The sequence below is a fragment of the Methylophilus sp. Leaf408 genome (genome assembly GCF_916856905.1).
GTDB lineage: Bacteria > Pseudomonadota > Gammaproteobacteria > Burkholderiales > Methylophilaceae > Methylophilus.
On record NZ_CAKASK010000002.1, the window covers coordinates 115,343 to 346,028 of the forward strand.

Sequence of the window (230,686 nt, forward strand, 5' to 3'; positions counted from 1 at the left end):
TCAAGCAAAGCCAGCAACTCCTGGCTGAACAAGCTCAGGTTAAAACTCTGCTTGTTGAATGGCCATTTCGGTAACCAGCCAGCAGCATCCGCCTGGCGAACCTGCAAAATGCCGTAGCCTTGTGACTGGGCCTGCTGACGTGCAGACTGCTGGTCCGGCGCGTCCAGTGACAGCCAGCTGACCTGTGTCCCTTGCATGACTTTTAGCTCAAATTTCATGCCTGTTTAATTCCCTCAACCACACCCTATGATTCGCTATCGCTGCACAATAATTCCGGCAGGATCAGCGATGACCCGAACGCTTATGCCAAACCTGAACGCTTACCAGTTGCCGACATCACTATCTGCATCCTGGCCGCCGGTGACGCCATCACTGCCCAGGCTCCATACGTCATAGTCACCATGCTCACCAGGATAGCGGTATTGATATTGCCTTCCCCACGGGTCAGCCGGTACGCCTTTGGCAAGATAAGGGCCCTGCCATTTGGGCTCGTTGTCTGGGTTACGATTCAGCGCTGCCAGGCCTTGCTCACTGGTGGGGTAATGCCCGACATCCAGGCGATAGGTATCCAGCGCGCGCGACAGCGCTTCAATTTGCGCCTTGGCTGTTTTGGTTTCCGACTTGCCGATCTGCGCAAAATACTTGGGACCGACATAGCCTGCCAGCAAACCGATAATCACCATCACCACCAGCAACTCCAGCAAGGTAAAGCCTGATTGTTTAATTGTTTTCAACATATTTCCCCTTCTATGAATGCATTATTTCTTAGCGACAAATAGCTGGCTGACACGGCTTAATGCATCCAGCGTCAGCAAACCACTGCTGAATTGCAGGTTCACCCAGTCACTGATCAGGCTGTAATAAGCCTTGGTCAGCGACAACTGGTTAGTAAATAATTTTTGCTGCGCATCCAGCACTTCATGGTTGGTTTTAAACCCGGCCTGGAAACCTTTCTGCGTGCCATCCAAAGCTACTTTCGCAGATTGCACCGCCTGCTGGTAAGCGGTGATGGATTGCTGTTGCGCGATCAGGTTCTGGTAATATTTGCGCACATTGAATTCGATCTCGCGCGACTTGGCAGTCATGGTTTCTTCACTCGCGGTGAGGCGGCTGGCACTCTGGCGCACATTGGCATTGACATAACCGCCGGCAAACAGCGGCACATTCATCTGCAGGGCGATAGTGGAAGTATCAAAGCGGGAACCCAGCGTATTGTTGCTATCGTTCTGGCTGTAAGAGCGAACGCCAACCAGGTCCAGCGTTGGATAATGTCCGGCCTGTTTCTTTTCAACATCTTTTCGGGCGACATCTATATCCAGCGTCGCAGCTAACAATTCCGGGTGATGCTGTCGCGCGGTGTCTATCCAGTGTTCCACGCTGTATTCAGAAGCAGTCAAGGTATTCAAACCACCTACCAGCAATTCAGCCGACAGCGCATGCGTCGCCCCTGTCAGTATCTGCATACTTTGCTGATTGGAAAGTAAATCGTTGGCCGCCTGGATTTTCTCGACCTTGGCAATATCCAGATTGGATTGCGCTTCGTTGACTTCGACAATGGTGCCGCTGCCACGCTGATAGCGCTGCTCCGCCTGACGCAGTTGCTGGCCGACCGCATCCAGTTTGTTTTGCTGCAAATTCACGCGGTCCTGTGCATACAGCGTTTCCAGGTATACCGACACCAGCTTGAGGATCAGCTTGGCATTTTCCTGTTCAAGCAATGATTCCTGTGCGCTGACATACGACTTGGCGCCGCCATAAATGGCAAAGGTTTCTTTGTTGTACAAAGGCTGGCGGACGGTGAGGCTGTAATTTTCCAGCTCATAATTCAGCTCAGAATTCAACGCGCCTATACTGGTCTGCGTGGTGCGGTCAGTATTGCCGCGGCCGCGCATCAACCCGAGTTGCACTTTGGGGTAAAACAGCGCTTTTGCCTTAGTCAGTTCTTCACGCTCGGCTTCGGTATTGGCGAGTGCTGCACGGAAATCCGCATTATGCATCGCAGCCAATTGATACAAACCATTGAGGTCATCTTGCGAATGTGCAGGCAGACAGCACAGATACAAACTCCAGACAGCTAAAGCTTTTAATGCATACTTCTTAGGCATTATTCTTCCTTCATCGAAGCAGCCAACCGCTTGCTCAACGGATGCATCCAGTAGTCCCACAACGTGCGTTCACCAGTTTTAATGACGACCTGTACCGGCATACCCGGTTGTAACTGGCGACCTTGCAAGGCTTTGGTGCCTTTTTCTGTCAAGACTATCCGGGCTAGGTAATAGCTTTGGCTGCCTTCAGCCGTCGCCGCAGGTTTGCTCAGTAAATCTTTTGATACTGATTTCAACTTGCCTTCCGCCAGCAATTGCGGGCTGTTGGCAAAGGTGGAGAAGCGCACATCCGCTGCCTGTCCGGTATGGATCTTGTCGATTAAATGCGGGGGAATCTGCGCATCGACAATCAGCGATTCACCGGACGGCACAATATCCATGAGCTTCTGCCCTGGCTGAATGATGGCGCCCAAGGTATGCACCTGCAAACCCACCACCTGACCCGATGCCGGCGAACGGATTTCGGTACGACCCAACTCATCGCGCAACGCCAGTACTTTTTGCGCATCGGCTTCTACCTGCAATTTCACCTGCGCCATCTCGGCATCCATCTCTTTGCGCTCTAACTGGTTGCGCTGGTTGATCTGCTGTTGCAGTTCCATGATCGCCCGTTGCGCGCGGATAATATTCGCTTGCGTATTGGCGCGTTCACCGTGCAAAGCCGCCACACGCTGTTCAAGGTCATTCTGCTGGTTGCGTGGCGCATAGCCTTCGGCCGTCAGCCCGCGCACACCCTGCAACTGGTCTTCAAGCAAAGTGAGTTGTGATTCGTGGCTGGAAAGCATGCCTTTATATCCCTGCACCATGGCTTCGTAACCAGCAATAGATTCCCGTTTACCGGCAATATCGGCGGCTAAAGCTGACGTCCGCGCTGCCAGCAATTGGGACTGGTTACGCATTTGTTGCTGTATCAATGGATCGTTCTGTTGCTTCAGCAAATCCGGATGGAACTCAATCACACTGTGATGCAATTGCTCGGCACGCAGACGGTCTTCCTGCGCACGCAAGCCCGCATAGCGTTGGCGCACTTCTTCATACCTCGCTTTGCTGGCCATATCATCCAGCTTGAATAACAGGTCGCCGGCTTTCACTTCCTGGCCTTCGTGCACCAGCAAGGCACTGACGATACCGCCGGTAAAATGCTGCACCACTTTGTGGTTGCTCTCGATGCTGATCTGCCCTTCAGTCGGCACCCCTTCATCGAGCGGTGCATATGCTGCCCAGGCCACGAAACCAATGATGCCAGCAAGCAATATCAGCGCCCCTTTCCGGGTGTGGCCTGTATGTTGAGCATAGCTTTCAATCGCATGCACATTATCGGGAACAACGGTGGCCATGGTTACAGACATAGGGTTTCCGGCAGGTAATTAGGGTTTAAAGATATGTGGTGTACATGCATAGCGCTAAACTCAGGCAGATTCCGTCGCAATATTCGTAGCAGCAGATTGCAGTTGATTCAGGTAGGCAATGCCGGCATCGCGCGGGCCATGATGAACCACTTCGCCGCGCTTGAGGATCAGCAGATCGTCAGTGACTTTGAGTACGCCCGAACGATGGGTCACCACCACAATGGTGGTATTGATCGTTTTTAAAGCTTGCAGCAATTCCATCAGCCGCGCTTCACCAAACTCATCCAGGCTGGCATTCGGCTCATCCAGTACTAATAAAGGCGGCTCTTTATAAATGGCACGGGCCAGGCCCAGCAATTGCCGCTGCCCGCCGGATAATGGCAAACCTTGTTCATCAAGCCGGGTATCGTAACCCTGCGGCAGGCGCAGAATGGCTTCATGCAGGCCAACGCGCTGGCAAGCCAGGAGTATGTGCTGGCTTTCAAGCGCACCAAAACGGGCGACGTTTTCGGCAATCGTGCCCTCCAGCAAGGAAACTTGTTGTGGCAAATAACCTATGCCAGCCAGCAGGGTGCGGGCATTATTCGCCTGTATGGCTGACTGGTTAATTTGATATTTACCGGTATGTGGTGAAACGACCCCCACCAGCAACCGCGCCAAGGTGCTTTTACCGGAACCTGACGGGCCCATAATGCACAACAACCTTCCTGGCAAAATACTCAGGTTCAGACTATTTAATATACGCCGTGACTGTAGTTCTACCGTCACCGATTCCAGCTGTAAATGATAAGGGCGCTGTAACGGCTGTGTGGCAGGTAAAGCTAGCAGGTTTTCCTGGCGGCTTTGCAGAATAAATTGCAAATCGGCAGCGGCAGTATTGGCCTGCAACCACTGGCGCCAGCTATGCACAATTACATCAAACGGCTGCAAGGCGCGGGCGATCAGTACATTCGAGGCAATCATGGAACCGACACTGATCTGGCCTTTAATGGTCAACCAGGCGGCAATCGCCAGCATCAGCGATTGCATGGTGTAACGCACCCATTTATTCACAAACTGGCTGCGGTCACTGGCGGCCAGCCATACGCTTTCGGCTTGTGATTGTTCGGCCAGCAGTGCCTGCCAGCGCTCAAGCAAAGTTTGCGACATGCCCAGCACATGGCTGGTTTGCAGATGGCGGATCTTCTGCTGGATAAAGTTTTCAGTGAATTGTTTGGTTTGCTGCGCTTGCTGTGCCGGACCGGCAATCACCTTCTGGTTCCAGAACGCCACTAGGCACTGGACCAGGCAGAACACAATCGCTGTCGCCCCGAGCACAGGATGCAACACAAATAACACTGAGATATATACCACGCTCCACGGCATATCCAGCATGGCAAACAAGCCCTGCCCGGTCATAAACTGCCTGACAGTGGTGAGCTGCTGCAAGGACTGCACCGGCGACTGTGTTTGTGTGGTGCGGGTATCAAAAATGGCAGAGAAAATTTGCTTGCCGTAGGTGAGGTCAAACTGCACGCCAGTCTTGATCGCATACAGATTACGCAACCAGTCGGCGCCTGCCATCAATATCAGCAAACCGGCGGTCAGCGCAGTCACCGCTACCAGCGTCAAGGTATTCCGGCTCTGCATCACGCGGTCATACAACTGCAGCATATAAAGCGTAGGCACCAGCATCAGCACATTGGTCAGCAAACTAAGCCATGCCATCTGGATAAATTGCGCGCGGAACGGTTTGATCAGCGCCCATACTGAGTTTTTAATCGCCAGTTTCATGGTTGTGCTGCTTTCACTACTTGCGGCTTGGCTGTTTGCGGTTTAACCGCTCTCGCTTTAGCTGTTTCCGCTTTTGCAGCATCTTGTTGAAAACTCGCCATCACATCATGCGGCTTGCCGTAGCGGATCATTTGCCCCTGGCACATCACCAGCATAAAGTCCGCGATATTCAGGATGTGCTGCAAGTGGCTGATAATAATAAAGGTCGTACCCTGCTGTTTCAAGCGCGCAATTGCATGCTGAAAGGTGCGCTCGGCAGCCGTGTCGAGGTTGGCATTCGGTTCATCAAGCACCACGATACGCGGGTTGCCATACAGCGCACGCGCCAGGCCAAGCAATTGCCGTTCACCGCCGGACAAGGGCACACCGGATTGACCAATCAGCGTATTCAATCCTTCCGGTAACTGGTTGATCCAGTCAGCTAACCCCAGCAGGGCGATCACTTCTGACAAGGCCTCTTTGTCCGGACTGTTAAAGCGGCAGATATTGTCGATCACCCGGCCATCAAACAGGTCTACCTCCTGTGCCAGGTATCCCACATACGGCCCTAGCCTGTTTTTGTCCCAGCCGTGCACATCGACGCCGTCGTAACGCACGCGGCCACCAGTTGGCGCGACCAGCCCCACCAGTAATTTTGCCAGGGTGGTTTTGCCAGATGCCGAAGCACCCGCGACCACCAGCACGTTTCCGGCGGGCAGGTTAAATTGCACCTGGCGGAGAAACACTTCTGCCTGGGTTTTACCCGCTTGCGGCTGGGCATAAGCCAGTTGGTCAACGGAAATAGCACCGGTAGGCGGAGGCAGCACCAGCCCTTCGGCTTTTTGCGCTGCACCTGCAAACAGGCTTTCAATACGCTGCCATGCGGTCCACGCCTGCTCATAGGTTTTCCAGTGACCCACGCACTGCACCAGTGGCGACAGCACCCTGGCTGCGAGAATAGAGGCCACAATCATCATCGCGCCGCCATTGAATAATTCACCTTCAATAAACAGGTAGCAGGCCAGGCCAAGGATCAGGCTGGTTTGCATGGTCTGCAACCAGCGCGAAGCCGCTGAATTTTTGCCTGCCAGCTCGGAAGCCTGTGCCTGTTGCCATAAAAAACCGTGCTGGCTTTGCAACCAGCGCTGCTCTACTGGTGCCATCATTTGCATGGCCTGCATCACGTCTGAATGACGGCTGATACTGGCAAAATAACGGTGGGATTCCATGGCATGCTGATTGGCCTGCTTCATCATGGGCGCAACGCGAGCCTGATTTTGCACTGTTAACACTAACTGGATAAATAAACCCAAAAGCGTCAGCACGCCCAATGCAGGATGAATCAAGAACACCGCCATCAGGAAAATCAGGCAGAAAGGGGCATCCACCAGACCAAGCAAGGCAGAAGAATGCAATGTACTTTTGAGGGTAGAGAAATCGGAAAACACTTGCTGCGCCGGAAACTCCGGCATGGACAGTTTGGCGGTAAACACACGCTCAAATAAACGCTGTTGCAGTGATTTTTCAAAATGGTGAGAGGCGGATTGCAGAAGGCGGCGGCGTTGCCACTCGAGCGCTTCCATCACCAGATAGGCAAAAGCAGCCATTAACGTCAGCATCAATAATGTAGACAGATTACGGCTGTTAATGACACGGTCATACACCTCCAGCATATACCAGGAGGGTACTAAAATTAGCAGGTTTGTCACGACGCCAAACAGCCACACTTTGCGCCAGATGGGCCAAAGTTCAGACATGACTTGTTTCATGGTTTCAGATTGCGACAACATGTTCACCAAGTATTTCTATAAACAAGACTACGGACGGCAAGCCGTCCGTAGTTATCGCAATTAAACGATGATGAAGTCCGAAGTGGACAGTGTGTTCACACCAGTCAACACAGCAATATCTACCTTCGCACCGCTACCATTACCATCAGCGTCATAGCTGAGTGTTTTAGTAGTAGTGTTGTAAACCAGGTAGTCATTGCTATCCTGTGCAGTACCGGTTGAGTTCACGCGCAGCATGCTGGCATTGAAACCTGCCAGGTTGCTGTACTGGTCAAGATGTAATTCCAGCTTGTCAGTACCACGAGTGAAGTCAGTGATGGTATCTACACCGGTCAGGTTGAACGCAGTGTTGGTGTAAGTCTGCACAGAGGTGGCAGAGCCAGTAACCACTTGCTCATACACTTTACCGAATACAAACTTGTCAGCACCGCCACCGCCTGTCAGCGTATCGTTACCGCCATTGCCGACAAACACGTCAGCCTGGCTGGTACCGATAAAGGTTTGCTGGTTGGCATTGCCTTCAAAACGCAGGCCATTCGTAGTCACGCCAGAAGCATCAACCACTACATTGTTGATGGTGCCGCCGTTGTTGCCCAGGGTGTTGGAAAGGTCAGCCACTGTACCGTTGGCTTTGAAGTAGTAGTGATCATTCAGCAATTGCAGGTCTGTATTTTCTACATTCAAGCGACCAACAGTACCGCCCACTTGCACAACTTCCATAGACTTGAAGTTGTCGTTATTGAGCACAACAGTACCATTGGCTTTGGTGTTGGCACCGATACCGGTAGTGATACGCAATGTATCCACACCATCACCACCCACGATCACATCGTGCTTAGCACCAGTAGCGATCCACTCTTTGTTACCGTCATCTGCTTTGGAAGTCGTGCCTTGCACACCACTGCCGAAGCCGCCGATCACAAAAATGTCATCGCCTTCACCACCATCCAGGTAGTCAGCACCGCCATGACCGATCAATAGGTCATTGCCGCCGTTACCGTAAACAGTGTCATCACCCAAACGCATGGTTGCGTAATCAACACCTTCGCTACCCAGTACGATCTCATGCGCATCGCTGCCTTCGTTAGCACCGTCAATGCGCGTGAAGCTACCAGCTACGCCTTCAGAGGCATCATAAGTGACATCCACGTTGAAATAGAGGTGAGCCACTGAAAAGTCATCTACTTCAAATACCGCTTTGTCGTATGTAATCGGAGTTGCACCAACAATAGAAGCTGCTGGTTCAAACTCTTCTTCTTCAAACTCAAGTTCCACGGTAACGTTTTCAACATCGCCACCGGCTACACCGTGAATTTGGTAACCTGGGTTTAAAACCTCACCCAAGCTTAACGACTCTCCGTTATTCTCAAGTTGCTCAGCTTCTAAGCTAATGCTTACGCCACTAGCTAATTCAATACGTTCAATACCTCTGAATTGTAAATTCTCATATTCACCTGAGGCGGCAAACTCTATGGTATCAACTGCATTGTATCCAGCAACTGCAGTTGCAAATGTACTAATGGCTGTAGTAGAGCCGGGACGATATACAATATTTAGACGTACATCAGTTTCCACCTCTTCTGCCATTTCCACATCTTCAACTTCAGTTAAATCATTTGTAACAGTATCAAAAACTAGTAAATCACCGGTTTCCTCATTTTCAGATACATCTACATAACGCGCTTCATTCCCAGAATTATCTAACCCTGAGACACCAGCATCAATAACTGTCTCACCTTCAAACTCACCAGTGACTACAAATGTGTCATTTGATGATTCACCAACTAAGATATCGTTATCAGTTACAAAAAATATGTCACCAGCGACTGTTTCGTTACCAATTGAGCCGCCCCCGCCAATTACAACATCAAACCCATTACCGCCGCTGAGGACGTCATCGCCGCCTAAACCAGTAAGCGTATCATTACCATCGCCACCATATAGCGCATCAGAACCCTGCCCTCCAGAAATGAAGTCATTACCATTTCCTCCATCTGCTGCATTGGTGCCATTCCCTAAGTCTATTAAATCGTCACCGTCCCCACCAGAAACGACATCGTTACCATCTCCACCAAAAATAACGTCATTTCCACCACCACCGAATATCACATCATTGCCACCACTACCATCAATGTAGTTATCCAAATCATTACCAATAATGACATCAGAATTTGATGTACCTGTGTATTCTGTTTCGGTTGAATTAAATTGTTTATATGCCATTTAGAACTCCTTAACATTAAAAACTTCCCGCAGCGAAAGCATCACTGCGGGGCATTTCGACTGAGAAATCTCTCTAGCTATTTTTAGAATAAACTGCCAGCTACTGGGGTAGGGGCCGCGGTGCCACCTGGTGGAACAAAACCTGGCACTCTCACTTCAATAAACTCTTGTGTGGAGCTGCCTTGCTCTTGCCAAGTCATACGTAGCCTTATTGCATCTGTCACTGCGGCTGGTGCTGCTGAAGAACAAGCTGCTCGGACATATAAAGCCGAAGAAGTTGGGTTAGTTCCAGAGTCTGGATCATTAGCGTTAGCATCTGTCGTAAACTCGACCCAGTTAGAATTAAGGTCGGCCGTTTGCTCTGATGCAAGTGGCACACCCAATGCGCTAACGTTTTGTCCATTTACGGAATTTGTCGAGCCCGGTGTGAGAGGTAAATTGTAGTAACCTGGTGCAAAAGTAGAGCTTGGAACTGCGGCAGCGCGATGTTGAACAGAGGTAAATGTACGACCCACACGATACACAACATCAGCATTAGTTAAAATTCTTGCATAACCAGCTGAAACTGTACCAGAAGAAGAAAAACCACCTCTTGCGATTCCATTCGCTTCGAATGTTTGTGTACCAGCAAGTGTTAAGTTGTAGTCCGTGTTAGTTAACGATACTTGCATTGCATAAATGCATTCAGTTTGAGCAGCATTTCGGAATACAACATCGGTTAAAGTACCAATATTAACGTTTGTATTATTTGTACGCGCATTATTCATTGTGATCGTCCGGTTCGCTGAACCACCTGAAACAATAGTGAATCCAGAAACAGGAGATGTCAGAATACTAGACGGTGCAGGAACGATTGCGCATGTATTATTAGCAGTAGTAGTTGGCAATGTAGGAGTAACGCTTCCGTAATTACCTGTGGTGTTACAAAGTTTGTATGCTGTAGTTCCACCAGTCGGCTGATGAGAGCCTGCCCCTCCAGATGCTACTGCAAAGCCAGTGACAGGCAGAGTTTCTAAACCTAATGACATAGCTTGACCAGCCATTAAACCAAAAACGCTTAAAACCGCTAATTTTAAAGTCAAATTTTTCATTTTATTCTCCATCGCGTTACAATTAGCAGGCATTTGTGGCTGCCTGCATCACCAATTCACACAACCTAAGTTAGGCCCTTGTAAGTTCTAATTCAGTTGTAGTTGAATTCTTGATTGCGCTAGGGCTGTCCACAAATGCCCTTTACATCAATCATCAATTCTTTTCACAAACAAGTAATTTACTAAATCGGTATACAAAATCATCGGGAATTTTTCCTGTTTCACAGATTTAGTCAGGAACAAAATGCCAGTTCAAACTAAACCAAATACCGCGCGGCGCACCTGGTGCAATAAAGTTTGTACTTAGCCAGTCATTGGAGTTGTGGTTGTAACCATCTGGCCCAATTGCTCCCAAAATACTTGGCGAGAATGGGTTTCGTCCTAACCGACCAGCACTGAAATACTCTCTATCAAAAATATTGTTTATGAGTAAGCTTGCCGTCCACTCTTTACTGAGTTTATAAGACGTTTGGAAGTTAAATACTGTATAGCCAGGGACTTTGCCTGGATTGCCTGTAGGTTGACGAGGTACAGTAACGCGAGTTGAAACATTTGTGACCGGATCAATCACATCGTAGCTTCTAAAGGTTGTTACACCTGGCCGATGCTCATTATTTTCATTGCCTCTAAGAAAACTCTCAGAGTGCATAACTGCACTAAAACCCACCTGCCAGTCAGGGGTCAAATCATAGCTAAAATTGGCATTGATATTATGTAAAGGTACACCAGGCATTCGATTACCAGGTCTAACTGTAATGGATCTCGAACCATCGCCTGTGCCAAATACGTCATTACTCACGGAACTGCTATTATCTGGACTTGCTATTTCAAAAGTATTTTGAAAGGTAGCATCGGTCAAAGCGTAATTTAATTTGAATCTAGCCTTGCCATACTCGCCAGCCAATCCAGCTTCAATCCCCTGACGTCGAGTGTTGCCTATGCTGTCAAACAGGCTTTGGTTTTGTGGCAAAGTAATTAAATAAATATCGTCCTTTAAATCTGTTCGATATGCACTTAAATTCCATTCAATACGATCTGCGCCAAATATGTTTTGCAAGAAGCCTCGTGCGCCAACTTCGTATGTGGTAGCTTTAATTTGTGGCAGATGTGGATCCCCAGAAAGGGTGCTAGGCAAATTGCAACTACGATTTTCTACAATGCTTTTAAAAGCTGTACCGCCTCTACCATCATCAATTAAAGTTTTATCAATTGCACAACCAAGCTCAATAACACTAGGAGTTCGCGTACCTTGTGACCAATTACTGTAAAGATTCAAGTTTTCTTTGGCTTGCCACGTTGCTCCAAAGGCCGGATTCAATGAACGATAAGTAAATTTTTCAGTTTCGGGAGGGTTCAGTAGGTTTGCTAAATCAGGAGTTCTTAATCCCGTGCTGGGGCAAATTCCATCGATGCAGATATTGAATAAATCAGCAAGGGCGATGATTTCAGAGAGGGCACGCTGGCGGTCACCTGCAGCAGTCGTAGCAATTGTATTTTTAACTGTTGTTTCGTTATATCTAAGCGCTCCAGTGATATGAATAGTATCTACAGGGCTCCAAGTTTCACTAGCATAAATACTTTTTGTTGTTGAAGTACCTTCAAAATTGTTATTTCGGATATCCTGCCTTGCAGCAACAAATTGTTCTAACAATAATTCGGGGGCTAAGAAAGCATTACGATTACTGTCGAACATACCAAGACGACCACTACTGCTGTAATCTGCTTTAGCGTCATCTATCGAAGTGCCAATCATAAATTTGTGCTTTTCCAAATTCCAGTTCAACTGTAAAGAAGCACCATCAACAATCTGATCTATTTCCGTATTAGTTATTTGTGCAGTTGGAATTCCTTCAACCACACCCGGTGTACCATTTGCGGCTCCATCAATTCTTACTGGTGGACTACCTGCAAAAGCAAAATTTGTGTTATTTCCATATTTGGCTTGCGTAGTGGCACAATTGGTGCCATTTATTGGTCCCAAAAATAAAATATAGTTGTCCGTAATAGGATTACCATTTGAATCTAATGTTGTGTAGTAATTAAAATTAGCGATTCCTCCAATGTCCACCTCTGTTGGTAAAGTGTTGTAATTCATTGCATTTGTTGGAAATGTATTTTGAGCAAAACTATAGGGGGCAGTACCATCTGGTAAAGGATCGGGCGTAGGTGGTACTGGGATGCTGTTGTACTGACCCGAATAAGCTGTAGCTGCTGTAGGGTTTTTGGCGTACTGAAGATAGTATTGCGCGTACTTCAAAAAGTTTTGATCGGTGATTTCAGCATTAAATGAATTTGCACCAAAGAAAGAAGGTGGTTGATTTACATTTCCTTGAATAAACTGATCGAATAAAGGATCTGTACCTGAAAAAAGTGATCCATGTGGGATCGAGTAAACATGGTAATTTGGAAGGCCATACTGCGCAGCACGACCTGTACTATTATATAAACAGGAATACTGCTCACCATCCTCTAAAGTATTACCAATTTTACTTCTAACGACAGAATTAACATCATTTCCATCATATTGCGTGTAAGCATCTGCAGCTCTCTGTTTGCGGTTACTATGGCGTCGATATACCTGACCAGTAATTGTGAAAATATCATTCACAAAATAACTGCCAGACAACTGATACTGATCAAGGGTATTCTTTGTGGTGTCTGGGCTGGTAAAAACGCCATTTCTATTGCGCTCATATTCCTCACTCGGAATTAGGCCATTGCCTACCAAGTCTGTTTTGACAAGCAATGCGCTCAAATTCAAATCTAATTTGTCCCCGCGGTAAGTGCCTTTCGTAAAAAGTTGATTAACTCTACTTGGGGAATTTTCGCGCCAACCATCTTCCAAAAATATATTCGCAGCTGCAAAAATACCTACCGTTCCGTTATTCCAACCCCCTTCCGCCTGTAGTTGTTTACGCCCAAAAGAACCATTCAGCACTTCCACATCGCTACCTGCATGGTTAAAGCCATCTTTAGTTTTTAGGGTGAATGCTCCACCTAAAGTATTCAAACCAAAAATCGGGTTTGAACCAGGGAAAACATCAACGCCTGCCAATGCATTCATAGGAATCATGTCCCAGTTAACAACATCACCAAAAGGTTCATTGACTCGGATACCGTCAAAAAAAACACTCAAACCTTGTGGGGTGCCGATCTGAGGTCCAGCTGTAAATCCGCGATATTGCACATCCATTTGGAAAGGGTTGCCCTGGTAGTCGTTAACCGTGACCGATTGCAGTTTTTTGTTCATAAGGTCAGTTAGGCTTAAGGAATGTGCTTCCTTGATTTCCTTCGCAGAAATGCTTTGAACGTTGCCGGGAATTTCTTCTTTGGTTAAGCCCAGGCCAGGCAACGGACCCACCTCATAAAACCGCTTGGCGCGAACCTCAACTTTATCTAGCTCCACCGTTTTTTCTTCTTTTTTTTGAGCCTTTTGAATATAGACACTATCCCCTTCGATTTTTGGAGCCAACCCAGTGTCATTCAGCACACGACGCAATGCCTCCTGACGCGTCATACGTCCCCGCACTTCCGGTGCAGTTTTGCCAGAAACGATGTCATTAGGAAAAGAGATGCTCATGCCGGTTGCTTTGCCTAATGCATGCAACGAGTTTGCCAATGGCTGCTGTGGAATATCAATATTGACCGGTACACTGAACGTCTCCTCTTGCTGTTTAGGTAGCTGCGTATTCAATGCCTCAGCGCAGGCAAGCTGCACTGAAATTACCCCCCACAAAACAAACAATGTGTACATTGCACACTGTTCAATTTTCTTGATTTGCATCACCTGAATCTCCCTCTGTATAGACTCATCTCTGAGAGAGAGAAAAACCTGACGTCGTTTACCTAATTTTACAATTTAGATGAAAATGCAGATTGAGCGCGCAATTTAGATATCTCTGCCAACTTCTGAATATTCAAAAAATGAGTTATAAAATAAAAAAGAGCAGGGACATCGTCAGTATTTGGTCTCAAATATCAGGGCATTAAAATGGAAGAATTACAGCAAAATGCGGAGTTCAAACGGGCTTTGGCATTCCATCAAAACGGTAATGTGCTGGAGGCTAAAAACATATATCTCGGCCTATTAAGCCTTTATTCAAACAACACACGCCTTCTGAATAATTTGGCTATCATTGAATTTCAACATGGTCATTTTGAGTCTGGGCTGGATTATGTTGAAAAATCTTTGGGCATAGACTCAAACCAATTTGCCGCATATGGGAATCGCGGTGCTGCTCTATTTGCACTTGGACGATTGGATGAGGCTTACCTGGATTACAGTAAAGCGATTACTTTGAATAAAAACTATGCGGAGGCTTATTACAATCTAGGAATTCTGCATGAGAAATCCGGAAGGCATGAAGAAGCGCTGAGGGACTACGATAAGGCCATTGAAATCAGACCTAATTATACGAACGCTTACAACAATCGCGGCAATGTGCTCAAAGTGATTAAACGATTTGAGGAAGCACTCTCAAATTACGAGCATGCAATTAAATTAAATCCACGTCATGCAGAAGCCCATTACAACCGGGGCGTGATTTTTAAAGAACTCAAAAGCTATCAAGAAGCACTTTCAAGCTACCAACAAGCAATCTCGCTTAAGAGCAATTATGTAGACGCATATAACAATTGCGGAAGCGTTTTAATTGAACTTGGAAGATTCGAGGATGCTTTGGCTTATTACCAAAAGGCAATTCAACTGAACCCAGATTATGCGTATGCTTATACCGGCCAAGGCATAGCATTTATGGAGCTCAAGAGATTTGATGAAGCGTTTGCTAGTTTTGAGAAAGCAATCGTGTACAACTTACGGACCTCCAAAGACAGGCAAAATAAAAACACTAGAGTTGATGACCCTGGAACGACAACTGACGCTGACGTCGCTGACGCGTTTTGGAATAAAGCTATTCTAAAAATCCTACTGGGAGAGTATGAAGAGGGTTGGTGTTTATATGAATATCGGCGCCATCGCATTGAGCAAAAAGAATCTTACCCTGATTACAAACAGCCCCTATGGCTAGGCCAGCAACCTATAAATGGGAGGGTTTTATATATTTACCCTGAGCAAGGGCTAGGGGATTTTATACAGTTTTGTCGTTATATTCCCTTGGTTGAAAAACTGGGTGCGAAAGTTATTCTTAGCGTGCCTGCACAGCTATATCCTGTAATAAAAACAATGGGATTGAATGCCAAGATAATCATGGCTGGTGAGAAGATTGACGCATTTGATTTGCATTGCCCGATCATGAGTTTGCCGCTGGCATTCAAGACGAAATCGGAAAGCATTCCCAACACAATGCCTTATTTTTTTGCCGATAAAGAAAAAAAGAATACTTGGGAAGATAGGTTGAATAAAGCTAGCCCCCAGCTAAAAGTTGGATTGGTTTGGTCAGGCTCCAAAGAACACAAGAAAGATCATGATCGCAGCATCCGACTAGAGCAACTAGGACCTATACTAAGTCTGCCGATTGCGTTTTATTCCCTGCAAAAGGAAATCAGAAATCAAGACAAAATAACTATCTCCACACTAAATCAGATACAGCAATTTTCAGATGAACTCATTGATTTTTCTGATACTGCAGCGTTGGTTGATTGTTTGGATTTAGTCATTACGGTTGATACTTCCGTCGCACATTTGGCAGGAGCAATGGCGAAAAATGTCTGGATACTCATTTCATATTTGCCGGACTATCGCTGGATGTTAGATCGCGACGACACACCCTGGTACCCACAGCTACGTTATTCAGGCAGTCAAATGTCGGGGATTGGGATAGCGTGATTACCAATGTGAAGGCTGAATTGGAAGCGATGCTGGCCACGAAAAACCTAGTTTCGTGAGAAGCTCAGACCAAACTGATAGCTAACCTATTGCGGGTTTCAAGGACAAGTAAAGGCGAAATTACACCAGCACGCCTTTAAAATCGACTAATGTTTACTGCTAATTAAGGTGTACTGTGGAGTTTCATTGATAGACACTTTTGCAATATTGGGTAATCCACGCAGGAACTGCTCAATATCCCGGATATTAATATCGGCTGAAATATTACGAATATCCTTGCCGACTGCACGCACAGGTTTTTGTCGGTAGCGTGAGACTGTCGTCGCGATTTCATCGATATCGGCACGATCAAATACCAGCCTGCCATCGAGGAAAGCAAAGGCATCCGATGCCGGGCGGTTCACTAGCACCGTTGCACGATTGGGATAAACTTCTACCACTTGACCATTGGTGATGATGCGGGTTTCGCTGACAACCTCTTGCTCACCTTCTTCTACTTTTGGTTCTACTTTCACAGTGCCGTGATCAACACTCACACGCACCAATTGATCCAGGCGATTCACAGCGAAGCGAGTTCCTAATACGGTAACTTTTGCAGTGTCTGTTTCTACAATAAATGGGCGATCAGGGTCTTTAGTGACTTCAAAGATGGCTTCGCCCTCCCTGAGTAACACATGGCGTTCATGTCGATAGTATGTGACTTCCATATCGCTTTTGGCGCTGAGTGTGACGCGAGTGCCATCGTCTAACGTTTTATGGGCAATCTGCCCGACCGGGTTTTGTGCAGCTAGCTGCATGACAGGTGTGGCTTGCCAATCAAGGTATTGTTGGTGAAAAATAAAGCTCATGATGCACAGCAAAGCAACCATGAACAACTGGCCGACACGGCGCTGCTTGTTTTTGCGTTTGGCTTCCTGCGCCAGAAAGGCATGCTGCTCTGCTTCATCTGCCAGTGAGGACAATGCGTCTGGCGAACTCATTCTCTGCATGGCACGCGTGATACTTTCATACTCGGAAGCATGCCGAGGATCATCGGCCAGCCATCGCTCAAAGTCTTCACGCTCTGGTGCGCCTTGTGAATGCTCGCGCATCCGCAAGTACCATTGTGCTGCAACTTCGCTGACTGTCATTTGTTTAAGCATTAGGTGAGTATTTAATGTGCCATTTTTTGTTGAAACGCCCGGATATCGAGCATAGCACGAATAAGATGTTTTTCTACCATGCTAGTGCTGATCCCCAGGTGGGTAGAAATGTCGCTTTGTTTCATTTCATCCACATGGTAAAGCCAGAACACCTGGCGGCATTTTTTTGGGAGCAAATCCACAATGCGTTGCAGGTTATAAAGCATCTGCCGTGTTTCATAAATATGCTCTGGCGAACACTCCAGGATCAGCGCAGTTTCATCTATCTGGTCCTCTTCTACAAACCGGGTCCTGTAACGGTACTCATCAACCATCAAGTGGTTAACAATGCCATTCAGGTAAGCCTGTGGCGACTCCTCCCTTGCCGGATGGCTCGAAACGGCAAAATATACTAAAGCATCATGCAATATATCTTTTGCACGTTGTACACAAGCTGTGCGCCTGCCGATGCGCCGCAGCACATCCGTGTATGCCCATTGCAAATCAATCCCAGACCATGCCAACGTATCGCTCATATTCCCACCCACCACAATTTTATTTCAGTGAATAAAGTGCAAAACACGTGCCATTAGATTCATTTGCAATAAGAGACTGATTCTCAATTAGAAAAATTATTACTAGGGAATTTTTCCCGATTAAATTCAGGCTGAAAACAACCACATTTATACAAATTGGCTACTTATAACCACAATAAGGCAAAAATGGTTGTTCGGTAAAAAAGATTAACAGACTCCGCCGACACCAATTTAAGCTTTACATTGTAGTAGCTACAAACGTAAAAAAGCCTTAATCAATGATTTAAGTCTTTTTCAGTGTTGCTTATACATCTTATGGTGGGAGCCTGAACCGAATGTTGCGTTTAACACTAAATATTTAAGCCGTTCTAGGTAAATTATAAATATTTGTTACCCCCAAAGTTACCCCAATTTTTTAGAGATTACTTGCTAATAGCCATTGATCATCAAATTTTTAAGGCTAGTCCATTAGAACTAGTGAATTTAAGTCGGATGTCACAGAAGTAACATTTAATACCAAAGTAATTTATTCAGAAAAATAAATCATTCGAGGGGAAGTAATGTTTAGTTTCTTAGATAGTCATGGTCTGCAAAAATTTTTGATCGCAGGACTCATTGCCCTGAATAGTTTGAGCGCCAATGCTGAGTTAACCCCATTCAATTCAAATGGCGTTGATTTGGTTTATAGCTCAGTGAGTGATGTGACTTGGACTAAGGATGCTAATTTAATCTACAGTATGATTAACGATATAGGCTTTAATGAATTAGTTAGTAATGTTATTGCTGCAAACAGTACAACTAATTCACCCTTGAGTGTTTCAGATTTTGAGAATAGTCCGTTAGCCCGTTATGGATGGGTCTCTTGGGCTGGTGGAATGGCTTTTGCCAATTATTTGAATACTATTAATTACGGAGGAAGAAATAATTGGAGATTACCCACCGTAGCCAATACAAATATTGGATGGGGTTTGACCACTAATGACAATGTTAGAGGAGACGAGCTATCGGAGTTGTTTTACAAAGAACTTGGTGGCTCAGCCCTAGACAAACTGCCTGATACACCCATATTTGATAACGAGCAGTTTGACGCATATTGGACTGGAACAGAATTTAGTGCTAACTCTAAAAACGCATGGATTTTCATGAATAACGAAGGCAATCAACAAGTTATTAGCAAAACTAATTTTAGGATTTATGCTTGGTTTATAAGCCCCGGACAAACCTCAGCAGTGCCTGAATCTAAAAGCGTATTGATGTTATTTGCTGGCTTGGGATTGATTGGCTTAGTTGCAAGACGACGTAATTGCTACTCTTTGTAATTCCCACAAGCAACCCATCCAGTACTAATTAAATAGGCTTGTTAGAATGTTCACAATTCGTCAGTTGTTTTTCTCAGTTCTAGCAATTATTTCGATAAATGCTCAGGCAAAAGTTATCGTTGATACTGGTCCATCGGATGGCAATCTCGCACTGAACATTTATGATAAAGCTAATGGAGACTATCAAAAGCTTGCAGGAAATTTCTTTCTGGAAGATAGTTACAAAGTAACAGATATCTTTGCCAGTATCATATATTACGGCTCTAGCAATCCGAATGCTCTAATTAATGTCTCAGTTCACGCCGATCAAAATAACAAGCCAGGCGAGTCATTATTTTCTAGTCAACTAACTATACCTGCTACCCCACTTACCAGTTCTTACTCTCCTGATAAAGTTTTCGTAGCTCACACTATAGAATGGGTAGGGTTTAGCAATATATCATTATCATTAAATTCAGGCTCTTATTGGATTGTTTTTTCTGGTGTCCAAGGCGAGCCTACTGATATAGGATGGGGATTATTCGGAGCAACAAATCGGCTACCAACATATATGTATATGACCGATTCAATTGTAGGTTCTCCCCCATTTGAAATACTGCCGCATACGTGGGGTGATATGGGGGGTATTGGAGCAGGCCTAAAAATTATAGGCACTCCTCTTGCTGTGCCTGAGCCAGAAAACTTAGCAATGCTTCTAGCAGGTTTAGGTTTGTTGGGAGTTGCTGTTCCCCGCAATAAATAAGCATCATAAAGCTTCACAAATATAAGGCCGGTTACTCCGGCCTTTATTATTTGTAGTCCGCACTGGATTTAGGTTCCAGCGCCAACCTTTGGTGAAATTTCATTGAGATAATCTATGAGAGCTTTCAACTGGTCTTTATTGGTTGCCAAGGGATATCCCAACAGCTAACTTTGACAGTTCAGCTAACTTCGGGGTAAGTCCCGAGTGATATTGTTTTTTCTTTACCGTCTAAACGGTACTTCAAACGCCACCATTTTTCCACCGCCAGGATTGACGATCAAATATAAGCCACGCTCATCGTAGAGCTTGTATGGTTTATCGGCCGGTTTTGCATTTCGCAATGCGGTATCTGAAAGTGCCATTTTGGGGTAACTCCAAATGGGGTAAGTTGTGTTACCCCATTTGGAGTTACCCCTGTTTAATACTGGATGTCAAACGATGGCTTTGGACTATTTTGGACACAAAAAAGCCCGTAAGTCATTGATTTACGGGAAAAATTGGACGTCTTTGGACTGCTCTGAACTATTACATGGTGCCGGGAGCCGGAATCGAACCGGCACGCCTTGCGGCGCTGGATTTTGAGTCCAGTGCGTCTACCAGTTCCGCCATCCCGGCATGGGATATAATGTTGGACAACAAAGAAGCTATTATAACCATATTTTTGATTTATGAGAACTCTAGATTTCGATTTTCATCTCCCGCAGCACCTGATTGCACAACATCCTTTACCCAATCGTTCACAAAGTCGCCTGCTGGAAGTAGACGCAATTGCAAACACCATCCGGGACAATTTTTTTCGCCAGATCAGCGATTATTTTGAAGCTGGCGATGTGTTGGTGCTTAACGATACCAAGGTGATTAAAGCGCGGCTATTCGGGCAAAAAGCCACCGGCGGAAATATCGAGGTAATGATAGATCGCGTATTCAATACCCAGGAGGCTTACGCGCAAATCAAAGCTTCCCGCTCACCAAAAGCGGGCAGCCTGTTGCATTTGGCTAACAGCTACCAGGCAGAGGTGTTGGGACGTCATGCCGATATGTTTCATATCCGGCTGCTTGGCAATGAATCGTGGTATGACTTTCTGGAGCAGCATGGTCAACTGCCATTACCACCTTACATTGAACATGCAGCTGATACGGCTGATGACACCCGCTACCAGACGGTATTTGCCAAACATGAAGGCGCAGTAGCTGCGCCAACAGCAGGCCTGCATTTCGATGACGAGATGTTGAGTGCACTGAGCAACAAGGGTGTGCATGTATGCTATGTCACCTTGCATGTAGGCGCAGGCACTTTCCAGCCGGTGAAGGTAGATAATATTGCCGAGCATCACATGCATAGCGAGGTGTATCACCTGCCTGAAGAAACCATCGCTGCGATTCTGCATGCACGTGAAGCCGGCAAGCGCGTGACTGCAGTTGGCACGACTTCATTACGCACGCTGGAAAGTGTGGCGCGTGCAGAGAAACTTTTTGCCCACCATGGCGAAACCGATATTTTCATCACACCTGGATTTGAGTTTCAGTTGGTCGACCGCTTGATCACTAACTTTCACCTGCCGAAAAGCACATTAATGATGCTGGTTTCTGCCTTTGGCGGTTATGATTTACTGCGTCGCGCTTATACGCATGCCATTCAGGAATCTTACCGGTTTTTCAGTTATGGCGATGCCATGCTGATTACGCGTGCACCACTTAATAAAAAGAAGCGTTAATCAAAGCTGCATTAAACTTGCCGCTTAAAATAGCGTCTACCTAACACCCATAAACAGGATCACGGAGATATGCAATTGAATAAAAAATTACTCAGCGGTTTGGCACTGCTATGCCTGTCGCTTACCAGCCAGGCGGAAATTCTGCCGGAAGCAGAAGTCGGTATTAAAATCCCGCTCAGCAAAAAACCAACCACACGCCCGATGACTGTCGCTTATCTGCCCGGCAACCAACACTACTACATTGCGGATGGTGGCCTGGCGCCTATGGGTAGCGAGTTTGAAGCGCCCATTTCAAAATCAGAAGTGCATGCTTATACCGCTAATGGCCAATACGTGAATTCTGCCAAGCCGGGGTTTGATAACCGTTCGCTGTATTACAACGCAAACTCCAACAAGATTGAAACCATCACTTACAACATTTCTACAGCCGCTGGTTTTTCACCTAACACCGGTATCTTTAGCCTAGACGTGGACAACAAGGGTGAAGTGCTCACGAGCTCTAATGAGCTTTACCAGTTCAATCCTGCGTTTGGTGACGCAGGCACGATGCCGAGCTACGACCCGGCAACCAATCACTATTATGCCAAACAGGAACATGGCAACCTGGTGTTTGTGGTTGATGCGAAGCAGCGCGAGAAACTAAAAGAAATCAAGCTGGACTACAGCAAAGCGCAAGTGGTTTACGATGACGTCAGCGACCATTTTATTGCGTTTACCGGTGTTGCGGGTAACGAACTGGCCTTGCTTGATGTTGACCATAAAGCAGTGTTGATCTTTGACCTGAATGGGCAGTATGTCGGTAAAAGTGCGTTGCCTAAAACCATGAAGCTGCGTTCACACAACCATTTCAATGGCGCCGGTTACAGCAACGGCATGCTGTTTGTGTATCACGAGAACGAAGGCGAGTTTGGCACTTATTACGGATTCAAAGTAGTGAAGTAGCCATTTTAATGAATAAAAAACCGCGCAGCAGCGCGGTTTTTTATTCAATCAATCATGCCTTATTGGCTGGCAATATTCATTTTTAGCGGAGAGTCATAATGCCAGTGATTGCGCCAGGCACCCACCACCAGGTTAGGGTATTCCGGCTTGCCAAGGCTGCCGTTGTAGCGGCCTAGTGCACGGTAATAATCACCTCGTTCTATATCCAGGTAGTGACGCAAAATCGTGCAACCGTAACGCAGGTTCAGGCGCATATCAAACAGGTTATGTTCGTTGGCGCCTATGCTTTTCACCCAGAACGGCATCACCTGCATATAGCCACGGGCACCGACGCTGGAAACAGCATATTTCTTGAAACCGCTTTCAACCTGGATCAAGCCCAGCACCAGCTGCGGATCCAGGCCCGCGCGCGTCGCTTCATAATGCACTGACTTTAAAAAATCTTCGCGGTATTGTGTATCCGGCATGCGTTTTGTTAACCGCACTGACATTTCCTGCAACCATTGCTGTGCGGTTTGCTCGGTATCGAACAGCAAGCGAGGTGCTGCCACATCGCTGACTGATTTTTGCATCACAGATTTGACGCTGTTAGCTAACGGCTCTTCTTTCTGGTTACCGGCCAAGGTGAGTGACGACCATAACAACAGGCCGGTCAACATCATGGCAGCAGGTAAAAAGCGTGGTTTATTCATCTTGCCTATTCTATGCAATAGAGAAGCGATCCAGGCGCAGAACAGAAGCAATAAAGCCTACTAGTTAATGCCCAAGTTTGTCACGTAAAAACGCAACACTGTCAGCCAATTGCAAGTTCTGTGCCTCGGCATCGGTACGGCCTTTGTATTCCACTTTACCTTCGGCCAGACCACGGTCACCAATCACGATACGATGCGGGACGCCCATCAGGTCACTTTCAGCAAACATCACGCCCGGGCGCTCGCCGCGGTCATCCAGCAACACATCTACGCCAGCCTGCTGCAACTGCTTGTACAAATCAAACGCAGCTTGTTTCACTGCATCACTTTTATCCAGGCCAATCGGGCAGATCACCACATCAAACGGCGCCATGCTGCGAGGAAAAATAATGCCTTTGTCATCATGGCCCTGTTCAATCGCCGCGCCGACAATCCGTGACACACCAATACCGTAACAGCCCATTTCCATCACTTGCGACTGCCCGTTTTCGTCCAGGTAAGTCGCCTGCATGGCTTCAGAGTATTTGGTGCGCAACTGGAAGATATGCCCGACTTCAATGCCGCGACATAAATTCAGCGTGCCTTTACCATCCGGGCTGGCATCACCTGCCACCACGTTACGGATGTCAGCCACAATCACCGGTTCTGGCAAATCGCGGCCAAAATTGACTCCCGCCAAATGGAATTTAGGCTTATTGGCGCCGCACACAAAATCGCTTAACACTGCCACTGCCCTGTCGGCAATCACGCGCACATTGCCATTGACGCCGACCGGGCCGATAAAGCCTGGCGGGCAGCTTAAATTAGCGCGAATTTCTTCTTCAGTCGCCAGGCTGAAATTTTGTACGCCCTCCACTTTGCCGAATTTCACTTCGTTCAACTGGTGGTCGCCACGCAGTAAAGCCAGTGTGAATACTTCATCAACCATTAAAGCGACAGACTTGACCGTTTTAGCCACTGGTACTTCCAGCAGTTTAGCCACGTCTTCACAGGTGGTTTGCTTAGGGGTATCGACTTCACGCATGGCTTCAGTGGCGGCCGGGCGGCTGGTATTCGATATTGCTTCAGCCATCTCGACGTTAGCCGCATAATCAGAGTCTTCACAGTAAGCCAGAGCGTCTTCGCCGCTGTCGGCGAGTACATGAAACTCTTGCGAACCATCGCCACCAATCGCGCCGGAGTCGGCTTTTACTGCACGGAACTTGAGCCCTAACCGGGTAAACACATTGCTGTAAGCGGTGTGCATACTGTTGTAAGTTTCCACCAGGCAATCAACGCTGGTATGGAAAGAGTAAGCATCTTTCATCAGGAATTCACGGGCACGCATCACGCCGAACCGCGGACGGATCTCGTCACGGAATTTGGTCTGGATCTGGTAGAAATTCAGCGGTAATTGTTTGTAGCTGCTGATTTCCTTACGCGCGATGTCAGTAATCACTTCTTCGTGTGTCGGGCCAAAACAGAAGTCACGTTCGTGCCTGTCCTGGATTTTGAGCATCTGCGGGCCAAACACTGCCCAGCGACCGGTCTCTTCCCATAATTCTTTAGGTTGCACGGCTGGCATCAGTAATTCCAGTGCGCCTGCCTTGTTCATTTCGTCACGCACGATATTTTCTACTTTACGTAACACGCGCAAACCTAGTGGCATCCAGCTATACAGCCCGCTGCCTAACTTTTTGATAAGCCCGGCCCTGACCATCAGTTTATGGCTGATCAGTTCAGCATCTGAAGGTGCTTCTTTTTGGGTAGCAATGAAAAATTGTGATGCGCGCATAAGAATGGAGTTCTAACAGAATTCTAAAGGCCGAATTCTAGCCTTAAATGCGGCGCTAGTCAGCAAGTAAACAAGTCAGCAAATAAGCTGGGTTTATTCTCGATGGTGAATCGGGCTGTCTTCAGGAATATAGCCATCTTTCCATTGCGCCATCGGCACGATAGTCGCGGCATGACCATTATCGTAAAACCAGCTGTCGACCGCAAACTCAGCCTGGGTATCATTCTCGCGAATAACCGCAGTGCTATGTGGCCAGCCGGTAAAGAAGAATTTGCGGGTGCGGGTATCCTGAATGGTGTGAAAGCGTATCAAGCCCGCCTGCTGCATCAAACGCATATAGGTAGTGCTATTAATGGCCTCATCATTACAGTCTTGCTGGTGCTGGTAATCGCTATTGCCAAAGGTACCGGCGCGATCAGCAGCAGTGCCGGTTTTGGTGCCTACGATATCTTCCAGCATGCCGATGGCTTCGGCTATCTGGATGCGTTCTTGTTCAGCGGTTTCGGGGAGGGGAGAGAAGATTCTTAGTATATGATCCCACTCGGATTCAGCCAGTTTCAATGTATCTGAATGGGTGCAGCCACCTCCCTGGCAGATTTCGAATGACGTCAGGCTGGGCTGGGTGTGGTAGATGCGATAAATATCTTTTAAGTCAGCCTGCGCTGTGCCGGCTGCAATCAGTAATAAACCGCCCGACAAAACACTAGAGCACCAATACGTGATTGCAAAGCTCGTTGCGCGGAGTCGCTTGAGGCGGGAAGTATTCTGCAAGATGATCGCCAATTGCGGTAATGCCGTATGTAACGCCTTGTTCAAACTGCCCACTTCTAAACATCCCTTCCATTTGCTGGCAAATATGCTGCCAGCCCTGCGCTTGCAAGTGCCTGTGTATGCCACGGTCAGCGATAATCTCTACATCCTTGTCCGCCAGCATCAGGTAAATCAGCACGCCGTTGTTCTGTTCAGTATCCCAGATATTCAGTTGGCCGAACAGTTGTATCGCCCGTTGCCGTGGTGACACGCCTTGCAAAATGGCAGCAAGCGGCAGGCCGGACTCGATCACGACACGGATTTCACCGGCATGCAAATGCTCATTCGCTGCAATTGCGTGTTCGATATGTTGCAACGCAGACTCAGAGAAATGGCGTTTGACCTGCCATGGATGGCTGGTGAGATGACGGAAGAAACGTCTGAATGGGTGTACGGGTTTCATTACCAATCTCCTGATGCGCCACCGCCACCAAAACCGCCACCGCCGCCGCTGAATATATCGCGGCCGCCGCCTCCACCGCCGAAGCCGCCCGGGAATCCGCCTATCGGCAAACCACCCTGACCGCCGCCCATGGCCAGCGTGAAGATAAATGCGGCAAGGCCGACCAGCCCCATGACCAAAAGCGTTGCACCCAGGAAACCAGCGAGTACAGCTAAAGCACCGCCAGTGAGGGCACTACCAAAAAACGAGCCAAGCATGCCGCGCAAAATAGCGCCAAGAAAAATGGCAGCAAACATCAGGATAGGCAGCCAGTGCATCAAGCCCTGTTGCCCTGCCGCCGCTTGCCCTTTGGCAGGTGCCGGCAATTGTTCGCCCTGGATTAGTTTGATCAGGGTATCTGTCGCCACATGCAGGCCCTGGTAAAATTGGCCTTGTTTGAATGCAGGGCTGAGCTGTTCAGAAACAATGCGCTTGGCGACCGCATCCGGGATAGCGCCTTCAAGCCCATAACCGACCTCAATCCGCATTTTACGGTCTTGTTTGGCGACAATGACGATGACGCCATCATCCTGTTTTTCGCGGCCGATTTTCCAGGCATCAGCCAGGCGGATGCCAAATTGCGCGATATCTTCCGGTTGTGTGGTCGGCAATATCAGCACGGCAATTTGCGAACCGCTCTGTTGAGAAAACTGCGAAAGTTTTTCGTTGAGCGCTGTCTGCTCCTCTGCCGACAGCGTCTGCGTCAAATCAGTGACAGCGGCGCTTAGCGGCGGAATGTCGACCAGACCCTTGGCGGCATGTGCGCTGGCACCTGACAGTAACAGGCTGCAAACCAGCAGCACACGCAACCAAACCGACAGCATCAACTTCAAAGCCATCAACAATTACTTATCGCCAAAATCTACTTTTGGTGCAGATGAAATCGCTTTTTCATTCTCTACCGTAAAGGATGGTTTAGGCTGGTAGCCAAACATCATCGCGGTCAGGTTGTTGGGGAAACTACGCACCGTGACATTGTATTGCTTCACCGCCTCAATATAACGGTTGCGCGCCACAGTCACACGGTTTTCGGTACCTTCCAGTTGCGCTTGCAAATCACGGAAGCTGGCATCCGCTTTCAGGTTAGGGTAATTTTCAGACACCACCATCAGGCGCGATAACGCACTGGTCAACTGGCCTTGTGCGGCCTGGAATTTGGCAAACGCTTCAGGATCATTCAGCAATTCCGGCGTCACTTGCATGCTGCCAACTTTGGCGCGCGCTTCAGTGACTTCAGTCAGCACTTTTTCCTCATGACTGGCGTAGCCTTTCACGGTAGACACCAGGTTAGGCACCAGATCGGCACGGCGCTGATATTGGTTCAATACTTCAGACCAGCTTGCCTTGGTTTCTTCATCCAGCGATTGAAACTGGTTATAACCACAGCCAGAAAGCATTAACACTCCGGCTAACAATACAACCTTAAATATTTGACGCATCGTGATTTTCCTCATTAATAGTTTTGATTTATATGGGGGCCAGATCCCTGGCTACAACTAGCCCAGCCCGGTTTTATTTTTTCTGCAAGATTGATTGTGTCTGCTTCGCAACCAGCTTACTTTTCGGCGAGTAGCAGACACAAATCATGCCAGACTTCTTTTTTTAGCAAAGGATTGGCTAGCATGGCATCCGGATGATGCGTAATGACGTAGCGCATATCATCGTGCGTGAATAACTGGCCACGTATAGAAACGAGATCAGCGTGATTGGTTCCCAAAAAGGCATTGGCGGCTTCCAGGCCAAACAAAACAGCAAACCGGCTTTGTACTTGCGCAACTTTAAACGGCTGGTGAGAAACGTGTAATTCTTCAGGAGCCAGCTTTAAGGCACACACGATATTTTGCAGTAAAGCTTGCGCAGCAGCGTCATCAACTTTTGGGCACATTAAACACCAGGAGGATTTAATCAGTGGCGCAGGTGCAATCTCCGGTTGCTTGTTTTCAGGAATCTCCGCTATCGGCGCAGGCTCACTGCCAACCCTCAATTCAATGACTTGATCAGCGCCTATGGTTTCAATCAAAACCTGACTGCTTTGTTCAATGAGCGATTCTGTAGAAACCTCAGGGGAAGTTCTTACTGTAATCGCCGGCAATGTGCTTTCCGCTACTGGCGTGCGCAACCGCCAGACAGGCAACAACTCCAATTCCCGCAATATATCTTCGCGCCCCAGACTCACGGCATGCTCCTGTTTTGAATATCTCTCGTCAATCTTAAGCCCTTATAAGGCGAGCCCCATCAGCACGGCATCTTCACGCCCTGACTTGGTCGGGTAATAATTACGCCGAATGCCCATTTCACAAAAACCCATCGTCTCGTATAAAGCAATCGCTTTGGTATTGCTTTCACGCACTTCAAGAAACATATTAGCCGCAAGCCGATGCCTGGAAATTTCTATCATATGCGCAAGCAATGCTCTCCCCAACCCCTGCCCCTGATGCGTTTGTCCGACACTGATATTTAACAGATGCGCTTCATCCAGCACCATCATCACCAATGCATAACCTATGATTTCTCCGGACATTTCCATTACCCATGCACAGTAGCCAGAGTCCAGGGAGTCCTTGAAATTACCGTAGGTCCACGGGTGACTGTAAATTGTCGGCTCTATGCGGCAAACCGCGATCAGGTCTTCGTAAGACATGAGCCGGAATTGTGGCTGGTATTGAGGTAATGCACTCATTGATCTACCCTACAGTGTTTGCCCTTGTGCGCGCTCATCAGCGGTTAATGCGACACGGTTACGTATATAAAGCGGTGAGGCCTGCTGCGCGGACTGGGTATCTCCCGCAATAAATCCGGGGGTTGCAATCATTAGCATGGCCTTGGCCGTAGGCATGATTTCCGCGTGAATGTGGCTTATCTGCTGAGTATATTGTGCTGAGAGCACTTCACCAAATACAGCCCAGCCAGAACCTGCCGCCAACCAGCCATCACCCGCAATCGCTGGCACCTCCTGCGGCTTGCACACCACCGGCGGCGAAACCTCTAGCCAGCCATGCTGTTGTTTGATTAACGCGGCATGGTATACCTCGCCCATCCGGGCATCCAGACACACCAGCACTTTTTCAGCCCCGGTTTCCAGCCAGGCTGCCTGCGCCACCGCCTGCACAGAGCTCACCCCAACCACAGGCAGGTCAGCCCCAAAAGCCAAACCCTGGGTGACGCCTACCGCTACCCGTACGCCTGTGAAAGCGCCTGGACCGGTGCCATAGACAATACCATCCAGTTCGGCCAGTTTTGCGCCGGCTCTTGCCAGCAAACGCTGAATTTCGGGCAGGATTCGCTGTGAAGCTGCAGGCCCTGTTGCTTCATGGAAAGAAATAAGGCCAGCTTCGGTTTGCAAGGCCAGTGAGAGGAATTCGGTAGAAGATTCGATGGCGAGTAATTTCATGATAGTGATTGTTGATCAAACACGATTTGACATCATCGGTAGAATCAATGAATTCTTTTAATAGCTATGCTGCACGGCCGGAAACTGACCGCCTTTCACAGCTTGAACGTAATTTATGATCGCTTTCTCTATGTTACCAGTCTGGCCCAGGAAATTTTGTGCAAACCTTGGCGCTTTGTAATCTTGAGGATTTTTTTCTGCCGGCCCTGTATAAATACCCAATAAATCCTGCAACACCAGCACTTGGCCACTACAGCCTGCACCAGCGCCTATGCCTATAGTAGGGACGGAAATAGTTTCTGTAATGTGGGCCGCCAATGCTGCCGGCACCATTTCAAACAGCACCATGCTTGCTCCAGCCGCCGCCATCTCTTGCGCATCTTTTAATATCACCTGGCCTGCTGCTTCAGTTTTTCCCTGGATTTTATACCCACCGAGTTTTTCTACCGATTGCGGTGTGAATCCCAGGTGCGCACACACAGGCACACCATTTTCAACCAGGTAGCGGGCGGTTTCCACCATGTGACCACCACCTTCAATCTTGACGATATGTGCGCCAGCCTCAATCAAGGCCTGTGCATTTTGCAGGGCATCTGCGAGGTCATGCTCGTAACTATCAACCGGCATATCGCTCATGATCACGGCACCAGGCGCTCCCTTAGCAACAATACGGGTGTGATACAGCATATCTTGCATGGTGACGCCCAGAGTACTATCACCCCCTTGTATGACCATCCCTAATGAGTCACCTACCAGCAGCATGTCCACACCAGCCAAATGCATCAACTTGGCAAAAGTAGCGTCATAACATGTCAACATGGCGATTTTATCGCCGGACATTGCACGTGATAAGAGAGCGTTTAGCATAATTGGAAGAGACTTTTAAATGCTTGTACCGGATAAAATCCAGAACCAGCGGAACATGTATTACATGAGGATGTTGAGCACCGCGCAATACAGGAGTTTGCACGCAGATGCATTTAATTAAAAGTTAGGATTAAAGTATTCGCGGCTGCTCTTGATCTGGTTGATCCGCTCAATCAGCAAATTGAAAGCTTCCGCGTCTTTAATGATATTGAGCTTTTCATTGTTGACGATCAGCAAGGGCGAGGCGTCATAGGTATGAAAAAACTCACTGTAGGCTTCTGCCAGCCGGGCAATATATTCGCGCGGCATATCCTGTTCGTAACTAATGTTGCGCTCTTCTATCCGGTCAACCAGCGCATCGATAGGTGTTTGCAAATACACCACGAGATCAGGCTTGGGCGCTTTGAGTTGCAGGTGCTGGTAAATCTGGTGATACAGAGAGTACTCTTCATCATCCAGATTCAGGCGTGCAAACAGCGGGTCTTTTTCGAGGAAGAAATCAGATACGGTTGGCTGGCCAAACATGTCGCGTTGCGCCATGTCTTCAATCTGGCGTGAACGCTGGAACAGGAAAAACAGCTGCGTCGGTAAGGCGTAACGCTGGGCATCCTGGTAAAAACGGGTCAGGAAAGGATTGGACTCAGCTTTTTCGGATAGCAGTTCTACCGAGAACTTGTCTGCCAGCATGCGTGCCAGCGTAGTCTTGCCACTGCCTATCGGGCCTTCGATTACAACATAAGGAAAACGGGTAAACATTGTTATTGCTCGTTCAGCTAAATTAATCAGTGATCCAGTTTTTGTGCGTCCAGTTTTCGCACATCATCATGCGGGAACTCTGCTGCCCATTCTACAACAGTCTGTCCGTCTGGCAGTACAAAGTCGGGCACAATTTCAGCCAGTGGCAAAATAACAAAGCCACGTTCATGCATGCGTGGATGTGGCAAGGTGAGAAGTGAAGTCTGCATGCGCATACCGGCATAATCGAGAAGATCGAGGTCTAGAATCCGCGGGGCATTGGGGAAAGGCCGCTCACGCCCGAATGTTTGTTCAATCGTCAGCAGTAACTGCATCAGCTCTGGCGCTGGAATTTCGGTAGCCACCTGAATGACTGTATTGATAAAGTCAGGCTGGTTATCGTAGCCTACCGGCGCCGTGGCATACAGGCTGGAAGCTTTCACTAAGCTCAAACCTGGCGTTTGTGATAACACCTGGATGGCGTTGGCTACCTGCACCTGCGGCTGCTGCAAATTGCTGCCGAGCGCAATCAAGGCCAGGGCCATTACGCCGACTCACCATTCGTAGCTGCCGGTTTTTTCTTGCGTGGCCGGCGACGGCGTTTTTGCAAGCCGCTGTCAGGTAACAGCATACTGGTGCGCTCTTCGGTGCCGGCGTCAGCAAATCTCGTCCACCATTCACCAAGCTCTTCAGGCAACTCACCAGAGGCACAGCGCAATAACAGGAAGTCGTAACCTGCCCGATATTTCGGGTTGGTCAGCAAGGCATATGGACGTTTGCCGGAGCGCTGTTCAAAGCGTGGCTGCATGGCCCAGATTTCTTTCATGGTGGCAGTGTAGCGATTATGGATCGCCATTTTCTCACCCTGTTTATCAATGATTTCATTCATTGCCAGGTGCAAGGCCGGAATCAAAGGCTCACCACGCTTCTGATTTTCCAGCCAGGCTTGCAAAACTTCATGCCATAGCAAGGTCGCAAACAAGAAACTCGGATTGGAAGACTTGCCAGCCAGAATGCGATCATCGGTATTTTTCAGGGCCAGCATGACGAATTTTTCGCCTAGCGGTTGTTCCAGCACCACGTCCAGCAAAGGCAATAATCCATGATGCAAATGCTGAGCCCGTAGTGCACCGATGCTCTCAATCGCATGCCCGGATAAAAACAGCTTCAGCATTTCATCAAACAGGCGGCTAGGCGGTACATCTTCCAGCAAGTCTGCCAGTTTGCGTATCGGGGCTTCGGTGGTCTGCTCGAGTTTTAACCCCAGCTTGGCCGACAGACGTACGGCGCGTAACATACGCACCGGATCTTCCTGATAGCGCTTGACCGGGTCGCCAATAATACGCAAGGTTTTGGCACGGATATCCGCCACACCATTGTGGAAGTCCAGCACTTCATGGCGTTTGGGATCGTAGTAAAGCGCGTTGGCGGTAAAATCGCGCCTGACGGCATCTTCTTCAATCGAGCCAAAAATATTGTCACGGATAATGCGGCCACTGTCATTGGTCTCTCCATCGCCCTCGCTTTGGTGGTGGCCGCGGAAAGTGGATACTTCTATCGTTTCCTGCCCCCATAACACGTGCACCAGGCGAAAACGGCGGCCAATAATACGCGAACGGCGGAATGTCTTATGCACCTGCTCCGGCGTGGCATTGGTGGCAATATCAAAGTCTTTTGGCGGGTGGTTAAGCAGCAAATCGCGTACAGCACCACCAACGATATAGGCCTCAAATCCGGCTTTTTGCAGGCCGTCACAGGTTTTCAGTGCGGCCTGGCTAATCAGCTTGGGATTGATCTTGTGTTTGCTGGCCGTAATCACCTGCACCGCAGATGATTTACCTTTTTTTGAAGTTTGGCCAGGCTCGGAGGTTTGACCTGGTGGCAGACCGCGTTTGCCAAATACTTTTTGCAGAAATTGTTTAATCATTACTCAGTGAACATCAGCGCATCATGCGCATTAAAGTTTATGTTGGTTATTCCAAAGCACATCCGGCACACCGGCATGCCGATTCAAGGTACGACATAATACAAACAACAGGTCCGACAAGCGATTCAGGTATTGCAGATTGACTGCCGTGACTGGTGATTGCGCATGCAAGGCATGCAACACACGCTCGGCACGGCGGCACACAGTACGTGCCAGATGACACACTGCCGAAGCACGGCTACCGCCCGGCAATATAAACTCTTTCAGTGGGCTCAACTCGGCATTCCAGCGATCCAGAACCTGTTCCAGGATAGCAACGCGCCCGGCCTGCATAAAGGTATGTCCAGGCATACTGAGCTCGCCACCCATATCAAACAAATCATGCTGGATCGCTTCCAGCTGCTCGCGGACGTCGGCGTGCAACTCCTCCACCAGCAACATTCCCAGCACGGCATTCAGCTCATCGACTTCACCCATCGCCTGCACGCGCAGGTCAAACTTGGCAACCCGCGAGCCATCGCCAAGGCCAGTGGTGCCACTGTCTCCGGTACGTGTGTAAATCTTGCTCAACCGATTGGCCATTCCTGAAACCTGACTAAAATCCTATATAATCCGCTCATTATAAATCAACCCGTGCCATTTCGATGTGCCCAGCGATTGCAGTCAGTGCCCCGGTTGGCGTAATGGATTCAGGCGTGGGCGGACTTACCGTCCTCAAGCACCTGACACGCCAGCTTCCGCACGAGCATTTCATCTATTTTGCCGATAGTGCCTATGCGCCTTATGGCAACCAATCTGCGGTAAAAATTCAACAACGGTGCTTTACGATCGCCGAAACCTTGATTGCTCAAGGTGCCAAAGCCCTGGTTGTCGCCTGCAATACTGCCACCGCCGCAGCCATCACCCCGATGCGTGAGCATTTTCCCTTACCGATTATCGGCATGGAACCCGCGGTCAAACCGGCGGCTGCGGCCAGTAAAAACAATATCATCGGCGTACTCGCCACCACGGGCACTTTACAGAGCGCACAGTTTGCGGCTTTGCTCGAGCATTACGGACATGGTGTGCAAGTGGTAACACAAGCGTGTGTCGGCCTTGTTGAACGCATAGAACAAGGTTTACTCGACCAGCCTGAAACAATCACCCTGTTAAACACTTATTGCCAGCCGCTGATCGATGCCGGTGCCGATACAATTGTACTGGGCTGTACCCACTATCCCTTTGTGCGCACCCACATTCAAAAAATTGTCGGGCCTGATGTCACATTGATTGATACTGGTGCGGCGGTTGCCAAGCGTTTACAACAGATATTGACCCAACAAGATTTACTGAACACAACCAGTGATCAAGGCCAATTGCAATTTTTAACCAGTGGTAAAGAAGAGACGCAAGCTATCATGCGGCAGCTCTGGCAAATGCTTTAAGTGAATAAACAAAACCCACGCATTGCGTGGGTTTTATTTAAGTAAAGACTCAGTGGTGGTGCACTTGTGTGCCTGGTTTAAGCTTGAATCTGGTGCCGCAATAAGGGCAGGCTACTTGACCTGTTTTCGCCACATCCAGAAACACACGCGGGTGTGAAGCCCACAAAGCGACTTCCTTGGTTGGGCAATGTAGTGGCAAATCGTTACCGTCTACTTCAAACTCTTTTACATCAGACATTCAGCTTCTCCCGCACATAGCCATTTAGTGACTTGAAACCTTTAAGAACTTAAACCAAGGTCAGCCAATGTTCATATTTGGCATTTTTACCTTTAACTACATCAAAGTACAGGCTTTGCAGTTTTTCGGTGATCGGGCCACGTGAGCCTTCACCAATGGCGCGGTTATCCAGTTCACGGATAGGCGTCACTTCAGCTGCCGTACCGGTAAAGAATGCTTCATCAGCACTATAAACCTCATCGCGGGTAATACGTTTTTCAATCACTTCTAGGCCAAGCTCATCTTTAGCCAATGTGATAATGGTGTCGCGGGTGATGCCTTCCAGTGCAGAGGTTAAATCTGGGGTGTACAGCTTGCCATTACGGATAATGAAAATGTTCTCGCCGGAACCTTCAGCCACAAAACCATCCACGTCCAGCAGTAACGCTTCCTGGTAACCATCTTGTGCGGCTTCCTGATGTGCCAGGATGCTGTTCATATAGTTGCCGTTCGCTTTAGCCTTACACATGGTGATATTCACGTGGTGACGTGCAAAAGAAGAAGTTTTCACGCGGATACCTTTGGTAATTGCTTCTTCACCCATATACGCACCCCAGCTCCAGGCTCCGACAATCACGTGGGTCGATAAGGTTTTGGCAGAAATACCCATCGCCTCGGCACCATAAAATGCCATCGGGCGCATATAAGCAGATTCAAGATTGTTTTCGCGTACGGCTGCTCGCTGTGCTTCAATCAGGGTCGCTTTATCAAACGGCATTTTCATGCCCAGAATATGCGCACTGCGGAATAAACGGTCGGTATGCTCTTTCAAACGGAAAATAGCCGTGCCTTTATCTGTTTTGTAAGCGCGCACGCCTTCAAACACGCCCATGCCATAATGCAAAGTGTGGGTTAATACATGGGTAGTGGCATCACGCCAGTTGACCATTTTGCCGTCGTACCAGATAACGCCGTCACGGTCTGCCATCGAACTCGGTATTGCCATTTAAACTCGCCCTTAATCCGTCTATCGTCAAAAACCAGTATTGTAAACCAATCTGCACGCTTTTCGCCTATGCTAAAATCCATTTCAATGATGATTTACAAGGATTTTTGTATGCGCACCCGTTTCACGTGGCTTTGGTTAATCGCAGCATTAGTGACTGGTCTGCTCGCCGGGTGCCAACCTGACAAAACGGCTACCTTTATTGGCACTGACCTCACCGGCACCCAGTTTGGCAAACCTTTGAGCCTGACTGACCATACCGGCAAGTTACGCAGTATCAATAATTTTAAAGGCAAGGTAGTGGTACTATTTTTCGGCTATACCCACTGTCCGGATGTGTGCCCGACCACCATGAGCGACCTCAAGCAAACCATGAAATTGCTGGGAGACAAGGCTAATGATGTGCAGGTGCTGTTTGTGACTGTAGACCCTGAGCGCGACACGCAGGAAGTGCTGGCGCAATTTGTACCTGGCTTTGATGCACGTTTTATTGGCCTGCGGGGCACACCCGAGGAAGTCGCCGCCAACCTGGCCGAATATAAAGTCTATGCTGCTAAAGTGAGTGAGGCAGGCCAGGACGGCTACACCATGGACCATAGTGCAGGGTTATATGTGTTTGATAAAACAGGCGCACCGCGCATTTACCTGGGGTATGGGGAAAAACCGGCCAATATCGCGCATGACTTGCAGCTGCTAATCTAGTATTGAGCAGACTTTCGATAATTCTAAGAAATACTGGATCAAGAACGATTTTCATTTATATTAGTGTTTAAAAACTCATTTTAAATCAATAAGTTACATCATATTTTTTATTGCATACTTTTCATTTTCCTGTATCATGCATTTCATTGAAAATGCATACAGGAGCCGGTCATGAAAGGCGATAAAAAGATTATTGATATTCTGAATGATTTACTGGCAGGAGAGCTTACTGCTACCGACCAGTATTTGATTCACGGCGAAATGTATGCCGACATGGGTCTGGGTGTGATTTCCCAACGCATCCTCCACGAATCACTGCATGAACGTGAACATGCCCGCGCGCTGATCCAGCGTATCCTGTTTCTTGAAGGCACCCCTAACCTGACCAAGCGTGACCCAATCCATATTGGGAAAGATGTGAAATCCATGATGGAATCTGACCTTGAACTGGAATATGCCGTGGTCAAGCACCTGAAAAAAGCCATGCAAGCCTGTGAAGAAGCTCAGGATTTTGTGACGCGTGAAATGTTGCTGGTGCAACTGGAAGATACCGAAATGGATCATGCTTACTGGCTGGAAAAACAGTTAAGCCTGATCAAACTGATCGGCATTGAAAACTATTGCCAAAGCCAGATGGGCGACGGCCCTGCTGTTGCAGTTTAAGGAGCCCGCATGAAAGGCGAAAAACACATTATCAGCACGTTGAACAAAGTGCTTAAAAACCAGCTGACTTCTATTAACCAGTATTTCCTGCATGCGCGCATGTTCAGGAAGTGGGGCCTGGAAAGACTCAACGACTACCAATACAAACAATCCATCCGTGTTATGAAAGAAGCGGATGAAGTGATTGAGCGCATCCTGTTTCTGGACGGCCTGCCTAACCTGCAAAACCTTGGTAAATTACTGATTGGTGAAGAGGTGGTGGAATGCCTGCAAGGTGACCTGAGTTTTGAGAAGGACGTACAGCGCCCGCAGTTGATTGAAGCGATTGCCGAAGCTGAAAAATTGCAAGACTACGTGACGCGTGATTTACTGACTGAGTTACTGGAAGCCTGCGAAGAAGCCATTGACTGGCTGGAAACCCAGCAACGCCTGATTATCGATGTCACTTTGCCTAACTATCTGCAAACACAAATAGAATCTGAATAATCACTGATTTTCAGATCTTATGAATTAAGCCGCTTTTGCGGCTTTTTTCACGCCCTGCCGGAACCAAACTACGCTTGACAAACTCTCAATAAATGATAATAATTATCATTAGTAACCTAATAGAGAACATATGTACGTTTGCGTTTGTAATGCAGTGACCGAGCGCCAGGTTCATCAGGCAGTCAGGGACGGCGCTAAAACCGTTAAGCATTTGAAAGAGCAGCTCGGCGTCGGTGCAGACTGTGGAAAATGTGTCAGTTGCGCAAAAGCCTGCCTGAAAGAGGCTCACGCTGAACAACATCCGGGCCTGGTCAAAAAACTGATTCAGTTGACACCGGTGCAATTAGGCGCGGCTTAATTAATACCGGCGTATGATATTCAAAAAAGGGGCTTTCGGCCCCTTTTTGCATGTATGCTTCAGGCTTTGCAGGTATCCCAATCCTCCATACAATTCCAGTATCTTAATCTAGCTTATTTACTCATTGTCAGACAACCAGTTACCAACCTTAAACTTGCGCATTCTATTGTTGCTACTATTGCCGCCTTTATTATGGGCAGGTAACTTTATCGCCGGGCGCGCTATTAACACTTCAGTGCCGCCAGTGACTTTGTCACTTATCCGCTGGAGCATTGCTTTCGCCTGCTTGTTGCCTTTTGCCCTGCGGCCATTTTTGCGTGACCGCATCTATTATTACGCTTACCGCTGGCCTATTTTTGGTACCGCGATCACGGGCGTGGCAGCCTTTAACTTACTGGTGTATTGGGGTTTGCATACGACCAGTGCTACCAACGGCATTATCCTCAATTCATTTATTCCATTCCTGGTCGCTATCTTCGGCTTTGTGTTTTACCGGAAAACATTACCAGCCAGCCAGTTAATCGGCTTACTGGTGTCGCTGACTGGGGTATTAATTGTCGTCTCACACGGCGATTTGCAAATACTGCTAACGCTGGCTTTTGCAGAAGGAGATGTGATTATCTTCCTGGCGATGGTGTTCTGGGCCTTATATACCCTGTGGCTGAAAGACATTCCGGCATCCATCAACCGAACCGGGCTGATGTTATGCCAGGTGATGATTGCCTTGATTTTCCTGTTACCACTTTGCGTTTGGGAACTGCAGACCAGAACCATACACCTGCAAAACCCGCAAACGTTGTGGATACTGGCCTATATCGGCATTTTTCCGTCCGTGATTGCGCTGCTGGCATATTCAAAAGCGGTGACGCTGGTGGGTTCGGTACGCGCGAGTGTCTTTATCCATGCCATGCCGATTTTTGGTTCAGTGCTCTCCACGCTGCTGTTGCACGAAGCTTTTCACTTGTACCAATTCCTGGGGATGCTCACCATCTTCACAGGGATATGGCTTGCGAATAGAATAAACTAATCAGCATCAGGGCGACCAAGAAGTAACCGTTATGCCCAATTGCCAAATTAAAGGAGAGTGCGTATGGCAATAGCAATCAACCCGGAACTGGATTTGGTACTGGAGAAAGAAGTCGATGTATTACCGGAAGAAATTTGGCATGCATGGACGACACCGGAACATCTCAAACAATGGTTCTGTCCACTGCCATGGAAAACGATAGATTGTGAAATTGACCTGAAACCAGGCGGCCTTTTCCGCACCATCATGCAATCACCAGAAGGCCAGCAGTTTCCCAATAGTGGCTGTTACCTTGAAGTCATCCCCGGTAAGAAACTGACATGGACCAATGCGCTGGAACCCGGATTCAGGCCAGCCAAAAGCCCTGAACAGTCTCCCGGCCATGAATGCGCAGAATTCATGATGACGGCCAGTATCGTCCTGGAAGCAATCACTAACGGAACCCGCTATACCGCTTACGCCTTGCATGCCGACGCAGCTTCTAAACAGCGGCATGAGGCGATGGGTTTTCAGGAAGGCTGGAGCGCGGTACTTGACCAGTTGGTGGCAGTCATCAAACAGTCGCGCTAGCGGGTTTAGTGCTCACCAAGTTTGATCAGGCCATGCGATGCAAAATGGCAGACAAGGCTTTCAGTTCTTTTTCGGCTTGTACATGATTGGGAAACAGACTAGCCTGCACCGCATAAAACCTTGCCGAATGGTTCATCTCTTTCAGATGCGCCATCTCATGGCAAATCACATATTGGATAATATGCGGCGGCGCTTGTATCAACCGCCAGTTGAGGCGTATCTGCCTGCGGCTATTACAACTCCCCCAGCGTGAGCGGGCATTTGAAAGTGCTACGCCAGTCACCTTTTCGCCCATCTGGGCCGCTAGCAGTTCTACCCGCCGTTTAAAGTCCGGCAATGCCTGCTGTGCAAACCATTGCAATACTTTGCGGGCAACAAACGCCTGCTGATCTATTTGTGGCGACCGCACCAGTAACTGGTTGCCTTGCAGCACAACCGCTTTATTCGTCGCGTGATGCTGCAGCGACAGCACGATATCCTGCCCCATAAACATCAGCGGCTCGCCATCAACCCACTGCATCGGGCTCACATGGTTATTTTCACGCAATGCGAGTTTTTGCTGGATCCAGCTGGCTTTTTGCAATAATACTTGCTGTAGCTGGCTGGCGTTAATGCGTTTGGGGGCATGCACTACCAGGCCTTCAGCAGTAATTTTGAGGCCTATGGTTCTGCGCACCCGCAGATCGAGTTGATAAGCAATGGTTTGCCCGTCAGGCAATTGCAACACTTGTTCTATCATGTTGCCGTGATCACAGGGATTGCATTTCGGTTTCTATCCAGTCTTCCACCAGTTTATTCACCGCATCCGGCTTCAGGCCAGTAGTATCAATCGGCTGACCAATCACTACCTGAATGACACCAGGATATTTAAGGATAGAACTCTTGCGCCAAAACCGGCCGGCATTGTGTGCGACCGGAACAACGGTGCTGTTACTGTGCGACGCCAGCCAGGCGCCACCGATATGGTATTTGCCACGTGCACCCGGCGCAGTACGCGTGCCTTCAGGGAAAATTACCACCCATAAACCACGCTTGAGACGGTCTTTGCCATGATTGACCAGTTTCTTCAAAGCCTCACGGCCGGAACTGCGATCAATGGGAATAGAACCTACCGCCCACAGTGCCCAGCCAAGAAATGGCAGCATCAGTAACTCTCTTTTAAGCACCCACACCTGTGGTGGAAAGATAGATTGTAAAGCGATGGTTTCCCAGGCGGATTGATGCTTGCACAAAATCACTGAAGCCGAATCAGGAATATGTTCACGGCCTTTCACTTCATAGCTTAAGTTGCAGGTGATTTTCAGCCACCACAACACGCAGTCCGCCCATCGACTTACCCAGCGGGAGCGCGTGACCGCTGATGGCATGGGGATCAATATCAATGCAAATATTGAAAAAGGAATGGTTAATGCAAACAGCCCCACATAAAACAACAGCGCCCGCACATACAACACGGCATTACCCATTATCTATCCCCTGCAATAATGTCTTGCACGGCAGCGGCCAGGTCAGCCACCACAATGGTATTTGCAGGCACTTCGGCCAGGTTGTAGGTTTCTTCGCCTTTGCCGGTTCTCACCAGATAAGGCTGGCAACCGGCATCAGCAAACGCCTGCAGATCGCGCAAGGCATCACCAACGCCATAGACTTTACTAAGTTCCAGATTAAAACGCAGCCCGATTTCTTTTATCATGCCAGTTTTTGGTTTGCGGCACGCGCAATTGTCACCGGCAGCATGCGGGCAATAAAACACCGCATCTATCCTGCCACCTGCTTGCGCGACGGCTTTATGCATTTTCTCATGTATGGCATTCAAGGTCGCCATATCAAAATAACCGCGCGCTATTCCTGACTGGTTTGTCGCGATAGCGACGCGGTAACCACGCTGGTTCAGCAAAGCAATCGCTTCCAGGCTACCGGGAATCGGGATCCACTCGTTAGGATTTTTAATAAAGGTCGCGCTGTCCTGGTTAATGACACCATCACGATCTAATATAACGAGTTTCATCAACTTTCTCCGGCATTCCTGAACAACAGGAATGTCTTACATTAACTGGCTAATTTCGATAAATCTGCTACGCGGTTCATAGCCTGGTGCAACGTTGCCAGCAGGCCTAAACGGTTCGCCTTCAATGCAGGGTCTTCAGCATTGACCATAACATCCTCAAAAAATGTATCCACCGGTGCTTTAAGCGCAGCCAAGGCTTGCAATGAAGCGGCATAATCACCGGTTTCAAACAGCTGGTCAGCCTTTGGTTTGGTATTTTCCAGCGCCTGATGCAACGCTTTCTCGGCTGGCTCCTGCAGCATGCTGGCGTTCACTTCCGCCGTCACTTCGCCTTCGACTTTTTTCAGGATATTGCTGACGCGCTTGTTAGCGGCTGCCAACGCTGGCGCTTCCGGCAAGTTAGCGAAAGCCTGTACCGCAGCTAAACGACGCGGCACTTCTGCCAGATGGTTGGGTGACAACGACAGCACGGCATCCACTTCCAGCGCGCTGGCGCCCTGATCGCGCAGATTGACTGCCAGGCGGTCAAAACAGAATGCCTGGATCGCTTCCGCCACATCAGGATTGCCGTTAAATACGCTTAATGTTTGCGCAATCAGCTTGTCGAATGCCAATGGTAAATCTGTTTCCATCAGCATACGCAAAATGCCCAGCGCCTGACGACGCAAGGCAAATGGATCTTTGTCGCCGGTTGGTTTTTCGCCTATGCTGAATAAGCCGACTAAGGTTTCCAGTTTATCTGCCAGGGCAACCACTACACCGACCTGGCTGCGCGGCAGATCATCACCGGCAAAGCGTGGACGGTAATGGTCTTCAATCGCATAGGCGACATCATCGGCCAGCCTTTCATGCTGCGCATAGTAGCGGCCCATGATACCTTGCAGCTCAGGGAATTCACCGACCATATCTGTCAGCAAATCGACCTTGGATAAACGTGCCGCTTGCGCAACTTTTGCCACAAATCCATCACCTCCGATTTGCTGGGCAATGACAGAGGCAATCGTCACCACACGCTCGTTCCGCTCACCCTGTGAACCTAGCTTGTTGTGGTACACCACTTTAGCCAGGCCAGCCAAACGGCTGTCCAGTGTCTTTTTCCTATCCTGGTCAAAAAAGAACTTGGCATCTGCAAGGCGCGGACGCACCACACGCTCATTACCACCAATCACTTTGCTGGCATCAGCCGGGTTGATATTGGAAACGATTAAAAACTTGTTGGTCAGTTTCCCGTTGGCGTCCAACAATGGAAAGTATTTCTGGTTCGCCTTCATGGTCAGTATCAGGCATTCTTGCGGTACGGCCAGAAATTCTTCTTCAAACTGGCCGAGCAACACATTGGGACGCTCCACCAGCGCAGTCACTTCATCCAGCAAGGCATCATCTTCAATCGGCTTGAGATTTTCTTTGGCAGCAGCGGCTTGCAGTTGCTTTACAATTTCAGCACGACGGTCTGCAAAACTGGCAATCACAGCACCTTCGTCGGCTAATTGTTGCGCATAAGTGTCAGCAGAGCTGAGTGTCACCACTGGATTCTTCGCTTCAAAACGGTGGCCTAGCGTGGTATTGCTTGCGGTCAAACCCAAAGTGGAAACAGGGATAATCTCATCGCCATGCAATGCAACCAGTCCATGCGCCGGACGCACAAAGTTGACACTTTGCCAGCCGTCATTGATCTGGTAAGTCATCACTTTAGGGATAGGCAACTTGGCCAGCGTTTCATCAAGGGCTTTTTGCAGGCCTTCCTGCAAATTGGCCCCTGATTGCGTCGCATCCAGGAACAGGATATCCGCTTTGCCATCATTTTCTTTGCGCAATCTGGCAACCGCAGATTCGTTTTCACCCAGCGCCTGCAGTTTCTTCAGTAACGCAGGTGTTGCATTGCCGCTGGCATCCAGACCTACAGTCGCTGGCATCAGTTTTTGCGCGACTTGTTTGTCGGCAGCTTTGGCAGCCACATCCGTAATATGCGCGGCCAACCGGCGAGGGGAAGCGAACGTAGTCACAGCACTGCTATCGGCCAGCAAACCGGAAGCTTTCAGGCTTTCGGCCAATACACCACTGAATGCCTCACCTAATTTATTTAGCGCTTTAGGCGGCAGTTCTTCTACAAACAATTCAACTAACAGATTGCGGGTACTCATGCGGCGGCTTTCTTATTTTGTTCTGCTTTATCGCTTTCCAGTTTGGCGATGACTTCGTCGGCCCATTCTTTAGGTGCCATCGGGAAACCCATACGCGCGCGGCTATCGAGATAGCTGGCAGCGACTGCACGGGCCAGGTTGCGAATACGGCCAATGTAGGCTGCACGCTCGGTGACTGAAATGGCGCCACGTGCATCCAGCAAATTAAAAGTATGCCCGGCCTTGAGCACCTGCTCGTATGCAGGCAAGGCCAGTTGTACTTCCATCAAATGCTTGGCCTGTTTTTCGTGTGCATTGAAGGCGGTGAACAGGAAATCAACATCGGAATGTTCAAAGTTATAGGTAGATTGCTCAACTTCATTCTGGTGGAACACATCGCCGTATTTAACCCCCGGTGAGTACTCAAGGTCATAGACGTTTTCCACGCCTTGCAGATACATCGCCAGGCGTTCCAGGCCGTAGGTGATTTCACCGGTGATAGGTTTGCAATTGATGCCGCCGACCTGCTGGAAGTAAGTGAATTGTGTGACTTCCATGCCATTCAGCCAGACTTCCCAGCCCAGCCCCCATGCACCCAGGGTCGGGTTTTCCCAGTCATCCTCCACAAAGCGGATATCGTTCTCTTTCAGGTTGAAACCCAGGGCTTCGAGTGAGCCCAGATACAGTTCGAGAATATTGGCCGGTGCCGGTTTTAGCACTACCTGGTACTGGTAGTAGTGTTGCAGACGATTAGGGTTTTCGCCATAACGGCCATCTTTTGGGCGACGGCTAGGTTGTACATAGGCGGCTTTCCATGGTTCAGGGCCTAATGCGCGCAGAAAGGTGGCAGTGTGGCTGGTGCCTGCCCCGACTTCCATGTCATAGGGTTGCAGCAAGGTACAACCCTGTTTATCCCAGTATTCTTGTAGTTTTAAAATGATTTGTTGAAAGGTCAGCACCATTTTGCCTGATCCGATGAAATGCAAAAGGCAGATTTTACCTGAATAACAGGTAGCCACGAAATGATTCGCCGTGCCTGAAAGACTGGCAGAGTGTCACCAAATGATTCTTTACCGGAAAGATCGGTCAGGTAGTCACAGTGACCCCAGCTCCAGCCTTTCACGCCCTCAGGGATGACTGCATCTTTACCCATACCAGAGGTATTAACGAATGTTGCATCGTTACTTTTAACATCGTCTTTAGTAAAGTCTTGCATGGTTTATCCCTCAATCACTAAGCATTGATTCAGTGAGTTCGTCATTGCTCAGGCTGAACGTCGAGTGTATCGATGACTTATCAGTAAACCCAGCGCACTCAATATAATAAACAAGTAATTACCCCACCAGACATATGGGGTGCTACCTTGATAGCTTTGCGCCTTGCCTACCAGAATCAGACCCTCGTCATGCGGTGCATGCTGCCTGATCTGCCCATCGTGACCAATAATGGCAGTGGCGCCGGTATTGGTGCTGCGTAACACCATACGCCCGGTTTCAATTGCCCTCACCTGGCTAAATTGCATATGCTGTTCTGCCGCAAACGATTTACCGTACCAGGCGTCATTGCTGATATTCACCAGTAATTCTGCTTCCGGCAGTTGTTGTGCAATCTCTTCACCGAACACATCTTCATAGCAAATATTCACGCCTATTTTTTGCCCAGCAATGTGCAGTGGTTTTCTGGAAGTACCACGTGACAAATCACTGAGCGGCATATGCAACAAGTCCTCATATATCCAGCCGAATACGCCTTTTAATGGGATGTATTCGCCGAATGGTACCAAATGACTTTTGGCATAGGATTGCGCAGACGAAGTGCCGAAACTGATGGCGCTGTTGTAATAATTATTATTTTTTGCTTCTACCACGCCGAGCAGGATATCGCCTTGCTGGCTGACGGCATGCTGTTTGAGTGCGGCAAGATACGATGGATCAATCTGTTCGGCCAGCATAGGCAATGCGGTCTCCGGCAAAACTATCAGTTTCGCTTCCGCCATGCGTACCATATCCAGATATTGCCGCAAGGTACGCTGCGCCTGCTCGGGTGACCATTTAATGGTCTGGCTGATATTGCCCTGCAAAAGGGCGACGGTGACAGGTTGCCCGACAGGATGGCTCCACGGGATTACTGCCAACACACTGCCAACTGCCAAAAGTGCAACCGTTAATATGCATGCACGTAAACGATTTGCGTTATTCAGCCATGCATAAGTCAGACTGGCAGCGATCCCTGCCGTCAATGCCGAAACACCATATACGCCGATGACCGGCAAATATCCCACCAACGGACTGGATGGCGCTTGTGAATAACCTAAAGTGAGCCATGGGAAACCGGTAAAAATCCAGCTGCGAACCCAGTCTGAAAGTGCCCATAAAAGTGGCGCCATCCACAACAGGTTGCCAGATCTTTTCACAAGATAACCAGACAGTGCCGGGAACAATGCCATAAATGCACACAGGCAAAACGTACTGAATCCGGCAAACCACCAGGGCATACCGCCAAAGTCATGCAGGCTGATATAAATCCAGTAAATGCCAACGCAATATAAACCGATGCCGAACGCGAGGCCCAGTTTGAATACCTGACCTGAGGTACTGGCTTGCTGCCAGAGAAATAACAAAATAGCTAAAGACAACCAGGGCAACCAGAACAGGTAATACGGTGCGAAACCTAATACGGTGAGCGCGCCCAAAGCTAATGCCAATAAAGCGCGTTGCCAGAGTGGCGCTTGCTGCGCCCAATGCTTGAACCTACTCAATGCGACCCTTTCACAGGTTGAATATTAGCTTTAGAAAGCCAGGTAGAAAAATCAGGTGACTGCATGACTTGCCATTCAACAATACGCGCCAGTGCAATCGGGTCGCTTTCGTCAGCTTTATCGAATGGCTTGGCCGGATGACACATTAATACCGGCGGAAGATTATATGGGGTTGACGTTGAGTATTGCTTGAGTTGCCTTGCCCAGGTTAACCAATGCGCCTGGTAATCCGCGGCATCTCCTTCAAAATCATATACACCGAGCAAGCAAGGCGACACCCTGAGTCCGGCTTGCAAAGCAGCAGTTTGCAATGCTTTTGCACCCAGCCAATGAATCATCCGCGCCTTCAAACCACTGTCCGCTGGCGGGCTGGAGATCCTTAACCATGGCCGTGCATAGGCTGATAATTTTCCATAACGCTGTTGCATTTCCGCTAACAACTCATCACGGATAATGGGCAACTGATGCACATGCAAATGGCCATCTACATAATCTGGCGCGGTGCCGGTAGCCTGTTCAAAGGCAATTAACTGCTGCTGGATATTGGCGCGCACTGCATGTTGATCCAGCAAACCAAGCAGGCTGCGTAACACTAGCACAGGGTGAGATAAGCGCAACGTCCGCGAAAACTGGGTAAAATCCAGGTGCAAGCCGATATCGGCTTTCGCGCGAATTTTCGGGCTTAACTGAGTAGCGCTTTTAGCCCAGGTCGGGCTGAGGGTCATACACGAAGTGGCCGTGAGTACGCCGCGTTGAATCAAATCAAGAATAGCGGCATCAATCGCTGCAGATTGTGCAAAATCATCCGCACAGACAATGACTTTAACTTTAGCCATGCTTAAAAGCCCAGAAGCGGCTAAGCAACCAAGTGCTCATCGCAATAACCACCATTACCACACCCAACACAAACCAGAACGGCAATGGCGTGTAAGTAAGTGCCAACCAAACCAAGGCCTGATTGCCTAAAAATCCTGTTAATGCGACCGCTAAAAATTTGGGAAATGCTTGCTGGTGCCTGGCTTGTGTGCCGCGAAAAGACCACCAGCGGTGACCGATGTAACTGACCGGGAATGCGGCAAGAAACCCCAGCCAGTTCGCGTCAGATGGCACCCAGCCTAGCGCATGTGCCAGCAGGGCGACTACATAATGCACCGCTGCAGCCACTGCACCGACACTGACAAAGCCTAATACTGAAGCGCGCATGAGTAACTAAGCATCAACCTTAGGTTTTCGACGACGCGGAGGTTTTACTGCTGCTTCCGGTTTAAACGTTAGCGGTTCCACCACTTCGGCAACAATATAGGGTGGACGGCCTTTGACTTCGTCATACACCCGTGCCAGGTATTCACCGAGCACGCCAATAAACAACAATTGCACACCTGCAAAAAACATCATGCTGGCGACCACCGTTGGCCACCCTGGAATGGATTCATGAAAGAATAAAGCATCAATCACGACCACTGCGCCATAGGCAAACGCTATCAGCGCCAGTACCACACCGGTCAAACTGGCCAACCGTAAAGGTAATACGGAAAAACTGGTAATGCCTGTCCACGCCAGTGCAATCAATTTGAGTTTTGAATAAGCACTTTCGCCATGTAACCTTGGTAAAGGCGTATAGGGGATACCAATCGATTTATAGCCAACCCAGGCATAAATGCCTTTCATGAAGCGGTTACGCTCCGGCAGCGCACACAGGGCATCCACCACTTTCCTATCCATCAATCGAAAATCACCGGCATCACGCGGAATATCGATATGGCTGCTGGAACTCATCATGCGGTAAAACAGGCGCGAACCCCATTGCTTGAACGAGGACTCCTGTTCGCGGTCCTGGCGGACGGCATAGACCATGTCGTAGCCTTCGCGCCATTTTTCCAGCATGGTAAACATCAGGTCTGAAGCGTGCTGGCCATCAGCATCCATACAAATCACCAGCTCACCTTTGGCAAAACCTAAGCCAGCACTGATGGCGTTTTCCTTACCAAAGTTACGCGAGAATCTGACCAGGGTGACATGATGAACATCTATCAGACTTTGCACGACCTGCGCCGTTTGGTCGCGACTGCCGTCATCCACCACGACAATGTCCCAATACGGCGACATTTGCTGCAAGACGCTGCTGATATTTTGCAGGGTACTGGCGATGTTTTTTTCTTCATTGTAAGCCGGCACCATGACCGTAATATGCGGCTGGGCAGTCGGGCGGGCAGAGTCTGTGATTGTCATGGCATTACATTCTGGTAATGAACTGATTGGGATTGTAGCGGATTCAGTCTAGTTTTTGGCAGGTGTTGCTGAACGATCATTCGCCTGCAGATTACGCCTGTCTTTCACTACCGCTAGTGACATACCCTCGCGCTCAATATTAACGATAACTTTGCCCTTCATTACTTCGTGGCAATGCATATTGGTGGTTGAAATATAAAAGTCAGCTTCTTCCCATCTGCGTGTCACCTTAAAGCGGTGATCAAGATAAGGTTCAATTTGCGGTGTATCTACACAAGCACCGATCCAATATGGTTGCGAGCGCTCAGGCAGCTTCATCGCCTGCAACTGATCCATGGCCTCTCGCAAAGCACTAGACCAGTAATCGCCTTCCCAATTGAATTGCGCCTGCTTTTGATCACCAACCAGCCGGTTAAGTCGTACATATTCAAATGGATGTAACTGCACAATATCGATAAATGTAACCAGCATTAACCCAGCCACGACCCCAGCCCAGAGTGATTGATAAACTACGCGGCCGGACCAGCGGCTGTTTGCAAAAGCGTCATACATGGTCAATACCGCCCATGCACCAAGAATCGCCAGCAATGGCAGCAAGAAAGTGAAGTGGCGGACACCGTTATAAAGTGCCGGCTTGTCGTTTAGCACAAACATTAAAGGTAATAGAATAGCGGCCAGCAGCGTATGCATAGTAATCCGCGTATTCATGTCGGCGGCCTGTACAGCGTTTCTGCATGCCAGCCATAGTAGCGGAATTGAGGCTAACCCGAGCAATGCGGCTTCCGGCAATTTCACCGCCAGATACTGGAACAGGTAACTGCGCGGTACATCACTGATGTTGTACATAACCCCATTTGCCATGGTCTGCATATTGAAATCAAAATGTGAGAATGATTCAGCGGCTTCGAGAATGTTATCGACATCGATCACGCTCCATGGCCAGCAGATGGCCATAAATACAAACGCCAATACAGCAGCAGGCAACAACACCAGCACCATGCGTAACAAGCGTGACAGCACGGGTGAGCCATTCGCTTTATGATCCAGCCATGCACGCCAGATTACCAGCAAGATAAGATAGATCACAGCGAACGCTCCGCCTACGCGCAAGCCTAGCGCGCCACCGACGGCAAAGCCCAACAATACGATGGCTTTGCCACTGACATTTTCCATATCACGCACCACCAGTGCCGTAGCGTAAAGCGCCCACAACATACAAGCAGCGAATGGAATGTCTTTGGTATGGGTAAACATGGCACCTGACCAAGAGACGGTCAGTAGCAGCATCAGCATGGAGACTAAGGCCAGGCGCTGGCCGCCTAATAAATAGGCAAAACGCGAAACACCGTAAAAACCCAGCAGGCCGAACAAGGCGGAGAGTAAATGGCGGATGTCCCAAATCATAATGGGCACATAGGGGTCTAGCGCAGCCGCAATAATGTCGAACAAACCGCCATACAGGTAAAGGTTGCGGTAGTGAAAAGCATCCTGATCGGTAAAACCTGAACTGTACCAATCCAGCAACATCTGGCCGTATGTATGTTGTACATACTCGTCATTGCTGATGCCATGCTGCCTGAAAGTCAAGGCGACCCAGACAATTAACCCTAACCAAAATAGACGTGTTAACCAGGTCAGCGTTGAAGCAGACGACAAGTGGGCAGGCGCAGGTTTCATAGGCATTACGAACGTGAAAAACGAACTCGCAAGCGTATCATGCCGCAAACGCTTATGATAGTGTGCCCCCCGCCCCGCACACAAAAAAGCCTGCAGGCATGCAGGCTTTAGGCAAAATAACTATTGACCGGGATCAGTATGTACCGAAAAACGGTAGCCGGAACCACGTACGGTTTGAATCATGTCCTGATGGTTAGATGCCACCAGTGCATTGCGTAAACGGCGAATATGCACATCCACGGTTCTGTCTTCAACAAATACACGGTCACCCCAGACTTTATCCAGCAACTGTGTGCGGCTGTGCACACGCTCAGGATTAGTCATGAAAAAGTGCAGCAACTTGAATTCAGTTGGGCCTAGTGGAATATGCACATTATGACCGGTGACGCGGTGGGTGGTTGGGTCGAGATGCAGGCCCGCGATTTCAATCGGGTCATCTGTCATCTGGGGCGCACGGCGACGCAAGACTGCCTTGATACGCGCATTTAGTTCGCGAGGGCTAAACGGCTTGGTCACGTAGTCATCGGCACCAACTTCCAGACCACGCACTTTATCAAATTCATCGCCACGCGCGGTCAGCATAATAATCGGTACTTCTTTGGTTAAACCATCTGACTTCAGGCGACGGGCAAACTCGATACCGCTCATACCAGGCAGCATCCAATCCAGCAGAATCAGGTCAGGCATGGTTTCACGTAATAGCATCTGCGCATGTTCTACACTGGTAGCACGAATCGCATGATGTCCGGCTTGTTTGATATTCAATGCAAGCAATTCCTGGATTGCCGGCTCATCTTCTACGACCAAAATATTAGCTGCTGCCATGACGCTCCCTTTTAGGATTTCCAACAAAATGTACTTCTTTAATTGCTCGCCAGTTTATGAATGTATTGTGACATTTTAATGACAACCTCACATAATTTTAAATTTGCGCGGATTGCCTTTTAAGTGAAATTGTAACAAGATGTTACCGGGAGAAATTTAAGGGGTATTACATGTTGTTCAATCTGTCAAAAGAACATATTACGGCAGGCAAAGGCTTTAACCGTTGGCTGGTTCCACCAGCCGCACTAGCAGTACATTTATCGATTGGCATGGCTTATGGATTCAGTGTGTTCTGGAAACCCCTTGGCACAGCTTTGACCGGGCCAGATGGCGCACCACTGGCTGCATGTGCAGCTGGCGCGAGCAGTTTTTCAGACAAGCTTGCAGGCACGGCTGAGGCCTTATTTGCGACTGATTGCAACTGGACACAGTTCGACCTGGGCTGGATGTACACCCTGTTTTTTGTACTGCTTGGTTGCTCTGCTGCATTATGGGGTGGCTGGCTGGAACGTGCAGGACCGCGCAAGGCTGGTCTGGTGGCGACACTCTGCTGGTGCGGTGGCTTGTTGATCTCGGCTTGTGGTGTCTATCACCATCAGTTATGGATGATGTGGCTGGGTAGTGGCGTGATAGGCGGCATAGGTCTTGGCCTTGGCTACATATCTCCCGTGTCGACGCTGATCAAATGGTTTCCTGACCGCAGAGGCATGGCGACCGGCATGGCGATTATGGGCTTTGGTGGCGGCGCCATGATAGGCTCACCCCTCGCAACCAAGCTGATGAGCCTGTTTGCAACGCCTACTGAACCTGGTGTCTGGCAAACCTTTGTCGTTCTGGCCATTGTTTATTTTATCTTCATGACCTGTGGTTCTTTAGGCTATCGTATCCCGGCCGCCAACTGGAAACCGGAAGGATGGACACCACCAGACCAGCAGCATAAACGTATGGTGGTGAACAAACATGTACACCTGAAAAATGCACATAAAACACCGCAATTCTGGCTACTGTGGCTGATCTTGTGCATGAACGTGTCAGCAGCGATTGGTATTATTGGCGCTGCGGCACCTATGCTCCAGGAAACCTTTGGCGGCAAACTGATCGCACAACCATCGCTAACTTTTGCCGATATCAAAGCGGATGAGTCATTGACTGCAGCGGCAGCCGCTGTAGGTGCCGGTTTTGTCGGACTGATTTCGGTATTTAATATCTTCGGCCGCATTGGCTGGGCGACATCCTCAGACAAACTGGGGCGGCGTAATACCTATTTCATCTTTTTTGTACTCGGCGCATTCATGTATATCACAGCCACCTATGCTGCCAACCATCACCAGCTTGCGCTGTTTTTGATCGCATTCTGCGTGATTGCTTCCATGTATGGTGGCGGTTTTGCTACCATTCCTGCCTATCTTGCTGATCTGTTTGGCACCCAGTTTGTAGGGGCAATTCACGGCCGTTTGCTCACGGCATGGTCCACAGCAGGCATCGTTGGGCCTGTCATCGTCAACTACATGCATGATGTGCGTCTGGAAGCGAAAGTACCGTTTGCAGACATCTATGCACCGATTTTCCTGACACTTGCAGCGCTATTAGGCATTGGCTTCGTTGCCAATCTGCTGGTGAGGCCGGTGGACAGTAAATACTTCATGACCGATGCCGAACTTGCTGTTGAACAATCCTTGGGTAAATCCAAAGAAACTGGCGCAACAAACGTTAAGCCTATCAACGATGGCAAGCCTAGCTCGCCATGGCTGGTCAGACTGACCTGGCTGGCAGTTTTAATTCCAATCACCTACGGCATCTCGATGACGGTACAAAAAGCTTGGGCGCTGTTTGCCTAGGCTAATTCGCCGGCAATAAAACCTCATAAGGCAAGACTAGAAACAGGCTAAAAAGTAGCATCAGCAAACACTTTTTAGCCTGCTCACCATTCAATCAAACGCGATACATGCGGTTTGGGTTAAAATACACGTTTTAAGTATTAGCCTACGGATTCCCAAGTGAATAAAATCTCCCCAAATCTGGACGGTACCGGCAAAAAAATCGGTATCGTTCTTTCACGTTTTAATGAAAACATCGGTACAGGCCTGCTGCACGCTTGCGAACAGGAGTTGTTGAAGCTGGGTGTTAAAGCCGAAGACATCACCCTGGCAACCGTACCTGGCGCCCTGGAAAGCCCGCTGGTGCTGCAGCATATGGCATTGACTGAAACCTATGATGCATTGATAGCGCTCGGTGCCATTATCCGAGGTGAAACCTACCACTTCGAAGTGGTTTCCAATGAATCCGCACGAGGCATTTCTGAAGTGCAACGTGATACCGGCGTGCCGGTGGCGAATGCGATTCTCACTACTGAAAACGATGAGCAGGCAGAAGAACGCGTTGCGGTTAAAGGCGCCGAAGCAGCGCAGGTAGCCATCGAAATGGCCAACCTGGTAAATGCACTATGAGTCAGGAAAAGACCCCAGGGAGTCGGGAGAACGCCTCAGGCAATCAAGACCCGTCAAGCAAGTCATCTGATAAGCCGCAGAGCTCTTCAGCAAGAAGCAGAGGCACTAAAAATCGTCGTAAATCACGCGAACTGGCATTAAAAGCGCTGTATCGCAACCGCATGAATGCCGGCGATGTAAAACAGTTACGGTTTGATAGTCTGGATGACCCGGATTACACCAAAGCGGACGAAGGCTACTTCAAACAATTACTGACAGGCGTGCTTGAGCATACGGCTGATATTGATGCCATGATCAGCCAGTTTATTGACCGTCAACTGGAAGAACTTAGCCCGATCGAACATGCAGTATTGCGTATTTCCGGTTACGAATTAATGTTTGACATGAGCATTCCATACCGCGTAGCAATCAATGAAGGCGTGGAACTGGCCAAATCGTACGGTGGCATTGATGGGCACAAATACATCAATGGCGTCCTGGATAAAATTGCAGCGCAAGTCAGGCCGCAAGAGTTCGGAAATCAGATCAAAAAGTAATTCAATGAATCATTTTGAGGCTTACAAAGCCGCTCCCCCAAAAAAAAGCGCTCAATTTCAATGAGCGCTTTTTTTGTATTGATATTACAGAAACTAAATTCAGGGATTTAATTGCAATGTGACTAGTTCAATCCTGTCGTCATCCATTCGACAGACGACAGCTGTGTCATGCCAATCCCCTAGCACCCATCGTTCACACTTATGGCCATCAAACACTATGGTGTGCATACCCGGCCTGTGTGTGTGCCCATGCAATAAAACCTCTGGATATTCAAATTCATTTAAAAGTTGCTCAACCGCGGACTGGTTAACATCCATGATATCTATGGACTGCATAACTTTGTTCTGTGCGCTTTGGCTACGCGCTTGTCCGGCAAAGACGATCCGCTCCGCTAACGGCTGTGCCAGAAAGGCGTGTTGCCACTGCGGGCTGCGCACCTGGCTACGGAATTGCTGATAAGCCGTATCATCCGTGCACAACGCATCGCCATGCGACAAAAGAATGCGTTTGTTTCCCATCTTGATTAGGGTGGGATCTGCAAGCAATTGCAAGCCTGATGCATTGGCAAAATCGTCACCGATTAAGAAATCACGGTTGCCATGCATGAAATACAGTTTGACGCCACTATCAGACAATGTGCGTAATGCTTGCACAACAGGTAAAAATTCGGCACACTGCTGAGCGTCTTTCAAAACATCATCACCCACCCACACCTCAAAAAAATCACCGAGAATATAGAGCGCTTCTGCGTGAGCGACTTCTGCTTTCAGCCAATGCAAAAAAGCCTGCGTTACCGCAGGCCTTTGCGCACTCAAGTGCAGATCAGAAATGATCCAGGTGGTCATGCCTTAAGCGACTACAACTGCTTTTTCGATAATCACTGGCTCTACGGGCACATCCTGGTGACCGGCGCGGTTACCAGTGGCAACCGCTTTGATTTTATCGACAACATCCGTACCTTCAACTACTTTACCAAATACACAGTAGCCCCAGCCCTGTGTTGTCGCAGAAGTGAAGTTCAAAAAGTCATTGTCTTTTACGTTGATGAAGAACTGTGCTGATGCGGAGTCAGGCACCATGGTGCGCGCCATTGCCAGTGTGTATTTATCATTAGATAAACCATTGTCGGCTTCATTTTTGATGGTGGCATCAGTAGCTTTTTGTTTCATGTTGACATCAAAGCCACCACCTTGAATCATAAAATCCTTAATTACGCGGTGAAAAATCACCCCGTCGTAAAAACCTTTTTCAACATAGCTGATAAAATTAGCTACTGTGATAGGTGCTTTTTCAGCATAAAGTTCGATAGTGATATCGCCAAAGTTGGTAGTGAGTTTTACCAAAACATTCTCCGTTTATTGATTTAAAGGCTGAAAAAAATTACTTGGCGCTGACGATGGTCGCGCGCTTGATAATGACAGTACGAATCGGAACGTCGGAAAAACCGCGTTGATTACCGGTAGGCAAATTACTGATTTTGAACACTACGTCCATGCCGGAAACCACTTTACCAAACACGCAATAGCCGATCATGCTTGCTTCCGGGCTGGTGTAATTGAGGAACTGGTTATCCGCCACATTCACAAAAAATTGTGCCGTCGCAGAATTAGGATCCTGGGTACGCGCCATGGCGATGGTACCGGTCTGGTTTAGCAGGCCATTATTGGATTCATTAATAATCGGTGCGCGTGTCGGTTTCTCGGTTAATTCACGATCAAAACCGCCGCCCTGGATCATAAAGCGGCTAATCACGCGGTGAAAAACAGTATTGGTGTAAAAACCATCTTTCACGTATTGCAGAAAATTTTCCACCGTTTTAGGGGCTTTATCGGCATACACTTCAACGGTAAAGTTGCCCTGGTTAGTTTCAAAGGTGACTTGTGTGGCCGCATTTACAGACGAAACGACGGTCATGATGCATAAAAAAGAGAGCGCTAACAGTTTACGCATTAAGCTGATCCTTCATATAAAATTTTCCATTGCCCATTTTCTTGCACCCAGTACTGGCGCTTCTTCATCACTTCACGAAGTGCAGGGCTGATATATTCCTGCTCAAAATCCACCACTACCATATTCTTGGTTGAATTAGGATAGGTAAACATGCTGACTTCTGACAAATTAATACTCACTTTAGGTTTAGACGCCTGAATCTGACGCTTGTAACCAGACCATTTTGATAAGCCACCTTCTGAATAAAAGAAATCGCCGGCGTAATGCGCCAAATAGGCGTCCGTGTTCTGCGATACCCAGTCTCTACGCCAATCCTCCAGCGCAACCTTTAACGCAGATTTTGTCTTCTCCTGCTGTTTCAGAGATTCAGGGCTGATCCACTCAAAGTTAACTCCGATCACCACTGGTGTACTGCCTACTTGCAGTATGTCCTGCAACGCTTTTACATCAGGGTTAGAAAGCACTACGCAACCATCGCTGGCACGCGGCGGACGACTATAAGTATCGCGAGGAGTACCATGAATCCAGATGCCTGAACCGGTCTTGCGTTCATAGCTATCCATCTCATTCGGATAATTCAGCGGGTAGGCTGCGTCACCATATAGATCAGGCAGAGGTCGATTTAGTTTCTTCGACGCAAAGTAAACACCGATAGGCGTGCGTTTATCGCCCTGGTCTTTTTTGCCAGTGCCGTTTTTTCCGATGGTCACATAATAGTCTGCGACATACTTCAAAGTGTCATTCTGGCTTTTTTCATATACGTAAAGCCTGGACCGCGCCGTATCCACAAACAGCACGTGACTTTGTTTTTCTGAAAGCTCTACCAGAAGATTTGGCTGGGTCAACCCACGGTTGCGATCAAAGTAATTACGGATACGGATTTCAGCTTCATCTTTGAGATCCTGGATGCGGTTTAAATTGGCGGGGTTCACATCGCCAAAACCATTGAGGATACGCGCCTTGGCAGATAGCAGGTCACCATGAATCAGATGAGCCAATGCGAAATTAGGGGAAATTGCGAGGAGCTGGTCTACATAGTCCAGCGCCTGTTGCAAGCGCCCTTCTTTGATAGACTGCAAGGTCTGCACCAGCATGCGTTCGACAGTACCGGTGTTTTTATTTTGTATGAACAGGCGTGCGGTTAACGCCTCGTGATTCACCGCTGTGGCATTCCATGGCAGTAGCGCTGCGCTCACAAATGCGATACAGCAATATTTTCTCAAACTTCTCATGCCAATATTATACATTCGTTAATTCAAAACTGCGCGCTAACTCGCTGAATTTGCTCGTTATTCACGAGTTTACTACCAAAATCAGCGCAATACATCCATTAGAACTTGCCTACGCGCTCCTGCTTGATCAGCCAGCGTGAACCTTCTTTGACCAGATTCAAGGTTTTATTGGAGTTAGCATCCAGGCCAGTTGCCTTGTAAATCTGCCTGAATGTGACTTTCGCAGAGGTCTGGCTTTCCATTTTCACAGCAATATTTTGCAGATTGACGGAAATTTTTGCCGGACGGCTGACACGGTCACGACGTGTAGCTTCCCATTGTTTGCGTGTTTCACCACCTGGTGTCTTAAAGTCTTTTGCGTAACTATCGAGGTAACGATCAACATTTTGCGCTGCCCAGGCATCCGCCCAGGCATTGACTGCATCAATTACCACTTGTTCCTGATTATCAACCACTGGCTTGGTTTCTACCGGTTTGGATTCAATAGGTTTAGTTTCTACCACTACCGGTTTTTTGGTTTCTGCGACAGGCGGTGTTGCGGTTGTAGGCGCCGGTGTCGCTGGCGGCGTCACCGTAGGTGCATTGCTGTTAGGAGGCATAACTGTAGAAGCAGGTGCAGTTGGCGGTACAGTCGTCGCAGGACGCGCAACTGCCCTCTTGCCACCAAATAAATCAGTGATCATCGCCAGTTTATTTTGTGCACGGCTATTCGAAGTATCCAGCTTCAGTGCCTTGTCATAAGCTTCGGAAGCCATACGCGCATAAATATCACCCAGGTTTTCATGCGCTGTGGCGTAGCTTGGGTGGGTTTTAATCGCAGATTCCAGCGCTTTGCGGGCTTTATCATACTGACCCTGGTCAGCATATAACACAGCAAGGTTATTGTATGGCTCAGGCAGGTTTGGATACTTCTCAGACAAATCAGTAAATGCTTTAATCGCCTCATCACGCTTGCCGAGCTCAACCAGAATGACGCCTCGCATGAACATGGCTTCGGCATTTTTAGGATTAGACGACAGATAAGTGTTCACTTTATCCAGCGCCGCTGCCTGATTGCCCTGCTCTGAAAGCTGATTAATTTCGCGAAGTTCTACGTTTGTTTGACCGGCCATCACACTATTGGATAGTGCCGCCTGACTGAAAATGATCCCTACTACCAGCAAATATTTTTTTAATGTTGCATTCATGAGTTAATTACCTGAGCAATCGTTGATTTTTAGCAGTATGTTATACTTTAATTGTACAAGAGACAGTGCAAATATAGGTGAATAATACGCAATGATTTCCAGATCAATTCGCGTTTTAATCATTTGCCTGACAAGATAACAACTTGAATTATTACCAATGTTCAGCTGGCCTACACAAAGGCTATCTCCTTAACATTTTAGAGCATTCCCTTACTGCTGCTAATTTTATCACGCATTAATCCACATTACATTTGTTAGCATGTTAAAACTACACAACACCCTTACCCGCAGCAAACAAGATTTCAAGCCAATCCAACCTAATAAAGTACGCATGTATGTCTGCGGAATGACAGTCTATGACTTTTGCCATCTGGGGCATGCGCGCGTGATGGTGGTATTTGACATGGTTGCACGCTGGCTTCGCGCCAGTGGTTACGAAGTCACTTATGTACGCAACATCACCGATATTGATGACAAAATCATCAAACGTGCAAACGAAAACAACGAATCCATCCAAAGCCTTACTCAACGCTTTATTACCGCAATGGACGAAGACTCGGCCAAACTAGGCATTATTCGCCCGGACATCGAGCCACGCGCCACCGAGCATGTACAAGGCATGCTGGACATGATCAGCAAACTGATTGAAAAAGGGTTTGCCTACCAGGCAAACAATGGCGACGTATTTTATAAAGTGCGTAGCTTTAACGATTACGGCAAATTATCCGGCAAAACCCTGGATGACCTGCGCGCCGGTGAACGCGTGGATGTCGATGGTCACAAACAGGACCCGCTGGATTTCGTGTTGTGGAAGTCAGCCAAGCAGGGCGAGCCTTTTTGGGAATCGCCATGGGGCAACGGCCGCCCTGGCTGGCATATTGAATGCTCAGCCATGAGCGCAGAGCTTCTTGGCGAACACTTTGACATCCATGGCGGCGGTCAGGATTTGCAGTTTCCGCACCATGAAAACGAGATTGCACAATCCGAAGCGACACATGGCTGCACCATGGCGAACTACTGGATACATAATGGATTTGTACGCGTGGATGATGAGAAAATGTCCAAATCGTTGGGCAACTTTTTCACTATCCGTGAAGTGCTGGAAAAGTACGATCCCGAAGTCGTGCGCTTTTTTATCCTACGCGCGCATTACCGCAGCCCGCTCAATTATTCCGACAAGCATCTGGATGATGCGAAAGCTTCACTGACGCGCTTATATACTGCATTGCGTGGTGTAAATGTGCCCGACAGCGACATTGACTGGCAGCAGCCACAAGCGGCTAAATTCAAATTAGCCATGGACGATGACTTCAATACACCCGAAGCGATAGCCATACTGTTTGAGCTGGCAAATGATTTGAACAAAGACAAATCCCAGCAAACTGCCGCATTATTGAAACAATTGGCAAGTATTGTCGGCCTGTTGCAACGTGACCCGGAAGCTTTTATGCAAGGCGAAGACCTTGGCGGCGAACTGGATATCGACAACCTTATCACGGCCCGTATCGCTGCGAAAAAAGGCAAAGATTTTGCTGAGGCTGACCGTATCCGCAAAGTATTGTCTGATGCAGGGATTGTGCTGGAAGATACTGCACAAGGCACAACCTGGCGTCGTGCCTAACCACCAATCTATTCTTTTGAAATACTCAAGGAAAACGGATGCCCGTTAAATTAAACGCTCCCCTCGCCAAAGATTTATTGCCCGTTAGTGGCGTACAACTTGGCTTCGCTCAAGCGCATATCCGCAAACCCAATCGTAAAGACGTGCTGGTGATGACCTTGCCTGAAGGCAGCAGCGTAGCCGGCGTATTTACCTTGAATCGTTTTTGCGCTGCGCCAGTGACCGTGTGCAAAGACCACCTGGAGAAAAACAAAGGTATTCGCGCCCTGTTGGTAAATACCGGCTGTGCCAATGCTGGTACAGGTCAGCAAGGATTAGATGACGCGCGCGCCAGTTGCATAGCCGTCGCGCAGGAATTAAATATCAGCCCGGAGCAGGTATTACCATTCTCTACCGGCGTAATCCTGGAAACACTTCCGATGGAAAGACTGCTGGCAGGCATTCCAAATGCAGTCGCCAACTTGCAAACAGATAGCTGGCTCAATGCTGCAGAAGCGATTATGACAACAGATATTGTTGCTAAAGGAACTTCACGCACGCTAAGCATTGAAGGAAAAACCGTGACGATTACCGGCATCAGCAAAGGCTCCGGTATGATTCACCCTAATATGGCAACCATGCTGGGCTACATTGCAACTGATGCCGCGATTAGTCAAAGCGCGTTAGATAAAATCATTCAACACGCAGTGAACAAATCGTTTAACTGTATCACTGTGGATGGCGACACCAGCACCAATGACAGCCTGATTCTGATGGCGACCGGCCAGGCCGACAATGCTGCAGTCACTGAAGATAGTCCTGAATTTATCACCTTGCGTGATGCACTGACAGATGTGGCCACAGAACTGGCACAAGCCATTGTGCGCGATGGTGAAGGCGCAACCAAGTTTATGACTATCCAGGTCGAAGCAGGAAAAGATGAGGAAGAGTGCCGCAAGGTTGCCTACGCGATTGCGCATTCACCGCTGATTAAAACTGCATTTTTTGCTTCTGACCCTAACCTTGGACGTATTCTGGCAGCGATTGGATATGCGGGGATTGATGACCTGGATGTCAACACAATGCAGCTGTATCTTGGCGATGTGCTTGTTGCGGAAAAAGGTGGCCGAGCTGCTAGCTATGTCGAAGAGCAAGGGGCAGCGGTCATGAAGCAAAGTGATATTTTAGTGCGGGTAGTGCTTAATCGCGGATTGGCCGACGCTACGGTATGGACATGCGATTTTTCATATGATTATGTGAAGATTAATGCGGATTATAGATCGTAGGATCAACCAGTATCTTCGTAAGTAACAAAGCCAAACATCCACCTCGCCCAGATTCTGGCCTACGCCAGAATGACTGTCAGTTGCAGGTAGTTAAGTATCTGCATACCAAACTACGGGGATACAGCTCACTCAAAAACAGCGCGCGCTGTATTTAACTGTATTTAAGAGTCTCATTCCTAATGATCCTCAACCACTCGCCCCCGCCCCTGCTTAATCACTCCCCGCTGAATCTTCCCCGCCACCCTGCGCTTCTGCGAAGCCCGGGTCGGCCTTGTCGCATATCGCGTCGCATGCACATGACAAGCCGCTTCTACAATTGCCTGCAATCTGGCAATTGCATCTCTTTTATTCGCTTCTTGTGTACGATATTGTTGCGCTTTAATAATGAGTACGCCCTCAGCAGTAATGCGCTGGTCTTTACTACTTAGCAATGGGGATTTCACAGTCTCATTCAGGCTTGAGGCCTGGATATCGAAACGCAGATGAATGGCAGAAGAGACTTTATTCACGTTCTGCCCACCAGCCCCTTGCGCGCGGATAGCGGTCAAGGTGAATTCATTTGCAGGAACAATTACCATGTTGATTAGCTACCCTGGACTGGCTCGGGCTTTTCATCCACACGCTCGAAAAACGCCTGCACTTCATCCAGTTTCCGCGTGCGCTTAAATGGCGGCAAACTTTGCCAGATGCGCCGTCCATAAGGTTTGTCTACTAATCGAGGATCACAAATGACCAATACACCTGAATCACTCTCATCGCGGATCAAACGACCTGCGCCCTGCTTGAGTGTGATCACGGCATACGGTAACTGATATTCCATAAAGGCATTTTTGCCTTCGGCATTCATTTTGTCGATGCGCGCCGCAAGTACCGGATCATCCGGTGGCGCAAATGGTAGCTTGTCAATAATCACACAGGAAAGCGCTTCTCCACGCACATCCACGCCCTCCCAAAAACTTTGCGAGCCTACAAGCACCGCATTGCCATGCGCGCGGAATCTATCCAGCAATTCCGTACGGTTGCTTTCACCTTGCATCAGCAATGGGTACTCCATGCCCTGCTCTTCAAATGCCTGCTTTAACAAGGCATGTACTTCGCGCATAGCTCTCAGTGAAGTGCACAGCACAAAAGCCCGCCCCTTACTGGCTTGCAGTACCGGTAAGGCGATGGCGGCTACGGCTGCCGGGTAAGCAATGCTATTCGGCTCTGGCATGCCTTCTGGCACATACAGCAACGCTTGCTGGTCATAATCGAACGGGCTTTGCCAATGCCGGGTTTGTGCGGCCAGCAGGCCCATTTGTCCCTGGTAGTGATTGAAGTCACTTTTTACTGCTAAAGTGGCGGAAGTGAAAATCCAGGCCCTTGGCTGTGCATTCAGTTGTTTGCCGAAGCCATCGGCCACACTGAGCGGCGTCGCATGTAATTGGACACTTTGCGTAAATACTTCCACCCAGCGCACCAAGTTGACGTGATTTCCTTTTTGCCACGCTTCCAGCAAGGCGAGTAAGGCCCCGCCGCGTTGCCAGCATTTTTCAAGCAATGGATCGCGCGCGGCCTGTGTCTCCAGCACTTTGGTCAGTGCCGCCAGGGTTTCCAGCATGTGTTGATAGGCATCAGCAAAATTCTTTAATGATTGTGCCTTTTGCACCGGCATGCGCGCGCCTTCATACTGAAATACCAGGCGGAAATCACGGCAGGCCTTTTCCAGTGGAGTCACGGCTTCAGCCAGTGCGACACAGTCTTTAGCTATTGTGAGATAAGCCATTTGACTATCTCTGGCCAGGTCCATTAATTGCGAGGTAGAAATATCTTCACCAAAAAACAGACCGGCGACTTCAGGTAACTGGTGAGCTTCATCAAACACTATCGTGTTGGCGCTAGGCAACAGTTCAGCCACACCTTCGTCTCGAAGCATCACATCGGCAAAGAAAAGGTGGTGATTCACAACCACTACATCGGCCGCCAGTGCCTGTTTGCGTGCTTCCATCACAAAGCATTGTTTGTAATACTGGCAATCCTGGCCGACGCAGTTATCTCGGGTCGAAGTGACTTGCTGCCAGACGGTTGCCTGTTCTGGCACTTCTATAAGTTCGGCCTTGTCACCGGTTTGGCTGTTTTCGGCAAAGCTTTGCAGGATGGGGATATATTGCGCGTCTTCACGTGACTGGAAACGACCTTCCTGGCTGGCACGCTGCAAATGGTAATGGCAAATGTAGTTTGCGCGACCCTTGAGCATAGCTACGGATACCGGCACTTTCAGTGCTTCGCGCACGGCAGGTAAATCACGCTGGTAAAGCTGGTCTTGCAGGGTTTTGGTGCCGGTTGAAATAATGACTTTTCCGCCAGACAAAAGCGCCGGCACCAGGTAGGCGTAAGTTTTGCCAGTGCCTGTTCCCGCTTCGGCTACCAATTGCTGCTGTTTATCGATGGCATCGGCAATTGCCTGTGCCATCTCCTGTTGTTGCGGGCGGCTTCTGAAACCGGGCATGGTTTGAACCAGACAACCGCTTTCTGAAAATGCTGACGTGACTTGTTGCATTAAAGACATCCGTCAATTATCCCACGGACCACTAAAAATAATGCAGTTTTTTGCTGATTTCAATTTGAGCTGCATGCTTAAATTTTCATGAAAACTTGCATCTGCCATTGAAGTATGGCAAGGTTTAGGCCGTTATACTTATTTCTGACACAACAAGAATGATAACCAAGCTTTGATTGTGATGAATAATTTAGTTCTTCGACTCGCTGCACTACTTATCAGTGCACCTCTGATCAGCACCCTTTGCATCTCCCAAGGCCACGCCGCCCCAGGTGAGGACAAGCGTTGGCAGAATGCCTATAGCTATTCGCAAGAAGAGGTGTTAGACAGCCAAACCGGACTTTCCGGTTCGTGGTCGGAAAAAGTTGAAGAGATCATGATTCGGGCACTGAGCCTGACCGGTGTAGGTTACAAATACGGTGGGCGGTCTCCTGAAACCGGTTTTGATTGCAGCGGGTTTGTACAATACGTGTTCAAGCACGCAGCACAAATTTCCCTGCCGCCATCCGCCCGCACCATCAGTGAGTTGGGTGATACTGTTAAGCGCGATGATTTGCAGCCAGGCGATTTGGTATTTTTCAACACACTTAAATCAGCCTTCTCTCATGTCGGCATTTATGTTGGCAACAATCAGTTTATTCATGCCCCGCGAGCGGGCGCTAAAGTGCGTGTTGAAAACATGGATGAGCGCTACTGGCGTACCCGTTACAACGGCGCCAAACGCATAGAAGTGGAAACCGGGAATTAAAGCTTAGACGTAAAACAAGCTTCCTATCTACTCAATTATCACCCGCACTTTTTACCGGACTATCACTGTGTCCAAGTGAGCGCTCCGGATCAATCAAATCCCTTATCAGCTGTTTTAATTCCTTTGCTTCAGGAAACCGCCCTGCTTCTTTACGTGAAAAAATCACTTTTCCATCACAGCTAATGTCCAGAATACCTCCGGTGCCGGGCACCAGATTGACCGATCCCAGATCAGTATCAAATGTGGTGAGCAGCTCTTGCGCCAACCAGGCTGCGCGTAATAGCCAACGACACTGTGTACAAAACTCGATTTCTACGATAGGCTTTTGCATATTGCACTCTAATAAACTATTTGCGTGAAGAGTATAGTCAATTTTATTGAAATAGCGGAAAATGAACTTAACGTGATTGTTTCCACTCTCTCAAAACAGGCTGACATCACTGATGTCACTTGAATCTTTTATTACAGTAATCTTCATACAATAGTATTCTTCGCTTAATTGATCATACAAGGCTGGTATGCGTTCCAAATTTGAAAAATTTAGCTTGCTTGGTGCAGGCGTTTTTGTAGGTATTCTGGTAAGTATCAATATTTCTGCCTGGGCGGATAGAACCTCTGTTTCGCAACTGCCGATCGACGAGCTGCGCGTCTTTGCCGAAGTGTTCGCCAAAGTCAAATCTGACTATGTCGAACCGGTTGAAGATAAAAAACTGATCAATGAAGCATTGGCTGGCATGCTGCAAGGCCTCGACCCCCACTCAACCTTTATGGATGCAGATGCCTACAAAGAGTTGCAGGCTGGCACCCAAGGTGAATTTGGCGGGCTGGGTATTGAAGTCGCCATGGAAGACGGCCTGGTGAAAGTAGTGACACCGATTGAAGACAGCCCTGCTTATAAAGCTGGCTTGAAATCCGGTGACTTGATTATGAAACTCGATGACACGCAAGTGCGTGGTTTGACCCTGAACGATGCCGTGAAACGCATGCGCGGTGTACCGGATACTAAAATCACGCTAACCGTTGTGCGTAAAGGCGAAGACAAACCGCTTACCTTTACCCTGACCCGTGCCATCATCAAGGCGCAAAGCGTTAAGAGCAAATTGATTGAGCCAGGCTATGCTTATGTACGTATTACACAGTTCCAGGAGCGTACTGGTGAAGACCTTGCCAAGGCCCTGAAAACCTTACGTGCCGATAACAAAGGCCCGTTTAAAGGCTTGGTGTTGGATTTGCGTAACAACCCGGGCGGCTTGCTGGATGCCGCGGTTGGCGTCTCTGCCGCCTTCCTGCCAAAAGATGACTTGGTGGTTTATACCGAAGGCCGTGTAGCGGACTCTAAAATGCGCCTGAATGCGACACCCATGGATTATGCCCGCCGTGGTAAATCTGACTACCTGAAAGATTTGCCTGAAGAGTATAAAACAGTGCCAATCGTGGTATTGATCAATGCAGGCTCTGCATCTGCTTCTGAAATTGTGGCCGGGGCATTGCAGGATCATAAACGTGCCACCATCATGGGCATCCAGAGCTTTGGTAAAGGTTCAGTACAAACAATCCTGCCTATGAACAACGGTAGTGCGATTAAATTGACCACTGCACGTTATTTCACGCCTAATGGCCGCTCAATCCAGGCGAAAGGCATTGTGCCGGACACGATTGTGGATGATGGTTCAGACCCAAGCCTGAGCTTGCATGAGGCGGATTTGAAGCGCCATTTATCCAACCCTAGCGACATTGCTAAAGCCAACGCTGAAAAAGCCGAAGAAGTGAAAGCCCGCGTTGGTGGTGATAAACCTAAGGATGAAAAATTTGCTGAAACCCGCGGCCCTATTGAACCCGCCAGCAAAGATGACTTCCAGTTTGTACAAGCGTTGAATCAACTTAAAGGCTTGCCAGTGCAAAAAGCACCTGAAGCGGTGAAAGCTGCAACAGACAAGCCAGCCAGCACTGAAAAACCAGCCGGCGCTGAGAAACCAGTGAAGAAATAATGATCATGCCATTGTCTGCAAGCCTCACAGCCAGCAGGCAAGGTGCTTTACAGGGAGTAATCAATGACTCTGCCGAGATTGACATTGGACAAGGCTATTGCCGTCATCGACATGGGCTTACGTACGGTATTTAGCCAACCGAGTCCTAGCCGCCCTTATCCAAAAGCAGAAGCGTCTAACGATAACTCTTTATCTGATAAAGAGCGCAAGCATGCCGCAGCCCTGATGCGCGTCAATCATGTGGGCGAAGTCTGTGCACAGGCCTTATACAGCGGCCAGGCGTTAGTATCACGTAATCCGGCCAATGTTGAAGCACTCAAAGAAGCCTCCCGTGAAGAAGTCGATCACCTAGCATGGTGTGAACGACGAATCGACGAACTTGGTGGCCGCAAAAGCCTGCTTAACCCATTATGGTTTGGTGCGAGTTTTGGCCTGGGTGTCACAGCAGGTTTACTTGGTGACAAATGGAACCTTGGATTTTTGGCCGAAACCGAGCACCAGGTGTCATCTCACTTAGGGAGTCATCTGCAGCAATTACCGGCGCAAGATCTCGCTTCACGCGCAATAGTGACGCAAATGAAGCAAGATGAAGAACAGCATGCGCAGACTGCAGAGCATCTTGGTGGTGCTACGCTGCCCGCCCCGGTGAAACTGGCCATGCGCCTGGCTTCCAAAGTGATGACGCGAACCGCGTATCACTTATAGTATTCGTATTAACCTAGAGTCAACCATGCAAAAATTTAGTGACAACTTACTCACCCTGGACAATGCGGATCATGTGAAACGCATTGAGCTCTTCGATGAGCAAAGTCAGCCAGCCGGCCAGATTGAAAATAAACCCGGCACCCAGGGCTCGATTAAGGTTTATCATCATTTATTCAAAATATATGGTGAAATTAACAGCGATGCTGCCGTAGAGGGATTGGCGCTGTACGCAGAACATACAGAAGATGCCGAGAATCACCCAGGCAAACATCCGAACATAGACCGTTTGCTGACTGTGCTGGATAAAGAGCAAACATTGTCGATCAAAGTCGTAAGCGAATAGCTAGCTTTAAATCCTCTTAAAAAATAAAAGCCTCCATCAAGGAGGCTTTATGCTTTTGAAAAAAGTATCCAAATTTAGTTACCCGACATGCCTTTAACATGACGGCTAATTGGCGGATGGTAAATAAACTCAAGCAAATGACCGACGCTGTCCAGGCAATAAAAGCCCCGTGAGCCATCTCTGTGTGTTTTAGGCGCTTCGGTAATACGTACGCCTTGCTCCACCATATGCGAATACCAGCCATCTACTGCCGCTTCATCCGTCAATGCAAACCCGATGTGGTCAAGACGCTGTAGCGGATCAGCCTTGTAATCTACCCGATGCAAGGCAAATACATCGCCATGATTGGTCAGGTAAACATTGTCCGGGTCTGGCTGCCATTCGATCTGCATGCCAACAATGCGCGTGTAGAAATCTATCGCAGACTCCAGATCTTTGATAAAGAGTGCCACGTGGCGAATACCTAACATACCGGCAGGAGTTGTCATCATTTACTCAGTAGTTGGCGTTCTGATTTCAAAATCATGCGTAATTTCGCAGGCTTTTTGCAGCATGATACTGGCTGAACAATATTTTTCAGCAGAAAGGCTTATCGCACGCGAGACTTGTTGCTCGCTCAGGTTTTCACCGGTCACTACAAAGTGCACGTGAATCTTGGTGAATACTTTCGGGATGGTATCGGCGCGTTCAGCTGCAATTTCTGCCACGCAATCCACAATCGGCTGGCGTGATTTTTTGAGGATAGTCACTACATCAAATGCCGTGCATGAACCCATGCCGATCAGCAGCATTTCCATTGGGCGCATGCCGATATTACGGCCGCCATTCTCAGGCGCGCCATCCAGTACGACTGCGTGACCGGTTTCAGACTCGCCAACAAAACTGACGCCGTCTATCCATTTCACTTTGACTTGCATTGCTGATTTTTCCAATCGTTTTTAATTTGTGACCAACATCAATCACTTGAGGGCGGAGCTGACACATTGCAAGAATGCCTAGCTTCCTTCACCAAGGTGCTTAATCAAGGGCACCATACACCCGAACAATCACTTTCTATTTGACGCCGAGCAATTCAACGTCAAATACCAGTGTCGCATTTGGCGGAATCACGCCGCCGGCACCGCGTGCGCCGTAACCCAGTTCAGAAGGGATAATCAGCGTACGTTTGCCGCCAATCTTCATACCTTGCACACCTTCGTCCCAGCCCTGGATGACCTGGCCACCGCCCAGGAAAAAGTTGAACGGGGAATTACGGTCCAGGCTGCTATCAAACTTTTTGCCTTTAAAGTCTTTGGCATTGGCATCGTACAACCAGCCGGTGTAATGCACGGTCACGTTGAAACCGATTTCGGCTTCGCGGCCATCGCCGACCACGGTATCAATTTTTTGCAGCTCAGTCACATTGGCAGTCATTTGGGTATTTTCCTTTGAATTAGGTGAGTTGGATTGCGCCTGGCAACCCGCTATCGATAACAGTAACACCATGCCCAAGCTTAATTTTTTCATTCCTGATTTCACATTTGCTCCTTGAAAACGACCATTATCATACGCGGTTTTTATTAAAAATTCTCAGTTGCCAGCTGGCTAGCGGCCTTCAATCACCGCTTTAATCAGGCCATCCTGAATGGAACGCGCTGCCGAAGCATTATTGTGATTGACCAGCATGACCAGCACATAGCGTTTACCCTGAACATCCTGCACATAACCGGCAATGCTGCTGACACCTTCTAGAGACCCCGTTTTCAAGTAAGCCATGCCCCGGCTCGGAGCTTCGGGCAAGCGCTTTTTGAGCGTACCATCTAACCCAAGAATCGGCAGGGAAGCCATCAGCACAGGCATCGCCGGCCGCTGATAGGCTGTGACGAGTAATTGTGCAAGATGTTCCGCACTGATACGCTCGTTGCGTGAAAGCCCGGACCCATTTTCCAACACCAGTTCAGTAAAAGACAGCCCGCTTTTGCTTAATAATTCCCTTACCACCAACCCACTGCTATTTTCGTCAGCTGGGTCATGCCCTGCTTCCACGCCTATGGTCAGCATCAACTGCCGCGCCATGACATTATTGCTCCATTTGTTTATATCACGAATCACCTCATCGAGCGGCGCAGACCACCAGGTGGTGACCAATGTTGCGGAGGCTGGTAACCCGGCAGCGACGGCCTGGCCATCCAGCCGCCCGCCCAATTGCGTCCATAATTTTTTGAAGGTATTCACCGCGTACTGATGCTGGCTAAGCGCGCTTAATTCAATATAACGTTCATCACATTGCTCAGGTAATGTGCCGCTAAACGTAACCGTTGTGCCTTCTGGTGTCGCAGACACTCCATAACGGAGGTTACTACGCCAATCCCCGCAAGCGCCTTTGCTGACCTGCATGGCATTCAGCACTTTAATCTGTGGCAACTCAAACTCTTGTGTGACACTCACAACAGGCTTGCCGCCATCTCTGGATACGCCAAACCTGAAACTGGTATGACCGCCATTCACCAGCAATGCATACGGATTGACGTTGTAAGCGCGCCATGGCTCGTCATCCAGTATCGGACGTTGAGTGACTTCCGGCGTATAAATGGAAGCATCAAGTACCAGGTTACCTTTGATATGTTTAATCCCCTGTTGCTGGATCTGCTGCAACAAACGCCAAAGCTCGGCATTGTTCAGGGCCGGGTCACCGTAGCCTTTGATAATGAGATCACCATCAAGCACACCCTGATTCACTGGCCCGTTTTTATAGACTTCTGTTTTCCAGCGATAAGCGGGTGTAAGGGCTTCCAGTGCGGCGTAAGCGGTCACCACTTTCATGACACTGGCCGGGTTCATGGCCTTGGTCTGGTTATGGCTGATGAGCGGCGGCTCCCCATCGAGGGGTTGCACCACAATCGCAACGCTATCCAGCGGTAATTTCGCTTTAGTAAGCGCTTCTTGCAATGAAACCGGCAAAACCGCCTGAGCAACGCCGGCCCACAAGCAACAAAAGAACAGGCACCAGCGCATAATTAGCTGCATGCCATACTTTCGAGAATCGTGGTTTGTGTCGCCTGTACCAGATGATCAATCTCTGCCGCATTCAGACAATATGGCGGCATCCAGTACACTGTATTAGCTATCGGGCGCAGCAATAAGCCATGCCGCAACGCTGCCGCATAACAATCGCGGGCAAATTGTGGATTTTTGTTATCAACCTCAAACGCAGTGATCATGCCCCGCTGGCGGACATGCTGTAGAGGCAAGTCATATGCCTGCACTGCTGTCCAAAGTTGCTGTGCGGTCTTCTGGTTATTGCCCAACACGTCAGAGGTTTCGAACAATTTCAGCGTTGCCAATGCCGCACTGCACGCTAACGGGTTGCCGGTGTAACTATGGCTGTGCAAAAAACCCTTGGCAGTTTGGTCATGGTAAAAAGCCTGATAAACATCATCGGTCGTGAGTACCACAGATAACGGCAAATAACCGCCGGTAATGCCTTTGGAAAGACACACAAAATCAGCAATATCACTGACTGTTCCGCCCGCCTGCTCACAGGCAAACAAGGTGCCGGTACGGCCAAAACCGACAGCAATTTCATCTGCAATCAAGTGGATATCATAACGGCTGCAAATCTCGCGTGCACGACGCAGATAGTCAGCATGATACATCGCCATCCCAGCCGCACCTTGCACCAGGGGTTCAATAATGAAGGCTGCCAATTCGGCATGGTGCTCGGTTACATAAGCTTCCAGTGCATCGGCACAACGCAAGGCCAAATCTTCTTCGGATTCACCGGCTGCAGCCAGTCGGCTATCCGGACTGGGCATTTGTGCCGACTGTAAAATCAGCGGCGCATAAGTGTCTTTAAAAATGGCAACATCGGTCACGCTCAGCGCGCCTAGAGTTTCACCGTGGTAACTGTTTTGCAGGCTGATGAATCTGGTTTTTTGCGCTTGCCCGCGATTACGCCAATAGTGAAAACTCATTTTAAGCGCGATCTCAGTAGCACTGGCACCATCTGAACCATAAAAAGCGTGACCGAGGCCAGTCAATGCAGAAAGTTTCTCTGATAGCTCCACCACCGGCGCATGGGTAAACCCGGCCAGCATTACATGCTCAAGCTGGTCTAACTGTGCCTTAATCGCATCTTTAATCTCCGACCGGTTGTGCCCAAACAGATTGACCCACCAGCTGCTGACGGCATCCAGATAGACTTTGCCATCGGTATCAAATAGCCAGGCTCCATCACCTCTGGCAATCGGAACCAGCGGCGTGCGTTCGTGATGCTTCATCTGCGTACATGGATGCCACACGTGATTGAGGCTGCGTTGTAATAAATCCTGATTTCCACTCATGACGCTATTTTAAACCAAGCGCAAAATGCATGCTTCGTTTAAAATAGCGTCTTAAATCAAGTCGTTACACTGTAGATACATCCCGCATGCAAAAAACCCGCAAACATCTGGAACTGCTTTCACCTGCCAAAAACGCAGATTTTGGCATTGAAGCCATTAATCACGGGGCTGATGCCGTGTATATTGGTGGCCCGGCATTTGGTGCGCGCGCCAAAGCGCCGAATACCGTACAGGATATTGCCAGGCTGGTGCAGCATGCGCGCAAGTTTCATGCCGAAGTGTTTGTCGCGCTGAATACGATTTTTCATGACAACGAGCTGGAAGGTGTACGCCAGCTGGTACATCAGCTGTATGACTCAGGCGTAGATGCGCTGATCGTGCAGGACATGGGCTTGCTGGAACTGGATCTACCGCCGATACAACTACATGCCAGTACGCAAACCGATATACGCACTGTGCAAAAAGCACAGTTTCTTGACCAGGTCGGGTTCAGCCAGATCGTACTGGCGCGCGAGCTGGATATCGCGACGGTGAAAAAGATTGCTGATGCCACGACGGCTAACCTGGAATATTTTATACATGGCGCCTTATGTGTCGCTTTTAGCGGGCAATGTTTTATCAGCCACGCACACACGGGCCGCAGTGCCAACCGGGGTGAGTGCTCACAAGAGTGCCGGTTGCCCTATACGCTGGAAGACCAGAAAGGTCGCATCCTGGGTAAAGACAAACATTACTTATCGATGAAAGATAACGACCAGAGTGCCAACCTGCGTGCGCTGATTGCTGCCGGTGTCAGCAGTTTTAAAATCGAAGGCCGTTACAAAGACCTGCCTTATGTGAAAAACGCCACCGCCCATTACCGTCAGTTGCTGGATGAGATTCTGGAAGAGATGCCGGATTACGCTAAATCCTCAGCCGGGCATGCCAGCTACACATTTACGCCACAGCCTGAAAAAACCTTTAACCGCAGTGCCACCGACTATTTTGCCAATGGCCGCCAGGCCGATATCGGCGCCTTTGATACGCCCAAATTTTCAGGTGAAGAACTGGGTAAAGTGCGTAAAGTCGGTAAGGACTTTATCGATGTGGCGACAGAAGTTGTATTACACAATGGCGATGGCGTGTGCTTTTTTGATGTACATAAAGAGCTGGTCGGCCTGCGTGTGAACACGGTGCAAGCGCTGGATAACTATACGCAACGCCTGTTCCCAAATGAAATGCCTGCGGATATCCGCAACAACACCCAACTCTACCGCAATCGTGACCACGCTTTTATGCGCTTGCTGGAAAAGGATTCAGCTTCACGAAAAATAGCGCTTGATGTTGTACTTTACGAAACGGCAGACGGCTTTGCACTGACACTGACGGATGAACAAGGCTTTAGCGCCACCACCCAATGCACTACCGAAAAGCAGCCTGCGAACGATACAGAAAAAGCCGAGGTATCGTTGAGGGAGAATCTGGCAAAACTGGGAAATACCGATTTTTCAGCCCGAGATATCGGCCTGGAATTGACCCAGCCTTGGTTCCTGCCCGCTTCTGTTGTGAACCAGCTACGCCGTGATGCCGTGGAAGAATTAATTGCCATCAGAACATTAGGCTATAACCGCCCGCCATTGCGTGCGGCTGCCGAGCCACCCGCTATTTATCCCGAAGATACTTTGAGCTACCTGGCAAATGTCTATAACCAGAAAGCTCGCGATTTCTATCACAAGCACGGCGTGAAGCTGATTGCCAGCGCTTATGAATCCAATGAAGAACTGGATGAAGTGCCGGTGATGATCACCAAACATTGCTTGCGTTTCAGCCACGGTTTGTGTCCGAAAGAAGCCAAAGGCGTGATAGGTGTGCAAGGCACGGTGACGGCCGAACCTATGATGCTAATCAGCGGCAATGACAGGTACACACTCAAATTTGATTGTAAGCCCTGTGAAATGCATGTGATGGGCAAAGTGCGCAAACATATCTTGCAGATGGCACCGCCACAACCGATTGCGTTTTTTGACAAGCGTCCTGCATAAATAAAATGACCTTGGCAATTTGCCTACACCATTTTTTTCAGGCAAGCTTGACGACAAAATCCGATGCCAAAAAGTAACCGCCATGAACGAATATACCTACCTGCTTAAAGTCGCGATTGCCTTGCTGGCGATTGTGAATCCTATCGGCAGCCTGCCAATCTTCATCAGTGCCACCAGTGGCTGGAGCAAAAAGGAACGTGCCCGTACCGCACGCACGGTCGGCATGACCGTGATGATTGTGCTGTGCGTCTCGGCTTTTATAGGCGACAAAGTACTAGACTTTTTTGGCATCGACATCCCTTCATTCCAGGTCGGTGGTGGTATTTTGCTGCTACTGATTTCTATCTCAATGATGCATGGCAAGCAAAGTGGCACTCGCCAAACAGCCGAAGAAGCGCAAGACTTGGCGGAGCGTGAAGTGATTGCGATTGTGCCATTGAGTATCCCGCTACTTGCCGGACCAGGCGCGATTTCCAGCATGATTATCACTGCGCAACAGCATCCTGGTTTTTGGGGGCATTTAAGCCTGATAATACCGGTGGCTTTAATTTCACTGTTTATCTGGGGCCTGTTATTACTTTCTGATGCCATCACTGATTACCTGGGCCCTATCGGGATCAATATCGTGACCCGCCTGATGGGACTGATTTTAGCGGCCATGTCAGTAGAGTTTATTGCGCATGGATTGACTGGTTTGTTTCCGCAGTTGGCGGGTTGATGACCACATATCGACAGCGCATGGTAGTAGTCAAGGCTTTAAGATAATTACCCTAATCAATCACTTAGCGTTAAAATAGCGCTTTTAACGAAACCCGCGTATTTTGAATTCACCTGCCTCTTCCAAGTCCTCCCAGCAGTGGAAACCCAACGTCACCGTGGCGGCAATTATCGAACAACACGGCAAGTTTTTGCTGGTTGAAGAAACCACTGACCGTGGTAACCGCTTTAACCAGCCTGCCGGTCACCTCGAAGAAAACGAGACGATTATTGAAGCGACGATTCGGGAAACGCTGGAAGAAACTGCGTATGACTTTACGCCAGAAGCCCTGGTAGGCATTTACCACTGGCAGCATCCGGTCAATGGGATTACCTATTTGCGTTTTGCATTTACAGGCAAGCTGGGAGCACATTACCCGGAGCGTGCATTAGATGACGGCATCCTCCGCACCGTATGGAAAACTGAATCCGAGATTGCTGCCGATGGCGAGTTGATGCGCAGTCCGCAAGTGCTGTTATGCGTGCAGGATTACCTTGCGGGCAAACGTTATTCTTTAGATATTTTGAAACATTTGGGCCAGGCATTATGAGTAAGCCACATGTGATCGTCGGCCTGTCCGGCGGCGTTGATTCTTCCGTTACCGCTTTGTTGTTAAAGCAGCAAGGCTACCATGTCACCGGTTTGTTTATGAAAAACTGGGAAGACGATGACACTTATGAATACTGTTCTTCGAAGCAGGATTTGATCGACGCCGTGTCTGTCGCTGACAAGATAGGGATCGACATTGAAGCCGTAAATTTTAGTGAGGAATACAAAGAGCGAGTATTCACTAACTTTCTGGAAGAGTACCAGGCTGGCCGTACGCCTAATCCTGACATCCTGTGTAATGCCGAGATCAAATTCAAGGCATTTTTAAACCATGCGATGAGCCTGGGTGCGGATTTGATTGCGACTGGTCACTATGCCCAGGTACGCGAGAACCCAATTCAACCGGGTAACTTTCAGTTGCTGAAAGCAGATGACGGCAGCAAGGATCAAAGCTATTTCCTGTCACGCCTGAACCAGGCACAGTTATCTAAAACATTATTTCCGTTGGGTAAATATCTGAAGCGTGAAGTGCGTGAAATCGCGCGCGAGCATGGGCTGATCAATGCAGAAAAAAAGGACTCCACCGGCATTTGTTTTATCGGCGAACGCCCGTTCCAGGAATTTTTGCAACGCTACCTGCCAAGACAACCTGGCATCATGCGTACGCCTGAAGGTAAAGTAGTCGGTGAACATGAAGGCTTGATGTATTACACGCTCGGGCAGCGTCAGGGCCTGAAAATTGGTGGCAGCCGCGACAGTAACGGCGAACCCTGGTTTGTAGCAGGCAAAGACATGGTCAGCAATGAACTGATTGTAGTGCAAGGACACGATCACCCACTGCTGCAAAGTGACGGCCTGACTGCCGGGCAACTGCATTGGATCAGCGGCGAACAGCCACGTACCAACTGGGTTTACGCGGCCAAAACCCGCTACCGCCAGCCGGATGCGCCATGCGAAGTCGATGCGGTGAATGACGTGGAAGCGACCATCCGCTTTGGTCAGCATCAATGGGCGATTACGCCAGGGCAAAGCGTGGTGGTTTATGAAAGCAATGTCTGCCTTGGTGGTGGCATTATCAATGGGGCGATTTAAGTAACCCAAAGGCATGGTTATTGCTTCTGCTTTCCTGATAAACAATAACTCACACCTAAAGTGACAAGGAATGACACCTGATGGCCTATATACTTAAAAATAAAGAAGGTGCAATTATTGCCGCAAGTCCGGATACCAAGGTTTCGGCTGACTGGGTACAGGTAGAAAACTCAGATGCCGATTATTTGAATTTTCTGGATGAAGAACTTAAGAAACACCACACCTTCCGTGAAAGCGATATCCAGCTAGCACGCGTACTTGAAGACTTGATCGGCATTCTGATCGAGCGCAGCCTGATCAGTTATACCGACTTCCCAAGTGCAGCGCAAAAACGCCTGAATGAACGCCAGACATTACGCCATAAAAATAATCTGCATACCCTGCTCGGTGATGATGATGTTGCACCGCTTTAAACAAATACATCATCTAAATATAGAAAAGCCTCAGAGATTCTGAGGCTTTTTAATTTCATTCAATACATTAACTCGACAAAGAATTTAACGTTTTTCCCCGGAGCAAAAATTCCTAATCCACCCATAGCAGCGTCGAGACGATACTCTTTATTGGTCAAATTTTCTCCTATCAGTCGCATTCCCAATTGTGGAGTAGCTTGCCAATGTACCCCGGCATTCCAGATTTCATAGCCGTCCTGCGTGCCAAAAACATAATCAGTGGTAGTACCGCCACCGACAATTATATTTCTATCTGAAATCTTCCTGTAAGTGACATTAAAGTCCAAAGTCTTAGTTAACGACGCCCCCAAATTAATATTCAAGGTATTGCCAGGAATGGTATACAGTGGAACAAAACGCCCTCCGTCAAAAAGATTTCCATTTATTCGTGAATATGCGCCGCGCATATATATACCATGGTATTGAACAAAACCTTCTACCTCTATTCCATTTCTTCTTTCCCAACCTTTTTGTGTGATGCTCCTGTCATCGTTCTCACGCAAGGATGAAAGTAAATGCGAAGTATAGATGTGATAAAAGTTAATTTTGCTGGTAAGGGCAATATCAGTCCCCATTAGATGAGGATCTTGATAGCTCATGCCGACTTCGGTGGACTCAGAAGTCTGAGATTGATAAAGATCACCACAAATACCAGAGGGTGGGCCGTCTGGCATTGAAACTCCAGGAATCAAAAGTGCGCCTAATCGTCGGCATCTGCTGAATGTGCCTTGTGTAAACGACTCATCTATTAATGCTGGACGAAATCCTTGACCGTAATTGCTATAGACTGTCAATTGCTTGGGACTGGCACGAGGGAAGAAATCGTAAGCTAAGCCCAAGCTCCAGGTTTCTTCAGTAAATTCATTTTTACTGGCTTGTTTAAAAGGAGCAAGCAAGTTTAGAGTGCCACCGTCTGCTTCAATCTTGTAATCATCCCTTCGATACCCTGGTTTGATACTTACTTGTCCAATCTGAAAATGTGGCTGAATATAAAATGCATTGTAAGAACGTTTGCCTGGAGGTGCAGAAGGATTGAAGCCATTGGGATAATCACTTGCCAAAGGGCTGGCGGGATTTTCAAGAAAGCGTTCTACGTCTCTTTCACTTTCATTGTATTGATAACCGGTTAACACGGCTATTAACATTGAATCAGCTTTAAAAATCGTGGAGATATTACTTAAATCCACAGTCTTTGTTTTGTAATCATAATAATCATTCATGTTTGTGCAAGTGCTGACATTGCACGGATTTATCGATGATTTGCCAGGCTGCAGCAGATCATGTAACTTTGTATGCCCTCCGCCCAATACAGCTTTCAGATTAACCCAAGGATGATCAGGCGTATAAAGCATGGTTTGAGTCCAGCTAAAATCATCAATACTTCGTATCACTGTGCCGAAGGTACCTGGTTGCCCGCCAGTTGCGTCATAAGGTTGCAACCCGCTATCATCAAAGGTGACTAATGAAGTGCTAAGTTCCAAATCTTCCCGTGGAAAAATGGAAACTTTGAGCAATTGGGAGATAGACTGGATTGCAGAACTATCTAATTTATCTCCATTTGCAAGCGTGATGTTATTCGCCTGTCGATTAGAGTAGTTGAATAAAATATCTATCCTTTCCTCGGGTCGGGCATACATCATATAAGAACGAGAGTATTCATCATTGTTATTGCCATAACCGAACTTGGCTTTAGCACCAAATTTCTGGCCGGGCTTTAACAAATCAGCCGCATTTTTAGTTTGGGCGATAATCGTGCCCCCTAAAGAACCTGAACCGCTGGTAATTTGTGGACCGCGTTGGATTTCAATACTTTTTAACAACTCGGGCTCTACAAAAGTACCCCCCATTCGATACTTTTCAAATCCTTTAGGCGCCCCATCAACTTTCACCATTACATCTTCATTATCCGTATAACCCCGAATACTAAAAGCCATACCACTTGGTCTTGGCCCCCCTGTAATTGATACACCTGGCGCAGATTTTACAGCCTCAAAAATGTTGCTCGGCTGCGTGCGTTGCAACTGCTCACTTGTGATTGTGGTAATCGGCAATGTAGGATTGATGCCAGACTCCTCTTTAACCCTGGTATCAGTGACGGACACCTCGGGCAATGTATCAACACTCTCCGATTTGTTTATCGGCTGATCATCCTGATCATTTTTAGACTGGGTATTTTCCTGGTTGGAGGTGTTCTCATCGCGGCTTATTTGATCTGCAGCAAAATTAATATGGCTGAATGAAATAAATAGAATGCAAATACATAACTGAAACGCACCCATCATTGAAGAATAATGGTTATTAATTTTATTTTTACGTTGCCGTTGATCGAGGCATTCCATCATGAGCGTTTTACTACTAGAAGTATTAATTGAAACAAAGGGACTGAATCAGCCCCTTTGTGTAGTTGCACAAATCGAAATCAGGTATTGCTAGTGCGACGTCTTGCAATCACACCTACCAGGCCAAGACCGAGCGCCATCATGCCGTAGGTTTCTGGCTCAGGCACTGGCGTCACTGTTGGGACAGAAACAGTGGCTAAAGCAAGTTGATCCAAACTCATGCTTGATGAAGAGGCTCCGAAATTAAAGGTATACAGGTTTGAGCCTGTTACACCAGTCCATTTCCAGTACAACTCTTGCTCATAAGATGTACCAAATCCGCCAAAGTCACCTTGCGACTCAGTCTTTTGCACTACCACTTGACTTGCTGCCTGGCCATTCAAGAACGCAGATGCTTGAGATGCTGTATTACCTACCGTACCTATACGCAAATAAACATCATACAATCCACCTGCTGTGCCGCTTAAAGTTGCAGTAAATTGTGTAGCTACAGCGAAACTATATACATTGCCGCCCACTAAGAATGCGCCGCCAGTTGTTTCTTTTAGAGATGCTGTCGTTCCTGCTGATAAAGCTATTTCAGGGGTGGTATCACCTGTACTAAGTGCTGTGCTTTCAAATGTGTTCCATTCGGCATATTGCGTTGTTGTGCTCCAAGGTGCTGCCGTATCCCAAACACCTGCTGTTGCAAATGCTGATCCACTAAAGGCAAAACCAAATGCCAAAACCAAAGCTGATAATTTCATTTTATAAATCTCCTCTTACAGCGCATAAGCCCCTTCCTCTTGAAGGTGATGCACCATTTACCTCATAAGCCTCACGGACTCACTCCGTTGAGTATTTAGTTTCCATGTAAAAAACATGGACAAACATCTTTAACACTTAGCGGAGCGCCCGGCGGGTTTCCGAGGTTGCCTGGAGCGACAAAAGACCTGCAAGTATTGACAGGGCCTTTATCACTACGCATAGGCTTAAGTGTTTAAACCTGACGGCGACGGCGTGCTACCAAACCGATCAAGCCTAATCCGGCAAGGATCATGGCATATGACTCTGGCTCAGGAACCGGCACAGCGACCACCTTATTGAAAGTGTCGCTCTGCGTGAGGCGGGCTGCATAAGTTTGGCTGTGTGCGACGACATCGAAAGTCACATTGAATGATGAAATGTTGCTGTAGCCAGTCAGATCCCATTGGAATGCATACAGATTGATGTAAATGGGCTCTTCTGTACCGCCAGCACTTGTTGTACCGTTCTCGCCTTTGGTGCTCAGTTCAGCCCAGTTGGCAGTCAACTGCGTGGTTGTGTTATTGCTGAAAGTCAGGTTCAGCGTAGGGAAGTAGTTAGTCACGGCTAAAGCACCTGCCGCATGCGTTGAAGCGTCACCAATTGTGGTTGTATTGCCCACAGAGGGCTGGTAGAAATCGTAACCATTGGCACCGCCAATTTCGACCTGGAACACCACATTGGCCAGATTGTCCACTGGCGCAGTTTCAAACACACCCAGCTTGCCACCGTTAACATTGAAAGCACCGCTGAAAGAGCCTGCATACAGGCTGTCACTCGAAGGAAAGGCCCCACCTGTTGCGCCATTACTCACTTTTCTGAAAGTCGCTGAATTGTCAGCGTCAGATTTAACCTGTGACACCACATTCGGCAGTGGTGCCATGCCTGGGAAACCACCACCAGGAATACCAGCGATGGTGACAGACTGGCCGTCCACTGTTTTGGTTTTGGAAGCAGAGCTCAGGTTATACCAGCCGTCATCCTTTTTAATACCATTCAGCGATTTAGCTACTGGAATAGCATCCTGAATACCAGTAGGGGTTGCAGCGAAAACCGAGCCTATATTCAGACTGAACGCAGTCAATGCAACGATTGAGAGGGGTTTGAAACTTAGTTGATTCATCATTTTTCTTCTCCATAGTCATACGGGCACAAGCCCATTAAACCGGCTACCCCTCTTCTCCTAGTTAGAGGTAGCTGGCATGCTCGTTTGCAGCATATGCTGCTCTACAAGACATAAGTCCTGCAGATAAACGAATCTTTTAATGTCTTGTTGAGTATGTAATCAGAGGCGAGATAATGCTTATGAACATAAGCATGTAATACCACGTAGAAACCTAGGTAGAAACCCAAGTAGAAACAAGGTGCCATGGATAATGCCGTTGACCCTTCCTCATGAAGGCGCTTGCGGGCGAACTACTCAACTCAACATTTCCACGGCCCCATGCCGTCGGAACTTTTGGGGAAATATCCCCCCGATTTAATTCAACTAACTAGCGAGCTACTTGCTGTCAGCTAGTTCTGCAGCAGGCTGAAAATCCACCACAAATCGATATTGCTTTCCGCAATCAATAATCACTTCCTTCTGACCGCGCTTTAAAAGACGAATATCTACCTTGATGCTGCCAAAACCATCATGCGCAATTAGCTCATCGACTAATTCAAGCAATCTTTTTTTTAGTGGCACGCTGGCATCCATCACGAAGTTTTTAACCGTTACTTAATACTGTATTCTCAAATGATAACAATTATCATTTGTATTATCAACGGGAAATTTAAGACTTATAGTGATCAATGGAACTTTTTACAACATTTAACGTGAACGGTGGCTAGCGGCTTAATGACAGCTAAATTGAAATGACAATTCAAGTTAGCTAAATGTGATTGCAGTCTTGACTGCAATAGAAAAGATAACAGCTTCAAGACTGTTATTGTCTGGAAGCTGTTTTTCTAAGGTTGCGGCATGGTCTGTTTGAAGCTTGGGCGCTTAACTAGCACGCCATAATGCTTGGCAAGGTTAGGAAATTTCTCCTGCCAGTACTTACCCTCTAATTGGGTACTCTTGAAACGCAAATCGATGTAACCCAGCGTGGTACCTAAGGCAATATCGGCCAGGCTGAATGTTTCATTGACACACCACTTTTTCTTAAGGAGATCGTTATCTAATGCCGTCAGGCCGGCGACTACTTTAGCCATTTGCTTCTCTATCCAGGCGCTTGTTTGCTGCGCTTCAGGTTTACGCTGTTCCTGCATCACCGCAACCGCTGCATCACAGACACCATCAGCCAGGGCCTCCCAGCGACGCACTTTGATTTTGGCCAGATGATCCTGTGGAATCAAATGAGCCACTGGCGTACGGTGATCCAGGTATTCGACGATGACACGCGAGTCATAAAGGCTTTCACCATCATCCAGCACCAGCACCGGCACTTTGCCCAGCGGGTTGAATTGACTGACAGGACAGTCAGGCTCAGCCAGCACGACACTAGTTAATGTGAGATCAATGTGTTTTTCGATGGCAACGATGCGAACCTTGCGTGCATAAGGACTGTTAACCGTATATAAAAGCTGCATAGTGTGTTTGCCAATGAAAGGTGCTGTTTAAGAAAAAAAGCCGGTCACAAAAACTGATGTCCCGGGTCGCTATTTATTATAATAGCTTTTGGCATGGGCTTAAAATTGTCCCATGCATAATTTTCAATCATGCAGATACTCTCATGACACAATCTTCGATCTACCAAACCTTGCCACCTTACCTGAATGCAGTGTTAATTGCTGAGCAGGTTAAAGCGATTTTGCAGGAAGACATAGGCAAAGGTGATCTTACTGCAGACCTCATTCCTTCAGGCACACGTGCTTCAGCGACCATCATCAGTCGTGAACAGGCTGTAATTTGTGGATGCGCCTGGGTAGAGCAATGTTTTACGCAGTTGGACCCGGCAGTCAGCTTCGATTGGCACGTTAAGGATGGCGACCTCGTGCAACCCAACCAGACGCTGGTAGCAATAGAGGGCGATGCCCGTGCCATGCTGAGTGCCGAGCGCCCGGCTTTAAACTTCCTGCAAACATTATCTGCGGTTGCTACCCACACCCGGCAATATGCCGAACTGATTGCGGATTTGCCTGCCAAGGTATTGGATACGCGCAAGACCTTGCCCGGTCTGCGGCTGGCGCAAAAATATGCAGTACTCACAGGCGGCGGCGCCAACCAGCGACTCGCGCTCTACGATGGCATATTAATCAAAGAAAATCATATTACTGCCGCAGGCTCCATCGCGTCTGTGCTGAAAGCCGCATTTGATATCTGCGAGACCGAGAATATCCAGATTGAGGTCGAGACACTGGATGAACTGCAACAAGCACTGGATGCCGGAGCGAAAAGTATTCTTCTGGATAATTTTACGCTGAATGATTTGCGTAAAGCGGTCACAACGACCCAGAAACGTGCCTTGCTGGAAGCGTCTGGCAATGTGGATCTGACTACAGTGCGCGCGATTGCAGAAACTGGTGTTGACCGGATTTCAATTGGCGGGCTGACCAAGCATATTCAGGCGATTGATTTGAGTATGCGTATTCAGATGCAGCTCTGAGTCAGCTCAGGAAAGTGACCAATCTTGCCATATTTCAGTGGCATGCTTTTTGCACCATAGGATAATACTTAAGCCTAGAAGTGTCATGAATACTCCAGCCCCATTTTCATTACCTAAATCCCTAGAAAGCCTGCGTCTGGGTGATTTGCTGCGCATGCTGGTCTCAGATGGACGCATCGAGAAGGTGATGGCAGAAAAACTGCATCAAGACCGCAAGCGCGATAGCTCAAAGACCCACCCGATTGTTGTTGTCGCAGAGCAAAAGTGGCAAGACCAGCGTGAGCCCGCACAAATACTCACTGTCGATAACCTTAGCCGCTATGTCGCTTATAAGGCTAAAGTACCTTTCTATCAGATAGATCCCCTGAAACTCGACTTTAGTTCGGCTACCCAAATCGTGTCTCAGGCTTACGCCGAGCGTTTACGCATTATGCCGATTTCGGTCAAGGACGGAGTGGCTAAAATTGCGACTGCCGATCCTTTCCACCAGAATTGGGTGTTTGACCTTGAGCGCATACATAATTTGCGGATTGAAGTGGTCATGGTCAACCCACTGGATTTGCAGAGATACTTGCCCGAACTATACAAGCTGTCTTCCGCCATCCAGTCGGCCAACGTCGCCAAAGCTGGCCAAATTGTCGGCGTACAGAATTTTGAGCAACTGATCGAGCTAGGCAAAGACCGCCAGCTGGATGCCAATGAACAGCATGTAGTGAATATCGTTGACTGGTTATTTAAATATGCGTTTGAACAGCGCGCCAGTGATATCCATCTTGAACCGCGCCGAAATCTAGGCTTGATGCGTTTACGTATCGACGGCGTATTGCACCAGGTTTACCAGTTGCCCAGCAACATCATGAACGCGATTACCAGCCGCATTAAACTGCTGGGACGTATGGACATGGTAGAAAAACGCCGCCCCCAGGATGGGCGCGTTAAAACCGTGGACACTGATGGCAAGGAAATCGAATTACGTTTATCGACCATGCCTACCGCTTTTGGTGAAAAGCTGGTGATGCGGATTTTCAAACCGGATGTGCTGGTACAGGATTTCCAGATGTTGGGATTTTCCAAACGTCAGGGCGAACAATGGGCGCAATGGACAAGCCATCCCAATGGGATTATTTTGGTCACAGGTCCGACCGGCTCCGGCAAAACCACCACGCTGTACACCACACTCAAACAACTAGCCACCGATGAAGTGAATGTGTGTACGGTGGAAGACCCGATAGAGATGATAGAACCCGCATTCAATCAGATGCAGGTGACTCAGAATATAGGGCTGGGGTTTGCCGAAGGCATACGCACGCTGATGCGCCAGGACCCTGACATTATTATGGTCGGCGAAATCCGCGACCAGCAAACCGCAGATATGGCGATTCAGGCGGCACTGACCGGGCACCTGGTACTTTCAACCTTACACACTAACGACGCGCCTTCTGCCATCACGCGCTTGCTGGACCTGGGCGTGCCTGCCTACCTGATCCACTCCAGCGTGCTCGGCATCATGGCGCAACGCTTGGTACGCACATTGTGTCCGCATTGCAAAACCGAAGGCGAGATTTCCAGTGCCGAATGGGCAAGCATCACGCGCCCGTTTAAAGCAGCCAAGCCAAACAAAGTCATGAAAGCGGTTGGTTGCCAGGAATGTCGTCATACTGGCTATCGCGGGCGCACCGGCATTTATGAAATGCTCACGCTCACGCCAGCCATCCGCAAACTGATTACACCAGAGACTGATTTATTACAACTGCGCCAAGCAGCGACACAGGCCGGGTTGCAGCCATTAATGTTGAACGGCGCCGAAAAGGTTGCCGCTGGCATGACCACGGTAGCTGAGGTTTTAAAAGTCGCACCGCCGATTGAAATGGATTAGGTGCTAATTGCCTTTACGCAATTTTCAACAAGGTTACTGGAAACGCAAAGCTTCAATAGAATTCTTAATTTTCTGCTTTTGTTTGATTTAAATGAGCATAACGGCCATGTATCATTTGTGACAATAAATGTTGACCTGATAATTTTGAAATGCAGAAAACAGCCAGTACATGCAAAGAAACCAGCGCCAACAGGCTGTAACTTAAGACAGTGTGTACTTGCACGGGCCAATCCTCCCCCCATAATGCATCCGTACGACTTAGCCATCCGGTGATTGCAAGCGCTGCAATCAAAAACCACATTAGATAGACTGCCCATTGCCCAAGCGGATTATGGCCTTTATGTGATTGCATCTGCCTCCGCCGTATCTCTGTGAGATGCAAGCGGATAGCATCAATGCCTGGCCAATAAAACCTTGCCGGTTCAAATTGAGTGATGTTGCCTAGCAATATCCGCCCGAAAATAGCAACCACAATCGAATAGCCAAGTGAACGATGTATGAAGTCCGTTTCGTACCAGAGGTAACTCATAAGCCATAAGGCAATAACACCGCTGGCCACCAGCCAATGACTAAGTCTTACCCACCACGGCCATATAATACTTGAGTCCATAGATGACCGGTTAGTCTTTCAAGCCGATTGCTTTGACGATCGCAAGCGTTTTCATATCGAAGTAGATTTCAACTTTCTTACCCTCTTTATTGCGCCCGTAAATTTCGTAACAATTGCCATCAACCTTGAATTTCTTGATGGTATACCCCTCTGCCTCCAGCGCTTCTTTCAAGCTATCTTCAGAAGCCCACTCTTCTTTTGAGTAGACTTTACAATCAGCGGCTGCAAATGCAGAAGTGGCAGTGAATAAACAGGCCACCATCGCCACATAAAAGCTAAATTTTTTCATCGTTTTTTCCTAATTATGACTGATACAAATCAACCTGACGAATGTCGCTTAAATTGGATACACCAGTCAGCGCCATCGTCATTTCCAATTCATCTCTGATCCAGCGAATCACTTTTGCAACACCCATTGCGCCTTCAGTCGCAAGTCCCCACACATAAGGTCGGCCAATACATACTGCATCTGCGCCCATCGCCAGCGCTTTGAATACATCCTGACCACTGCGGATACCACTATCCACCAGAATTTTGCATTGCCCGCCAACTTCGCTCACAACCTCTGGCAACATTGCCGCGACAGTAGGCGTGTTGTCGAGCACACGCCCTCCGTGATTAGACACAACAATGCCGTCACAGCCCAAATCAACAGCGCGTCTTGCGTCGTCTACATGCATCAATCCTTTTACTAATAGAGGCACCGTCAGCTGTTTTCGTAACCACTCCACATCTTCCCAGGTAGGTGCCTGGGACATCCAGCCATCAAATACATTGCTTTGTCCGGCAGCGATTGGCCTTGGAGCTAATGCTTGCACGAGGTTGACTGCCGAAATCCCTTCAGGCAGATCCATCAATGACTGTTTTACCGGGGCATCTACCGTGAAGACTATTGCGCTTGCGCCACTGGCGATTACTTTTTGCAATAGCAGCAAGGTACGGTCGCGATCCCCTTGCCAGTAAAGCTGGAACCAGAGTGGTTGTTGTGCTTGTTGGATTATCACTTCAACGGGCTGGCTGGCAAGACTGCTTACCATCATTTGCCCTTGCTGGGCATTACAGGCGATTGCGGCGCCTATTTCCCCATCCGAATGAAATAGCTTTTGATAGGCCACGGGTGCCAGCAATAGCGGGTGTGCCCAACGCTCACCAAACATCTCGCAGACCGTATTGGCGTTTTGCAGTGCGCGCAAAGGCCGTGGTACTAGCTTGCGTGCCTGCCAAGCAACTTCGTTCGTATTCAGCTGATATCCATTGCCAGCATCAGATTGCAGATAATGCCAGATTGCCGCCGGCAGTTTGGCCTGCGCTTGTTGTGCATAATGGGATAAAAGTGGCAGTGATTGCATACAGGGCCGATAGGAATTGCTTTAATAGATCATGTGAATTTTATCAGCAGGCTTTGTATTCAGTGGTTATATTTATGATGGGTTCGTCACCTATGGCGCTCAAGCCATCAGCTTTTATAATGCCCACTGCCTTAACAAATTATGGTAAATACCTGTTAATTGCACAACTTCTGAAGTTTCGCCATATTGTTGGCGTAATTTTACCAAAGCCATATCCATATCAAACAGCATGCGTCTATGTGAGACATCCCGAACCATACTCTGTATAAACATAAAACTGGCAAGACGTTCTCCCCGTGTGACGGGTGTGACGGAATGTACAGAGCTGGAGGGGTAAATCACAATGGAGCCAGCTTTGAGCTTGACGCGCTGCTCGCCAAATACATCCTGCACTACTAACTCGCCTCCATCATATTCATCAGGATCATTCAAGAACAAGGTTGCTGACACATCTGCCCGTACGCGCGCACTGCCATCTGGCATGCTGCGCATGGCATTATCCACATGTAAGCCATAGTGATTGGTTTCACCCGAATAACGATTTACAAATGGCGGCAAAATTTTATCTGGTAACACTGCAGAAAAAAATAAAGGATCGCGATGCAATGCTTGCAACACGATCCTGCGAATTTGAGCCAGCAACTGGTCTTGTTCCGCCAGTTGCTGGTTATTTTTAACGGTTGCTGCCTGGATACCGGCGGTTGTGCGTCCATCCACCCATTGTGCCTTTTTTAACAAAGCCTGTATGGATGCCACCTCACTATCCAGCAAAACATCCGGCAAACTTAGCAGCAAATCAACTCCTAGAATTTATATTCAGTCGTCACAATCGCCTGGCGACGGTTACCAGGGGTCACTAAACCACCATTATCGTACACTGCATCATAATACTCTTTATTGAGTAGGTTTTTAACGTTCAGCCGTACAGCCCATTTAGGTTGTTCATAGGCAGCCATTAAATCTACACGCGCATAGCCTGGTGCGGAGTTAGGATTAAAGTGACCGCCTACAAATGAACCACCAAGGTTGGCTGAACTTGGATTATATGCATAGCGCTCACCTTTAGCTTCTACACCGCCACCAATTTTCCATGCATCCGTTAATGCATAAGTAGTCCAGACGTTCAGGGTAGCAATGGGTGTATTTCGTGCACGTTGACCTTCGACACGTGGATCAGCATAAGAGTAAACATTACCTGCTGCCACGTTTTGAGCTGCTTTAATGACACGTGCATCCAAGAATGCAACACCGGCAAATACATCCCAGCGATCAGTGATTTTACCGGTAACTTCAAACTCAATGCCATTGGTACGACGCCTTCTGGTCAGAATTGCAGAAGTAGCCTCTAGGTCTGAGTTACGCTCCCAGTTCTTTGTTGTAGTAAACAACGCAGTTCTAACAGCCAAATCACCATCATTAAATAACCACTTTGAACCAATCTCCACAGTTTTACTACGCTCAGGATCCTGAGGCACTGCGGTCAACTGATACAAGTCAGCAGTCGGGCTGAAAGAGTCACTCCATGTGGCGTAATAGTGCCTGTCTGGGGTCGGCTGCCACGACAAGCCACTACGGTAGCTGTACTCGCCATAGCTCAATTTTGGAGAAGTCACGCTTGTATATCTGGCATGCAATTCATCGCGACGAATACCCGCCAGTACTGTCCAGTTTGGCATGAACTCAACACTGTCCTGCGCATACACTGCATAGTTATCGGCATTAAATGCGTTTTGCAAGTTGCCTTTGGCATGCCGCTCATACAAAGCACCCGCTGTTGGATCTAAATCTACCAATTGGCGACGTACAGAATCTTCTTTTAACCACTCGATGCCTGTGACCACGGCATGTTTCATGCCGGCAAGATCAAACTTGGTACTAAAGTCCGACTGTAAATTAACAGTGTTATAGTTCAAGTATCGAGCCTGATTCTGCCCAATACTGCTATTAGCGGTTGGCAATGCAGGAGTTGCGGTATTGTTTGGCGGTAGTTTTGCCCAATAGGCGCGATTATAAGTACCACTGCGTAACTGTGTTCTTAACTGTGTATCTTCGGTAAACTTGTGCGTAAAAATACCTGTAGTCACACGGGTATCGCTGTCATCAAAGTTGTTGCTAGCTCCCCAGAATGTACGGTCACTAGCGCCATTAGGCGTATCATTTTGAGGATGTGTTGCTATAAAACGAATACCAAAATCAGGCACGTCCCGTGTTTGGGTATAAATATGATTCAGGAAGAACTCGTTTTCAGTACCGATACCTGCACCAAAACTAACAGCAATACCTTTGCGGTCAAACTCAGGCCTGTCTCCAGTGGTGGGATTCTTACGATAAGTCTCATCGTGTCTATCCATCACATTAACGCGAATCGCTGCAGTTTCAGTTAATTGTTTATTGAAGTCACCGGTAAATTGGTGATAATCGTATTCACCTCCACTACCTGTAATCGTGTTTTTATCACGCAACTCAGCCATCTTAGATACCTGGTTGATGACACCACCAGCCTGGCCACGACCAAACAGCATTGCGGCCGAACCACGCAGCACATCTACTTGTTCAAGATTAAATGTTTCGCGGTTGTATTGCGCGGTATCCCGCATATTATCAAGGTAAATATCGCCAAATGTGTAAAAACCACGCAAGTTAAAGTTGTCACCAGCGCGGCCACCTTCAGCGGCATTAAAAGACAAGCCAACTACGTTACGCAAGGCCTCGCGCAAAGAACCAACCTGCTGGTCATGTAATAGTTCTTTGGTCAAGGTAGTAACTGCTTGCGGTACATCTTGAGGATCTTGATAGGTTTTACCTACACGTGTTTTCTTGGCTTGATAGCCTTTACTCTCAGTGTTGTAAGTTGTTTTATCTTTATCAGATTTAATTTGCACTTCACTCAATGTTTGTGCATTTTCTGTAATTTTTTCTTCTGCGATTGCAATTGCAGGCAAAGCCAGCATCAGCGCGACCGTCATTGCTTTTTGATTAAAGCCGGTTGGCATATTTCTTCCCGATTAATATTTGGATTGAGTGGCTAATGGAAGATTAATCCCATCGGCATATCTGTTGATACAGAGGGCGTGAATGATAACAATTCTCATTGTTAAAAACAATCAAACTTAGCACATTAATTTATTGCATTCAATATATTTTAAGTTTGGCTATGGTTCTGATTGCTTGAATAGGCATTAACGTGACATGGAACGTATACGCTCAGATGCGAACACCTGCTCTTGTAAGATGAGTGAGGATACTTTGCGTGCCTTGCGCTTTTTCAGCCACAGATACACACCGGTCACCGAAAGTATCGCTACCACCAGGCCCATCACAGAGATCAAGATACGGCCAGGAATACCTAAAATGCGACCTGAGTGTAAGGGAAATTGCGCCTGCACAATGACGTCTCCAGCAGTACCCTCCCAAGGAATACGTTTACCGACGTAATGTGCATCTAGCCCATCATAATACAATCGCTTATGACCAGCTCCGGCCACGCCATGATCGGCATCCGGACGATAAAAATCGACGTTAAATAACTGATAAGCAGCACTGTATGAGATGCGTCCGGCAGGCTCTTGCCAGCCTTGCACTTTGGCGTCATTGATAGCCAATGCCAATACCTTTTCGTAATCGACTTGGGGCGGTTGTTGCTGCGCGGGCGGTAAACGCGGACGCAAGTCTGAAGGGGTAGGCGTTAATGTGAATGCAGACTTCATCACCGGCATAAATACTTCGCGGCGCAGATTTAATGCAAGTGCAGAGAATGCCAGAATAATTAATAGAACCCAGGTCCATAAGCCAAATGCGCGATGCATATCGAAATAGCGTTTATGGGTACTGCTGTTCCAGCGCATTTTCCATGCCGGCCACCAGCGCTGCCAGAACGAAGCCTGATTTGCAGAATGCGTCGCTTGCGCCTTATGCAGGCGCGTTTGCGGTTTTCTGCCGGATTTAGGCAATGTCAGGTAAAAGCCCACAAAACTATCTATCAGCCAAATGATCGCCACTCCACCCATCAGCCAGATCCCCCAGCGGTCTATTCCCCACATTTCAGGCAGGTGCAAACTGTAATGCAGTTTATATAGGAAGGAAATCACATTGGTACGGTCTACCGGCCACACAGCACCCCACTCACGTTTACCTAATTCCTGACCGGTGACCGGGTCAACAAACACCTGATTAAATTTGACAGGTTCCAGCCCATAAGGCGGGTTTGGCAACGGCCTGACACCTAAAGATAGTGTATGCCCAGACTCCACCGTCAGCGGGATAGAACTTACTTGTACTTGCGGGTAGCGTTCTGCCACCTGCTTTGCAAGAACCAGAGAAGACTGATGCGCCCCTACCGAGTCGCTATGCATCCATGCCGGATTCAGTAATTCATCCAGCTCGTGATCCCAGGAGATCACCGCGCCAGTGAGGCCGGTGATCAGCAGAAACAAGGCGCTGGCTAGGCCAAGCCAGCGGTGAATCAACAGCAAAGAAGAACGCAAATCAAATTACCTTTTACTTAAAAATCAAGCTGGGCGCTAACTGTGATAGTACGGGGAGCGCCTAAGACAAGATAGCCATTCCCGGGGAAACCACCGCTAGATGCCCAGTAATCTCTATCCGTTACATTATCTATACGACCACGTACAGTCACCAAATGACCTTTAATATCGGTGGCATAGCGTGCGCCAATATCAAGACGAGTCCAGCCAGGCACTCGCAATGCATTTGCTGCATCAGCGTATACACTATCAGTAGCTATCACACGACTGTCGATCGTTAAACCAGTTAAAAGAGGTACATCCCACTCGACGCCAAAGTTAGCTTGCTTATCTGGAATACCAATGGTTTTATTACCTTCAGAATTAGGGTTGGTTGTGTTTTTCTGCTCTGTATCGAACCAAGTGACTCCTCCTAATACGCGCAATCCTGTGATGACTTCACCGTAAGCCATCAACTCAAACCCTTGATGCTTTGCGTCTCCTTGCTGAACAAATACATTAGCAGCATTAACAACGGACAGTGGCTTTTCTGTTGTGAAGTAGGCAGTAGTAACCCGTAACTTACCGAAGTCGAATTTAGCGCCGGCCTCTTTTTGTTTTGATTCAAAGGGTGCTAGTTGCTGGCCAAAATTACTTGAGCCAAAAGTGGCAGAGTCACCTGGTTGTAATCCTTCAATATAATTTGCATAGAGAGAGACTCCTTGCCACGGTTTCGCAACGATCCCTAAAACAGGGCTTAATTTGCTTTTATCGTAAGAATTTGTTACGACACCATCATAATTTCCAAATTCGGTGATATTCAGCTGTTGATGTCTCAATCCAAGTGTAACAAGCAATTGATTATCTACCATAGACAATGTGTCACCTAATGCAACACTGCGTAGTAGCGTTGTTCTTGTTTTTATTGGATTACTTAGCGAACCGCGTATGAATGCTCCTGGCGAGTAGTTTGGCCGATCGTAATAAATTGGTGAGTATAAATTCGTAGCAAAGGTATTGCCTCCATCGAAAACAAAAGCATTTTTTGTATCTGCATGGTATATGTTTGCATTTAAAGCTACATCATGAGAAATGTTGCTTGTCTCGAAACTTCCTTTTAGACCTACTTCGCCGGTACGGACCGAGTCTTCTCTGGCATTATCAAACCTATAAATATTGCCAGCTCCTGTTGCACTGTTGGTTACAGTCAAGTTGGCTAAAGAATTGGCTTCATCTGATTCGCGGAAACCTCCAGCAAAGTAAGCAGTTACTTTGTCATTTAGATCATACTCACCACGTAAACTGCCAAAAGTATCGCGTTCATTTGAATATGACCAAGGTTGCGCCCAATTAGAATCGCTTCTAGGAGCTCTTGGAACTGATGTCAGTCCATCGATGACAACGTTAGTTCGCGTTTGCTTTAATTTATTATCTTGATAACCAATATCAGCAGATAAACGCAATTTTTCACCACGCCAATCGAGCCCAAGTGAAACCAAATCTACTTCAGCATGTTCTTTATCGATAGCAGTACCACCATCGCGTCTTGAAACATTTAATCTTATCCCTGCGCTGTCATCTGGACCGAAGCGTCTAGCAACATCTGCGGAATATAATTGCTGATTGCCTGAGCTCCAACCGGCAGTAAATAGATTTAATGGATCGTTTGGCGCGCGTTTTGGTAACAAAGAAATCGAACCACCGATAGCATCTCCTCCTGGACTCATTCCATTTAAAAATGTAGAGGCTCCACGTAATACCTCTACTCGTTCAAACAATTCTGCTGCAATATATTGGCGAGGCAATAAACCGTACAAACCATTATATGAAACGCTGTCAGAGTTAAGAATAAATCCACGAATAAAGTAAGATTCCTGGAAGTTACCAAAACCGCGTGCTACGCGTACAGACGGATCGTTGAGTAATACATCACCCACACTTCTGGCTTGTTGGTTTTGAATAAGTGCATTTGTATAAGCATTGATAGAGAATGGAGTATCCATTGCATCTTTGTTTCCCAAGACACCCACACGACCACCTTTTGCAACTTGTCCACCGGCATAGGGCTTCATTAATCCTTTTGCATTGGCATCTGCGGAAGCATTTACCTTCACTTCCTCCAGCTCCACAGTCCCTTCTTTTTCAGCCTGTTTTTCTTCAGCAAATGCTTGCGCTGATGCACAAGCCAACATCACAGCAATCACGGTTTTTTTCGGCGCCAACTTCATTCTATAGCCACGCATATTCATAAAGATCATTCAAACTTTCATCAAAAAAGAATCAATAGAAAAAGGCTACTGAGAAATCAGCAGCCTTCTTTTAGATTCGGGCATCAATTAGTCAAATGATAATAATTATCATTTGTTATGGCAATGACTTTTACTCAAAATCACTTATCTCGATAATCACTGTTGTATTCACCGCAAATTGATCGATTGCTCTTAAAACTTATAGTTTGCAGAAAGAACAGCATTCTGACGTTCGCCAAAACCACAATCTGTACCAGCACTACGACACCAGGATAGGAACTCTTTATCCGCAATGTTTCGTACCGTTAGACGAATATCCCATTGTTGTATGTTGTATCCGACCATAGCATCAAATAATGTCACTGACGGTAGCTCAGGTGACCCGCCGAAACCTACATTAGTACCAAGATAGCGTGTACCTACCCCGGCACGAATATTTGGCGTGATGTAATACTGCACCCAAGCTGAACCAAGCTTCTCCGCAACATATGGCAGCCTTGTTTTGGATGCTTCGTCATTTGCATTCATCCGAGTGTAATTACCTAAAAGCTCCCAATCACCGATTCGTTGGCGGGCATCAATTTCCCAGCCTTGGATAAATGCGCCAATTTGCTGCACACCACGTGGAGTATTCCCTTGAACGACACGATTTAATTGCTCAATTTCGAACCAGGCAAAGTTGATCGCTGTGTTACCACTATTAGCTAAATATTTAATACCAGCCTCGCGCTGCTCACCTTCAGTTGGCTTCAAATAGCTGTTTGTAGCTGAACCATCCGTCCCTAAGTTTGGCACAAACGCTTCAGAGTAGTTGATATACGGTGAAATACCATTGTCAAAGCGATACATCAGACCGATACGACCAGTAGTTGCCGAGTTACGCACATCAGTATCCGGGCTACCATCAGCTTTCAATACTGAATTTTTTGCATGATCTCGTCTCAAGGCCGCTGATACAATCCAAGGACCCCATTCCATATGTTCGGATAAATAAAAGCCAGTTTGTACAATTTTATTATCGTCACGATCTGCATTACTCAAAGCTGCGTAGTCGACTTGACCATATATCGGATTGTACAAATTGATGCCGAATGCCGAAGTCGCAAATGTATAATTACCTTCTTTCCATAGGGCATCTTGGTAATCCATTCCCAAAGAGACCAGATGTTTTGTTGGGCCCAACACAAAATCGCCCTGCAAGCGGATATCACTAGCAAAAACCTCAGTACTGCGATCTGCGGTGTGTATCGAACGTTGCACATTACCTGCTGCATCTGGTGGGACGCCGATCCGTGCCCAATGCTCACGAGTAACACTTGAAGACCAGGATTGTTTCAGATTGGCGACCAGTTTCAGGTGTTCGGTTAACCCCTGATCAACAAATAAAGCCACCTCATCTTTTTTAGTATTGTAGCGATCCCAACCTGGCTCACCTACAAAAGTGCTACTGGAAACGCGGCCCTGAGGTCCGGGCAGTAATGTACCTTGAGCAGGCAAGAATTGTGCAGAAACCTGACTTTCAACTTCCTGATGTAAATATTGCATAGTGATACTCGTTTTATCGCTAGGCTGCCAAGTCACTGAAGGCATGAAGATCACTGCATCATCACTAACATGATCGACCTGAGTACCGCTATCACGTTTAAGGGCTACCACGCGGTATAACCACTCGCCATCAGCCGTGATTGGGCCAGTAAAATCCAGCCCGATTTGTTTACGGTCATACATGCCATACTGCAGATTAATCTCTTTAGATGCTTCTTTTTTAGGCTTTTTGGTTACTGCATTAACAATACCACCTAGATCAGATTGACCATACAGAACGGAAGAAGGACCCTTTAACACCTCTATGCGCTCTAATGTATAAATATCAGGGCGAGTATTGTTGTAAGAGCCATACAAATTGCGCAATCCATCTACAAACATAGATGGGTCTAACCCACGTACCGAGACTGAATCCCCTCTCGTATCAAAACCAAATGCACCCGCATACACACCTGAGGAATAAGTCAGTGCCTCCTGGATATTGAGTGCACCCATCTCGCGCATCTGCTCAACATCTACCACTGTAATTGATTGCGGTGAATCTTGTACACTGACAGGGCTTTTAGCCACAGAGGCCGATTCTTCCTGAGTGATGAATCTGTCCTTCTTTTTATTATTTTTTTCCGCCTTAACAGATACTTCAGGCAAGGTTTCTGCAGCATTTTTTTTAGCAGGTTCCTCTGCAAAAACCGAAGCTGACGGGAACGCTAATATTAAAGCGAGTGTGATTGCATTGATACGATGAGAGTGCATAAAGGCTCCGATAACATGTCTGCTGACACCTGGAGCAAGACTCCAAGTCGAACAAATCTTAAAAAGTCGAGAATGATAACAATTATCATTCAATGATTCAAGAAATATTACGGTGAATAGTAAAGACTCGCCTACTAAATTAAATAGAGGCTGTGTTGGCTCGAAATGATTTTTGCGATTTGCTAGGTGCGACGATGACTTCACCACTGTCACTGACTGCGCTGATTAGGCTGACGTCATAAAGGGCTTCTAACAATGGAATCATCATCTGCTGGCTTGTATAGTCGCCAGTCATAGAGCCATCCTTAATGAATATCAGCCGCTCAAAGCCCTGCAGTGCCTGGTTGATATCATGCAGAATCGCCAGGATGGCATGACCGCGTTGTGCGGCAAAGGTATAGATGGCATCCATCAAACTGAATTGCAGTCCGGGATCCAGTGCTGCGAGTGGTTCATCAACCAGCAACAGGCCTTTTTCAACATCCCATAACTGCGCAAACACCCTTGCCATTTGCACGCGCGCTTTTTCTCCACCGGATAAAGTATCGAAGCGGCGTTCCAATAAATGTCCGGCACATGCCAGTTCCGCTGCCTGGCGCACTATGTTCCTGATGTCAGGATCATAAGCTCTGGCAACACGACCCAGGCCGATGACCAGTTCAACCGGTAGCCCGAAAGCGACTTCGTGGGATTGCGGCAAAATGGCGCGGCGGTGGCTTAAGTCAGCCAGTGACCATTCTTTCAGGTGACGTTGGCAAAATGTGGCTTGACCACCGGCGGGTGCTAATTCACGGGCTAGCAATTTGAGTAGGGTCGATTTGCCTGCGCCGCTAGGGCCCAGCACCGCAATACGCTCACCTGCTTGAACCGATAATGTAAAGGGGCCGAAAGTACGCTTGCCGAGATCAATAGTGACATTTTGCAGGGCAAGTAAAGTCTCGTGATTCGCTGAAAGAGACATGAATTACGTTCCCTTCCGGATACCGGCCAGCAGCACAAGAAAAAATGGTGCACCAAGCAAGGCGGTAAAGATACCCACCGGGATTTCGGCCGGAATAGCCACGGTACGCGCAGCGGTATCGGCTACCAGGAGAATAATGGCACCGACCAGCATGGACAATGGTGCAAGACGCCGCTGATCAGGCCCTATCACCAGCCGTACAATATGGGGAGCGACGAGGCCGATAAAGCCTATCATGCCGCACCAGGCGACGGCAAAGCCACACAATAAAGCGACCAGTGTAATGACCCGCGCACGCAAATGACGCACATTGACACCCACATGCGCTGCCGTGGCTTCGCCCAATGCCAGGGCATTCATCTCGTTCACTAGGCGGCGTACATACCAGACGGCGGCTAACAGCAACGCCAGCAATGCCAGCAGCAGGGGCCAGCTCGCACCAGCGAGTGAGCCTAAGGTCCAGAAGGTTAGGCTACGCAGCTGTTCGTCGGTAGCCAGGTAAGTACATAAGCCAATCACCGCCGTGGCCAGAGCATTGAGTGCAATACCTGTTAGTAACAGCCCGGCAATTGAATCTGCCGTTAACCAGCGCGCGACGGTATCTAATAAAAAACATACACCAATCGCGCCTGCAAAAGCCGTGACAGGTAATATCCAGTAGCGGAGTGAGATGGGGATATGGATATCACTGTTAGCTAATAACACAATGGTTAAAGCCGCCGCGCAAGCCGCACCACTGGTAACGCCCAGCAAACCCGGGTCAGCCAAAGGATTACGGAATAAACCTTGAGTCAGCGCACCCGAAAGCCCTAATGCAGCCCCTATCAATGCAGCAAACAGGATACGCGGCAGGCGCAGATTCCACAGCACATAGGCGCCGCCGGTCAGCGGTTGGTCATCGCCTGCTTGCAGCAGTGCCAGCCAGTCGGCAGGCATTACATTCACTGCACCCGCCCACGCTGCTACCCAGATACAAATAATCAGGGTCACCCATAAAAACAAAGCTGGCCGATTGATCAGGCCAGCTGTTAAACGTGATGCGAACGGCATCACGTTGGTTGAGGCACTCATCCGTTCATCGCTTTCAGCAGTGCGTTATCCAGTGCTGCGACGGCCTGCGGCAGGCGCGGACCAAAGCCCAGCATAAACATGGCTTCCAGCGAAGCGATACGACGCTTTTGCCCGGCAGGCGTTTGCGCCAGGCCCGGCAGTTTCAATGCGCCATCAATGCCGCCGACCACTTCAAGGCCTTGATCGGTAAACAACACGATATCCGGTTGCGCAGCGATCACGGATTCAGGCGTCAATGGTTTAAAACCATTAAATCCCTGTACCGCATTTTGTGCGCCTACATAATGCATCATCGCTTCAGCACTGCTGCCTTTGCCGCCTACCATGATCTGGCTTGGGCTATTCGATAGCACAAACAGCACACGCGGTGCCGGCGTTTTACGCGCAATAATCGGCTCGCGCACTTTCTGCCAGTCCGCTTTCATTTTTTCCACCAGCTGGCTGGCTTGTGCAGGGCGGTCTATCAAAGTGCCGATGCGGGTAACCCGATCCAGCACGCCTTCAAATTTATCATTAGCGGATAGCACTGTGACAGGCACACCCGCGGCATTGATTTGCCGCAAGACTGCTGGCGGACCTGCATCTTCAGTCGCCAGCACATGGTTGGGCGCCAGTGCCAGTATGCCTTCGCTGGATAATGTTCTGGCATACCCAACACTAGGCAGTTTTGTTGCCGCTTCAGGGTAAAGCGACGTGGTATCAACACCGACCAATTCGTTATGGGCACCCAGCGCATAAATGATTTCGGTCAGGCCACCTCCGATACTGACAATACGCCTTGCCGTTTTTTTCTGACTCTCAGCGGCCCAGACCCAAGTCTGCGGCAAACAAGTAGCAGCGGCCAACGCACCTACTTGCAGGAGGAATTTACGTCGGGTCGGTGAAGACTCTACATCATGCATATGCTTATTTAATTCAGACATGGTTCGTAATCCTTGAGCAGCGTTTCTACCAGCGCACGCCACTCGGCAAGTTCAGGTTTACCGGGCTTGCGCTCACCAAAGAACATGGCAATCACATTACCCTCAGTATCAAACAGCTCCAGCGCAGTGACCAGGCCATCCACCGTTGGCTTGCGCACGACCCAGGCACTCGCAATATGGTCTTCGCGCAAATGCAGGTTAAAGCCCGGGTCCAGGACATTTAGCCAGGGACCCATCACCGCCACTTTTTTAACAATGCCGGAATGAATCTGCACCATGCCAGGGTTAGTAACAAAGATCATCAATACAACGCCGTCATTGGCCGCCGCTTCCAGCACCTCACGTGCGCTTTGCTGGTTGACCTGCTGCACATACTGCTTTTCGGCAAGTCGCATGCTTTGCAGCCGTGAAACGCCAAACCGCTTAAGTAAGCCAAAAAAGTCGTGCGTGTCTTTCAGAGCGCGCCACGCGGCCTGGAATCCTGCTACATGAATCTCGTTATCAGCTTTATCTACTGGCAGCGGCGGTGCAGGCACGGTGGTAATACCGGGTTTCTGGTTCTCATCTGCAAAGTGTTTGACGAAGGCTTTATAAGCCTCGACATCGCTTTGCGGTTTAATAAATACCTTGTGAATGGCAGTACCTTGCGCGTCAAAAAACTGCAGGCTTTGCTGAACACCATTGTCGACCGTCTCAGACACCGCAAAACCATGCGCCCAATGACTGTAAAACGCGCGCAAATCAATATCACCACCAAGCACCAGCCCGACATGCCCGGTATCGCTTACCTTCTTGTAAACGCCAGTTTTTTCATGCACACACGAAATATTGCGCGTCAGCGCCATTACCTCGCCCAGAGGCTCAAGCGACTTCATCAATGCTGGCCAGTCTGCCTGCAGCCGGGTGGCATGTAGTAACCAAGCCTTTTCTTGTGCACCGGCATGGGCAGCTATCAGCGCACCTTCGGATATTTGCAATTTCTCAGCAATATCGCGATGACGTTTACCCGCCTGGCGTTCGATGACAAATTGCTCACGTATGCTTGCGTGGCCAATGCTGATTGGAGATTCAGTCACCGTTATGCCAGCTCATCCAGTTTCTGCTGTGCAGATGCGTCTGGTGCAGCATGGCCCTGGTCATTACGATGTGTGATTTGTAACAAATCCTGGCCATTCAGGTGATAGGCTTTAGCAAAACCTGCAACGTAACTGCCATGCGTTGGCATTAGCTCAATCATATGGAAATCGGTCAACTTACTGATCGCATCCATAAAGTTGCCGAATTTTTCATAGAAAAGCGCCATCACTTCATCAAATTTGGCTGAGCTACGTTCAACTTCCTGTGCTGTGCATTTGAAAATCAGGCGTTTTCTGGCGAAAAGATGACCCGCGTCTTTTTCACTCTCAACAAACATCGCGGAACACAGGCCGGTTTCGCGCAGGTTGGCACAATGTGTTGCCAGTTCACTCACATAGATATAAAACTTGTTATCACGCTCAACATATGCGGCATAACTTGCCTCAGGCACCCCTTGCGCATTAACGCTGGCCAGTTGCACTGTTTTAAACTGCCCTTTGAACGCAATGGCTTCTTTGCCCACTGACTGAAGTTTTTCCTGATCGGTCATCTTATTTCCTTAAAATACATTAATTACAGTGGCATCGATGTGGTGACAAAGGCTGCGGGAGTAATGGTTTAGCGCAATAAAGCACGTTTGATTCAGACTATTTATGTTGCGTTAAAGCTCTAAAATCTGACAGACAAGCTCTCACTAACGATGGATAGTAATAAATTCTGACAAAGCCTATTCTACATGAGAAGCATTCCCATTTTCAAGTAGAACACATTAAAACTGGGAGTGTCTTTGCCATTGCTAACATGAAGTATGCGCCAAAAAATTCATGAACCATAGACGTAGCCGCTTGTGAAAATACAGATCGCATCTAACTGGATCTGTCCAGGTAATTTGAAGCTACACAATCCATCGACAAGTGATATATAAAAAAACTCCACTACCTTGGCAGATAGCGGAGCTTTTCAATATTGGCTTTTGATGAGCTAAATAAACATTTAGATCAGTTTAAGCGTGCCCTTCATCAAGGCAGCATGACCAGGGAATGAACAGAAGAATACATAATTACCAGCAGCATCCAACTGGGAAGGTGCGAAAGAAGTACTTGCCGTCTCACCACCACCGATGACAGTCGTTGCAGCGACTACGCGTGGATCCTGTGGTTTCACATAGGATTGCGCCGCACCCGCTTTACTACCATCTTGCAAAACGCCCTGTTCATCCGCTTGCTTGCTCACGACCAGGTTATGACCCATGATTGTTTTTTTCATGGCGCCTGCATGCTTCAGGTTGATAGTGAACGATTTGCAGGCTTTGGGCACAGCAATTTCTTTCACGCTGAATGTCATCTGGTCAGTGGCATCTACACTCACATCACATTTGTCAGCCGCTTGCGCAGGTTGTTGCAGCAAACAGATTGCGCTACCAGCCACAGCCAGTAATTGTTGCCATTGTGTACGTTTCAAATTCATCATTTCTCCGTTTCATCCATAACAAAAAATTAGCTGGCTACCGAAGTTTCCACTTCCTGGCTGGCTCAGGTTTTAAAACTGCCCGAAGCATAATGTTTCAGGCAACATTAAATTTAAGATTTCTGTGCGCTAGTGCCTGGCTTGATCCAATAGTAATAAGCGGCAATCAGTATCGGCAATGCCACTGCAGCATCGGATAACAACTCTCGTGCATCATCAACCAGCAACGCAGTTAACAAGCCGGTGAATGACACAATCGCAATCAGCGTAGGCCATAAAAAAATTTGTGTTAATGACTTATTCCGCATGAATACACGCTCCATCATGGTATTTGCTTGCTAGCATTCATTGATCAAAACCGATTAAGAGATGGCTTTATGTAATATCGGGCGCGTACTTGTCACTGGCAGGTATTGACGCCGTTTTTTCCACCAAAGTTTCAAACCGGTCCATAAAACGATAATACTCAGCACATCTAACACCGCCCAAATCCACTTCAGGCTCATGCCGCCGTAATCACCAAAATGCAACGGTTGCGAAACCAGTAACGCGACCAGATACCATGGCAAAGGACGGCTGTCGGTTAAGGTAGCGTTTTGGGCGTCGATCAATACCGGTTTAAATAAACGCTTGGTGAGCGGGCTGTCGCCGCGCATGAAGATGCCATAGTGATGCTGGCTGGTGTACGCCGTGCCGGGGAAAGCAATAAAGCCTAATTGCATGGCTGGTTCGGCTTTCTGTGCAACCTCAAGCGATTGCTGTAACGAAGCGAATTGTGTTGGCGGCGGCAAGTTTTTATAAGGCGCAATCATTTGCGACATCTGGTCAAATTGCCAGTATTTCACCAGCAAGTCTGACCAGGCATTAATTACACCCGTGGTGCCCACCACCAGAAACCAGCTGAGGGTGACAATGCCGAGCATATTATGGATATCCAGCCGCTTGAGTTTTTCACCACGCTGGTGGCGGATTTCACCGAACGCCAGTTTGCGCATGAACGGGGCATAAAGCACGACGCCGGAAATAATTGCAATCACCAGCAGAAAACCCATCAATCCTAAAAACAGCATGCCTGGCAAACCTGCAAACAGGTCGACATGCAGTTTGAAGACGATATACATAAAGCCTTCTTCTGCTGGTGGTTCACCCAGCACTTTTGCAGTGCGGGCATCCATCACTACATATTTAAAACCACTGGTGGCATCTGTAGTTTTGGCCATGCTGATAGTCCACTGTAATGGCTCATCATCATCGCGGTACATGTATAAGGGCACAAATCCGGGATTCTGTTTCTTTGCTGTCGCCACCAGGCTGTCCATGCTGGCCATAGTCCCGTTATGCTGTATATCAGGGGTGACGATATGATCGCCCAGCCAATCGTGAATTTCATGGCTGAAAATCAGCGGCAATCCGGTCAGGCAAAGCAATAACATGAATACTGTACAAACCAGGCTGGACCATTTGTGGATCCAGGCCCAACGCCGGATGGATTGCTGCGTCATAGTCATCTATCTGTAATTCTATTTACTGCTGTGGCTGGCTGACAAAACCAACTTTTTTCATCCCTGCGGTTTGCGCTTGTGCCAATACTTCAGCCAGCACCTGATACCGGGTATTTTTATCGGCACGTATCTGCAACTCCGGCTGCTCTTTTTTCACGCTTTCGTCCTTCATACGCGTCACCAGGGTAGCCTGATCAATTTCCGTATCGTTCCAGAACATCTTGCCATCGGCATCTACAGCCAGGTCTATCACTTCCGGCTTTTCTTCCAGCGGTTGTGAAGTCGCCTGCGGCAGGTCAATTTTTACTGCATGCGTCAGCAAAGGGGCAGTAATGATAAAAATCACCAGCAGCACCAGCATCACATCCACTAACGGCGTGGTGTTGATCTCGCTCATCGGCTGCGTGTGCTCGCCCGCGCTGAATGGATTATTACCGATCATGGATTGCCACCTTTATTCACTACTCTGGTGTGTAACTCGCGGACATTGGACTTACTGCCTGGCTTTATCATCAGCGGCGCCCCTGTCGTCAGCAAGGTATGCAGGTCCTGGGCAAAACTTTCCAGCTCGGCCATAATGCCGCGGTTCGCTTTAATAAATGCGTTGTATGCCAATACTGCAGGGATAGCGACAGCCAAACCAATCGCCGTCATAATCAATGCTTCACCCACCGGGCCGGCCACTTTATCGATTGTGGCAACCCCAGATTGACCAATGGCAGTCAGCGCGTGGTAAATACCCCACACCGTACCAAACAAACCTACAAATGGCGCCACGCTACCAACTGAAGCCAGTACGGAAAGGCCGCTCTCCAGTCCGGCCTGCTCTTGCGACAAGGTACGACGCAATTGTCTGGCAATAAACTCATCCTGGCTGCATGCAGCACCTAATGATTGCGCCGCATATTGCTGGTGATGCTGGGTAGACTCTACGGCTGTCTGCGCCAGTTTATAAGCTGGGGAATGATGCTGTGTTTCCTGCATTGCTTCCTGCAATGTCGATTTACGCCAGAACTGACGCACATACTCGGAAACCTGGCGTTTGTGTTTAAATACCTGCCAGGATTTCACAACCACAAAATACCAACTTAATACTGACATCGTCAGTAAAATCAGCGCCACGATCACTGACACAACGCCACCTTCAGTGATAAAAGCCAATCCGCTCGTAGATTCCATTAAAAAATTCCTTTCCAATCAAACTTTTAATATTTAGTACAAACTTGATAATTAATTTAACGTAAACGCTAATGGCACAATGACATAAGCACTCAATGCTTTTCCACCTTTGCGCGCCGGTTCAAACCGCCATTGTTTCACTGCATTTAAGGCCGCGGTATCCAGGCGTTCAAACCCACTGCCTTTTGAAACCTCTACCGTTTCCGGACGACCTTCGGCTGACACCAGTACTTTTAACAATACACGCCCTTCTTCGCCGGCGCGTTTAGCCAGCTTGGGATATTCGGGAGGAGGATTATTCAGGTAAGCCACACCGAATTTAGGCGGCTCTTCTTTTTCTTCAACAACTTCTTGCTTGGGAGGAGCAGCTGGCGCTGGTGCCGGTTTGGCTGAAGCCGCGACTGGCGCTTCCATTGGTGGTGCTGCGGGCTGGGTACTGGCTTCAAACTTTGGCTGATCCGCTACAGGCTCGACAATCCGCTCAACCACGGGCGTTGGACGCTCTACTGGTTTAACCGGTGTTTCTTTGGGTTTGATGACAGGTTTTTCAACCGGTTTTTGCTTGATGATAGGGACTACTTCTGGCGCAAGCGCCTCTTCTTTTTTTGCTGGCAGGGTAATCAGGGAAACCGTGATCGGCTCTGGTTTAGGTGGCTTGATTGGCGTTTCGGCGTGTATAAACACCCACCAGACCAGGGCTGCATGTAGCAAAATGACGGTCAGCAAACCTACAATAGACCAGCGTTGGCCTTTATCTTGTCTTAACCAGGCTTCAGTCGCCAGGCTTGGCCAGCTAAAAATGCCTGCCAATTGTGCAGGTTGACGATGATGCAAGCTCAGCTCAGGAACCTTGGGCACACGTTGCTGCGCAGGCCTTAGGGGCAAACCTGTTATCAATTCACGCTGAAACATCCACACCCATCCTCATACTTGTAGAAAAATAGCCAGAAGGCAAGTTAATGCGCATCATTATCATATCAATTTACTCAAAGAATGACATTGAGTTCGTTAAAAGTAAAATTATTCAGTGACTTTGCCCAACAACGTTATCTATGACTAGAGCAAGGTTAGTCATTCAGCAGCAATCTCTCGGCTACATTACCAAGACAACCAGGAATTAAATCAGATCACAAAACTTACAATTCATGAATACCAAAGCTGCCATCCACAATTTCATGGTGGCATTTGGTTAACAATAATTTGTTTTGCTTGGTGCGCGTAAGTTTATAGGTTTCATTGCCATGCAAAATAACCACTCCTGACGCATTACCCAGAAGTTGCACGGCATCGATCACAGCCAGAGGCGCGCCCGAAACCTGTACCAGCGATGGGTTTTTGCCAGACAAAGGTTGCATTTGGCTATTCATTCCTATATGATTGGACCCCAAAAAAAAGCCGACTTACATGCAAAAGCACAGCGGCATCAGATTTCAAGGAACACCCTTACCAGGGGTAATTTGGCGCATAAAAAACAACGCCTATTTGAGCAATGACATGTTGGGGTTAGGAGCATTGCTCAAACTCTTATTCGAGCAGCCTTCGGGCTGCTCGAAGCATTTCTTAAACGCGGTTAGCGTAATACTCAACAACCTGCTGAACATCCAGCGGGAATGGTACGTCTTCAATCGAAGGCAAATGTCCAACTTTCACAGAAGCAGTTGTCGAATCAACGGACACCCACTCAGGAATTGCCAGGCTTGGTGTAGCTAACGCTTCAACCACCATCGGAATCTTGCGGCTTTTCTCTTTCAACGTCACCACATCACCCACTTTCAAGCGGATAGATGGAATGTTTGCTGATTTACCGTTCAACAAAATATGACCATGGCTTACCAATTGGCGAGCTGCAATACCAGTTGGCGCAAACCCTGCACGGAACACAACGTTATCTAAACGGCGCTCAAGCAAAGACATCAATTTTTCACCAGTAGGCTCATTACCTTTACGGGCTTCCAGCATCAAACCACGCATTTGCTTTTCGCTCACACCGTAGTTAAAACGAATCTTTTGTTTTTCCACCAATTTCACAGCAAAATCTGAACGGCGACGACGCGCTGCCTGATTGCCATGCTGGCCCGGTGGATTTGGGCGGTTTTCAATAGACTTGCGTGACAAGCCAGGTAATTCAATACCTAACGCACGCATAATCTTTAATCTTGGTCCTGTGGTTCTCATTGTTTAAAGCCTTTCCTTTAAAATCTGAAATGAAGAAAATTAGTCGCTACTAATTAGTAAACCCTATATTGTAGCGTATTATTGTAAAGTTGAAGAGGGGGTGACAAAATCCGTGACTTCCTGCTGCAATGAAAATTCACGATGCGCCTGTAAAAGCGCCTGCCAATCCTGTAACAACTGCTTCGCCGCCGATTCAATCAAATGGCTTTCCGCATACTCTGGCGCGTTTAATGTCTGCGCCAAACTGCATCCCAACAATGCAAGGTCTTCGGAAGGATTGACCGCATAGCGGGTTGCTACACAACTCAACGATACAAGTACTGCGCTGGCTGTTGGCAGGTCAGGATCAAAAAGATCACTTGCTTCGACAGCTAATTCAGTTTGCATCGTTTGGTTAACTTTCTTCAATCAGTGGTTAAATGATAATGTTTCTCATTTAGAAAGTCAACAATTATTTGCAAACTCTTTGCAATTATCCACCCACTGTTTCAAATACATTGTGTAAACCGCGATAATCTTGACCAAACTACCAAAGCAAGCTAATGTATAGGGTTCAACATTAATTAGCATAATAATCAAGATTTTATGGATTCTTCAGCCCACTCTGCGACCGACTCTCACACCAAATCCATGACTGGTGCTGATATCGTCATCAACTGCCTGAATGAAGAAAAAGTCAAATTCGTATTTGGCTACCCGGGTGGTGCTGTCTTGCATATATATGATGCACTCTACAAACAGAATGGCTTCAAGCACATTCTGGTGCGTCACGAGCAGGCTGCCGTACATGCCGCAGATGCATATTCACGCGCGACAGGTGATGTAGGTGTTGCCCTGGTGACCAGTGGTCCTGGTGCCACTAATGCCGTGACCGGCATTGCCACTGCTTACATGGATTCTATTCCCTTGGTTGTGATCAGTGGACAGGTACCGGTTCCGGCCATTGGCATGGATGCATTCCAGGAAGTGGACATGGTTGGCATCACCCGCCCCTGTGTAAAACATAACTTTCTGGTTAAACACGTTAAAGATATCGCGCCTACGATTAAAAAGGCGTTCTTTATCGCCAAAACCGGCCGTCCAGGCCCGGTAGTGGTAGATATTCCTAAAGATATTACTGCGCACATTGCCGACTTTATCTACCCGAAAACGGTAGAGATGCGCTCTTACAGCCCGATTTTGAAAGGCCACAGCGGCCAGATCAAGAAAGCAGTTAAATTGCTGCTGGGTGCCAAACGTCCGATGATTTACACCGGCGGCGGCCTGGTATTGGGTAATGGTTCAGCTGAACTGGTTAGATTAGCCAAAGCGCTCAACTTCCCGGTAACGAATACACTGATGGGGCTGGGTGGCTACCCTGCGACTGACAAACAATTTGTCGGCATGCTCGGTATGCATGGCAGTTACGAAGCCAACATGGCGATGCAGCACTGTGACGTGTTGCTGGCAGTTGGCGCGCGTTTCGATGACCGAGTGATCGGCAACCCGAAACACTTTTCAGGCCAGAAACGCACCATTATTCATATTGATGTAGACCCTTCCAGCATTTCCAAACGCGTAAAAGTGGATGTGCCTATCGTGGGTGACGTACAGTCTGTGCTCGCCGACATGGTAGAAATTCTGGCGCAGGAAGAAAACAAAACAACAGACACTGCTGACTGGTGGGACCAGATCAATGAATGGCGTGGCGTGCAATCGCTGGATTACACTTATTCAGACACCGTGATCAAGCCTCAGTATGTGGTACAGAAGTTGTGGGAAGTGACCAATGGCGAAGCCTACGTGACTTCTGACGTAGGTCAGCACCAGATGTGGGCGGCGCAATACTATAAATTTGACAAGCCACGTCGCTGGATCAACTCAGGCGGCCTCGGCACCATGGGCGTTGGCTTGCCATACGCAATGGGCTGTCAGTTTGCTGACAAGCATGCACAAGTGGCCTGTATTACCGGCGAGGGCAGTATCCAGATGAATATCCAGGAGCTCTCGACCTGTGCGCAATACGGATTACCGATCAAGGTGATCCTGTTGAATAACCGTTACCTGGGCATGGTGCGCCAGTGGCAGGAGTTCTTCTACGAGAACCGCTATTCCGAATCTTACATGGATAGCCTGCCGGATTTCGTGAAACTGGCGGAATCCTATGGTCATATCGGTATGCAAATCACCAATCCGGCAGACGTGGAAGGCGCATTGAAAGAAGCGTTCGCCAGAAAAGATAAGTTTGTATTTATGGACTTTTTAACCGACCAGGCCGAGAACGTATTCCCTATGGTTGAGAACGGCAAAGGCTTGTCAGAAATGGTCTTAAGCCCATTGAGCGGTTCACGCCTGAAGGGAGAGCAATAATGCGCCACATTATCTCCCTGTTGATGGAAAACGAAGCGGGTGCCCTGTCACGTGTGGCAGGCCTGTTCTCCGCACGTGGTTACAATATTGAATCACTCACCGTGGCCGTGACCGAGGATCCAACCTTGTCACGCATGACGATAGTCACCACCGGTTCCGACGATGTGATTGAACAAATTATCAAGCAACTCAACAAGTTGATTGACGTGGTCAAAGTGCTGGACCTCAACGATGGCAAGCACATTGAGCGCGAATTGATGCTGGTCAAGGTTAAAGCCACCGGCGTTTATAAAGACGAAATGAAGCGTATGTGCGACATTTTCCGCGGCCGTATTATCGATGTGGCCGACAATAGTTACACCATTGAGCTTACCGGCTCTTGCAGCAAACTGGATGCATTTATCGAAGCCATAGACCGCAGCGCGATTCTGGAAACCGTGCGTACCGGCGCGTCCGGCATTGGTCGTGGCGACCGCATCCTCAAAGTTTAAACATCCCTATTTCTTCATATATATACCAAAGCATTTGTATTGAAAGGCAAAAGCAGACATGAACGTTTATTACGACAAAGACGCCGACTTAAGCATCATTAAAGGCAAAAAAGTGACTATCGTGGGCTACGGTTCACAAGGTCACGCACACGCAGCAAACTTGCGCGACAGCGGTGTAGACGTCACTATCGGTTTGCGTAAAGGCGGCAGTTCATGGGCTAAAGCAGAAGGTGCTAAACACACAACACTGGAAATCGCTGCTGCAGTGAAAGAAGCTGACGTAGTGATGGTATTGCTGCCGGATGAAACCATGGCAGAAATCTTCCACGCTGAAATCGCACCTAACCTGAAAAAAGGCGCTGCGCTGGCATTTGCCCACGGCTTCAACATCCATTACAACCAGATCGTGCCACGCGCTGACCTGGACGTGATCATGATTGCCCCTAAAGGCCCAGGCCACACTGTACGTTCCGAATACCTGAAAGGTGGCGGCGTACCTTCACTGATCGCGGTTTACCAGGACACTTCCGGTAAAGCCAAAGACATCGCATTGTCTTACGCTGCTGCTAACGGCGGCACCAAAGGTGGCGTGATCGAAACTGACTTCCGTGAAGAAACAGAAACTGACTTGTTCGGCGAACAGGCTGTTCTGTGTGGTGGTGCAGTTGAGCTGGTTAAAGCCGGTTTTGAAACACTGGTTGAAGCTGGTTACGCGCCAGAAATGGCTTACTTCGAGTGCTTGCACGAACTGAAACTGATCGTTGACCTGATGTACGAAGGCGGTATCGCCAACATGAACTACTCTATTTCCAACAATGCGGAATACGGTGAGTACGTGACTGGCCCACGCGTGATCAACAGCCAATCCAAAGATGCCATGCGTGAGTGCCTGGCTAACATCCAGAACGGTAACTACGCGAAACAGTTCATCCTGGAAGGCCGTACCAACTATCCTGAAATGACTGCACGTCGTCGTTTGAACGCTGCTCACCCAATCGAGCAAGTGGGTAACAAACTGCGTGGCATGATGCCTTGGATCGCGAAAAACAAACTGGTTGATCAAAGCAAGAACTAATATTCCTGGTGAATTGATCAAGCCTTATGGTTGCGTTTAAAACACATTAACCAGCCATAGGCAAAAAGCACAGGCCGATGTAATATCGCCTGTGCTTTTTTATTTAACATCGCACAAAAAATAAAAACTTCTTGTTCGGGATTGAAACCGTACAAGCCAATAAGGGAATGAAGTGAAACTCTCTATTCTGCTGCAATACATCGCACCCAAACAATTGCTGACTGCCGCTGCCGGCAAACTGGCGCATTGGCAGGCTGGTGCCCTGACTACGGCTTTTATCGGCTGGTTTGTGCGCAAGTACCACGTGAATATGGAAGAAGCGCTCAACGGTGATATTGCCAGTTACGCCTCATTCAACCTGTTTTTCACCCGTCCGCTGAGGCCAGGCGTCAGGCCATTGGAAAGCAATGCTTTTATCTGTCCGGTAGACGGTGCCATCAGCCAGTTTGGCGATATCAAGTCAGGCCAGATTTTCCAGGCCAAGGGTCATCATTACACGGCACAAGCTTTAGTTGGTGGCGATGCCACATTAGCCGCCAAGTTTGACAACGGCAGCTTTGCCTGCCTGTATTTAAGCCCCAAGGATTACCACCGCATCCATATGCCTTGCGAGGGAAAACTGTTGCAGATGACTTATGTGCCAGGCGATTTATTTTCAGTGAATCCAGACACTGCCGCCAATGTACCCGGCCTGTTTGCGCGCAACGAACGTGTGGTATGTACGTTCGAATCCGCCGCGCACGGCAACTTTGTTTTGGTGTTGGTGGGAGCAACCATTGTCGGTAGCATGGCCACCGTTTGGCATGAGTCCAAAGACCGGATCATTAACCCGCCACGTCCAGGCAAGGTTCTGCACTGGGATTACAGCGACCGAAACATCAGCCTGAAACTAGGTGAAGAAATGGGCCGCTTTCTGCTGGGTTCTACCGTGGTCATGCTGTTTGAAAAAGATGTATTGAAATTCAACGACAGCTGGCACGCGGGTAAACCGATCCGGCTGGGTGAAGCCATGGGGCGCTAAAACGAATATTTGCAGGGGTATAAAAAAGGAGGCGATTGCCTCCTTTTTTATACCATCCATTGCTCACTAACCGTTAAGGCTCTTACTTACAATCTCGAACACATCCCCGGACAAGTTTGGCGTTGCCAATATGGCTTCCAGGGCTGCTTTCATTTGTGCCTGCAATGCCGGAGTGTAACGTTTCCATTCACGTAATGGCGTCACCATGCGTGCGGCGATTTGCGGGTTAATTGTATTTAACTCGATAATTACGTCACGCAAGAAAGCATAACCTTTACCGCTAGGATCATGAAACTTCACCGGATTGTTAATTGCAAATGCGCTATACAGTGAGCGTACACGGTTAGGATTTTTGATATTGAAATCCGCATGGTTGCGCAACATGGCGAGGTCATCAAAAATCTGTTCGCGGTTGGCAATTGCTTGCAGCGAGAACCACTTATCCACCACCAAAGGATAATTTTTGAAGCGGGCATAAAAATTGGCAAAGACTTCTGCGCGTTGTGGCTGGCTGCTATCTGACAAACAGGCCAACGCTGTCACGCGATCAGTCATATTATCCGCCGCATCGTAATGCGCTTTTGAGCGTGCCGAGCAACCGGTACCATTAGTCACAGTGAGAATATCCAGCACAGCATGTTGCAACGCACGGCGGCCCATCGCTTCCGGTGTGATAGAGAACTCACCTGTGTTGCGGTTTGCATCATATAACGCAGCTAACGCATCTTTATGTGTACTTTTGATTTGCTTGAGAATCGCAGTGCGCGCTTCATCAATGGCTGCCGGATCCACCACCGCCTGATGCTGCGCAATCACGGCCAGCATAGGCAGGCTTAATGCACGTGCCAGTAAGGCTTTATCACCCTGCCCCGCCAGGCCTTGCTCAACCAGTGTGCCGACATCGGCAACGAATTGCGAAATATCGGTCTCTGGTTTTTCCATCACGCGTTGAATAGTACGCAACGCCAATGTCTGGCCAGCTTCCCATTTGTTAAAACCATCGGTGTCATGCACTTGCAGTAAACGCAGGTCATCGTCGCTTAAATCAGTCTCCAGTTTCACTGGTGCCGAGAAGCCACGTAAAATAGAAGGGACAGGCCTGCCGGGTAAATCAGCAAAAGTAAATGTTTGCTCTCGCTCAGTCACTTCCAGCACGCGGGTTGGCAGAATCTCTTTACCACTGGCATCCAACAGGCCAACCGCGACTGGAATATGTAACGGTTGCTTGTTGCTTTGCTCAGGTGTATCCGGCTGCGATTGCTTAAAGGTCAGCGTATAACTTTGCTGCGCTGCATCGTACTGACTGCTGACCTGCAAGGTTGGCGTTCCTGCCTGCTTGTACCAGCGGAAAAATTGCGACATATCACGGCCAGACGCATCCGCCATACATTGCACAAAATCATCGCAAGTGACGGCATGACCGTCATAACGGTCAAAATACAGATCAGTCGCTTTGCGGAAAGTCTCGGCGCCGAGCAAGGTATGCTGCATGCGGATCAGCTCGGACCCTTTTTCATAGATCGTCTTGGTGTAGAAGTTGCTGATCTCGATAAACTGGTCCGGCTGCACAGAGTGCGCCAGCGGACTGCCATCTTCAGGAAACTGCAAGCGGCGCAAACCGTTCACATCGTCGATACGCTGCACTGCACGTGAATTCAGGTCAGCACTAAACTCCTGGTCGCGGAATACGGTAAAGCCTTCTTTCAGCGACAGCTGGAACCAGTCACGGCAGGTCACGCGGTTACCGGTCCAGTTGTGGAAATACTCGTGACCAATCACGCCTTCCACGCTCATAAAATCGCTATCGGTGGCGGTTTCCTGATGCGCCAGCACCAGCGCGGTGTTGAAAATATTCAGCGAGGTATTCTCCATCGCGCCCATATTAAAATCGCTCACCGCGACGATATTAAACAGGTCCAGCTGGTACTCGCGGCCATATACTTCCTCATCCCACTTCATGGATTTTTTCAGTGACTCCATGGCGTGGCCACACTGCTTTTCATCCCCTGCCCGCACATAAATATGCAAATCTACCTTGCGGCCAGACATGGTGGTAAAGGTATCCGCCACCCGCACCAGATCGCCGGCCACCAGCGCAAACAAATAGCATGGTTTAGGGAAAGGGTCATGCCAGACAGTGTAATGACGGCCATCCGGCAAGCTGCCAGAATCCTGTAAATTACCGTTAGAAAGCAGCACTGGATAAGCTTTGGCGTCCGCTTCAACACGCACGGTAAAAATACTCAGCACATCCGGCCGATCCTGGTAATAAGTGATGCGTCGGAAGCCTTCAGCCTCACATTGGGTGCAATAGTTACCCTGCGATTGATACAAACCTTCAAGCGCCGTGTTCGCCGCAGGGTCGATCTCGCTGATGATGGTTAACGTGAATTCGTCACCTGGATTCACTAAGGTCATTTGCCCATCGGCAACCGAATAGCTATCAAATCGCTGACCGTTCAACGCTACCGAAAGAATTTTCTGCTCTTCACCATCCAGCACCAGGTCATTCGAAACGCCCGCCGGATTTTTCGCATATTTCACTTCAGAGGTGACGATAGTTTTGCCGAGCAACAGGTTAAAACTTAAATTGACCTGTTGCGCCAGGTAAGGCGCCGGTGTGTAGTCTTTAAGGTAAATGGTTTTCGGTGCAACAGCGTTTTCGGTTCGCATGGGATGACCTGATTAAAGTATTAATAGGGATTATATTTGAGAGTTGGCTTAAGCGAATTGGTTTAATCAGGTTGACTACGGTTTTCCATGAAAATCACTAACAATATTGAGACTTTGATTAAGGTTCCACCAAAATATAGCTTAGATAATCATCAAACAGCTTTTAATATATGCGCAGTAGCATTAGTTTAAATGCTGGATACAGGGTGCAAGATAATGCAGAAAGCAAAACAAAAAGAACAGGATACAAAAGTAGATTTGGAAAGCGATAAAATATCGCTTGAGCTACCTGATGCCGCAGAAGAAGCACTTATCAATGCTGGCATCGCCGCTGATCCCGATACAATGGAGGTAAGCGATACTCAGTTCAAACAAATGCGCTTCATGGCCGGTGGTAGATGATAATCTCTAAGGCTTAGCTGGCTTCTCAGGCCGCTGGAATGTACCCACCAGCTCACCTTTGGCAACAACATGGCCTGCCATCGCTTTAAGCAAGGTATCGCGATTTGCGCCCGGGGGAATTTGCAGCACGGTATCCAGTGCAAACACCTGCACATGGTAATGGTGCGGTGGGTCACCTGCTGGTGGTTTGGGGCCAACATAGCCGATTTTCCCGGTGGTCGCCTGGCCTTGCATCAGTCCGTCCATGCGTTCAGCTTTATCTTCCAGCCTGTCCTGCTTTTGCAGGCCTTCACGCAAGGTAGTGATTTCTTTGCCTATATTCCATGCCACCCAATGCACGACTGGAGTGATAGGTTTGGCATCCGGGTCTTCCATAATAATGGCATAGGATTGCGTTGCCGATGGCCCCTTACTCCAGTTCAACTCAAAGCTGGCATCCTGATCATAGCTGGAATGACTATCCGGTATTTTTTCGCCATTGGCGAATGCAGGGCTGCTCACAGTCAATTTGCTGGCTTGTTTTCCTGCAATCTCGGTTTCACTACGCAAAGTGGCAATCTGCACACCAGAACCTTGCACCGCTTGCTGCTTCATACTCTCCGCAGGAATGGCTGAAGGTGGATTCGCCGCTGCTTTGCCATCGCCTTTGTAACTGACTTTATAAATCACACCATTTACGTCATCACTGAAAAGCAGATTACCCTGCTTATCAGTCACCAGTCCGAATGGTCGGCCGCTCTGGCCTTTATTGCTAACAAAGCCTGTCAGAAAAGGTGCGATGGAGACAGCTTTACCATTCTCGAAATGGATACGCACGATCTCATAGCCGGAAGGGGTCTGGCGGTTCCAGGAGCCGTGCATCGCGACAAAGGCATCATTACGGTATTCAGCAGGAAACTGGCCCGCATTATAAAACGCCATCTGCATGGGGGCCGCGTGGCCAGCATAGCCAAGCACCATAGGCACGCTGGTTTTCTTCCATTCCGATTTTTCCAGTTTGCCGGAAGGAACCAGGCGCGGATTCTCTACGTTGTTGCCAAAAATATACGGCCAGCCATAACGCTTGCCCTGCTCGATCTTGTTGACTTCTTCAGGCGTCACATCGTCGCCCAGCCAGTCTATGCCATGATCCATGCCCCATAACTCACCGGTCTGCGGGTTCCAGTCGAAACCGATTGTGTTACGCAAACCGGATGCAAAAATGACGCGCTTTTTACCGTCCAGCGTACTGCGCAGCATGGTCGCATTTTCGATATTGGTTTCTATACATTCATTACAGGTGGAGCCAACTGAAATGTACAGCATGTCATCAGGCCCGATCGCAATCGTGCGGTCATGGTGTTGTCCCGCATCCGGCAAATCGGTGATGATCATTTTCAACGGCCCGAAACGGCCATCCGGCAACACAGGTGCAGTAAACACTTCTTTCACTGTCACCATGTAAACGGTATCCCCTCGGAAAGCGATGCCATGCATGCCGGAACGGCTAGCGACGCGCACCGGTTTGCCAAACGTGTCACCCGTTTTTGGCAACATTAATACATCGCCCTGCTCACGCCTGGTCACATAGAGATTGCCTTGCGGTGATATCGCCAGCACACGTGCATTGCCAAGGTTTTCCGCCACCTTGCTGACTGAAAAACCTTGCGGTATTTTAAGCTCACTGATGGCAGGAGGTGGCAACTCGGCAGGCTGCAAAATGTAACTTTGAATCGGCAAAGCCACTTTTGCCGCAACATTTGTTTCGGCCATTGCCACATGAGCAGTGAAAACCAGTTGCGATAGCAAAGTGGCTACACCCATTTTGCTGATTGCTGGTTTACGGATTAGCGGCTTATGGGATAAATGCAATGACATTAAAACAATCCTTAGTTGGGTGACTTAAAGCAATATGGTGACTTAAAGATAAGTCGGGCGACTTTAAATAGCCACGCCATGGTTTCTTTTGACTTCAATCTCATCCACAACGCCGTCGTTAATCACAAATTCAGACACCGGATGCCCGCCCTGATAAAGCAAAGCCACGTTGGCTTCAGTAGCGGGCACGGTAATGCGGGAATTGTTAATCATAAAAACGGTGAAATACTTATTAGCGTTTTTATCGTAGTGTTCCCATACAGAAAATACATCTTCAAGATACAAGCCAGCGATCTCCAACCCATCAAGGTGGAGATCTGTTTTATTAAAATTGTTCATTACATTCGATTCAGAGAGTTAACTTTGCAGCGGTTAAACCTGTTTGATAACTACGAAGTTACTTAGTTGCGAGAAATATCTTTGGTTCTGGTGTGTGACACCGCTTTTAATATGCCAATACCCGTGAGAATCACGGAAGCAATAATGATGTATGTATGCGGCACACCTGCTTCCACCAACGCCCATGCGATACCGCCAATCAGAATAGCAAAACCGATAAGATAGAGTACAAACGATGACATACAGCCTCCTTAATTTAATTTTTATAAGCAATTAAATGATAGTTTCTAAGAAGGATATTGGTATCAGACAGTTGCTGAAAACCGTGTAGGAAAAGTGGAAATTGGCTAAAACGTAATGAAGACTCATAGACTTTCTAGCAATTCAATAAATACGTGCATTACAATCAATTTAATAACAACGTCATTCAAAAATTAAAACTCCAAATGAGGTGATTATTGATGCTTACTGAAATTCAAATGAATGCAGTTGCCAGTTTTAAGAGTTCAACAAAACTTATAACTGACAAAAAAATTAATTTAGTTTATGGGCTCAATGGCACGGGAAAATCAACCTTTTCAGGATATTTCTATGAGCCAGAAGACGCTAAATATGTAGGGTGTAGCAGGGTATCAGCCCAAACGAACCCAGTAATGGTTTATAACCAAAGTTTTGTTAAAGATACCTTTTATGAAGCGGATAAGTTGAAAGGAATTTTTAGCCTATCAAAAGAAAATAAAGAAGCTGAAGAAAAAATTGCGGTATCAACAAAGATCCTTCACCAGAAAAATCACCTTCTTGAAGAAAAACGAAAAGAAAAAGAGCGCGTAAGCAAAGAGTTTCAATCCCAAAAGCAAACTGCAATAGACAACATATGGGCAATCAAAACCAAATTCTCAGGTGGCGATCGTGTTCTTGAATACTGCCTTAATGGACTGATGGGGAAAAAAGAAACTCTCTTTGAATACATCCAAAAGATAGAAAAACCTGACCATGAACCAACAAAAACAATTCAAGTTATTAAAGATGAAGTTGAAACGTTACAAGATAAAAGTGCTACTGAACAGCCAATACTACCAATACTAAATTTTCTAGGCGCGGATATCGAATCGGACAGTATTTTTGGCAGTGCAATTCTCGGTAATACAGATAGTGAAGTTGCCGACTTAATTGAGAAACTTGGAAATGCAGACTGGATAAAACAAGGACTGACATACTTACCGGAAGAAGTTGATGAATCAGCAGAATGTCCATTTTGTCAGCAAAAAACCATCACATCAAAATTTTCCGAAAGCCTAAAGGAATATTTTGATGTTACATATCAACAAAAAATCGAGTTGCTTGAAACTCTCAAATCAAGCTATCTGACTGCTCTGAATAATTTAGAGGAAATTAGTGTATTTAATAGCCATCCAGCCACACTTAATTTTAGAGAATCACTCTCTATAAAATATCAAAAGATAATTGATACATTGCGCAGCAATATTGAAAAAATAGATTTAAAAATAAAAGCTCCGAAGTCACCACAGACCTTAACTGACACCAGTTCTTTTTTGTTGGATTTTAACCAACAAATCATCCTGATAAATCTCAATATTTATGCTCATAATGAGCAACTTAAGAATCGAGAAAGCACACTTAATTCATTAAAAAATGACTTCTGGAATCTAATGAGATGGCGATACGATCAGACATTGGCACGATTGGAAACTGATCGTCAGTTAATTAATAACAAACTTGCAAGTTTAGGTGAAGAGATTGCTACTATCGACTCTTCAATTGCTAACGCGAAAGAGCAGATTGCACTTGCTCAGAAAGAAACTGTAAATGTTGACGAAGCGGTAACAGCTATCAATACCAACTTAATAGAACTTGGTATTGATGGATTCAAAATTCTCAAACACACTGATCGACTTTATAGAGTTGTAAGGGCTGATGATCCAGCGGATGCTTTTCATACATTAAGTGAAGGAGAGAGAATGATGATTAGTTTCCTGTACTTTTGTGAACTTTGTAAAGGTAAGGCTAATCCAGAAGACACCAATATTCAAAAGATAGTTGTTATTGATGACCCGATATCAAGCTTATCCCATATATTCGTTTTCAACGTTGGTCAACTAATTCGCACAATATTCTTTAAAGACTCAAAATTCTCTCAAGTATTTGTTTTAACACATAGTTTATATTTTTTCTATGAGTTAACCGATCCATATCATGAGAGAAGAAAAGCGAACCAAAAATTATTCCGCATAACAAAATCTGGTGATGGAAGCAAAATCGAGGAGATGAAATACGAAGAAATCCAAAATGACTATCAGGCATATTGGAATGTAATTAATGATTCCACTCAACCTCCGGCTCTAATAGCCAACTGCATGCGAAATATTATTGAATACTTCTTTAATTTTGTACGGAAAAGAGATTTAAACAATGTTTTTCTATCAGATGAATTACAAGATAATAAATATCAAGCGTTCTATCGCTATGTAAATCGTGAGTCACACTCTTTGGGGCAAAATATTATTGATATGAAAGAGTTCAATTATGACGTCTTTAAAGAAGGGCTCAGACTAGTTTTTGAGAAAACAGGTTATTCAGAACACTTTATTGAAATGTCTAAAATTTAGGCCTAATAAGCAAAAAATTAACGCAGTCAAACTACCAATAACCGCCTACCAAAAGGCGGTTATTTTTTCTACAGCCCATCTTTTACGAATTTAAGCCTTCTTCACAAACTCCGATTTCAACTTCATCGCACCAAAACCATCAATCTTGCAGTCGATATCATGATCACCATCCACCAGGCGGATATTTTTCACTTTAGTGCCGACCTTCACCACTGATGAAGAACCTTTTACTTTGAGGTCTTTAATCACGGTAATCGTGTCGCCGTCTTGCAGCACGTTGCCATTGGCATCGCGAATGACTTTTGCTTCTTCTGAATCTGACACTGCTGTCTTGCTCCATTCATGCGCGCATTCCGGGCAAACGTAGTTGTCACCATCTTCATAGGTGTATTCAGATTGGCATTGCGGGCAGGCTGGGTAGGACATAAGAACTTTCGTGAGGCGATTAGCAAAACCTATATTTTACAGGGTTATTATTGAATAACTTTGTTATTGATCAAACTTGCCCAGGTGATTAGTAACCAACAAAGAAAAACCGCCTGCAAAAGGCGGTTTTGTAACTGACAGCTAACGACTCATAAGCAATTATCGCCCTGCTTTTGGCAATGCCGCCTTTGCTTCTGCCAGGCGCATTTGTTTGGCAGCCTCTTCATCGCGAACGGCGTCAATCACGCGCACTACGCTTTTTAAATCTACCGGTGTGTTGTCTTGCTTGAATCTGCCAGTAAGTTCTGTTTCAAGGGTAAGGTCGCCATGCGCGTAAAGTGCCCAAATCTCTTTGCCATATTCTGTGTTGAGTAACTCAGGCGCAAATTGGCCGAAGAAATCAGCCAGGTTGCGAACATCGCGTTCGAGCATACTCATGGCGTGGTTGTTGCCTGCGGCATCTACCGCTTGCGGTAAGTCGATGATTACCGGTCCGCTTTCACTCAGCAGAATGTTGAATTCAGAAAGGTCGCCGTGCACGATACCGGCACACAGCATGCGCACGACTTCTTTGAGGAGTGTTTGATGATGCAGGCGAGCTTCTTCAGCGCTAAACACGATGTCGTTTAGTCTGGGCGCGGCATTACCTTCGGCGTCGGCGACTAAATCCATAATCAATACACCTTCGTAGAATTGATACGGGGTTGGTACGCGGACTCCGGCGGCGGCAAGCCGATACAGTGCATCCACTTCTGCGCTTTGCCAGGCTTCTTCTTGTGCCTGTTTGCCATATTTGGAGCCTTTAGCCATGGCACGCGCCTGACGGCTGCTTTTGACTTTGCGGCCTTCGGTGTAATCGACACTCTGGCGGAAGCTGCGTTTGTTGGCTTCTTTGTAGACCTTGGCGCAACGGGTTTCTTCACCACAGCGCACTACATAGACGGTGGCTTCTTTTCCGCTCATTAACTGGCGGATGACATCATCGATAATGCCGTCTTCGATGAGGGGTTCTAATCTTTGCGGGGTTTTCATAAGGCTAGCTAATAAGAGGTGTGGTCAGACTACCATTAAATGCAAAAAACGGGGCAAGTCTTGCAAATCAAGCGAACTTTTTGAATCGTATGTGCGTCATGTAAAGGTCATGAGCAATTTATCCATATAAAAATTATCCAGGTGAACGCATTTGTACGGCTGTTTCCTGATAATACGGCATGAGAGTAACTGGCGGGTTCAATACACTTGAATTCAAACGATGCGCAGTGTTTATCAAAGAAGGCTAGAATGAAACTGAATAAACCACATAAGGATTCACGCAATGTGGCTACGTACTGAATGTGACATCACATTTAATGTGAGCATCCCTACCCCATTTATTTTGATGCTGCGACCGCGTAGCGGTGTGCAGCAATGGGTCGCGCAACAGTCTTATACCCTTAACCCGAGCGTGCCGGTGGTTGAGTATACCGATGTTTATGGCAATCTTTGCCAGCGGCTGATGGCACCTGTAGGCAAATTTAGTATTAGTACCTCTGCTGATATTTTAACCGCGGACGGGATAGATACCGCCCCCGGCGCACCGTTTAATGATGTGCAAAATCTGCCAGATGATGTGCTCACCTATCTGTTGCCTTCGCGTTATTGCGAATCGGACAAGTTGATTGATCTTGGCCAGCAGATAGTGGCGAATGCGCAGCCAGGCTATGACCAGGTGATGGCGATAGAGCAATGGATTCGGCAAAATATCAACTACAACACAGACTCTCCGCACTATCAACTCTCTGCGGTGGAGGTGAACCAGGCGCGGGAAGGTGTCTGCCGCGAATTGGCGCACCTGGGGATCGCCCTATGTCGTGGCTTGTGTATTCCGGCGCGGATGGTGGTGGGATTTTTGTATGAGCTGCAACCAATGGATTTCCATGCCTGGTTTGAAGCTTATGTGAATGGTCGATGGTATACCTTTGACCCTACACAACCTTCTCCCCGCGGCGGCCGTGTAACAGTTGCCTATGGGCACGATGCTGCCGATGTGGCTATTTTTACCCAGTTTGGTCCGGCATTGTATCCTGAAGAGATGTCAGTACGCATGACCCAACTTCCAGGTGCTCCTGGTTAACGTGACCTGATATAGATACCTTGAAACGTATTAAAATCAAACATCTTACCGAGTATGTTTTTTCTTCTCCGGTGACGCTGCAACAACATCGCTTGCTGATACGTCCGCGGGAAGGACACGACTTGCGTATCGAATCTTCGATTCTTAACATATCGCCGGCTTATCAGATCCGATGGTCGCGGGATGTGTTTGATAATTCGTTGGCGACTGTCAACTTTTCACAGGCTAGTGACAAGCTGACTATCGCTAGCGAAGTGGTGATACAACATTACGAAGAGGCTCCGCTTGATTTCTGGATGGAGAGTTATGCCGTGAACTATCCATTTTCTTATGCGGAAGCCGAATGGGCAGATCTGGCAGCGTTTCAGCGTCCGGTGTTTGTACAAGACGAGCCTCAAGTTAATCAATGGCTGCAGCAACTTGGTTTGCTGAATGGACAGCGCAATACGTTTGAGTTGCTAACCACCTTGAATCAGGCGATCTATACGCAATTCCGTTATCAGGCTCGTGAGGCAGCGGGTGTACAAACGCCCGCTACCACCCTGCAATATGGCAGCGGCTCCTGTCGGGATTATGCAACCCTGTTTATCGAAGCTTGCCGAAAAATGGGGCTTGCCAGCCGCTTTGTCAGCGGTTATCTGCACGCGCCTGCCACTGAGGCAGGCAATGCCACAACACATGCCTGGGCAGAAGTTTATTTACCAGGTACTGGCTGGAAAGGGTTTGACCCAACCTCTGGCCTTGTCACAGGGACGCACCATATCGCGGTAGCCGTGTCTCGCAACCCGGAAGCAGTTCCTCCAGTTGCGGGGAGTTTTATCGGCCCCAATGTGAAGCCCATACTGCGGGTGGATGTGCAGGTGAATTTACTCACCGCATAGAAATAAGTCATTACTTTGGTTGATTCCGAAGTATTAATATCTGCGCAGCTATCCATACAAATAAAAAAACCGCTTCCTAGGAAGCGGTTTTTTAAACTGCAAATCTGTTTAATTACAGTAAAGATTTAACAGTAGCAACTACGTTTTAGCTCCGGCATAACCTAAAGGTTAGCCTTCACTGAAACTTCGTCAACAATTAAAGTACTGATTTAACGGTGTTGACTACGTTTTCAACTGTGAAACCGAAGTGCTTCATCAGTGCGCCGCCAGGAGCAGACTCACCGAATGTGTCGATACCGACCACAGCACCTTCTAAACCTACATACTTACGCCAGAAGTCTGGGTGAGCAGCTTCAACCGCTACGCGAACAACGCCTGGAGTCAGAACGCTGTCTTTGTAAGCCTGGTCTTGGCGGTCGAATACGTTAGTAGATGGCATTGAAACCACACGTACTTTAGTACCGGCAGCGTTCAACTCAGCAGCAGCTTTCACAGCCAGATCCAGCTCGGAACCGTTAGCGATGATGATCACTTGTGCGCCAGCAACGTCGGAGAATACGTAGCCACCCTTGCGGATTGCATCGAAGTCTTTAGCTTCGTGTTTGATACCTGGCAGGTTTTGACGAGACAGAACCAAGCTTGTTGGGCCGTCTTTCTTCTCAACTGCAGCAACCCATGCAACGGTAGTTTCAGTCGCATCAGCTGGACGCCATACATCCATACGTGGGATGTAACGCAAGCCAGAAGTGTTCTCAACTGGTTGGTGAGTTGGGCCGTCTTCGCCTTGACCGATAGAGTCATGGGTCAGCACGTAGATCACACGTTGATGCATCAACGCAGACATACGCATACCGTTCTTCATGTAGTCAGAGAACATGTGGAATGTACCGCCGAATGGCAACAGGCCACCGTGCAGTGCAACACCGTTCATGATCGCAGCCATACCGAATTCACGTACACCGTAAGAGATGTAGTTACCTGGTTCTTTCGCGTTTACATGTACGAAGCTGCCAGTTGAAGTCAGGTTAGAACCAGTCAAGTCAGCTGAACCGCCCAGGAATTCTGGCAACAATGGCGCCAAGGCACCGATTGCATTTTGTGAAGCTTTACGTGAAGCAACACCTTCTGCTTTTTCGTTGATGGCAGCGATGATTTTGTCTGTTTCTGCTTTCCAGTTAGCTGGCAGCTCGTTGTTCATACGACGCTTGAACTCTGCAGCTTCAGCCGGGAATGCTTTTTCGTAAGCTGCGAATTTATCATTCCAGTCAGCTTCGCGCTTGGCACCCTTCACTTTTTGATCCCAACCAGCGTAAACGTCAGCAGGAATCACGAATGGCTCGTGTGCCCAGCCGATTTCAGCACGTGTTGCAGCAACTTCTGCGTCGCCCAGTGCGGAACCGTGGCAGTCGTGTGAACCGGATTTGTTTGGTGAACCTTTACCGATGATTGTTTTACAGCAGATCAATGAAGGCTTGTCAGTGACTTTTTTCGCTTCATCGATTGCTTTTTGAATCGCGTCCTGGTCGTGACCATCTACTGAAACAACGTGCCAGCCGTAAGCTTTGAAACGGCCTGCTGTGTCGTCTGTGTACCAGCCTTCGATGTGACCGTCGATAGAAATACCGTTGTCATCCCAGAAAGCAACCAGTTTGCCCAGGCCCCAGGTACCAGCCAGTGCACATGCTTCGTGAGAAACACCTTCCATCATACAACCGTCGCCCAGGAACACGTAAGTGTAGTGGTCAACGATGTCGTGGCCTGGCTTGTTGAACTGGTTAGCCAGCAGTTTTTCAGCCATTGCAAAACCAACAGCGTTAGCGATACCCTGGCCCAATGGACCGGTAGTGGTTTCAATGCCTGGTGCGTAGCCGAATTCCGGGTGACCAGCACAGCGTGAGTGCAATTGACGGAAAGTCTTGATATCTTCGATACCTAAATCGTAACCTGTCAGGTGCAGCAATGAATAAATCAGCATTGAGCCATGGCCGTTTGACAACACGAAGCGGTCACGGTTAGCCCATTGTGGATTTGTAGGATTGTGGCTCAAATTGTGGTTCCAAACCACTTCAGCAATTTCCGCCATGCCCATAGGAGCGCCTGGGTGACCGGAGTTTGCTTTTTGTACAGCATCCATGCTCAAAGCACGAATAGCGTTGCACAAGTCGACACGTGTTGCCATTGTTTTCTCCCAAATGAAAATAAGAGCGGTCTTACACAAAAAGCTGCAAAACCTTGATTGAATTCTTTAAAAAAGGCGAGAAACCAGCCCTTTTACGGAAAGGGTAGATTATTCCTTAGAACCCGTTTTTCATCAAGGGTTAATGAGTATTTAATTATCGTGGCAAGCGGTAGCAGTGAAATCAAAAACCTGCTAATTCAATGTCCGCGATAGCCATGCCTGGCGTTTTCCCCTACCATGTAAAAAAACATTGATCACAAAGGAGTATGTAGATGTCTGACGATAGAATCATTATGCGTGTTGGTGAAGCCCTGGTTGCTGGCGGCCCACCCGGAACGGCAGCAGAACCCGAAGTCGCTATTGGCGAGATGAACGGCCCTATGGGGACTGCATTTGCCAACTTATTGGGTGACCAGGTCAAAGGTCACACCCGTGTGCTGGCAATCATGAACACTGACATCATGGTACGCCCGGCGACGTTGATGGTGAGCAAGGTGACGGTAAAAGACCCGCGTTACACCAATATTCTGATGGGCACGGTACAAGGCGCGATCGCCAACGGCGTGCTGGATGCGGTCCGCAGCGGCGATATCCCCAAGGAAAAAGCCAACGACCTCGGCATTATTGTTTCTGTCTGGCTAAGCCCGGCAATCCTGGAACAAGACAAAATTGACCATAAAGCCTTGTTTGATATTCACCGTGAAGCGACTTTCAAGGCAATTCAAAAAGCCTTGCGCAATGAGCCCAGCATAGACTGGTTGCTGGAAAACCAAGAGAAAATTGTGCATAAGTATTACCAGATGGGCCTGGACAATAAAATTTAGCCTCCCATGCTGCAAAAAGAAAAAGGATGCCTGAGCATCCTTTTTTTGTGTCCGCGCTTTTTATTTGGTCAATGCTGAAATTACCATTTCAATCGCCCTGCAATTGCCCTTGGCATCCGCAAACGTCAGCAACGGTGCTTTGCCGTTCAGCACACAGTCACCAAAATGCTCGATTTCGAGATTGAAGTGATTGGCTTTGGGCAATACGATGGTTTCTGACTTGCCGCCCGCTTCCCAGCTGATCACAGGATCATCCACTGGATAGCTCCACATATTGTGGCATCTGATCCAGCCTTTATCACCGATAATTTCATATTCGGCTTTGCGCCCGCGCTCGAAGCTCACATCAAAGTGACCGTAACGCGCGCGGCCATGGGTATCGTGCCCGAAATCAAGAATACCGCTCGCCACCACATCGGCGCCATGTTCATTCAACTTGCCATAGGCAACGACATTCACCGGCTCGGCAGGCTCGCCATTTCTCTCGAAACACCAGCGCAGGGCGTGAATGGCATAAGGCCCGATATCCCACATCGCACCTCCCCCATGCGCCATATCACGCGTAATGCGGTACATGCGGGCGGGTGCCATCAGGAAAGAAAAACTGGCGCGGCAAGAGAGCACATCGCCAATCAATCCTGAGTCGATCAACGCTTTCACTTTGGCATGCTGTGGATGAAAGCGGTACATAAAGCCCTCCATCACGGTCACACCGTTGGCTTTAGCCGCTGCTTCAATGCTGATGATATCCGCCAGGCTGGTCGCCATCGGTTTTTCGATCAGGATATGCTTGCCAGCTTCAATCGCTTTCAACGCCCATTCGGCATGCTCTTCATTTGCCATCGGGCAATAAATCGCCTGCACATTGCGATCAGTGATCAGGCTTTGCATATCGTCGTAACAGGTCACGCCGTCAGTATTCGGCGCATATTTATCCAGGATAGCTTTTGCTGCGCCCGGACGGCGACTGCCAATGGCTACCAGTTGCGAATTTGAGGCTTCAACAATGGCCGGCAATAAGCGCTCATTGACACGGGCGGCACCTAAAATGCCCCATTTGAGTTTTGTAGTCATAGGTATCTTTCCTGTCTGCTAATTTTGGCTGATTATACCCCGCAAAAAATGGCGGGATATTTAACGCTTATGAATGGAAGACAAAAGCCGGCTAGCGTTAGTGCCATTGCAATCTTAAATCAGACCCATTTTCTGCGCAGTGATAGCGGCTTCAGCCCTGGAGGATACATTTAACTTGCGGTAGATTTCTTTGACATAACCGGCAATGGTGTTGCGCTTGAGGCCAAGCATACTGGCGGTTTCGGCCATGGTCATGCCTTTGGCAATAATCGACAGCACTTCCTTTTCACGTTCGGTGAGTGATTCTTGTGGCTGCAAACTATAGGGTTCATGAAAATGCCGCAGCAGCTTTCTGGCGATCGCGGGTGATAACGGCGGCTGCCCGGTCACAATGCCATTCAACGCATGCACCAGCGCAGCTTGTGGCTGGTCTTTCAGCAAATAGCCATGCGCACCGGCGCGTAATGCCGGGAAAATATGTCTATCGTCGTCGAAAATGCTGGCAACCACGCAAATAGTATGGGGCGAGTGCCGGTTGAACCATTCAATCACTGTGATCCCACTGCCATCTGGCAGACTTAAATCTATGAGTGCGATATCAATCGGCAGACTGGTAGACACCAAAGCAATGGCTTGTGCGATATTATTTGCAGAACTAATCGCAATCCCCGGAAAGCTATTGTGTAATACTTCTGATAACCACAGTTGTGACTCCGGCGTATCTTCAAGTATGAAAGCAGTTTTCATTGGTGGTTAGTGCGTATGCGCTCAAAGTAATATGAGTGACTATATACGAATTTATAAAGAATACACTCCCCGCAAACAGGGGTATCAAACACCACAAAAAGAATAAAGAGTACTTCAAAGCACTATGATGGATCTTTTGCCCATTTCTAAGAGTCATCCGACCGCTTGGCTGATGCTACTGGCATCTTCATTCGCGGTAACCGATACGACGGCTGGCGAGAATATTCCCACAGCATCCTATTTCGCGCTGGATACCATGGCACCCGAAAGCAGCTGGGCGATCCGCTTTGAGCAACGCAGCAGCCATTTCGATGAGCGTTATGATGACCGTGGCCACTTATCCCCATTGGGCAGTAGCTTTAACAACCTGAACCTGGATGCCAGTATGTTTCCGGCGCTCGCGGCACTGGGACCCGGCGCCTCATTAGGCACCACGCGATTCGATCATAAAACCGATAACCGGATCAGCATTTTGACCATAGGCTATGGCCTGACACCCGACCTGACCGTGGGCGCAATTATTCCTTATGGCGTGACGCAATCACGGGTAAATTTCAACGTCGATGGTGGCAACGTAGGCTTTAACCCGGCGTTCAATGCCAACCAGCCGATAGGGGCTGGCAACTTCCCATTTGCCCCGGCAGGTGGGGGCATTCCGGCCATGGGAGCTGCGGGGGTGCAAAACATTCTGACCAATCCGGCTTTCGGTTATCAATACAAAGCACTTAAAGACACACGCAACGAAGGGTTTAGTGATCCGACCTTAGGCGTATTGTGGCGTGCCATGAAATCGCCAGGCGAAAGCCTGATTCTCGGGCTTGGATTGCGTATGGGCCTGGCAAAGAAACAAGATCCGGACAACTTGCTGGATACGCCATTGGGTGATGGCAGCACCGACATCCGCACGCGGGCCGAATACTTTTATGATCTCGGCGCTAACTTTGATTTGCGCTTGCTGGCCGATTACAACTGGCAGTTTTCAGACAAAGCCCGCATGCGGATTCCGGCGACTAGCCAGGGGTTGGCGCTGGCCAGCTCCAAACAAAAACTGGAGCGTGACCTGGGTGATTATTACGAGGCGGATATTGAATTAGGCTATCGCTGGACCAACTGGCGCTTTGCCACGACCTGGCATCGCTTTGAGAAAAAATCGGATGACTACAGCTCCCGTTTTGGTACTGACACTTCAGCACTGGAGGTTTATACCGACAGGCGGGCAGATCAATATCGCATCAGCGCAACCTGGAGTGGTGTACAAGCCTGGCAACAGGGTAAACTGCCTTTGCCGGTGATCGTGAAACTGGAATTCCAGGATACCTATGGCGGCCGTAACTTTGTTGATGTGCAGGATATTTACCTGCAAGTGATCACCCTGTTTAAATGAAAAAGCGCACGCCATTTCAATCCTGGATATTCATACTTGGCTGTTTGCCAGGCTTTTTGCTTTGTATAAATGCCGCTCTGGCTAATGTCGCAGCAGCGAATACTCAAGGGATAGAAATAAGCCAGGGATCATTTGTCCTCAGCGCCAGTGAAACACCACCTTCAACACAGCCGGCCTGGTCATCGACCAGCTTGCCGGATATCTGGAAGCTGACGCACCCTGATACATTCGGCACGGGCTGGTACCGCTTTCAGTTTGATTACCCAGGCCTGAATGCACATGAAATTTACGCCTTGTACCTTTCACGCATGAGCCTGAATGCCGAGGCTTACCTGAATGGCAAGAAGATAGGCTCCGGTGGCTCATTCACCGAACCCATTTCGCGTAACTGGAACCGCCCGCTGTTATTCACCATTCCGCCCGACACCTTGAAAGCGACAAATAACACGCTGTATATCCGGGTGATTGCACCGCAGAACTCGCAGGGCATGCTCTACCCGCCAAAGATCAACCTGCTGCATACCTTGCAGCCGGAATATGAGAAAGCCCGGTTTATCCGCATCACGCTCAATCAGACCTCCAGCCTGCTGATTATCGGCATCGGAATGTTGATGCTCAGCCTGTGGTGGCGCAGAAAACAGGACACGGCCTACGGCCTGTTTGGGCTTGCGGCGTTTGTCTGGGCACTGCAATCGCTTAATTTTTACATCATTACTGTACCGCTTCCCACTGCACTGTGGGAGATACTGGTCAATGCCAGCTTCCAGGCCATCGCCACCTTGTGGCTGATTTCGCTGCTCGACTTTGTCGGCATCCGCTTAAAACGGTTTAATCAGTTGCTATGGTGGATTTTGATTTTAGCACCGGTGACATTGCTACTGACGCCAGCAAATTACTTTATGCTGGCTACCGACTTCTGGCATTTGATTACCATGATAGTGGTGATTTTCGGGTTGGCCTTGCTGGCAAAAACCGGCTTTGTACACCGCAACAAAGATGCCAAATTATTGTTGCTGACGCTGAGCATTATCCTGCTGTTTGCGTTTCATGACTGGTTGATTCATACCAATGTCCCCGGTATCAATGCCTGGCTGATTACTGAAGAAGAATACCTGATGCAGTTTTCAGCACCGGTGCTTTTCCTGATTGTCGGCCTGATGATGACTTCACGGTACGTTGGTGCGCTCAACAACTATGAGCAACTGAACCAGGAACTGGAACAGCGCGTGGTTTCCAAACACCAGGAGCTCAACGATAACTTCCAGCAACTGCAAACTATCCTTAAAGAACAGGCTACGCTAGAAGAGCGCGAACGTATCTACCAGGATTTGCACGACGACCTGGGCGCCAAACTGTTGACGCTGGTCTACAGGGCGCAAAACCCGAATAATGCCGAGCTGGCACGTTCAGCACTACAGGATTTACGCGATGTCGTGTCACGCGCGGGCGATGAAAGCAGCGCGCTGAATGACATCATGGCCGATTACCGCATCGAGTGCGAAAAACGGCTTGGTGATGTACAGATTCAACTGGTTTGGGATAACCAGATTGAAGACGACAGTTTGCAGCTAACGCAACCGCAGGCTCTGAACCTGGGCCGGATCATCCGTGAGGCGATCTCCAATGTGATCCGCCATGCGCAAGCAACCAAGGTCAGCGTCACCTTGCAACAAACCACACAACACTTGTTGTTGCAAATTCAGGATAATGGGGTTGGTTTGGCTCCAAACAGCGATAAATCGGCGGGTCGGGGTTTAAGCAATATTCAGAAACGTGCAGCCTTGCTTGGTGGTGAAGTGCACTTCGCACCTAGTACCAGTGGCGGCTTAAAGCTAAGTCTGTACTTGCCCTGGCAACTGATCTCACGTCAATCAGCCTAGTTCTCACAACAAAGCAGTTCATACCCTTAATGCGTTACCCCCCGTTCTCGGGGTACCCGTTAGCCTCACCCTCCGGTAGTCTTATTGCAACTTAGAAAAATGCTAATGGTTACTTTTGAGAGAGGAAGGCAACATGAATTTCACAACACGTGGCATATCACTATTGGGGGTTGCATTAAGCCTGTTAAACCCACTCTCAGTCAGTGCCAGCGAAATTGCAGCAAACATCCAGTTATCCTTCAATGAAACAGCCGATTTCAGTGATGGCATAGACAAGTTAATCACGCTGGATGCGGCAAAAGTAAACGCGCGCTTGCTGAATAATCGTTTAGGCACTTTTAGTAGCGGCAACGCAGTGTTTGTTTTTAACGCGAACCACAGCGTTTCTATCATTGACCCCGGCGTCACCACGCTCCCGGCTGAAGATCGAAACCTTTTTCAAGTCAGTGGCAGTGCAACAGCCAGTGGTGGATTGCTACCTGATGCTGCCTCACTCAATATTGGCGCTACCTGGTTTTGCAAGAACACCACACTGCAATGCACTAGTAATGAAGCATTTAGTACGGTTAGAAACAGTACGCAAACGTTTAACCTGGCCATAGACTCAACCAAATTACTCACACCGATTCGCTTGCAATCCAGCATTACGGCAGTGACACCGCTGACAGAGAATTACACACTTAATTATGGCAAGGTTCACTTAAACGGCTCCTTGCAGGTGAATGCACTGTTTACCGCCAAATCATCAACCCAGTATGTGCATGATGCACTGGTGGCGACTTCTGGTACCACAGGCAATCAGCGTTGGGGTGCCGCCGCTAACGACATTCAGTCACTGCGCAATGGCAGTTTGACAGACGTGGCAGTCGCCAACAATCTGCAAGTAAGCAAAACACCTGAATTGGAAGCAGCCCACCGTTTACTCGCTATTGCCCGCGACGGTGCAACCATATTAACGACTGGCAACGCAGTTGGCGCCAGCTTTAGCTCTGAATTCGCACTCACACGGCAACTGTGGAATGTAGCTGCAACGGCTGAACCCGCTTTGGGACGCAGCCTGGCGGGAAGCAACAGTGAAACTTTCTCTAACCAAAATGTAGCCGCAGAAGTCGAAGTATTGCGCATGTTGCTGAATGGCGCAGATGATGCCAGTTTTGTGGCTGGCGTTGACAATGCGTTGAGTAACCCATCGACTGGTTCAGCCCCGCTATTATCGTTTGACGGTTCACTGCTTGGACTCAATGGCGCGACGATGTCAGTGTTTTACTTGGGTGCCAGCAATGGCCGGGGGGAAATTGAACTCGCCGCTGCAGATCGCTATGCACTGTGGCGCACCGCTTACAGTTTCGACAGGATAGCCTTTCTGGAAGGTGCAGAGGATGGCGTCACCGTCCTTGGCGGTAATGCTGATGGCACCCAGATTCGTCTGGGAGATGAACAATATGTCGGTGAAATATACAGTGACGAACTATTTTATTTGAGCGGTAGCCAGACGGCCTCTCGACTGCAATTAAACAACTTCTACAACAATCAATTGTTAGTCGTTGCCAGTTGGGCCGTCACACCCGTACCAGAGCCCAGTGCATGGTGCCTGCTATTGTTTGGCCTGGTGCTGATCGGGCGTATGAAAAAGAGTAACTGACACTCAAACTAATAATAATAAACTGGTTGTATTCACCTCAAGCAAACGTTAAGCAGGCCGCAAGTGCCTGCTTAACGTTTGCAGCTTTCCTCTCACTAACAATCCGGGTAACGCTGCATTTGCAAGCGTATCGAAACATTACTCTTTCCACTTAATAGAACAACCGATGCTCTGTACCTGATCTTTAGGCCCATGCCCGGTTTGACTGACCTGCCTCATTGCCCTGAATAAATCGCGTGTGCTTTCCGGTGCTGTCTCCTTGCGGCTTTCATCAAACCGTCCACGGTATTGCAGCTCAAAGTTTTTATTAAAGCCAAAGAAGTCCGGAGTGCAAACCGCATCATAATTTTTGGCAATCTGCTGTGTTTCATCCAAAAGATATGGAAACGGAAATGCCAGCGCTTCTGCGATTTTTTTCATGTTTTCAGGGCTGTCTTCCGGGTAATCGGAAGGATCGTTTGACATGATGGCGACCGTGTTGATACCCAGGGTTTTCAACTCTTCAACATCTTTGATCAGGCGCGGCAGGATCGCTTTGACATAGGGGCAGTGATTGCAAATGAACATGACCAGCAGGCCTTTGGGGCCCATACTTTCCTGCAGGTTTACCAGATTGCCGTTGACGTCCGGCAGGTTAAATTCAGGCGCTTTCCAGCCAAAATTGCAAGCTGGGGGATTGATGCTAGCCATGTGATTCCTTTCAAAAACTTTCTAGACCGTCACTATATAACTTTGTGCAATTCCGGCGAAGGCTAACTCGGTGAAACCGATGTTAAGCAAAGCGGCTTTCGCCAAAATCACAGCCAGGTGGGCTAATATTCGCCATCTTTATTCTCTGGCGTTTATCACAATTAAGGCCCTATGGTACGTGATTAAGGCTTGCAGGTGAATGCCAATACTTAATGCGGAACACTGAAGTCAGCCTTCGGCATTTTGGTTACAATGCCTGACATGAGCAATTTAAGATTTTATAGCCCTAGCCCGCTGACCATCGGTGTGATCGTTGCACTGAGTGAAAATGCAGCGGCACATGCTACGCGTGTGATGCGTTTAAAAGTGGGGGATACGCTCACTTTGTTTTGTGGCGACGGCGTTGATTACCAATGTGCGCTGGTGAGTGTGGAAAAGAAAACTGCTAGTGTAGAAGTGCTGAGCCAGCAAAAAATCAACAATGAATCGCCACTCAATATGCGGCTGTTGCAGGGGATTTCCAGCGGCGATCGTATGGACTACACCATCCAGAAGGCGGTTGAGCTTGGGGTGACTGAAATCTTCCCGTTAAGCACAGAACGTAGTGTCACCAAGCTGAGTGGCGACCGCGCCGAGAAACGGGTCGAGCATTGGCAAGGCGTGGCGATAGCTGCTTGCGAACAAAGCGGGCGCGCAGTGTTACCTAAAATTCATTTTCCGCTTACTCTCGTGCAATGGCTGAGCCAGCACGATACCCAGCAAAGCCTGAATTTGTTGCTCAACCCGGTTGCGGCAAAAACTTTGGCCCAATTAACAAAACCGGAAAACCAGATTCATCTCCTGATTGGTCCTGAAGGTGGCTTAAGCCCTGGCGAGATTGAGCTAGCCAACCAGAATAACTTTCAATCGATAGTGCTGGGGCCAAGAATCTTGCGCACCGAAACTGCGGCCCTGACTGCAATTTCCAGCATGCAAACGCTTTGGGGTGACTTTTAGGAAATGCTGGGGATACGAAAGTGATTACCCATGTTTAACGTTATGCTGCAAATGGCTCTGCTGATTGTGGCCGGCATCGCCTGGCAGCGATTTTCGCCTGACCATATTTCCGCGACTTCCCATCGCAGAGCACTGACAGACCTGGTGTTTTATATCCTGCTGCCTGCTTTAGTCATCGATGTCCTGTGGCAGGCACCATTGGATGCCGACACATTCAGTATCCAGCTTACAGCCATCACCCGGTTAGCCACAGCAGCAGGTTTAATGTGGATAACCTTGCAAGTATACAATCGCTTTAAACCTCTTTCGCGTGCACAAGAAGGCGCATTGATGCTGGCAGCCACGTTTCCTAATGCAACCTATCTAGGGTTACCAGTGACTAGCGAAGTATTGGGTGACTGGGCACAGGAAATGGTACTCAAATTTGACTTGTTCGCCTGCACACCGATTTTATTATCAGTAGGCATGTTGATGGCGCAAGCCTATGGCAAGGCAGAACCTCGTTCAAATCCACTCAGAGAACTGCTACGCGTACCGCCATTGTGGGCACTGCTGCTCGCCTGTATCCTCAATCTGGCGCAAGTACCGCAACCTGAAATGATAGGCCATGCCTTGCACACACTGGCTGGTGGGGTAGTCCCCCTGATGCTGATTGCACTGGGCATGAGCATCCGTTGGGATACCTTCAAGTTTGCACTTATCCCTAAACTGTTACCGCTGTGCCTCATCGGCCTAGTGGTTGCGCCCCTCACCGCCATGCTTGTGGCAGAACGCCTGGGGCTTGGCGGGCATACGCTGACAGCCGTCACTTTATTAAGCGCCATGCCGACCATGGTATTTGGTGTGATCATCTGCGAGCGCTACCATTTAGATGGTGCGCTGTATGCAGCCGCCGTGTTCTTTACCACGCTATTAAGTATGTTCACCCTGCCTGTGTGGTTTCAGTTTCTCTCCCATTAATGGTCATCTGCCGCAGTTAGAACAAATCGCACAATCCCTGGTCAATCTTGTTACGTTATATAACGAGTTTTCAGGCTTTCATCTACTGCTTAATATGTGCCTGAGTCCTTTGTGATTTTTATGCGTTTTGGAGGAGTTTTACCGCGATGCCAAAAACTACTTTTAATCATTTTATCGAACGCCCGCCCTCGCCACCGGAGACTTTGGTCAGGTTACTGGATGAAACTGGCATCACGATCAATGGCAACGCGCCATGGGATGTGCAGGTTTATGATGAAACCGTCTATCGCGATGTGCTGACCCGAGGCACACTAGGGTTTGGACAGGCGTATATTGAAGGCCGCTGGGACTGCCCCCGCCTGGATGAGTTTTTCACCCGCGTGATGCGCGCGGATATTGATGAAGAATTGGGCGGCTGGGGCAAGCTGCAACTCCTTGGCGATATTCTGCGCCATACACTCTTCAACCTGCAGGCACCAAACCGCGCTTTCCAGGTCGCGCAACACCATTACGATATTGGCAACGATGTATTCGAAGCGATGCTGGATTCCAGCATGAGTTACTCGTGCGCCTATTGGGAACATGCGCAGACGCTGGAAGAAGCGCAGACGCACAAACTGGATATGATATGCCGCAAACTGGACTTACAACCCGGAGAACGTGTACTTGAAATTGGCTGTGGCTGGGGCGGCCTTGCCAAACATATGGCACAACACTACGGCGTAGAAGTGCTCGGCATTACCGTATCAGTAGAACAGCAAACCATTGCCAAAGAACGCTGCGCAGGATTACCTGTCGAGATCCGCTTGCAGGATTACCGAGAGCTGGAAGGGCAATTCGACAAAATTGTTTCCGTAGGTATGTTTGAACACGTAGGCCCGAAAAATTACCCGGTTTATTTTGAAACCGTGCATCGTTTATTAAATGATAACGGGCTGTTTTTGCTGCACACTATTGGCAATCACAAAACTGCGCTGTATACCGATGCCTGGATAGACCGTTATATTTTCCCCAATGGCAAATTGCCTTCCGCCGTCGAAATAAGCAGCGCGATTGAGAAGAAATTCCTGATTGAAGACTGGCATAATTTCGGCCCCGACTATGACCGCACACTGATGGCCTGGTGGGATAAATTCAGCCGAGCCTGGCCTGAATTACAGTTTAAATATGATGAGAGTTTTTACCGCATGTGGAAATATTACCTGATGTGTTGTGCAGGTTATTTCCGTTCGCGGCAGGGCCAACTATGGCAACTGGTATTGAGCAAGCGGCAGAGTAACCGGATTTACCGCTCGGTACGTCCCGGCACTACAAGTTGATGTAACCGTGGTGCCTCCTCCTGGCATATTTAACATGACGACCCCATTAAGTAGCACCAGCCGAATTTTTATGTTTAATTTGCATAAAAATCTATATTGATTTATTGTTTTGCAAATTAATATAGAAAATTCAACGAATGCTCGGCTCAAACATCAGAAATTTGCGAAAATCGCAAAATCTAACATTGCAGCAACTGGCCTCCCGCATGGGTACCGATACCAGCAATCTGTCGCGAATAGAGCGCGGCGAAATCGGCATATCTGAAGCATTGTTACGTGCTGCTGCCCAGGCATTAAGCACGACGCCTGGCCGTTTATACGATGCCGATTTAACGCCGAGCAACTTGACCAATACGCCACCGGCTATCCTCTCCAGCGCCAACAGCAAAGACTTTGTGCACTGGTTCCGCTCAGCAGCGCCGTATATCCATGCTTTTGGTGGCAGCACCTTTGTCATAGCGTTCGGCGGCGAAGTGGTGAGTGAACAACAGTTCGTTGCGCTATCCCATGATTTGAACCTACTGGCTAGCCTGGAAGTCAGGCTGGTGTTGGTGCATGGCGCACGGCCACAAATTGAGCATAGGTTAAAACGCGATCATCTCATCCCAAAAATGCACAACGGCTTACGTATTACCGACGACACCGCAATGGAAGCGGTGAAAGAAGCCAATGGCACGGTGCGGGTAGAGATCGAATCACTGCTGTCGATGGGCATCAGCAATTCACCCATGGCAGGTAGCGATATCCGCGTCGCCAGCGGTAACTTTGTCACTGCTAAACCATTGGGTGTGCGTGACGGCGTAGATCTGCAACATACCGGCGAAGTACGCAAGATAGATGCAATAGGTATCCAGAAACGTCTGGATGACGGTGAACTGGTGTTGCTTTCCCCTATGGGTTATTCGCCTACCGGAGAAATATTCAACCTGACGCTGGAAGATGTAGCAGTGAGCGCCGCTATCGCACTCGATGCGGAAAAACTGATTTTCCTGATGGGTTCTGAGGGCATACATAACTTGCGCGGCGAATTACTGCGCGAGATGACTTCGGCAAAAGCGAAGAACCTGCTGCGCAATGTGCAGGAAAGCGATGAGCCGATCAATTTCTCCGAAGATGTAAATTATTACCTGCCTGCGGCAGTGCGTGCCTGTGAGCATGGTGTTGCCAGAACACACCTGATTTCACGCCATATTGACGGTGCCATTATCCAGGAGCTGTTCACCCGCAAGGGCATAGGCACCATGATTACCGAGCTACCGCTGGAAACCATGCGTCAGGCCAATATTGATGATGTCGGTGGAATTTTAATGCTGATTGAGCCACTGGAAAATGAAGGCATTCTGGTACGGCGCGGGCGAGAACGGATTGAAATGGAAATCAACTATTTCTACGTAATGGAACACGATAACCGCGTAATCGGTTGCGCCGCCTTGTACCCTTTCCCCGCCGAGAAAATGGTCGAATTTGCCTGCCTGGCGATTGACCCCGCTTATCGCGGTGGTGGACGCGGTGACAAACTGTTTAATTATTGCCAGGAACAGGCAAAAGCCATGGGTAATACAGCTTTGTTTTGCCTGACGACACGCACAGAACACTGGTTTCTGGAGCGTGGATTTACTGAGCAAAGTGTCGATCAACTGCCGCAAGAAAAGCAGCAGCTTTATAATCTGCAGCGGAAATCCAAAGTATTTTTGAAAGTGCTGACCTAGCCATTACTTTCAAGATAATCTAACTAAAAATGGCTGATGTACGCATCAGCCATCTTTTTGCCTGCAAATAAGCGCTTGCTGTCATTATTTATTACTGAAAAACTGAACAAAGTCTGCAAAACCATTTCTTATTAAACATCTTCAGTAAAATTCACGCACAGTCATTCACTGTTTAACACTCAGCAGATAGAATACGCATATCCTTAATAGCTAATCCATATGATGAATATTTCAAAAGCCGCCCAAAAGGCGCAAACCCTGTCTGAAGCCCTGCCCTATATCAAACGTTTTTTCGATAAAACCATTGTCATCAAATACGGCGGTAATGCGATGACCGATGAACGCCTGAAAGAGTGTTTCGCGCAAGACGTGGTCTTACTGAAACTGGTTGGCATGAACCCGGTAGTGGTACATGGCGGTGGTCCGCAGATCAACGAAATGCTGGATAAATTAGGCAAGAAAGGCGAATTTATCCAGGGCATGCGCGTGACCGATGAGGAAACCATGGATGTGGTGGAAATGGTATTGGGTGGCCAGGTCAACAAGGAAATCGTCAACCTGATTAACCGCCACGGCGGCAAAGCGGTAGGCCTGACCGGCCAGGATGGCAACTTTATCCATGCACAAAAACTGCTGATGGAAGATCTGAAAGACCCGACCAAAATGATCGATGTGGGTCAGGTTGGGGAAATCACTGCAATTGACCCCAGCATTATCACCTTCCTGGATAGCGGTGACTTTATCCCTGTGGTAGCCCCGATTGGTGTTGGTCGGGAGGGTGAAACCTATAACATTAATGCCGATGTAGTGGCCGGCAAACTGGCAGAAATACTCAATGCCGAAAAATTGATTCTACTGACAAATACCCCAGGTGTACTGGACAAAGAAGGCCAATTGCTGACCGGCCTGACACCTAGGCAGATTGATGACCTGGTTGCCGATGGCACGTTGAGTGGCGGCATGTTGCCAAAAATCAGCTCTGCGCTGGATGCTGCACGCAGTGGTGTGAAAACAGTGCATATTATTGATGGCCGCGTCGAACATGCCTTATTGCTGGAAGTACTTACAGATGAAGGCGTCGGCACTTTAATTAAAGCCAAATAAGTCCGTTCTCCAATTCATCGTTGATACTGCATTGACCGCTACGCTTTCTCATTGCCGTGCCATGTGCATTGTGTGCGCCGGTGAGTCGCTGCCGCTTTGCCTTAACTTTGAACGGGAGCTGGAGTAATTGCCTCGGGTGTGGATTTTCGATCTGGACGATACCCTGCATGACGCTTCCGCCCATATCTTCCCGGTAATGAATCAATCCATGACGCGCTACATCATGGATTTACTGACACTAGAAGAACCCGCAGCGCATTTGCTCCGCCAGCATTACTGGCGTATTTATGGCGCGACATTGAAGGGACTGATGCGTCACCATGGCGTCAATCCCCACCATTTCCTGGCAGAAACACATGCATTTTTAACCGATGATATGGTGCAGGCAACCAAGCAATTACGCCAGTTGCTGCAGCGCCTGCCGGGACGTAAATGTGTATTCACCAATGCCCCGCGTGCCTATGCCATGCAGGTACTCAATGTATTAGGCATCAGTGATTGTTTTACGCTGGTCTTCAGTGTGGAATCTTCACGCTTCCACGCTAAACCTTCGATGCGCGGTTTTCGTATGCTGTTACGCCAGTTGCGTTGTTGTGCGGCTGATTGCACCTTGTTTGAAGATAGCCTGCCGGCCTTAATGACTGCAAAACGACTGGGGATGCGTACAGTATGGATCAGCCGCAGATTACATAAACCAAACTTTGTGCAATATAGATTACCGCATGTGTTGGCACTCACTCACAGCGCGCTGAAAAAACAGCCATCATGCATTCCCGCCCTTGGCGAATCCGGTTAAAATAGCCTCAAAATAACAACACGCATGTCGGGACTTGGGAACACATCATGGCCACTATCAACAAAGAAGTAAGAGCAAACCGCAAACAACAAATCCTCGAAACATTGGCGAGCATGCTGCAAACGCCACGTGGTGAAAAAATCACGACTGCTGCACTGGCTGGCAAGCTGGAAGTTTCGGAAGCGGCTTTATACCGCCATTTTGCCAATAAAGCCAAAATGTTCGAAGGCCTGATTGAATTTATCGAAAGCGCGCTTTTTGGCGTGATTAATAAAATCACCAGCGATGAAACTGATGGCCTTAAACAAGTACAACTCATGCTCACGACCATGCTTAAATTTGCCGAACGTAACCCGGGCATGTCTCGCGTGCTGATTGGTGATGCATTGGTCAATGAAGATGAAGTGCTGCAGGCGCGCATCAACCAGTTGATGGATCGCCTGGAGGCCAGTATCAAACAATCCCTGCGTATTGCAGAAGCACAAGGCAACAAAATCACTGACGCCAGCATGGCGGCAAATACCATGATCAGCTTTGTAGTTGGACGCTGGCACAGTTTTGCGAAGAGCGGTTTTAAACGTAAGCCAAGCGACCAGATTGAACAACATTTGTCACTGCTTATTACTGGCAGTTTGCAATAAGCGTTAGTTCCATATGTCACTCAACGGCAGAATGACCCTCTTGTGCATCCCGACCATGGGCCCAACATAAGGTTGTAGGAAAGCTATCCCATCTATTTCAGGACCATGACTACGATATGCTAGCGCACATCTGAAATCTCTCCGCAGGCAACAAGTATTTTTATCACCCGGCGCACTGGTGCGTCACCTAAAGCAGGAAACACAATGGAAGCCACCATTTTTGGCATGAATGAAGCCCAGATCACAGAACTGGGCATGACCTACGGTGTTGGCGGACTCATGCTGCTGATGCTGCTAATTGTAGGCAACCTGGCACGCAAATCCAAGGCAGGCAAAACCGGCACCTTTGCACTATTTCTGGCACTCACCCTTGGCCTGGTGGGGTTTATCGCCAAATATGTCATCCAGTATTATTTGAATATCCGCTAAACCTGTCTGGACACTGCTTGCGTGTTACATTGTCAGCGGCGCTAGCGCTACCTGTCATGCCAAACTGTGCATTGAGCGCGTGAATATGTGTCACACCTTTGTGTCATCCAGTTACAAATGTGTTACATTTTAATTTAAGCAATTGCACAAGCAACGCCCGCTGCGACGCAGACTAATTGGTTGATATTCAAGAATGCGCCATTAGCGGAACATGAAACATGACATGGGGGCAGGGTTATGAGCAGAAGCAGAGTAATAGAAGCCGGCAATGTGGGTGTGCAGGTCAGGGTTAAAAAGAACTTACATCCTGCAATGGTGATCGACTGGCTGCATGCAGGGGTAGAAGATACCCACATGGGAGGATGGGCAAGTTTGTTTTATGGTCTTGCCTTCACCATCACCGGTATACTGATCCATGCTTTTTTTGCTGAAAACTACTGGCTGTTAGCCGGCCTCACCACTGGATTTTTTCTCATTGGCCCGTTTCTGGCGACTGGTCTTTATGACATCAGCCGCCGTATTGCGTTGGGCCAGACACCTTCACTCTTGCCAAGCCTGACCGCCTGGCGCCCCAACCTGGTAAACATTGCCCTGTTCGCTTTTATTCTCCTGGCAGCACTGGTCGCCTGGACGCAATTGTCTTTTATCATTTTTGCCTATTACTTTAACCACCAGTTGCCTACTTTTATCGATATTGTATTTAACGTGCTTTCCTTCAAACAACCAATTTTCACCCTGGTCTATTTTTCTGTCGGGGGTTTATTTGCTGCGCTGACGTTTGCTATAAGCGTGATTGCCATCCCATTGATGCTGGATAGCAACACGAGTGCCGGAGCGGCCGCATGGGCTAGTTTCCGCGTTTGCTTGCGTAACCCTGGTGTCATGTCTCTTTGGGCATTGTGCATTGTGGTACTGATAGGCGTAGGCTTTGCAACCAGCTTTCTTGGACTGATCGTGACCATGCCGGTAGCAGGCCATGCCAGCTGGCATGTATATCGCGATGTGATCGAGATTCAACCATAATCCATCCCTAAAGCGCCGAAGAGATGATGGTAGCCATGCACTTTTGTGCATGTCGCTATAACTCCTCTTCCCGCTACCAGCTTGAAAGCCTTCACTGGCAAATCAGGTTAACGCTTTCTTACCTGAATGACATTGCGGGGCTATTGCGAAGTGCATGCCAGTTAGGTACCCTGCATTACATGCAGTGATAAAGATTTTCGCAATGACGACCACTACACCCATTCCCGATAGCGACAGCACCATTTACAAAACCCTACTGGAATCCACTAAAGCCATTCCCTGGAAGATCGACTGGGCCAGCAAACAGTTTGCCTACATAGGCCCGCAGATTGAGCAGTTGCTCGGCTGGTCGCAGGATAGCTGGAAAACAGTGGAAGACTGGGCCACCCGCATTCATGAAGATGAGCGGGAACGTATCGTTAATTTTTGCGTGGAACGTTCATTACAGGGTCAGGACCATGAGGCCGATTACCGCGCGCTGACCAAACATGGCGAATATGTCTGGATCAGGGATGTAGTGCATGTGGTACGCACGCCAACAGGTGAGCCCGAAGCACTGATAGGTTTTATGTTTGATATCAGCGAGCGTAAAAAAACAGAGCAGCAATTATTGGAACTGCAAAAGCAGCTCGAAGAGTACTCATACAAAGACGGCCTGACAGAAGTGGCTAACCGCCGCATGTTTGATACGTTACTGGAACAGGAATGGCTGGAAGCAAAGCGTCATCAGCAGCCCTTGTCACTGATAATGATCGATATTGATTTCTTCAAACAGTACAATGATGTGTACGGTCATCTGCAAGGCGATGAAGTGTTAAAGCGCGTTGCCCGGACGTTGAATAGTGCCGGATTACGTACCAAGGACTTTTTCGCCCGGTTTGGTGGGGAGGAATTTGCATTGATTCTGCCGGAAACTAACGCAGCCTCAGCAATCAAGATTGCCGAGCGTTGCCGTAACCTGATTTTCAAGGAGCAAATCCCGCATGCCGGTTCAAAAATCAGCCAGATTCTGACAATTAGCCTGGGTGTTTCCAGCACCGTGTCGGTAAGCAATCTTGAACCAAAAGCGTTTGTGGAGTTTGTAGATAGCCTTTTATATCAGGCCAAGAATGCGGGTCGCAACCGCATTCAGCAAGGGAGCAAATAGACTTTACAAAACAGGCTTGCGACTCAGCGCCAGCATCGCTTCAATGGCTTGCGTTCTGGCATCTGCCACGGCTTGTTTAATTTCCGTTGGGGTAGCATAGTTTTTGGCAATGGCACCTGCATCGACCAATAGCGCTGCCTGCAATGCCTTGCGCAGATGCTCGGCATCATCCAGTGGACAATTTTCCAGCCCTAGCCTTCCGCGACTGTCGCACTCGCACGCCAGCAGAAAATCATCGAAGCGCGTGCGCTGACGAAAAGCATCCAGCTCCTCCAAGAAATTCAGCAAAGTGCTGGCTTTCATTTCGCGGGCAGCGTGCAATTTGCCATGGTATTTCGCCACTACCAGCGCCAGGTCCTTGCAATCGTTAGGCACTTTGAGGCGTGCAACTACATCGCGAATCTGGTCCACACTGCGTAACTCGTGGCCGATATGCCGCGGTAATACATCTGCCGGTGTCGTGCCTTTACCAAGATCATGCACTAGCGCAGCAAAACGCACCGGCAAGCTTAAACCTTGCCTGGCGGCATAATCAATCACCATCATGACATGCACGCCGGTATCAACCTCAGGGTGATAAATAGCTGTTTGCGGCACGCCCCACAAGCGAGCCAGCTCGGGAAAAATCACTTGCAAGGCGCCGCAATCACGCAGCATTTCAAACATTCGGCTAGGCTTTTTTTCCATCAGACCCTTAGCGATTTCCTGCCATACCCGTTCCGGTACCAGTGCATCTACTTCACCGTTTGCCACCATCTCACGCATCAACGCCATGGTTTCCGGTGCGACGCTAAATTCGGTGAAACGTGCGAGAAAGCGGCCTGCGCGCAGAATACGTACCGGGTCTTCGCTGAACGCTTCAGTGACATGCCTTAAGCGTTTTTCCTGGATATCCCGCTGCCCGTGAAAAGGGTCAACCAGGCGGCCGTCTTCGGCCTGGGCGATGGCATTCATCGTAAAGTCACGTCGTGCGAGATCTTCCTCGAGCGTCACTTCCGGGGCGGCGTAGACACTAAAACCCTTATAGCCCTTGCCTGTTTTACGTTCCGTGCGTGCCAACGCATGTTCCTGGTGCGTTTCAGGGTGAAGAAATACCGGGAAATCCTTGCCGACTGCACGATAGCCTGCCGCCAGCATTTGTTCTGGGGTGGCACCCACAACCACATAATCCCTGTCTTTGACCGGAAGACCTAGCAGGCCATCGCGGACAGCGCCGCCTACCTGATAGATTTGCATATGCAATTATCCATAGAAAAACACGAAGAAATGACTGTTAACGCCTGGCGTTAATCACGCGACCTGCCGCTGCACGAAAATCATCATAAGCACCACGCGGATTATTTTCCACCAGGTAGCCTGAGATCACAGCGAACATATCGGTAGGCACTACGCAAAGCTCATTCGCCATCGGTTGTTGACAGACATTGTCGACCTGCATGGACTTCACATTGTCGCGCGATAACAACTTGATTGGCAGCAACTGCATAAAACTGCCTTGTAATAGCGACATTTTTGGGCCCAACCCAATAATCCGCCGTTGCACACCGATCGTTTTCATCACAGCTTCCATCACCTGTTGCAAAGTCATGATCGCCGGGCCACCAAGCTCATAAATCCTGCAATAAGTCGCTGACTCATCTAAAGCCGTCACGAAAGCGGTTGCCACATCTTCAACCCAGATCGGCTGAAATTTGGCTTGTGGCATTGCCAGAACCAGTACTGGCACATACTGGATCAGCTTGGCGAATAAGTTAATAAAGCTGTCACGCGCGCCAAATATCACTGATGGGCGGAATATGGTGACATGCAATTTTTTGCTGGATTCCATCACTGCCTCATCGCCAGCCGCTTTACTACGCAAATATTCGCTAGGCGCGCTCACAGAAGCCTGCAATGCGCTCATGTGCAGCAATCTGGGGATGCCTAATTCAACACAAAGTTGCGCCACACGACGCGGCAACTGGTGATGCATTTTTTCAAAGCCGTTGTCACTGGTCTGGTGCAGAATACCGATCAGGTTGATCACAGCGTGACTACCTGCCAGCTGCGCTTTCAGTGCAGCATGGTCGTTGATATCGCACTCAACCACTTGCACATAGGGTAACAAAATCAGGTGTTTGGCTTTTTCCCTGCGGCGTGTCAACACCTTGACCTGGTACCCTGCCTGGTCCAAGCCGGCTACCACACTGCTCCCTACAAAACCGCTACCGCCCAATACTGTGACTGTCTTCATATCGCTTGTTCCTGATGCATGTTCGTATTAAAGAAAGCTTTGATTAAACTAAATTTAGTCACCAAACTTTTTGCTCAAACAAGGGTGCGCGTAAAATCTAATTATCGCGCCTGACCTCACTTACTTGGTTACTTGCAAGCCGCACTTCATAAAGCTTGCTTAAAGATATTGTACAGAAAAAAGTGTGCCTACTCTTGATCTGTAATTGTGATGGTCGTGATCACGCTTTCAGCATCAGCCACGGCACCACCATTACGCGCCGGAATAGTGCCCAAACGCTTTTTAAGCGTGATGACCGGCAACCCCAGCCTGGGTGCATACATGTGGGCGTTTGCCAGTACTTTTTTTACATAATTGCGTGTTTCACTGAAGGGAATGGTTTCGGCATAAATCGCGCCCTCCAGTGGCACGTTCGCTGCCCAGCGCCGGGCGCGGCTGGGGCCGGCATTGTAGGCGGCAGTCGCCATCGCTTCCTGGCCGTTGAAGGTATCCAGAGTGTAGCGCATGTAATAGGTACCAAGGTTCACATTGGTATCTATATCGTGCAGCATGGCATCACTATAGCTACTCCAGCCCAGTTTTTTGGCTATCCACTTGGCGGTTGCAGGCATGACCTGCATCAACCCGCCGGCGCCGACCGAGGATTTGGCATAGTGCATAAAACGGCTTTCCTGCCGGATAATGCCATATACCCAGGCTTCGTCAATAGCACGCGCTTTTGAAGCTTTTTGCAGGTAATCACGGTAAGGCGTAGGGTATCGCAATTCAAAATTATGGGTGCGACTGGTTTTATCGGCCGCCAATACCGTCAAATCGTACCAGCCTTTCAGTAAGGCATATTGCGCCGCCACGATACGGGAGGAATCATCCAATCCTTCAAGCAAATACATCCACTCCAGCCTGGCCTCATAGCGTGCATCGGCATCAAACAACGCTTCTATGCGCTTGATGCTGGCCAGGCGTGCAAACTGGCGGACTTCATCATCGGCAGGCTGGTATGTTGCCAACGGTTCACCTGCGACCGGCCCCAGCTCTTCAGCAGACAGCCAGCCGTAAAAATGACGTTCCTGGGAAAGTTTTGCCAATAACAAATTAGCTTCCGGTGCCTGGCCCTTGGTTTTCAGCGCACGTGCTTTCCAGTAGCGCCAGGTCTGCTCTTCAGATAATGCGTTCGGCATGCTATTAATAATCTTCAGTAAGGTATTCCAATCCTGCTCCCGCAATGCGCTACGGGCATACCATTCCCATTGCTCATTATTCAGAATAGCAGGTTCGACTTTGGCAAATGCCCTCACTGCTTCAGGCTCATGTTTTCTGGCGGATTCCAGCGCGATATAAGCTTGTATCAGTTGCCGCTCTTCATTGGATAAAAGCCCGCTGTATTTCTGGTAGCTGGTTTGTGCCAATGCGATATCTGCCTTGGCCTGGCGATGGATGGCGAAGAGATAAAGCGCACGGCCATAAGCTGATTTATCCTGAACATTATTCTTTTTCAAAACCAGGGCAGGGTTTTGTGCCACTTCATCGATCTGCTTGAGCAAAGTAGCATCGGTTTTCCGGCTACGCTTTGCCAATACTTTAGCCAAACCCGGTTTATTGGCAAACAAGGCATTTCGGTAGACAGTGAGCAGTAAGTTCTCGTCCAGCACGCCCACTTGCTGCAAGGCTTCCAGCATCCCCTGGCAGTCGGCAGGTAATTCTTTACCGGACAGCAATAAGTTTTTGCCATCTTCGTAAGCAATCGGGTCATCCAGCGCGATCCCTGCTTGTACTTGGAAGCACTGGTTTCCTGTGTCATTCAAGCTGTAATAGTTGGGAATCTGCGCGCGGATTTCGACAAACTGGTCCCAGAACTGCACGCGTCCCAGGCGTTTTAGCCAAAGTTCGCGCACGCGTTGGGATAACAATGATTCGTTATTTTCCTGCAGAAAAGCCTGCACCTGGTAATAGGATAATTGATCCATGGTCAGGATCATCTGCCAGTATTGCAAATATGGTGCGAGCGGTGATTTACGTTGCTTAAGGGTCTCAAGCGACTCGGTCAGCAACGGCAGATTCTTAGTCTGGTAAGCCTGTTTGGCTTGCAGATAGGTTTCAGTATCGCCAGCGTGGGCCGACGTTGCCAGCATAAGCAGGCACGACACCAATACACAGGCAGCAATTGAAAGGAGATGCCGGAATTTAGTCTTCATGAGTCAATAATCACAGGGTCTTACTATGCTCACGTGAGCACTCGCAAGTGCACCTGACTCATCACGTGGATTTAGGGGGTCACAATCAAATTCTGGCCAGGCGACTCAGAAAGAAAAACAGCAACAGGAGTAGCACTACGACGAAGCCGGCTTTCCATACTTTTTTAAGCCATTGCCAGTAGCGCGAGTTACCGGTTTGCCAGCCTAGCAGTGCCAGCACCAGAGTACTTAGCACCAGCACTGCAAATAATATCCGTATCCACCACATAGTTTCGCTATTCTTGTTAGTTAGGCTTAGTTAGGCTTGCTAATCAGGCAGCTGGTAAAAATGGCGCCGGACTAAAGTAGTCACGTTGACGCACAAAACCGACCGGGGCCTGGCTATCTTCAAAGGTACAGTATTCCCAGGCAGTGTCGTCTTTCAACAAGGCACGTAGCAGCTGGTTATTCAAGGCATGCCCAGACTTGAAGGCAGAAAACTGGCCGACAATGGGATAACCCAGGATATACAAATCGCCAATGGCATCCAGCACTTTGTGTTTGGCGAACTCGTCGTCGTAGCGCAAACCGCCACCATTCAGTACCTTGTATTCATCGAGCACAATCGCGTTATCAAGACTGCCGCCTTTGGCCAGGCCATTTGCGCGCAGGTACTCCACTTCGTGCATAAAACCAAAGGTACGCGCACGACTGATTTCGTCGACATAACTTTGGCTATCGTAATCAATATTCACCGTTTTACCTGAGAATTCGAACACGGGGTGTGCGAAATCAATCGTAAATTCGGCTTTGAAACCATGATGCGGTGTAAATTTTGCCCATTTATCACCATCTTGTACTTCTACCGGTTTCAGGATGCGCACAAATTTCTTCGGCGCCTCCAGTTCGGCTAAGCCGGCCGTTTGCAATAAGTAGATAAACGGCCCCGAACTGCCATCCATGATGGGCACTTCGGCTGCCGTTAACTCTATCAATACATTATCCACCCCCAGACCGGCGAGGGCGGACATCAAATGCTCCACAGTGGCAACGCGCGCACCTGAAAACTCTAGGGCTGAGCTCAGGCGGGTGTCGTTAACTGCCGTCGGGGTGACCCGCATGGCAGGCGTATCGGGCAAATCGATGCGCTTGAACACTACACCATGATCAGCAGGTGCCGGTTTAAGCGTCAGGGTGACTTTCTCACCGCTGTGTAGCCCTACGCCGGTCGCGCTAATCTGTTGTTTAAGCGTGCGTTGCTTTAACATGGTTTTCTCTTTTATCAGTGATTGACCCTATTATAAGCCAATCCCACTTCCAAACCGACAAGCAATCACTGCCTGAAGGTTAATCAGCCTGCTTACGCAGGAAAGCCGGAATATCATATTCTTCAATACCGGAATTCTTCATGGCTTCAACCTGTGCACGACGGCTGTTGCTGGTGAATACTGCCGGCTCATCTTCCTCAACTGTATTCTGGAAAATAGGCTGGTTAGTAGTACCGTCACGCAGTGTAGTCGTCGTCATGACTTTTAACTCAGGTTTCGCCTGACGCTTGCCGATAGAGCCGTTCAAGCCGGTGGCAACCATGGTCACACGCAGGTTATCAGCCATTTCTTCGTCAATCACGTTACCGATAATCACGGTCGCATCTTCTGCCGTGAATTCTTTGATAGTGTTCATCACATCATAGTATTCACGCATTTTGAAGCTGCTGCTGGCGGTAATATTGACCAATACACCACGTGCGTTGGCCAGGTTCACATCTTCCAGCAACGGGCTGGCTACTGCTTGTTCAGCCGCGATACGGGCACGGTTAGGGCCAGTTGCTTCAGCGGAACCCATCATTGCCATACCCATTTCAGACATCACGGTGCGTACGTCAGCAAAGTCGACGTTCACGGTACCCGGGCAGTTGATGATTTCGGCAATACCCGACACCGCATTTTGCAACACGTCATTAGCTGCACGATACGCTTCCATCACGGTTACATCTTCACCCAACACATCCATCAGCTTTTCGTTTGGGATAACAATCAGAGAGTCAACGTACTGGGAAAGTTCTTCCAAACCCTCTTGTGCAACTTTTGCACGCTTGCCTTCGAAAGCAAACGGCTTGGTCACCACAGCAACGGTCAGGATGCCCATTTCACGTGCGACTTCTGCAATGATAGGGGCCGCGCCGGTACCGGTACCGCCACCCATACCTGCAGTGATAAACAGCATGTCTGCGCCATCAATGGTTTCCGCGATGCTGTCACGGTCTTCCAGTGCGGCTTCACGTCCGATTTCCGGCTTGGCACCAGCACCCAGACCCTTGGTGATATCGGCACCAATTTGCAGTACCACTTTGGCATTGCTCTTTTTCAAAGCCTGCATATCCGTATTAGCGCAAATAAACTCTACGCCCGGCACCATCTTGGTCATCATGTGCTCAACGGCGTTACCACCGCAACCACCGACACCAATTACCTTGATTACTGCACCTTCGTTCTCTTTGTCAAAAATTTCAATCATCATTCACTCTCCATTTGCCTAACTTTTGAGGATTGGGTTGCCCCGCACACTCGCCCTAAACACAGTTAAAAATTACCCAAAAACTAGAAATTACCTGTAAACCAACTTTTCATTCTCTCAAGCAACCTGCCCACCGAGCCAGACTGCAGATTCCCTACCATTTGCTTTTCCACCTGCTGCTTAGCCATCAGCAACAGGCCAATACCGGTGGCATAGCGAGGATTACCCACCACCTCAGATAAACCTTCCACATAGCGCGGGATACCGAGGCGCACCGGTGTGTGGAAAATCTCTTCGCCCAGCTCCACCATGCCGCGCATTTGTGCAGCGCCACCGGTAATCACAATCCCGGAAGCGATCATGGATTCCATACCACTGCGGCGCAGTTCCTGCTGTACAAACTCGTAAATCTCTTCGACGCGGTCTTCAATCACCTCAGTCAATGCCTGGCATGACAATTGACGCGGCTCACGGCCATCAACCGCCTGTACTTCAACCACTTCACGCGGGTCCGCCAATTGACGCAAGGCACAGCCATGTTTGACCTTGATTTCTTCCGCTGACTGCGTGGGAGTACGCAAGGCCACCGCGATGTCATTGGTAATCTGGTCACCGGCAATCGGTATCACCGCGGTATGGCGGATGGCGCCATTTTTAAACACGGCGATGTCAGTCGTGCCGCCACCGATATCCACCAGGCAAACCCCTAATTCTTTTTCATCTTCGGTCAGTACAGATTCGCTGGAAGCCAGTGGTTGCAGGATCAGGTCGCTCACTTCCAGGCCGCAACGCTTGATACACTTGACGATATTCTGTGCCGCCGCAATCGCACCGGTCACGATATGCACACGCACTTCTAGGCGGATGCCGCTCATACCCAATGGCTCGCGCACGTCTTCCTGGCCATCGATAATAAATTCCTGGGTCAGGATATGCAGAATCTGCTGATCCGCTGGCAAGGCAATCGCACGGGCGGTATCGACCACACGGTCAATATCGCTTTGCGAAACTTCGCTTTCCTTGATTTTCACCATGCCGTGTGAGTTCAGGCTTTTGATATGGCTGCCGGCAATCCCTGAATACACGGTGTTGATTTTGCAGTCAGCCATCAGCTCCACTTCTTCAATTGCGCGCTGAATCGCTTGCATGGTGGAGTCGATATTCACCACCACGCCTTTTTTCAGGCCGCGTGAAGCATGCTGACCAACGCCAATCACCTTCAAGGTACCTTCGGGCAAAATCTCTGCCGCGATGGCCACGATCTTGGAGGTGCCGATATCCAGGCCCACAATTAAATTTTTATCTTCTCTTGCTCTACTCATTTCATTTCCTTGCACATCTTGCTTCAGGCAATTTCTTATCAGGCTCCGTTGCGCGGCATACGCAACGCAAAGCCATTTGGATAGCGTAAATCGGCATACCGCCAGTCACTCTCAGCAATCGCCGGCTGCTGGGTGTAGGCTGCTACAAATTGTTGCAACCTTTGTTTAGCTGCTTCACGTCCCAGCATCATTTGCCGTTTATCAGCGGTCTTGATCTCCCAGGCGCGTCGTGACGACAAGCTCAATTGCTGAATCTGCAATGAGGTCACTGACAATGTCTGCGCAAAACTGGCATAACCTTGCGCGAGTTCTTTCACCGCATCACCCGGGCCATAGAACACCGGCAATTGCTCATCAGAGGCTGCCTGGAATAATTCACCATGGCGGTTCACCAATGCCACCCCACCCCAGCGGCCAATGGCCTGATGCTCTTCAATCTGCACAACAATGGTGTCAGGCCATTGGCGACGGACACTGACCTTGCGCGCCCATGGCAGCTTCTCGAACGCGGTGCGGGTGCGTTGCAGATCCAGTGTGTAAAAATTACCTTTTAAATATTTGCTGACAATCAGTTGAATCTGCTCGTGATTGACATGATCAAGATTGCCTTCAACCTGCACATGCTTAACCGGGAAGATAGGCAGATGCAACACCACAAACAACAAGGCGTACAGCATCAGCACCACTGCCAGTGAAAACAGCAGATTGGCAGTCCAGTTCAGCAATGTCGGTCTATGCCACATCGTCTATGCGTTTCCGTTTGAGGCCTTCAATGTTTGCTGCAAAATGTTTATGACCAGTGCATCAAAATCCAGCCCAGCCGCTTTGGCTGCCATCGGCACCAGGCTGTGGTCTGTCATGCCCGGGCTGGTATTTACTTCCAGGAAATAATGTTTACCCGCCTCATCCATCAAAAAGTCCACGCGGCCCCAGCCACTGCAACCCAGCACCCTGAACGCCTGCAAAGCTTCTGCCTGGATCTGCGCTTCCTGTGCGGCAGACAAGCCACTCGGGCAACGGTATTCGGTATCGTCACGCAGGTACTTGGCTTCGTAATCGTAGTATTCGTTTTTCGGCACAATCCTTATCACCGGCAACGCGGTATCGCCGAGGATGCCAACGGTGTACTCACCACCACCAACAAACTGTTCGGCAATCACCAGGGGATCAGAGGCTTTAGCCAGGGTATAAGCCGCAGCCAGTTCGGCAGTCTGCTTGACCTTGCTCACGCCTATGCTTGAACCTTCGTTGGCAGGTTTCACAAAGACGGGCAATCCCAGCGTCGCGACGACTTCCTCGGTAGTTGTCGATTCATCCATCAGCACAAAATCAGGGGTTACTACACCAGCAGCTGTCCACAGCAATTTGGTACGCCATTTATCCATACCGAGCGCAGATGCCATGACTCCGCTGCCGGTATAAGGGATATCCATCAGTTCCAATGCGCCCTGTATGGTGCCGTCTTCACCAAAGCGGCCATGCAAGGCGATAAAGGCGCGGTCATACCCTTTCAAGGCAGACAATTCTTGCGTGGCCGGATCGAATGCATGCGCATCGACACCCTGACGCTGTAAGGCGGCCAACACCGCAGAGCCACTTTTCAGCGACACTTCACGCTCGCCAGAACGTCCACCGAATAACACGGCTACCTTGCCAAATTTTTGCTGTGCTGCACTCATGCTTTTAAAACGCTTTCCCCAATGACTTTCACTTCCTGTATCAATTCCACGCCCTGCTTTTCATGCACGGTGGTTTTGACACGCTCTATCAATGCTTCAATATCTGCTGCGCTCGCATTGCCCAAATTCACGATGAAATTGGCATGCTTTTCTGAAACCTGTGCACCACCAATGATGGCGCCTTTCAAGCCAGATACTTCAATCAAGCGTGCCGCAAAGTCGCCTTCCGGATTGCGGAAAGTGGATCCTGCGCTCGGCATGTTCAGCGGCTGGCTCGCCAGGCGTTTTGCCAGCAACTGTTTGATCTGTTCGGCAGAAGTTTTGCCATCGCCTTGCGGGATAGCAAACCAGCCGCCCAGAAACCATTCATCTGCCACGGGGTGTGTTACGTGGCGATAGGCAGGCGCATAGTCAGCACGATTTCGCACTTGTACCGCGCCACTGCGATGTATGGTTTTTACCTGATCTACCCATTGCCAGGTTTCGCCACCATAACAACCGGCGTTCATCGCCAGCGCACCGCCTACCGTTCCGGGGATACCCGCCATAAATTCGGCACCAGCGCGATTGTGGCTGGCAGCAAAACGTGCCAGCTTGGCGCAGGTAACACCGGCATCGGCATACACCCGTTCGCCTTGCATTTCAAGTTGCTGCAAGGCCTGATGCATGACCACTACCGTGCCACGCACACCACCATCCCGTACCAGCAGGTTGCTGCCCAAGCCAATAAAGGTCAGCGGCTCATCCGCCGGCAACTGTTGCAGGAATTGCTGCAGGTGCTCGACATTATCGGCCAGCACCAGCTGGTCAGCCTCGCCACCCACGCGCCAGCTAGTGTAGCGAGTCAGCGGTTCGTGTTGCAGCACTTTTAACCCTGTTGCGCTCATCGCGTCGCCAGCTCCCGCGTTTTGGCCGCGACGTTACCGATATTGCCGGCGCCCATCACGACCACCACATCTCCCGCCTGCACGCTATCCAGTATGGTGGCCGGCAACTCATCTGTGGTTTCCACAAATCGTGGTTCTACCTTGCCGTTTACACGGATGGCACGGATCAGGCTGCGGGTGTCAGCCGCGACAATCGGCGCTTCGCCAGCCGAATACACTTCTGTCAGCAACAACGCATCAACAGTTGACAATACCTTGACGAAATCCTCGAAGCAGTCGCGGGTGCGGGTATAGCGATGCGGCTGGAAAGCCAGCACCAGGCGACGCTCCGGAAACGCACCACGTGCGGCAGCTATTACAGCCTGCATTTCAACCGGGTGGTGACCGTAATCATCAATCAGAGTCATATGACCATCGGCAACCGGGATTTCACCATAGCGCTCAAACCTGCGACCTACGCCCCTGAACTCGGCCAGTGCTTTCAGGATGGCCGCATCCGGCACATTTAATTCTGTCGCAATCGCAATCGCCGCCAGTGCATTCAACACATAGTGATGCCCTGGCAGATTGAGGGTGACTTCATTGCGTACCGTCGTGCCGTTTTTGCGGATCAGCGTGAAATGCATTTTGCCGCCATCAGCGACGATGTTTTCAGCACGGATACTGGCATCTTCATGGGTGCCATAAGTAGTCACCGGACGTGTCACGCGCGGCAGGATTTCACGCACATTGGCATCGTCAATGCACATCACGGCCATGCCCCAGAATGGGATTTGCTGCAAAAATTCAACAAACGCCGTTTTCAGCTTGTCGAAGCTATGCTCATAGGTATCCATGTGGTCCTGGTCAATATTGGTGACCACAGCAAGCACCGGATTCAGGTGCAGGAAGGACGCATCAGATTCATCTGCCTCAACCACTATCCACTCACCAGTGCCCAGTTTGGCGTTGGCACTGGCTGCTTCCAGCTTGCCGCCAATGACAAAGGTCGGGTCCATGTCTGCTTCAGCCAGAATGCTGGCAATCAGGCTGGTGGTCGTGGTTTTGCCATGCGTACCTGCCACGGCGATACCCTGCTTGAAGCGCATCAGTTCAGCCAGCATCAGTGCACGTGGAATCACCGCGACCTTGCGTGCACGGGCCGCGATAATTTCCGGGTTCTCTTCGTTAATTGCACTGGATACCACCACTACATCGGCATCACCCAAGTGTTCGGTCGCATGCCCCTGGTACACCTTGGCACCAAAGCCTTGCAAGCGTTTGGTAGTCGCATTGCTGGCCAGGTCTGAGCCGCTGATCTCAAAGCCAAGGTTGAGCAATACCTCGGCAATCCCGCTCATGCCAGAACCGCCTATGCCGACAAAATGAATTTTTTTGACTTTATGTTTCATGCTGCTCGTTGTTTCTCATTTGTATTTGCTGTTGCCAGCTGCTGGCAAATTTCTGCCACTTGTTGTGTGGCTTGTGGCCGTGCTAAAGCACGTGCCTTTTGTGCCATCACCAGACAGATGTTACGGTCCAGCGCTTGCAAGGTATTCGCCAGCTGACTCACATCCAGGTCTCTTTGCTGGATCAGTAGCGCGGCGCCTGCCTGTTGCAGATAGGCTGCATTGATAGTTTGGTGGTCATCCACCGCAAACGGGAATGGCACCAGAATGCTGGCAGCCCCTACATTCGCCAGCTCGGCAATCGTTAATGCCCCGGCACGGCAAATTACCAGGTCAGCCCAGGCATACACCTCAGCCATATCCTGGATAAATGCGCGGCAATCAGCTGCAACGCCGGCTTCTGCATAGGCTTTTTTCAGTGCTTCAATATGTTTTTCACCCGCCTGGTGAATAATCTGTGGGCGCGTATTGTGCGGCAATTGGGCAAAGGCTTTTGGCAACAACGTATTCAATGCTGCTGCACCCAGACTGCCGCCCACAACCAGTACGCGTAACACACCATGATGATCTGCAAAACGCGATTCCGGCACCTGCAAGGTGGTAATCTCTTCCCGCACAGGATTACCAACCGTTTCGCCTTTTTTGCCCAGTGCATTGGGAAACCCGGTCAATACCCGGTTTGCAATGTTGGCTAATACCTTGTTGGTCAATCCGGCGACAGAATTTTGCTCATGAATCACCAGCGGAATGCCTGCCATTTTCGCCATCACGCCGCCAGGGAATGCCGCAAAACCACCCATGCCCAACACCACATCGGGTTGATGCTGGCTTATCGCGCTTTTAGCCTGTGCAAATGCGCGTGACAACTTCACCGGTAAAGTCAGCCAGCCTTGCAGACCTTTGCCACGCACCCCTTGCATGGTCATCATGGCTTTTTCATAAGGCTTGCCGGCAATCAGACGATTTTCCATACCGCCTTCAGTCGCCAGCCATACGATCTTCCAGCCTTGCGCGTGCAAAGCATCAGCCACTGCAATTGCAGGATAGACATGCCCCCCAGTGCCACCAGCCATCACCATCAATGTGTACTGGCGGCTCATGTTTGCAGCCCTTTCTGCAAACGTCTGTTCTCAAAATCGATGCGTAACAGCACAGATAAGGCAATGCAGTTTGCCAGGATGCCGCTACCGCCATAAGAAAGTAGTGGCAGCGTCAAGCCTTTAGTTGGCAGTAAACCCATGTTCACGCCCATATTGATAAAGCCTTGCACACCCATCCAGACGCCGATCCCCTGTGCCAGCAATGCAGCGTAATAACGCTCATTTGCCACCGCTTCCTTGGCGATACTGAATGCGCGGATCACCAGCCATGCAAACAGCAGCACGACCACCATCACACCGACATAACCGAGCTCTTCCGCCACCACTGCCAGCAGGAAATCGGTATGTGCTTCCGGCAGGTACAATAATTTTTCAACGCTGCCGCCCAGGCCTACCCCCCAGAATTCACCCCGGCCAAAAGCAATCAACGCGTGCGACAGCTGGTAACCGGTATCAAACGGGTCATCAAAAGGATTCAGGAAACCTTTCATACGCTCCAGGCGGTAAGGTTCCATCACTACTAATCCCACCACAGCAAGCGGCAGTGCGCCGAGCATGGCAAGAAATATTTTGATATGCACGCCACCCAGCCACATGATGGAAAACGCAATCGACGCGGTCACCGCAAATGCGCCGAAATCCGGTTCACGTAACAGCAGCACGCCGACGAATACCATCACACCCAGCATAGGCAAAAAGCCTTTGGTAAAGCTGTGCATATTGCTGGCCTTGCGGATCGCATAATCAGAGGCATACATGGCAATAAACAGCTTCATTAATTCCGAAGGTTGCAGGTTCATGACCAGCAATGAGATCCAGCGGCGGCTGCCGTTGACCACTTTGCCGATACCGGGAATTAACACCAGCACCAGCAACACAATGCCGAACACAAACAGATAAGGCGACATTTTCTGCCACCAGGCCATAGGCACCTGGAATACAACGACAGCGGCTACTAGCCCCACAGCCACATACAAGGCCTGGCGCATCAGGAAATAAGTGCTGTTGTGCCCAAACATCTTGCTTGCATCGGCATAGGCGATTGAGGCGGAATAGACCATCACCATGCCAAATGCCAGCAATGACAGCACTACCCATACCAGCGACAAGTCGTAACTGGGCGAGTTGTAGCGCTCACGCGTCATCATTAGCGGACCAAGCATGCGTCCTCCATGGCTTTGACCGCCTCAACAAATACCTGCGCCCTATGCTCATAATTCCTGAACATATCAAAACTGGCGCAGGCAGGTGACAGCAATACCGCATCACCGGGTTCCGCCAGCGTTTTTGCGATATGCACGGCAGCGGTCAGGTCGACTGCATCCACTACCGGCACTTGAATATCTTGCAAAACCTGCTGAATTTTTGGCCCGTCACGCCCGATCAGTACGACTGCCCTGGCATGCTGGATAACGGCATCCCGCAACGGACTGAAATCCTGGCCTTTGCCATCGCCACCCGCGATTAGCACCACTTTTTGTGGTTTACCCTGTTTGAGCATGCCGCTGATGGCCGCCGTAGTCGCACCCACGTTAGTGCCTTTGGAGTCATCGTAAAAGTCGACTTCTTCAATACTGGCAACCCATTCCACACGGTGTGGCAAACCTGTGAATGACTGCACGGTATGCAGAATGGATACTTTATCTATGCCTATCGCCTGCGTTAATGCAATCGCTGCCAGCGCATTGGCAATATTGTGCTTGCCACGGATATGCAGGCTATCGGCCTCAATGTAATGACGATGACCGGCGCACAACCAGCCCAGATCATTCAAGCCATAATCATTGATGGTTGGTGCAGGGTTCACCCCGAATGAAACCTGTGGCAACTGGCCAGCCAATGCGGCACTGGCAGGATCATCACGGTTCACAATCGCGATACGGGCATGCTGGTAAATGCGCGCCTTGGATTGGGCATAATCTTCCATGCCGGAATATCTATCCATATGATCTTCGGACAGGTTCAAAATGGTCGCTGCGTCTATCTGTAATTGTTGTGTCGCTTCCAGCTGAAAACTGGAAAGCTCAAGCACATACACATCCGGCGCTGTCATTTGCAACGTATCCAGCACTGGCACACCGATGTTGCCAGCCACAATGGTGTTCAGACCTGCCTGTTTGCAGATTTCACCGACCAGGGTAGTCACCGTGGTTTTACCGTTAGACCCTGTGATGCCAATCACCTTTGCATACGGGGCTCGGAAACGCGCAAACAACTCAATATCGCCAATCACGTTCTTGCCTTGCGCAATCAGCTGTTGCAACACGGGCTCTTTCAGTGACACGCCCGGGCTGGTCACTATGGTATCCATGCCGGATAACAGGGCAGCATTAAAAGGCCCCAGATGGCACTCCACATCAGGAAATTCTTCCAGCAAACGGTCCTGTCCGGGTGGATGTAAACGTGAGTCGAACATCACCACCTCTGCACCCATTTGACGCAGCCAGCGCAAAGCAGAGAAGCCGGTGTCACCCAGTCCTATTACCCCTACCCGCTGTTGTTCAAATTGTTTTTTCATTGTCTCTACGCTCGACAGAATTTCCGCTTTATCTTGTTATCTCAGTTTCAGGGTGGACAAGCCAACCAGTACCAGCATCATGGTAATGATCCAGAAACGGACCACCACTTGTGTCTCTTTCCAGCCTTTTTGCTCATAGTGATGGTGCAACGGCGCCATCAGGAAAATACGCTTGCCGGTCCCGGTCATTTTCTTGGTGTACTTGAAATACAGTACCTGTGCCGCTACCGAGAAAGTCTCGATTACGAACACGCCACCCATAATGAACAGCACAATTTCCTGGCGTACCACCACGGCCACCACACCCAACGCCGCACCCAGTGCCAGCGCACCGACATCGCCCATAAATACTTCTGCCGGATAGGCGTTAAACCACAGGAACCCCAAACCGGCGCCTGCCATCGCCGCACAGAACACCATCAGCTCACTGGCGCCCTCAACATAGGGAATACCGAGATATTTGGCGAATACGATGTGACCAGCCACATATGAGAACAGCGCCAGTGCAGCCGCGACCATCACGGTAGGCAAAATGGCCAGGCCATCCAGGCCATCGGTCAGGTTGACGGCATTGCTGCTGCCGACGATGACCAGGTAAGTTAATATGATGAACCCCACCGCACCTAACGGCAGTGCCAGGTGTTTGAAAAACGGCACGATCAGGGTGGTTTCAACCGGCGTGGTGGAAGTTGCGTATAAAAACGCTGCTACGCCAAAGCCGATCAGGCTTTGCCAGAAATATTTCTCTTTGGCAGACAAGCCTTTAGGATTTTTGTAAACCACTTTGCGATAGTCATCCACCCAGCCAACAGCGCCGAAACCCAATGTGGTAATTAATACCACCCAGATAAACCGGTTATGCAGATTGCCCCATAACAGTGTGGAAATCGCGATCGCCACCAGGATCAACGCGCCCCCCATAGTCGGTGTGCCGGCTTTCACAAGGTGTGTTTGCGGACCATCATCACGTACGGACTGGCCGACTTTGTATTCAGTCAGTTTGCGGATCATGGCCGGCCCGACCAGGAACGAGATGGCCAGTGCCGTCAGTGTTGCCAGCACGGCGCGCAGCGTGATGTAATCAAATACGTGAAACCCACGTACATCCGACGACAACCACTTTGCCAATTCCAATAACATAAGCTTCCCTATTTCCCCACCAGTTCGGCGGCTTGTGTTTCCACCAATGCATTGACTACCCGCTCCATTTGCATGAAGCGCGAGCCTTTCACCAGTACGATGTCTTCTGCGGATGTGTTTGCCTGTAATGCAGCAATTAATTTTTCTATTGAATCAAAATGCTGACCTTGCTCGCCAAAGGCTTTAATGGCTGCCTGGGTGAGATTACCAAAGGCATACATCGCATCGATACCATTATTTTTCGCATAACTGCCAACCGTGGCATGCATGGCTTCGGCGTCATCCCCCAGTTCACCCATATCGCCCATCACAAATACGGTACGTAGTTTGTAGTTACGCAACACGTCGAGTGCGGCTTTCATCGAATCAGGGTTGGCGTTGTAAGTGTCATCAATCACTTTGGCGCCGTTAGCGGCAGTTTTTTGTTGCAAGCGACCTTTGACGCCATCAAATCCTTGCAGGCCTTGTGCCACTTCTTGCAGACTGGCGCCAGCAGCTATGCTGGCAGCAGCGGCAGCTAAAGCGTTCATGATGTTGTGTGTACCGGGCACGGCCAATGTCACAACAATCCCTTCATTCTGATAATGCACACTGAATGAAGATGATTCACCTGCTACCATTTCGCCGCGAACGTCAGCTTCAGGACCCATGCCGAAAGTCATCACGCGTCGTTGTTGGTTCAAACCGCGCCAGTAAGTGAAAAATTTGCTATCCGCATTGATCACTGCAATACCATCTTCAGCCAGTCCGGTAAAAATCTCACCTTTGGCCTTGGCAATATTTTCACGCGAACCCAGCTCCCCGATATGGGCGGTGCCGGCATTGTTAATCACAGCCACATTCGGGCAGGCGATGCGGGTCAGGTAATCAATTTCACCCAGATGGTTCATACCCATCTCGATCACCGCAATACGGTGAAAAGGACGCAGGCGCAGCAGCGTCAAAGGCATGCCGATATCATTGTTAAAGTTTCCGGCAGTCGCCAATACCTTGTCAGCACCGCCGACATGTACTTGCATAATGGCGGCAATCATTTCTTTGGTAGTGGTTTTGCCATTGCTGCCGGTGACAGCAATCATGGGCGTGCCAAGATGCTGGCGCCAATATTCCGCCAGCTGGCCCATCGCCAGGCGTGTATCTTTTACTTCTATTGTTGGCAACTCGGTTTTGACTGGATGTGTGACCAATGCAGCCGCTGCACCTAATGCGTTTACCTGTGGCAAATAATCATGTCCATCAAACTTTTCACCAGGCAAAGCCACAAACAACTGGCCTGGCTGTACGCGGCGGCTATCGCTATCTACAGAGGTCACTGTAATCTCGGCATTTTGCCCGTGCAGCGTACGTAATGTGCCGTGCAATACGTTGGCGATGGTTTGCAAGGTCATCATGATTGCGCCCTCTTTTTCAGCGCATTCAGCACCCACTCGGCATCGCTGAATGGATAGCGTATGCCTTGTATTTCCTGGTAATCCTCATGACCTTTGCCTGCTACAAGCACCACATCGCCCTTGTTTGCACGCATGACTGCCATTGCAATTGCTTTGGCACGGTCGGTTTCCATGCTGAATTCGCGGGTCAAGCCTTCGGAAATGGCAGCAATGATTGCATAAGGATTTTCGCTGCGCGGATTGTCATTGGTAACGACCACGCTATCAGCCAATGCACCGGCAATACGGCCCATTTCAGTGCGTTTGCCGGCATCGCGGTCACCACCGCAACCAAATACGCAGCTCAGTTTTCCGCGTGCCTGGATACGCAAAGTCTGCAAGGCTTTTTCCAGCGCGTCCGGCGTATGCGCATAATCCACCACAACCAGTGGCAGGTCACCACCACCGAACATCTGCATGCGACCAGCGACCGGCACCAGACCAGAAACCGCCTGCAAAGCCGCTGGCAGGGCCACGTCATTGGCCAGCAAACACCCAAGCACGGCCAATACGTTATAAACATTAAATTGACCCAGGGCATGCAGTTGCACCAGACCATTACCTTGAGGTGTGCGCACCTGGATTTCAAAACCAGTCGCATGCATGGTGACGGCGGTTGCGCATATATCCGCCTCTTGCATGCCATAACTTAAAACCTGCTTGCCCTGTTTACGCAGGCGGTCAATCAGTTCGATTCCGAACGCATCATCTGCATTAATCACAGCCGCAGATAACGTCTGCCAGTCAAACAATTTTTGCTTGGCCGACTGATACGCTTCCATGGTGACGTGGTAATCAAGATGATCACGCGTGACATTGGTGAATACAGCAACATCGAACGACACGCCATTGACACGGCCCTGATCAAGGCCATGCGATGAAACTTCCATAGCGACCATCTGCACATCTTCCAGCAAGAAATTGGCTAGTATTTTCTGTAACTCGACCGGGCCTGGTGTAGTGTTTTGCGTAGGTTGCAAATCATCCAGCGTACCGTTGCCCAAAGTACCAATCACTGCCGATTTACGTTGCAGGAAACGGTAAGCCTGTGCCAGCCAGTGGGTAACAGTGGTTTTGCCATTGGTACCGGTGACGCCAATGCACCATAATTGCTCGGTCGGGTCTTTATAGAATTGGCTCGCAATATGGCCAACCTGCGACTTCAGGTCTGGAATCGCGATATTGTGTACAGTCCACTCCGGATTCCAGTCAAAACCCAGGCTATCCCAAATAATCGTATTGGCACCTTTGGCAATCGCATCCGGAATGTAGTCGCGGCCATCGCCGTGCTGCCCCGGGTATGCCAGGAATAAGCCATGCTTCTCTACCTGGCGGCTATCAGCCGTGATCCCGTGTACCGGCGCTGGAATAATGTACTTACTCACATGGCCTCCGGAACCGCTGCAGCTTCTGCAGGTGTGGCCAAAGGCAAAGCATTACCATCCTGAGGAACCGCCAGCATACGTAATACATCATTCATGACAGCACTGAATACCGGCGCAGCTACGCTGCCGCCGTAATATTCGCCATTGTTTGGCTCGTCTATCATCACCGCCATGATCAGGCGCGGGTTAGAAGCGGGCACCATACCGACGAAAGAACCTACATATTTGTCATGCTCATAGCCATGAGCGCCCAGTTTGTGCGCAGTACCGGTTTTACCGCCGACGCGATAACCGGTCACTTGTGCTTTCAATGCGGTGCCGCCTGGCTGCACCACCAGTTCCAGCATATCTTTGACTGCATTTGCTACCTTGGCAGAAAATACCTGACGGCCTACTGGTGGCTCAGATAGCTTGGTTAGCGTTACAGGCAGCAATTCGCCTTCATTGGCGAATACAGTGTAGGCACGAGCCAATTGCAATAAAGTCACGCTGATACCGTGCCCATAAGACATGGTGGCCTGCTCGATAGGACGCCAGGTTTTGTAATCGCGTACCTTGCCAGAAGCCTCGCCCGGAAAACCGATTTTTGTCGGCGAGCCAAATCCGAGCTGAATATAGGTATTCCATAACTGTTCGCGGTTGAGCTCCAGCGCCATTTTGGCCGAGCCGACGTTGGAAGATTTCTGGATGATCTGCGACACGCTGAGCATCTGGTTAGGGTGCGCATCGTGAATGGTGGCTGTGCCTACGCGTAAATAGCCAGGCGCAGTCTGGATTTTGGTATCCGGCTGGTAAGGCCCGAATTCCATGGCAGCGGCTGCAGTGACCGGCTTCATGGTAGAGCCAGGTTCAAAAATATTGACGATGGCTGAGTTACGCAGTTTACTGGCGACATTGCCCGGATTATTCGGGTTGTAGGTGGGAATATTCACCAGCGCCAGCACTTCGCCGGTTTTGGCATCCAGTACCACTGCGGCACCTGCTTTGGCTTTATGTTTCTCCACCGCGCGCAACAACTCTCGGTGCACCACATATTGCACGGTGCGGTCTATGCTCAACACCAGATCCTGGCCATCATGTGGCAGTTTAATCGCGACTAGGTCTTCAACCACATGGCCTTTGCGGTCTCGCACAAAATCGCGCTTGCCGGAAGTGCCGGACAAGACACTGTTACGATAGAGCTCCATGCCCTCAACACCAGTATCATCTACCCCGGTGAAACCGACGATATGCGCCGCCACTTCTGCCGCAGGGTAGAAGCGTTTGTATTCTTTCTGACTGAATACGCCGGGCACTTTCATCGCCATCACCAGTTTTGCCACATCGGGCGCTACTCTCCGTTTGATATATACAAATTCTTTTTTCTTTTGCTGCACTTTTTGCTGCAACTCTTTTGGCCGCATTTCCAGCAACTTGGCCATTTGCTTCAACTGCGCCGCCGAGATATTGACATCGGTCGGGTTCATCCATAACGACTCCACCGGCAGGCTGATTGCCAATGGCTTGAAGTTACGGTCATAAATCTTGCCGCGGTGAGGCATCAATTCCACTTTACGCCGTGAAAAGGCTTCACCTTTTTTAATCAGATAATCCTTGTGCAGGTTTTGCAGGTAAAACCCGCGACCCAGCAACAACACAAAACCCAACAACAACAGGACCAGCAGTGTTCTTCTACGCCAGGCCGGCAATTTCACCAGCTTATGTTGACTCTCTTTAAGCAGCATGACCGTTCACTAATTCACACTACTTAGTCGCTGCCGGCACAACAATAGGCGCCGTCGATACATCCACTATGATGACCTGCGTTTGCTGCATGCTAGGGCTGTGCATATGCAAACGTGCGGTGGCAAACTCTTCCAGCCGCGAATGCATGGCCCAGGTACTTTGCTCAATCTGCAACTGGTCATACTCAGTCATATATTGCTTGGTGAGCATTTCCTGCCGGTCAAGCTCAAAATACAACTTGCGTGCCTTGTATTGCGCGGTGACCACCCCTAATGCCATGGCAATCGTCAATACAAATAAAATCAGGTTCAGGCGTATCATTCAAAACCGTTACTGAACACTTGTGCGCTCTGCCACGCGCAACACCGCACTGCGTGAACGCACATTTGCAGACACTTCAGCCTGGCTTGGCTTAGTGGCCTTACCTACTGAAATCAGGCGCGGCTGTGGTATATCCTTCGCACGCACCGGCAAACCCGCCGGCAAATTATCCCTGTCCATTTCAGACTGGATAAAACGCTTGACGATACGGTCTTCCAGCGAGTGAAAGCTGATCACTGCCAGACGGCCACGCTCACGCAGCAAGCGCAAACAGTCAGGCAACACTAGCGAGAGTTCCTCAAGCTCTTGATTGACGAAAATCCGTAAAGCCTGAAATGTGCGCGTTGCAGGGTTCTGGCCCGGCTCAACCTTGTGGATGGCGCCTGCCACGATCTTGGCAAGTTGTCCCGTAGTGGTGATGGCATGCCCATCTTCGCGCTCCTTAACAATCGCCCTTGCAACCTGCTTAGCAAACCGTTCTTCACCATAGTCCCTTATCACCTCAACCAATTGCTTCTCTGAAATTGTCGCTAACCACTCGGCGGCGGTTTTGCCACGACTCTGATCCATACGCATATCCAGCGGCCCGTCAAAACGGAAACTGAATCCACGCTCACCTTCATCAATCTGCGGGGAAGAAATCCCCAAATCGAGCAAAATGCCATCCACCGCTTCCACGCCCAACTCCGCCAGCACCTCTGTCATGCCGGAAAAATGGGCATGCGCGATGTTAAAACGCGTATCGGAGATGCTTTTTGCATGGGCAATAGCCGCCAGATCGCGATCAAGCGCAATCAGGCGACCTTGTGAACCTAACCTGGAAAGTATCAGGCGACTGTGACCGCCGCGCCCGAATGTGCCATCTACATACACGCCATCGGCACGCACATTAAGCGCATCAACCGCTTCTTGCAAAAGCACCGTGATGTGGCTGGCGGCTGGCGACACAGACGTTTCCGTCGAAGACGCGGGCGCTGACTTCGCGCCCGCCATCATAGTGAGAATCCCTCTAGTTCTTGAGGAATCTGTAATTGATCGGTAGCCATGAGCTTTTCCAACTGCTGATCCCAGGCAGCTACATCCCACAACTCGAAATGGCTACCCTGGCCAACCATCATCACATCTTTATCAAGCCCGGCAAATTTGCGCAGCACCGCATTCACCAACAAACGGCCGGCAGAATCCAGATGCATCACGTCCGCCTGGCCGACAATCATGCGCTGGATACCACTGATTTGAGGATTAAAACTGGACAAACTGGTCAGCTTGGTTTCAATAGGCTCCCAAGCCGCTTGCGGATATAAAATCAGGCAGCGATGCGGATGCGCAGTTAACACAACTTCGCTTTGACCGCCTGCGGTCAGGGCGTCACGGTGCTTGGCCGGCACACTGAGCCGCCCTTTAGCATCCAAACTTAACTGTACTGCCCCGCGAAACATGGTTAACTGATCACCTTTTTGTACGTTTATGAAAAAATTTCCCACAATTCAACACAAAATCACCCTTTTGCACACTATAGATAAATTAAAAGTGCTTGGCAAGCACTTTCATGGAAAATTTTCTTTAAAGACAAAGACTTACGACATTTTAACAAACCAATTCAAATCAACATATTGCAGCAATGAATACACAATGTTGTTTAATAAAAATAGCTATCCCATTGAAAATATTGAATAATTAAAAAATATTAATATTTAAGCTATTTCTTGCATTAAATACCATGACAATTGGTCGAATAAACAGCATTTAAATACACACATTTATCCAACATATATATGTCGCGAAAACTGAAGTTTTTCTTGATAGGCACAGCTATTTTGTTAGCCATGGAATGGCGTTCTTTACTTTATTACTTATCGCCGCCACCGGATTTTGGCAAGGGCAAAGTCACCCTTTACGCAACTGACTGGTGCCCTTATTGTGCAAAAACGCGCGCATTGCTTGAGCAATTGCATGTGCCATATAAGGAATACAATATTGAAACGTCAGAAGAAGGTAGAGATCAATATCAGCGCCTGGCCGGTAAAGGTGTGCCGGTGTTATTGATTGATGGAGAAGTGGTGCGCGGATTTAATGAAAAGACTATTGTTGCTGCGCTAGCGCAATGGCAAGGCAGCCAGGTTCAAAACAAACTGGAAACAAAACAGGAAGAGTAAAGCCAACCGATAAGCCGGGTTCTGTGACTACTTGCGTAGACGACAGTCATTCATCTAGGCGTGCAATTACTCACACGCTCAAGCTATCTACCCGCTGGCAGCGCGAGCCACGCCTTATTACTTGCGTAAAATGCCAGCCTATTTGATATTGCTGCAGATGGAGGTTACCGCGTTTCACCCGTTTCGACGCAAGCTCGCAACAAGTTGCTCCCAGGTCGAACCGACTCGTCTCTGTGGCCCTATTCCTCACCTTATACTGTTTCCAGCTTTCAGCGTACGGCCGTTAGCCGTCATCCCGCTCTGTGCAGCCCGGACTTTCCTCCCCCTAGCAAATGCCAAGCGGCGACTGTCTGGTTGGCTTCATGGTCATTTTAACATGCCACAAGCTAGCGACACTCGTCAGATGCAAGAGCGTCGTATAATTTCACAACCAACTCTTTTACATACAACATAATATGTCCCAAGAAAAAACCGGCCAACTAGACCCTTCATGGCAAGCCAAGATAGGCGAAGAACTTGATAAGCCTTATATGCAATCTCTCAAGGCTTTTTTGCAGCAGGAGAAAGCTGCGGGTAAAACGATTTACCCGCCCGGGCCGCTAATTTTTAATGCATTTAATCACACCCCGTTTGACCAGGTACGTGTGGTGATTATCGGGCAGGATCCTTACCACGGGCCGGGGCAGGCGCATGGCTTGAGTTTTTCGGTACAGGCAGGCGTGGCTTTACCGCCATCACTGATGAATATCTTTAAGGAAATCGAATCAGACATTGGCATCCGCATGAGTGGCAGTGGTGATTTAACTCCTTGGGCAGACCAGGGTGTTCTATTACTGAATGCCACGCTGACTGTGCAGATGGCAACTGCCGGTTCGCACCAGAACCGCGGCTGGGAGCAATTTACCGATGCGGCGATTACCGCCCTGAATGCTTACAGGGAAGGACTGGTGTTTGTGCTGTGGGGAAGTTATGCGCAAAAGAAAGGAGCCATGATAGACCCCAACAAACATTTGATTTTAAAGTCTGTGCACCCGTCGCCACTATCGGCGCATCGCGGTTTTTTTGGTAACCGCCAATTTTCCCAAATCAACGATTACCTGGTTTCGCGTGGACAATCGCCAATTTCATGGCAGCTTTAGGGTAGTTACCGTGCTGCCGGCAGGTTGAACCTGGCCTATGCAGATTTATGTATACCGCAAGTCACTATCAACCTTTTTACGCCAGTTTCCATGCGATAGTCTGCCCGGCACGCAGCGGCACTAACACATCATCGGCGAAGGGGATTGACTCCGGCACCAGCCACTCCTCTTTACGTAAGGTTATTTTGTCAGTGTTGCGTGGCAGATGGTAAAAATCCGGCCCATAAAAACTGGCAAACCCTTCCAGCTTGTCCAGCGCGCCCGCTGCTTCAAAAGCTTCGGCATACAACTCAATCGCGGCATGTGCGGTGTACATGCCGGCACATCCGCAACTTGCCTCTTTCGCCGATTTGGGATGCGGCGCACTGTCGGTGCCGAGAAAGAATTTTGGCGAACCTGAAATCGCCGCTTTGACTAAAGCCTGCCTGTGCGTTTCACGCTTAAGCACTGGCAAGCAGTAGTGATGCGGGCGAATGCCACCGGTAAACATGGCATTGCGGTTCATTAACAGGTGATGCGCAGTGATAGTCGCTGCCAGATTATCCGAACCTTGCGCCACAAACTCAGCAGCATCTTTGGTAGTGATATGTTCGAATACAACTTTCAGGCCAGGGAAATCTTTCAGTAAAGGCTGCAAGTGTCGCTCAATAAACACTTTTTCGCGGTCAAACACATCAATCTCGGCATCAGTCACCTCGCCATGTATCAACAATGGCATGCCAGACTTTTCCATTTCAGCTAACACAGCGGCACATTTTGCCAGGCTGGTGACGCCGGAATCACTATTGGTAGTAGCCCCCGCCGGATACAACTTCACCGCCTTGACTACGCCATCCTGATGCGCACGCGAAATTTCTTCAGCCGCCATATTGTCGGTCAGGTACAGCGTCATCAGTGGCTCAAAAATCAGCGTAGCAGGCAATGCCTGCCTGATGCGATCATAATAAGCACGTGCGGCATCAGCGGTTGATACTGGTGGGCGCAAGTTTGGCATCACGATGGCGCGGGCAAATTGTCTCGCCGTATCCGGCAATACTGCTTTTAAAGTCTCGCCATCGCGCAGGTGTAAGTGCCAGTCATCCGGGCGGGTAATCGTCAGTTGGGTTGTCATCTTGAATAATATATTGAAAGTTTAAACGGCGTCTTTTAATGCCAGCGCCGCCTCATAGAGTTCGTTTTTCTTGTGCCCGGTAATATCTGTCGCAAGCGCAACGGCTTGTTTCAAAGGCAGCTCTTGCAACAAGCGCTTAAGAATACGCTGGGTTTCATCATCCAGCCCTTCCGCTTTGACTTCAGGCGCAGGATGAACCAGTAACACAAATTCGCCGCGCTGCTGATTACTGTCTGCTTCTAACCAGTCTACAGCCTCTGTCAAGCTACTGACATGTATGGTTTCAAAGGTCTTGGTCAGCTCGCGTGCAATGGTTAGCAAACGCACCCCGCCAAATACTGTTTGCAGATCTTGTACGCACTCGATAATCCTGTGTGGCGCCTCATATAACACCAATGTGGAAGGATAAGCTTTTAACAGCTCCAGCCGCTTGCGGCGCTGCGAGCCACTGGCGGGTAAAAACCCTTCAAAACAGAACCCTGTTTGCACAATGCCTGAGGCAGATAAGGCCGCAATCACGGCACTGGCACCGGGGATAGGCACTACTTTCAAGCCCGCCTCCAGCACTGCATGCACGACTACTGCTCCGGGGTCACTAACGGCTGGGGTACCGGCATCTGTCACCAGCGCAATGGATTCACCAGCCTGCAATCGCCTTAGCAAAGCTTCCGCAGAATGTTGTTCGTTGTGTTCATGCACTGCAATCAGGGGCTTGCTAATTCCGAAATGCCGTAAGAGACCAACGCTGTGCCGGGTATCTTCAGCCGCAATCGCATCGACCAGTTTCAACGTCTCCAGCGCACGCAGGGTGATATCACCCAAATTGCCGATCGGTGTCGCCACCACATATAATGTACCCAACTCACTCATGCTGCCATTTTAAGGCATCGCGACCTTTTCGCTAAGCACTATAGTTTTCCCCAGGCATTTAAAAAGATGATCATTACCCGCAAACTATGAAACTTAACCTCAATAATAAAGGCATTGCTGCGGAGGCAGCAGCGGCCAGGTTTCTTAAGCAGCAGGGCCTGGTATTGGTTGCGCAAAACTACAGTTGCCGGTTTGGCGAGATTGACCTGATTATGCAGGAAAAGAGCACACTGGTATTTGTTGAAGTCCGGCTTCGCAGTAATCAGAAGTTTACCAGTGCCGCGGACAGCATTCACCACCATAAACAGCAAAAATTGATTCGCGCTGCGCAGTATTATCTGCAAAGCCAGGACATTAATCGCCCGTGTCGTTTTGATGCTGTGCTGTTTAACGAGCCTACTTTTGAATCCCCAAACTGGATTCGTAATGCAATCGAAACATAAAGAGCGTAGAATTTTATTCAACGTCTGCTGTCCATTATTTATCCATAACCAATCTTCTTAGTTTTTCTCGCAAACCTTAGTGTTGTAAATCAAGGAAACTTCATGAACAAAAAAATCTCCGCCATTGCCCTGTTATTAATCAGCACACAACTGAGTGGCTGTTTTCCCGCTATTGTAGGTGGTGCCGCAGCGGGTGGCGCGATGGCTGCAGATCGTCGATCTTCAGGTATTTATGTGGAAGATGAAAATATCGAGCTAAAAACACTGAAACGCATTTCGCAATACATGGATAAAGAATCCCATATTAATGTGACCAGCTATAACCGCATTGTGCTGCTGACTGGCGAAGTGCCAAACAATGGGCAGCAGACACAGGCTGAAACATTGACACGTGAAGTGTCCAATGTGCGTGATATCCACAATGCGATTACTGTCGGCCCGGCTTCGTCAATTGGTGATCGCAGCAACGATACTTATATTACTACCAAAGTCAAAACGCGCTTCCTTAGTGAAAACCTGTTCCCATCTAATGTGGTAAAAGTAGTGACAGAAGCCAGCGTTGTCTACCTGATGGGTATCGTTTCTGAAAAAGAAGCTGAAGATGCGGTAGAAATCGCCCGAACTACCGAAGGCGTGACTAAAGTAGTCAAAGTTTTTGAGTACACCAAATAATTTTTTATATAAAGCTTTAAGGAAACTGAATGGAAGACCAGGAAATTATCATTCAAGGGATTACGCTTGCCGGAAAACCCTTTCGCCCCAGCGATTGGGTAGACCGCATGTGTAGCACCTTCGCCAGTTTTGGTGTTGATAAAAAATTACGCTACTCGCCTTATTTAAAACCCAAGCTGGTAAATAATGTGCGTAGTCTCTCGGTGGATATGAAATTGAAGCAGGTCAATCCTGAAGGGTTTGAACAGCTGATCCAGTTTGCTACAGAAAACCAGCTCAGCATTATCAATGCGGCGGGTGAAGCGGTCACTATCGACTCTTAGCACTTACATTATTAATACCGCTGGACTCAGCTCCAGATGCGGCCTCTTTTAGCAATTGCTCCAACCAGCGCTTGCTGACAGGGCCGCGTTTCACTTTATACAATTGCCCATCAGGCTTATAGATATAGGTAGTAGGTAATACTTCGGGCTGCGGCACTGGTTTCTTTTGCGTACTGCCCAAGATAATGGGATACGAAATCAGCATATCTTCCGCAAAGTCAGTCACAGACTTTTCAGTTTTGTATTGCACCGCCACACCCAGCACCATGACATTTTTCAGTCCTTGCTCATCATAAAATGCGACCAGTTCAGGCATTTCTTCCAGGCAGGGTGGGCACCAGGGTGCCCAGTAATTGACCACCAGCCATTGACCCCGGTAGCCAGATAATTTATGTGTTTTACCTGCCGTATCCTGCATGACCCATGTCTGGAGCGGGTCAGCTTGCAGGCTGATCATCCAGAGCATGCCAAGTAATCCTATGCATAAGTTAAAACGGTTACCGCGCATAATTACCTTTAACTCGACTTTCTGCTATTGAAAACCACACAATAGAACACATATAAGGCTATGTTTGAAAAAAACTTGATTCTGCTGGAAATCTGTTGCTATACTTGCTGCAAACACTTTTAGTAATTTCATATTTTCAGCAAATTACTAATTCAAACTATTTTAGCCAAACAATATTTAGCGCCAACATCAGAATTTTTCTGTGCAATTCCACTCTATCAATTCTTCACCCATTCTTACGAGGCAATAATGAGCGACAACATTACCCATTTAAGCGATGCCAGCTTTGAACAGGAAGTTTTACAATCTACGGTTCCGGTACTGGTTGATTACTGGGCTGAATGGTGTGGTCCTTGCAAAATGATTGCACCTATCTTGGATGATATCAGCAAAGAATACGCGGGCCGCCTGAAAGTTGCCAAACTGAATATCGATGATAACCAGAATACGCCACCTAAGTATGGCATTCGTGGGATTCCTACTTTAATGCTGTTTAAAAACGGCAATGTAGAGGCCACAAAAGTAGGCGCACTCTCCAAGTCTCAACTCAGCGCGTTTATCGACAGCAATATTTAATCCATTCACCCGGTTTCAAATAACTTCGAAACCGGGTTTTCTCTTCTTATTCTCCGACGTCTCAATCTAGCGAGTCACTCATGCACTTATCCGACTTAAAACATCTCCCCGTTACCGAACTGGTAGAAATGGCCACCAGTAACGAAATCGAAAATGCTAGCCGCATGCGCAAGCAGGACCTGATTTTTGCCATTTTGAAAAACAAAGCAAAAAAAGGCGACAGCATTTTTGGAGATGGGACGTTGGAAGTGCTGCCAGACGGTTTTGGCTTTTTGCGTTCACCTGATACTTCTTACCTGGCCGGTCCAGATGATATTTATGTGTCTCCCTCGCAAATCCGCCGTTTCAACCTGCATACAGGGGACAGCATTCAGGGTGAGATTCGTACCCCAAAAGATGGCGAGCGTTATTTTGCATTAGTTAAAGTAGACAGCGTTAATGGCGAAGCGCCAGAGAATACCAAGCACAAGATACTGTTTGAGAACTTAACACCATTATTCCCAACCATTCCGCTCACACTTGAGCGTGATATTCGCGGTGAAGAGAACATCACCAGCCGCATGATCGATATCATTGCACCTATCGGCAGAGGCCAGCGTGCCTTACTGGTGGCCAGCCCGAAAAGCGGTAAAACGGTCATGCTGCAAAATGTGGCACATGCCATTACAGCCAACCATCCTGACTGTGTGATGATTGTATTGCTGATTGATGAGCGTCCGGAAGAAGTGACAGAAATGACCCGCTCGGTACGCGGCGAAGTGGTCGCTTCAACCTTTGACGAACCGGCGACACGTCACGTACAGGTCGCAGAAATGGTGCTCGAAAAAGCCAAGCGCCTGGTCGAACATAAAAAAGATGTAGTCATTCTTTTAGACTCCATTACCCGCCTGGCCCGCGCATACAATACAGTCATTCCATCATCCGGCAAAGTATTAACCGGTGGTGTGGATGCAAATGCCTTGCAAAAACCAAAACGTTTCTTCGGTGCGGCACGTAATGTGGAGGAAGGTGGCTCACTGACCATCATCGCCACTGCACTGGTAGACACAGGCTCTCGTATGGATGATGTCATTTACGAAGAGTTTAAAGGTACCGGCAACATGGAAATCCACCTGGATAGACGCATGGCTGAGAAACGTATTTATCCAGCCATTAACGTTAATAAATCCGGTACCCGACGTGAAGAGTTGTTGCTAGATAAAGATATACTGCAAAAAATCTGGGTATTGCGCAAATTGCTCTACCCTATGGATGACCTTGAAGCGATGGAATTCTTGCTGGATAAAATCAAGGCCACTAAAACCAATAACGACTTTTTTGACAGCATGCGCCGCGGTTAATGTTAGATAGCGTTGAATTATTACCAGAAATCTATTGATTAATAGAATGAATTGGGTGATAATCGCGCGCTTACCGCAACTGCTTAAAGATAGAGAGAAAGCATGAAAGCCGACATTCACCCAACATACCCAGAAATTAACGTCACCTGTAGCTGTGGCAATAAATTCAAAACCCGTTCTACCAGCGGCAAAGATCTGAGCATCGAAGTATGTTCACAATGCCACCCTTTCTACACTGGCAAACAGAAGATTGTGGATACCGCTGGTCGCGTTGAGAAATTCCGCCAAAAATACGGCATGTAATTGGGTGGACTGTATTCTAAAAAGGCAGCATGGCTGCCTTTTTTGTTTTTAACGCATGCTACTTATCTTGTTTACCCCTGATGGTTTACACTAGATAGCAGCATAGGAACATAACTTGAGCACACAGCAGACACATGCAGTTTTTTATTGATCACGATTGGCAGGAAAATATGGCCACCCCGCGCGCCAAGGTGGGGGAACGGGCCAAAACACACCTGCTGATTCTGCTATGTACCATCTGGTTATGCGTAGGCTTAATCGGTCACTCACCATGGAAGCCTTTCGAATCGCAATCGGCCAGCATTATCCAAAGCCTGATTGACCACCCATTTTTATCAGCACAAAGCTGGACCGATGGTCACTGGATTGCGCCGGTGTCTGCAGGGCACCCAGCACTTGAAACGCCTCCGCTGTTTTACTGGGTTGCTACCGCATTTTCACAAACCCTCTCCCATTTATTACCGATTCATGATGCGGCACGCTTAAGCGTGGGTATCTGGATGCTGATCACGCTGTTGATGATGGGATTGAGTGGCCGTGAATTATGGAACCTGGGTGCAGGACGCCAGACCAACTTTATATTTATCGGCTGTCTGGGGCTAGTGGTCAGCGCACATACCATCATGCCGGAAGTAGCTGCGCTCAGCGGCATCAGCATGGCCTTTTATGCATTGACGCTGGTGATACGCAAACCGGTGCGGGCAATGTGGTTGCTTGCTGGCGGATTACTGATTGCCTTTTTATCAGCAGGATTATTACCCGCTGCCATGGTTGCGGGGACTACTGCAGGGGTGATTTTCTTGCCTGTGATACGGCAGCATATGGAGGCCAAACGTGCTTTACTGCTTGGCATCACACTGGCATTACCCGGCATTATACTGTGGTGCCTGTTATGTCAGCAGTGGGCAAATGGCCTGTGGGCGGCCTGGTGGGCAACGCAGGTGACTGTACAAATACCAAGTAACCATCTGTATTTTATGCGGACGCTTGCGTGGTACGCCTGGCCGGCCTTGCCGCTTGCATTATGGGGAATCTGGCGCTTCAGGCATGCAGTGCTGCACACTTACCGCTTTCAGCTCAGCCTGATTTTTTTTGTATGGGCATTCGTGCTAATCGGTTTTTTCAGTGATCGCAGCGAAGTAAATGCCTTGCCGCTGCTGATACCGCTAACGGCTTTGGCGGCTGGTAGCATAGAAACCCTTAAGCGCGGCGCAGCGGGCGCATTAAACTGGTTTGGCCTGATTTTATTCGGCTTGCTGATCGCGATTGCCTGGTTAGGCTGGTGGGCGATGCTAACGGGTCATCCGATCAGACTTTACCAGCGTCTGGCTTACTTGTCTGGCCTGCAAACCATCCAGCTTAGCGTGCTTTACGGTGCCATTGCAGTGGCGGTGACATTGATCTGGTTATCCGGCGTGATACGTTCCAAGCACTCCAACCGCTCCAGTGCGACTAACTGGGCTATCGGCATGACCTGTGCATGGACTGTATTTATGAGTTTATGGTTACCGATGATAGAAGCGGCTCGTACTTACCAGCCTATTTTTGAAGATATGCGTAATCATTTGCCTGCACACTACCGCTGTATCAGCAGCCGCAATATTGGTTCTTCACAAGCAGACTTGCTGCATTACCATGCCGGCATTCGTCTAACAGCAGAATCTACGGGGTGTGACTTGCTGCTAATTGAGGATCAGCCAGGTAAACGCCACACCTCACCAGGCACGGAGTGGTCGTTGATTTGGGAGGGTGAGCAAAGCCGCCAGAGTAAAGAGTCTTACAGGCTGCTTCAGCGACGTTAATCTATAGCCATTAACGCAGAATGATTCAAGCTTGAATATGTTGCTGAATGGCAGCCAATACCTTGGGGTGCAAGCCCGTGCCCTGCTGTTGTTGCACATGCGCCACCAGCGATTTAATCATCACCGAGTTCCAGAATTTTTTCAAATGACTGGCAATTTCCAGCTTGGCATCTTCCACATCCGGATTTGCCTCAAAAAAATCGCCAATCTGGTTGGCCATTTTGATTAATTTATCGACTTCCATCGCTTGCTCTTTTCAAATCAATAATCCGTTAACTGTTCAATCACAGACATCAACACCGAATAAGCAGAATTATCTTTTCTTCGATTCGATTCGATTTAAATCTAGCCTGTTAATTCGCCATGGTAAACCACGCATTGTGCTGGCCTGGCAAACCCTACCAGTAAAAAATCCTGTTCCTGCGCCAAATTCATCGCTAGCGATGTCGGGGCAGAAATGGCGACTAATGCCCGGCCACCGGTCATAGAGACCTTTTGTACCATTTCATAACTGGCGCGGCTGGTCGTCAGCACCCAGTGCTTGCCCCACAACTCGCCAAACTCAAGATTCTGCCGCAACAATAATCCAATGAGTTTATCTAGCGCATTATGCCTGCCGACATCCTCACGCACATGCAATACGTCGCCCTGGTCATTGACGATTGCACACGCATGGGTTGCACCGGTGATTTGCTGTAGCGGTTGCTGCGATTTGAGTTGCGCTATGGCAGTATTAATCGCTTGCAGTGAAACATTTGGCCTAGATGTTGTTAGCAGTGAAGGAATCTTAAAAACCTGGTCCAGGCTTTCCGCCCCACATAAACCGCACCCGGTACGGCCAGTCAGGTTACGCCGTTGCTCTTTGAGCGCCGCAAACTGTGCCGTGGCTAACTCGATATGCAATTCAATGCCCTTCAACAGGCCATTGGCATGATGGATGGCTTTTGCGTCGATTCCGTAAATTTGCGCGCGCTCGCTAATAATGCCTTCGGTAAATGAAAACCCGTAGGCAAAGTCTTCCAGGTCAGCTGGCGTTGCAAGCATCACCACATGCGAAATGCCGTTATACACCAGCGCGACCGGTACTTCTTGTGCAAGCGTATCCATCACGCTTTGTGGTTGCCCATTACGCCAGCGAGTTACCTCAAATTCGTGGCCTGCTTGATAAGCAGTGAGTGGCTGCCAATCGTTGCTTGTGTGCGTGATTGGGCAGTCATCATATTCAATTGCTGGTTGAGCCATCAGGAAACAACCGTTTGCGGATCCATCCCCGACAATTCGATTTGCGTATCGCTGAAGGTGCGGTAGTCTTTCTGCCACTCTGACAACTGGTTCACCTTGGTTACCTGCACCGCTGTCACTTTATATTCCGGGCAATTGGTGGCCCAGTCAGAGTTATCGGTGGTGATCACATTGGCGCCAGATTCAGGGTGGTGGAAAGTAGTGTACACCACGCCCGGCTGCACGCGCTCGGTGATCTTGGCGCGCAACACCGTTTGGCCGGCACGGCTGCTTATACCTACCCAGTCACCTTCCAGAATGCCGCGGTCTTCAGCATCATGTGGATGGATCTCAATCTTGTCTTCCGTATGCCAGACTACATTTTCAGTACGGCGCGTTTGCGCACCAACGTTATATTGCGACAGGATGCGGCCGGTCGTCAGGATCAACGGGAATTTGCCGTTGACGCGTTCGGTCGTAGGCACATATTGCGTGACGAAGAATTTACCTTTGCCGCGCACAAACTCTTCGACGTGCATGGTCGGCGTACCGGTCGGCGCTTCATCATTACAAGGCCACTGGATACTACCCAGTTCATCCAGTTTTTTGAAACTGACGCCTTTAAAAGTAGGTGTCAGCGCTGCAATTTCATCCATGATGTCGCTGGCATGGTTGTAATGCATAGGGTAACCCAATGCCTCTGAGAACTTGGCTGTAATCTCCCAGTCCTCCAAACCAGCTTCGTGCTTGCCATCTTCCCTGAGACCATTTTTCGGCGTCATCACCTTACGCACCGGCGAGATACGACGCTCTGCATTGGTAAAGGTACCGTTCTTCTCGAGGAAAGAGGCGCCCGGGAAAAATACGTGCGCAAACTTCGCTGTTTCGTTCAGGAACAAGTCCTGCACAATCACGCATTCCATATTCTCCAGTGCATGCGTCACGTGCTGGGTATCCGGATCTGATTGCGCGATATCTTCACCAACGCAATAAACAGCTTTAAAGCTGCCTTCAGCCGCCAGGTCCAGCATGTTAGGGATACGCAATCCTGGGTCTGCGCTCAAAGGAACCCCCCAGGCTGCTTCAAACAATGCGCGCGTTTCGTCATCTGACACATGGCGATAACCGGGGAACTCATGCGGCATGGAGCCCATATCACAAGAACCTTGAACGTTATTCTGTCCACGCAACGGGTTGACGCCTACGCCTTCGCGGCCAATATTACCGGTCGCCATCGCCAGGTTGGCGATACCCATCACGGTGGTTGAGCCCTGGCTATGTTCAGTCACACCCAAGCCATAGTAAATGGCTGCGTTGCCGCCAGTCGCAAACAGGCGCGCGGCTTCGCGTACCTTTTGCGGATCCAGTCCTAAATCTTTGGCCAGCGCCTCAGGTGAATTTTCCGGTTTGGCAACAAAGTCACGCCAGGCCACGAAAGAATCCCATTCACAACGCTCTTTGACAAAGTCCTCTTTAACCAAACCTTCGGTGACTACGACATGTGCCAATGCACTGATTAGTGCGACATTGGTACCTGGGCGCAAATTGAGGTGATAGTCCGCGCGAATATGAGGTGAATTTTCTACCAGGTCAATCGCACGCGGGTCGGCTACGATAAGCTTGGCGCCTTCACGCAGGCGACGTTTCATCAATGAGCCAAAGACCGGGTGACCATCGGTTGGATTGGCGCCCATGACAAAAATTACATCCGACTTCATCACGGAATCAAAGGTCTGTGTACCGGCAGATTCCCCCAGTGTTTGTTTTAAACCATAACCAGTTGGGCTGTGGCAAACGCGCGCGCAGGTATCTACATTATTACTGCCGAATACAGCGCGGATCAGCTTCTGCGTCACGTAGACTTCTTCGTTAGTACAACGGCTGGAAGTAATGCCACCGACTGCATCTTTACCATACTGAGCCTGGATACGTTGAATTTCACTGGCAGCATAGCTAATCGCCTCATCCCAGCCCACTTTTTGCCATGCATCATGAATGCTCTTGCGTATCATCGGGGTGGTGATACGGTCAGCATGGGTTGCATAGCCCCAGGCAAAACGGCCTTTAACGCAACTATGTCCGTGGTTGGCGCCACCTTCTTTGGTCGGCGTCATACGTACCACTTCTTCGCCCTTCATTTCGGCATCAAAGCTGCAACCCACACCGCAATAAGCACACGTGGTGGTCACGCTATGTTCTGGCGTACCTGCTGCAATCACGGTTTTTTCCATCAGGGTAGCAGTAGGACAAGCCTGTACGCAGGCACCACAGGACACACATTCTGAATCGAGGAAATCCTGGTTACCAGCGGAAACTTTGCTGTCAAAGCCGCGGCCCTGGATAGTCAAGGCAAAGGTGCCTTGCGTTTCTTCACAGGCTCGCACGCAACGGGAGCAGACGATACATTTTGACGCATCAAACGTAAAGTAAGGGTTGGATTCGTCTTTAGCCTGACCAAGGTGATTCTCACCTTCATAGCCATAGCGGACCTCGCGCAGACCCACTGCACCTGCCATATCCTGCAATTCGCAATCACCGTTGGCGGCACAGGTCAAACAATCCAGTGGATGGTCGGAAATATATAATTCCATCACCCCACGGCGCACATCGGCCAGTTTTGGTGTTTGTGTTTTGACTTTAATGCCCGAAGCGACAGGCGTCGTGCATGAAGCCGGGTAACCGCGACGACCTTCAATTTCCACCAGGCACAGTCGGCAGGAGCCGAAAGCTTCCAGCGAATCGGTCGCACACAGTTTAGGTACGGTTACGCCACCCAATTGTGCCGCATGCATAATTGAAGTACCTTCAGGCACAGTCACGTCGACGCCGTCGATATTCAGCGTCACCATGACATCGCTGTCAGATTTTGGTGTGCCGTAATCTTTGTTCGCGTCGTACTTCAATACTGAAGGTTGGGAAGGGGTATATTTGATGTCATCCATAATGTCACCTTTACTGCCTAGGCAGCAGCTTCTTTATTACTCAGACCAAAATCTTCGGGAAAATGATTCAGCGCACTTAATACCGGGTAAGGCGTCATGCCACCCAGTGCGCATAAAGAACCATTCAGCATGGTGTCCGACAAGTCCCGCAGCAACTGCACATTCTGCGGATGGTTTTTACCGGCCACAATTTTATCCATTACTTCAACGCCACGGGTAGAACCAATCCTGCACGGCGTGCATTTACCGCAGCTTTCTATGGCGCAGAATTCGAACGCGTAACGTGCCATTTTGGCCATATCCGCCGTTTCATCAAACGCCACAATGCCACCATGACCGAGTACCGCCCAGATTTTGCCAAACTCTTCATAATCCAGCGGTGTATCAAACTGGCTTTCCGGCAGGTATGCGCCTAATGGGCCACCAACCTGCACTGCGCGGATAGGTTTACCGGAAGCCGAGCCACCGCCATAGTCATACAACAACTCGCGCAAGGTGGCGCCAAATGCCAGTTCAACCAATCCGGTTTGCTTCAGGTTACCCGCTAGTTGGATAGGTAGGGTGCCGCGTGACCTGCCCATGCCGTAATCGGCATAATATTGTGCCCCTTTATCCAGAATGATAGGCACGGTTGCCAGCGAAATTACGTTATTAACAATGGTCGGCTTGCCAAACAAACCTTCAATCGCAGGCAATGGTGGTTTGAAACGCACCAGGCCGCGTTTGCCTTCCAGGCTCTCCAGCAGAGAAGTCTCTTCACCGCAGACATAAGCCCCGGCGGCACGCCGTACTTCCAGATGAAAGGTTTTACCGGAACCCTGAATATTTTCACCCAGGTAGCCAGCTATATTTGCCCGGCGGATAGCTTCATTCAAGGTTTTGAGCGCATGCGGGTATTCGCTACGCAGATAGATATATCCCTGGGTAGCACCGACAGCGATACCGGCAATCGTCATCCCTTCGATCAGGACAAACGGATCGTCTTCCATGATCATGCGGTCAGAATAAGTGCCTGAATCGCCTTCATCGGCATTGCAGACCACATACTTCTGCTCTGCCGGCGCATTCAGCACCGTATTCCATTTGATACCGGTCGGGAAAGCTGCGCCACCGCGGCCACGCAAACCGGAATCCGTGACTGCTTTCACAATGTCAGCCCCACTCAATGCCAGTGCATTTTTCAGGCCTTTGTAGCCATCATGGGCCAGATAATCTTCCAGCGATACCGGATCGGTAATCCCTACGCGAGCAAATGTCAGGCGTTGCTGTTTTTTCAACCAGGCAAGCTCTTCGGTTAATCCCAGATATAAAGGATGCCCTTTTGCAGAATCTGACAGTGCATTAATAAAATTTGTATCAAACAGGCTGGCAACATCTTTAGGTTGCACCGGACCAAAAGCGACACGACCTTCGGGAAGCTCAACTTCTACCAGTGGTTCCAGCCAGAACATTCCGCGTGAACCGTTACGGATCAGTTGTATATCAATACCTCTTGCTTGCGCTTCTGCCACAATGGCTTTGGCAGTGCGTTCGGCGCCTAGCGACAAGGCGGTCGAGTCAATCGGCACATATACCTTAACCATGGCAAACCTCGGCAATCAGCTCAGAAACCTTTTCACTATTCATGCGTCCATACACTTCATCATTCAGCATCACCGCTGGTGAGCAGCCACAGTTACCCAGGCAATACACCGGTAGCAATGTGACCTTGCCATCTTGGGTTGTTTGATGGTAATCCACACCTAGTCTGGATTTGAGTTCAGCCTCAAGTTTTGAGGAACCCATAGCCTGGCAGGATTCCGCACGGCAAATCTGCAACACATGCTTGCCAATCGGGTGTGTACGGAAATGGTGGTAAAAACTGACGACACCGTGCACTTCAGCGACTGAAAGTGCCAATGCCTTGGATATATCGGGATAAATAATCTCAGGGACATAGCCGATATCATCCTGAATCGCATGTAAAAGAGGCATCAAACCACCCGGCACATGCTGATGTGCTTGGATATGTGCTTTTATGAGCGTCTGCTGCTCCTGGCTTAATAAATGATCCAAACTAACCTCGCAGTTACAATTTAGTTACATTCTATCACCCCGAAATCATACGCTTTATTCATCCCTTGTGAAACCATGAAAAGGGCATAGAATATTGATTACTTTAAAATTAATGGACGCAATGCAATTTTCGACTCACATTCCCTCGCAGCTTATCGACCAGTTTGGCCGGCATGTCGACTACATTCGCCTGTCAATCACCGACCGTTGTGATTTCCGTTGCCAGTATTGCATGGCTGAAGAAATGACATTTTTGCCTCGCGATGAAGTGCTTAGCCTTGAAGAATGTTCGCGACTGGTTAAATTGTTTGTCCGTATGGGGGTTACGAAAGTTCGCATTACCGGCGGCGAACCATTGGTGCGCAAAAATGCCATGTGGCTGTTTGAAGAGATAGGCCATTTGCCAGGCCTGCAGGAATGTCTGCTCACTACTAACGGTAGCCAGCTGGATAAATACAGCCTGACTTTAAAAGCGGCTGGTGTTAACCGTATCAATATTTCGCTAGATAGCCTGGATGAAGAACGCTTCCGCAAGATCACCCGTGTCGGTGAACTGCCAAAAGTGCTGTCCGGCATTGAGCATGCCATTCAAGCCGGATTCAGCAATATCAAACTTAACACTGTGCTGATGCGTGGCATTAATGATGATGAAGCCTTCGACCTGGTCAACTTTGCTATCCAGAAACATATTGATATTAGCTTTATTGAAGAAATGCCATTAGGTGAAGTTAACCATGACCGTGAAAGCAGTTGCGTCAGTAATAACGAAACGCTGGCACAATTAAAAAGTAAGTTTTCCCTCACCCCGAGCATGCATAAAACCGGTGGCCCTGCGCGTTACTGGCAAGTCAATGGCGAAAAAACAAGAATCGGGTTTATCTCCCCGCATAGCCATAACTTTTGCGAAAGCTGCAATCGTGTGCGCATCACCTGTAAAGGTGAATTATTCTTATGCCTGGGACAAGAACATAAAATTGACCTGATGCCACTTTTGCGCGCTCACCCTAAAGACGATATGCCATTGGTTGAAGCTATCTTGCAAGGCATGCGCATCAAACCCAAAGGACATGACTTTGATTTACAGCGGGCAGCGCCAGCCGTAATCCGATTTATGTCGCATACAGGCGGTTAAATGCAGGTTACTGCAGTTATCCTGGCCGGCGGGCGTGGTATACGTATGGGTGGCATTGATAAGGGGCTAGTAGATTATCAAGGCAAAACGATGGTGGCACATGTGCTTGACCGCATACAGCCACAAGTGGCGCAAGTCATCATTAATGCAAACCGTAACCTCGAGACCTATCACCAGTTCGGCGTTCCCGTAGTCACAGATGCTAATACGCAATTCGACGGTCCATTATCAGGTTTTCAGGCAGGTTTAAAACATGCCCAAACTGACTGGCTACTGACAGTGCCATGCGACTCACCCCTGTTGCCGCTGGATTTAAGCCAGCGAATGTCGCGAGCGATTAACCACTCAAATGCTTTGATAGCAATTGCACGTAGTAGCAGCGGAGACCATCCGGTGTTTTGCCTGCTTCATCGCAGTTTAAGCAACGATCTTGATGCATTTCTGCAAGAGGGACAGCGCCGCGTCAGTGCCTGGCAAGCACGGCATACACAGGTGTTTGTTGATTTTGAAGATGAGCTAGCTTTTACTAACATTAATCATGCACTTTAGCAGTATCCACAAGTAGATATAAATAGCCCTACCGTCTGGACTGCGAACAACCTTGGATCAGACTTGATTTTTAACATGGTGGCTGACGTGACAGCCTGTAAAATAATGATTTTGCAATTGGTGAATATTTGTCATGCAATCTTCTGATTTAGAACTATCCGATTTAGCGTCAAAGGCCTCGTGCCTGGATGACTATGACCCGAACGCGATGTCAGTGACACAGGCACGTCACTACATCCAGCAGTTCTTAAGCCCGGTCAGCGAAACTGAAACAGTAACACTCAAAGACAGTTTGGGACGTTTTCTAGCCAAACCGGTGATTTCCGGCATGAATGTGCCTGGCCATAATAATTCGGCGATGGATGGTTTTGCCTTCAGGCATGCAGAAGGGGGAAATCCACTTAAAGTGATCGGTACTGCATTTGCGGGCGCTCCGTTTACTTCAGAAATTCCGGCCGGCTGCTGCATCAAAATCATGACTGGAGCGGTCATCCCACCTACCGTCGATACGGTCATCATGCAGGAACAAACCTCAACTGAAGGCGAGTTGGTTACCCTGGCAAAATTGCCGGCTTTGGGCGCCAATATCCGCCTGACCGGAGAAGATGTAGCGGTAGGCCAAACGGTGTTGACGCCTGGTCATCGCATTGAACCGGCAGATATGGGTCTGCTGGCCTCTTTGGGGATTGGTGAAATTGAGGTCTATCGTCGATTAAAAGTGGCTTTTTTTAGCACTGGTGATGAGTTGATAAGCGTCGGCAAACCTTTGCAACCAGGGCAGATTTATGACAGTAACCGCTACAGTTTATGGGGTGTGTTAGAAGCAATTGGTGTGTCAGTGACTGACCTTGGCAATGTGGCCGATGACCCGGCTGCCTTGGAAAAAACTTTGCTGGAAGCCGCCTTTGAGTACGATGTAGTAATTACCAGTGGTGGCGTCTCGGTCGGCGAAGCAGACTTTATGAAACAGCTGCTAGCCAAACATGGACAGGTCTTGTTCTGGAAAATCAATATGAAGCCAGGCCGCCCGCTGGCTTACGGAAAAATCGGCATTGCCCATTATTTTGGACTGCCTGGTAATCCGGTGTCTGCGATGGTGACTTTCTACCAGTTTGTTCAGGAAGCGCTCAAAACTTTGATGGGAGCAGCTCACCTGGCAACACCCTCTTTTCAAGTCAAATGTGTCAACGCCATCAAAAAGGCTACTGGCCGTACTGAATTTCAGCGGGGCATATTGTTTAAAGAAGGTGAAACCTGGAAAGTGAAAACCACTGGCGAACAAGGCTCTGGTATTTTAAGCAGCATGAGCCGGGCCAATTGTTTTATTGTGCTTAATGAGCAAACCGGCGCACTGGAAGCTGGGACTTTGGTAGAAGTACAACCTTTCCATGGCGTGTGCTAGATAACAAACCTTCAGGCACTGGCAGGAATGCTAAAAAATAGCTTATAGTGTCGGGTCGTATGGGGCTTTAAGGTTAGGGTTTAGGCGTGCAAGCCGTTCTACAAGAATCAAAAACACAGTTCAAACATGTATTGGAGTGGTGCCTGATTGGCTCGCTGCTGGTACATGCATTGATCATGCTTTATATTCCTAAACCTACTTACGAAAAGCCCCCGGTCCAGAAACAGGAAATTCAAATCGAGCTCGTGAAAGAGATGCCACCAGCAGCGGTTTCGCCTCCAGCCGAACCTGAACCAACGCCACCTACACCTGAACCACCCAAGCCTGAACCGGTAAAACCACCACCTAAGCCGGTAGAGCCTAAGCCTGCGGAACAAAAACCAACCCTGCCGCAAAAGGCATCGCCTCTGCCGGAACCACCGGTAGAACCTACCCGGACAGTTGCAGAAACGCCGGCGCCTTCAGTGATTACGGCGAAACCAACCGCTAGCGAGAGTAAAGCTGAAGTTGTGCCGCCGCCAGCACCGCCTGCACCACCCCCGGAGCCCCCAAAAGCGACGGGGCCTAGTGAAGGTGATATTGAAGCTGCGCGCAATGCGTTTAGAAACGCAGCACACAGGGAGCTAAAGAAAAACCAGCGCTACCCCAGAATTGCGCAAGACAGGGGCATTGAAGGTGATGTCAAACTGAGCATTAACATTGATGACCATGGCAACATCACAGGCATCGAAGTGCTTGAGTCCAGTGGCAATAAAGCGATTGATGAGGCGGCACTGGCAGCCGCACAGAAATCGCAGTTAAAACCGCATTTTAACGAGATTCTGCGCGGTAAAATCAGCAATATTGTAGTGACTGTCAGCTTCAGATTGTCCAGCTAACATGGCACTTTCCCAAGGAAAATTTAAAAAAGCTTTTACGCAACGGGCGTATGGCAAGTCTCTTCGACACTTATTGTTGTTTCATGACCTGTACTTTATTGCCCTGATTATTCTGGCGGTGGCCAGCGGAGGCTACGGCATTTATCTGTGGGATAAAGCCTCCAAACAATCCCAGCGTATCAATATCGTTATCCAGGAAATTTATCTGGTCAGGGGCGATTTATATCGCCAGGTAAAGGAGTTATTCGATGCTTTTTTTCTGCAGGAAGAAAATGCGCTCAACGAATATAACCACTATACGGCATCCATTTTGTTGCACCTGGAGCGCTTGCAAAAGATTGCGATTGATGAACAAGAAAGAACTGCGCTTAGCGAAATTGAAAGTAAATACCGCAAGCTGGTGAATGAAGCACCGACCTTGTTCTACCGCTATCAGAACAACCCGAACAAACAGGCGCAGAAGTCTATTTACCAGGATATTGAAACCGGTATTTTTACGCATTACGAAGAAGTATCCAAACGCGCTGAGCACCTGCTGATGATCAAGCAAAGCGAGATCAAAAATCGCCTGGAAGATGCCAGAAGCAGCTCAATTGCAGTGTTGTCATTGCCACTATTGCTTGCATGTGTACTGATTATTTATTCTAGGCGCATTTTAAAGCGGTCCATCGTCAAACCAATCAATGACATCATGATTGCTACCAATGCGATCAGTGCTGGCAACCTGAGCCACCAGGTGCCTGAAGCAGGTGCAGAAGAGCTGGCGGTGCTATCTAAAGAGATTAATAAAATGGCCGAGGATCTGGCCTTAAGCCGTGATGCCCTCGTTAAAAGTGAAAAACAGGCGGCACTCGGCCTGCTGGTGCCGATGCTGGCACATAACATCCGCAATCCGCTCGCCAGTATTCGCGCAACAGCCCAGGTGATTGATGCGCCGGACCGCGATACCCAGGAATCTGTGCAGGGGATCATCCACACTGTAGACCGCCTGGAAAGATGGACTGGCAGCCTGCTTTCATATTTGCACCCGATTAAACCGATGCTGAATCAGCTGATGCTGTCGTCAATTGTGCAAGGCGCGATCATGACGCTGCAGCCCAAGCTTAATGAAAAAAACATCAAAATCATTGAAGACAGTGCCAATATAAAACGCCTGATATTGACTGATGAGCACCTGCTGGAACAAATGCTCTATAACTTATTGCTCAACGCTTCTGAAGCCTCTCCGAAAGGCTCTGAGATTCATATTCAGTGTGTACTTTTGGATAATACGTTGACGCTCGTCATCATAGATCAGGGCCCCGGAATGCCGTTTAAGCCAGATCCGCATGCCATCACACCTGGACCAACCACCAAACGCTTTGGTACCGGCCTGGGTATTCCGTTTGCATTCAAAGTCTGCGAAGAGTTAGGCGGCGCCATGCAGTTTGACAGCCAGGCCGGCAATGGCACCCGCATCACTATTTCATTACCTCAATAACCTGGCCCACACAAAAGCTTGATTGCGTTAGCGACTAATTTTCTTTTTCTGCTTGCTTAATTTCGGTTTTTTATCAACAATGTGGTTAAGCATTTGCCATGAATATTATGTTGAATTCACCTGCTCCCGCGTTATCCTTGCCAGCCACCTCCGGCCTTCAATTCAAAGTCAGCGACTATTTGGGGAAATACATTGTTTTGTATTTTTATCCCAAAGATGCGACGCCTGGCTGTACCACTCAAGGCATCCAGTTTCGAGATATGCATGCTGAGTTCACAGCCGCAAATGCCGTGATTTTCGGAATTTCACGGGATACGCTTAAATCTCACGAAAACTTCAAAGCCAAGTACCTGTTTCCGTTTGAGTTAATCTCCGATAGCGAAGAGCTTGCCTGTCAGGCGTTTGATGTGATTAAAATGAAAAACATGTACGGCAAGCAGGTACGTGGTATTGAGCGTAGTACGTTTTTAATTGATCTAAAAGGCACCATTGTCCGCGAATGGTGTGGTGTCAAGGTCGATGGCCATGCCGCAGAAGTGCTGGCCTGTATCCAATCTTTCCACTCATAAAGTGATTTTCTATGGCACGTGCTCCACAAACTAAGCTGTTCGTTCTGGATACCAATGTACTGATGCACGATCCTTCATCGCTGTTCAGGTTCGAAGAACACGATGTGTACTTACCGATGGTGACCTTGGAAGAGTTGGATAATGGCAAAAAAGGTCTTACGGAAGTTGCCAGAAATGCTCGCCAAGCCAGCCGTTTCCTGGAAGAAATCATGGGTAGTGCCGATACTGATAACTTGGAAGCTGGCTGTTCGCTAGCAATCAAGGGTAATCGCCACCTGCCGGGAAAACTGTTTTTCCAGACGGAGCATGTGCCTACAGATTTGCCAGGATTGGCAGGGAGTAAAGCAGACAACCAGATTATCAGTGTTGTTCTAGCGCTCAAAAAACAAACGCCTGACCGTAACGTCATCCTGGTCAGCAAGGATATTAATATCCGCATCAAGGCACGCGCCATGGGTGTGCCTTCTGAAGACTACTTCAACGACAAAGTGCTGGAAGACAGCGATATGCTGTATACCGGCTTGCGGGAGCTACCGGAAAACTTCTGGGAGGAACATAGCAAAGACATGCATTCCTGGCAGGAAGCAGGCCGGATGTTTTACAAAATCAGCGGACCGGTTGTGAAATCGCTCCTGATCAATGAATTTGTGTTTTATGAATACAACAAACCTTTTCATGCGATAGTGCGCAAACTTGAAGATAATTCTGCGGTGCTGGAAGTGGTGCATGACCATGCAAACCCCAAGCACAATGTATGGGGCATTACTGCGCGTAATCGCGAACAGAACTTTGCTTTAAATCTGTTGATGGATCCTGACATTGATTTCGTGACCTTGCTCGGCCAGGCAGGTACTGGTAAAACATTATTGACCCTGGCGGCCGCCCTGACGCAAACCCTTGATAAAAAACGCTATTCTGAAATCATCATGACCCGTGTTACCGTACCGGTGGGTGAAGATATCGGCTTTTTACCAGGCACTGAAGAAGAAAAAATGGCGCCTTGGATGGGCGCACTGGAAGATAACCTGGATGTGCTGAACAAGACTGATGAAGATGTCGGCGAATGGGGCCGTGCTGCAACACAGGATTTGATCCGTACGAGAATCAAGATCAAGTCGCTCAACTTTATGCGTGGCCGCACTTTCCTGAATAAATTCCTGATCATTGATGAAGCGCAAAACCTGACGCCGAAACAGATGAAAACGCTCATCACGCGCGCAGGCCCAGGCACCAAAGTGGTCTGTTTGGGCAATATTGCGCAAATTGATACACCTTATTTAACAGAAGGTAGCTCTGGCCTTACTTATGTGGTTGACCGCTTCAAGAACTGGCAACATAACGGCCACATCACCCTGATTCGTGGCGAGCGTTCGCGCCTGGCTGATTTTGCGGCAGAGGTGTTGTAGACATTCGTCTGCCCTGCTGCCATGGTCAAAGGCTTTTATACCCTACTGATTGCCCAGTTTTTATCGGCAATTGCCGATAATGCACTCCTGTTTGCAGCCATTGCCCTGCTCGCGCAACTGAATGCTCCGACTTGGCACGAGCCTTTGTTGCGCGAGTTTTTCGTCATCTCCTATATCCTGCTGGCGCCATTTGTTGGCCCATTTGCTGACGCGTTACCCAAAGGCCGGGTCATGTTTTTGAGCAATGGCCTCAAGTTCGCAGGGTGTTTGCTGGCGCTCGCTGGTGTACCGCCACTATACGCCTATGCGGTGGTGGGTATTGGTGCTGCGGCGTACTCCCCGGCTAAATACGGCATCCTGACTGAAATGCTGCCTTCGCATCTACTGATCAAAGCCAATGCGTGGATGGAAGGCACGACAGTGACCGCCATTATTTTGGGACCAGTGTTTGGATCTACAATTGCTGCCGCGACCAGCCCTTATGTGGGTATTGCGTTTATTACGCTGCTTTATCTACTGGCGGCAGCGTTTAACTATTTCATCCCTAAAGTACCTATCGACCACAAGGTAGAGCAAAAAACCCTCAAGTATTTGTTAAAGGACTTTTGGCATGCATTTATTACCTTGTGGAAAGACCCGCAAGGCCAGGTTTCCCTAGCGGTAACCACACTGTTCTGGGGCGCAGGGGCGACTTTGCAGTTTGTGGTGCTGAAATGGGCAGACGTAAAGCTCGGCTTTACACAGCAGGAAGCGACTTACCTGATTGCGATTCTGGCTGTAGGCATTGCCGCTGGTTCAGTCATCGCCTCGCGCTATGTCCAGCTGGAGAATGCCGTTAAGGTATTACCAGCAGGCATTTATATGGGCATCCTGGTGATCAGTATGGTACTCATTACCAACCCGATTGTAGCTGCTGTTTTACTGTTTGTGATTGGCGTGTTATCAGGCTATTTTTTAGTGCCGCTGAACTCTCTGCTTCAGCATCGTGGCCATCATTTGCTTGGTGCCGGGCACTCGATCGCTGTGCAAAACTTTAACGAAAACATAGGCATACTACTGTTACTGGGTGCCTATACCTGGATGGTGGGTGCAAAGTTTGAAATCAATACCATTGTGGCAATCTTTGGTGTGTTTATTATTGTCAGTATGTCGTTGATTACATTCGTCTACCGTAAACATATTCAACGTTAAGTAAACCTAAACACTTTGGGGCTAAACAAAAAGGGCGCTTGCAGCGCCCTTTTATTTTTTGACATGCTGAGTGATTAGTGCAGTTTCACATGTGGTTCGGTACGTCTGGATATCAGGCGACCGATGCTATGCACAATCACCGCCAAGACGCCATGCAATGCCATCAAATGCATTTTATACAGGCTACGGTACATCACACGGGCAAATAAGCCCTGAATATACATGCTGCCGCCAGCCACAGCACCCATCAAGCTACCGACAGTAGAGTATTTACCCAGGTTAACCAGTGAGCCATAATCGCGGTAATGAAACTCTGGCAGCGTTTCTTTGCCTGCCACGCGTGCTTTCACTGTTTTCACCAGTAATGATGCTTCCTGATGCGCAGCTTGCGCACGTGGCGGCACCGTCGTATCGTGGCCCAGCCATGGACATGCGGCACAATCACCAAAAGCAAAAATATTTTCGTCCCGCGTGGTTTGCAGGTGCTGGTTAACGACTAGTTGATTAATTCTATTCGTCTCCAGGCCATCAATATCCTTTAGGAAATCCGGTGCCTTAATACCCGCTGCCCACACGACCAGTTCCGCAGGGATAAAACGACCACTATGTGTGGTAATCCCTTTAGGAGACACTTCAGTCACGCGCTCACCAGTAAAGACGTTCACACGCAGTTTACGCAACTCAACATCTACAGCGTAAGAAAGCTTATTCGGTAACGCCGGCAAAATGCGGTCGCTGGCTTCAATCAGTGAAATTTTGACATCACGATCCGGGTCAATCTTGTCCAATCCGTAGGCAGTTAATTCACGTGTGGTGTTATGCAGCTCAGCAGCCAGTTCAACACCGGTGGCACCCGCGCCTACAATGGCGACTTCCAGCTGACCCGGTTTCAATGCTTCAGATTGCGTCTGTGCCCGTAATAATGCGTTGTGCAGGTAACGGTGGAACCGTTGTGCCTGGGAGTGAGTGTCTAATGCCAGTGAATATTCTCGTGCTCCGTTGATGCCAAAGTCGTTAGTCGTACTACCAACGGCAATAATCAGGGTGTCATATTTAAACGTACGCCGTGCAATGACTTCATTGCCATCTTCGTCCATAAATGGCGCCAGGCTCACTTCACGCGTAGCGCGATTTAAGCCATCCATACGCCCCAGGCGGAACTTGAAGTGATGCCAATGCGCTTGTGCAAGGTAATCCAGCTCATGACGGTCTGGATCCATGCTACCGGCTGCGATTTCATGTAATAACGGTTTCCATACATGTGTTCTGGTGCTATCAATCAGCGTGATGAGAGCCTTGTTCTTTTTTCCAAGGGAATCTCCCAGCTTGGTTGCTAACTCCAGTCCACCTGCGCCACCACCTACGATGATGACATGGTGCAAATTATTTTCATCCGTCACACTATATCCTTCAATAAAAAAGCGCGCCTGCCGTACTGCCAAGCGCGCACAACAACTACATTATACCGCTATTCGTTACCTGTGATTTTGGCATGGCTACGAATAAAAGCGATCACTTTCAATACGTCATCTGGCTTCAAACCATCATCTGGTGCCATCAGACCAAAACCTTTTGCACCCATACCGCCATTTGTACCATGCCATATAGTCTCAAACATGCCTTTGTTGGTGGCATTTTTGGCATACCGGAAGTTTTCACCAATCAGGCCAGGCCCAACCGCACCTTCGCCATGACCACCATGACAAGCTACGCAGGAAAACAAGTTAAATTTCTTTTTGCCTTCCTTGATTGCATCTTCTTTGCCGATATATGGATTTTTGCCTGTGCTTAAAAATTCTTTTGCGGCTGGTGTATCGAACATTTTTGCATCGATTTGCAACGGTTGTCCATCCTGGGTAGCCTCAAATTTGATTGCCTTGATATCCTCTGTGGCTGCCTCTGATCCGGCACCGGATTGACCACCATTACTACATGCCACCAATAACGTAGCAAGAACTGACGTTAACAACAAACTTCTCATGATTGCCCCCATATGTTTACTTAGATATTCTTTGAAATTAAACAGTTTTTTATTGTTTTAATTATAGATAAAACCGACTGAATCATTGTGCCATAAAAACAAAAAACGGTCACCAAGGTGACCGTTTTAAGTTGGTATTAATTATTATTCGTTACCAGTAGCTTTAACAACGCTGTTGCTACGGATGAAAGCAATCACTTGCAGCACTTCATCTGGTTTCAAGCCATCATCTGGAGCCATCAGGCCATAGCCTTTAGCGCCCATACCACCATTAGTACCGTGCCAGATGGTTTCAAACATGCCTTTGTTAGTAGCATCTTTAGCGTAACGGAAGTTAGCACCGATCAAACCAGGACCAACTGCGCCTTCACCTTTACCACCGTGACAGGCTACACATGAATACAGGTTAAATTTCTTTTTACCCGCTTTAATGGCAGCTTCGTTGCCGATATATGGGTTTTTACCTGTCGCCAAAAACTCTTTGGCTGCATCGGTATCAAACATGGCTTTATCAATATTGATGGTAGATCCGTCTTGAGTAGCCGAAAAAGTTATATCAGCCACGGCGCCTGTTGCAAATGCCAACAGAGAAATCATTACAGCTGATTTAATTTTGTTGCCTAACATGTTGTCTCCTAATCCTAAACAAAATGAGCGGCGTTAATTAGATAACCAAATAATTAACGCATGCTCATTTAACGAATCGTTTCAGAAACGGTTGACGAATATTTCCGAATTATATTCAGAATCTTTCACGTGGCCATTTCAAAACAAGTGGTCGATTTTACTGGGTTTTTTTTCCATTGTCATTAATCGAGGCCTGTTTATAATATTTTTTCAATTCAGTGTTATTTTTTGTACACACTGTCACCTTCAACTACCGGTACGGTTGGAATCCCATAATCTTTCAGGATTGCATCAATCTTATCCTTGTTACGCTCAAGCGATTCATTGATCATCTTGATGCGGTCCTTGTCTTTCATTCTGACAGCAACAGAGATATTCCAGTATTCCTTACCTTTTAAATTAACTTTGTTGTACTCAGGAATCATGCGGATTTCCAAAGGCTCTTTAGATTGCTTTGCATAATAACCAGCAATCGGGCCCCACATAATGGCCACATCAATTTTGCCTGCTACCAAATCATCAATCATAAAGCTGGTTGGCAGGTTCAAATCGCGCTGCAAACGATATGGACGTGCATTGGTCATCAAGTTGTGATCATTTAAAGGAATAGTCGCAGGACTTTGGCCAACAATACCAATTATGCCTTTTTTAAGATCCGGGGAATCCCAGTTGGTGATATCGTAGTTGCTGTTTTTACGCCATACGAAGACATGGCCGGAACGGTAATAAGGTTTGGATGTGCGCAGGCCATCAAAATCTGAAGTCATACCGATAATGACATCACATCGCATTGCATTAATCGTATTTCGCAAAAAACCCTGACGGTTATAGGCATACTGGAAAGTCAGCTTTTTACCGAGATCGTCCGCCAACACTTTTGCAATTTTGTCTTCAAAGCCTTCCAACTTGATATTGGAGTAAGGCATATTGTCAGGATCAGAACACACCTTAAACTCTGATTCATCTGCTACCCGGCGCACTTCTCCGATACGTCCTTCATCAGGGTTGATAGAAGGAATCTCTATTTCCTCAGCTAATACTGTTGCCTGTGTTGCCCATAACAATCCAATCGCACCCAATAACTTCCATGTCATTTTCATCTTGATTTCATCCTTGTTGTAATTTCACCTGTCGCCTTTGGAGTATTTTTTGAGCTCAAAAGTTCTGCTAACGTACGACAAGAGGCATCATCTTATCTTGAATAAGTTTCTATTTGTAGCCAAAACTTACTTTAATTTCTTTTGTTATTACTAATCATGAATTTCATGAAAAAAAACACCCTGCCGAAGCAGGGTGTTTAAGGAGTCAACGTATTTCTTAAGTTAACTTGAAATAAATTTCAAATTACAGTGAGAATACATTCAATGCACCGCCACCAGGAGCAGCGTTGTATTTTGTCAACTCTTTGTAGCCACCAGCAGCACCCAGTGCGTCGGTGTCGTTAGTCATACCAAGGTTCATCGCAACACCAGCCCAACCGCCGATACCGGACAGTACGCCAACGTATTGTTTACCTTTATGACCGTAGGTGAATGCGTTACCGATTACACCTGAACCTACTTGGAATTTCCACAGTTCTTTACCATTTTGAGCATCAACAGCTTTGAACCAACGATCCAAAGTACCGTAGAACACGATATTTGTAGATGTAGTCAGAGCACCGCCCCAAGCAGAGAACTTCTCTTTGTTGTACCAAACTTTTTTGTTGGTCATTGGATCATAAGCGCCGAAGCCACCCATTACGCCGTCAGGACCAGCAAACATAGTCAATGTAGCACCAACCCATGGTTGACCTGCAACATATTTAGACTCAACTGGCTCGTATGTCATACACACGTGGTTCAATGGTGTGTACATCAAGCCTGTTTTTGGAGAGTAAGCAGCTGGCTGTTGGTCTTTAGTACCTAAAGCAGCTGGGCAAACACCCTTAGCGTTGTAGTCTTGGTGAGTAGAAGCAGTAGCCAATTTGCTTGGTACGCCTGTTTTCAGGTCAACATCAGTAGCCCAGTTCACGAATGGGTGAACTTTTTCAGCAGCAACCAATGTACCGTTACCAGCTTGCCATGTGTAGATGAAACCGTTACGGTCATGGTGCCATGCGTATGTTTTGCCACCTTTGTCGAACAGGATTACTTCGTTAATACCATCGTAGTCCCACTCATCGTGTGGAGTCATTTGCATACCCCATTTAGCCACACCAGTGTCTAAATCACGAGCAAAAATTGTCATAGACCATTTGTTATCGCCTGGACGTACATCTGGGTTCCAAACTGAAGGGTTACCAGTACCGTAGTAAACCAGGTTTGTTTTTGGATCATATGGCCACCAGCCCCATACTGAACCACCACCATGTTGCCAGCCGTCTTTAACAGCCTGTGGTTTCAACCAAGTACGTGTACCCAGTTCTTTTTCGCCTGTTTTCAGTTGGTCGTTAGGAAGTTTTTTGAAAGAACCGCCTTCTTTGTTACCACCGTTAACATCTTGGTATACAGACAGAGCGCTGTATTGTGGGTTTTCTTTGTTGAAGTCAGCACCGATCAATGACTCAGCGTCAGGACCTGATGAGTAAGCTTTCCATGCCAAAGAACCGTCTTTGATGTTGTATGCAGCGATAAAGCAACGTACGCCGAATTCAGCACCTGAACAACCGGTCAATACTTTGTCTTTGTAAACGTGTGGAGCGTTAGTGTTAGTAGCACCTACTTTTGGATCGGTGTTTTTAACATCCCAAACTTTAGCACCTGTTTTTGCATCCAAAGCGATCAAAACGCCGTCGTTTTGTTGCAGGAAGATTTTACCGTCGCCGTAGCCCAGACCGCGAGAAACGTTGTCACAGCACAAAACTGCTTGAACGCTTGGGTCTTGTTTTGGGAAATAGGACCAAACGATTTTTTGGTTATCGTTCAAATCCAGAGCGTATACGTTGTTTGGGAAAGCTGTGTGAACATACATCATGTTACCAACAACTACTGGTGAACCTTCGTGACCACGGTTTACACCAGTTGCAAATGTCCAAGCTGCTTTCAGGTTTTTTACGTTACCTTTGTTAACTTGTGACAGGTTGCTGTAACCTTGATTAGAATAGTTACCGCGTGGATGTGTCCAGTTGTTTGAATCTTTCATTGCAGCTTCTTGGTCTGCAGCGGCAAATGCGACCATTGGCAATGCTGCTACCAGGCCCAAAGCCAGTTTGATTTTGTTAACTTGCATATTGATCTCCAAAGTTGAAACTAAGGGTTTAATATAGGTACACGCTCAACTTGCATCCACTAGGATTGGCATACTAAATTGTTCGCATACTTTACACATTCTCGGCTAGGGAAAAATTCCCGACTTACTGTAGAAATTCACACTTTGCCGCATGTGAGGATTGCAATATAGAACAATTTGTTTTCAATTGCAACACTTTAGTTACAAATTGGTTACACTTTTTTCAGCTTTGATTTTGTTATTTTTTCCAACTAAAATCTCTGTGAAAAAATATTCAATAAATCATATAGTTAATTAAACAGTTGAGAAAACCAAGCAAGATGAATCTTTTAAGTCTTTATCCGGAATGCACCCCTTTCTACCATGAGCTTTTAAAAGTTAGCGATATACATTCTGTTTACGTTGAGCAATGCGGCAACCCGGACGGCGTCCCGGTTATTTTTTTGCATGGTGGGCCAGGCAGCGGATGTAACCCGGCACATCGGCGATTTTTTGACCCGGCTTATTACCGCATCATCTTATTTGATCAACGCGGTTGTGGCCGCAGCCAGCCTGCTGGCGAAACCGCAGAAAATACCACCCAGGCACTGGTTGCTGATATTGAAATCATTCGCAATCACTTGAATATCAGGCAATGGCATGTATTTGGCGGTTCATGGGGAAGCACACTGGCGCTGGCTTATGCTATCAAGCACGCTGAAAATATTATCAGCCTGGCGCTGAGAGGTATATTTTTAAGCAGACCAAAGGAAATCGAATGGTTTCTGGGCAATGTTGCGCTATTTTTCCCTGAAGCCTGGCAAACCCTGTTGCAAGATGTCCCTAGAGACCAGCAGGAAAATATCCTGGAATACTACGCAGGTCTGGTATTTCACACTGATACCTCCATTAGCATACCAGCAGCAATTCGCTGGAATGCTTTTGAAGCCAGCATTATGAGTCTGGTCCCTAAACAGGAAATTCCGAAACAACACAGTCCAACATCTGGGACCTCCATTGCAGACAGTTCAGAACAAACTGATTCAATTAAAGATAGTCCTAGTCAGGGTAATCAGTCTGTAGATGGTGCAGTCGAGTTGGCACGCGCACGCGTACAGATTCACTATATCCGGCATTTATGTTTTGTTGATGGCGATCAATTACTTCAATCGGCAGCCAAGACATTGCAAAATATACCAACCATTATCGTACAAGGCCGCTACGACATGGTGTGCCCACCGCAAACGGCCTGGGAGCTTTCCCATGTCATGCCGCAGGCGAAACTCGTAATGGTGCCTGATGCCGGCCACTCCGCCATGGAGACCGGCACTTGCCAGGCATTGCTGGCTGCGACCGAGCAGTTCAAATCACTGACGCCTTTATAACTACTGATCTAACGGACCCAATTAATGTTTAAAGCCATTGCAAAACGTGCCAAAAGTCAGTGGCTGGCACTTAAGCAATATTTTTTACCTTACATTTACTCCACTCCACTATTCGTCATCAAAACCACCTTGCAAGGAGTGAGTAAACATAGATTGATGGGCCTTTCGGCCGCACTATCGTTCTATGCACTGTTTGCACTGATACCACTGATTATTCTTATCTTCTTTTTAATCAGCCATATGGTGTACTCATCTGATTATGCGATTGTTAAACTGGCCATACTCACCAGCAATTTGTTACCGGAATTCAGCCAGCGCATCATGATTGAAGTCTATAACAACACGCAGACCAAAGCAGCATGGGGCGCAGTCGGTTTCTTTATTCTGCTATGGACCATCACGCCGCTGGCGGCCAATATGCGCTCCAGCTTTTACCTGATTGCCAGCCGGCATGATGTACCGTCGTTCTGGAACAAAAAAATCCGTGATGTACTGGCTGTATTGGGCGTATTGCTGGTTTTTTTCCTGTTTACGGCAGCTGGGTTTGTGCTGGAGTCGGTCATTGTGTTTCTTGCGGTGCATTTACCTTCTGCATTCATCAACTTTGTTGGTGGCATGCTTTCCTTATTATTGACCACGGTGTTGATTGCCGGGTTTTACCGGACATTCTGCCCGTTACATGTCCAATGGCGCCACTTGCTGATATCAGCATTCTTGACTGCCGGATTATGGTTGCTCATGCGGCCAGCATTCGGTTTATTTCTTAGTGTTAACAAGAACTTCGGTGCTGTTTTTGGCAGCATGAAAGCCATGTTTGTGTCCATCAGCTGGCTTTACCTGAACTTTGCTATTTTCCTGATCGGTTTCGAGCTGATGGTAACGCTCAGGCAAAAAGATGTGCTGCTGCTGAAAGGGTTATTTGATGACCATCCTAATCAACAACATTACCTGCAAACATTAATGCATAAATACGGTAAAACTTACTCACAAGGCAGTTGCGTGTTTAACCAGGGTGAAACAAATCATCATTACTATATGGTGGTTGAGGGTACGCTGCACCTGGTTCAACGCCAAGCGGATAATTCGGAAAAAACCATCCGCATTTTGCAATATGGTGATTTTTTTGGCGACATTGCCTTGTTTTCTGCCCAGCCGGTAACTGCCAGCGCCGTTGTTGTTTCCGAACAAGCGTCAATAATTGAGATTTATGCCGAGTCCATTGAAGATCTGTTACAGGAAGAACCGAAAATTGCGGTGCGCTTGTTAAAACAGCTATCGAATCATGCGCAAATAAACGCCACCACCCCCTAGATTCTTTCAGATCTATTTTTTATACACCAGCCATTCGGATTGGTAATTTTAGCTAGCTAAAAGATTGCAGAATTGTAAAATATGTTACAAAATTGTAACTATTTTAGGAATTTTGCATAATGGCACTTTCGCTTCCCCAGGAAATAAATGCGCTGATACAACAGCTGAATGCCAGCCAGTTTGCCCAAGTAGCAAATCGCGCCAGGCAGTTGGCTGCACAATATCCACGTGAGTTTGTATTGCACCATCTGCTCGCATTGGCATTGGATCAGAGCCAGCAATATGCAGAGGCTAAACAGGCATATGCGCACGCGCTCAAACTGCAGCCCAATCACGTTGAGCTTTGGTTTAACTATGCCATTGTCTTAACCCAGCTTGATCAACCGACAGAGGCAAAACAAGCCTATCGCAAAGCCATTTCGCTCAACCCATCTTTTTTTGAGGCGCACGGCAATCTAGGCACCTTGTTACAGAAGCAAGGCCGCCTCGATGAAGCGATTAGCTGTTATCAAGCCGGCTTGCGTATTCAACCACAGGATGCGCGCGGACATTTCAACCTGGCAACCGCTCAGCGTGACAAGGGCCAGTTAAAAGAAGCGGTAGGCAGTTACGAGCGTGCTATTGCACTATTCCCCAATTACACGGATGCCTATAACAATCTCGGGGAAACCTGGCGTGACCAAGGCGACATGGGCAAGGCGGTGCAATATTACCAACAAGCTTTGCAGCGCAATCCTGACCATGCCGGCGCCAATTACAATATGGGTGAATTTCTTTATCTGGCCAAGCGTTTTGAGGAAGCGATTCCTTACTTTGAGCGCTCCCGCCTCGATGACTGGCAATCCCGTGTGATGTATTGCCTGTACCGGGCAGAAAAATTTGATGCATTTAAACAGTTGCGTAATGAAGTCATTCAGCAAGGGCCGCACACTGCCCCATTTATTGCTACTTTGTCCACGCACTACAGCATTAATCATGGCGAAGCAGACCCTTACCAGTTTTGTCCTGATGGGTTTGAATTTGTCTACCACCGTTCAATTCCAGAACTGGCGCCTGGCAGCCGGTTGCTGGCAGAACTGCTGGACAATATTGCACAGACTGATATCGCCGAACGCAAACAAGCTCGTTTAACCAATGGCAAGCAATCAGCGGGCAATCTTTTCAAACGCCCGGAACCGGCCTTTCGGACTTTAGGTGATCTGGTTAAACGCGAATTTAGTCACTATCAGCAACAATTTCAAAAAGCTGACTGCGCCCTCATCACGCATTTCCCCGAGACACTGGAATTTACCAGCTCGTGGTATGTCAGCATGCAAAAAGGCGGTCACCTGGATGCGCATATCCACGAAATTGGCTGGATAAGTGGCGCAGTTTACCTTGCGATGCCCGAAACAGACGATCCCAAAGAAGGCGCTTTTGAATATGGCACGCATGGGGACGGTTACCCGAAACTACACGACAATTTCCCGACCAATTTCATCAAGCCCAGGGTGGGCGATATTGTGCTGTTTCCTTCTTCCCTGTTTCACAGGACCATTCCATTCAATGCAGACGCACAGCGCATCTGCGTAGCCTTTGACCTAAAACCCGCAACCGTTCTGCAAACCGCCCGCAGTCAATACTGACTTCGGTATCCCTTACATCAACATCCATTCCCCGGCTTTTAGCCAGTATTCAATAAGTTGCTTATCAAATGCATACAGAATTTATCAGTTTTTTGGATTGTAGATTTTGTGCTACAAGGTATGATGTTTCCTATTAAGTGCTGATTGTCTGCATGTTTTCTTAAGTGTATGGTCAATAGCTCTCGCCGATAACATCACATGGGAGTTCAGCCTGGAAATGAAACCAACCCTTTGCAGGAAGACGCAACCATTGAACCTTGTGATTTCACTGACTCCCAGCGTTGAATCCCGCCTCGAAGAATTGGAAGCAAGCAGCCGGGTAAACGTCCGCATTGGCAATTCCCTTGCCCGTCACATAAGTGTTCTTCGCATCTGGTTACTTTTCACACTAAGCCTTGCAACAGCCAGCGTAAGCTGGGCGGCCTCTGCGCCGCAAGACATGCGCGAAATCACCAGTGAGCTGATTTATAACTTCGCCCTGCTTAGCCAGACACCCAATCGCACATTGCAGGATGCTTATAATATATGCGCTTTCGAAGAGGATATCGGCTACCTGCAATCAAGCACTTTACAATCGCAAAAGTTACAGAACTTGCAGGTCTCTTTGCTCCCTCTTAAAACAATCGCTGACGTTAAACGCTGCAATCTGCTGTATATTCAAGACTTTGTTGTTCAAAAGCCGCTTGAATTACAACAGTCCATCCAAAAAGACGTGGTGCTCACGGTCGTGCACAGTGGAAATAAGTTTGCCGATTATAGCCATGTGGTGATTAGTGCCCAGGATAAGCGTTACCAGTTTGATTTGCGGATACAACCGGCAAAACAGGCGGGAATTATGTTTGATGCACGGCTGTTGAAACTGGCCACTAATATTATTAACGATTAATTGTGTATGTTAAGACTGTTCCGTAACCTGAAAATTGCCGAGAAATTACTGCTGACCGAACTGGCAATGACGTTGAGCATGCTGTTGGTTTTTAGCATATTCGCCCTGGGCAATCATTACCACGACCTCCGCACGCATTTGATTCAAAACATTCTGGTGCAAATGAATGTGGTTGCCACCTCGATTGGCCCAGCAGTCATGTTTGATGAATTGAGTTCAGCAGCAAAAACGCTTGAACCGCTGTCAGACAACGAGAACATCCGCACCATCGTGGTCCTGAACCAGCAGCAGCAAACGCTGGAAAGCCTGCATCCGTTGCATGCCCCTATCACTTCCGCCTGGCAATGGTTATATCCTTTTTTTGGCGACATGGAGCTCACTGCACCTATTATCGTCAATGAGAAAGCCGTCGGTACGTTACGCGCCATTATCAAGCAAGAGCAGATTGTCGATATGCTGATTGGCTTCGCCTGGTCGAATACCATTGCCGCGATTGCTGCTGCACTATTCGGTTATTTTGTCATGTGGCGTTTGAATCGATACATCGTCGGGCCGATTCACAACCTGCAAACCTTCGTCAGTAACATTACCCAAAATCATCATTACGAGCAGCGCATCTACACCAACAGCAATGATGAAATTGGCCTGTTGGGCAAAGATATTAACAATATGCTCGAAAGCATAAGCCAGCGCGATGCGCAATTGCAGAAAGAGTTGGATCACCGAAAGGAGATCGAAGAAAAACTGCAGTTTTTGGCGCACTACGATAAAGGTACCCTGCTGCTCAATCGCCATGCGTTTGAAGAAATCATCACCAAAAAAATCACCAGCCCGATTGATGAGCGCAAACACATTTACCTGCTGCTGCTGGATCTGGACCGTTTCAAAATCGTCAATGATACTTTTGGCCATAATACAGGCGACAAACTTTTACAACAGGTTGCTCACAGGCTGCGTGGCAACATGTCACAGGAAGATGCCATTTTCAGGCTGGGCGGTGACGAGTTTGCGGTGATTCTTGATGCACCTAAACGCACTACCATAGAACAAGTCTGTAAACGGGTTATCCAGAATATTTCGACGCCCTTCATTGTCGATGACCACGAAATTCACATAGGCGTAAGTATAGGCGTTGCCACCTTAAGGCCTGGTTTTGACTCTAAAACTGAAGTGATGAAAAATGCTGACATAGCGCTCTACCAGGCCAAAGACGCTGGCCGTAATACTTACCGTTTTTACAGCGATGAAGATGAAACCAATACTTCCGAGCTGCGCACACTCCGTGAGGAACTGCATTTTTCCCTGCAAAACCAGGAACTGGAGCTGTTCTATCAACCCATCATTCATACCCAGCACCTGAAAACCATAGGCTTTGAAGCACTGCTCAGATGGCGTCACCCGACCAGGGGCTTGCTGGCACCAGACCAGTTCATACATTTGGCTGAAGGCTCAGGACTGATCATCAGCATTGGCGCCTGGGTCATTCACCAGTCATTAAGACAGCTGGCAATGTGGCAACAAATGTTCGATAAAGAGCTGTTCATGAACGTCAATATTTCATCCCGCCAATTGGATGATGACAGTTTGTCAGGGACTATCCGCCACGCACTGGAGCATTATCATATCGCGCCACGCACCCTTAATCTGGAAATCACCGAATCAATGGTGATGCGTAACATTGAAGCGGCCAAACATATCCTCTATGCACTCAAGCAATTAGGCATAGGCATTGCCATTGATGACTTTGGTATCGGCCACTCGTCAATGAATTACCTGAAACAGCTGCCAGTAGATATTCTAAAAATTGACAAACAATTTACCAGCGGCATCCCGCATGACAAAGTGGATATTGCGATTGTAGATGCTCTGGTGGCACTGGCTGTCAGCCTGAATCTGAAAGTGGTGGCCGAAGGCGTAGAAAGCGCCATCCAGTTTGAATACCTGCAATACAAGCTCTGCCATCACGTACAAGGCTATTTATTTAGTGCCGCACTCTCTGCCAGCCAAACCACTGCATTCATGGCTGAGTTTCCAGAAAGTATTCCGGCCAGTTTCCGCAAAGCCGTTCAGCAAGAAACATAATATTGTTGTTGAGAATTAAAAATACATACTAGCTTTAGGGGGTTTCATGTCACGCTTTTCATCGCCATTGATGGTTGGCATTTTATTATCGGCTCATCAACTTACAAGCCATGCAGCTGGCTTTGCCCTATCCGAACAAAGTGGTAGCGGCATGGGCAATGCTTACGCAGGCGCCGCAGCTGTTGCTGAAGATGCCAGCACTATCTATTTCAATCCGGCCGGGATGACCTATATTCAGGGCAGTCAGCTGGTCGGTGCCTTGCATACGATTAAAACCTCGGGCGACTTTCACAATCAAGGAAGTTCAGTCGCTGGCAATGAAGGCGGGGATTTTGGTAGCTGGGCTTTTTTACCCAACATCTACTACAAACAAGACCTGACCGAACAACTTAAATTCGGCATTGGGGTGGGCACACCGTTTGGCTTGAAAACTGAATATGACAGAAACTGGCTTGGACGTTTCCAGGCAGTGAAGTCCGAGCTCAAAACCATCAATATAAACCCGTCACTGGCGTGGAAAGTAAATGAACAATGGTCGCTTGGCTTCGGTATTTCAGCCATGTGGGCAGAGGCTGAACTGACCAGCTCCGCGAATTTAGGTCTGCTTGGCACAACCACTGTTAAAAACAAGGGTGATGACTGGGGATTTGGTTACAATCTGGGCGCTATTTACCAGGCCACACCTGACACCCGTTTCGGGGTAGCTTACCGCTCTAAAGTGGAACAGCATTTAAAAGGTGATGTACGTTCCCCATTCACCCAGGCGAACGGCGTTCCGGGATCTACATTGAACACAGATATCTCCGCAGACCTCACACTCCCGGAAACATTCTCCTTTAGTGCGTTTAGCCATTTGAACGATAAATGGGAATTGCTGACTGATATCACCTGGACGCGCTGGAGCCAGTTTAAAGAACTGAAAATCGTGCGTGAAAATGGGAGCAATACCACAGTAGGCCCCGCCATCACCGAACATTGGAACAACGTATTGCGCTACTCAGTTGGCTTGAATTACCTCTACTCTGACACGGTTAAACTGCGCACCGGCCTGGCTTATGATGATGAAGCGATTGATAATGAGCACCGCACCGCACGCATCCCGGGCAATGACCGTATCTGGCTTTCTCTAGGCGCAAGCTGGCAATATACTCCCCAGACCAAACTGGATATCGGCTACACACATTTGTTTATCAAAGATGCGCGCATTAACGATGATCAGCGTCCCACAAGAGGGTTGATCGCAGGTAAATATGAAGGCAGCGCTGATATCTTAAGCCTGCAATTTGCCTATAATTTCTAGCTGATCCACTGCTGTTTACACAAGCCGTGCTTTTGAAAAGCACGGCTTTTTCTTTCCCTTGCAGCGCCCACTTCAACTAGTCAGGTTGATGTAAGCCTGCTGTCATCTAACATTCACACACAAAACCGAGAATTGCTGCTTTGCAATAACCCGCAACATCGCTTTCAAGGATAATGGATGACCATCAAGCATTTTTTCACATTCGCATTACTGCCACTTGCCATACACCAGGCATTTGCCGCCGAGGCACTAAGCCCCGCAGACCAGCCTACGACAGTTTCACAAGAATCCCCTTCATTCCTGACACGTTTTATGAATGACGATAATCCGTTCAGGATCAATTTTGACCTCGGTGATCATCCCTCTTATTTCCAGGTATATGGCCTGGTTGATATTGGCCTGACCCATATCAACCATTCTTTACCCGAGAGCTACGAATTAGCGAATAACTTTTATCCTTACGCGGGTGCAAAAAAGACACCCAGAACCACTTCAAGAACCAACTGGGTGAATGGTGGCTGGCAAGGCTCACGCTTGGGCTTTAAGGGTGAAGTCGCCAAACTGCAGGCATGGGATCATGACTTTAAATTCATCTATCAATTTGAAGCCGGTTTTAATACGCTGGATATGAAACTGCACGATGCTGCACAAACATTGGCAGACAACTCCGGTACTAATGCCAACTCCAGCGTCAGCACCAACTCATCCATGAACGGTGAACTGTTCACCCGCCAAGCCTGGGCAGGGATAGACGGTGGTTCATTGGGTAAACTGACCTATGGTACCCAGTACAACCCGTTCTTTGAAATTACAGTCACTTATGACCCAAACGGCAAAGCAGACAGTTTTTCACCATTAGGTGAAAGTGGGACGGTTGGCGGTGGCGGTGGTGTCTCAGAAAACTCGCGTATGAAAAACTCTATCAGATACGCCAACGTGTATGAGTTGGAAGATCATGACAAAATCAATTATGCAGTGATCAACCAGTTCGGAAACTCGGCAGGCACCTCGCACGGCAACGGCTTTACAACGCAACTAGGCTACGAAAGCAGTGCGTTCGGCGTCCAGTTTGCCTATGATAAGTTTTTCGACTCGGTAAGGTCCGGCACAGCGGCGCCTGGCAATCCTTTAGCGAATGACACCATTGCCGTAGCCCTGCTTAACACTGAAGCCGCATTGCTGACCGGCAGATGGTCACCCACCAAAGACCTGAAAATCATCGGCGGCATGGAGTGGTATCAGTTAAAACCATCATCAACGCCTAGCATCAGTTATCACAACCTATATGATCAAACCGTATTTGGCGGCGTTGCCACCTCCTCATTACGTCCAGGTTTTAAACAGGATAATCATGTTTATTACCTAGGTGCCAATTTTGACTTTGCGCAACGTGTGCCTGCACTGGCCGGCCTGACAACCTCTATCGGTTTCTATGAAACCAAGGCAGATGCCATTGAAGGACCGACAATTTCAACTAACTCGCAGGGCAAAATCGACACCTGGACGGCGATGGCTGACTACCGGTTCAACAAACGCTTTGATACGTATGTGGCTTACACCACCAACCACTTCTCAGGTGACAAATACCCGAGCGCCACCACCTACCGTGATGTCAACAGCGTAGGTGCAGGTCTGCGCCTCAAGTTTTAAAACGGCGCCAGAAACAAAAAGACTCAAGCAAAGCTTGAGTCTTTTTTATGTCCGTCAGCTGATGGCTATCAGGATTTATTAGAAGCACGCTTGCGCGTGAACATACCAACCACAGCCAATCCTGCCAATAACATCACATAGGACTCTGGCTCAGGTACGGGCATAACCGTCAGCCCTGCAACTTCAGTCGCTTTAAACATACCGTTCACATTGACTTGTGTATTGGTGTTCCAGCTTTTGCCAATCACGTTACCGTTGATTGCAGTGTAGCCACCGGTAATATCTGCCAGCGGCGCAAGTATGCTGCCTGTCGCGCCAGAGCCGGTATTTAATTCAGTTGCCTGGTAGAAGTTATAAATGACATTGAAACCATATTTGCCAAAATCGGTGCCCGTGCCACCATCAAATTTCAGGCTAGTGCCGGAAATATTCAGGATGATGGTTTGGCCGTTGGAGAAACCGCTAAAAGTCGTATTGTTTCTGGAGTTAAAAAAGCTGCCATCAATATCAAAAATCTGTGCATCGGTACTATTGCTGGCGGTTAATTGCATGCCAGAGTAGTCGTAGGTAGCAGACCCGGTATTGGCCAGGCCATCGAGACTGACTGACAGATTTTGCAGGTAGGTGCGCTCATTGGCAAAATTGATAGGGTTGTTATTAGTATAAGCCCCGGTAAAGCCAAAGCTCGAAGTGCTTGAAGCGCCGGCCGTATCAATATTACCGTTCTTGACGCTGCCACTGTTGAATGTCACATTTTTAGCGACGACCAACGCATTGCCAGCAACCGCCTTATTGAGCTCATTTACCGCGTAATTGGAAACATTAAAGTTGCCACCAACGGCTACTGCACCTTCAACATCGCTATTACTGCTGCTAAAATTTTCAAACACAAACAAGTTAAATTTTCCGGCGACACCCAAGTCCAGAATACTGGCAGATGCGCTCAATGCCTGTATTGACATTGCGGTAATGATGAAGCTTTTTACGATTAATTTCATATTCTTTTTCAGTGGATTTCTTCAAGTGATTGTAAGCAATCCGGCATACTAGAGAATCATGAATCATTAAGCATGAGTTTTTAACTTATTTTACCTAGCGATCATTACCGCAGGCTGTCGCAAGCGCCCAATAACAATTGTCCTGAGTCGCCTTTTTGAACTTAGGTGGTTTAATAAGCTTAATTAGAATTAACGGCTTCTGCTTTTAGCAACTGCTCGAAGGCCTCTGCCGGAATCGGCGGTGAATAGAAAAATCCCTGGGCGAAATCACAATGGATATCATGCAGCAAGTCACGCTGCATGGCTGTCTCCACCCCTTCAGCAATCACTTTCAGCCCAAGCTTATGAGCCATGACTATAATCGCTTCGCAGAGCACATAACTTTCATTGCCTTCGTTCAGGTTAGAGGTGAACGACTGGTCGATTTTAAGGTAATCAATATCAAACTTGCTCAGGTAAGACAGCGATGAATAACCGGTACCAAAATCGTCAATCGCGACCTGGATGCCCTTATCCCGGAAATGTAGCAAGCGCTGTTCTACAATAGGATCAGGATCCAATAATAGCCCTTCAGTGATTTCGACAACAATGCGTTTACCATCCACACCCAGGGTTTGCAGAAGCTGTATCCAATCGTCACTGATTGTTGAGGGGTCGATAAACTGCATCGGTGATTTGTTGACACTAATGGCGAATTCGTCGCCTGCCAGTGACTGCCATCTCAGTGCATTTTGCGCAGCCTGCCTGAATATCCAGTCACCCATCCTGCTAATCTCGCCGGTTTCTTCGGCGACCGGAATAAACAGTGTCGGGCTGATCAATCCGCGTGTAGGGTGCTGCCAGCGCATCAATGTCTCGGCTTTGACGATTTTGCCGGTGCGCATGCAAATAATTGGCTGGTAATAATCACGCAACTCATTATTTTCAACCGCAGTGCGTAAATCCCTGGCCAGCGAGGTGCGCTGGGCTAGTGCGTCGCGGATTGCCAGTGAGAAATAGCGTACATTGTTCCGGCCGCGGCTTTTGGCTTCATACATGGCCTGGTCAGAATGCTTGATCATTTCCTCAGCATTCACTGCATCGTCCGGAAACTGGCTGATGCCTATGCTTGCGGTAACGAATATGCGCTCGCCACTCAGAATATAAGAATGTGAAATATCCTGCAGCAGCTGGGTACACAGTGTTTGTAAATCGCCAGTTTCCTCCGGCACAATCACGGCAAACTCATCGCCGCCCAAACGGGCGACGGTCGCAGAATCGGGCAGGTTGTGTTGAATGCGGCGGCCAACTTCAATCAGTAATTCATCGCCAGTATGGTGACCCAGTGTATCGTTAATATCCTTAAATTGATCGAGATCGAGAAACAAAAGAGTTAAGCGGCGTTGCTTCACAGTGGCTTCCTGAATCGCTTCTACCAATCGCTGCTGGAAATAGTGCCGGTTAGGTAATTGTGTCAGGCTGTCATAGTTTGCCTGACGCCAGATAACCTCTTCTGCCGCTTTCTTTTCAGTAATATCAAAATGGGTACCGTGCATCACCAGCGGCTCACCGGCTGGTGTGCGTGAGATCAGGCTACCGCGGTCAGAAACCCATATCCAGTGGCCATCTTTATGGCGCATCCTGATATCGCACTCATAAAAATCAATCTCATTATTTAGATGACGATCAATCAATTGCATGGCGTTTTGCAAATCATCCGGATGCATCAATGACGTAGCCACTTCAAGCGTGAGTGGCTGCAACTCTTCAAGGGTATAGCCAACAATTTCCGCCCAGCGTGCATTAAAGTGGCACTCGTTGGTTTGCAAGTTCCACTCCCAGGTAGCTGCCCTGGTGGCATCAATAATCTGGGTCAGCCGCAAGCGCTGGTTTTCAATCTCTTCACTTTTACTTTGAATCTCTGCGGTCTTGCGTCTGACTGCCACGCGCAATGTATAAATCAGCAGCAGCAACACGACAGCGATCACCAATACCAGTGCCACGGCCACAATTGCCTGCTTGGAATAAGCGTTGCGCGGTATATGACGGCCTTTCCATTTGGATTCGATGGCTGCCATCTCATCTGCAGAGATGCTTGCAGCACCCTGTTCTACTAGCGCCAGTATCGGTGTATTTTCTTTTTTGACCGCACGGTGAAACTGGCCCTGATAAATGGTAAATGCACGCAGAATACTGGTCTCCGCACCAAGCTTGTATAAATAATAGCGGGCAGGATAATCATCCATGCAAGTGATCATGACTTGTTGCTTTAGGGTCGCCTGAATAATCTCGTCATAAGAGTTATATACCCGGAAAGATTTAACCCCGGCCTCTTTCAATTTATAAATGCAGGCATCGCCTTTTTGCACGCCAACGGTAAACCCGGCCAATGAGTCCGCAGAGATTAAACCGGTCATACTTTCATGGGCATAAATGCCTATCGGCAAGGTTGCATAAGGTGCTGAAAATGCATAAGTCATCTCACGCTCGGGGTTGCGATAAATCATCTCGATGACATCGGCATGACCACTCAGCAATTGCTGTTGAGCCATTTCCCAGCGGGTTGAAATTAACGTGACACTGATGCCGGTTTTTTTCTCCCACAGTTTCCAGTAATCGGCGAGTATGCCGACCGTATTTCCACGGTCATCTTTGAATAAGTACGGGGGGTAATTGTCATCACTGATGACAGTGATGGCGTTAGGAGGCGCGGCTATTGCCTGGCACGTGGCCGCCAGGCTTATGACAAGGATGATTGAATATTGAATGAATTTCCACATGGCGAATAGGAGTGACCACTTACATCAATTCATCTTTCGTCACATGAAGAAACTGTTATTAAGGTTTTTAACGATTATGAATGATAAGAAAAATTAATACCATCTTCCATACAATTAAATTAATAATAATGGTGACAATCTATATATTCCTGTTGGCATAAATCATACATCTGACGACGAATAAAGAACATATTCCATATCCCTATCTGACTTTTCAAATATTGCTATTGAAAAAGCGGCATTTCGTGCAGTACTCTAAATTTCTTTTCAGTCACGCCACTAAAATACTCTGATTAACCTGAAGCTCCATAGCTTGTCTGCTTTGCCGGTAGCATTAATCGTTGAGTGCGCAACACCCGCCTGCAAGGTATATTGCTGATTCATATCATAGTGTAATTGTGGCGTCAGCCGGTATCGCCAAGAACCGCCTGTGCTTACTTCCTGATTCAACTCGAGACCAAATGTGAGCCGGGGTGAAACATCATAGAAAACCGTATTATTCAGCAGGTATTCGATATTTGCGCTGCGGTTGATACCATTCACTCGCAGCCCCAGCATGCTCAATGAAGACCAGCGATCTGCCCATTTGATGGCATGAATATAGGTCGCATCGCCGGAAAGTGTTTTGGTGTGTTTGTCCAGGTCAATAAATGCCTGCCAGCCATTTGCCGTGCCTGAATAGTGGTCTATCCCCAGCGTTTTCTGGATAGCTACTTTATATCGTTCATGACTGGCATTCTCAAACGGTAACTCAAGCTCGATTGCCAGGTCATCTGCGAGGCCGTACTCAATTTCGGGCGCCCAACTGGCATCATTCGTTTGCTGATTGATATCTACCAGCGCATTGATTTCCATATCGCCTTTCTTTACGCCAAGAGGGCGAACCAGGTCATAGACCATAGGTTCCGGAATCTTCAGCAACCTGTCACTGTGGGCAGCATCAGTTTCGTGGAAAAGCGTTTCTTCGGAGGCTTGAATCGGCAATGAAAAGAATAAAAAACCATTAACCAGCAAAAAAATAATTTGCCTGAATCTCATAATTGCATTTATATCAATAAAAATAGAATGCTAACATGCCCTCTGTGTTTTAAAGCGATTGCTTATGGTCGAACTCATTTACATGATCAATAAGAATTGGCGCTAATCGCTATTTTTGCCAGAAGCTGTAAGTGTTGCGGCCTTTTTGTTTGGCCTGGTAAAGCGCAATATCTGCTTGCTTGAATAGCTGTTTCAATGCCACTTCTGAAGTAGGTTCAAACAGGGTCAAGCCAATACTTAGACGCACTGGAATCTCATGCCCGTGAATATGCATAGGCTTTTTAAACACGCTTAAAAGTTTGGTTGCCACTTTAACCAGACTATCTTCCGAGTGCTGATCCCTGGCCACAATCACGAATTCATCGCCACCAATCCGGCTGACAGTATCGACATCGCGGATATTACTTTTCAGTAAGCTAGCAACTGTTTTGATCACTTCATCGCCGACATCATGGCCAAAATTATCATTGATACTTTTGAAGTGATCGACATCGAGTGCTATCAGGCCAAACCTTTTATTAAAGCGCTTGGCTTCCGAATGCACATAATTAAGGCGGTTTTCCAGCGACCGACGGTTCGGCAGGCCGGTGAGGCTATCCATCAGCGCACCTTCAGAGAGGTAATAGCGCTCCTTGGCAAAAAAGTAAGCAAACAGGCCTACCAGCACGCTGAAAAATAAACTTAGCCACGCCCCAAACTTGCGGTCATGCAAGTTATGGATTTTCTTGTTTTCAATTACCCATTCCCATTTACCGTTAGGTACCCGGCTTTCCTGAATGTAGGCATGTTTTTGGTTGAACAGCCTGGGGTCGCCATAAAACACATGTTTGTCTTCCGCGGTTCTGATCGCAAACTCAAACTCGCTGTTGCGGTTGTTTTTGAAAGCTGCATCCAGAAATCCATTGGTATCGATGACCGTAGAAATAATGCCCCAATACTTGCCATCAACAAAAATCGGAAACCGGTAAATCATGCCGCTCCCGCCCTGTATAAGCGCCAACGGACCATCGAGCACACCTTGCCTTGAGTCTATCGCCAGTTTGATTTTAGGCCATTGCGTAGCGACATCACGGTAGTCGATACCTAAAATTTTCTCATTGGATTTTTCTGGATACACATAGGTAATCTTGTAATCTACCGCTACTGCCAGATTCCTGACATGCTGGGCTTGCGCCCATAGATCTGCCAGGATGGCTTGTACTTTTTCGGTCTCAAGATGATTGCGGTAGACTTTGATAAAACTGGATAAACCATTCGAGATGAACAGCAGAGAATTCAGTTCACGGTCCATCTCGGAACGTAGCACATTGCCGTAAGACGCTGCTTCAAGATAGGCTTCACTTTCGTCTTTTTGCCGCTGGTAATCAAACAAGAAATACCAGAACATAAAAGCCAGCAGCGTTGCCAACAAGCCGACACAAATGCTTTTCTCTGTTTGATTAGGTTTGCGAAACACTGTTCTATTTCACGAATAAAATGATCTGAAACCATTTTATTCTAAAAAATGGATCTTTATTATTACGCAAAAGCGCGGTAATCACAGGCTTATTTTTAAATTAGCTACTACGATAAACATAAATTCGCCAGTTTTTAATGAATATCTGTAGTTACTCCATTCCTAATATCCCTGTATAAACTTAAATATGTGTTTAAACCAAGTTTCATTTATGCATTCATCACACTTGCTTTTAACCAAGACAATCATCTCTCGCAATATTAAAACCAATCCGACTATCATCAGTCCAAATTACAAACCAAAGAAAAGCGCTATTAAACTATAGTATTTATGGCTATGTTTTTTTGGCGTATTTTTATATAGTTTGCATGACACCCGTCAGGAGTAAACTGTGTCCATACAAGAAAAAACTGCATCGGAAAAAACAGGCATTGAAAAACTGAGGCTGGAAAAACTAAGGTCATTAGGTTTACTCGATTCAGACCCGGATGAATTTTTTGATTGTATTACGCGGGTGGCGTCCACCATTCTTGGCACCGAGATATCGGTAATCTCGCTGATTGATGAAGACCGGCAGTGGTTCAAATCCAAGCATGGTATCGAACTGTCCGAAACCCCCAGGGACATTTCCTTTTGCACCCATGCTGTGAGCAGCGGCACAGAACTGATCGTTGAAGATGCGACTAACGATGCCAGATTCCTCAGTAACCCCTTAGTAGTCAATGCACCCAACATCCGTTTTTATGCCGGGATCCCGATCAAGAGCATACAGGGTTATTCACTTGGCACCTTATGCGTGATCGGCTGTAAACCTAAACGCCCAAACGCAAGTGAATTGAAGGCATTAAGTGATCTTGCCCAGCTGGCAACCAAAGAGATCCAGTTTCGCGAGCGCATGCTGAGTGCACAAGATACGATTGATCATGCACAGGGTAAATTCCAGAGTGTCTTTGAAAATGCCGGTGCAGGTATTGCCCTGGTCAAGCCCTCAGGACCATGGCTGCAGGTGAATGACGAGCTCTGCAAAATCCTCGACTACACCAGGGATGAACTGCTTGGCCTCACTTTCCAGGACATCACGTACCCGGGAGATCTGCACAAAGAGTTGCAGTTGCAGGAGCAGTTGCTAGAAAATAAGATAGACCGCTACCAGCTGGAAAAAAGATATATCAGAAAAGATGGTTCGCTCGTCTGGGTAGAGCTTACAGTCACGAAACAGATGACAGAACGCAATGAAATCGATTACCTGATTGCCATCATCAATGATATCAACGAGGCCAAAGAAACCGAATTTGCGCTAGATGCCTTAAGGAAAACACTGGAAGAAAAAGTCAGCCAACGCACGGATGAACTCAAGCAAGTCAATCAATCACTGTCCCGTGCCTATCAGGAAAAATCAAAATCTGAACAGGAACTACAGAATAAGGAACTTGAACTCAGGACCATTCTGACCAATGCCAATGAGGCATATATCTGCATGGATGCAGAGGGATACATCACCGCCTGGAATAAACAGGCAGAACATACCTTTGGTTGGCTGGAACAAGAAGCGATAGGACAAAAACTGGAGAAACTGATTATTCCACCCGAGTTAAGACACGCCCACCAGTCTGGCATGAGTCGCTACCTGCAAGAAAAAAACTCCAGAGTAGTCGGCAGCCGCATTGAGCTGGAAGCGTTGCGTAAAGATGGTATACGCATCCCGGTTGAGCTGCAGGTCAATGCGCTGGAAATTAATGGGCAGGTGTTATTCACCTCTTTCTTACGAGATATCACAGAACGCAAGCAGCTGGAAAACCTGCTAAAAAGTGAAGCCAGGAACGACCCGCTCACTGGGCTGGCTAACCGCAGGATACTGGAGGAGTTGTTGCCAGTGGCTTTCCAAAACGCTAAAAGTCACCAGACTTACCTGGCACTGATATTTATCGACCTGGATGGCTTTAAATTAATCAATGACACGCATGGCCATCAGGCTGGAGACCAGCTCCTTCGGGAGGTCGCTAACCGCATCAACCGATGCACCAGGACTTCTGACACTGTGGTCAGATACGCGGGGGATGAGTTTGTGATTGTGCTGGAAAACCTCAAAAATAAAGAGGATACCAACAGGATTTCCGCCAATATCCAGAAAATGATTGCCGAGCCGGTACAGATAGGTGACCAGCAACTCAATATCACTCTAAGTATAGGCATAGCCTACTATGGCGGCATGCAACCGCAACAAATAGAGCCACTGGAGTTGATCAGACGGGCTGATAAAGCCATGTACACGGCCAAAAAGAATGGCAAAAACGGCACAGTCATCATTGATTAGGGGCTACTTGCTAAAAGCCTGGCCAGATGTGAGCGCTGGTGTTTAATAAGTCAGTGTTCACTCCTGGTTAATTGCTTTCGCTTTTAGCATTCCGGGTTTCCATCCAATCATAGACTACCGGCAGGCATATCAACGTCAAGACGGTAGCTGTGAATAGCCCACCAATCACCACAATCGCTAATGGCCGCAGGATTTCTGAACCCACGCCGGTAGCTAGCACAAACGGAATTAGCCCGAAAATCTCCACCATCGCTGTCATCATCACTGGCCGCAAACGCAAGGCCGTACCTTCAAGTACCGCTTCCCGAATGTTTTTCCCCTCAGCGCGCAAACTGTTGATGAATGAAACCAGCACAATCCCGTTCAACATCGCGACGCCAAATACAGCAATAAAGCCGATCGCAGCCGGCACTGAAAGATACTGTCCGGAGATGGCCAGCGAAAATATGCCGCCCATGGCGGCAAAAGGCACATTGGCGAGTATCAACCCGGCATAGCGAACAGAATTAAACGCGGTATATAACAGCACAAAAATCAGGCCTATTGTCAGTGGCACAATGATTGCCAGTTTAGTAAGTGCGCGTTGCTGGTTTTCGAACGCGCCGCCCCACTCTATCCAGTAGCCTGCTGGCAACATCACATTTTGATTGATACAGGCTTGTGCCTCCTTCACGAAACCATCAATGTCACGCCCTTGTACATCCATTTGAATGACTGCATAACGTTGCAATTGCTCACGACGGATAAAGGCATAACCTTCTTCTGTGCTCAATGTCGCCACCTGCGAGAGTGGAATCAATGCGCCTTGTGCTGTCGGTATGGGGATGTCGCCGATGGCTTTAAGATTATCCCGATACGCGGGCGGAAACCATACCTGGATCGCAAAGCGCTTAACGCCATCAAGCACGGTGGACACCGGCTTGCCACCAATGCCGGATTGCACAATCTGTAATACATCATCTGCGTTGATCCCGTAGCGGGCGATCGCTTCGCGGTTTACTTCGATAGTTAGTTGCGGTTTGCCCAGGTTAGCTTCTAACGCCAGGTCAGTCACGCCATCCACTTTTTCTATCGTGCTTTTCACCTGGTTAGCAATGCGGTCTATGGTTGCCAGGTCATCGCCATACACTTTGGCAGACAGGGTTGCCCTAACTCCGGATATTAATTCTTCAACCCGCATTTGTATCGGTTGGGTAGCGGCTATCACCGCCTCGGGCACTTGTTTTTCCAGCTGTGACTGCAGTTTCTGGGCAAGTTGCTGGTAGCTGATTTTCTGCGGCCAGGCGGACACCGGGTGTAAATGGACCAGGATTTCCATGTAGTTTACATCCGCAATTTCGCCTTTTTCAGCCCGCCCTATCATGGCGACACTGCCTTTCACTTCCGGCATATTTTTCAGGCTTTGATAAACACGGTCTGACACCGAAATCGACTGATCCAGTGAGGCTGAAGGAATACTGGTAACCCTGAACAAAATATCCTGCTCCTGCAAATTGGGCATAAACGACTTTCCCAAAAACTGGAACATGACAATTGCGACCAAAAATGCGAGCGCGGTCACAGCGACAATCACTTTGCTATGGCCCAGGCTCCATTGCAACGTTCTTAGATAAACAGGTTTACAGTAACGAATCAACCAAGGGTCTTTTTCAATATGCACCTTCTGTTGCTTAAGCACTACTGATGAAAGCACAGGAATCAGCGTCAGTGTCAGTAGCATTGACCCTATCATGGCAAATGTCATATTGATCGCCAGGGGTTTGAACAGCTTGCCTTCAAGACCCGTCAGCGAAAATATCGGCAGGAACACCACGATAATAATCAATACCCCAAACGCAATCGGGTGGATGACCTCCTGGCTAGCTTGCAATATCACCTGGGATTTATTCACAGAGTTTCCGACATGCTGTGCCAATCGCCGGAAACAATTCTCCACCAGTACCAGAGGCCCATCAATGGTCATGCCGAGGCCAATAATCAGCCCACCCAGGGACATCAGGTTGGCCGAGACACCATATTGTTCCATCAGGATAAACGCAATTAATCGCCCCAAGGGAATAGCAACCACAACGACCAGTGCAGCGCGCACTTCACCCAATAACAGGAAAAGCACGGCGATGACCAGCAGCGCGCCCTCTAGCATGGCGCGGTCTGCCATATGAATCGCCTTGTCAATTATCGCCGTGCGGTCATATACCGTTTCCAGCGTCACATTTTTAGGCAGTGCCTCTTTTACCAGTGCCAGCTTTTGCTTGGCTGCCTTCACTACCTGCTGGGCATTTTCACCCAGGCGGGCCAACACCATGCCCATGACGACTTCCTTGCCATCTTGGGTGACCGCCCCAACGCGTAAACCGGGGCCTTCCACGACAGTAGCAATGTTTTCGATATAGACCGGAACGCCCTGATTTTCAGACACGACAATTTTCTGTATATCGTGCGTATTTTTTACCAGGCCCAATCCGCGTACCAGGAACTGTTCCTGACCGACATTGATAAACTGGCCGCCCACTTGCCGGTTATTGGCGGTGAGCCGCTCAACCACCTGCGCAAAAGTTAAGCCATATTTAAACAGTTTTTGCGGATCTATCTGCACCTGGAATTGTTTTTCCTGACCACCCCATGAGGTAATGTCATCCACTCCGGGCGCAGTGCGCACCATCATACGCACTGTCCAATCCTGCAAAGTACGTAGCTCCATGGCATTCATGGTGTCCGACTTTAAGGTATACCAAAGCACTTGCCCCAGGCCTGAAGTGTTAGGACCCAGGGTTGGCTCGCCATAGCCCGCGCCACCATCACCCATCGTAATGCGCGACTTCACCTCTGCCAGTTTTTCGCTCACCAGAAAGCGTGCCTGCTGGATATCCGTATGATCTTTGAAATAAACGCTGACATACGACAAGCCGAACAAAGAAACCGAACGGATGTGCTCAATACCCCTGAGTCCGGCCAATGCACTTTCCACCCGGAAGGTGACTAGCTTTTCAACGTCTTCCGAAGCCAGGCCTGGCGATTCCGTATATATATTTACCTGCGCCGGGGTAACATCCGGAAAAGCATCCAGCGGCACATTCTGCCAGGCTCTCACCCCGAAAAAGACCAGCAATAGCGAAGACAGAATCACCAGTAGCCGATAACGCAGCGACGTTTCTAATATCCAATGCAGCATACGCGCCCCTTAGTGTTCATCGCTGATTTGTGATTTAAGCTGCCGTGCTTTCAGGGCATAAACACCCGCTTGCGCGATATCTTCACCCTCGCGCAGGCCGCTTTTAATTTCCACATTGGCATTCACGCGCTGACCTGGCTCGACCGGCCTGGCTTCAAACGTATACTGATGCCCGGCTTTATTTTGCACAATATAGACATGAGGAACACCCTGAATCACCACCACCGCATCATTCGGAACCACCAGCGCTTCCCTGGCGGCCGTATGACTGAGGACTGCGGTAGCAAACATATCGATGCGTAATTTGCGCTCGGGGTTGGGTAATTCAATACGCGCTTTCACGGTGCGCGTGGTTTTATCGACTATGCTCGCCAGGTAACCGACTTTGCCGGAAAAGGTTTCTTCAGGATAAGCACTGACGCTAACGGTGGCGGTTTTGCCTATCGATATATCTTTTAAATCACTTTCCGGAATATCTGCTTCAATCCAGACGGTAGACATGTCGGCAATGGTGAAAATACTGTCAGTGGTTTTCGCCAGTTCGCCAATCACCGCATTTTTTTCAAGCACAATGCCCACAAATGGCGCGGTCAGCACATATGTAGAGCCGCCGTTTAAGCTGTTTTGTTTATTCAGGCCGCCATACATTCTCAAGCGCTCAGAGTCTGCATAAAAAGCTGACTTTGCTCTCTCCAGCGCCGCTTGCGACTCAATCATCTGCCTCTGCGGCACCACTTTATCGGCATACAAACGTGAGATGCGTTCATAGTTTGCTTGTGCCAGGGACAACTCACTTTTTGAGCTGCGGTATTGAGCCCGCGCTTCGCCCATTTGGATACTATCGATTTCGGCCAGTGCCTGCCCTGCTTTCACCTGGCCCCCAAGATTAGCAATCACTTTGGCCAGCTTGCCCTCAATACGTGGCGTGACATGGGCCAGTTTATTCTGGTTGGCAACAATATTGGCTGTGAAAGTGAGTTGATCCTGCAATGGCTGCTTAACAACCGGCGCCACAGAAATACCAAACTGCTGCAACTCAGCCTCGCTGAAAGTGAGTGTTGCTTTAGTTTCCTGATGTCCGCTATTTTCCTGGTGTTGAGTTTGCGATATTGGCTTGTCTGTATGTGCAGATTCCGAATCTCTATCAGGGGTACATGCGCTGAGCAATATTGTTAATAACACCAGCCAAAGTGCATTGCTTCGCTGTAATTTAATGAGTGTTTTATGCATTCTTTTATCCTGCTTTATGGTGCTGAAAAAGTCGGCGCTGGTAAAACAGGCATCGCCCACCCAGAGATATATTCAAGTTCGATCTGCACCAGCCGCATATCTTTTTGGGCGTCGATAATATCGCGTTGCGCATCCACCGCCTGGCGCTGGAGAATCAATAATTGCGGCAGGCCGATTTCGCCATTTTCAAAGGCGAGCTTTGCCAGCGTGAGATTTTCTTCCAGTCGTGGGTAGACTTCTTTACTTAATCGGCTAATACGCTCGCGGATATTTTCGCGGCGTACCCAGGCCGCCTGGATCGCCGCTTTCGCATTGCGCGTCAATGCAGCACGATTGATTTCAGATTGTGTTAACTCGGCACTGGCACGGCCAATGCCAGCACCATTACGGCGGAAGATGGGTAGCGGCAGCGATACGCCAAGTGAGGTGATATTGTCATCCCCGGCAACCGTCGCTTCGCGGCTATTGTTGACGCTGACAGTCAGGTCGGGATAAGTCAGGTTTTTCTGTAATTCTAATCTGGACCGGGCGGCGGATTCCTTGACACCCAGGGATTGAATGGCAGGACGGTCAGTTAACTTTTCCAGCAGTTCGCTGAGAGTATAAGCATGGGTCACCGGCATCAACTCCCCTGACACCGCAGGTAATTCTGTTTCACCTAATTGCAAGGTAGCTGCCAGTTGCGCGCGGGCACGCACCAATTGCTCATTCAATGCACTCAGTTGATTGCGCGCCCGCTCGAAATCCACTACCGCCAGATTTCCATCGAGCAGGCTGTCCTCACCCGCCTGAACCCGCTTGCGTGATAAAGCGGTATTCTGCTCTATCAGTTTCAGGATCCGTTGTTCCACTTCTATGCGTTTCTGGATAGCCAGCACAGCCACAAACTGCTCTTCCATTTGCGCATGCAGCGTGCGGTATTCTTCAGCAATATCCAGTGCAATGGCCTGCTGGTTTTGTTGCGCGGCATTTCTACGCCAGCCTTGCTGGCCGGCAATTTCAAACGTCTGCGCAATGCCAGCGCCCCACTCCCCGCGTCTGCTGTTGGTGCCAGGTGATTGGGCAATGCTGCGTTGCCGCATATCTATACTGACTACCGGATTATAGTAAAGCAACCCTTTGGCATCCTGATAGTCACCGTCAGGAATATTCTGGTTCGCAATCTGGCGCTGTAATTCAGGATTACCTCTGGCAGCAAATTGCCAGGCTTGTTCCAGCGTTAATGCTGCTGCATGTAATGACCCATTGGCGAAGCTGAGTGATAGCCATAAACCAACACTGACAGCCGTTGCAAGCCGCTGCAACCCTGTCTCAAACATAGGGATAAACACAGTGAATACCTCTCGAAATCAATCATATTTACAGATGCCGAAAGCACCTGACTGACTCATGATTTAGCAGAGGATAGGAGGGCGGTACAGGCCTTGGAGAAAAGGGTGATTAACCTGAGAGGGAATAGGGAAAGTGTAGACACCTGCATCCCGTGCAGGCATAACATGCGCTATTCCATTGGAAAGCAATCCAACAATATGCGCTGAAAAATGGCAGGCATGATTGCAGGTTGACTCTTGATGTTGCTGAGAATTGTCCTGCGTTTTTTTCTGTAAGTGAACGTCCAGTAATTGGGTATCTTCAGGCGTGAATATATCGTCAGTTATCACAAGTGGCGACACTGCCCACGCTGATGAGCTTAGGATAGAAAGCAGCGCGATCAAAGCCAGAAATTTTTTAAACAGTGGATGCATGCTTTTTCAATTTAGCAATTACCAGTTTAATAGTCAAGAAACTTGGTTAAGGCAATCTAAGATTGATGCAGATCCGGTGAATGCTAATTCGAATCTCGGAAGCAGCCAAAGATAATGGGACGAAATCAGCAGGCAATACAACTTGAACAATAGTGCTCTTCAAAAGAGATAGGCAATAATATGTTCGCCAGGCAGCCTATCGCCAGGACTAAACATCAATAAAGCCTGCCGTAAATGACAGAATAATCAATGCTGTGACCACTATACCCATTACGCCTTTGCTTGAGTGATATTCAGCCCAGGGAATGTTGTAAGGCAAAGTACGCGCTGCACTGATGGCAGCTAAAACGACAAATACAATAAGCAAGGCACTCATCATAGCGTTCTCCTGCAAATCAATCCTACATCATTGTTACTGCATGTAGTGTTGAATTTATCTTAATTAATTGGGTGATTCAATCATCGCCAAAATCAAGAAATCCTGCCATACAACTAATGCTGAACTTTTTGTAGGAAAGTTCAGACAACGCTATTCATGTGCATTTTTCAGTGCTTTTGAATGCTTAATCGCCATCGCCTGTTTAACTGTTCGCGTAGCGGATTTTCCTTCCCGCCTCTGCAGATGATCTTCACGTAATTTTTCACGTGTTTGGGAATGGTTAGTATCCGATGAGCTTGCATAAGCCTCATCTACTCTGTCGGAATCAAAATAATCTGGATGTAATCTGTCTAGCATATCAATCTCCTTATCAAGAATTGCCAACACATGAATGGTGGATTGTTAGTGCAGGGAAGGTTTTGAAATACTGCAAATAATTAGATTCAATTTTACGTGATATGCATGTGCCTAACTGTCAGTCAGTTTATGAAATAGGCGTAGGAATTCTTATCGTATACAAAGCATATTCTTTATCAAAAAATTCTTACATCACATTCAGGGATTTACCTATAAAAACACTGTGCCCAGCGCAGTATTGTGGAACCACTTTCACTATAAACACAGGTATTAAAAAATGTCTTATTCACTCATAGAACAGCATTTTTTCGGGCAACAGGACGACACTCATCATCCGGTATTTCCTGAAGAAACCCATAAGCCGATAAAACCTGATCCGGACACCCCATATGAGCCAACTGAACCTGCCGAACCTGATATCCAGCCAGACATCATTGGCGACAATACACAATGATGGTTGAGTCACTCACATAAATGGCATTCACTTTGAATGCCACCATAATGTATGCATGTTCAATGCTCAATAGGTTTGTATAGTTACTAACTAGCATTGATAAATATCTATGAATTCTGCTCTTAGGTTGTTTGCTGTTTGGCTGAAGCGTAACCAGCTTCAGTCAGCCTGAAAGCATCATCCAGCGGAGTGATCCATTCCTGTTTTTTTGCATATTCAATCCCACTCACCATATCTTCTTCGCTTTTTTGTTTGTCATACCAGACGCCACTTAACTTGTTCGTCAGCAATGCTTCACCCGTAAGTAATTTGAAATGGTTCACAAAAATACTTATTAGTAACTGTGCATTCTGTTCTGGCGTATTTAGCTTATCTGTTTCAACAGCGTTATTAGGTTCAGTTTTATCAATTTGTGATTCTCCGCACATATTCACTCTCCTCAGATTTGTGGTTGGTTATGAAACCATCTTGCCCTGCTGAGTAAGAAGTCGCTATGCCCATCTTGCTGAATTGCCTGTAGGAATGTTCAGACAAAATACTGACGTTGAATAAAGCAAATTAAGATTTAATTCAGCTGCATGGCATACACTTTTTCTTAAATAGAAAGAGGAAAAGTCTCGCCATGACAAAACGCACTTCAATTATTGCTCTTGCATTGAGAATACTTATTTTGACCTCTGTCTCTCTTATCTCAATAAAGGCTGATGCTGGTCTCAAAGAAGATAGTGGCTACTGGTTTAATCTGCGCATGCAGGGTGAATTACCGGTTCAGAATTTTTATTGGGATATGGATATCAACCCGCGATGGCGGAATGAGGGAGAGCACTTGGATAATCTTTATTTGCGCCCGGCCGTGTTTTACAAACCGGATTCAAAAACCAGCCTTTGGTTGGGTCACGATACGATAGCCAGTCATCCAGATGGAAAATCTTCTTATCAGGAAAATCGCTGGTGGCAGCAGTTCCAGTATCAATTCGATCCTGTCCAATCAATCACTTTTACCAACCGCAGCCGACTGGAAGAGCGAACCCGGGAAGGTTTTCAGGACACAGGGCATAGGTTGCGGCAAATGTTTAAGGCCTCCAAGGCGGTGACGAATTATCCTGCGCTCTCTTATGTGATGTCCGATGAATTATTTGTCAACGTGGAACAAACTGATTGGGGCGCACATGGAGGCTTAGACCAGAACCGTCTCTTTGTAGGGATTAACTGGAAAGTAAATAAGCGTTGCACACTGGAGACCGGCTATCTTAACCAGATAGTGAATAAAACTACCCACAATCTCGAAAACCATGTCATTAGTACAACAGTAGGTTTCAAATTCTAAGATTGATATTTTTCTGTCTTTGCTTAAACCAGGATTTATTTTCAGTACTTTCCTACAGTACTTTGCGCCGAATCTGACAATGCAATTGCTTGTAGTTTTGTAGCATGCAGGAGAGGCAAGTCCTCAATACAAAACAGGGGTTTAAAAAGATGGATTTCTCTGTATTTCATTTAACCGTTCCGCTATGGGAGATCATCCTCAGAGGCTCGGTGGTTTACTGGTTTTTATTCCTGATCTTCAGGTCTATCTTGCGTCGCAGCATGGGGAGCGTCGGGGTCAGTGATTTCCTGTTTGTGGTGATTATTGCGGATGCTTCACAAAACGCCATGAGTGGCGATTCCAAATCTATTTCCGATGGTCTGGTACTCATTGCAGTTTTAGTATTCTGGAACATGTTGATTGACTGGCTCAGCTTCAAATACAAATGGGTAAGGAGAATGGTAGAAGCGCCGCCACTTGTACTGATAAAAAATGGCGTGTTGCAACTGCGCGAAATGAGAAAGGAATTTGTCACCAAAGATGAAATTATGGCCAAATTAAGAGAAGAAGGTATAGGCCAAGTTTCAGAGGTTAGACAAATGCAAATCGAGATGGATGGAGAAATCAGCGTTGTCCGCTATGAAGAAAATTGATTTCAGTACGCTTGCATACAGCCAGGTTTTACTACTAAACCCTATAAAATAAAAAAAATTAACAATTTCATCTTTCTGCACTTCAGACTCGTCAACATGTGCCGATAACTAGACTATAGTGATAATTTGCATAAATATAATTGTCTCTATTAGTTTCAAGAACGATATCCATCAACACTAAAGAAAAAAAATAATTATGTTTATCACTCTTGTGCATCGCGTGCATTCAATCATTTCGAGTTCGCCCACGTTTACCCCTTGATTACCATTGGCCAGCTTTAGGCCGATGTGTATAAACCATGCAGCGATAAGACTGACTTTTGGAAGGGTGCAAAATTGAACAAACTATTAAATATAGGCTGGAGGAACAATAAAGTCCTGACCGGCATTACTGTTTTGCTGATTTTGGTTACAGCCTTTGTTTCGATTTTTTTATCGTTAATGATTGCGCAAAATCAAGCCATCTCAAAAGAAACCAAGCGTCTGCGTGAAGTCACCAATGGGGTTTTGATGCGCATGAATAGTACCCGCACGCAGTTCGCCAATGTCGTTCACCACTTTGAATCCGTCCCCGAACAAGAGGCCTGTGCACCCCGCCATATCAAGAAAATGCAAGAATTCAATATCGCCGGTTTTTTCCTGCAGGCAGTGGCTCACGTCAAAGATAACCGTATCGTATGCTCCTCGATTGCAGAAGTTTTTGATGGTGCTTCCCTCGGCAACCCTTCCAGAATTGAGCCGGATGGCACCAGGTTATACGCCAATCTGAAAGTGTCCGATTGGCAAAACCATCATTTGGTAGTGATGGAAAAAGCCGGATGGGCCATTGTACTTGTGCCTAGTCACGCGATTGAGGCATTGGGTAGTACCGATGTTTCAGTGGCCATTTTTGGTATACAGGAGCATAAACTGTATACCTCAAGAGGCGAGATCGCCCCCGAGTGGTTAAAAACCTACCAAGGTAAGCAAGCACTTACTTTTATTGATAAAGAACGTCACATGCTGGTGTATATGGCGCCTAACAAGCTGAATTTAACCGGCGTGGTTGCAGCTATACCATTAAAGGATATTCATGATGATCTGGTCTCCTTCATCCAGATACTGATCCCGCTGGCAATGTTGGTGGGGGTGTCGCTTGGTGGCATTTTCATTTACATGCAAAGAACCAGGTACTCAACCAAATCTGCCATTTTGAAAGGACTGGCCAAAAACGAGTTTTACCTGGAATACCAGCCAATTATAAATCTGGAAAATAAACGCTGCGTCGGGGCAGAGGCATTGATTAGATGGAGAACGCCGGACAATACCTTTATCAGTCCGGATACATTTATCCCTGCCGCAGAAGCCTCGGGTGTCATATGCCAAATTACGCAGCGGGTGTTTGAGCTAGTGGCAAAAGATATGCACACAGCATTAAACATGCACAAACACTTTCACGTAGGCATTAATATTTCATCGCATGACATTCGTTCTGGTGCATTGATGCCGATGATAGAAAACCTTAAAAAATCGACCGGTGCCAAAGGCAATCAGATATTGATTGAAGTCACAGAACGTGGTTTTCTTGATGATGAAGCAGCATTGACTACTATCAAAAATATCCGTGAATGTGGCGTAATGGTGGCGATTGATGATTTTGGGACCGGCTATTCCAGCTTGTCGTACCTGACCAAATTCCAGCTGGACTACCTTAAAATCGACAAGACGTTTGTCGACTCTGTTGGCACTGATGCCGTCACCAGCCACGTTGCTTTCCACATTATTGAAATGGCAAAAACCTTACAGCTGGGTATGGTCGCTGAAGGCGTGGAAACAGAGGAGCAGGCGAAGATATTACAAGAGCGCGGGGTTCAATATGTGCAAGGCTGGCTATTCTCAAAATCATTAAAAAGAAAAGATTTTTATGCTTATCTTGATAAGCATACTTGATTAAGGACTTTTGACAGCACTTGCAAAAACGCTGCTTTGTGATTGATTTATTTCTTCTGCTGACGGATTTCAAGCAAAGTCTGGGTAATTTGCGACTTCAACATTTCATTCTCTCCCGCGAGCGTCAGGCCTTTGGTGGCAGCGGATTCGGCTTGTATAATTTGTTTCTGCGCCAGTAACACATTGGCTAAATTATTATAGGCAGCAGCGGATTCTGGACGGACTTCAGTAGCATGTTTAAAACTGGAAGCCGCTAAAGGCAAATCACCTGCGGCATAGGCTGCATTTCCCAAACCTATCAATAACACCAAGTGATCAGGCCATTGTTGCACGGCGGCATAGTAAGCTGTTTTTCTCGATGGAGCAGGCGCATTCTTTTCGTAAGCAACCAGCGCTTTGGCGATTTCATCTGCTTCCACACTCACTGGCAACTGCCCTGGCGGTAAAGCCACAAAAGCCCAATGTTCGCTACGGGCCCAGGTGCGCTGAAAAGCACTAAGCGACATTTCCTGGCGTTTATAGGGACCTGAACGAAGCCAGACCAGTTCTTTATCTGCATCATAGCCAACCACTACTGCATAGTGCCAGGAGGGTATCCAGGAAAATCCCAGGTTCTGCATCACGACCACTACATGACCTGCGGCGATTTCCTGCATGATTGCTTCGAGTTTTGGAGGTATTTGTACCGAGACTGCACCATGGCGTCTGGCTGCAGCCAGCATTTCAATTTGCAGACTGCCTTGCCGGCTGGGCACATAGACTTCCGGGGTCAACTGTTCGGGGGTGACTGAAATATTGACTGCGGTCAAAGCAGTTGCCAATGCGGCGGGCCCACACTGGTATTGCTCCTGCGGAAAGAACGGGGCTTGGGTGAGCTCAGCCCGGCGCGGCAGCTGTGAATGCTTGGTCGCTTCGCGTACGCCAGGGGCAGCACACGCTGTGAGCAGGCACAAAAAAGCCAGCATGCTTAAATAATACAGTCTGGCTTTGATGTTACCCATTTTAACTACTCATCTCGCAATTATTAGCGAGATGATAATGCATTAGCGCACTGAACGTGTAAACGGGAAGATTTTGGTGAAACCGAGGATATCAGTCAGCAATAATACGAGGAACACCAACACGACCGCACCGATAATGCCGCCGCCTGCTGGCGCTTTATCCAATTGAGTTGCCAATGAATTGGCTTCTTCATCTGTCAGCGCTGCAACGCGTGATTTGGCTTCAGCCGGGTCAATACCGCGTGCTTCCAATGCTGATTGCATATCGTCACGGGAAAGCATAGCAACAATCTTCGCGCGGTCTTGCTCACCTTTAACGGTGATAGCCGATTCCGCCACCTGATCGGTACTGACCATGGCCGCCTGCACTGTTTGAATGGAGCCTGTGAAGAAAATTGAAAGTGCCACAAAGGCACTTAAAAAACGTTTAGCCATGATCATGATATGTTTCCTCATTTGAATTAATTAAATAGTTTGAAAAAATGATTGCTTTAGCAGGTTACAAAGAATTGGCTTAGAAAATGAATTCTAAGCCAATCGAATTTATAACCTTCCGGTAAGTGCCAGTATCAAAATGATGAGTACCACTAAACCGAGCCCGCCACTTGGGTAATATCCCCAGCCGCTACTGTAAGGCCAGGCTGGCAGAGCCCCGATTAAAGCAAGAATTAGAATCACAAGCAGCACAGTTCTCAGCATCGCGCGGTCTCCTAGACAGATAGTATTGCCAATCAGGCAATTTTAATTTGAGTTATTTACTAATCGAGGCTCAATCATGGCGCCCTGTCAGCAAACACGCCATGCAAGTATGGCTGAATTATTTGTAGGAATAGTCTGATACAAACTGACTCTATAAATATGAATCCGATTGGTGATGCTTGTGGCCGGCATTGAATTACCCCATATCCTAATAAAAGAGAAGGGGTAGCAATTTCATATGCTCTTCGCAACCCTCTCTGTGAAGGAGGATTAGCACATGGCAGATAGGCAAGTTAACTAAAGCCATGCCTAACCTTACCTTCAAATAGGAGTGAAAAAACTGGCTGGCGCTCAAGCAAGGTTAAGGAAGGATGACAATACAATCAAGATAGTAAAAAAGCTGCTATTAACATGTGGAGGCTACACATTTATGCAGGCGCCGAAGCCAAATCTGTTCGCGCAAGGCACCTATGGTCACGTATTCACGAAGACTTGTTTAGGCAGGATTTGCTGGAGACTAGCTGTTTTTGTATGTAAGACCTCAATTTTGAGGCCTTTTGTATGTTCGCAAGCAATCAAAGATACCCGTGTTTATCTGGTTAACATCTTCCACCTAATTTTGAATTTTTTGTGAAATCGACCAAATTCCGGGTTTAGGGTTTAAGTTAGCGAAATTAATTAACGTTATTGCTATTAAATTGAAATCAAATAATAAATAGCGATGCTCGCATATACCCATTACCTACCCATGAACTCCACACCACCATCTCTCGCGAATATGGTCCTCGCAAATCTGGCCTATAGTTGGGGGGCCAAATGGGGAGAAGACCAGCTAACACGTTTTTCTGCAGGCCTGGATCCTCAGTCAAAAACCATCGTGGATATTTTAAAAAGCCGTAGCCTGAGCTCGGTTTACCAACCTATTGTGTCGTTGAACAGTGCGGATATTTATGGATTTGAAGGCCTGATCCGCGGCCCGGCAGGGACTAGCCTACACGCGCCGCTACATCTGTTTGAAGCAGCCAAGGAGCGTGACTACCTTCCGGAAATGGAGCATCTCAGTCGCCAGATTGTGCTCGAAAATTACGCGGCCACCTGCAAGACGCGCAAGCTTTTTCTCAACAGCACGCCGGAGATGCTGTTGATGTCGGCGCCCAACAAAGGCGAAACTCTGGCCTACCTTGCCAGCCTTGGGCTGGAACCGAAACAGATTATTATTGAAGTGACCGAGCAGACCCGCAATATGGATTACGGCCAGTTGCGAGAAGCGGTACAGTTATACCGCAATATAGGCTTTGAGATTGCAATGGATGATCTGGGTGAGGGCTTTTCCAGCTTGCGCCTGTGGTCAGAACTGAAGCCTGACTATGTGAAAATCGACAAGCACTTCATCCGCAATATTCACCTGGACCAGGTCAAGTTTGAATTCGTCCGCTCCATACAGCAGATAGCCCAGAACTCCGGTGCCAAAGTCATCGCCGAAGGCATTGAAGCCTTTGAAGAACTGAGTATCATCAAAGATCTGAAAATTGATTTTGGCCAGGGGTATTACCTTGGCCGGCCAGAAGCTGACCTGATACAGTCGATTGATGCAGATATAAAAAAACAGCTGGTGCGCAACACACTACACCTT

At 48.3% G+C, this 230,686-nt stretch carries 219 protein-coding genes, 1 tRNA gene and 1 other RNA gene (2 of these 221 cut by a window edge); 80 read left to right on the forward strand and 141 right to left on the reverse strand.

The features are described 5' to 3' along the window. The 9 genes from LPA26_RS11370 to LPA26_RS11410 all read right to left on the reverse strand — a co-directional run. Window positions 1-218 carry the 5' end (the start) of a type II secretion system F family protein gene (locus LPA26_RS11370; RefSeq protein ID WP_229008435.1) on the reverse strand. Its footprint begins 976 nt before the window's first position, so the window shows 218 of its 1,194 coding nt (coding positions 1-218); its start codon is at window positions 216-218; the stop codon falls past the left edge of the window. A gap of 102 nt (window positions 219-320) precedes the next feature. Next, window positions 321-737 (reverse strand): type II secretion system major pseudopilin GspG, encoded by a 417-nt coding sequence (gene gspG / locus LPA26_RS11375; protein ID WP_055870172.1) that lies wholly within the window; start codon window positions 735-737, stop codon window positions 321-323. Between the two features lie 21 nt (window positions 738-758). Further along, a complete protein-coding gene (locus LPA26_RS11380; protein ID WP_229008436.1) occupies window positions 759-2,105 on the reverse strand; it encodes a TolC family outer membrane protein in 1,347 nt (448 codons plus the stop codon). Next, window positions 2,105-3,454, reverse strand: a complete 1,350-nt coding sequence (locus tag LPA26_RS11385) for an HlyD family type I secretion periplasmic adaptor subunit (protein ID WP_229008437.1) — start codon at window positions 3,452-3,454, stop codon at window positions 2,105-2,107. Before LPA26_RS11385 ends, LPA26_RS11380 begins: the two co-directional genes overlap by 1 nt. A gap of 60 nt (window positions 3,455-3,514) precedes the next feature. Then, entirely contained in the window at window positions 3,515-5,227 is a 1,713-nt protein-coding gene (locus LPA26_RS11390; protein WP_229008438.1) for a type I secretion system permease/ATPase, read from the reverse strand. Then, window positions 5,224-6,963 (reverse strand): type I secretion system permease/ATPase, encoded by a 1,740-nt coding sequence (locus tag LPA26_RS11395; protein ID WP_229008439.1) that lies wholly within the window; start codon window positions 6,961-6,963, stop codon window positions 5,224-5,226. Before LPA26_RS11395 ends, LPA26_RS11390 begins: the two co-directional genes overlap by 4 nt. Window positions 6,964-7,056: 93 nt before the next feature. Beyond that, a complete protein-coding gene (locus LPA26_RS11400) occupies window positions 7,057-9,219 on the reverse strand; it encodes a calcium-binding protein (RefSeq protein ID WP_229008440.1) in 2,163 nt (720 codons plus the stop codon). Window positions 9,220-9,302: 83 nt separating this feature from the next. Next, window positions 9,303-10,343 (reverse strand): hypothetical protein, encoded by a 1,041-nt coding sequence (locus LPA26_RS11405; RefSeq protein WP_229008441.1) that lies wholly within the window; start codon window positions 10,341-10,343, stop codon window positions 9,303-9,305. Between the two features lie 196 nt (window positions 10,344-10,539). Further along, window positions 10,540-14,094: a TonB-dependent receptor domain-containing protein gene (locus LPA26_RS11410; protein WP_229008442.1), complete on the reverse strand. Its 3,555-nt coding sequence runs from the start codon at window positions 14,092-14,094 to the stop codon at window positions 10,540-10,542. Between the two features lie 207 nt (window positions 14,095-14,301). Between LPA26_RS11410 and LPA26_RS11415 the strand changes: the two genes are divergently transcribed. After that, complete coding sequence (locus LPA26_RS11415) at window positions 14,302-16,095, forward strand: tetratricopeptide repeat protein (protein ID WP_229008443.1); 1,794 nt, start codon at window positions 14,302-14,304, stop codon at window positions 16,093-16,095. 146 nt (window positions 16,096-16,241) lie between these two features. Here LPA26_RS11415 and LPA26_RS11420 read toward each other — a convergent pair whose 3' ends face one another. Together LPA26_RS11420 and LPA26_RS11425 are read right to left on the reverse strand one after the other, a co-directional pair. Beyond that, entirely contained in the window at window positions 16,242-17,225 is a 984-nt protein-coding gene (locus tag LPA26_RS11420) for a FecR domain-containing protein (RefSeq protein WP_229008444.1), read from the reverse strand. A gap of 23 nt (window positions 17,226-17,248) precedes the next feature. Further along, complete coding sequence (locus tag LPA26_RS11425) at window positions 17,249-17,752, reverse strand: RNA polymerase sigma factor (protein WP_229008445.1); 504 nt, start codon at window positions 17,750-17,752, stop codon at window positions 17,249-17,251. 560 nt (window positions 17,753-18,312) lie between these two features. On the opposite strand from LPA26_RS11425, the gene LPA26_RS11430 reads away from it, so the two are divergent. Together LPA26_RS11430 and LPA26_RS11435 are read left to right on the forward strand one after the other, a co-directional pair. Next, window positions 18,313-19,071 carry a DUF1566 domain-containing protein gene (locus LPA26_RS11430; protein WP_229008446.1) on the forward strand — a complete coding sequence of 253 codons (759 nt, stop codon included), beginning with the start codon at window positions 18,313-18,315 and terminating at the stop codon, window positions 19,069-19,071. Window positions 19,072-19,117: 46 nt separating this feature from the next. Next, window positions 19,118-19,813 (forward strand): hypothetical protein, encoded by a 696-nt coding sequence (locus LPA26_RS11435; protein WP_229008447.1) that lies wholly within the window; start codon window positions 19,118-19,120, stop codon window positions 19,811-19,813. 178 nt (window positions 19,814-19,991) lie between these two features. Here LPA26_RS11435 and LPA26_RS14360 read toward each other — a convergent pair whose 3' ends face one another. The 3 genes from LPA26_RS14360 to LPA26_RS11445 form a co-directional block, all read right to left on the reverse strand. Beyond that, window positions 19,992-20,057 (reverse strand): hypothetical protein, encoded by a 66-nt coding sequence (locus LPA26_RS14360; protein ID WP_370634380.1) that lies wholly within the window; start codon window positions 20,055-20,057, stop codon window positions 19,992-19,994. Beyond that, window positions 20,035-20,175, reverse strand: a complete 141-nt coding sequence (locus LPA26_RS11440) for an Arm DNA-binding domain-containing protein (RefSeq protein ID WP_229008448.1) — start codon at window positions 20,173-20,175, stop codon at window positions 20,035-20,037. The genes LPA26_RS14360 and LPA26_RS11440 overlap by 23 nt, the downstream gene beginning before the upstream one ends. Before the next feature lie 168 nt (window positions 20,176-20,343). Beyond that, a tRNA-Leu gene (locus LPA26_RS11445) sits at window positions 20,344-20,428 on the reverse strand. A gap of 53 nt (window positions 20,429-20,481) precedes the next feature. On the opposite strand from LPA26_RS11445, the gene queA reads away from it, so the two are divergent. Beyond that, the gene (gene queA, locus LPA26_RS11450; RefSeq protein WP_229008449.1) at window positions 20,482-21,528 is read left to right on the forward strand and encodes a tRNA preQ1(34) S-adenosylmethionine ribosyltransferase-isomerase QueA; all 1,047 of its coding nucleotides are present in this window, start codon (window positions 20,482-20,484) and stop codon (window positions 21,526-21,528) included. A 69-nt stretch (window positions 21,529-21,597) separates the two neighbouring features. After that, on the forward strand, window positions 21,598-22,470 hold the full coding sequence (locus tag LPA26_RS11455) for a hypothetical protein (protein ID WP_229008450.1): 873 nt from the start codon (window positions 21,598-21,600) through the stop codon (window positions 22,468-22,470). Between the two features lie 59 nt (window positions 22,471-22,529). On the opposite strand, the gene LPA26_RS11460 is transcribed toward LPA26_RS11455, so the two are convergent. The 14 genes from LPA26_RS11460 to LPA26_RS11525 all read right to left on the reverse strand — a co-directional run bounded on the left by LPA26_RS11460 (window position 22,530) and on the right by LPA26_RS11525 (window position 33,690). Beyond that, window positions 22,530-23,132: a lytic transglycosylase domain-containing protein gene (locus tag LPA26_RS11460; RefSeq protein WP_370634381.1), complete on the reverse strand. Its 603-nt coding sequence runs from the start codon at window positions 23,130-23,132 to the stop codon at window positions 22,530-22,532. Window positions 23,133-23,226: 94 nt separating this feature from the next. Then, a complete protein-coding gene (locus tag LPA26_RS11465; RefSeq protein ID WP_229008452.1) occupies window positions 23,227-24,936 on the reverse strand; it encodes a proline--tRNA ligase in 1,710 nt (569 codons plus the stop codon). 93 nt (window positions 24,937-25,029) lie between these two features. Further along, a complete protein-coding gene (locus LPA26_RS11470; RefSeq protein WP_229008453.1) occupies window positions 25,030-25,635 on the reverse strand; it encodes a hypothetical protein in 606 nt (201 codons plus the stop codon). Window positions 25,636-25,639: 4 nt separating this feature from the next. Further along, window positions 25,640-26,149 carry a TPM domain-containing protein gene (locus tag LPA26_RS11475; protein ID WP_229008454.1) on the reverse strand — a complete coding sequence of 170 codons (510 nt, stop codon included), beginning with the start codon at window positions 26,147-26,149 and terminating at the stop codon, window positions 25,640-25,642. Continuing rightward, complete coding sequence (locus LPA26_RS11480; protein WP_229008455.1) at window positions 26,149-27,027, reverse strand: YgcG family protein; 879 nt, start codon at window positions 27,025-27,027, stop codon at window positions 26,149-26,151. The genes LPA26_RS11475 and LPA26_RS11480 overlap by 1 nt, the downstream gene beginning before the upstream one ends. 6 nt (window positions 27,028-27,033) lie before the next feature. Beyond that, on the reverse strand, window positions 27,034-27,627 hold the full coding sequence (locus tag LPA26_RS11485; RefSeq protein ID WP_088178535.1) for a LemA family protein: 594 nt from the start codon (window positions 27,625-27,627) through the stop codon (window positions 27,034-27,036). A gap of 116 nt (window positions 27,628-27,743) precedes the next feature. After that, window positions 27,744-28,364 (reverse strand): hypothetical protein, encoded by a 621-nt coding sequence (locus LPA26_RS11490; RefSeq protein WP_229008456.1) that lies wholly within the window; start codon window positions 28,362-28,364, stop codon window positions 27,744-27,746. A 42-nt stretch (window positions 28,365-28,406) separates the two neighbouring features. Further along, entirely contained in the window at window positions 28,407-28,868 is a 462-nt protein-coding gene (rimI, locus tag LPA26_RS11495; protein WP_229008457.1) for a ribosomal protein S18-alanine N-acetyltransferase, read from the reverse strand. A 9-nt stretch (window positions 28,869-28,877) separates the two neighbouring features. Then, on the reverse strand, window positions 28,878-29,579 hold the full coding sequence (gene tsaB / locus LPA26_RS11500; RefSeq protein ID WP_229008458.1) for a tRNA (adenosine(37)-N6)-threonylcarbamoyltransferase complex dimerization subunit type 1 TsaB: 702 nt from the start codon (window positions 29,577-29,579) through the stop codon (window positions 28,878-28,880). 57 nt (window positions 29,580-29,636) lie between these two features. Further along, window positions 29,637-30,446 carry a 3-methyl-2-oxobutanoate hydroxymethyltransferase gene (gene panB / locus LPA26_RS11505; protein WP_229008459.1) on the reverse strand — a complete coding sequence of 270 codons (810 nt, stop codon included), beginning with the start codon at window positions 30,444-30,446 and terminating at the stop codon, window positions 29,637-29,639. 117 nt (window positions 30,447-30,563) lie between these two features. Beyond that, the gene (locus LPA26_RS11510; protein ID WP_082488035.1) at window positions 30,564-31,202 is read right to left on the reverse strand and encodes a deoxynucleoside kinase; all 639 of its coding nucleotides are present in this window, start codon (window positions 31,200-31,202) and stop codon (window positions 30,564-30,566) included. 26 nt (window positions 31,203-31,228) lie between these two features. Continuing rightward, on the reverse strand, window positions 31,229-31,726 hold the full coding sequence (gene folK / locus LPA26_RS11515; protein WP_229008460.1) for a 2-amino-4-hydroxy-6-hydroxymethyldihydropteridine diphosphokinase: 498 nt from the start codon (window positions 31,724-31,726) through the stop codon (window positions 31,229-31,231). Beyond that, window positions 31,726-33,108, reverse strand: a complete 1,383-nt coding sequence (gene pcnB, locus LPA26_RS11520; RefSeq protein WP_229008461.1) for a polynucleotide adenylyltransferase PcnB — start codon at window positions 33,106-33,108, stop codon at window positions 31,726-31,728. The genes folK and pcnB overlap by 1 nt, the downstream gene beginning before the upstream one ends. Window positions 33,109-33,138: 30 nt before the next feature. Continuing rightward, window positions 33,139-33,690 carry a cob(I)yrinic acid a,c-diamide adenosyltransferase gene (locus LPA26_RS11525; protein ID WP_055827873.1) on the reverse strand — a complete coding sequence of 184 codons (552 nt, stop codon included), beginning with the start codon at window positions 33,688-33,690 and terminating at the stop codon, window positions 33,139-33,141. Window positions 33,691-33,752: 62 nt separating this feature from the next. Here LPA26_RS11525 and murI point away from each other — a divergent pair, with 62 nt between their 5' ends. Further along, window positions 33,753-34,532 (forward strand): glutamate racemase, encoded by a 780-nt coding sequence (gene murI, locus LPA26_RS11530; RefSeq protein WP_229008462.1) that lies wholly within the window; start codon window positions 33,753-33,755, stop codon window positions 34,530-34,532. A gap of 49 nt (window positions 34,533-34,581) precedes the next feature. Here murI and LPA26_RS11535 read toward each other — a convergent pair whose 3' ends face one another. Further along, complete coding sequence (locus LPA26_RS11535) at window positions 34,582-34,770, reverse strand: zinc-finger domain-containing protein (protein ID WP_055870107.1); 189 nt, start codon at window positions 34,768-34,770, stop codon at window positions 34,582-34,584. A 49-nt stretch (window positions 34,771-34,819) separates the two neighbouring features. Then, entirely contained in the window at window positions 34,820-35,737 is a 918-nt protein-coding gene (locus LPA26_RS11540) for a branched-chain amino acid transaminase (protein WP_370634382.1), read from the reverse strand. Window positions 35,738-35,866: 129 nt separating this feature from the next. Between LPA26_RS11540 and LPA26_RS11545 the strand changes: the two genes are divergently transcribed. The 6 genes from LPA26_RS11545 (at window position 35,867) to LPA26_RS11570 (ending at window position 39,561) form a co-directional block, all read left to right on the forward strand. Continuing rightward, complete coding sequence (locus LPA26_RS11545) at window positions 35,867-36,457, forward strand: SCO family protein (protein WP_229008464.1); 591 nt, start codon at window positions 35,867-35,869, stop codon at window positions 36,455-36,457. A 171-nt stretch (window positions 36,458-36,628) separates the two neighbouring features. Then, complete coding sequence (gene bfr / locus LPA26_RS11550) at window positions 36,629-37,120, forward strand: bacterioferritin (RefSeq protein WP_229008465.1); 492 nt, start codon at window positions 36,629-36,631, stop codon at window positions 37,118-37,120. 9 nt (window positions 37,121-37,129) lie between these two features. Beyond that, entirely contained in the window at window positions 37,130-37,606 is a 477-nt protein-coding gene (gene bfr / locus LPA26_RS11555; protein WP_229008466.1) for a bacterioferritin, read from the forward strand. A 130-nt stretch (window positions 37,607-37,736) separates the two neighbouring features. Continuing rightward, window positions 37,737-37,964 carry a bacterioferritin-associated ferredoxin gene (locus tag LPA26_RS11560; RefSeq protein WP_055827890.1) on the forward strand — a complete coding sequence of 76 codons (228 nt, stop codon included), beginning with the start codon at window positions 37,737-37,739 and terminating at the stop codon, window positions 37,962-37,964. A 154-nt stretch (window positions 37,965-38,118) separates the two neighbouring features. Next, window positions 38,119-38,991 carry a DMT family transporter gene (locus LPA26_RS11565; RefSeq protein ID WP_229008467.1) on the forward strand — a complete coding sequence of 291 codons (873 nt, stop codon included), beginning with the start codon at window positions 38,119-38,121 and terminating at the stop codon, window positions 38,989-38,991. 63 nt (window positions 38,992-39,054) lie between these two features. After that, entirely contained in the window at window positions 39,055-39,561 is a 507-nt protein-coding gene (locus tag LPA26_RS11570) for an SRPBCC family protein (protein WP_229008468.1), read from the forward strand. 25 nt (window positions 39,562-39,586) lie between these two features. Here LPA26_RS11570 and LPA26_RS11575 read toward each other — a convergent pair whose 3' ends face one another. The 12 genes from LPA26_RS11575 to phoB all read right to left on the reverse strand — a co-directional run bounded on the left by LPA26_RS11575 (window position 39,587) and on the right by phoB (window position 51,178). Further along, window positions 39,587-40,300, reverse strand: coding sequence for a M48 family metallopeptidase (locus LPA26_RS11575; protein ID WP_055827899.1), 714 nt, complete (start codon window positions 40,298-40,300; stop codon window positions 39,587-39,589). A 10-nt stretch (window positions 40,301-40,310) separates the two neighbouring features. After that, window positions 40,311-41,027 (reverse strand): 1-acyl-sn-glycerol-3-phosphate acyltransferase, encoded by a 717-nt coding sequence (locus LPA26_RS11580; protein ID WP_055870084.1) that lies wholly within the window; start codon window positions 41,025-41,027, stop codon window positions 40,311-40,313. After that, entirely contained in the window at window positions 41,027-41,569 is a 543-nt protein-coding gene (gene gmhB, locus LPA26_RS11585; protein WP_229008469.1) for a D-glycero-beta-D-manno-heptose 1,7-bisphosphate 7-phosphatase, read from the reverse strand. The genes LPA26_RS11580 and gmhB overlap by 1 nt, the downstream gene beginning before the upstream one ends. A gap of 41 nt (window positions 41,570-41,610) precedes the next feature. Continuing rightward, window positions 41,611-43,710, reverse strand: coding sequence for a glycine--tRNA ligase subunit beta (gene glyS / locus LPA26_RS11590; protein WP_229008470.1), 2,100 nt, complete (start codon window positions 43,708-43,710; stop codon window positions 41,611-41,613). Further along, a complete protein-coding gene (gene glyQ / locus LPA26_RS11595; protein ID WP_200936999.1) occupies window positions 43,707-44,648 on the reverse strand; it encodes a glycine--tRNA ligase subunit alpha in 942 nt (313 codons plus the stop codon). Before glyQ ends, glyS begins: the two co-directional genes overlap by 4 nt. Next, window positions 44,642-44,905 carry a hypothetical protein gene (locus LPA26_RS11600; RefSeq protein WP_229008471.1) on the reverse strand — a complete coding sequence of 88 codons (264 nt, stop codon included), beginning with the start codon at window positions 44,903-44,905 and terminating at the stop codon, window positions 44,642-44,644. Before LPA26_RS11600 ends, glyQ begins: the two co-directional genes overlap by 7 nt. 48 nt (window positions 44,906-44,953) lie before the next feature. Then, the gene (lnt, locus tag LPA26_RS11605) at window positions 44,954-46,447 is read right to left on the reverse strand and encodes an apolipoprotein N-acyltransferase (RefSeq protein WP_229008472.1); all 1,494 of its coding nucleotides are present in this window, start codon (window positions 46,445-46,447) and stop codon (window positions 44,954-44,956) included. Next, entirely contained in the window at window positions 46,444-47,283 is an 840-nt protein-coding gene (locus LPA26_RS11610) for a ChbG/HpnK family deacetylase (RefSeq protein WP_229008473.1), read from the reverse strand. Before LPA26_RS11610 ends, lnt begins: the two co-directional genes overlap by 4 nt. Beyond that, on the reverse strand, window positions 47,276-47,650 hold the full coding sequence (locus tag LPA26_RS11615; protein ID WP_229008474.1) for a GtrA family protein: 375 nt from the start codon (window positions 47,648-47,650) through the stop codon (window positions 47,276-47,278). The genes LPA26_RS11610 and LPA26_RS11615 overlap by 8 nt, the downstream gene beginning before the upstream one ends. A 6-nt stretch (window positions 47,651-47,656) precedes the next feature. Beyond that, window positions 47,657-48,676: a glycosyltransferase family 2 protein gene (locus LPA26_RS11620; RefSeq protein ID WP_229008475.1), complete on the reverse strand. Its 1,020-nt coding sequence runs from the start codon at window positions 48,674-48,676 to the stop codon at window positions 47,657-47,659. A gap of 48 nt (window positions 48,677-48,724) precedes the next feature. Continuing rightward, a complete protein-coding gene (locus LPA26_RS11625) occupies window positions 48,725-50,353 on the reverse strand; it encodes a glycosyltransferase family 39 protein (RefSeq protein WP_229008476.1) in 1,629 nt (542 codons plus the stop codon). 120 nt (window positions 50,354-50,473) lie between these two features. After that, entirely contained in the window at window positions 50,474-51,178 is a 705-nt protein-coding gene (phoB, locus tag LPA26_RS11630; protein ID WP_055827933.1) for a phosphate regulon transcriptional regulator PhoB, read from the reverse strand. Between the two features lie 170 nt (window positions 51,179-51,348). Here phoB and LPA26_RS11635 point away from each other — a divergent pair, with 170 nt between their 5' ends. The 3 genes from LPA26_RS11635 (at window position 51,349) to nusB (ending at window position 54,161) form a co-directional block, all read left to right on the forward strand. Further along, a complete protein-coding gene (locus LPA26_RS11635; RefSeq protein ID WP_229008477.1) occupies window positions 51,349-53,016 on the forward strand; it encodes an OFA family MFS transporter in 1,668 nt (555 codons plus the stop codon). Window positions 53,017-53,175: 159 nt separating this feature from the next. Beyond that, a complete protein-coding gene (ribH, locus tag LPA26_RS11640; protein WP_055870046.1) occupies window positions 53,176-53,625 on the forward strand; it encodes a 6,7-dimethyl-8-ribityllumazine synthase in 450 nt (149 codons plus the stop codon). Further along, window positions 53,622-54,161, forward strand: a complete 540-nt coding sequence (nusB, locus tag LPA26_RS11645) for a transcription antitermination factor NusB (protein ID WP_229008478.1) — start codon at window positions 53,622-53,624, stop codon at window positions 54,159-54,161. Before ribH ends, nusB begins: the two co-directional genes overlap by 4 nt. A 99-nt stretch (window positions 54,162-54,260) precedes the next feature. Here nusB and LPA26_RS11650 read toward each other — a convergent pair whose 3' ends face one another. The 5 genes from LPA26_RS11650 to LPA26_RS11670 form a co-directional block, all read right to left on the reverse strand. Continuing rightward, window positions 54,261-55,007 (reverse strand): UDP-2,3-diacylglucosamine diphosphatase, encoded by a 747-nt coding sequence (locus LPA26_RS11650; RefSeq protein ID WP_229008479.1) that lies wholly within the window; start codon window positions 55,005-55,007, stop codon window positions 54,261-54,263. A gap of 3 nt (window positions 55,008-55,010) precedes the next feature. After that, window positions 55,011-55,505 carry a peptidylprolyl isomerase gene (locus tag LPA26_RS11655; protein ID WP_055827947.1) on the reverse strand — a complete coding sequence of 165 codons (495 nt, stop codon included), beginning with the start codon at window positions 55,503-55,505 and terminating at the stop codon, window positions 55,011-55,013. A 37-nt stretch (window positions 55,506-55,542) separates the two neighbouring features. Next, complete coding sequence (locus LPA26_RS11660; RefSeq protein ID WP_229008480.1) at window positions 55,543-56,112, reverse strand: peptidylprolyl isomerase; 570 nt, start codon at window positions 56,110-56,112, stop codon at window positions 55,543-55,545. Next, the gene (locus LPA26_RS11665) at window positions 56,112-57,359 is read right to left on the reverse strand and encodes a murein L,D-transpeptidase family protein (protein ID WP_055870010.1); all 1,248 of its coding nucleotides are present in this window, start codon (window positions 57,357-57,359) and stop codon (window positions 56,112-56,114) included. Before LPA26_RS11665 ends, LPA26_RS11660 begins: the two co-directional genes overlap by 1 nt. An 83-nt stretch (window positions 57,360-57,442) precedes the next feature. Beyond that, window positions 57,443-58,531 carry a tetratricopeptide repeat protein gene (locus LPA26_RS11670; RefSeq protein ID WP_229008481.1) on the reverse strand — a complete coding sequence of 363 codons (1,089 nt, stop codon included), beginning with the start codon at window positions 58,529-58,531 and terminating at the stop codon, window positions 57,443-57,445. Window positions 58,532-58,790: 259 nt separating this feature from the next. Here LPA26_RS11670 and cysS point away from each other — a divergent pair, with 259 nt between their 5' ends. Continuing rightward, window positions 58,791-60,152 (forward strand): cysteine--tRNA ligase, encoded by a 1,362-nt coding sequence (gene cysS / locus LPA26_RS11675; RefSeq protein WP_229008482.1) that lies wholly within the window; start codon window positions 58,791-58,793, stop codon window positions 60,150-60,152. Window positions 60,153-60,190: 38 nt separating this feature from the next. After that, window positions 60,191-61,417, forward strand: coding sequence for a bifunctional glutamate N-acetyltransferase/amino-acid acetyltransferase ArgJ (gene argJ / locus LPA26_RS11680; RefSeq protein ID WP_229008483.1), 1,227 nt, complete (start codon window positions 60,191-60,193; stop codon window positions 61,415-61,417). A 176-nt stretch (window positions 61,418-61,593) separates the two neighbouring features. Here argJ and arfB read toward each other — a convergent pair whose 3' ends face one another. Next, entirely contained in the window at window positions 61,594-61,995 is a 402-nt protein-coding gene (gene arfB / locus LPA26_RS11685; protein WP_229008484.1) for an alternative ribosome rescue aminoacyl-tRNA hydrolase ArfB, read from the reverse strand. Between the two features lie 5 nt (window positions 61,996-62,000). Continuing rightward, entirely contained in the window at window positions 62,001-63,965 is a 1,965-nt protein-coding gene (locus LPA26_RS11690) for an ATP-dependent DNA helicase (protein ID WP_229008485.1), read from the reverse strand. A 172-nt stretch (window positions 63,966-64,137) separates the two neighbouring features. Here LPA26_RS11690 and LPA26_RS11695 point away from each other — a divergent pair, with 172 nt between their 5' ends. Further along, a complete protein-coding gene (locus LPA26_RS11695; protein ID WP_055827969.1) occupies window positions 64,138-64,704 on the forward strand; it encodes a C40 family peptidase in 567 nt (188 codons plus the stop codon). A gap of 31 nt (window positions 64,705-64,735) precedes the next feature. Here the strand turns inward: LPA26_RS11695 and LPA26_RS11700 are convergent, their stop codons facing one another. After that, entirely contained in the window at window positions 64,736-65,035 is a 300-nt protein-coding gene (locus tag LPA26_RS11700) for a SelT/SelW/SelH family protein (protein WP_055869993.1), read from the reverse strand. Between the two features lie 187 nt (window positions 65,036-65,222). Here LPA26_RS11700 and LPA26_RS11705 point away from each other — a divergent pair, with 187 nt between their 5' ends. The 3 genes from LPA26_RS11705 to LPA26_RS11715 all read left to right on the forward strand — a co-directional run bounded on the left by LPA26_RS11705 (window position 65,223) and on the right by LPA26_RS11715 (window position 67,740). After that, window positions 65,223-66,692 carry a S41 family peptidase gene (locus LPA26_RS11705; RefSeq protein WP_055869990.1) on the forward strand — a complete coding sequence of 490 codons (1,470 nt, stop codon included), beginning with the start codon at window positions 65,223-65,225 and terminating at the stop codon, window positions 66,690-66,692. A 63-nt stretch (window positions 66,693-66,755) separates the two neighbouring features. Then, window positions 66,756-67,397 carry a 2-polyprenyl-3-methyl-6-methoxy-1,4-benzoquinone monooxygenase gene (coq7, locus tag LPA26_RS11710; RefSeq protein WP_055827975.1) on the forward strand — a complete coding sequence of 214 codons (642 nt, stop codon included), beginning with the start codon at window positions 66,756-66,758 and terminating at the stop codon, window positions 67,395-67,397. A gap of 25 nt (window positions 67,398-67,422) precedes the next feature. Then, window positions 67,423-67,740 carry a DUF2322 family protein gene (locus tag LPA26_RS11715; RefSeq protein WP_055869985.1) on the forward strand — a complete coding sequence of 106 codons (318 nt, stop codon included), beginning with the start codon at window positions 67,423-67,425 and terminating at the stop codon, window positions 67,738-67,740. A 74-nt stretch (window positions 67,741-67,814) separates the two neighbouring features. On the opposite strand, the gene LPA26_RS11720 is transcribed toward LPA26_RS11715, so the two are convergent. The 5 genes from LPA26_RS11720 to bioA form a co-directional block, all read right to left on the reverse strand. Further along, window positions 67,815-68,228, reverse strand: a complete 414-nt coding sequence (locus tag LPA26_RS11720) for a VOC family protein (RefSeq protein ID WP_229008751.1) — start codon at window positions 68,226-68,228, stop codon at window positions 67,815-67,817. Window positions 68,229-68,231: 3 nt separating this feature from the next. Next, window positions 68,232-68,657: an OsmC family protein gene (locus LPA26_RS11725; protein ID WP_229008486.1), complete on the reverse strand. Its 426-nt coding sequence runs from the start codon at window positions 68,655-68,657 to the stop codon at window positions 68,232-68,234. A gap of 136 nt (window positions 68,658-68,793) precedes the next feature. Then, window positions 68,794-69,246 carry an FKBP-type peptidyl-prolyl cis-trans isomerase gene (locus LPA26_RS11730; RefSeq protein ID WP_200936992.1) on the reverse strand — a complete coding sequence of 151 codons (453 nt, stop codon included), beginning with the start codon at window positions 69,244-69,246 and terminating at the stop codon, window positions 68,794-68,796. Between the two features lie 78 nt (window positions 69,247-69,324). Beyond that, complete coding sequence (gene dacB / locus LPA26_RS11735) at window positions 69,325-70,746, reverse strand: D-alanyl-D-alanine carboxypeptidase/D-alanyl-D-alanine-endopeptidase (protein ID WP_229008487.1); 1,422 nt, start codon at window positions 70,744-70,746, stop codon at window positions 69,325-69,327. Next, window positions 70,737-72,062, reverse strand: a complete 1,326-nt coding sequence (gene bioA / locus LPA26_RS11740) for an adenosylmethionine--8-amino-7-oxononanoate transaminase (protein ID WP_229008488.1) — start codon at window positions 72,060-72,062, stop codon at window positions 70,737-70,739. The genes dacB and bioA overlap by 10 nt, the downstream gene beginning before the upstream one ends. 86 nt (window positions 72,063-72,148) lie before the next feature. Between bioA and LPA26_RS11745 the strand changes: the two genes are divergently transcribed. The 5 genes from LPA26_RS11745 to LPA26_RS11765 all read left to right on the forward strand — a co-directional run bounded on the left by LPA26_RS11745 (window position 72,149) and on the right by LPA26_RS11765 (window position 76,894). Further along, window positions 72,149-74,083, forward strand: a complete 1,935-nt coding sequence (locus LPA26_RS11745) for a U32 family peptidase (RefSeq protein WP_229008489.1) — start codon at window positions 72,149-72,151, stop codon at window positions 74,081-74,083. Window positions 74,084-74,165: 82 nt separating this feature from the next. Beyond that, the gene (locus tag LPA26_RS11750; RefSeq protein ID WP_055827991.1) at window positions 74,166-74,801 is read left to right on the forward strand and encodes a YchE family NAAT transporter; all 636 of its coding nucleotides are present in this window, start codon (window positions 74,166-74,168) and stop codon (window positions 74,799-74,801) included. A gap of 157 nt (window positions 74,802-74,958) precedes the next feature. Further along, window positions 74,959-75,390: an NUDIX hydrolase gene (locus LPA26_RS11755; protein WP_229008752.1), complete on the forward strand. Its 432-nt coding sequence runs from the start codon at window positions 74,959-74,961 to the stop codon at window positions 75,388-75,390. Beyond that, window positions 75,387-76,481 (forward strand): tRNA 2-thiouridine(34) synthase MnmA, encoded by a 1,095-nt coding sequence (gene mnmA / locus LPA26_RS11760; protein WP_229008490.1) that lies wholly within the window; start codon window positions 75,387-75,389, stop codon window positions 76,479-76,481. Before LPA26_RS11755 ends, mnmA begins: the two co-directional genes overlap by 4 nt. Window positions 76,482-76,561: 80 nt before the next feature. Then, window positions 76,562-76,894 (forward strand): hypothetical protein, encoded by a 333-nt coding sequence (locus tag LPA26_RS11765; RefSeq protein ID WP_229008491.1) that lies wholly within the window; start codon window positions 76,562-76,564, stop codon window positions 76,892-76,894. A gap of 59 nt (window positions 76,895-76,953) precedes the next feature. On the opposite strand, the gene LPA26_RS11770 is transcribed toward LPA26_RS11765, so the two are convergent. The 5 genes from LPA26_RS11770 to LPA26_RS11790 form a co-directional block, all read right to left on the reverse strand. Next, window positions 76,954-79,275, reverse strand: a complete 2,322-nt coding sequence (locus LPA26_RS11770) for a TonB-dependent receptor plug domain-containing protein (RefSeq protein ID WP_229008492.1) — start codon at window positions 79,273-79,275, stop codon at window positions 76,954-76,956. 77 nt (window positions 79,276-79,352) lie between these two features. Continuing rightward, window positions 79,353-80,018, reverse strand: a complete 666-nt coding sequence (locus tag LPA26_RS11775) for a PEP-CTERM sorting domain-containing protein (RefSeq protein WP_229008493.1) — start codon at window positions 80,016-80,018, stop codon at window positions 79,353-79,355. Window positions 80,019-80,251: 233 nt separating this feature from the next. Next, entirely contained in the window at window positions 80,252-81,181 is a 930-nt protein-coding gene (locus tag LPA26_RS11780) for a PEP-CTERM sorting domain-containing protein (RefSeq protein ID WP_229008494.1), read from the reverse strand. Between the two features lie 375 nt (window positions 81,182-81,556). Further along, entirely contained in the window at window positions 81,557-81,754 is a 198-nt protein-coding gene (locus tag LPA26_RS11785) for a hypothetical protein (RefSeq protein ID WP_055869963.1), read from the reverse strand. A 251-nt stretch (window positions 81,755-82,005) separates the two neighbouring features. Then, window positions 82,006-82,629: a glutathione S-transferase N-terminal domain-containing protein gene (locus LPA26_RS11790; RefSeq protein WP_055828011.1), complete on the reverse strand. Its 624-nt coding sequence runs from the start codon at window positions 82,627-82,629 to the stop codon at window positions 82,006-82,008. 143 nt (window positions 82,630-82,772) lie between these two features. Here LPA26_RS11790 and nadC point away from each other — a divergent pair, with 143 nt between their 5' ends. Together nadC and LPA26_RS11800 are read left to right on the forward strand one after the other, a co-directional pair. After that, entirely contained in the window at window positions 82,773-83,645 is an 873-nt protein-coding gene (nadC, locus tag LPA26_RS11795) for a carboxylating nicotinate-nucleotide diphosphorylase (RefSeq protein ID WP_229008495.1), read from the forward strand. Window positions 83,646-83,730: 85 nt separating this feature from the next. Next, window positions 83,731-85,521, forward strand: a complete 1,791-nt coding sequence (locus tag LPA26_RS11800) for a GspE/PulE family protein (RefSeq protein ID WP_229008496.1) — start codon at window positions 83,731-83,733, stop codon at window positions 85,519-85,521. A 64-nt stretch (window positions 85,522-85,585) separates the two neighbouring features. Here LPA26_RS11800 and LPA26_RS11805 read toward each other — a convergent pair whose 3' ends face one another. The 22 genes from LPA26_RS11805 to LPA26_RS11910 all read right to left on the reverse strand — a co-directional run bounded on the left by LPA26_RS11805 (window position 85,586) and on the right by LPA26_RS11910 (window position 107,232). Next, window positions 85,586-86,131, reverse strand: coding sequence for a cytochrome b/b6 domain-containing protein (locus tag LPA26_RS11805; RefSeq protein WP_229008497.1), 546 nt, complete (start codon window positions 86,129-86,131; stop codon window positions 85,586-85,588). Window positions 86,132-86,141: 10 nt separating this feature from the next. Beyond that, window positions 86,142-86,420 (reverse strand): PepSY domain-containing protein, encoded by a 279-nt coding sequence (locus tag LPA26_RS11810; protein WP_229008498.1) that lies wholly within the window; start codon window positions 86,418-86,420, stop codon window positions 86,142-86,144. A gap of 13 nt (window positions 86,421-86,433) precedes the next feature. Next, on the reverse strand, window positions 86,434-87,480 hold the full coding sequence (locus LPA26_RS11815) for an alpha-hydroxy acid oxidase (protein WP_229008499.1): 1,047 nt from the start codon (window positions 87,478-87,480) through the stop codon (window positions 86,434-86,436). A gap of 114 nt (window positions 87,481-87,594) precedes the next feature. Further along, window positions 87,595-88,275 (reverse strand): Fe2+-dependent dioxygenase, encoded by a 681-nt coding sequence (locus LPA26_RS11820; protein ID WP_229008500.1) that lies wholly within the window; start codon window positions 88,273-88,275, stop codon window positions 87,595-87,597. Between the two features lie 8 nt (window positions 88,276-88,283). Continuing rightward, window positions 88,284-90,473 (reverse strand): TonB-dependent siderophore receptor, encoded by a 2,190-nt coding sequence (locus LPA26_RS11825; protein ID WP_229008501.1) that lies wholly within the window; start codon window positions 90,471-90,473, stop codon window positions 88,284-88,286. Between the two features lie 186 nt (window positions 90,474-90,659). Next, window positions 90,660-91,964 (reverse strand): PepSY domain-containing protein, encoded by a 1,305-nt coding sequence (locus LPA26_RS11830; RefSeq protein ID WP_229008502.1) that lies wholly within the window; start codon window positions 91,962-91,964, stop codon window positions 90,660-90,662. Window positions 91,965-91,981: 17 nt separating this feature from the next. Next, window positions 91,982-94,192, reverse strand: a complete 2,211-nt coding sequence (locus LPA26_RS11835; protein WP_229008503.1) for a TonB-dependent siderophore receptor — start codon at window positions 94,190-94,192, stop codon at window positions 91,982-91,984. Between the two features lie 192 nt (window positions 94,193-94,384). Then, window positions 94,385-96,490, reverse strand: coding sequence for a TonB-dependent siderophore receptor (locus LPA26_RS11840; RefSeq protein ID WP_229008504.1), 2,106 nt, complete (start codon window positions 96,488-96,490; stop codon window positions 94,385-94,387). A gap of 139 nt (window positions 96,491-96,629) precedes the next feature. Continuing rightward, window positions 96,630-97,451 (reverse strand): ATP-binding cassette domain-containing protein, encoded by an 822-nt coding sequence (locus LPA26_RS11845; protein WP_229008505.1) that lies wholly within the window; start codon window positions 97,449-97,451, stop codon window positions 96,630-96,632. A gap of 3 nt (window positions 97,452-97,454) precedes the next feature. Continuing rightward, a complete protein-coding gene (locus tag LPA26_RS11850) occupies window positions 97,455-98,522 on the reverse strand; it encodes an iron ABC transporter permease (RefSeq protein ID WP_229008506.1) in 1,068 nt (355 codons plus the stop codon). Further along, entirely contained in the window at window positions 98,519-99,445 is a 927-nt protein-coding gene (locus LPA26_RS11855; RefSeq protein WP_229008507.1) for a hemin ABC transporter substrate-binding protein, read from the reverse strand. The genes LPA26_RS11850 and LPA26_RS11855 overlap by 4 nt, the downstream gene beginning before the upstream one ends. Further along, window positions 99,433-100,521, reverse strand: coding sequence for a hemin-degrading factor (locus tag LPA26_RS11860; protein ID WP_229008508.1), 1,089 nt, complete (start codon window positions 100,519-100,521; stop codon window positions 99,433-99,435). Before LPA26_RS11860 ends, LPA26_RS11855 begins: the two co-directional genes overlap by 13 nt. Window positions 100,522-100,523: 2 nt before the next feature. Next, entirely contained in the window at window positions 100,524-101,072 is a 549-nt protein-coding gene (locus LPA26_RS11865; RefSeq protein WP_229008509.1) for a HugZ family protein, read from the reverse strand. Window positions 101,073-101,515: 443 nt separating this feature from the next. Continuing rightward, complete coding sequence (azu, locus tag LPA26_RS11870; protein WP_055828059.1) at window positions 101,516-101,992, reverse strand: azurin; 477 nt, start codon at window positions 101,990-101,992, stop codon at window positions 101,516-101,518. Between the two features lie 110 nt (window positions 101,993-102,102). Then, window positions 102,103-102,315, reverse strand: a complete 213-nt coding sequence (locus LPA26_RS11875) for a hypothetical protein (RefSeq protein WP_229008510.1) — start codon at window positions 102,313-102,315, stop codon at window positions 102,103-102,105. A 36-nt stretch (window positions 102,316-102,351) separates the two neighbouring features. Further along, a complete protein-coding gene (locus LPA26_RS11880; protein WP_229008511.1) occupies window positions 102,352-103,491 on the reverse strand; it encodes a PepSY domain-containing protein in 1,140 nt (379 codons plus the stop codon). Between the two features lie 22 nt (window positions 103,492-103,513). Beyond that, complete coding sequence (locus LPA26_RS11885) at window positions 103,514-103,933, reverse strand: biopolymer transporter ExbD (protein ID WP_055828069.1); 420 nt, start codon at window positions 103,931-103,933, stop codon at window positions 103,514-103,516. Next, window positions 103,930-104,670 carry a MotA/TolQ/ExbB proton channel family protein gene (locus LPA26_RS11890; protein WP_055828072.1) on the reverse strand — a complete coding sequence of 247 codons (741 nt, stop codon included), beginning with the start codon at window positions 104,668-104,670 and terminating at the stop codon, window positions 103,930-103,932. Before LPA26_RS11890 ends, LPA26_RS11885 begins: the two co-directional genes overlap by 4 nt. Window positions 104,671-104,721: 51 nt before the next feature. Further along, a complete protein-coding gene (locus LPA26_RS11895) occupies window positions 104,722-105,582 on the reverse strand; it encodes an energy transducer TonB (protein ID WP_229008512.1) in 861 nt (286 codons plus the stop codon). 224 nt (window positions 105,583-105,806) lie between these two features. After that, on the reverse strand, window positions 105,807-106,025 hold the full coding sequence (gene hemP, locus LPA26_RS11900; RefSeq protein WP_229008513.1) for a hemin uptake protein HemP: 219 nt from the start codon (window positions 106,023-106,025) through the stop codon (window positions 105,807-105,809). Window positions 106,026-106,230: 205 nt separating this feature from the next. After that, entirely contained in the window at window positions 106,231-106,845 is a 615-nt protein-coding gene (gene rpsD / locus LPA26_RS11905) for a 30S ribosomal protein S4 (RefSeq protein ID WP_055828079.1), read from the reverse strand. Between the two features lie 78 nt (window positions 106,846-106,923). After that, window positions 106,924-107,232, reverse strand: coding sequence for a hypothetical protein (locus LPA26_RS11910; protein ID WP_088178537.1), 309 nt, complete (start codon window positions 107,230-107,232; stop codon window positions 106,924-106,926). Window positions 107,233-107,430: 198 nt separating this feature from the next. Between LPA26_RS11910 and ilvB the strand changes: the two genes are divergently transcribed. The 4 genes from ilvB (at window position 107,431) to asd (ending at window position 111,781) form a co-directional block, all read left to right on the forward strand. Beyond that, a complete protein-coding gene (gene ilvB / locus LPA26_RS11915; RefSeq protein WP_055828086.1) occupies window positions 107,431-109,194 on the forward strand; it encodes a biosynthetic-type acetolactate synthase large subunit in 1,764 nt (587 codons plus the stop codon). Further along, window positions 109,194-109,685 (forward strand): acetolactate synthase small subunit, encoded by a 492-nt coding sequence (gene ilvN / locus LPA26_RS11920; RefSeq protein ID WP_055828089.1) that lies wholly within the window; start codon window positions 109,194-109,196, stop codon window positions 109,683-109,685. The genes ilvB and ilvN overlap by 1 nt, the downstream gene beginning before the upstream one ends. Window positions 109,686-109,743: 58 nt before the next feature. Beyond that, window positions 109,744-110,760 (forward strand): ketol-acid reductoisomerase, encoded by a 1,017-nt coding sequence (gene ilvC / locus LPA26_RS11925; protein WP_055869881.1) that lies wholly within the window; start codon window positions 109,744-109,746, stop codon window positions 110,758-110,760. Window positions 110,761-110,932: 172 nt separating this feature from the next. Then, a complete protein-coding gene (gene asd, locus LPA26_RS11930; RefSeq protein WP_229008514.1) occupies window positions 110,933-111,781 on the forward strand; it encodes an archaetidylserine decarboxylase in 849 nt (282 codons plus the stop codon). Window positions 111,782-111,847: 66 nt separating this feature from the next. Here asd and pepN read toward each other — a convergent pair whose 3' ends face one another. Next, a complete protein-coding gene (gene pepN / locus LPA26_RS11935; protein ID WP_229008515.1) occupies window positions 111,848-114,454 on the reverse strand; it encodes an aminopeptidase N in 2,607 nt (868 codons plus the stop codon). Window positions 114,455-114,670: 216 nt separating this feature from the next. Between pepN and LPA26_RS11940 the strand changes: the two genes are divergently transcribed. Next, window positions 114,671-114,856, forward strand: coding sequence for a hypothetical protein (locus tag LPA26_RS11940; RefSeq protein WP_229008516.1), 186 nt, complete (start codon window positions 114,671-114,673; stop codon window positions 114,854-114,856). A gap of 6 nt (window positions 114,857-114,862) precedes the next feature. Here the strand turns inward: LPA26_RS11940 and LPA26_RS11945 are convergent, their stop codons facing one another. The 3 genes from LPA26_RS11945 to LPA26_RS11955 all read right to left on the reverse strand — a co-directional run bounded on the left by LPA26_RS11945 (window position 114,863) and on the right by LPA26_RS11955 (window position 117,294). Beyond that, window positions 114,863-116,713 (reverse strand): YbhB/YbcL family Raf kinase inhibitor-like protein, encoded by a 1,851-nt coding sequence (locus LPA26_RS11945; protein ID WP_229008517.1) that lies wholly within the window; start codon window positions 116,711-116,713, stop codon window positions 114,863-114,865. 63 nt (window positions 116,714-116,776) lie between these two features. Continuing rightward, entirely contained in the window at window positions 116,777-117,052 is a 276-nt protein-coding gene (locus LPA26_RS11950) for a hypothetical protein (protein ID WP_229008518.1), read from the reverse strand. Window positions 117,053-117,114: 62 nt separating this feature from the next. After that, window positions 117,115-117,294, reverse strand: a complete 180-nt coding sequence (locus LPA26_RS11955) for a hypothetical protein (RefSeq protein WP_055828113.1) — start codon at window positions 117,292-117,294, stop codon at window positions 117,115-117,117. A gap of 219 nt (window positions 117,295-117,513) precedes the next feature. Here LPA26_RS11955 and LPA26_RS11960 point away from each other — a divergent pair, with 219 nt between their 5' ends. Next, entirely contained in the window at window positions 117,514-119,679 is a 2,166-nt protein-coding gene (locus LPA26_RS11960; protein ID WP_229008519.1) for an AAA family ATPase, read from the forward strand. Window positions 119,680-119,769: 90 nt separating this feature from the next. Here LPA26_RS11960 and LPA26_RS11965 read toward each other — a convergent pair whose 3' ends face one another. Together LPA26_RS11965 and LPA26_RS11970 are read right to left on the reverse strand one after the other, a co-directional pair. Continuing rightward, complete coding sequence (locus LPA26_RS11965; protein WP_055869858.1) at window positions 119,770-120,105, reverse strand: zinc ribbon domain-containing protein YjdM; 336 nt, start codon at window positions 120,103-120,105, stop codon at window positions 119,770-119,772. 159 nt (window positions 120,106-120,264) lie between these two features. Further along, complete coding sequence (locus LPA26_RS11970; protein ID WP_229008520.1) at window positions 120,265-121,137, reverse strand: PA4780 family RIO1-like protein kinase; 873 nt, start codon at window positions 121,135-121,137, stop codon at window positions 120,265-120,267. Window positions 121,138-121,420: 283 nt separating this feature from the next. Between LPA26_RS11970 and LPA26_RS11975 the strand changes: the two genes are divergently transcribed. Together LPA26_RS11975 and LPA26_RS11980 are read left to right on the forward strand one after the other, a co-directional pair. Beyond that, window positions 121,421-122,218 (forward strand): transglutaminase family protein, encoded by a 798-nt coding sequence (locus LPA26_RS11975; protein ID WP_055869853.1) that lies wholly within the window; start codon window positions 121,421-121,423, stop codon window positions 122,216-122,218. 20 nt (window positions 122,219-122,238) lie between these two features. Continuing rightward, a complete protein-coding gene (locus LPA26_RS11980; protein WP_229008521.1) occupies window positions 122,239-123,099 on the forward strand; it encodes a transglutaminase family protein in 861 nt (286 codons plus the stop codon). A gap of 196 nt (window positions 123,100-123,295) precedes the next feature. Here LPA26_RS11980 and tkt read toward each other — a convergent pair whose 3' ends face one another. After that, the gene (tkt, locus tag LPA26_RS11985; protein WP_055828131.1) at window positions 123,296-125,278 is read right to left on the reverse strand and encodes a transketolase; all 1,983 of its coding nucleotides are present in this window, start codon (window positions 125,276-125,278) and stop codon (window positions 123,296-123,298) included. Window positions 125,279-125,550: 272 nt separating this feature from the next. Here tkt and fae point away from each other — a divergent pair, with 272 nt between their 5' ends. Further along, window positions 125,551-126,102, forward strand: a complete 552-nt coding sequence (gene fae, locus LPA26_RS11990) for a formaldehyde-activating enzyme (RefSeq protein ID WP_055828134.1) — start codon at window positions 125,551-125,553, stop codon at window positions 126,100-126,102. 60 nt (window positions 126,103-126,162) lie between these two features. On the opposite strand, the gene LPA26_RS11995 is transcribed toward fae, so the two are convergent. Together LPA26_RS11995 and LPA26_RS12000 are read right to left on the reverse strand one after the other, a co-directional pair. Continuing rightward, window positions 126,163-127,176 (reverse strand): Gfo/Idh/MocA family protein, encoded by a 1,014-nt coding sequence (locus LPA26_RS11995; protein WP_229008522.1) that lies wholly within the window; start codon window positions 127,174-127,176, stop codon window positions 126,163-126,165. A gap of 114 nt (window positions 127,177-127,290) precedes the next feature. Continuing rightward, a complete protein-coding gene (locus tag LPA26_RS12000) occupies window positions 127,291-127,923 on the reverse strand; it encodes a response regulator transcription factor (protein WP_229008523.1) in 633 nt (210 codons plus the stop codon). A 124-nt stretch (window positions 127,924-128,047) separates the two neighbouring features. On the opposite strand from LPA26_RS12000, the gene LPA26_RS12005 reads away from it, so the two are divergent. The 3 genes from LPA26_RS12005 to LPA26_RS12015 all read left to right on the forward strand — a co-directional run bounded on the left by LPA26_RS12005 (window position 128,048) and on the right by LPA26_RS12015 (window position 132,829). Next, window positions 128,048-129,307 (forward strand): transporter, encoded by a 1,260-nt coding sequence (locus LPA26_RS12005; RefSeq protein WP_229008524.1) that lies wholly within the window; start codon window positions 128,048-128,050, stop codon window positions 129,305-129,307. After that, on the forward strand, window positions 129,304-131,187 hold the full coding sequence (locus tag LPA26_RS12010) for an ATP-binding protein (protein WP_229008525.1): 1,884 nt from the start codon (window positions 129,304-129,306) through the stop codon (window positions 131,185-131,187). Before LPA26_RS12005 ends, LPA26_RS12010 begins: the two co-directional genes overlap by 4 nt. 133 nt (window positions 131,188-131,320) lie before the next feature. Beyond that, a complete protein-coding gene (locus tag LPA26_RS12015) occupies window positions 131,321-132,829 on the forward strand; it encodes a PEP-CTERM sorting domain-containing protein (protein WP_229008526.1) in 1,509 nt (502 codons plus the stop codon). 138 nt (window positions 132,830-132,967) lie between these two features. Here LPA26_RS12015 and LPA26_RS12020 read toward each other — a convergent pair whose 3' ends face one another. Next, the gene (locus LPA26_RS12020; RefSeq protein WP_229008527.1) at window positions 132,968-133,519 is read right to left on the reverse strand and encodes a thioredoxin family protein; all 552 of its coding nucleotides are present in this window, start codon (window positions 133,517-133,519) and stop codon (window positions 132,968-132,970) included. A 261-nt stretch (window positions 133,520-133,780) separates the two neighbouring features. Here LPA26_RS12020 and LPA26_RS12025 point away from each other — a divergent pair, with 261 nt between their 5' ends. The 10 genes from LPA26_RS12025 (at window position 133,781) to LPA26_RS12070 (ending at window position 143,643) form a co-directional block, all read left to right on the forward strand. Next, window positions 133,781-134,515, forward strand: a complete 735-nt coding sequence (locus tag LPA26_RS12025) for a 16S rRNA (uracil(1498)-N(3))-methyltransferase (protein ID WP_229008528.1) — start codon at window positions 133,781-133,783, stop codon at window positions 134,513-134,515. A gap of 30 nt (window positions 134,516-134,545) precedes the next feature. Then, window positions 134,546-135,475, forward strand: coding sequence for an AEC family transporter (locus tag LPA26_RS12030; protein ID WP_229008529.1), 930 nt, complete (start codon window positions 134,546-134,548; stop codon window positions 135,473-135,475). Window positions 135,476-135,621: 146 nt separating this feature from the next. Then, window positions 135,622-136,794: a cyclopropane fatty acyl phospholipid synthase gene (gene cfa / locus LPA26_RS12035; RefSeq protein WP_229008530.1), complete on the forward strand. Its 1,173-nt coding sequence runs from the start codon at window positions 135,622-135,624 to the stop codon at window positions 136,792-136,794. A gap of 137 nt (window positions 136,795-136,931) precedes the next feature. Continuing rightward, complete coding sequence (gene argA / locus LPA26_RS12040; protein ID WP_229008531.1) at window positions 136,932-138,503, forward strand: amino-acid N-acetyltransferase; 1,572 nt, start codon at window positions 136,932-136,934, stop codon at window positions 138,501-138,503. Between the two features lie 219 nt (window positions 138,504-138,722). Further along, window positions 138,723-139,607 (forward strand): acetylglutamate kinase, encoded by an 885-nt coding sequence (gene argB / locus LPA26_RS12045; RefSeq protein ID WP_055828162.1) that lies wholly within the window; start codon window positions 138,723-138,725, stop codon window positions 139,605-139,607. A 127-nt stretch (window positions 139,608-139,734) separates the two neighbouring features. Continuing rightward, window positions 139,735-140,403: a pyrimidine 5'-nucleotidase gene (locus LPA26_RS12050; RefSeq protein ID WP_229008532.1), complete on the forward strand. Its 669-nt coding sequence runs from the start codon at window positions 139,735-139,737 to the stop codon at window positions 140,401-140,403. A 47-nt stretch (window positions 140,404-140,450) separates the two neighbouring features. Next, window positions 140,451-141,044, forward strand: a complete 594-nt coding sequence (gene slmA / locus LPA26_RS12055) for a nucleoid occlusion factor SlmA (RefSeq protein WP_055869821.1) — start codon at window positions 140,451-140,453, stop codon at window positions 141,042-141,044. A gap of 204 nt (window positions 141,045-141,248) precedes the next feature. After that, window positions 141,249-141,473 carry a DUF2788 domain-containing protein gene (locus LPA26_RS12060; protein WP_055828171.1) on the forward strand — a complete coding sequence of 75 codons (225 nt, stop codon included), beginning with the start codon at window positions 141,249-141,251 and terminating at the stop codon, window positions 141,471-141,473. A gap of 237 nt (window positions 141,474-141,710) precedes the next feature. Next, the gene (locus LPA26_RS12065; RefSeq protein WP_229008533.1) at window positions 141,711-142,496 is read left to right on the forward strand and encodes a DUF2189 domain-containing protein; all 786 of its coding nucleotides are present in this window, start codon (window positions 141,711-141,713) and stop codon (window positions 142,494-142,496) included. A 202-nt stretch (window positions 142,497-142,698) separates the two neighbouring features. Continuing rightward, entirely contained in the window at window positions 142,699-143,643 is a 945-nt protein-coding gene (locus tag LPA26_RS12070) for a sensor domain-containing diguanylate cyclase (RefSeq protein WP_229008534.1), read from the forward strand. A gap of 3 nt (window positions 143,644-143,646) precedes the next feature. On the opposite strand, the gene LPA26_RS12075 is transcribed toward LPA26_RS12070, so the two are convergent. The 21 genes from LPA26_RS12075 to mraZ form a co-directional block, all read right to left on the reverse strand. After that, window positions 143,647-144,879, reverse strand: coding sequence for a multifunctional CCA addition/repair protein (locus tag LPA26_RS12075; protein WP_229008535.1), 1,233 nt, complete (start codon window positions 144,877-144,879; stop codon window positions 143,647-143,649). A 37-nt stretch (window positions 144,880-144,916) separates the two neighbouring features. Next, window positions 144,917-145,876: a complex I NDUFA9 subunit family protein gene (locus LPA26_RS12080; protein WP_229008536.1), complete on the reverse strand. Its 960-nt coding sequence runs from the start codon at window positions 145,874-145,876 to the stop codon at window positions 144,917-144,919. Between the two features lie 188 nt (window positions 145,877-146,064). After that, window positions 146,065-148,068 carry a transglycosylase SLT domain-containing protein gene (locus LPA26_RS12085; RefSeq protein ID WP_229008537.1) on the reverse strand — a complete coding sequence of 668 codons (2,004 nt, stop codon included), beginning with the start codon at window positions 148,066-148,068 and terminating at the stop codon, window positions 146,065-146,067. Between the two features lie 85 nt (window positions 148,069-148,153). Next, window positions 148,154-148,336, reverse strand: coding sequence for a hypothetical protein (locus LPA26_RS12090; protein WP_055869816.1), 183 nt, complete (start codon window positions 148,334-148,336; stop codon window positions 148,154-148,156). Window positions 148,337-148,379: 43 nt separating this feature from the next. After that, the gene (gene lpxC / locus LPA26_RS12095) at window positions 148,380-149,315 is read right to left on the reverse strand and encodes a UDP-3-O-acyl-N-acetylglucosamine deacetylase (protein WP_055869814.1); all 936 of its coding nucleotides are present in this window, start codon (window positions 149,313-149,315) and stop codon (window positions 148,380-148,382) included. 79 nt (window positions 149,316-149,394) lie between these two features. Further along, window positions 149,395-150,564, reverse strand: coding sequence for a cell division protein FtsZ (ftsZ, locus tag LPA26_RS12100; protein ID WP_055829113.1), 1,170 nt, complete (start codon window positions 150,562-150,564; stop codon window positions 149,395-149,397). A gap of 83 nt (window positions 150,565-150,647) precedes the next feature. After that, window positions 150,648-151,886, reverse strand: a complete 1,239-nt coding sequence (gene ftsA, locus LPA26_RS12105) for a cell division protein FtsA (RefSeq protein ID WP_055828192.1) — start codon at window positions 151,884-151,886, stop codon at window positions 150,648-150,650. A 38-nt stretch (window positions 151,887-151,924) separates the two neighbouring features. Further along, window positions 151,925-152,629, reverse strand: coding sequence for a cell division protein FtsQ/DivIB (locus LPA26_RS12110; protein ID WP_055828194.1), 705 nt, complete (start codon window positions 152,627-152,629; stop codon window positions 151,925-151,927). A gap of 3 nt (window positions 152,630-152,632) precedes the next feature. Further along, the gene (locus LPA26_RS12115; RefSeq protein WP_229008538.1) at window positions 152,633-153,565 is read right to left on the reverse strand and encodes a D-alanine--D-alanine ligase; all 933 of its coding nucleotides are present in this window, start codon (window positions 153,563-153,565) and stop codon (window positions 152,633-152,635) included. Further along, window positions 153,562-154,452 (reverse strand): UDP-N-acetylmuramate dehydrogenase, encoded by an 891-nt coding sequence (gene murB / locus LPA26_RS12120; protein ID WP_229008539.1) that lies wholly within the window; start codon window positions 154,450-154,452, stop codon window positions 153,562-153,564. Before murB ends, LPA26_RS12115 begins: the two co-directional genes overlap by 4 nt. Then, a complete protein-coding gene (gene murC, locus LPA26_RS12125) occupies window positions 154,449-155,843 on the reverse strand; it encodes a UDP-N-acetylmuramate--L-alanine ligase (protein ID WP_229008540.1) in 1,395 nt (464 codons plus the stop codon). Before murC ends, murB begins: the two co-directional genes overlap by 4 nt. Further along, entirely contained in the window at window positions 155,840-156,940 is a 1,101-nt protein-coding gene (murG, locus tag LPA26_RS12130; RefSeq protein ID WP_229008541.1) for an undecaprenyldiphospho-muramoylpentapeptide beta-N-acetylglucosaminyltransferase, read from the reverse strand. The genes murC and murG overlap by 4 nt, the downstream gene beginning before the upstream one ends. Continuing rightward, on the reverse strand, window positions 156,937-158,103 hold the full coding sequence (gene ftsW, locus LPA26_RS12135; protein ID WP_055869800.1) for a putative lipid II flippase FtsW: 1,167 nt from the start codon (window positions 158,101-158,103) through the stop codon (window positions 156,937-156,939). Before ftsW ends, murG begins: the two co-directional genes overlap by 4 nt. Next, entirely contained in the window at window positions 158,088-159,458 is a 1,371-nt protein-coding gene (murD, locus tag LPA26_RS12140) for a UDP-N-acetylmuramoyl-L-alanine--D-glutamate ligase (protein ID WP_229008542.1), read from the reverse strand. Before murD ends, ftsW begins: the two co-directional genes overlap by 16 nt. A gap of 36 nt (window positions 159,459-159,494) precedes the next feature. Beyond that, the gene (gene mraY, locus LPA26_RS12145) at window positions 159,495-160,598 is read right to left on the reverse strand and encodes a phospho-N-acetylmuramoyl-pentapeptide-transferase (RefSeq protein ID WP_229008543.1); all 1,104 of its coding nucleotides are present in this window, start codon (window positions 160,596-160,598) and stop codon (window positions 159,495-159,497) included. Window positions 160,599-160,606: 8 nt separating this feature from the next. Continuing rightward, window positions 160,607-161,989: a UDP-N-acetylmuramoyl-tripeptide--D-alanyl-D-alanine ligase gene (murF, locus tag LPA26_RS12150; RefSeq protein ID WP_229008544.1), complete on the reverse strand. Its 1,383-nt coding sequence runs from the start codon at window positions 161,987-161,989 to the stop codon at window positions 160,607-160,609. After that, window positions 161,986-163,413 carry a UDP-N-acetylmuramoyl-L-alanyl-D-glutamate--2,6-diaminopimelate ligase gene (locus tag LPA26_RS12155; protein ID WP_229008545.1) on the reverse strand — a complete coding sequence of 476 codons (1,428 nt, stop codon included), beginning with the start codon at window positions 163,411-163,413 and terminating at the stop codon, window positions 161,986-161,988. The genes murF and LPA26_RS12155 overlap by 4 nt, the downstream gene beginning before the upstream one ends. Next, window positions 163,410-165,137 (reverse strand): penicillin-binding protein 2, encoded by a 1,728-nt coding sequence (locus LPA26_RS12160; protein ID WP_229008546.1) that lies wholly within the window; start codon window positions 165,135-165,137, stop codon window positions 163,410-163,412. The genes LPA26_RS12155 and LPA26_RS12160 overlap by 4 nt, the downstream gene beginning before the upstream one ends. A 19-nt stretch (window positions 165,138-165,156) precedes the next feature. Next, window positions 165,157-165,459, reverse strand: coding sequence for a cell division protein FtsL (gene ftsL / locus LPA26_RS12165; RefSeq protein WP_229008547.1), 303 nt, complete (start codon window positions 165,457-165,459; stop codon window positions 165,157-165,159). 9 nt (window positions 165,460-165,468) lie between these two features. Then, window positions 165,469-166,455 carry a 16S rRNA (cytosine(1402)-N(4))-methyltransferase RsmH gene (gene rsmH, locus LPA26_RS12170; RefSeq protein ID WP_229008548.1) on the reverse strand — a complete coding sequence of 329 codons (987 nt, stop codon included), beginning with the start codon at window positions 166,453-166,455 and terminating at the stop codon, window positions 165,469-165,471. Further along, window positions 166,452-166,898 (reverse strand): division/cell wall cluster transcriptional repressor MraZ, encoded by a 447-nt coding sequence (gene mraZ, locus LPA26_RS12175; RefSeq protein ID WP_229008549.1) that lies wholly within the window; start codon window positions 166,896-166,898, stop codon window positions 166,452-166,454. Before mraZ ends, rsmH begins: the two co-directional genes overlap by 4 nt. Window positions 166,899-167,234: 336 nt before the next feature. Between mraZ and LPA26_RS12180 the strand changes: the two genes are divergently transcribed. Further along, on the forward strand, window positions 167,235-167,615 hold the full coding sequence (locus LPA26_RS12180; protein ID WP_229008550.1) for a glutaredoxin family protein: 381 nt from the start codon (window positions 167,235-167,237) through the stop codon (window positions 167,613-167,615). Here the strand turns inward: LPA26_RS12180 and rnpB are convergent. Continuing rightward, an RNA gene (gene rnpB / locus LPA26_RS12185) (RNase P RNA component class A) lies at window positions 167,610-167,977 on the reverse strand. The genes LPA26_RS12180 and rnpB overlap by 6 nt on opposite strands. Before the next feature lie 93 nt (window positions 167,978-168,070). On the opposite strand from rnpB, the gene ung reads away from it, so the two are divergent. Continuing rightward, the gene (ung, locus tag LPA26_RS12190; RefSeq protein WP_229008551.1) at window positions 168,071-168,754 is read left to right on the forward strand and encodes a uracil-DNA glycosylase; all 684 of its coding nucleotides are present in this window, start codon (window positions 168,071-168,073) and stop codon (window positions 168,752-168,754) included. A gap of 76 nt (window positions 168,755-168,830) precedes the next feature. On the opposite strand, the gene pyrC is transcribed toward ung, so the two are convergent. Both pyrC and rsmI read right to left on the reverse strand, forming a co-directional pair. Continuing rightward, window positions 168,831-169,865 carry a dihydroorotase gene (pyrC, locus tag LPA26_RS12195; protein WP_229008552.1) on the reverse strand — a complete coding sequence of 345 codons (1,035 nt, stop codon included), beginning with the start codon at window positions 169,863-169,865 and terminating at the stop codon, window positions 168,831-168,833. Window positions 169,866-169,886: 21 nt separating this feature from the next. After that, window positions 169,887-170,735, reverse strand: a complete 849-nt coding sequence (gene rsmI, locus LPA26_RS12200) for a 16S rRNA (cytidine(1402)-2'-O)-methyltransferase (protein WP_229008553.1) — start codon at window positions 170,733-170,735, stop codon at window positions 169,887-169,889. Between the two features lie 86 nt (window positions 170,736-170,821). Between rsmI and LPA26_RS12205 the strand changes: the two genes are divergently transcribed. From LPA26_RS12205 to LPA26_RS12215, 3 genes are all read left to right on the forward strand, one after another. Beyond that, window positions 170,822-171,178: a YraN family protein gene (locus LPA26_RS12205; RefSeq protein WP_229008554.1), complete on the forward strand. Its 357-nt coding sequence runs from the start codon at window positions 170,822-170,824 to the stop codon at window positions 171,176-171,178. 102 nt (window positions 171,179-171,280) lie between these two features. Further along, window positions 171,281-171,850, forward strand: a complete 570-nt coding sequence (locus LPA26_RS12210) for a BON domain-containing protein (protein WP_055828251.1) — start codon at window positions 171,281-171,283, stop codon at window positions 171,848-171,850. Window positions 171,851-171,879: 29 nt separating this feature from the next. Further along, a complete protein-coding gene (locus tag LPA26_RS12215; RefSeq protein ID WP_055828253.1) occupies window positions 171,880-172,173 on the forward strand; it encodes a DUF3579 domain-containing protein in 294 nt (97 codons plus the stop codon). Here LPA26_RS12215 and LPA26_RS12220 read toward each other — a convergent pair. Next, window positions 172,160-172,681, reverse strand: a complete 522-nt coding sequence (locus tag LPA26_RS12220; protein WP_229008555.1) for a TlpA disulfide reductase family protein — start codon at window positions 172,679-172,681, stop codon at window positions 172,160-172,162. The two genes, LPA26_RS12215 and LPA26_RS12220, sit on opposite strands and share 14 nt — an antisense overlap. Before the next feature lie 249 nt (window positions 172,682-172,930). Here LPA26_RS12220 and trxA point away from each other — a divergent pair, with 249 nt between their 5' ends. The 4 genes from trxA (at window position 172,931) to LPA26_RS12240 (ending at window position 176,702) form a co-directional block, all read left to right on the forward strand. After that, on the forward strand, window positions 172,931-173,257 hold the full coding sequence (gene trxA, locus LPA26_RS12225) for a thioredoxin TrxA (RefSeq protein ID WP_019883507.1): 327 nt from the start codon (window positions 172,931-172,933) through the stop codon (window positions 173,255-173,257). 80 nt (window positions 173,258-173,337) lie between these two features. Continuing rightward, window positions 173,338-174,597 carry a transcription termination factor Rho gene (gene rho / locus LPA26_RS12230; protein WP_055828259.1) on the forward strand — a complete coding sequence of 420 codons (1,260 nt, stop codon included), beginning with the start codon at window positions 173,338-173,340 and terminating at the stop codon, window positions 174,595-174,597. Between the two features lie 102 nt (window positions 174,598-174,699). Next, window positions 174,700-174,900: a 50S ribosomal protein L31 gene (gene rpmE / locus LPA26_RS12235; RefSeq protein WP_055828263.1), complete on the forward strand. Its 201-nt coding sequence runs from the start codon at window positions 174,700-174,702 to the stop codon at window positions 174,898-174,900. Between the two features lie 134 nt (window positions 174,901-175,034). Next, complete coding sequence (locus LPA26_RS12240) at window positions 175,035-176,702, forward strand: glycosyltransferase family 39 protein (protein ID WP_229008556.1); 1,668 nt, start codon at window positions 175,035-175,037, stop codon at window positions 176,700-176,702. Between the two features lie 25 nt (window positions 176,703-176,727). Here the strand turns inward: LPA26_RS12240 and LPA26_RS12245 are convergent, their stop codons facing one another. The 5 genes from LPA26_RS12245 to LPA26_RS12265 all read right to left on the reverse strand — a co-directional run bounded on the left by LPA26_RS12245 (window position 176,728) and on the right by LPA26_RS12265 (window position 182,920). Beyond that, on the reverse strand, window positions 176,728-176,946 hold the full coding sequence (locus tag LPA26_RS12245; protein ID WP_055869761.1) for a formate dehydrogenase subunit delta: 219 nt from the start codon (window positions 176,944-176,946) through the stop codon (window positions 176,728-176,730). Window positions 176,947-177,047: 101 nt separating this feature from the next. Further along, entirely contained in the window at window positions 177,048-177,944 is an 897-nt protein-coding gene (gene fdhD / locus LPA26_RS12250) for a formate dehydrogenase accessory sulfurtransferase FdhD (protein WP_229008557.1), read from the reverse strand. Beyond that, window positions 177,944-180,865: a formate dehydrogenase subunit alpha gene (gene fdhF / locus LPA26_RS12255; protein WP_229008558.1), complete on the reverse strand. Its 2,922-nt coding sequence runs from the start codon at window positions 180,863-180,865 to the stop codon at window positions 177,944-177,946. Before fdhF ends, fdhD begins: the two co-directional genes overlap by 1 nt. Window positions 180,866-180,882: 17 nt before the next feature. Beyond that, window positions 180,883-182,448, reverse strand: coding sequence for an NADH-quinone oxidoreductase subunit NuoF (locus LPA26_RS12260; RefSeq protein WP_229008559.1), 1,566 nt, complete (start codon window positions 182,446-182,448; stop codon window positions 180,883-180,885). Next, window positions 182,441-182,920, reverse strand: coding sequence for a formate dehydrogenase subunit gamma (locus tag LPA26_RS12265; protein WP_229008560.1), 480 nt, complete (start codon window positions 182,918-182,920; stop codon window positions 182,441-182,443). Before LPA26_RS12265 ends, LPA26_RS12260 begins: the two co-directional genes overlap by 8 nt. Before the next feature lie 121 nt (window positions 182,921-183,041). Here LPA26_RS12265 and moaA point away from each other — a divergent pair, with 121 nt between their 5' ends. From moaA to lplT, 8 genes are all read left to right on the forward strand, one after another. Beyond that, window positions 183,042-184,052 carry a GTP 3',8-cyclase MoaA gene (moaA, locus tag LPA26_RS12270; RefSeq protein WP_229008561.1) on the forward strand — a complete coding sequence of 337 codons (1,011 nt, stop codon included), beginning with the start codon at window positions 183,042-183,044 and terminating at the stop codon, window positions 184,050-184,052. Continuing rightward, entirely contained in the window at window positions 184,053-184,601 is a 549-nt protein-coding gene (mobA, locus tag LPA26_RS12275) for a molybdenum cofactor guanylyltransferase MobA (protein WP_229008562.1), read from the forward strand. A gap of 133 nt (window positions 184,602-184,734) precedes the next feature. Further along, window positions 184,735-186,003 (forward strand): gephyrin-like molybdotransferase Glp, encoded by a 1,269-nt coding sequence (glp, locus tag LPA26_RS12280; protein WP_229008563.1) that lies wholly within the window; start codon window positions 184,735-184,737, stop codon window positions 186,001-186,003. A gap of 86 nt (window positions 186,004-186,089) precedes the next feature. Beyond that, window positions 186,090-186,881, forward strand: coding sequence for an energy transducer TonB (locus LPA26_RS12285; protein ID WP_055869738.1), 792 nt, complete (start codon window positions 186,090-186,092; stop codon window positions 186,879-186,881). Window position 186,882: 1 nt separating this feature from the next. After that, window positions 186,883-188,361 carry a HAMP domain-containing sensor histidine kinase gene (locus tag LPA26_RS12290; RefSeq protein WP_229008564.1) on the forward strand — a complete coding sequence of 493 codons (1,479 nt, stop codon included), beginning with the start codon at window positions 186,883-186,885 and terminating at the stop codon, window positions 188,359-188,361. A 107-nt stretch (window positions 188,362-188,468) separates the two neighbouring features. Further along, window positions 188,469-188,930, forward strand: coding sequence for a peroxiredoxin (locus LPA26_RS12295; RefSeq protein WP_229008753.1), 462 nt, complete (start codon window positions 188,469-188,471; stop codon window positions 188,928-188,930). A gap of 11 nt (window positions 188,931-188,941) precedes the next feature. Further along, window positions 188,942-190,336 carry a PhoH family protein gene (locus tag LPA26_RS12300; protein WP_055869733.1) on the forward strand — a complete coding sequence of 465 codons (1,395 nt, stop codon included), beginning with the start codon at window positions 188,942-188,944 and terminating at the stop codon, window positions 190,334-190,336. Window positions 190,337-190,357: 21 nt separating this feature from the next. Next, the gene (gene lplT, locus LPA26_RS12305) at window positions 190,358-191,527 is read left to right on the forward strand and encodes a lysophospholipid transporter LplT (RefSeq protein ID WP_055828297.1); all 1,170 of its coding nucleotides are present in this window, start codon (window positions 190,358-190,360) and stop codon (window positions 191,525-191,527) included. Between the two features lie 74 nt (window positions 191,528-191,601). On the opposite strand, the gene LPA26_RS12310 is transcribed toward lplT, so the two are convergent. The 5 genes from LPA26_RS12310 to LPA26_RS12330 all read right to left on the reverse strand — a co-directional run bounded on the left by LPA26_RS12310 (window position 191,602) and on the right by LPA26_RS12330 (window position 197,345). Next, window positions 191,602-192,927, reverse strand: coding sequence for an NAD(P)/FAD-dependent oxidoreductase (locus tag LPA26_RS12310; RefSeq protein ID WP_055828300.1), 1,326 nt, complete (start codon window positions 192,925-192,927; stop codon window positions 191,602-191,604). Between the two features lie 68 nt (window positions 192,928-192,995). Next, complete coding sequence (locus LPA26_RS12315) at window positions 192,996-193,508, reverse strand: cytochrome c (protein ID WP_229008565.1); 513 nt, start codon at window positions 193,506-193,508, stop codon at window positions 192,996-192,998. 144 nt (window positions 193,509-193,652) lie between these two features. Continuing rightward, window positions 193,653-194,135: a cytochrome c gene (locus tag LPA26_RS12320; protein WP_055828306.1), complete on the reverse strand. Its 483-nt coding sequence runs from the start codon at window positions 194,133-194,135 to the stop codon at window positions 193,653-193,655. A gap of 221 nt (window positions 194,136-194,356) precedes the next feature. Further along, window positions 194,357-195,235 carry a quinoprotein dehydrogenase-associated putative ABC transporter substrate-binding protein gene (locus LPA26_RS12325; RefSeq protein WP_055869729.1) on the reverse strand — a complete coding sequence of 293 codons (879 nt, stop codon included), beginning with the start codon at window positions 195,233-195,235 and terminating at the stop codon, window positions 194,357-194,359. 244 nt (window positions 195,236-195,479) lie between these two features. Continuing rightward, window positions 195,480-197,345 (reverse strand): PQQ-dependent dehydrogenase, methanol/ethanol family, encoded by a 1,866-nt coding sequence (locus LPA26_RS12330; RefSeq protein ID WP_229008566.1) that lies wholly within the window; start codon window positions 197,343-197,345, stop codon window positions 195,480-195,482. 320 nt (window positions 197,346-197,665) lie between these two features. Between LPA26_RS12330 and pip the strand changes: the two genes are divergently transcribed. The 7 genes from pip to LPA26_RS12365 all read left to right on the forward strand — a co-directional run bounded on the left by pip (window position 197,666) and on the right by LPA26_RS12365 (window position 207,563). Beyond that, window positions 197,666-198,709, forward strand: a complete 1,044-nt coding sequence (gene pip, locus LPA26_RS12335) for a prolyl aminopeptidase (RefSeq protein ID WP_229008567.1) — start codon at window positions 197,666-197,668, stop codon at window positions 198,707-198,709. A 24-nt stretch (window positions 198,710-198,733) separates the two neighbouring features. Continuing rightward, the gene (locus LPA26_RS12340) at window positions 198,734-200,020 is read left to right on the forward strand and encodes a YhjD/YihY/BrkB family envelope integrity protein (RefSeq protein ID WP_229008568.1); all 1,287 of its coding nucleotides are present in this window, start codon (window positions 198,734-198,736) and stop codon (window positions 200,018-200,020) included. A gap of 119 nt (window positions 200,021-200,139) precedes the next feature. Further along, window positions 200,140-201,645: a tetratricopeptide repeat protein gene (locus LPA26_RS12345; protein WP_229008569.1), complete on the forward strand. Its 1,506-nt coding sequence runs from the start codon at window positions 200,140-200,142 to the stop codon at window positions 201,643-201,645. 217 nt (window positions 201,646-201,862) lie between these two features. Then, on the forward strand, window positions 201,863-202,531 hold the full coding sequence (locus LPA26_RS12350) for a YfiR family protein (RefSeq protein ID WP_229008570.1): 669 nt from the start codon (window positions 201,863-201,865) through the stop codon (window positions 202,529-202,531). Window positions 202,532-202,537: 6 nt separating this feature from the next. After that, window positions 202,538-204,613 (forward strand): bifunctional diguanylate cyclase/phosphodiesterase, encoded by a 2,076-nt coding sequence (locus LPA26_RS12355; RefSeq protein ID WP_229008571.1) that lies wholly within the window; start codon window positions 202,538-202,540, stop codon window positions 204,611-204,613. A gap of 46 nt (window positions 204,614-204,659) precedes the next feature. Then, window positions 204,660-205,913: an OmpP1/FadL family transporter gene (locus LPA26_RS12360; protein WP_229008572.1), complete on the forward strand. Its 1,254-nt coding sequence runs from the start codon at window positions 204,660-204,662 to the stop codon at window positions 205,911-205,913. 177 nt (window positions 205,914-206,090) lie between these two features. Further along, a complete protein-coding gene (locus tag LPA26_RS12365) occupies window positions 206,091-207,563 on the forward strand; it encodes a porin (RefSeq protein ID WP_229008573.1) in 1,473 nt (490 codons plus the stop codon). 68 nt (window positions 207,564-207,631) lie between these two features. Here LPA26_RS12365 and LPA26_RS12370 read toward each other — a convergent pair whose 3' ends face one another. From LPA26_RS12370 to LPA26_RS12385, 4 genes are all read right to left on the reverse strand, one after another. After that, window positions 207,632-208,561: a choice-of-anchor A family protein gene (locus LPA26_RS12370; RefSeq protein ID WP_229008574.1), complete on the reverse strand. Its 930-nt coding sequence runs from the start codon at window positions 208,559-208,561 to the stop codon at window positions 207,632-207,634. Between the two features lie 179 nt (window positions 208,562-208,740). Beyond that, window positions 208,741-211,320 carry an EAL domain-containing protein gene (locus tag LPA26_RS12375; protein ID WP_229008575.1) on the reverse strand — a complete coding sequence of 860 codons (2,580 nt, stop codon included), beginning with the start codon at window positions 211,318-211,320 and terminating at the stop codon, window positions 208,741-208,743. A gap of 279 nt (window positions 211,321-211,599) precedes the next feature. Next, entirely contained in the window at window positions 211,600-212,358 is a 759-nt protein-coding gene (locus LPA26_RS12380) for a hypothetical protein (protein ID WP_229008576.1), read from the reverse strand. Between the two features lie 109 nt (window positions 212,359-212,467). Next, window positions 212,468-213,814, reverse strand: a complete 1,347-nt coding sequence (locus tag LPA26_RS12385; RefSeq protein WP_229008577.1) for a diguanylate cyclase domain-containing protein — start codon at window positions 213,812-213,814, stop codon at window positions 212,468-212,470. Between the two features lie 391 nt (window positions 213,815-214,205). Between LPA26_RS12385 and LPA26_RS12390 the strand changes: the two genes are divergently transcribed. Beyond that, window positions 214,206-216,128 (forward strand): PAS domain S-box protein, encoded by a 1,923-nt coding sequence (locus LPA26_RS12390; protein WP_229008578.1) that lies wholly within the window; start codon window positions 214,206-214,208, stop codon window positions 216,126-216,128. A 67-nt stretch (window positions 216,129-216,195) separates the two neighbouring features. On the opposite strand, the gene LPA26_RS12395 is transcribed toward LPA26_RS12390, so the two are convergent. The 6 genes from LPA26_RS12395 to LPA26_RS12420 all read right to left on the reverse strand — a co-directional run bounded on the left by LPA26_RS12395 (window position 216,196) and on the right by LPA26_RS12420 (window position 223,011). Next, window positions 216,196-219,300, reverse strand: coding sequence for an efflux RND transporter permease subunit (locus LPA26_RS12395; RefSeq protein WP_229008579.1), 3,105 nt, complete (start codon window positions 219,298-219,300; stop codon window positions 216,196-216,198). A 9-nt stretch (window positions 219,301-219,309) separates the two neighbouring features. Next, window positions 219,310-220,530 (reverse strand): efflux RND transporter periplasmic adaptor subunit, encoded by a 1,221-nt coding sequence (locus LPA26_RS12400; protein WP_229008580.1) that lies wholly within the window; start codon window positions 220,528-220,530, stop codon window positions 219,310-219,312. 14 nt (window positions 220,531-220,544) lie between these two features. Further along, a complete protein-coding gene (locus tag LPA26_RS12405; protein ID WP_229008581.1) occupies window positions 220,545-221,849 on the reverse strand; it encodes a TolC family protein in 1,305 nt (434 codons plus the stop codon). A 75-nt stretch (window positions 221,850-221,924) separates the two neighbouring features. After that, complete coding sequence (locus LPA26_RS12410; protein ID WP_229008582.1) at window positions 221,925-222,275, reverse strand: hypothetical protein; 351 nt, start codon at window positions 222,273-222,275, stop codon at window positions 221,925-221,927. A 208-nt stretch (window positions 222,276-222,483) separates the two neighbouring features. Next, complete coding sequence (locus LPA26_RS12415; protein WP_229008583.1) at window positions 222,484-222,654, reverse strand: DUF3309 family protein; 171 nt, start codon at window positions 222,652-222,654, stop codon at window positions 222,484-222,486. Window positions 222,655-222,804: 150 nt separating this feature from the next. Beyond that, window positions 222,805-223,011 (reverse strand): hypothetical protein, encoded by a 207-nt coding sequence (locus LPA26_RS12420; RefSeq protein WP_055869696.1) that lies wholly within the window; start codon window positions 223,009-223,011, stop codon window positions 222,805-222,807. A 277-nt stretch (window positions 223,012-223,288) separates the two neighbouring features. On the opposite strand from LPA26_RS12420, the gene LPA26_RS12425 reads away from it, so the two are divergent. Then, complete coding sequence (locus LPA26_RS12425; protein WP_229008584.1) at window positions 223,289-223,465, forward strand: hypothetical protein; 177 nt, start codon at window positions 223,289-223,291, stop codon at window positions 223,463-223,465. Between the two features lie 122 nt (window positions 223,466-223,587). Here LPA26_RS12425 and LPA26_RS12430 read toward each other — a convergent pair whose 3' ends face one another. Next, on the reverse strand, window positions 223,588-223,893 hold the full coding sequence (locus tag LPA26_RS12430; protein WP_055828346.1) for a hypothetical protein: 306 nt from the start codon (window positions 223,891-223,893) through the stop codon (window positions 223,588-223,590). A 194-nt stretch (window positions 223,894-224,087) separates the two neighbouring features. Between LPA26_RS12430 and LPA26_RS12435 the strand changes: the two genes are divergently transcribed. From LPA26_RS12435 to LPA26_RS12445, 3 genes are all read left to right on the forward strand, one after another. Continuing rightward, the gene (locus LPA26_RS12435; protein ID WP_229008585.1) at window positions 224,088-224,792 is read left to right on the forward strand and encodes a DUF2490 domain-containing protein; all 705 of its coding nucleotides are present in this window, start codon (window positions 224,088-224,090) and stop codon (window positions 224,790-224,792) included. Between the two features lie 149 nt (window positions 224,793-224,941). Continuing rightward, window positions 224,942-225,424, forward strand: a complete 483-nt coding sequence (locus LPA26_RS12440; RefSeq protein ID WP_229008586.1) for a DUF421 domain-containing protein — start codon at window positions 224,942-224,944, stop codon at window positions 225,422-225,424. 336 nt (window positions 225,425-225,760) lie between these two features. Beyond that, entirely contained in the window at window positions 225,761-227,353 is a 1,593-nt protein-coding gene (locus LPA26_RS12445; protein ID WP_229008587.1) for an EAL domain-containing protein, read from the forward strand. Between the two features lie 47 nt (window positions 227,354-227,400). On the opposite strand, the gene LPA26_RS12450 is transcribed toward LPA26_RS12445, so the two are convergent. From LPA26_RS12450 to LPA26_RS12460, 3 genes are all read right to left on the reverse strand, one after another. Further along, window positions 227,401-228,354, reverse strand: coding sequence for a PA2778 family cysteine peptidase (locus LPA26_RS12450; RefSeq protein WP_229008588.1), 954 nt, complete (start codon window positions 228,352-228,354; stop codon window positions 227,401-227,403). A gap of 42 nt (window positions 228,355-228,396) precedes the next feature. Next, entirely contained in the window at window positions 228,397-228,795 is a 399-nt protein-coding gene (locus LPA26_RS12455; protein WP_055869680.1) for a PA2779 family protein, read from the reverse strand. Window positions 228,796-228,897: 102 nt separating this feature from the next. Beyond that, window positions 228,898-229,053, reverse strand: a complete 156-nt coding sequence (locus tag LPA26_RS12460) for a DUF3309 domain-containing protein (RefSeq protein ID WP_082488024.1) — start codon at window positions 229,051-229,053, stop codon at window positions 228,898-228,900. Window positions 229,054-229,801: 748 nt separating this feature from the next. On the opposite strand from LPA26_RS12460, the gene LPA26_RS12465 reads away from it, so the two are divergent. Beyond that, window positions 229,802-230,686, forward strand: the beginning of a protein-coding gene (locus LPA26_RS12465; protein WP_229008589.1) for a GGDEF domain-containing protein. 978 nt of this gene lie beyond the right edge of the window; 885 of the gene's 1,863 nt are visible here — the first part of the coding sequence; the start codon lies at window positions 229,802-229,804; the stop codon falls past the right edge of the window.

Excerpts from the sequence above, each read along its gene's own strand:
- gspG (WP_055870172.1), bottom strand. The coding sequence starts at position 737 with ATGTTGAAAACAATTAAACAATCAGGCTTTACCTTGCTGGAGTTGCTG.
- LPA26_RS11380 (WP_229008436.1), bottom strand. The coding sequence starts at position 2,105 with ATGCCTAAGAAGTATGCATTAAAAGCTTTAGCTGTCTGGAGTTTGTAT.
- LPA26_RS11385 (WP_229008437.1), bottom strand. The coding sequence starts at position 3,454 with ATGTCTGTAACCATGGCCACCGTTGTTCCCGATAATGTGCATGCGATT.
- LPA26_RS11390 (WP_229008438.1), bottom strand. The coding sequence starts at position 5,227 with ATGAAACTGGCGATTAAAAACTCAGTATGGGCGCTGATCAAACCGTTC.
- LPA26_RS11395 (WP_229008439.1), bottom strand. The coding sequence starts at position 6,963 with ATGTCTGAACTTTGGCCCATCTGGCGCAAAGTGTGGCTGTTTGGCGTC.
- LPA26_RS11400 (WP_229008440.1), bottom strand. The coding sequence starts at position 9,219 with ATGGCATATAAACAATTTAATTCAACCGAAACAGAATACACAGGTACA.
- LPA26_RS11405 (WP_229008441.1), bottom strand. The coding sequence starts at position 10,343 with ATGCCTGCTAATTGTAACGCGATGGAGAATAAAATGAAAAATTTGACT.
- LPA26_RS11410 (WP_229008442.1), bottom strand. The coding sequence starts at position 14,094 with ATGCAAATCAAGAAAATTGAACAGTGTGCAATGTACACATTGTTTGTT.
- LPA26_RS11415 (WP_229008443.1), top strand. The coding sequence starts at position 14,302 with ATGGAAGAATTACAGCAAAATGCGGAGTTCAAACGGGCTTTGGCATTC.
- LPA26_RS11420 (WP_229008444.1), bottom strand. The coding sequence starts at position 17,225 with ATGACAGTCAGCGAAGTTGCAGCACAATGGTACTTGCGGATGCGCGAG.
- LPA26_RS11425 (WP_229008445.1), bottom strand. The coding sequence starts at position 17,752 with ATGAGCGATACGTTGGCATGGTCTGGGATTGATTTGCAATGGGCATAC.
- LPA26_RS11430 (WP_229008446.1), top strand. The coding sequence starts at position 18,313 with ATGTTTAGTTTCTTAGATAGTCATGGTCTGCAAAAATTTTTGATCGCA.
- LPA26_RS11435 (WP_229008447.1), top strand. The coding sequence starts at position 19,118 with ATGTTCACAATTCGTCAGTTGTTTTTCTCAGTTCTAGCAATTATTTCG.
- LPA26_RS11440 (WP_229008448.1), bottom strand. The coding sequence starts at position 20,175 with ATGGCACTTTCAGATACCGCATTGCGAAATGCAAAACCGGCCGATAAA.
- queA (WP_229008449.1), top strand. The coding sequence starts at position 20,482 with ATGAGAACTCTAGATTTCGATTTTCATCTCCCGCAGCACCTGATTGCA.
- LPA26_RS11455 (WP_229008450.1), top strand. The coding sequence starts at position 21,598 with ATGCAATTGAATAAAAAATTACTCAGCGGTTTGGCACTGCTATGCCTG.
- LPA26_RS11460 (WP_370634381.1), bottom strand. The coding sequence starts at position 23,132 with ATGATGTTGACCGGCCTGTTGTTATGGTCGTCACTCACCTTGGCCGGT.
- LPA26_RS11465 (WP_229008452.1), bottom strand. The coding sequence starts at position 24,936 with ATGCGCGCATCACAATTTTTCATTGCTACCCAAAAAGAAGCACCTTCA.
- LPA26_RS11475 (WP_229008454.1), bottom strand. The coding sequence starts at position 26,149 with ATGAAACCCGTACACCCATTCAGACGTTTCTTCCGTCATCTCACCAGC.
- LPA26_RS11480 (WP_229008455.1), bottom strand. The coding sequence starts at position 27,027 with ATGGCTTTGAAGTTGATGCTGTCGGTTTGGTTGCGTGTGCTGCTGGTT.
- LPA26_RS11485 (WP_088178535.1), bottom strand. The coding sequence starts at position 27,627 with ATGCGTCAAATATTTAAGGTTGTATTGTTAGCCGGAGTGTTAATGCTT.
- rimI (WP_229008457.1), bottom strand. The coding sequence starts at position 28,868 with ATGAGTGCATTACCTCAATACCAGCCACAATTCCGGCTCATGTCTTAC.
- tsaB (WP_229008458.1), bottom strand. The coding sequence starts at position 29,579 with ATGAAATTACTCGCCATCGAATCTTCTACCGAATTCCTCTCACTGGCC.
- panB (WP_229008459.1), bottom strand. The coding sequence starts at position 30,446 with ATGCTAAACGCTCTCTTATCACGTGCAATGTCCGGCGATAAAATCGCC.
- LPA26_RS11510 (WP_082488035.1), bottom strand. The coding sequence starts at position 31,202 with ATGTTTACCCGTTTTCCTTATGTTGTAATCGAAGGCCCGATAGGCAGT.
- folK (WP_229008460.1), bottom strand. The coding sequence starts at position 31,726 with ATGGCCCTGGCCTTGATTGCGCTCGGCAGCAATTTGCAGCAGCCGCAG.
- pcnB (WP_229008461.1), bottom strand. The coding sequence starts at position 33,108 with ATGATTAAACAATTTCTGCAAAAAGTATTTGGCAAACGCGGTCTGCCA.
- LPA26_RS11525 (WP_055827873.1), bottom strand. The coding sequence starts at position 33,690 with ATGGCCAATCGGTTGAGCAAGATTTACACACGTACCGGAGACAGTGGC.
- murI (WP_229008462.1), top strand. The coding sequence starts at position 33,753 with ATGTGCCCAGCGATTGCAGTCAGTGCCCCGGTTGGCGTAATGGATTCA.
- LPA26_RS11535 (WP_055870107.1), bottom strand. The coding sequence starts at position 34,770 with ATGTCTGATGTAAAAGAGTTTGAAGTAGACGGTAACGATTTGCCACTA.
- LPA26_RS11540 (WP_370634382.1), bottom strand. The coding sequence starts at position 35,737 with ATGGCAGACCGTGACGGCGTTATCTGGTACGACGGCAAAATGGTCAAC.
- LPA26_RS11545 (WP_229008464.1), top strand. The coding sequence starts at position 35,867 with ATGCGCACCCGTTTCACGTGGCTTTGGTTAATCGCAGCATTAGTGACT.
- bfr (WP_229008465.1), top strand. The coding sequence starts at position 36,629 with ATGAAAGGCGATAAAAAGATTATTGATATTCTGAATGATTTACTGGCA.
- bfr (WP_229008466.1), top strand. The coding sequence starts at position 37,130 with ATGAAAGGCGAAAAACACATTATCAGCACGTTGAACAAAGTGCTTAAA.
- LPA26_RS11560 (WP_055827890.1), top strand. The coding sequence starts at position 37,737 with ATGTACGTTTGCGTTTGTAATGCAGTGACCGAGCGCCAGGTTCATCAG.
- LPA26_RS11570 (WP_229008468.1), top strand. The coding sequence starts at position 39,055 with ATGGCAATAGCAATCAACCCGGAACTGGATTTGGTACTGGAGAAAGAA.
- LPA26_RS11575 (WP_055827899.1), bottom strand. The coding sequence starts at position 40,300 with ATGATAGAACAAGTGTTGCAATTGCCTGACGGGCAAACCATTGCTTAT.
- LPA26_RS11580 (WP_055870084.1), bottom strand. The coding sequence starts at position 41,027 with ATGGGTAATGCCGTGTTGTATGTGCGGGCGCTGTTGTTTTATGTGGGG.
- gmhB (WP_229008469.1), bottom strand. The coding sequence starts at position 41,569 with ATGAAACTCGTTATATTAGATCGTGATGGTGTCATTAACCAGGACAGC.
- glyS (WP_229008470.1), bottom strand. The coding sequence starts at position 43,710 with ATGAGTACCCGCAATCTGTTAGTTGAATTGTTTGTAGAAGAACTGCCG.
- LPA26_RS11600 (WP_229008471.1), bottom strand. The coding sequence starts at position 44,905 with ATGCAAGACTTTACTAAAGACGATGTTAAAAGTAACGATGCAACATTC.
- LPA26_RS11610 (WP_229008473.1), bottom strand. The coding sequence starts at position 47,283 with ATGGCTAAAGTTAAAGTCATTGTCTGTGCGGATGATTTTGCACAATCT.
- LPA26_RS11615 (WP_229008474.1), bottom strand. The coding sequence starts at position 47,650 with ATGCGCGCTTCAGTATTAGGCTTTGTCAGTGTCGGTGCAGTGGCTGCA.
- LPA26_RS11620 (WP_229008475.1), bottom strand. The coding sequence starts at position 48,676 with ATGACAATCACAGACTCTGCCCGCCCGACTGCCCAGCCGCATATTACG.
- LPA26_RS11625 (WP_229008476.1), bottom strand. The coding sequence starts at position 50,353 with ATGAAACCTGCGCCTGCCCACTTGTCGTCTGCTTCAACGCTGACCTGG.
- phoB (WP_055827933.1), bottom strand. The coding sequence starts at position 51,178 with ATGGCAGCAGCTAATATTTTGGTCGTAGAAGATGAGCCGGCAATCCAG.
- LPA26_RS11635 (WP_229008477.1), top strand. The coding sequence starts at position 51,349 with ATGTTGTTCAATCTGTCAAAAGAACATATTACGGCAGGCAAAGGCTTT.
- nusB (WP_229008478.1), top strand. The coding sequence starts at position 53,622 with ATGAGTCAGGAAAAGACCCCAGGGAGTCGGGAGAACGCCTCAGGCAAT.
- LPA26_RS11650 (WP_229008479.1), bottom strand. The coding sequence starts at position 55,007 with ATGACCACCTGGATCATTTCTGATCTGCACTTGAGTGCGCAAAGGCCT.
- LPA26_RS11660 (WP_229008480.1), bottom strand. The coding sequence starts at position 56,112 with ATGCGTAAACTGTTAGCGCTCTCTTTTTTATGCATCATGACCGTCGTT.
- LPA26_RS11665 (WP_055870010.1), bottom strand. The coding sequence starts at position 57,359 with ATGTATAATATTGGCATGAGAAGTTTGAGAAAATATTGCTGTATCGCA.
- LPA26_RS11670 (WP_229008481.1), bottom strand. The coding sequence starts at position 58,531 with ATGAATGCAACATTAAAAAAATATTTGCTGGTAGTAGGGATCATTTTC.
- cysS (WP_229008482.1), top strand. The coding sequence starts at position 58,791 with ATGTTAAAACTACACAACACCCTTACCCGCAGCAAACAAGATTTCAAG.
- argJ (WP_229008483.1), top strand. The coding sequence starts at position 60,191 with ATGCCCGTTAAATTAAACGCTCCCCTCGCCAAAGATTTATTGCCCGTT.
- arfB (WP_229008484.1), bottom strand. The coding sequence starts at position 61,995 with ATGGTAATTGTTCCTGCAAATGAATTCACCTTGACCGCTATCCGCGCG.
- LPA26_RS11690 (WP_229008485.1), bottom strand. The coding sequence starts at position 63,965 with ATGTCTTTAATGCAACAAGTCACGTCAGCATTTTCAGAAAGCGGTTGT.
- LPA26_RS11695 (WP_055827969.1), top strand. The coding sequence starts at position 64,138 with ATGAATAATTTAGTTCTTCGACTCGCTGCACTACTTATCAGTGCACCT.
- LPA26_RS11700 (WP_055869993.1), bottom strand. The coding sequence starts at position 65,035 with ATGCAAAAGCCTATCGTAGAAATCGAGTTTTGTACACAGTGTCGTTGG.
- LPA26_RS11705 (WP_055869990.1), top strand. The coding sequence starts at position 65,223 with ATGCGTTCCAAATTTGAAAAATTTAGCTTGCTTGGTGCAGGCGTTTTT.
- coq7 (WP_055827975.1), top strand. The coding sequence starts at position 66,756 with ATGACTCTGCCGAGATTGACATTGGACAAGGCTATTGCCGTCATCGAC.
- LPA26_RS11715 (WP_055869985.1), top strand. The coding sequence starts at position 67,423 with ATGCAAAAATTTAGTGACAACTTACTCACCCTGGACAATGCGGATCAT.
- LPA26_RS11720 (WP_229008751.1), bottom strand. The coding sequence starts at position 68,228 with ATGACAACTCCTGCCGGTATGTTAGGTATTCGCCACGTGGCACTCTTT.
- LPA26_RS11725 (WP_229008486.1), bottom strand. The coding sequence starts at position 68,657 with ATGCAAGTCAAAGTGAAATGGATAGACGGCGTCAGTTTTGTTGGCGAG.
- LPA26_RS11730 (WP_200936992.1), bottom strand. The coding sequence starts at position 69,246 with ATGAAAAAATTAAGCTTGGGCATGGTGTTACTGTTATCGATAGCGGGT.
- dacB (WP_229008487.1), bottom strand. The coding sequence starts at position 70,746 with ATGCAGCTAATTATGCGCTGGTGCCTGTTCTTTTGTTGCTTGTGGGCC.
- bioA (WP_229008488.1), bottom strand. The coding sequence starts at position 72,062 with ATGAGTGGAAATCAGGATTTATTACAACGCAGCCTCAATCACGTGTGG.
- LPA26_RS11745 (WP_229008489.1), top strand. The coding sequence starts at position 72,149 with ATGCAAAAAACCCGCAAACATCTGGAACTGCTTTCACCTGCCAAAAAC.
- LPA26_RS11750 (WP_055827991.1), top strand. The coding sequence starts at position 74,166 with ATGAACGAATATACCTACCTGCTTAAAGTCGCGATTGCCTTGCTGGCG.
- mnmA (WP_229008490.1), top strand. The coding sequence starts at position 75,387 with ATGAGTAAGCCACATGTGATCGTCGGCCTGTCCGGCGGCGTTGATTCT.
- LPA26_RS11765 (WP_229008491.1), top strand. The coding sequence starts at position 76,562 with ATGGCCTATATACTTAAAAATAAAGAAGGTGCAATTATTGCCGCAAGT.
- LPA26_RS11770 (WP_229008492.1), bottom strand. The coding sequence starts at position 79,275 with ATGATGGAATGCCTCGATCAACGGCAACGTAAAAATAAAATTAATAAC.
- LPA26_RS11775 (WP_229008493.1), bottom strand. The coding sequence starts at position 80,018 with ATGAAATTATCAGCTTTGGTTTTGGCATTTGGTTTTGCCTTTAGTGGA.
- LPA26_RS11780 (WP_229008494.1), bottom strand. The coding sequence starts at position 81,181 with ATGATGAATCAACTAAGTTTCAAACCCCTCTCAATCGTTGCATTGACT.
- LPA26_RS11785 (WP_055869963.1), bottom strand. The coding sequence starts at position 81,754 with ATGGATGCCAGCGTGCCACTAAAAAAAAGATTGCTTGAATTAGTCGAT.
- LPA26_RS11790 (WP_055828011.1), bottom strand. The coding sequence starts at position 82,629 with ATGCAGCTTTTATATACGGTTAACAGTCCTTATGCACGCAAGGTTCGC.
- nadC (WP_229008495.1), top strand. The coding sequence starts at position 82,773 with ATGACACAATCTTCGATCTACCAAACCTTGCCACCTTACCTGAATGCA.
- LPA26_RS11800 (WP_229008496.1), top strand. The coding sequence starts at position 83,731 with ATGAATACTCCAGCCCCATTTTCATTACCTAAATCCCTAGAAAGCCTG.
- LPA26_RS11805 (WP_229008497.1), bottom strand. The coding sequence starts at position 86,131 with ATGGACTCAAGTATTATATGGCCGTGGTGGGTAAGACTTAGTCATTGG.
- LPA26_RS11810 (WP_229008498.1), bottom strand. The coding sequence starts at position 86,420 with ATGAAAAAATTTAGCTTTTATGTGGCGATGGTGGCCTGTTTATTCACT.
- LPA26_RS11815 (WP_229008499.1), bottom strand. The coding sequence starts at position 87,480 with ATGCAATCACTGCCACTTTTATCCCATTATGCACAACAAGCGCAGGCC.
- LPA26_RS11825 (WP_229008501.1), bottom strand. The coding sequence starts at position 90,473 with ATGCCAACCGGCTTTAATCAAAAAGCAATGACGGTCGCGCTGATGCTG.
- LPA26_RS11835 (WP_229008503.1), bottom strand. The coding sequence starts at position 94,192 with ATGAATATGCGTGGCTATAGAATGAAGTTGGCGCCGAAAAAAACCGTG.
- LPA26_RS11840 (WP_229008504.1), bottom strand. The coding sequence starts at position 96,490 with ATGCACTCTCATCGTATCAATGCAATCACACTCGCTTTAATATTAGCG.
- LPA26_RS11845 (WP_229008505.1), bottom strand. The coding sequence starts at position 97,451 with ATGTCTCTTTCAGCGAATCACGAGACTTTACTTGCCCTGCAAAATGTC.
- LPA26_RS11850 (WP_229008506.1), bottom strand. The coding sequence starts at position 98,522 with ATGAGTGCCTCAACCAACGTGATGCCGTTCGCATCACGTTTAACAGCT.
- LPA26_RS11855 (WP_229008507.1), bottom strand. The coding sequence starts at position 99,445 with ATGTCTGAATTAAATAAGCATATGCATGATGTAGAGTCTTCACCGACC.
- LPA26_RS11865 (WP_229008509.1), bottom strand. The coding sequence starts at position 101,072 with ATGACCGATCAGGAAAAACTTCAGTCAGTGGGCAAAGAAGCCATTGCG.
- azu (WP_055828059.1), bottom strand. The coding sequence starts at position 101,992 with ATGATGAATTTGAAACGTACACAATGGCAACAATTACTGGCTGTGGCT.
- LPA26_RS11875 (WP_229008510.1), bottom strand. The coding sequence starts at position 102,315 with ATGATGGAGCGTGTATTCATGCGGAATAAGTCATTAACACAAATTTTT.
- LPA26_RS11880 (WP_229008511.1), bottom strand. The coding sequence starts at position 103,491 with ATGACGCAGCAATCCATCCGGCGTTGGGCCTGGATCCACAAATGGTCC.
- LPA26_RS11885 (WP_055828069.1), bottom strand. The coding sequence starts at position 103,933 with ATGATCGGTAATAATCCATTCAGCGCGGGCGAGCACACGCAGCCGATG.
- LPA26_RS11890 (WP_055828072.1), bottom strand. The coding sequence starts at position 104,670 with ATGGAATCTACGAGCGGATTGGCTTTTATCACTGAAGGTGGCGTTGTG.
- LPA26_RS11895 (WP_229008512.1), bottom strand. The coding sequence starts at position 105,582 with ATGTTTCAGCGTGAATTGATAACAGGTTTGCCCCTAAGGCCTGCGCAG.
- hemP (WP_229008513.1), bottom strand. The coding sequence starts at position 106,025 with ATGCAACCTTTGTCTGGCAAAAACCCATCGCTGGTACAGGTTTCGGGC.
- rpsD (WP_055828079.1), bottom strand. The coding sequence starts at position 106,845 with ATGAGAACCACAGGACCAAGATTAAAGATTATGCGTGCGTTAGGTATT.
- LPA26_RS11910 (WP_088178537.1), bottom strand. The coding sequence starts at position 107,232 with ATGCAAACTGAATTAGCTGTCGAAGCAAGTGATCTTTTTGATCCTGAC.
- ilvB (WP_055828086.1), top strand. The coding sequence starts at position 107,431 with ATGGATTCTTCAGCCCACTCTGCGACCGACTCTCACACCAAATCCATG.
- ilvN (WP_055828089.1), top strand. The coding sequence starts at position 109,194 with ATGCGCCACATTATCTCCCTGTTGATGGAAAACGAAGCGGGTGCCCTG.
- ilvC (WP_055869881.1), top strand. The coding sequence starts at position 109,744 with ATGAACGTTTATTACGACAAAGACGCCGACTTAAGCATCATTAAAGGC.
- pepN (WP_229008515.1), bottom strand. The coding sequence starts at position 114,454 with ATGCGAACCGAAAACGCTGTTGCACCGAAAACCATTTACCTTAAAGAC.
- LPA26_RS11940 (WP_229008516.1), top strand. The coding sequence starts at position 114,671 with ATGCAGAAAGCAAAACAAAAAGAACAGGATACAAAAGTAGATTTGGAA.
- LPA26_RS11945 (WP_229008517.1), bottom strand. The coding sequence starts at position 116,713 with ATGTCATTGCATTTATCCCATAAGCCGCTAATCCGTAAACCAGCAATC.
- LPA26_RS11950 (WP_229008518.1), bottom strand. The coding sequence starts at position 117,052 with ATGAACAATTTTAATAAAACAGATCTCCACCTTGATGGGTTGGAGATC.
- LPA26_RS11955 (WP_055828113.1), bottom strand. The coding sequence starts at position 117,294 with ATGTCATCGTTTGTACTCTATCTTATCGGTTTTGCTATTCTGATTGGC.
- LPA26_RS11960 (WP_229008519.1), top strand. The coding sequence starts at position 117,514 with ATGCTTACTGAAATTCAAATGAATGCAGTTGCCAGTTTTAAGAGTTCA.
- LPA26_RS11965 (WP_055869858.1), bottom strand. The coding sequence starts at position 120,105 with ATGTCCTACCCAGCCTGCCCGCAATGCCAATCTGAATACACCTATGAA.
- LPA26_RS11970 (WP_229008520.1), bottom strand. The coding sequence starts at position 121,137 with ATGAAAACCCCGCAAAGATTAGAACCCCTCATCGAAGACGGCATTATC.
- LPA26_RS11975 (WP_055869853.1), top strand. The coding sequence starts at position 121,421 with ATGTGGCTACGTACTGAATGTGACATCACATTTAATGTGAGCATCCCT.
- tkt (WP_055828131.1), bottom strand. The coding sequence starts at position 125,278 with ATGGCAACACGTGTCGACTTGTGCAACGCTATTCGTGCTTTGAGCATG.
- fae (WP_055828134.1), top strand. The coding sequence starts at position 125,551 with ATGTCTGACGATAGAATCATTATGCGTGTTGGTGAAGCCCTGGTTGCT.
- LPA26_RS11995 (WP_229008522.1), bottom strand. The coding sequence starts at position 127,176 with ATGACTACAAAACTCAAATGGGGCATTTTAGGTGCCGCCCGTGTCAAT.
- LPA26_RS12000 (WP_229008523.1), bottom strand. The coding sequence starts at position 127,923 with ATGAAAACTGCTTTCATACTTGAAGATACGCCGGAGTCACAACTGTGG.
- LPA26_RS12005 (WP_229008524.1), top strand. The coding sequence starts at position 128,048 with ATGATGGATCTTTTGCCCATTTCTAAGAGTCATCCGACCGCTTGGCTG.
- LPA26_RS12010 (WP_229008525.1), top strand. The coding sequence starts at position 129,304 with ATGAAAAAGCGCACGCCATTTCAATCCTGGATATTCATACTTGGCTGT.
- LPA26_RS12015 (WP_229008526.1), top strand. The coding sequence starts at position 131,321 with ATGAATTTCACAACACGTGGCATATCACTATTGGGGGTTGCATTAAGC.
- LPA26_RS12020 (WP_229008527.1), bottom strand. The coding sequence starts at position 133,519 with ATGGCTAGCATCAATCCCCCAGCTTGCAATTTTGGCTGGAAAGCGCCT.
- LPA26_RS12025 (WP_229008528.1), top strand. The coding sequence starts at position 133,781 with ATGAGCAATTTAAGATTTTATAGCCCTAGCCCGCTGACCATCGGTGTG.
- LPA26_RS12030 (WP_229008529.1), top strand. The coding sequence starts at position 134,546 with ATGTTTAACGTTATGCTGCAAATGGCTCTGCTGATTGTGGCCGGCATC.
- cfa (WP_229008530.1), top strand. The coding sequence starts at position 135,622 with ATGCCAAAAACTACTTTTAATCATTTTATCGAACGCCCGCCCTCGCCA.
- argA (WP_229008531.1), top strand. The coding sequence starts at position 136,932 with ATGCTCGGCTCAAACATCAGAAATTTGCGAAAATCGCAAAATCTAACA.
- argB (WP_055828162.1), top strand. The coding sequence starts at position 138,723 with ATGATGAATATTTCAAAAGCCGCCCAAAAGGCGCAAACCCTGTCTGAA.
- slmA (WP_055869821.1), top strand. The coding sequence starts at position 140,451 with ATGGCCACTATCAACAAAGAAGTAAGAGCAAACCGCAAACAACAAATC.
- LPA26_RS12060 (WP_055828171.1), top strand. The coding sequence starts at position 141,249 with ATGGAAGCCACCATTTTTGGCATGAATGAAGCCCAGATCACAGAACTG.
- LPA26_RS12065 (WP_229008533.1), top strand. The coding sequence starts at position 141,711 with ATGAGCAGAAGCAGAGTAATAGAAGCCGGCAATGTGGGTGTGCAGGTC.
- LPA26_RS12070 (WP_229008534.1), top strand. The coding sequence starts at position 142,699 with ATGACGACCACTACACCCATTCCCGATAGCGACAGCACCATTTACAAA.
- LPA26_RS12075 (WP_229008535.1), bottom strand. The coding sequence starts at position 144,879 with ATGCAAATCTATCAGGTAGGCGGCGCTGTCCGCGATGGCCTGCTAGGT.
- LPA26_RS12080 (WP_229008536.1), bottom strand. The coding sequence starts at position 145,876 with ATGAAGACAGTCACAGTATTGGGCGGTAGCGGTTTTGTAGGGAGCAGT.
- LPA26_RS12085 (WP_229008537.1), bottom strand. The coding sequence starts at position 148,068 with ATGAAGACTAAATTCCGGCATCTCCTTTCAATTGCTGCCTGTGTATTG.
- LPA26_RS12090 (WP_055869816.1), bottom strand. The coding sequence starts at position 148,336 with ATGTGGTGGATACGGATATTATTTGCAGTGCTGGTGCTAAGTACTCTG.
- lpxC (WP_055869814.1), bottom strand. The coding sequence starts at position 149,315 with ATGTTAAAGCAACGCACGCTTAAACAACAGATTAGCGCGACCGGCGTA.
- ftsZ (WP_055829113.1), bottom strand. The coding sequence starts at position 150,564 with ATGATTGAAATTTTTGACAAAGAGAACGAAGGTGCAGTAATCAAGGTA.
- ftsA (WP_055828192.1), bottom strand. The coding sequence starts at position 151,886 with ATGAGTAGAGCAAGAGAAGATAAAAATTTAATTGTGGGCCTGGATATC.
- LPA26_RS12110 (WP_055828194.1), bottom strand. The coding sequence starts at position 152,629 with ATGTGGCATAGACCGACATTGCTGAACTGGACTGCCAATCTGCTGTTT.
- LPA26_RS12115 (WP_229008538.1), bottom strand. The coding sequence starts at position 153,565 with ATGAGTGCAGCACAGCAAAAATTTGGCAAGGTAGCCGTGTTATTCGGT.
- murB (WP_229008539.1), bottom strand. The coding sequence starts at position 154,452 with ATGAGCGCAACAGGGTTAAAAGTGCTGCAACACGAACCGCTGACTCGC.
- murC (WP_229008540.1), bottom strand. The coding sequence starts at position 155,843 with ATGAAACATAAAGTCAAAAAAATTCATTTTGTCGGCATAGGCGGTTCT.
- murG (WP_229008541.1), bottom strand. The coding sequence starts at position 156,940 with ATGAGCCGCCAGTACACATTGATGGTGATGGCTGGTGGCACTGGGGGG.
- ftsW (WP_055869800.1), bottom strand. The coding sequence starts at position 158,103 with ATGCTTGGTCCGCTAATGATGACGCGTGAGCGCTACAACTCGCCCAGT.
- murD (WP_229008542.1), bottom strand. The coding sequence starts at position 159,458 with ATGAAAAAACAATTTGAACAACAGCGGGTAGGGGTAATAGGACTGGGT.
- mraY (WP_229008543.1), bottom strand. The coding sequence starts at position 160,598 with ATGTTATTGGAATTGGCAAAGTGGTTGTCGTCGGATGTACGTGGGTTT.
- murF (WP_229008544.1), bottom strand. The coding sequence starts at position 161,989 with ATGATGACCTTGCAAACCATCGCCAACGTATTGCACGGCACATTACGT.
- LPA26_RS12160 (WP_229008546.1), bottom strand. The coding sequence starts at position 165,137 with ATGCTGCTTAAAGAGAGTCAACATAAGCTGGTGAAATTGCCGGCCTGG.
- ftsL (WP_229008547.1), bottom strand. The coding sequence starts at position 165,459 with ATGATACGCCTGAACCTGATTTTATTTGTATTGACGATTGCCATGGCA.
- rsmH (WP_229008548.1), bottom strand. The coding sequence starts at position 166,455 with ATGATGGCGGGCGCGAAGTCAGCGCCCGCGTCTTCGACGGAAACGTCT.
- mraZ (WP_229008549.1), bottom strand. The coding sequence starts at position 166,898 with ATGTTTCGCGGGGCAGTACAGTTAAGTTTGGATGCTAAAGGGCGGCTC.
- LPA26_RS12180 (WP_229008550.1), top strand. The coding sequence starts at position 167,235 with ATGTCGCGAAAACTGAAGTTTTTCTTGATAGGCACAGCTATTTTGTTA.
- ung (WP_229008551.1), top strand. The coding sequence starts at position 168,071 with ATGTCCCAAGAAAAAACCGGCCAACTAGACCCTTCATGGCAAGCCAAG.
- pyrC (WP_229008552.1), bottom strand. The coding sequence starts at position 169,865 with ATGACAACCCAACTGACGATTACCCGCCCGGATGACTGGCACTTACAC.
- rsmI (WP_229008553.1), bottom strand. The coding sequence starts at position 170,735 with ATGAGTGAGTTGGGTACATTATATGTGGTGGCGACACCGATCGGCAAT.
- LPA26_RS12205 (WP_229008554.1), top strand. The coding sequence starts at position 170,822 with ATGAAACTTAACCTCAATAATAAAGGCATTGCTGCGGAGGCAGCAGCG.
- LPA26_RS12210 (WP_055828251.1), top strand. The coding sequence starts at position 171,281 with ATGAACAAAAAAATCTCCGCCATTGCCCTGTTATTAATCAGCACACAA.
- LPA26_RS12215 (WP_055828253.1), top strand. The coding sequence starts at position 171,880 with ATGGAAGACCAGGAAATTATCATTCAAGGGATTACGCTTGCCGGAAAA.
- LPA26_RS12220 (WP_229008555.1), bottom strand. The coding sequence starts at position 172,681 with ATGCGCGGTAACCGTTTTAACTTATGCATAGGATTACTTGGCATGCTC.
- trxA (WP_019883507.1), top strand. The coding sequence starts at position 172,931 with ATGAGCGACAACATTACCCATTTAAGCGATGCCAGCTTTGAACAGGAA.
- rho (WP_055828259.1), top strand. The coding sequence starts at position 173,338 with ATGCACTTATCCGACTTAAAACATCTCCCCGTTACCGAACTGGTAGAA.
- rpmE (WP_055828263.1), top strand. The coding sequence starts at position 174,700 with ATGAAAGCCGACATTCACCCAACATACCCAGAAATTAACGTCACCTGT.
- LPA26_RS12240 (WP_229008556.1), top strand. The coding sequence starts at position 175,035 with ATGCAGTTTTTTATTGATCACGATTGGCAGGAAAATATGGCCACCCCG.
- LPA26_RS12245 (WP_055869761.1), bottom strand. The coding sequence starts at position 176,946 with ATGGAAGTCGATAAATTAATCAAAATGGCCAACCAGATTGGCGATTTT.
- fdhD (WP_229008557.1), bottom strand. The coding sequence starts at position 177,944 with ATGGCTCAACCAGCAATTGAATATGATGACTGCCCAATCACGCACACA.
- fdhF (WP_229008558.1), bottom strand. The coding sequence starts at position 180,865 with ATGGATGACATCAAATATACCCCTTCCCAACCTTCAGTATTGAAGTAC.
- LPA26_RS12260 (WP_229008559.1), bottom strand. The coding sequence starts at position 182,448 with ATGGTTAAGGTATATGTGCCGATTGACTCGACCGCCTTGTCGCTAGGC.
- moaA (WP_229008561.1), top strand. The coding sequence starts at position 183,042 with ATGCAATTTTCGACTCACATTCCCTCGCAGCTTATCGACCAGTTTGGC.
- mobA (WP_229008562.1), top strand. The coding sequence starts at position 184,053 with ATGCAGGTTACTGCAGTTATCCTGGCCGGCGGGCGTGGTATACGTATG.
- glp (WP_229008563.1), top strand. The coding sequence starts at position 184,735 with ATGCAATCTTCTGATTTAGAACTATCCGATTTAGCGTCAAAGGCCTCG.
- LPA26_RS12290 (WP_229008564.1), top strand. The coding sequence starts at position 186,883 with ATGGCACTTTCCCAAGGAAAATTTAAAAAAGCTTTTACGCAACGGGCG.
- LPA26_RS12295 (WP_229008753.1), top strand. The coding sequence starts at position 188,469 with ATGTTGAATTCACCTGCTCCCGCGTTATCCTTGCCAGCCACCTCCGGC.
- LPA26_RS12300 (WP_055869733.1), top strand. The coding sequence starts at position 188,942 with ATGGCACGTGCTCCACAAACTAAGCTGTTCGTTCTGGATACCAATGTA.
- lplT (WP_055828297.1), top strand. The coding sequence starts at position 190,358 with ATGGTCAAAGGCTTTTATACCCTACTGATTGCCCAGTTTTTATCGGCA.
- LPA26_RS12315 (WP_229008565.1), bottom strand. The coding sequence starts at position 193,508 with ATGAGAAGTTTGTTGTTAACGTCAGTTCTTGCTACGTTATTGGTGGCA.
- LPA26_RS12320 (WP_055828306.1), bottom strand. The coding sequence starts at position 194,135 with ATGTTAGGCAACAAAATTAAATCAGCTGTAATGATTTCTCTGTTGGCA.
- LPA26_RS12325 (WP_055869729.1), bottom strand. The coding sequence starts at position 195,235 with ATGAAAATGACATGGAAGTTATTGGGTGCGATTGGATTGTTATGGGCA.
- LPA26_RS12330 (WP_229008566.1), bottom strand. The coding sequence starts at position 197,345 with ATGCAAGTTAACAAAATCAAACTGGCTTTGGGCCTGGTAGCAGCATTG.
- pip (WP_229008567.1), top strand. The coding sequence starts at position 197,666 with ATGAATCTTTTAAGTCTTTATCCGGAATGCACCCCTTTCTACCATGAG.
- LPA26_RS12340 (WP_229008568.1), top strand. The coding sequence starts at position 198,734 with ATGTTTAAAGCCATTGCAAAACGTGCCAAAAGTCAGTGGCTGGCACTT.
- LPA26_RS12345 (WP_229008569.1), top strand. The coding sequence starts at position 200,140 with ATGGCACTTTCGCTTCCCCAGGAAATAAATGCGCTGATACAACAGCTG.
- LPA26_RS12350 (WP_229008570.1), top strand. The coding sequence starts at position 201,863 with ATGAAACCAACCCTTTGCAGGAAGACGCAACCATTGAACCTTGTGATT.
- LPA26_RS12355 (WP_229008571.1), top strand. The coding sequence starts at position 202,538 with ATGTTAAGACTGTTCCGTAACCTGAAAATTGCCGAGAAATTACTGCTG.
- LPA26_RS12360 (WP_229008572.1), top strand. The coding sequence starts at position 204,660 with ATGTCACGCTTTTCATCGCCATTGATGGTTGGCATTTTATTATCGGCT.
- LPA26_RS12365 (WP_229008573.1), top strand. The coding sequence starts at position 206,091 with ATGACCATCAAGCATTTTTTCACATTCGCATTACTGCCACTTGCCATA.
- LPA26_RS12370 (WP_229008574.1), bottom strand. The coding sequence starts at position 208,561 with ATGAAATTAATCGTAAAAAGCTTCATCATTACCGCAATGTCAATACAG.
- LPA26_RS12375 (WP_229008575.1), bottom strand. The coding sequence starts at position 211,320 with ATGTGGAAATTCATTCAATATTCAATCATCCTTGTCATAAGCCTGGCG.
- LPA26_RS12380 (WP_229008576.1), bottom strand. The coding sequence starts at position 212,358 with ATGAGATTCAGGCAAATTATTTTTTTGCTGGTTAATGGTTTTTTATTC.
- LPA26_RS12395 (WP_229008579.1), bottom strand. The coding sequence starts at position 219,300 with ATGCTGCATTGGATATTAGAAACGTCGCTGCGTTATCGGCTACTGGTG.
- LPA26_RS12400 (WP_229008580.1), bottom strand. The coding sequence starts at position 220,530 with ATGCATAAAACACTCATTAAATTACAGCGAAGCAATGCACTTTGGCTG.
- LPA26_RS12405 (WP_229008581.1), bottom strand. The coding sequence starts at position 221,849 with ATGTTTGAGACAGGGTTGCAGCGGCTTGCAACGGCTGTCAGTGTTGGT.
- LPA26_RS12410 (WP_229008582.1), bottom strand. The coding sequence starts at position 222,275 with ATGCATCCACTGTTTAAAAAATTTCTGGCTTTGATCGCGCTGCTTTCT.
- LPA26_RS12415 (WP_229008583.1), bottom strand. The coding sequence starts at position 222,654 with ATGATGAGTGCCTTGCTTATTGTATTTGTCGTTTTAGCTGCCATCAGT.
- LPA26_RS12420 (WP_055869696.1), bottom strand. The coding sequence starts at position 223,011 with ATGCTAGACAGATTACATCCAGATTATTTTGATTCCGACAGAGTAGAT.
- LPA26_RS12425 (WP_229008584.1), top strand. The coding sequence starts at position 223,289 with ATGTCTTATTCACTCATAGAACAGCATTTTTTCGGGCAACAGGACGAC.
- LPA26_RS12430 (WP_055828346.1), bottom strand. The coding sequence starts at position 223,893 with ATGTGCGGAGAATCACAAATTGATAAAACTGAACCTAATAACGCTGTT.
- LPA26_RS12435 (WP_229008585.1), top strand. The coding sequence starts at position 224,088 with ATGACAAAACGCACTTCAATTATTGCTCTTGCATTGAGAATACTTATT.
- LPA26_RS12440 (WP_229008586.1), top strand. The coding sequence starts at position 224,942 with ATGGATTTCTCTGTATTTCATTTAACCGTTCCGCTATGGGAGATCATC.
- LPA26_RS12450 (WP_229008588.1), bottom strand. The coding sequence starts at position 228,354 with ATGGGTAACATCAAAGCCAGACTGTATTATTTAAGCATGCTGGCTTTT.
- LPA26_RS12455 (WP_055869680.1), bottom strand. The coding sequence starts at position 228,795 with ATGATCATGGCTAAACGTTTTTTAAGTGCCTTTGTGGCACTTTCAATT.
- LPA26_RS12460 (WP_082488024.1), bottom strand. The coding sequence starts at position 229,053 with ATGCTGAGAACTGTGCTGCTTGTGATTCTAATTCTTGCTTTAATCGGG.